The following is a 177,445-nucleotide window of genomic DNA, read 5'->3' as shown; positions in this document are numbered from 1 at the left end:
ACGATGAGGTTGATAGGTCCGAGGTGGAAGCGTGGTGACACGTGGAGCTGACGGATACTAATCGATCGAGGACTTAACTAACACTTTTTGAGTCGTTGTGTTGCTTATTTAGTTTTCAGGGTATAAATTACTCAAAATAATGCTTGATTTTTTCCTGAAAACTATTATAATAAAGTTTGTCACGAAAAAATTAAGATCACTTGGTAACAAGTAGTTTTATGTCTGGTAGTGATGGCGAGAAGGTCACACCTGTTCCCATACCGAACACAGCAGTTAAGCTTCTCAGCGCCGATGGTAGTTGGGGCATTGCCCCTGCAAGAGTAGGACGCCGCCAGGCAATTCCATTTATTCCACAGTAGCTCAGTGGTAGAGCAATCGGCTGTTAACCGATCGGTCGTAGGTTCGAATCCTACCTGTGGAGCCATGGAGAGCTGTCCGAGTGGTCGAAGGAGCACGATTGGAAATCGTGTAGGCTGCGAAAGTGGTCTCGAGGGTTCGAATCCCTCGCTCTCCGCCACTTAACTTTCACTTTACATGGCCCGTTGGTCAAGCGGTTAAGACACCGCCCTTTCACGGCGGTAACACGGGTTCGAATCCCGTACGGGTCACCAATATAATATGGAGGATTAGCTCAGTTGGGAGAGCACCTGCCTTACAAGCAGGGGGTCACAGGTTCGAGCCCTGTATCCTCCACCATTAGCTAACTTAATACTTTCTCACATCGCGGGGTGGAGCAGTCTGGTAGCTCGTCGGGCTCATAACCCGAAGGTCGTAGGTTCAAATCCTGCCCCCGCAACCAAATAATTCAATTAACTACGTTGAATAATCTTCTTCGATAATTGAATATCAGTAGTACTGTAAAGTGCAACGAAAAAAATCATATAGTGGTCCGGTAGTTCAGTTGGTTAGAATGCCTGCCTGTCACGCAGGAGGTCGCGGGTTCGAGTCCCGTCCGGACCGCCACTATAAATATTACTGAAAACACAAAATGGCTCGGTAGCTCAGTCGGTAGAGCAATGGACTGAAAATCCATGTGTCGGCGGTTCGATTCCGTCCCGAGCCACCATTTATGTTTTTTTCTATTTATGGAGGGGTAGCGAAGTGGCTAAACGCGGCGGACTGTAAATCCGCTCCTTCGGGTTCGGCAGTTCGAATCTGCCCCCCTCCACCATTTAAAATTAATAGTTATTTTTTCTAGTAGGGGTATAGTTTAATGGTAAAACGAAGGTCTCCAAAACCTTTGATGTGGGTTCGATTCCTACTACCCCTGCCATTTTTATTATGGCGGCCGTGGCGAAGTGGTGAACGCACCGGATTGTGGCTCCGGCACTCGTGGGTTCGATTCCCACCGGTCGCCCCATATTGGGCTATAGCCAAGCGGTAAGGCAACGGGTTTTGGTCCCGTGATTCCCAGGTTCGAATCCTGGTAGCCCAGCCAATAAAGCGCGGAAGTAGTTCAGTGGTAGAACACCACCTTGCCAAGGTGGGGGTCGCGGGTTCGAATCCCGTCTTCCGCTCCAGAATAGTGGCGGTATAGCCAAGTGGTAAGGCAGAGGTCTGCAAAACCTTTATCACCGGTTCAAATCCGGTTACCGCCTCCAATTTTAAATAGTAATATACATAAACTCTTTTGTTTTAGTTGCAAAGCTAGGTACTTGCATTTAAAACAAAGGAGTTTTTTTATTGGCTTAATTAACCAGTTGAACCATCCTATTTGATACTGTATAAATTTTACATCAAGGGCATACTAACAAGCATAAAGAAGATTTTCGGAGGTCAATTTTCGTTATGAATGTAGAACATCATGCACGTTTAAGTGCAACAGAAATTACTCAGCTATGGTCTGCTTATATGAATGATAGTATGGCGATCTGTGTACTCACTTATATGGATAATATAGTTGAGGATGAAGGTGTGAAAGAGATAGTCAATTATGGACTGAAATTGTCTGAATCACATAAGGAAAAGTTGAAGGCTTTTTTTAATATGGAAAAGTATCCAATACCAGTTGGATTTCATCTGAATGAGGATGTTGATGTTAACGCAGAGCGTCTTTATTCTGATACTTATATTCTAAATTTCATGCGGGACATGGCTCAGGTTGGTATGAATAACTATAGTATGGCTACTTCATTAGCAGCTCGTGAAGACGTTTATAATTACTTCTCAGCGTGTTTTGTGGAGTCTAATAAGCTACATCGGATGGCAAAGGATTTAATGCTCTCTAAAGGTGTTTATGTGCGTTCACCAAACCTTCCGATACCCAGTAAAGTAGATTTTGTAAAGAAGCAGAGCTTTTTAACCGGTTGGTTTGGGGAAAGAAGGCCTTTAACCGGAATGGAAATATCGAATTTATACGCAAACATGCAGCGTAATGTATTAGGTGTTGCAGCATTAATTAGCTTTTCACAGGTAGCAAAGTCCAAGGAAGTAAGGCAATTTATGCAAAGAGGAAAGGAAATTGCGGAAAAGCATGTGGAGGTTTTAGGGTCTATACTACGTGAAAATGAACTTCCTGCACCAATGTCATGGAATGCAGAGATTACAGAGAATACATCATTTGTTTTTTCGGATAAGCTAATGATGTTTCAAATAACCGCATTAGTTGGAATTGGTATTGGCAATTATGGCTTAAGTCTAGCAACAAGCCATAGACGTGATTTAGTTGCTCAATATACACGATTAACTACTGAAATCATGAAGTACTCAGAGGACGGCGCAAATATCATGATTAGTAATGGATGGTTGGAAGAGCCCCCTAGGGAATCGGATCGACAAGAATTGGCGGATGGGTAGTGTATAAAGATGTCAAAGGATAAGAAGGTTGAAGTAATATTTTGGAGTATTGCCTTTCCAGGGTTCGGACAATTTCTAAATGGAAAGCTGTTTAAAGGAGCTGTATTAATTGCTTTAGAATTCATTGTTAATGTATTTTCAAAACTAAATGCTGCCATTATACCGAGTTTTCATGGTGATATACAAACAGCAATCTCAAGCACTAATTATCAATGGTTAATGTTTTATCCATGTCTTTATTTATTTGCTATATGGGATGCGTATCGTGATGCTGGAGGGGGAGAGGCTTCCTATTCCTTCCTGCCTTATGTGTTCTCTGCATATATCGGCACTATTGGAGTAGTCTATTCTCCAACCTTTAATGTTAAAGGTATTTATTTCGGGCCGATTTGGTTACCAATTATCTTTCTTATATTAGGTTATACAATTGGTATGATTATTCGATTGATTGTGTTGAATTGGGTAAGAAAGCATGGGCAGCCAAGTTCGTGAATTATGATAATTATATCTACTTAATTAAACATTGACTTCATCCCCCATTCCGTGCTATATTAATATTTGTCAGTCAAGACTACGTCAAATTTTTAATATGCCGGTGTGGCGGAATTGGCAGACGCGCACGACTCAAAATCGTGTTCCTTCGGGAGTGTCGGTTCGACCCCGACCACCGGTATCGTATAAAAACCCATTAAACATTTCTAATGTTTAATGGGTTTTTTGTTAGCATTATTTTATTTGAAAAATTATATCCGTGAAGCTCTAATTGTAGAACAAAAGAGAAATCCAGCTTCTTAATACAATGGTTATTCCTCGATACTATATAATCTGCAAAAGATACTGCTCGATATTATTTGCCATTCTAGTAGAATTCAAATCCTGTAAGATTTGGATAGCCTGTTTTATTTTTGCAGTACCTTCTTCTTTGTATCCAACTCTAATAGAATAGGCACCTTTGAGCTCTAATAAAAGTACTCTTTCTGTTAAGTTACCTTCTGGAATGGCAATCGCCTCAAGATATCCCATAAATTCAGTCATTTCCTTTTGATATGCGAACTCTTCGTGAAATCGATTCACTGGTCCAAGCAAAAAGATAATGGTGTTAAAGAGCACGGATGTAATCGCATCAGTTACCTTATCATAATTTCTAAAACGAGCACTTTTCTCATATGCAGTTCTGGAAAGCAGCATGACCATATCTGGCTCGAGTAATAGTAACGTACCATTATAAAGCATTAACTCATAATATCCCCATACCTCTACTCGAAATAAATAATCAGAAAGGAGATGCGTATCAATTTCTTGTACTCCTTTTTTGATATAATCCTTATCTACGATACTTTCATATACTTCAATCAATAGAGCATTGCACTGGTAGGTTTCCACGCCGTATTGCTTCCACTTCTTTAATTGTCCGTTTTTTAATTGCTTCAATTGTTTCACGTCTCTATTTAAATAGGCAGTGTTCGCTGCTTTAAAGAATTGTTCCAATTTATCAGGTTGAAAATCGTGATGGATGAATAAGAACTCATCAAAGTTCATCATTAGCTTTTCTAACAGTCTTGTCATTAGACCAAGTGTAATATCGGAATCGCCGCGTTCAAACTTTGATAGAAAAGAAACAGAACAAATCCCATCTGCTAATCGTTTTAAGGTTATCCCTTTTTGTTTCCGAACTATTCTTAGTGTTTTTCCGTATTCCACCACTATTCAATCCTCCTCGAACCATGAAAATTCCACTATATGACATTTTTGAAAAACGAGTGTTTTAATCACTATACAATAAAATCAGAACATTGAATACAGATAAACAATTATAGGAGGAAATGCAAATGGGAAAATTACTGATTAAAAATGGAACGATTATCGATGTGGAGAATGGAGTATCTTTTGTAGGTGCAATTGAAGTAGAAGGAAATACGATTAAAAGAATCGTAAAGCAGGATGAAGAGTTGCCTGAGGTGCCAGAAACAATCGATGTAAAAGGAAACTATATTATTCCAGGCTTAATTGATATGCATTGTCATATTAACGAGGGATTTGCGCCTCATTTTGTAGCATCTGGAGTAACAACCGTGCGAAACACAGCTGGTAACGTCCTCTTACTTCATAACTTAATTCAAAAACCAGATTATGCACCGACACCAAGAGTGTACACATCAGATAGAATGATTGATGGACCCCCTGGACAATGGGGAGGAACTAGTTATGGAAATTTCGTAACAGATGACCCAGAAGAAGCTAGAGAAGAAGTTCGTAGACAAGCTGAAGTAGGAGCGAAGTTTATTAAACTTTATGGGTGGATTAAAAAAGAGGTTATGGAAGCGGCGGCGGATGAAGCAAAGATGATTGGTTTGGAATTAGCAATTGATCTAATAAACTCCAAGGAATTAACAGCATTAGATGCAGCGAAAGCGGGTGTTACATGGTTTGAGCATGCATCTGGATTTGCCCAAGAGATTTATAAAGGATGGAATCCACTAGTGGACCAAGTAGAGTGGAGTCATATAAATTGGGAAGAACCAGACCAAGCAAAAGTGAAAGAACTATGTGAGAAAATGTTAACGTACAATGTGAAAATCTGCCCAACGATGGTTCTGTTCGATCAAGCAATGAGCTTTCCAAACATTTGGTCACCAAATAATAAGGTGATAGAGTCGATAGAAAAGAAGAAGCATCCTGTAGAATATTGGAAAAGTCATGAAGAAATTATAGGGGTTATAAAAGAAAGTAATGCTGTAATAAATACCTTAACGAAAGCTATTGCTAAAACCTACTATGATATGGGGGGAACGGTGGTTGCTGGAACTGATACACCAGCCCTAATGTATACATATCCAGGAATGGCTTTGCATCGGGAACTAGAAATATTTGTGGAAATTGGGTTTACTGAAATAGAGGCACTACAAGCAGCAACAGTGAATGCAGCAAAGTCTATTAATCTAGAGGACATTGGAACAATCCAAGAAGGAAAAATCGCAGACCTAGTCATCTTAAACAAGAACCCATTAGAGAATATTAAGCATACACAGGATATTAATTTAATCGTTAAAGGTGGAAAAGTATACAATCAAAATGAAATTTTGCGCAGTATTCCAAGTGACGAAGATGTTGATAGACTAATGCAAGCATTTATGGAGAAATGGGAAGCGGAGCATGTAAATTAAGCTGCCATGATATACACGCAAATAGGTGCTTAAGATAACAGATGGGGGAGGATTACTCTTCCTTTGTTGATTTTTTTCTATTATCAACGTAATCGTTAACAATATGTTACATCTTTTCAGGGGTTATTAGAATTGTAGAATTCATTATACTAAGCTAAGGCTAGCATATTACTATTTCTACAACAAACACCCCAAAAGCAGAAATTGTAGATGAAATAAGCTAATTTTCACTTTTTCTCCTATTGAAAATCTAAAAATTTAGCCATAATAGAACACTCCAAGAGTGAAGTGCACCCCAATTGTTAGACACATCTAACAATTGGGGTGCACTATTTTATTATACATCCGAAGCTAAAACAGTACCTGTTCTCTCTTTCGGTTTTCTTGTTAATGAAAAGATTGCACATAGTAAGGAAAGGATTACGATTGCGCCTCCAAACCAAGACATGTGTGATACAGTTCCAGTTTCATTCAATACGATGCCACCAAATGCAGATCCAAGAGAAATACCAATTTGAATCGCTGAATTATTAAAGCTTTGCTGAATATCCGATGTAGCAGGATCTGTTTGAATCAGGTAGCTTTGCTGTGGTGGAGATAGGCTCCAGCTTAGCGCTCCCCAAACCATCATAACTGGTAGGAATACAATAAGTGAAAACGTAGTGAAAGGTAACAAGAATAGTACAGCTGCAAACAAACTGATAACAACGATGATGCTTTTTTTAGCTCCAATCGAATCGGATAGTATGCCCCCGAACGCTCCACCACTTACTGCCGCAATCCCAAATAATAGATAACAAAGACTGATCCAACTGGAATTTAGATGAAGTTCTGTTTCTAAAAAAGGGGTAAAGTATGCGTATAGCGTATAATGTCCTGCTAGCAAAAACATAGTTGCAAGATGTGCACTGCCTAATTTAAAGCTAGCCACAGCCTTGATTTGTTGTGAAAGTGGGGTCGTGTTTTCCCCCTGTATTCGCTCAAAAAAGATGGAAATTAGTATAAAGGAACCTATCGATAAGATAGCTATTCCAAGAAAAATAACGCGCCAGCCAAACGTATCGGAGATCATAATCCCAAGTGGTACACCCATGACTAGTGATGAGCTAATTCCCATATAAATGAGCCCCACAGCCTTTGCTCGATGTGTTGGTAGAACAATTTTTGCAGCAAGGGTTAATGATAACACAACGATAAGAGCCGTACTCATCGCACTCAACACCCTAGCAATCATCATAAAGGTAAAATTTGGACTGAAATAGGTCATGATATTGCTGATGAAAAAGATAAACAAGGAGATGAGATATAGCTTTTTGCGTTCTATTTTGCTAGTCACCACTAGTAATACTGGACCGGATACGGCATAAATAAGTGCGAAAACGGTGATTAGTTGTCCAGCAGAGCTTAATGAAATGTTTAAATCTTTTGCGATAGTTGGAAGTATTCCACCAATAATCAATTCAACAAGCCCAACTGCAACCGTTGATAATGCGAGTATAAAAACTTTTAAATTCATATTCTTTTCTCGTCCTTTCTCATGTTGGTAATAAGGTGATTTTGAAAACACAAAAATCCCGATTACAAAAAATGAATCATGTTCATTTTCTGTAATCAGGATTTTAAGGTTCCTGGTAGAGACCCTCAAGCCATATTCTTGAGGTTATACAGGTATATTTCGTTATAACACTTTGAATAGTGTACTAGCAATTAGTTTTTTTTTCAAGTGTTATTTTTCTGGAGGTGATATTACGGTTAGGAGCAAGGAGATGGCAAAAACAAAAAGTGCTGCTTTCATTACAAGTATTCTCGAATCTAAAAAGAGCATTCTAAGAGATGTATGGAGGATGCCGAAAGATTTTATTTAGAGAAGGTATTCCAAGTGAGGAAGATGTTGATAAATCAATGCAAGTATCTATAGAGTAATGGGAAGCCCAGCATGTAAGTTAAGCATTGGTATAAAGAAAGGGACATACCCATGTATTACATTTACACGGGTATGTCCCTTTTATCCTGCTTTCTTTCACATAGAACTTCCTATAGTTCCTAATAAGAACGCTCTAGTGACCCAATTGGTTAATGACTCTTTCTAGGAATTCACCCATCCGTTTAACGGCTGGCTCCGAAAAATCAAAATCGACCCCAGTTTCTTTATAAATAGCTGCAATAGGCTGATTGTAGTCGGCACTTGCACCTTTTTTAAAGGATTCGATAGCTTGCTGTGGGTCTTTTTGATAATTTTCAAGTAATTGAAGAGCACCAAGCATCGAGATGGAGTATTCAATATTATAGAAAGGAACTTGGAAATAATGAAGGGTGCCTGCCCAACTCATTCCAATTTCGTTCTCAAACCCAGAAGTTTCAACAGGATTTAATCCATAACGTTTTGAGATTTCAAAGTATTTTTCATCACGTTCTTTGGCCGTGTGGTTAGGATTCGTATACATCCAATGCTGGAAGAGATCCCCTGACAATGGGCCAAATAACATCATAAATGCTCTTCTTAGTTCTTCACGCTGTGCGCTCTTAAAATCTTCTTCTTCTGGATAAAAACGATCGAGCTTATCTAATAAGAGCAATTCCATTCCATGAGAATACAGTTCCGCTATTTCCATTCGATGTTGGTATTCTTCGATTGGACCGTGCTCTGCATACTCGAGGTATCCATTTACGGCATGCCCCATTTCATGAATTAATGCAATCAAAGAGAAAAACGATGGACTAAAGTTCGCAAAAACAAACGTTTCCCCTGAAACTGGTAAGCCGGTACAGAAGCCACCTGGACTTTTCCCTTTGCGGTCTCCAAGATCAAGTAACCCATTCTCTCTCATGTAATCAAAACGGTCTGCAAAATAAGCATCCGTTTCTCCAAGCATTTCTGAAACACCATCCATTAAAGTAGACACGTCAGCGTATGGTGGGTTTTTCATCAATTTAGCCGTGTTATCCCAAGGACGATATGTATCAACACCAAGCTTGGATTTAAACACTTCTGCCAGGCGATTCCAAGCCGGGATAATATGTTTCTCTACATTTTCATGAAAGTCATAGCAATCTTGGACACTATACTCACGGTTTTTGACCACAAACATATAATCACGATAATTTTCAAAGCCAGCATTTAAAGCGATTTGATGGCGTAGTTGAACGAGCTCATCCATGATTGCATCCATATCAGGCTTAATTTGGCGATAAGCTTCCATCATCTTGTTATATGCTTTTTCTCTGACAACACGGTCTAGATTGTCGAGCTTGGATTGGATAAATGGAAAAGGCTTTTCTTCCCCATCCCATTCAACCGTTAAGCCACCCATAATTTCGCTATACTTCGTTGAGAGCTCTTGTTCTTTAACCATTAATGGAATATTTTCTTCTCTAAATAGTTTCACTTTGGATTCGCGAACACGTCGCATTAAGCCGTAACGATCTTCATCTAATTCATTAAAATAAGGAGACTCACAGCATTTTTCATTCAGTTTTGCTTCGTATTTCAATAACAGTGGTTGAATCACTTGCTGATCGTGGAGATAAGTCTCCTTGATTTGAGCATCCTCCGTATTTCGGTTGAAGTCGACCTCGTGACCTATCATGGCCTCCGCAATTTTGTTCGTTAAATTCTTTTCATCTTCTAACCACTTTTCTAAATCAGAAACAGATTCAATCGGAGCATCAAGTAAGCGTTGAATTTGAGCTTCTACACCTGAAACATCTTGTAAATCGATTAATTCTTTATAATAATTATGACCTAAATCTTGTGTCATGGATAACTCTCCTTCCCCCTATTAAATTTATTGCCTCTATAAGTATCTTACCGAATCCTGTTTCGTAAATCTAGCATTTCAAAGAAGATGGAGAAGGAAGCAAATGACACACCCATTTTTTGTGTGCACAAAAGTCTTTAAATAAGAAAAAACGCCTGTATAAATACAGACGTTTCCTACGTATATTTGTGGCGAAGAATCATGTGTTCACATTCACATTATTGCGATTCCTCGACTTACACAAATCAGCTCATCGCTTAATTAGTATAGCATGGATTTGAAGAATTGGATAGGGAACTAATGCTTTCTTATAAAACTTGACTGAATATGGGTTAAGAATCAAATTTTCATGTGAAGAGTAGTTGTCAATTGAAACATATAGAGTTTATCGCTAATAGGAGCTTAATAAAAGAAGGAACACTGTATAGTGAGTTAATATCCATTTGACGTTCACGGTCCAAAAACCACAACTTTGTCCAAAATTGTATATTAATTTGTGATAAAATAACTATATAATAAGAAAATTTTACTATCAAAATTTCTATAGAAATAATTTTTTACAATGAAGATTCAGTTTTAGATCTAATCATTTCTGAATATAGAATTGTCTAGCTGGCTTTAATGAAACGTTAGAACAATTTTTCAATTTTAAGGACCAGCAGTTTTGAAAATATAAACTGGGAGTTATAACTAGATACACCTCGGATAGAGGAGTAAAAGATAGAATTCTTAGTTTGGAAGTCCGAAATAATTACAACGATGAACACTTTAGTCTAATGAAATGTAAGCTTAATCAGGACTAAGTGAGGTACATATACTTTGAAATAAACTCAAGGGATTAACTGGTGTAAAAAATGGACAGAGTGGACCCGAAGATGTCTTGGCGGATTTTTTTCAATATAGGGGTTCACTTTGATTTGGATAATAGCTACAAGAGTTTTAAGTTCGAGAAGGGTAAAATGTTGATCTTAACAAAAAAATAAATATATTTTAGAATTGTTATTCGTAATAAATAAATGAAAACTGATTATTTTAGGAGGAACAAATGAAGAAAGATATACATGTTGTAGGAGCAGTAATAGTTAAAGACGGAAAAATACTATGTGCGCAACGAGGTCCTGTTAAATCCCTACCGTATAAATGGGAATTTCCAGGTGGAAAGATCGAAAAAGGTGAATTACCAGAAGATGCTTTACGCAGGGAAATTGAAGAAGAGATGAAGTGTAAAATTAAGGTGGAGGATAAAGTTGAATATACAAGGCATGAATATGACTTTGGTATAGTTCATTTAACTACATTTATTTGTTATCTGGTTGAAGGAGCACCAACATTAACTGAGCATGTAAAAATCAAGTGGCTAGATCCTCAAGAACTTCCATCATTAGACTGGGCACCAGCAGATATTCCAGCAATAGGTAAATTAGCCAAAGGATTTTGACTATTGTCTATCCAACCAATTTAGTAGTTTATTGATGGGAATGGTAGAGGAGGATATTAATGGATCAACTTGTTAGGGATTTGGAATCAGCATTACATAAAGGATTTATTGATAGAAAAATTAGTAATAATGGTAGATATTCACCGAAATTCTTAATAAATAATCAAAAAAGAAACGAAAACGTATTAACTTCAATTGTAGAAGAATTAGATAACTGCAAAAGTTTTTTATTCTCTGTAGCATTCATTACTGAAAGTGGTTTAGCTACATTAAAGTCTCATTTACTTGATTTGAAAAGAAAAGGAATTTCGGGGAGAATATTAACTTCTACATTTTTAAACTTTAACCAACCAAAGGTATTTAAAGAACTATTAAAAATTACAAATGTTGAGGTGCGACTGGCGAATGTTGAAGGTTTTCATTCTAAAGGCTATATATTTGAAAGAGATAACTATTACTCTTTAATAGTAGGCAGTTCTAATCTAACTGCAAAAGCTTTGAAAGTCAATCATGAATGGAATGTGCAGTTGACGTCACATGAAGATGGTGATTTGGTTCAGCACTTTAAAGATCAGTTTGAAGAAATGTGGGAAATGGGCTTAATCTTAAATGATACTTGGATTAACAAATATGAAGAAGAATATAAACCAATAGATTATAAAACTGTAGAAAAAGTCGTTGATTTTCCTGAGGATTACAATCTAAACCCTTTGGAAGAATCTCTGAAGATAAAACCTAATAAGATGCAAGAGGCCGCTTTGAAACAAATTGCTAATGTGAGGGAAAAGGGCCATAACAAGGGATTAGTAATTTCCTCGACTGGTACAGGTAAAACATATTTATCTGCTTTTGATGTCAGACGTTTTGCACCGAAACGTATGTTATTTATTGTCCATCGGGAGCAGATCCTTAATCAGGCGAAGTCTGATTTCCAAAGAATTCTTGGTGGATTGGAAAAAGATTTTGGTATCTTATCAGGTTCAACAAAGCAGACTGAAGCTAGATTTTTATTTGCTACGATACAAACAATATCCCAAAAAGAGAACCTAGAAAGTTTTGATTCTAGTGAATTCGATTATATATTAATCGATGAGGTCCATAAAGCTGGAGCAAAATCCTATTTGAAAGTAATAGACTATTTTACACCTAAGTTCTTAATGGGTATGACCGCAACTCCTGAAAGAACTGATGATTTTAACATTTATGAGCTATTTGACTATAATATTGCATATGAAATTCGATTACAAGAAGCGCTAGAAGAGGACATGCTTTGTCCATTCCATTATTTTGGAGTTACAGACTTTGAATATAATGGTAAATTAATTGATGATACTACTATTCTATTTAAATTAGTAACAGAGGAACGGGTAACTCATATCTTAGATAAGATTAATTATTATGGTTATTCTGGTGAAAAAGTAAAAGGGTTAATGTTCTGCAGCCGGAAAGATGAAGCGGAAAAGTTATCACATGCTTTGAATGAGAGAGGTTTACGAACAGTAGCTTTGACTGGTGATAACGCACAGGAAGAAAGATTATGGCAGGTTTCTAAATTAGAAAATGGTTTGCTAGATTATATTATAACAGTTGATATATTTAACGAAGGTATTGATATACCAAGTGTAAATCAAGTCGTAATGTTAAGGCAGACGCAATCTAGTATTATATTTATTCAGCAATTGGGTCGAGGGCTTAGAAAACATGATTCTAAAGACTTTGTTACTATTATTGATTTCATTGGTAACTACAAAAACAATTATCTAATACCAATTGCTTTATCTGGAGATAAGTCACAGAACAAAGATATTATAAGAAGACATACTTCGGAAACTAGCTACATTAAAGGAATATCGACTGTTAACTTTGAAGAAGTAGCAAGAAAGCAGATATTTAAATCTATAAACAGTAGTAATCTTACTGCGGTAAAAGTGTTAAGAGAGGCATATATTGAACTTAAAAACAGATTGGGCAGAGTTCCCGATTTAATTGATTTTATCACTAACCACTCTATTGATCCGGTAGTAATTATTGATAAGTATAAAAATTACTATCAATTTTTACTAAAAATGAATGAAGAAGTGCCAAGTATAAATCTTTACGAAGAAAAAGTGTTAACAATGCTATCTATAGAACTTTTAAATGGTAAACGTAAACACGAACTTCTTCTTTTAAAACTACTTATAGAGAATGGAAAAGTAGATGAAACAGAATACCTTTCTCATTTGGAAGAAGCGGGATGTTCAACTGATAAGAAAACATTGGAATCTATGCAACGAATTTTTGACTTATCATTTTTTACACAGTCTGATAAGAAAAAGTACGGAGAACAACCAATTATCTTGTTGGGGCAAGACAAAAATTACTCATTTAATGAATCAATCATAAAGAGTTTACAATTAAATCGGTATTTCCTTCATTTAATAAATGATATTGTATCAAGTGGTATAGAGAAGAGTATTAAGTATAATTGTAGCCAAGCACTGACTTTATACGAAAAGTATTCAAGAAAAGATGCATGCAAGCTTCTTAATTGGGATAGTGATGAGAGTTCGACAATGTACGGTTATAAACCAAAACATGGTACATGTCCAATCTTTGTAACTTATCATAAAGATGATGAAGTAGAATCAAGTGTGGCCTATGGAGATGAATTCATTAGTCCTGAGATATTTAAATGGTATACGAGAAGTAATAGGTCAATTCAATCTGAAGAAGTTCAAAAAATAATTCATGCTTATGAAAGAAAAATGGATATTCATATCTTTATTAAAAAGGATGATGACGAAGGAAGTAATTTTTACTACCTTGGAAAAGCAAATCCGGATAAAGACACAGTTGAGCAGGACACGATGCTTGATAAGAAGGGGAATAATATTCCGGTAGTCCATATGAATATGATAATGGAAAAGCCTGTCCAGAATAAGTTATATCGTTATATTGTTGAAGGGATAAATGAATAAGGGTTTTGAGATTGTAAGCTCTTACAGGAAGTCTATCAATTTAGGATAGACTTCCTTTTATCATGGAACAATAAAGATAAAACTCACCAAATGCCACCACCAAACCCAAAAACATTACAAACAAACTCCACCTTTTTACTCACTACCATTGTTTATATAAATGAGACAACCTAATGAAAAAAACCCAAAAAACCAACTACATAAGCAGACTGATTTTTGGGTTCTTCTATCAATACCCTATACACGTTAACAATCAATCATAGATAACATCCTTACCTTCTTCACGTAATTTTTTTAACGAGGTAAGCATTTGATTGATTTCTTCATCCGTATGTCTTTCCCAAGAGCCCAATTCAGCTACTATTTTCAAAGGAGATTTAGATCTGTAGGATCGTGTTGGGTTTCCCGGAAATCTCTGGTCTGTTAAGTTCGGGTCATTTTCAAAATCACCTAATGGTTCCACAATATAAATTCTTTCTTTTGCCTGAGATTTTGCTAATTCGGCTCCCCATTTAGCGGCATTTAAAGTTGCGGTAAAATAAATATAGTTCGATTTTTTCTCTTGATAATTGGATAGGTGTTGAGGTTCTAATAGATCACCGATTATCAGTTCTGCTTTCGTACCATGAAAGAAGGGACCATTGTCTAAGACATTCTTTTTGTCATTCATCATGAAACACCCCTTATATTTTTAGACTTTATAACAGTATAGTGTAGGAACAATCAAAAGAACAGTCTATAAGTATTCTGATAATTGTTGTATACTATAAGTAGAGGAAGTATTACGAATTGTAAATGCCCATTACATATGCCTGACCTAAACGGACCATTGTTAATTGCATCCCCATAACCCTCTAGAGGAATCTCTCCAGCTTAATTTCAACAAAAAACCTAAGAATATTATTACTCCAACAAAGTTATCCGCAAACAAAACCACCTTTTCATGAACGTATCTTTATTCCAGCCTTTTGTATAATTTATATTACTAATCCGTGTCGGAAGTTTGTACCTGATGTTTCTCCGAATAATATCCTGCTTTAGAGGGGTGTGTAGTAAAGATAAATAATAGAATCGTTACTGCAAGCATGATTAAAGCTCCTAATAGGACAACAAACCTAATCGATAGCGATTCTGCTAGGATTCCAAAAATTGCGGTCCCAATAATGATGAAAAAAGCTTCGATGAAACCATATACACTACTAACCCGTCCCATTACCTTGACCGGAACATTATTTTGATAAAATGTATAAAATCCTGTATTAATAAAGGCCATCGAAAATGATAGAACGAAAAAACCTATGGCTGCTATCCAAAAATCCCCCGAAAAAGCATAAATCATATAACCAATCGAAACTGTTAAGGATCCAAGACCAATCAGCCAAGTGGTAGACACTTTTTTAACAATTAGTATGTTTACTATGGCACCTATAACTATTCCAACACCAGCAATACTTACCAGAAATCCATAATCTCTCTCTGATACAGAAAGCACTTCTGTAGCAAATGCTGCTTCCAGTGAATCGATAGCAGTTGCCAAAACCATCACGGCACTGAATAGTAAATAAATAACCATAATGTATATGTGTTTACGACTAAAATCAACCACTAATTTCCAATCATTTTTCAATACTTTGAAGGTTATTTTTTCGTCTCTTGTTTCCATAAAATCATTTTGTTCAACATTAGGCATAAATAATAGGAGTAATACTGATAAAAATAGAGCTATTGCATTAAAATATATCGCAAAATTAGGCGTGCCAATCATAAACATGACTCCCGCAATTGCAGGTCCGGTAACAAATGCTCCAGAATCAATTAAACTTACGAGAGAATTAAATTGTTTTCGTTGAGTATGAGGAATTAGCTTCGTTATATAAGTCATTGATGCAAGTTCATCCATGGAACTAGCTATATTGATTAAAAAGACAATACCGTATATTGTCCAAATAGAAGAAAATGATGGCAGTAAGGCAATAAATACTGCTTGGATAGTAGTAAGCCACATCATAAGATGCTTTTTATTCAATCTATCAATTAAACTCCCCGACCAAATGTTAGTAAATAAAGTAGATGAGGCTTTCAGTATATAAAGACCTGAGACAGCAAGTACCCCCATCCTATCAAGAACGATTAAATTCAGTGCTAAGAAATACACCCACTCTCCTATACTAGAAATACCGATAATGGACAATAAAATGGAAGGATATTTCCACGTTCTTACAAACTTTTTTATACGCAATTTAGTTCCTCCTTCGTGAATGGATATTTGGACAATAAAAAAACTCACCCCCAAGACCTTAAGTCTTGAGGACGAGTTTTTGTGCGCCGTGGTGCCACCTCAGTTTAATAATATGTCACCATATTATCCTTTTCAGGTACGGCATGAAAAACATACATATACCCTAGCTCTATAACAGGAGCTCCTGTCACACCATCACCTGTAGGGATCCGATGTGCTGCTCTGAGACTTGTTTCCAATCCTTAATTATTACTCCTTTTCACCAACTGGAGCTCTCTTTCAATAATTGCCGATTATACTCTTCTCTTCCTAGCATTTGTATTTGATTGTGACCTTTAAATTTTTCTAATCTTACCAAAGAATTTGAGAAAGGTAAAGAACTTTTTTACCATGTATTGGATATGGACTGGTCTAGAAATTTACTTGCCTCACTATTGAATTTCCACATGACACCAAACTGATCGACTACCATTCCAAAGCTCGCTGACCATGGCGTAGCAGCTATTGGCATGACGACAGTACCACCAATTGATAGTTTATCAAAAATTTGCTTATTCGTTTCTGAATCAGCGTCTATGATACTGATTATGACGTTATTCCCCTTTGAAATGTTGCCTGTTACAGCTTGCATGGAAGGGAGAACATCAGAGATCATTAAATGATTTCCGGAGAATTCAATACGAGATTCCATAATCATGTTTTGTTCTTCCTCTGTTAAAGGGTAGTTCGGATCCTGACCAAAAGCACCAAACTTCACCTTCTTTACGCTTGTTGCTTGTAATGCCTCTCCATAAAAGGTTAATGCCTCATCTGCCTTCCCATCAAATTGTAAGTATGTTATTGCTTTCATCCTGTATTACCTCCTTTTTATAATTGAAGTATAATAGACCATAGGAGACAACAGTATGTCGTATATTGGAGGATATGATGAAAAAAATAGAGCGACTTATTTCGATCGTGATGATCTTATTACAAAAGAAGGTTGTTTCTGCTTCAGAATTTAGTCGGCTTTTTCAAGTAACGAAGCGAACGATCCAGCGTGATATGGAAACCTTAAGCTATGCAAACATCCCTATTTATGCAATATATGGTGCAGAAGGAGGGTATGCCCTAATGGATGAGTATAAATTCGATAAGCGATTATTAAATAACCATGATATTGAAAATATACTCGTTGCATTAGGTGGTTTTGAGCGGCTGATTACGAATGAAGAAATCCAAATGACGATCCAAAAAATCAAAGGAATGACCAGCACAGATATTTCTCCTAATCTAGATCTAACTTTTTATGATTGGACAGGAAGAAGCGAAATCAAAGAAGATATTCTAGTTGTTAAGCAAGCAATTGAGAATAATTGGTTACTAAAGCTGGAGTATGTGGACCAAAAAGGAAACAAAACCGATAGAGTTGTAGAACCTTATACACTACATATAAGTGAGATGCATTGGTATCTGTATGGATATAGTATAGAGCGAGAGGATTATCGAACCTTTAAATTGACGAGGATATTAGATATCCAAAAAGTCGGTTCTTTTGTACCAAGGTCCAATAAGGAATATAAAGAAAGGCAAGATAAACATATCGAATATCAAAGCTTGATTGGGGTAGAGCTAGAGATTGATATTTCAGTTAGGGATCAATTTATTGAGAGATATGGGAAGAATGCCGTGACAAAAGTTACGTCTAGAAGTTACCTTGCGACAATTGAACTGCCTGAGAACCCATTTGCTTTTCAATTCATCGCTGGGTTTGGTAATAAGGTTAAAATAACCAAGCCAGAAAGCTTCATGGAGAAATATGTAAACTTCTTGGAAGAAGCAAGGAAACTTTATCGCTAACATACTGTGTTAAGGTTTAACCCTATGAGAAACAAACTAGTAAAAGTATGTAGAATCTAATAATCCTGATGCAGCTAAATAAAATGGGATGTGAAGGGGGAAGCCTCTGGCCCCCTATCACAAAATTTCACTTATCTACTACCCTATAATGCTGCCACTCCCAAGGCAATAACCCCTGATACTTCCTTTGCAAAAATCGATCATCCACTAGTGCGATCACACCAGTATCTGAATCCGAGCGAATTAGTCGTCCGCCAGCTTGTAGTACTTTATTCATTCCAGGATACACATACGCATAATCGAAGCCGTTTTTTCCAATGGATTGGAAATAGTCCTTTATAATATTTCGCTCCAAACCAATCTGTGGCATTCCGACTCCAACTACGATAACCCCCTGTAGTCGGTCTCCTTTTAAGTCTACACCCTCGGAAAAGATTCCACCGAGTACTGCAAAACCAACCAATCTTTCTTCTCGTTCTGAATCAAACGCAGCTAAGAATTCTTCTCTCTCTACTTCAGACATCCCACCATCTTGCATAATCGTATTTATATCAGGATATTTTTCTACAAATTGCTCATATGCATTTCTCATATATTGATAGGAAGGGAAGAAGATTAAGAAATTCCCTTTTGTCTTATCTAACACATCCTTGAAAAAGTGTACCATTGGCATTAAAGTATTTTCTCTATCCCGATACCTCGTCGATAATGGTTGAATGATGACCTCGGCATTTTCTCTTGCAAAAGGAGATGGGATGGAGATGACATAATCATCCGATTGTCCGCCAAGTAAATCCCTATAATAATCTGCAGGTGTTAACGTTGCAGAAAAGAACACTCTTGCCCGAAATCCTTTTCCCATTTTTAGAATCTGCTCAGATGGATCCAGACAAAATAATTTCAGCTTCACTTCACTTTTTTGAACGTCTATATACGTGATAAATCGTTCATTGTACAGCTTAGCAATTTTCACAAAGTTTTGAGCGGAGAAATACGTATCTAATAACAAATCATGATCGTTCCGTACGAGCTCTATCTCAGCCTCCATGATGAAGGTTTCTAGTAATTCGACTAGTTCCTCATCCAGGCCCTTCCGCAAGTACTCCTCTGACTTTTTCACCTGTAATAAGCGGTCATTGATTGCTTTAGCAGCAGTTCCAATGGAATTATTTTGAAAATCTCTTTTTAGCTGTAGGAAGTTGGATTTATTAATTTCAGCAGAGTACATTTCCCTAGCACGATCAACTAGGTTATGTGCCTCATCCACTAGTATGGCGGTTTTCTTTTTCTGATCCTCCATCAAGCGCTTCAAGGATACTCTCGGATCAAAAATATAATTGTAATCACAAATGACAGCATCTACTGCATAGGCGAGTTCAATGGAAAATTCAAAAGGGCAAACCCGATGCTTTCTAGCGTAAAGCTCGATTACGCTCCGATTCATCATGTTCTCATGCTTTAAAATATCAATAACTGCCCCATTGATTCGGTCATAAAAGCCATCTGCAAATGGACAGCTCTCACTTGTGCAAATGGTTTCCTCCTGAAAGCATATTTTATCCTTGGCCGTAATGGTGAGAACGTGAATATCAAGTCCATTTTCTATCAATAGTCGAAATGCTTCTTCAGCAGCTGTTCGTGTAATGGTTTTTGCGGTTAAATAAAACATCTTCTCCAGCTTACCTTCACCGATTGCTTTGACCGTAGGAAAGATAGTCGAAATGGTCTTACCAATCCCAGTTGAAGCCCGTGCGAACAACGTCTTTTTATCTGCAATGGTTTTATATACGGCCCCAGCAAGCTTTCGTTGTCCTTCCCGATAGGTTTCGAATGGAAATTCTAGTGTTTTACATGTTTCATTTCGATTCACCTTATGCTTAAGCTTCACCTTTAAAAATGCAGCATAATCCTTGATCACTTTGTAGACAAAGGATTCCATTTCCGCAAACGTCATCACACGGCGAAATTGCTTTTGTTCCTGCGTTTTTACTTGTACATATGTAAGCTGAATGGTCACTTCTGCTAAATCATGGTCAGATGCATAAATATATCCATAAAAAATAGCCTGTGCCCAGTGCACAGGATGGCTATCCTCCAGTACAGCATCCAAGGAATGTACAGTAGACTTTATTTCATCAATGGTGATGGTTTCTCCATCCTTTAGTAATCCATCACAACGTCCATCCACTCGAACAACAAAGTCTTCATAAGGAATCTCTGCTTCTACAAACACTTCCTTTTCATCGTGTTCCCGATAGCTTTTTTGAATTAATTGATGGATTCTCGTTCCTTCTGTCATAGAAGATGCCGTTTGAAAACCAGATTCAATACTGCCACTTCGATACACGTATTCCACTAAATGTCTAACCGAGATTTTCACTACGTTTGCCATCATATCACCTAACATTATTCGTTATTTCCAGTTTATCAGTTAACCATAGATAAGGGGAGATTTTATTGAGTTGTTCAGTTTTTCACCTGTGAATGTGAATTGACAGTATAGCTTATAAAAACTATACTTATCATAAGAAAAGGGTACTGAGTAGCTGTAACTACCCAGTACCACAACTACAGCCGCATAAAGAGCGGTCGACCATATGTTAGAGATTCTAAAAAGAAGTAGCCGATCCTTGGTCAGGGGTGGTTACTTCTTTTTATTTAGAAAGACGACAATGGTTACAAAAAGTGTAATTCCTGCTGTAATAGAAATACTAACTTGAACTAGTAAACTTAATGCTTCGTCAGTCGTCATCCTTACCACCTCCCTTCACAGGAAGTGGCCAACCGCCCACTATACTATGTAGTTGTTAGTGTTATACTATCATACTAACAAGTAGAATAATAGAACGAATGTTCCTTTTATTTCCGCTTAACAATAACAAAAGAAGCAACAACATAAACAAACGAAATCGAATAAAATAAGCTAGCAATTGTTAAAAAATCTATTAAATACCCCGTTAGAATAATTCCTATTCCACTCCAAAGTGATATGTGCAGATGATAGTTCCCAATTCTTGTACCTGCAGTATTGACATCTTTTTCATTGCGAGCTAGAAAAGCTTTTTCAGTATTCTTTTGAACTGCACCAAGAATCCCCATGACAATCTGTATCACATAAACCTGCCATACATGAATAAGAAGCGGAATAATCAGCATGACAGCTGCCATGCCTAATGTATAAATAAGAAGCATATTCTTATCGCCAAACCGATCACCTAGTCGGCCAATTATTGGATAGGAAAATGCTGCTGTTAAGGTAAATAATCCATAGGCCCAGCCGAATTGAGAGTAACTATCCCCAACATTTTTAATTAATAGTAAATAAAATGGAAAGACAACACTACTAGCTGCAATTAGGATGCTTTGGGCGATGAGAAACTTACGGAAATTCATTGGCTATACTCCTTGTAAAATAGATTCATAAATACTTCGTTTGGATCATACTGCTTCTTTAGTTGAAAGAATTCATCATTACGTGGATATGCTTCGTCCATTTGTTCTTGTGTAGGATATGAATAATAGGGCAAATAGTAGGATCCGTCATGCTCTAATGTAACATCAATCATCTTCTGGATGACTTTTTCGGTTTCTTCTATGTCCTCTCTGTTTTTACCTTGGTTAATTAAAAGAACAAGTGCAAACATATCTTCTTTGGCGTACGATAGAATTGCCTCTTCATCCTTATTTACATAGCGTACCGTGATATTTAGTAGATTTAAATCCTCTTTATCTAGTAATACTCGCAAATCGTCTAAATAGCTTGTGAATTCATCCACTGGGACAAAGTATTCTTGCAAGATTTCTGTCTTGCTCGGGTTGTCATATTCCATAAATTTACTGTCACCTCGCATCGCATTATTCCGTGTGATGTAGTCACCATTTTGGCCAACATAAAATTTCTCTTGTGTTTCCCAAAGAAAATTTTTACCCCAGTTACTATAGCGTGATAGTCCAAGCATGAACTTTTGAGGTGCGGCAAGTGAGTCTCTTTCTAGCTTTGCATAGTTTGCTAGATTATCTTGGTCTTCAGATAATTCATAGTCAGTAACATACATTTCTTCTAGTAGGGTTTCCGGTGCAACTGATAATCTAGCAATATGCATGCGAATATCGTTATTCCTTTTCACTTCATTCAGAAAATAATCGGTATAGTCCTGGTATTCAAGTGTTCTTGAGCGAATTTGATAGAGTTCATCATCGGTTAAATGTAATGTGACATCTAGAATAATACCGAACAAACCATATCCCCCGATTACGAGAGGAAATAGTTCACTATTTTCGGTTCGACTGACATCGATAATATCTCCTTCTGGAGTGAGTAGTCGGAAGGATTCAACGGCATCAATTAGCGAACCAAAGCGAATATCCCTCCCATGAGCATTAACGCTAATGGAGCCTCCTACCGTAAAAATATTTTGTGATTGCATGACACGAATTGCTAGATGATCAGGATTGATTTTCTCTTGGATATCCCCCCATGTAGCACCACTTTGAACCGTGATTGTCTTTTCGTCTGGGTTATAGTCAAGGATTTCATTATAATTCTTCATATCAATTACCATGCCATTCGGATAATAGGTATGTCCTCCCTGACTATGCTGCATCCCAGCGACAGATATTTTCTCACCGTTTTCAATCGCTTCTTTCACCCAGCTTTGCAAATCAGCTTCACTAGTTGCGCTATGAACCGCTTTTATTTTCGTGGGTAACAACTGCCCAACATCTTCCATGAATAATGGCTTTTGGGCATAAAGCCAAAGTGAGGCTGTTAACGCTATTCCATATAAAATTGAAATGGTTAAAATACTTTTCTTCAAAATAATTCTCCTCGGAAAATATGGGAATAAAAGGAAATGTAACTAAGTTTAATTTAGTATAGCTTTAATCATGATATCCTACAATGGTTTTTGATTTCGAAAATGCCGTTCTCCTATATACACTCCCGTGATTCTATCACTAATATTTCACTCCAACTGTGGAATACTCTTCTTATAAAGAAGCAGTTTGTTTAGGAGGATTCCAATGGATGAACCAAAAAAGGAAAGGCATCAATTAGATAGAATAAGTCCGTTTGAATTGAAAGATAAACTTATTGATTTGGCGAAGGGGAAAATGAGGATTACAAGAACAATGCTTGATGCGGGTCGTGGTAATCCTAATTGGATTGCAGCCTCCCCTCGAGAGGCGTTTTTTGCACTTGGACAATTTGCAATTACAGAATCTAGACGAGTCTGGGATGAGGGGGATTTAGCTGGCATGCCAAGTCGTGTTGGTATTGCAGATAGGTTCCATCAATATGCTAGAGAGAATCAGCAGGTTCCTGGTATTCCATTGCTTAAGGATATAATCGATTACGGAATAATGAAAAAGCAGTTTGAAGCGGATGCTTGGGTGTACGAATTAGTCGATGGAATCATTGGAGATAACTATCCTAATCCAGACCGAATGCTTGTTAGAACGGAACAGGTTGTCCATGATTTTTTATTAAGGGAAATGTGTGGGCAAGATACCGCTTGTGGCAAATTTGATTTATTTGCTGTTGAAGGGGCAACGGCAGCGATGTGCTATATATTTGAAAGCTTATATAAGAATCACTTACTACCGAAAGGATCAAAAATAGCGGTAATGGTTCCAATATTTCCACCGTACATCGAGATTCCAGAGCTACCCAATAATGATTACGAGCTTATTCGTATTGAGGCATCCGAAATTAGCGATAAAGGACAGCGTACATGGCAGTATCCAGATGAGGAAATAGAAAAATTAATGGATAAGGATATTAAAGCACTATTTCTAGTTAACCCGAGTAATCCACCATCTGTTTCGATTAAAAAGGAAACCATTGAGCAAATAATTCAGATTGTACAACAGGATAATCCAAATCTTATGATTATCTCGGATGATGTTTACGGTACGTTTGTAGAAGGATTTCGATCGCTAATGGCTGATTTACCGTACAATACAATTGGTGTCTATTCCTTTTCCAAATATTTTGGAGTAACGGGTTGGCGTTTAGGGACCATTGCGATCAATCAAACCAATGTCTTTGATAAGTTAATACAGGAGCTGCAAGCTGATGAGAAAGCCCTCTTGAATAAACGATATGCTTCCCTAACGCGGAATCCAGAAGAGCTTACGTTTATTGACCGAATGGTAGCAGATAGTCGGGATGTTGCGATGAATCACACGGCAGGCTTATCGACACCACAGCAGGTGCAAATGGCATTGTTTTCTGTTTTTGCATTGCTTGATACGAATAATACCTACAAGCAAAAAACTATGGACATCTTACATCGACGAATGAATCTCTTGTATGAGGGCTTAGAGTTGCCTAAGAAACATTTGCCAAATGATGCTGACTACTATACAGAGATTGATTTGGAAATTTGGTGTAATAATCATTATGAAAAAGGCTTTACAGATTACCTAAAGGAGAATTATAAGCCGGTCGATATTTTATATCACCTAGCCGAAAAATCATCCATTGTATTATTAAGTGGGGAAGGCTTCTTAGCACCAAAATGGTCCATTCGGGTATCACTAGCCAATCTAAATGATGAAGCTTATTCATCGATTGGCCAAGAACTTAAAAAAGTACTGGATGATTTTGTGGCGGAATGGAAGGAGAGAAATAGCAAGTAACTTTTGATCTATGCTGCTTTCCTTTTGCGGGAAGTGGATTCGCTCAAGAAAATAAAGTAGACGGTATCTTCAGTTGTAAGATACCGTCTCGTTTTATCAGAATGTTATTGTAGTAATTTTAATGCTTCACGATTGAAAGCGGGTAGGTCATCGGGAGTTCTACTTGTAACGAGATTACCATCCACAACTACCTCTTTATCTTTCACGATTGCTCCCGCATTCTCTAAGTCTTTTCTTACAGAAACAAAGCTTGTTAATGTTTTACCTTTTAATAAGTCGGTTTCAATTAAGAATTGTGGACCGTGACAGATCGCGAATACCGGCTTTTTAGCCTTCATAAATGCTTTTGCAAAGGCACCATTCTTTGGATTAATTCGAAGTAAGTCTGGGGAGAAACCACCAGGAACTAATAATGCATCATAGTCATTCGCATTTACTTCATCAATTCCTTTATCTGCTGTTAGCTCGTCTCCGTTTTTACCTTTAATTACTTTACCAGCTTCGTTACTAATAATTTCTACTGTATGACCAGCTTCTTTATAAGCCCTCACAGGATCTGTTAGTTCAATTTCCTCCACCATATCGGTAACGATTACGGCAATTTTCTTTGGCATTATATCTTCTCCCTTCCTTTATTTATTGCCATGGTATCGAATTTAAATTGCTTCGTAAAGTAGGATGCTTATGTAATTGGTATTGATTATCATTATCAATTAATAGTATGATGAAACCAATTATAGTATTAGGAAGGCTGGTGAATAAACAATGGCGTCAAGAGAATCAAGTGCCGGTAGTTCATTTAGTATAGTTCGGAATGTGCAAAAGATTGAAATCGATAAAGAAAAGATATTTCACCAAGCTTCTGGAGATTATCTGTTATTGCTCGGTATTGGTGGTAAGGTGGAAGGTTATCTCAATCACGAATTCTTTACATTGGATTATGGCCAAGCATTTTTCTGTAAAGGCAACTCGTTTTTATCCATTAAAGGGGATAGACAGACCGCCCGTGTTGTTTGTGTTTATTTTGATGTTCTAGAACGAGTAGAAGATTTGCATGAGCAAGTGCGCTCTCACAAGACTACTTGTACCTTCTTAAACGAAGGCATTGTTCAGGATGAACGTCTCGAAAGAATAGTTATTCTAGCTAATACACTATTGGATTTATGGCAGCCATCCAATGGGAACCAAAGCATTAGTTTCCATCGTTATTTTTATGAGTTGCTAGACAGGCTTCAAGAGAATGATAACCAAAAACCAGAGGATAAAGAGGATATGGAGCTCGTTCTTTCTTATATCGATGAGCATTATCAACGAAAAATAAGAAGAGAAGAGCTTGCTCGTGTGTCTGGGATGAGTCTTAAACGACTAAGTGTACGTTTTAAAGAAACAACGGGACAAACATTTACAGAATACGTTAATACAATCCGAATTAATAAAGCGAAGGAAAAACTACTATTAACAAATGACAAGCTTAGTGAGATAGCTGCTGAAGCTGGCTTTAAGGATGAGTTTTACTTAAGTCGGAAATTCAAACAATCTGTTGGGGTTTCACCTCTCATTTATAAAAAACGGCCAAAGAAGTTTGCTTCATTAGACCATGCATTTTCAATTGACTTGTTGACATTGGGTGTTGTTCCACACGTTGCACTGACTAATTCTTGGATTAATAGCCATTTTGCAAACGAAATCCAAACTGGCCAGTGCTATACCTATGACTGGGGTTGGAATAAACAGGATCGCTACCGGCTTCTAATGGAAACCAAACCAGACGTCATTATCGATACCGTACATCAAATAGAAGAATATGATCGCCTGAAGAAAATTGCACCTGTGATACAAATCCCTTGGCGTGGTATAAGCTGGAGAGACCATTTCAGAATGGTGGCGGAAGTTACGGAGCAGGAGCGGGAAGCAGCGATTTGGCTAGAACGGTTTGATGAAAAAGTTGCGTATGCCCGCACGAAACTTCTTGATGTGCTTAATCCATCAGAAACAGTAGCCATATTTAACTGTAGAAGCAATCATTTTTTAATATATGGTTCCGGATATATGGGTGCTGATTTACTTTATAGAACACTCCATCTAACACCCCCATGCTGGTTTAATCAAGGTGTTGTGGATGCATGTCTTTGGCCGGATATGATGGATAAGCTGAATTCGCAATATAATGCGGACCATATCTTTTTTATGATTGAGAATACAGAAGGCGGACGGAAACGAGCAGTGCAGCTTATGAATTCGGAGGAGTGGCAGAATTTTCGTGCGGTCCGTAACAACCAAGTCTATTTTGTAAGCATGGAAAAATGGTATGGCTATGGTCCTGCAGCCATTGAAGCACAGCTGGAAGAAGCTATGCGAATATTTACAGCCACAAAAGTACAAAAATATTGGAGCAATTATTACATGTACACCTTAAACCAAGGTTGATACTATATATAAATGAGAATGAGTATCATTGTTGATTAGGGGGATAAACATGAAATCTATTAAGCTATTAGCTATTTGTATAATTTCACTGTTTTTTATATTCATAACGAGTGCTTGTAGCAGTGAGGATGCGTCTGGAGAGGAAGGTACTAATCACGAAGCAGAGACGAGGATGTATGAGCATGAATTAGGAGAGACAAGAATCCCGGTTGAACCAAAACGGATTGTTTCGGACTGGTATTACGGTGACATGATTGCGTTAGGCGTCAGACCGGTTGGGTTAACAAGCTACGTGCTGAACAACCATCCCTACATTGAACCGGATGGGACAGAAGACATTGGCTCAGCGACAGAGCCTAACATTGAGAAAATCATTTCACTGAATCCAGATTTAATTATAATGTATGGCGATAATCAAAAAGTGTATGACCAATATAGCAAAATCGCTCCGACAATCGCTTTGGACATTTATCCTGATCCAAAAGAATCGGTTAAGACTTTTGGGGAAATTCTTGGTAAGCAGGAAGAAGCAGAAGATTGGATCACATCCTTTGAAGAAAAAATTGAAGCGGGTAAAGAAAAAATCGCTGATGCAGTTGGACCAGATGAAACGTTTACCATCTTTAATGTCTGGGATAAACACTTACGGGTCTATGGTGATATAAATATGGGAGGCTACATTCTGTATCATGCACTTGGGTTAAAACCGCAAGAAAACGTGCAAAAGGATATTATTGAACACGCCACAGAAAATGCTGGTACACAAATTTCACTAGAATCCATGCCAGATTACGCCGGTGATCATCTGCTTCTTACGGTTTATAAGGGAGAAGAACTGGCAGAGGAAATTAAGCAAGGTGCATTGTGGCAGAATCTTGAGGCTGTGAAGGATAAGCAAGTCTATGAGGTAGATTTTGATTTACTTTATAATGAGGATCCTGTTGCGATGGAAGAGCAGCTGGATGTATTAGTAGATTTAATCGTTTCAGGAAATCAGTAGCGAGGTAATGGAGGGTGAGTAGAATGAGTCAGAATGAGATATTTGATGTCACCATTATTGGAGGCGGACCAGCAGGCCTTTTCTCGGCCTTTTATAGTGGACTTAGGGAAATGAAAACGAAGATTATTGAGTATCAGGCAGAACTGGGTGGCAAGGTGCATGTGTATCCAGAGAAAATGGTTTGGGATGTTGGGGGAATTCCGCCGTTATTAGGTGAAAAACTTATTGAACAATTAGTCCAGCAAGGATTAACCTTTGAACCAACCGTAGTTTTAAATGAAAAAATTACGTCCATTTCTCGTGATGATTCAGGAGTTTTCACCCTTCATGGTGCATCAGGACAAAAGCATTATTCCAAAACCGTCATTCTCGCAATTGGTGGTGGCATTATTAAACCACAGCGAATTGATATAACGGGTGCAGAGAGATTTGAAGTTAATAATTTGCACTACACGGTTAAATCGCTAAAGCGATTTAAAGATAAGACTGTGTTAATTTCGGGTGGTGGAGATACGGCGATTGATTGGGCAAATGAATTAGAACCAATTGCGAAAAAAGTATATGTCACATATCGAAACGAAGCATTTACTGGCCATGAAGCACATATTACGCAGTTACTAAATAGCACTGCAACATGCTTTTTCCATACAACCATTACGAAATTAATCGCAAATACAAAACATGATTCAATTGAGCGGGTTGAACTAACGAATCATAAAACGGGTGAAATCGACTACATAGACGTGGAAGACGTCATCATTAATCATGGCTTCATCCGTGAAAAGGATTTAATCCAAAATAGTGCGTTAGAAATTGCCATGATGAATGAGTGGTTTATTGCTGGTGAAGTGACAAGTGCCACGAATATTCCAGGGATTTATGCTGCTGGTGATGTTCTAGGGCATGAAGGGAAATTACACCTCATTGCAGGTGCATTTCATGATGCTGGTAATGCAGTGAATCATGCTAAGCAATATTTGCACCCAAAGGCCAATAAAGGTGGCTTAGTTTCATCGCATAATGATATCTTCAAGGACCGTAATCGAGAACTAATTAAACAAATCATGAAATAAAAGGTGTTAAACCAATAGGAATATATGAGATTCCATATTGGTGGATGAAGGTGGATTAGACATGATGAGAGGAAAAAATGGGTGTGTTAAACAGACAGACAAAGCTAAACATCGAAATAATTTACGGTCTCGTTCATTCATTGTTACCTTAATTCTGTTCTTCGGTGTCATTGCATTGCTGCTAAGCATGGCGTTATCGATATCGTTTGGTGCGGCAGATATTCAATTAAAAACGGTTTGGGCAAGCGTGTTTCAGTATAATCCAGATTCAACCGCACATCAAATCATTAGGGAATTGCGTATGCCAAGGGCAATTGCCGCAGCGCTTATTGGCGCATTTTTGGCGGTTTCTGGTTCCTTGATGCAGGGCATTACAAGAAATCCATTAGCGTCTCCCTCCATTATGGGGGTGACGACTGGAGCAGCATTTACGCTTGCGATTGCCTTTGCTTTTTTTCCTGGAACCTCATCTGTTGGTTTCATGATTTGGTCATTTATTGGTGCAGGGCTAGGAACAGGATTTGTTTTGCTAATTGCAAGCTTGGCAAAGGGCGGGTTAACACCTGCTAAATTTGCATTAGCTGGTGCAGCCGTAACGGCGTTCTTAAATTCGCTCTCTACCATGATTGCCATCTATTTTAATGTCGCCCAGGACATTAGCTTTTGGTATGCGGGTGGAGTTGCTGGAGTGAGCTGGGTCAACATTCAAATTTTGATTCCAATTGCGATCATTGGGCTATCCCTGGCATTTGGTTTAGGTCGAATGATTACGGTTGTTAGCCTAGGAGATAGTGTGGCGATTGGACTCGGCCAACGGACTACCATAATAAAAGTCCTAGCTGCGTTTGCTGTATTACTTCTTACCGGTGCAGCAGTATCAATAGCAGGTATGGTTGGCTTTGTTGGACTAGTTACACCACATATTACACGGGCCTTAGTAGGGGTGGATTATCGTTGGATAATACCATGCTCAGCTATATTAGGAGCTTTGCTATTAGTGCTGGCAGACTTAGTTAGTAGAACAATCAATCCGCCCTACGAAACACCAATAGGCGCAATTACAGCACTAATTGGTGTGCCATTTTTTATCTATTTGGCTCGCCGAGAAAGGAGTGGAATGTAAGTGGGTGCATTGAAAAGGAAAGAAAGAAACCCAATAATTGTTTTAAGTGTATTGTTCTTCCTAATACTTCTTTGTTTTTTTGTGAGTTTGAATCTTGGGTATATTGGTTTGGGTCCACTAGATGTAGTCAAAACGATTTTTGGCGCAGGAACGGATCAACAGCAGCTCATCCTCTTTGAGTTTCGATTACCAAGAATGGTGCTTGCGTTGTTGATAGGAGCTGGTTTAGCAATTGCTGGTGCGGTTCTTCAAGGTATTACGCAAAACGATTTAGCAGATCCAGGTATTATTGGAATTAATACTGGTGCTGGCTTGGCAGTTGTCTTATTTATTTTCTTTTTTCAAGGTTCAATTACATCATTAAATACGTTATCCATTTTTGTTATGCCGTTTGCTGCGCTTATAGGTGGTAGTTTGGCAGCATTGCTCATCTATTTACTAGCGTGGAAGGATGGCATTAGTCCAATGCGGTTGATATTAGTGGGAATTGGGATAAATGCTGCACTTGGTGCTGTCCTAATCGTATTTCAATTGAAAATGAATCCGGATGATTTTATGCAAGCAACAATTTGGTTGTCTGGTAGTATTTGGGGAGCAGATTGGAGATACGTACTGACAATCATACCTTGGGTAGTCCTACTGATTCCGTTAGCAATCATTCGGGCGACCAAATTAAATGCACTTACCTTAGGTGATGATGTTGCAACAGGTATCGGAGTAGCAGTGGAAAGAGAAAGACGTATCTTATTGGCAATTTCAGTTGCGTTGGCAGGTTCCTGTGTTGCGGTTGGTGGTGGAATTGCTTTCTTAGGATTAGTTGCGCCACATATAGCTAGAAAGATCATCGGAGTAAATCACCAGCTTATGTTACCAGCTACTGCTCTAATTGGAGCATTACTCCTTCTGATTGCTGATACAATTGGTCGGAATGTTTTAGGTTCTTCCGAGATACCAGTAGGATTAGTGGTTTCTGCTATTGGCGGTCTTTATTTTATTTATTTATTGATTAAGGTAAATCGAAAAAAATAGTTAAACCAGAACCTGAATCCCCCCCTTAGGACAGTTCCACCTAAGGGGGTGATAAGTCAATACACTAGTATTTTGAATTCCGATAGTTTCTTAACGAATACATTTCAATTGTCTATGAAAAGGACATCTGGTAAGACCAGTATCTTCGTCCCGCAAAAAATATTGCTTCCACTCGTAATTATCAGCTGCACCATAACGATTTAAATCGCGATGTACGTCGATAGCATCATAGTTTTTCAGTCGTTTTCTGATACTATCCTTTATTTTCTTAGCCCGTACTTCTGACTTGTTAAAGGCTTGCAGAACCCATCTAGGGGTAATGGCGAGCATCATCGTATCAAAATGTCTACTCTTTCGATTGGAATGTGCAGGTGTTGCACAATACATGAAATATCTTTCTCCGTGAAAACAATATTCCCAACTCGGGTCATGTGCCTCTATCGTTATATCCTCTGGCCATTTGATTTCATCAACAGCTGTCAGTTGACTGAGCTGTTGCCAAAACAATCGCTCGTAATCCTCAACTGAATATGTTTCCTCCATGTCTTTTGGTAGCTGATAAAATATAATCAGTGAAGTGTAATCCCCGAATTCTTTTGATTTCTCTGTGAAAGCCTTTAAGATAACCGCTAGTTCATTGACCGTTGCTTCTATTCTTGGGTCACCGACATAACCGTATCGAAGTTGATTGGTTGAAAATCCAATTGTAGCAGGGATACATGGAAATGGATTTTTCTTGTCCTTCATTTTTATCTCAAATTTTTCAATTGTAGCTCTTTCCCACTCGTTTAAATTCTCTCGATTAGTAGGACTGTCTTGGAATAAACCGTGCATTCGAATCACCTCCACTAGCTCCCTATACAGTATTCGGCCTAGTGGGCATTTGGTGCTGTTTTAATCAATAATGGGCTCCAAATTTTCAGTATGAAATACACCGAGTACTTTACAAATCTTTTACATGACATACAGTATACAATGGGTTATACTAATGTACTCAAAAGGGAATGAACAGTCTTTAGAATGCCGGAGGAAAACAGATGGAATCAAAGATAAATTCGAGATTAATATTAGTAACGTTCATGATTGGTGCGTTCTTTGCTATTTTGAATGAAACCTTATTGAACATAGCTTTAACGGAGCTAATGGAAGTATTTGGTGTTGGTCGTCCAACAGTACAATGGATGGCGACTGGATTTATGTTGGTTATGGGTGTTTTAATGCCTATTTCAGCACTATTGATCCAGTGGTTTACAACACGAAAAATGTTTATTAGTGTCATGACAATATTCTTAATTGGAACAACGATTGCAGCATGTGCAATTAACTTTCCGATGCTATTGGTTGGGCGAATGACACAAGCTGTCGGAACAGGATTATTAATTCCTGTTATCATGAATGCCTTGTTATTACTCTATCGTCCTGAGGTTCGTGGTAAGATTATGGGAACTTTTGGCTTGGTTATAATGTTTGCCCCTGCAATCGGGCCTACATTATCTGGGGTAATCGTGGATCTATTAGGCTGGCGTTGGCTATTTATTATCGTAATCCCATTTGCGTTATTTTCTATTATTTTTGCTTGGAAGTATTTAGAAAATGTCGGGGAAGTTACTCGCCCTAAAGTAGATGTCATTTCCATCATATTTTCATCGATTGGAATTGGCGGATTTGTATATGGCTTTAGTAGTGCGGGACATGAAGCGGCTGGACTTTTTTCAACGAATATCATTGTCATTATTGTAGTTAGCTTACTTAGTATGGTGGCATTTATTATTCGTCAATTGAGGTTAGAGGAGCCTTTATTGGATGTTCGCGTATTCAAATATAAAAATTATACTAAAGGTATTATTATATTTGTGATTGTTATTATGGCAATGTTTGCTTCCGAGATTGTCATGCCAATGTACTTACAGGGACCTCTTGAATATTCAGCGAAATTGACTGGGCTATTGCTTTTACCTGGTGCGATATTAAATGGATTGCTGTCACCGGTGATGGGAACGTTATTTGATAAATTTGGACCGAGGAAGCTTATCATCCCAGGTACAATTGTGATTATTGGCGTCATGATATTCTTTAGTAATATATCACCGTCTGTGCCAGTCTGGGCGTTTATCCTTGTCTATATATTATTAATGGTTTCGATTTCAGCAATCATGATGCCATCGCAAACAAATGCTTTAAATGAGTTACCAAAGCACTTATATCCACATGGGACAGCAATCTCAAACACATTGCAGCCTGTCGCAGGTGCGCTAGGCGTATCGGTATTTGTAAGTATTATGACTCATGGGGAAAAATCCTATCTACGAGAGGTATCTGGACCAGTTACGGAGCAAGTAACAAATGATGCCATGACATTAGGTGTTCATCATGCTTACTGGTTTGCGTTAGCTCTGGCTTGTATTGCTTTTGTCGTTGCACTATTCATTCGGAGGTCTGTTTCCCCAGATTATTCGGATGATGAACAGAATTAAATAAAAATAGATAAGAGTCATTCTCCATTCCAAATAGGAGAATGACTCTTATTTATGATGTATTCCTAATAATATTCTGCTCAAACTACGCTATATAGCATCGTTCACGAAGAGTTTGTTGAAGTAGGCGATGAACCTTTACAACCAGGAACGGAAGTGAAGACAACTGCGAATCATATGATGGGCATGGAAGGTACGGTTCAGGAGATTATCTCTTCTGAAAAAACGACGGTTTATATGGTGAATTTTACAACAGCTGATGGGCAGGAAGCGGTCAATCACAAATGGTTAACGGAAGAGGAGTTAGCGCCTTTGGAATAAATGCGCATTTGTTTATAGAATTCTTAATGTAAAGGAAGATAAAAAATGAAAAATTTAGAAGACCCCAATCAAATAGGCTGGGAACTGGACAATAGTTATACCAGTTTACCTGATAAATTCTTCTCAAGAAACAAGGCGGATTCGGTACGATCCCCAAAAATCGTGGCGTTTAATACATCATTAGCCGGATATTTAGGCTTAAATGAGAAGGAGCTGAATAATAGTTATGGTGCAGCAATTTTTACTGGAAATGACATACCTCCGGGCTCAAAGCCACTTGCTCAAGCATATGCAGGACATCAATTTGGACATTTTACGATGCTAGGGGATGGTCGAGCTATATTGCTTGGTGAACAGATGACGCCATCAGGTAAACAATACGATGTACAGCTAAAAGGTTCAGGAAGAACTCCGTATTCACGTGGAGGCGATGGTCGTGCAACACTTGGCCCTATGCTGAGAGAATACATCATTAGTGAAGCCATGCATGGACTTGGTATCCCTACTACTCGCAGTTTAGCGGTTGTCACAACTGGAGAGACAGTAATGAGGGAAAAGCCATTACCAGGTGCAATTCTTACCCGTATAGCTGCAAGCCATATTCGTGTCGGAACATTTCAATATGCAGCAAATTGGGGGACAAAGGAAGAACTACGCTCCCTTACGGATTATACGATCAGTCGCCATTACCCAGAATTAGCAGCGAATGACAATCCGTATCGATTATTTCTTGAAAACGTTATAGAACGTCAAGCTAGCCTTATTGCTAAATGGCAACTGGTCGGGTTTATACATGGTGTGATGAATACAGATAATATGACGATTAGTGGGGAAACGATTGATTATGGCCCATGTGCATTTATGGATGAATATAATCCGGCAACCGTATTTAGTTCTATTGATAAACAAGGGCGTTATGCTTATGGGAATCAACCAAGGATTGGAGTTTGGAATTTAACCAGATTTGCTGAAGCGTTGGTACCGTTACTGCACGAGAACAAGAATAAAGCTATCGAGATAGCAGAGGATACCTTATCAAACTATTCTAGCTTATATCATGAATACTGGTTATCTGGAGCGAGGAAAAAACTTGGTATTCTGAATGAAGAGGAAGAAGACAAGGCCTTAATAGAGAGTCTTTATGAATTAATGGAAAAATACAACGCTGATTATACGAATACCTTCCGTGGTTTAACCGTAAATAGAATTGCGGATATTGGGCTATTAGATAAGGAAGACTTTAAGATATGGTTTGGAGAATGGAAAGAAAGACTGAGAAGGCAAAAAGAAAGTGAAGAAGTATCCCTTGAAGTGATGCGAAACAATAATCCTGCTGTAATTCCTAGAAATCACCGGGTTGAGGAAGCGCTAGAAGCTGCAGTAGAACAATCTGACTACAGTGTAATGGGGCGTCTACTAAAGGTTCTTGCTAACCCTTACACGTACGCTACTGAACAGGAGGAATATGCAAAACCTCCAGAGCCATCGAATCAGCCATATCAGACTTATTGTGGCACTTGATTTAATTCTAATAGGTTTCAACCACAAATTCTTCATTCAAAAATAGAAATCAAAAGGATAATTAGCTCACTTTTAATGAACGCAAACAAGATTTAATATAAAGGGGTGCTAAATTGCATAGATTTAGTACCCCATTTTTTAATGCTGTTTCGTATTCTAAAAAATTTGTTAATCCATAATAAAACGTATTGAAATACGCTTTATTACGGAAAAATATAACTTTTCACGAATTATAGTGAAAACTCTGCCGGGTTATAAATTTTAAAACCAGTGATATTGCTGTCTACTATTATGTCTTTCAATTGCTGGCTTATCATCAGCAATGCAGGAAATTCTGCGAGGCGGAAAATATGACCATGGTCATTCCCTTCCTCCAAATTCAGCACCAACTTATCAATAAATTGAATATCACCATCATCAAAATACTCCAGCTCCGATTCTTGATGATCGACACAGGCATATTTACCAATAACATTAGCTATGTAATAATTCTCGTTTATTATCTGTGTGCTCTGTTGGATTAGACGAGCCTTGAAATATTGGATATTACGAATACCTAGCTTGTCGAAGATACTTTTGACCTTTTCGTTTACGAATAAACCCATTCTAGTAGGTACAATAATGTTATCCGTTTTCCGTTCCTCAATATGCTGAGTAAAGGGGATATCAATTGTCGGCAGTCTATCTGGAATAAAGCTACCTTGATCCATATACAGGCTATGAGATTCTATAATTGGTGGTACCTTATCAATGCTAATTTCATACTCATCTGATCGTTCACTTACGAGCACCCAATACATACACTCACCTCAATGCTGTTTCAATACACTTCAGACTTTCGATTACTTTCATATATGCTGATCTGATTACGAACTAACCTTACAGAAATTTCTATATTTATTTTAACATAAATAGCTAGATTCCTTACGTTAGGGTTATTTCAAAGATATAAGGCATATAGATGTTGGTTATCAGATTAGTAATAATCGTATTCTATGCGTTCAAAAAAGTATTATAATAGAGCTATCTTTGACATCTTTAGGAGGAAATGTATTGCCAAATCATAAAGGAAACATGGAAGCGCATGGGGTTACGATTCCCTATATTTGGATGGATCGAACGGAAAAGTCTACAAAGCTAGTAATCTTATTACCAAGTAAAGCATATACGACGCAGGGACCTTTGTTTTGGTATACTAATCACATTTACTGGAATGAAGGTTTTGATTCGCTCCAACTCCTGTATACTTCTCAAGATATTGATGAGGAAAAATTACCAGTGATTGTAAATGAGATGATTATCACTTTTTTGCAACAGCATGAATATGAAACAATCCATTTTGTTTCAATGGGATTAGGGTCGACAGTTGCTGCTTATTTTCTCACCCATCAGGTATATCCGAATATACAGGCCGTTTGGTTTTCGCCCGATATTAATCATTCTAATGTGCTTCAGGCCTTGTTAAATCGGCCTAATAAAGGACTTGTTCTATTTGGGGATTCTGGAGACCTTATTCAGGAAGAAGGTGCTCAATTAGTAGAGGAGAAGGAGCATTTAATTGTTGCGCATGTAAATGGGGGTGACCTGCTCGAAGATATTTATCCGGAACTTAATATTGATACGATGAGATCAATCGTGCAAATTGTGCAGCAGTTTATTCAAACTGGCGTAATCGAGCTAATTGAGAAGAAAACGGAGATTCAGGTTTATATATGTCTCTATGGAGATGATTTCCCATTGGAGGAAGTCACCGAAAAACTAGGGATTGAACCGACAAACACAGTTAAAAAAGGGGATGAAATTATTCCTCCCAATGGGAAGATTAATCCTGATTTTAGAAGATATTATACACAAACCAGTTGGGAGTTAGAAACAGGTTATCAGGAAAACGTTGATTTAGAAGATGTCATGAACCAAATCGTCGGAAAGCTACGAAGTAAAATATTTGTCATAAATGAGCTGCGGAAAAAGTATGATTTGACTTCCCACATTCAAGTAGTCCTTCACGTAGAAAATGGTCAGATGCCAATACTTACATTGAATAAGAAGCTCATTAGTTTCGCTCATCAGATCCAGACGGAATATATCGATTTTGACTGTTATGTGATGCCGTTTGATGAAAATTTACGATTTGAAAATGATGGGATTAATTTTAAGGGTAGGAAATTATAATGGGTTGGTGATGAAAAAGACAAAATCACTAGGACTAGGTGGTAAAGCAGGTTCTGCACTTGACCCAGTCTATAGTAAGTGAATAACGATAATTTCGTAAAGGCAGTAGGGAGCTTCAGGTTCTCTGGTGCCTTTTTACAATGGTTAACTTTGTAAATTTTACAATAATAATTAAAAATTACTTTGACAGACCGAGTACAGTATATTATGATTACTCTATCAGATAGTATTCTATGTGGTAGGGTACTTAGTGTAGGAAGGGGTGGTACCTTGATTAGAAGTGATATCATTCGAGGTCATTTGGATTCGATTATCTTACGGTTAATCATGGAAAAGGATCGTTATGGCTATGAAATATCGAAGGAAATTAGTCAACGTACGGATGAGCGATTTCAGATAAAGGAAGCAACTTTGTATGCAGTTTTTCAACGGTTGGAGAAAAAGGAATTAATTGAATCCTATTTTGGGAGCGAGTCAAAGGGTGGTAAACGGAAATATTATCGCATTACAACACTGGGAAAAGCTTATTTTAAAGAGACTGTTGAAGAATGGGAAGAAACAAAGGAAATTATGAATATATTTATGGAGGGATTTAATTGAGAAAGCTAACACAGCATGTACATGAGTTGTTTAAAGACATTCCGGAAAGTAATCAAAAAGAGGTTGTGATGCAAGAGGTACTTCAAAATCTGGAAGAAAAAGTATGGGACTTAATGGAACATGGCAAAGAAGAAGAGGATGCAATTAATAAAGCAATTGTTGACTTTGGGGATATCAGTGACATTAAGAAAGAGCTTGGAATCACTGAGGATTACACACCTGTAAAGAAGTCTGATATAAAGGGGAGAAAGCTCAGCTTAAACTATTCGATTTGGGGGACTTTGTTAATTATTGGATTATTCGTTTTCATTAATTTGTACTATTCACCTGACGTGATTTGGTTTGTCTATCCAACATTTGCCGTATTATGGTGGCCACTTTCCATGTACTATAGATGGTCTAAGGTAAAAGGGAGCAAGTAATATGAGAAAATACGAATGGCGTTTTGTTGCCGCTGGAAGTGTATTGACGATTCTCTTTTTAATTGTGGTTAATTACGTAACAGGTGTGGAATATCCTTGGTTTATTTATCCCGTTCTATTACTTCTACTGCTGCCTTTTGGAATATACGCGATCATAGAAAAAAAGCAAATCCTGTTTTCATTAGTTGGTAGTTTTATCTTGCTTGTATATTTAGTGTTGGAGAACTATATCAGTACCCCTGATTATCCATGGGTCCTGTATACGATAGCACCGATTGTACTATGGCCGATTCTTACGGTTCTTGGAACAAGGAATAAAAACATGACTGTGGCAATATCGATGAGTTTGATTTTTACCCTATACTACGTACTCTTAAATGTTTATTTAGCACCAGCTTACCCGTGGGCGATTTTTCCTGCCTTTCTTATTCTTTGGTGGCCACTTTCTCTATATCATGCCAAGAGAAAAGCGTATTTTGCATTTTCCGTGAATGCTGCATTATTTATTAGTCTATTTCTTATCAGTGTTAATGTCTTTTTCTCACCGGATGCCATTTGGGCTGTCTATCCGATATTTGCAGTACTATGGTGGCCATTAAGTATGTATTATTTCTCTTATCGACAGAAGGTTTGAACAGTAAATCTATAATGGTATTGTTATTCTAAAGTTCAATAACTAACACAGTAGGCGCTTTCCCCAAAAAGGATAAGCGCCTTTATTAATACGTGTTAAAGAAACAAGGATAAATACATCGGATGTTGAATATAAAGAATACAGCAGGAAGAAAATTAGTCTGGGAGTAGAACGTTGGATGGGAGATTTCGCACCACGATTAGGAGGGTGATAATCGATGAGTAAATCAAAACAAGAGGTAATGAAAATTGCAGAAAAACATGGGCTTCATTTAAAAGAGGATACTCTTGTATTTAATGAATCAGGATTGGATTTTCAGGTTGTTTTTGCTTTTGATCAAGAAGAAGTAGAATGGGTGCTACGTCTTCCAAGGCGTCCAGATGTATTCCCAAGAACGAAATCAGAAAAGATGGCATTGGATCTTGTGAACGCACACACCAGCTTTGAAGCGCCAAATTGGGAAATTTACACCGAAGAATTGATTTCGTATAGGAAGTTAACAGGTGTTCCAGCTGGTACGATAGATCCTGAACGCAAAGTATATGTTTTTGAGATTGATGAAAAAAATGTTCCAGAAGATTTTCATCGGTCACTTGGTAATGTATTGGCAACACTTCATGGAATACCAAGTGATCAAGCAGAAGAGGCTGGGATTGTAGTGCAAACACCGGATGAAGTAAGACTAACCATGAAAAAGCGTATGGATGCCGTGAAGGAGAAATTTGGAGTGGGAGAGGCATTATGGAACAGGTGGCAGAAATGGGTGAATGACGAAGAAATGTGGCCTAAGGAAACTGGATTAATTCATGGAGATATACACCCAGGTCACATTCTCGTTGATAAGGAAGCTAAAGTAACAGGTTTAATTGATTGGACCGAAGCCAAGGTAGCGGATATTTCGAAGGATTTTGTGCTACATTATAGTGTGTTTGGTGAAGAAGGACTTGAAAAACTGATTAAGGCTTACAAAGAAGCAGGCGGATACCACTGGCCAAAGATAAAAGAACATATCATTGAATTAACTGCAGCATTCCCTGTTGATATAGCCGAGTTCGCATTAATCTCTGGACTGGATGAATATGTACAAATGGCCAAAAACAGTTTAGGTTTGAATAAAAATTAAAATTCTAATCGTCAGTCATTGTTCAAAATATGTTCAGCCGATTTCACTTTAGAATCGGCTTTTTTGTATCTACCCACAAGAATATATAACTGTAAAGGTATATTGCAAAGTTGAATTACTAGATATATAATGAGATAGATTACAAGTATACCCATAAGGGTATAAAAAAGTGGACGTCTGGGGGATATTAGTATGGTTAAACAAACAAATTTAATCCAGTCTTACATCGATAACTCTGAAAAACAAAAACAATTATATAAACGTACATTAGCCATTATTATTTTTGCGCAAGTTCTTGGTGGGGCGGGCTTGGCCGCTGGCATTACAGTTGGTGCTTTACTTGCAGAAAATATGCTAGGTTCTAATACATTGGCAGGAGTGCCGATAGCATTACTAACGCTAGGGTCTGCCGGAGCATCGTTAATTGTTGGAAATCTTTCTCAACGATTTGGACGTCGTGTCGGCCTTGCATCCGGCTTTATTACTGGTGGCATAGGTGCACTAGGTGTTGTACTTGCCGCTATATATAACAATGTAATCCTGCTTTTTATCGCTTTATTTATTTATGGTGCAGGGACTGCAACAAATTTACAGGCTCGTTATGCCGGAACCGATTTAGCTAGTGATAAACAACGAGCAACCGCTATTAGTATGGCAATGGTGTCTACTACATTTGGTGCTGTAGCAGGACCAAATGTAGTTGATGTGATGGGCAATTTTGCGCTGTCAATTGGTGTACCAGCATTAGCTGGGCCATTTATCCTTGCTGGATCAGCATTCAGTTTAGCTGGTCTTGTGTTCCTTATATTGCTTCGTCCTGATCCGCTTAAAGTTGCTCAAGCTCTTGCTATTCATAAAGAAAAGGGTAAAGAATCAACCAAGCCCAAATTGGTAGAAAATCCGAAACTAAATCAACGGACCATTACGATTGGTGCGGTAGTCATGGTCGTCACGCAAATTGTCATGGTTGCAGTCATGACGATGACTCCAGTACATATGGAGGAGCATGGTCATGGACTATCCGCAGTCGGGTTAATTATTGGATTTCATATTGGAGCCATGTACTTACCCTCACTTGTAACTGGAGTTCTTATTGATAAAGTTGGTCGAAAGAAAATGGCCATCGCTTCTGCTATCACCTTACTACTAGCTGGACTTCTAGCTGCTTTTGCTCCAACTGAATCGGTAGCTATTTTAACGATTGCTTTAATTTTATTGGGATTAGGCTGGAATCTTGGTTTAATTAGTGGAACAGCATTAATTGTGGATGGTACTACACCATTAAATCGAGCTAGAACTCAAGGAACAGTGGATGTTCTCATCGCATTATCAGGTGCAGCTGGTGGAGCATTATCTGGTATGGTTGTAGCAGGCTCAAGTTTTGCTGTTTTATCAATAGGAAGTGGTATCATTTCTTTATTACTTGTTCCAGTGATAGTCATGGTATTACGAAGGAAAAATGAATAAGAACATGGTGAAAGCTCATATTCGTGTTTGAATAACGTTTATGAGTTTTTATATTGTTAAATAAACAATTTGTATTATAAAAAATACCCAATCAGGTAATTAGAAAAAATTCTTTTGGAGACTATAACAATTGAATCAAAAAGGAGGTCTATACCATGAAATAAATTTCTGCAGAAGAGTTAGCTGAGAAAGTAAAAGCAGGAGAAAAGGTAAGTATTATTGATGTTCGTGAAGATGAAGAGGTTGCTCAAGGCAAAATCCCAGGAGCTAAACATATTCCATTAGGAGAAATACCGGAACGAATTGATGAGATTGATAAAAATAAACATCATTATATGGTCTGACAATCTGGAGGGAGGAGTAGTAACGCATGTAACTTTCTAATTGGTAAAGGGTATGACTTAACAAATATGACTGGTGGAATGTTGGCTTGGAAAGATGAAGTAGAGAAATAAAGGAGGATTCGTTATGGATTTTAAAGCGAATGAAATACTGGACGCAAAGGGTTTAGCCTGTCCAATGCCAATCGTTAGAACTAAGAAAGCCATTACTAATTTAGAACCAGGACATGTTATAGAAGTACAAGCAACCGATAAGGGATCAACTGCTGATATGAAGGCATGGGCAGAAAGTACAGGTCACCAATATTTAGGAACCGTTGAAGAGGGGGATGTCTTAAAGCATTATATACGGAAAGCTTCAGAAGCGGAAACTAAGGAAGAGACCAAACACGAAACTATAATAGATCTGGAGGAACTTCGAAATAAAATTGAAGGGGAGGAGTCTATTACGGTTTTGGATGTTCGAGAACCTGCTGAATATGCATTTGGACATATTCCCGATGCAATTAACATACCACTTGGTAAATTGGAGAAGCGTTTCCATGAAATTGACAAAAATAAAGACCTTCATGTTATTTGTCGGACTGGAAATCGCAGTGATTTAGCGGCTCAAATGTTAACCGAAAAAGGTTTTGACCATGTGAAAAATGTGGTTCCTGGGATAAGTAAATGGTAAGGCCCAGTTAAAAGGATATAATTAATGGAGGATAATTCATGGCAAATACAAGAGTTGCAATTATTGCAGCAAATGGATCACTTTTTGATGCTTATAAAGTATTTAATATCGCTACAGCAGCTGCAGCATCAGATGCAGAAGTAGGGATTTTTTTTACATTTGAAGGTTTAAATCTTATTCATAAGGAAGCTCATAAAAACCTGCCATTACCAGAAGGAAAGGAACATTTTCAGGAAGGGTTTAAACAGGCGAATGTTCCGTCCATAGAAGAGTTAGTGGAAATCTCACAAGAATTAAGAATTAAACTAATAGGTTGTCAAATGACAATGGATGTAATGAGCTTAGAAAAGGATGCATTTTTAGAGGGAATTGAAGTAGGTGGTGCTGCGACATTTATTGAGTATGCGAAGGACGCTAATATCACCTTGACTTTTTAATCGCTAGGAGGATATACATGGTTAAAATTATGACCACAAAAGAATTGGCCAAGAAGGTCATTCAACACGAAGAATCACTCATTCTAGATGTACGAAATACGGACGAATTTGACAACTGGAAAATAGAAGGAGGTAAAGTAGAGGTAATCAACGAACCATACTTTAACTTGCTTGATGGTGTGGATCCAGTAGCAGGAAAGCTTAAGAAAGAACAAGAGATCATCGTTGTCTGCGCTAAAGGAGGCTCCTCCGAAATGGTTGCAGAATTACTGGAGGATGAGGGATTCTCTAATGTGTATAGTCTCGAAGGCGGTATGAAATTATGGAGTGAACACCTAGAACCTATTAAGGTAGGCGATTTAAGTGGAGGAGGAACGCTTTATCAATTTGTTCGTTTAGGAAAGGGATGCTTGTCCTATTTTGTTGAAGTAAATGGGGAAGCGGCAATCATTGATTCCAATCGAATGACGGACATCTATGAAGAGTTTGCTAAGGAAAGAGGAGTAAAGATTACACACGTACTCGATACCCATCTACATGCGGACCATATTTCTGGAGGACGTCAACTAGCAGAAAAGGTTGGAGCAACATACCACCTACCTCCTAAAGATGCTACAGAAGTTACATTTGAATACACACCAATGGAGGAAGGAAATGATATTCAGGTAGGAGGAACTGTAAAAGTTCAACCAATCTATTCGCCGGGACATACTATCGGGAGTACTTCATTCTTAATTGATGACCAATATTTACTGACAGGAGATATTCTCTTCGTTAGGTCCATTGGACGCCCTGATTTAGCTGGTTTAGCAGAAGATTGGGTTAACGACTTACGCAATACACTTTATAATCGTTACAAAGAATTATCGGAGGACTTATTAGTTCTTCCGGCACATTACTCCTTTGCAGAAGAACTTGGTAAAGGTGGACTAATATCAGCTAGGTTGGGCGACCTTTATCAGCGAAATTCAAGCCTACAAGTGGATGATGAGGGCCAATTCAGGAAAATGGTTGCAGAAAATTTACCACCCCAACCAAATGCTTATGAAGATATTCGCAAGACGAATATGGGAAAAATAAGCCCGGAAGAAGAAAAGAAAAAAGAAATGGAAACAGGGCCGAACCGTTGTGCGGTTGAAGGATAAGGAGACCCATCTTTCTGGATCCTTTCCTACAAGGGGGGTGTTTCATGGAGTATAGTATTTTGTTTATTATAGCGATTTTCTTAATTGGTTTTATTGGTTCATTTGTTTCCGGTATGGTCGGAATAGGTGGTTCGATTATCAAATATCCGATGTTGCTTTATATCCCACCAATGTTGGGATTAACTGCTTTTACAGCACATGAAGTATCTGGAATTAGTGCCGTACAGGTTCTTTTTGCAACAATTGGTGGCGTATGGGCCTACCGAAAAGGTGGATACCTGAATAAGACATTAATCATCTACATGGGTGTAAGTATTTTAGTAGGGAGTTTTATTGGTGGATATGGCTCTCAAATGATGACTAGTGGCGGAGTAAACTTTGTTTATGGAGTATTGGCAACTATTGCTGCAGTTATGATGTTTGTGCCCAAAAAAGACATCGATGACATCCCGTTAGCACAGGTTACTTTTAATAAATGGCTTGCAGCATTCCTAGCGTTCCTAGTCGGTATTGGTGCGGGAATAGTTGGAGCAGCAGGTGCGTTTATTTTAGTACCCATTATGCTATTAGTGTTAAAAATTCCAACCCGTATGACTATTGCGACGTCTTTAGCGATTACTTTTATTTCTTCTATTGGAGCGACTACTGGGAAATTATTAACGGGCCAGGTAGTGTTTATACCAGCGGTAATTATGATTATCGCGAGTCTAATAGCATCCCCTCTAGGAGCTAACTTTGGGAAAAAAGTGAATACAAAGATCTTGCAATGGATATTAGCCATATTAATACTAGGTACAGCAATAAAAATATGGTTGGAGTTTTTGTGAAAAATTTTGTCACCTTGAAGAGACTTATTGTCTCTTTTTTTATATTAAAAAATGTTGATGACTTTCATCAAATTTTCATATTAGAAGGGTAAGATACAATTGGAAAGCGTATGGAAAGTGGGGAACAAGAAATGGCGATAGCAAGCAAATTAACAGCAATTGGAATAATTACTCTAAGTTTCGCAATAGGGTTTCTTTTCTTCTATTTATATAGTGACTTGAAAAAGGAACAAAAGAAAAAGCATTTTGAAGAACTAACCTCTCAATTAATCAACTTTGTAATCTTTATTTGGCTAGGGAAAATTGTTTTAAATCTTACTAGTTTTCTTTCAGATCCACTATCGGTTCTAGCTTATCCTAGTGACTCAAAGGCCTTTTATTTTGCTATCGTACTAATTACTTTGTTGCTTCTTAATAAGTCAAAACAAAAAAACATAAAAATACTTCCTTTAAAGGAATCCTTTGTTCACGTATTTTTAATTAGTTCGTTTGTATATGAATTCATACAATTGGTTGTAGAAGATAATTCGTATGCGTTCGGATATGTAATCCTGTTAGCAATTTTAATTGGTATTTTCTTTTTTTTACGGGAACGAATGAATATCCTCATCTTGTTCATGATTCTTGTCACAACTTGGTCACTTGGCATGGTTAGCTTAGCATTGATTCAGCCATTTGTTACGGTCTTTGGTTATATGATGGCACCTTGGTTTGTTGGAGTTGTTTTCATTGCTAGTATTGGTAGCCTGACATATAAATTAAAAAAGAGGGATGCATAATGGGTATTATTGAGACAGATACGATGTTATTAGTTGGAATGCTTTTGGCAATAGGAGCTGGTGCACTATCTTTTTTATCTCCTTGTGTTTTACCAATTTTTCCAGCATATATGTCGTACATAACTGGTATTAGTGTTAAAGAACTGCAGGGAAGTAAGGATAGCAGAATGGTTCGACAGTTATTCGCTCATTCTTTCTTCTTTCTATTAGCTGTATCTTTAGTATTTCTTAGCTTAGGTGCAAGTGCTTCTTTTCTAGGACAGTGGGCACAACAGCTATTAATCGGAGATTCCGGATTGCTCATTCAGCGGATAGCTGGAGTCTTCATTATCGTGATGGGTTTATTTGTAGCTGGATGGATTAATATACCTTCCCTAATGAAGGAAAGACGCTTTCATTACACGAAAAAACCAGCGGGGTATCTTAGTACTTTCTTTATTGGGTTAGGATTTGCAGCGGGATGGACACCATGTATTGGGCCTATGTTTGGTTCGATTTTGCTTTTAGCTGCTAGTAATCCAGGTCAAGGTATTTTTTATACATTGATGTATGTGATTGGATTCACATTACCGTTTGTAATCCTAACATTTTTCATTGGCAAAACAAGATGGATTATCCGACATAGTGAAGTCATTATGAAAATAGGTGCAGTCATGATGATTATCATGGGGGTAGTTCTGTTCTTTGGATTCATGCCACGTATTTCAGGGTTTTTACTAGATTTAGTGCAGGATACATGGTTAGCGAGATTAGGATAAAATTAAGGAGGTATATTCCATGAAAAAGTGGATACTTATCGTTGTTGTAATTGGTATGTTAGGGTGGGCATTATTTGATTTTATTAATTCCAATAGAAAATCTGCGGATCAATTTGCGAATGTGGAGGATGTGCAAGAAGTAGAAGAAGACTCCAAAAAGGAAGAGGCTGGTGATACAGGAACAAAAGAGCCTGTTATTGGATTAGAAGTTGGTAACAAAGCACCAGACTTTCAGTTGGATACGTTAACTGGAGATACGGTGAAACTATCAGATTTCCATGGTAGCCGAGTGATGATTAACTTTTGGGCAACATGGTGTCCACCTTGTCGAGCAGAAATGCCAGATATGGAAGAGTTTCATCAAGATAAGGATATTGTAATATTAGCAGTGAATTTATCAGACACAGAAAAAAGTGTGGAGGACGTGGAGAAGTTTACTGACGATTTCAAATTAACATTTCCGATATTAATGGATACGAATTTAGATGTGGCGAATCTCTATGCAATCCAACCGATTCCGACCACATATATGATTGATTCTAATGGTATTATCAGTTACAGGGCGTTTGGAGCAATGAATTATGATTTAATGGTTCAAGAATTTGAGAAGATGGAATAATTTTCATCTATTAAGGAGTTTGGAGGAGAAAGAATGAAGTTTCATGTAGGAGAGAATGGTGAAGTGCAAGGGGACTTCGAATATGGCATGTTAGCTATTTCAAGTAATCCCGAAATTGGCTTTCGGCCAGTACAGTTACTTGTTTCTTCACTTGCTGGTTGCAGTGGTGGGGTGCTGATTCAATAGATATAGAAACAGATATTGAAAGAAATGAAGAAGAAGCAAATAAAGTTACAAAAATCTCACTTCATTATATTGTTTATGGCAAGAATTTAGAGTTGTATCAATTACAAAAGTCTCTGGAATTAGCAGTGAAAAATTGTGCTATGGTACAGTCTGTTAAAGATGCTATAGATATTGTTGAAATGATCGAAATTCGAGATAAATAAGTATTTATAAGGTTTAAAGGATAATTAAATTTATACAAAAAAAGTTTTAGCCGTACTCTTTTTTAATGGAGAACGGCTTTTTATATTTTTATTTAGCCAACTATGTTACATCCTTGCAAGTCCCCTATCAAATGCTGCAAGATGGTTTGTTGATGCATTACGCAGTTGTGTAAAAACGAGTCGGACATCGGTTGGGATATTAAGGGATAAAAATTTATCGTACATAGCGATATTATCAATCTCCCCTTGTACGCCAGCAGCATACGCTTCCTTAATGTTATCTGGTATAGTAATAAATGAAGATGATATGTCTTCTGGAATCGGAATCTGGTAACGATAAAAAAGAGGTAATAATGCATTAATATGTCGCAATTCTGCTTCTCTAATTTGTGCAAATGTACGAATATAACCAAAGGTTTCTAACGTATTATTGTACCTAGCTTGAGCTAGATATTCGTCCTCAAGAGCATATGTCAACATTTGAGGTAATGTTAATGAGATAGCATTTAATGCTCCTTTTGCACCGTAATTTTCAACTTGACGAATTAAATTATCACCATACATTTGTTTTTTCCTCCTATTATTAGACTCTTAACATATCTTATGCACTTAATAGCTAGTAGTTCTAGATTACATAGAATGAATGAATAGGTTTTCGCCCATTCAGGCCATTACCTATTGCATAGTATGAATATTAGGTGATTTAACTACCTATTAATTGAGAGGAAGATGAATATGTACTTTGTTCCATATAACTATCTACATCAAATACCCTATGCCCATTATGTAAATGCTCCAATGAATATTGATATGAGACAGTCTAATTATTGGGACTACCAAGTGGGAATAAATCCAACCGAAATTAATTCGTTTAACCAACCTACAGCTGTTCGGGTTGTAGATAATGGGCCTAACCAATATGTTGTAAATATTAATCAGGCTGCAAAACAGAACAATACGTATCGTACCGCTATATGGACTGGAACACACTTACAAGTTACATTAATGAGCCTTAAAGCAGGAGAAAATATCGGTTTGGAAATACATCCTGACACAGATCAATTCCTGCGAGTTGAACAAGGTCAAGGAATTGTTCAAATGGGTAAGAGTAAGGATAACCTTGACTTTGAAAGAAGAGTTAATGATGATTCAGCTATTATGGTACCGGCTGGAACATGGCATAATTTAACGAATACAGGTAACACCCCATTAAAGCTTTATACTATCTATGCACCACCTCACCACCCGCATGGAACTGTTCATCAAACAAAAGCGGATTCAATGGCTGCAGAAGAAGGAAGTAATCAAGGAAATACAGATGTTTTTGGTAGAACACCAGATGAATGGGTTCAATATACGAAGTTTTTAGTAAATGAGGGGCTAGAAGATGTGAAAAGAGGTATTAATGCTACACATATTCTTCAAGAATTTATCTTGATGGGTGTTCTTGTCGGAAAGGGATATTCACCTGAGGATGCCTATGAAACAGTAGAAGAATGGGAGCGTACTGGAGAATCAAAACTTCTACAGCAAAGTAAAAATATGTATTGATTTGTTGTGAAAAACAATTATAAAAAATGAAATCTTGGCCGTTGATAAATTGATTACAAACATAAGTGATTTAAATACTTGATTTAAGGGTTTTGTCATCATGACGAAACTCTTTATTTTTTTGAATATAAATAAAAAGTTGAATAACTTTCATTGAATTTTCACATTGAAGAGATAAGCTAAAATAGCCATTGTTTGTATGTATGTAAAAATAATTGTATAGCAAGCTATTCTAGACATGAATAGTATATGTGATTAAGAAGCTAAAACATAGTGTGTAGTATAATGGGCAAGAGGTGAAAGAATGAAACAAACGATATTAGTTGTAGAAGACGATAAGCTGATTCGAGATCTAATTAGGATTTATTTGCAGAAAGCAGGCTATGAAGTGGTAGAAGCAGCTGATGGAGAAGAAGCGAAAGAGGTCTTTTTAACAAATCATCCTTGCCTAATTATACTTGATTTAATGCTTCCAAAACTTACTGGGGAAGAATTTTGCACATGGGTTCGAGCACAAGAAAGAAATGAAGTATCGATTATTATGTTATCCGCTAAGTCACGTACGGAGGATAAAATAAATGGCTTAAAAATGGGAGCAGATGATTATCTAGTTAAGCCATTTGAACAGGAAGAACTATTAGCTCATATTGAAGCAGTACTACGCCGAACAGGTCAATTTTGTCAAAAAATTACTTATGACGGGCTTTGTATAAAACCTCGGAAGGGTGAGGTAATGCTTTTAAATCAAAAGTTAAAGTTAACAAAACATGAATTTAATCTTCTATATTATTTCATGGAAAATCCAAATACTGTAATTTCTAGAGAAAATCTCATGAATCAGCTATATCCATATGCTGATAAATTAGTATTGGATCGTACTATTGATGCTCACATCAAGAAGTTACGGAAGAAAATCGAAGAAAATCCGGCTATGCCGAAGCGGATTATAACGGTACGAGGAATGGGGTATAAATTTGTTGCGGAATAAAATGAACAATCTACTTGTTCCTAAACAATTTCTTTTTCGACTAACGTTTATCAATATTTTGGTCATTACTGCCTTCGTTGGATTAAGTAGCTGGGCAATCTATAATACAGCTTGTGTTCTTGCTGATGGGTTAGTTACCATGAGCAATCAAAAACAGGCTCAATTCAAAGCAACACTATTTCAATATTTGTGGATGTTTAGTATTTCTACCATCATTATTGGCAGTCTAACCCATTTCTATTTAACGAAGAAGTTAATACATCCGTTAAGAGAGTTGATAGCTTCTACTAAAGAAATGAAGCAAGGTAAATATCCTAACAGAATTACTGTTAAGTCTGATGGGGAAATAGGGGAATTAATCCATCACTTTAATGAATTAATGAAGCAGATACAGGATAATGAACAACATAGAAAAAAGCTATTATCTGATTTATCTCATGAATTTCGTACGCCATTGTCCAATCTAAATGGTTATCTCCGTGCACTGGAAAATGGAATAGTGAAGGGCGATGAGAAACTATACCACTCTCTTTATGGGGAAACGAAACGACTAATTCGCTTAGTAGAGCAAATGGAACAATTAAAAGAGTGGGAGTACATCTCTACCCAGGCATTTTCTGAAAAAACGCCAGTAGATATAAAGAAACTAGTGGAACAATCGGTTGAAATGTTTCGCTGGAAGGTAAAACAAAAGAATATCATGATTTCAGTTGATGTCGATTCTGAGTCGTTGACCGTTAATAGCGGTGCCATTTCGCAAGTCATTAGTAATTACTTAGATAATGCGATCCGATATTATGAGGGTACTGGTGCTATTATCATAAAAGGGAGTAGAAACCAGTCGAACTATAAGTTTGCGATAACAGGCCCTGGCAAACCAATTTTCCCTGAAGAACAAGAAAAAATATTTGAACGCTTTTATCGTGTTGACCAATCTAGGTCACGAGAATTAGGTGGCTCTGGATTAGGACTGGCTATATCGAAGGAAATTATCGAATATCATCAAGGAAACATAGGTGTGACCTCGGAAGGGAATGTGCATTGTTTTTGGTTTGAACTGCCTGTCGGTGTGTGAAATGCATATGCCCTTTTGTGGGGAGATGCGGCCATAAGAATGGGATGCCCCTGTTAGCGAGAAGCACCGTAACAAAATCCTAAGTATCTATTCCAAACTAAATAAACTCAACTCATAAAAAAGTTAAGAACAACGGGTTGACTTTTTACCCCACGGGGTATATTATAAGTCATGTAATTAATTTCCCACGAGCGAAATCAGTGGGAACATCAAAAAGGCATCACATAATTGTCGTTTATCATAATGACTAATTTATTGCTAAAATTTATACCCGTATAGGTATAAAATAGATGTCTACATTACTTTATTTTTTTGATGAAAATAATACCTAAGGGGGTAACTATATGATTCAAGCAAATCATCAACTAGATGCAAAAGGCTTTGCATGTCCAATGCCGATTGTAAAAACGAAAAAAGCAATCACTGATTTAGAAGAAGGTCAGGTATTGGAAGTTCAAGCAACTGACAAAGGATCTAAGGCCGATTTGGCTGCATGGGCGGGTTCTGTGGGCCACCAATATTTAGGAACAGTGGAGGATGGCGATGTACTGTATCACTACATCCGCAAAGGTTCTAGCGAGCCAGAAGTAGAAAAAGCCTTTGAACATACTGTTTCATTGCAAGAAGTCGAATCACATGATGGACTACTTTTAGACGTACGTGAAGCAGCAGAATATGCATTTGGTCATATTGATGGTGCAAAATCGATTCCTATGGGAGAACTAGAATCACGCCTTGAGGAACTGGATAAAGAAAAAGAAATCTATGTAATATGCCGTACAGGGAAACGATCTGACTTGGCAGCACAATTATTAGTAAAGAATGGTTTTTCAAAAGTTTTTAACGTTCTACCAGGTATGACGGAGTGGAACGGAAAAATAACAAAAGATATCTAGGAGGAATTTATTATGTCAAATAAGGTAGCTATTATTGCAGCAAACGGTGGAATGTTTGATGCATACAAAGTATTCAATATTGCAACTGCAGCAGCAGCATCAGAAAAAGAGGTACAAATTTTCTTTACGTTTGAAGGTTTAAACTTAATTCATAAACAGGCCATGCATGCGTTAGAAATGCCTGCAGGTAAAGAACATTTTGCAGAAGGCTTTGAAAAAGCAAATGTACCTTCTATCCCACAATTAGTGGAAATGGCTCAAGAACTAGGTGTTAAATTTATTGCATGTCAAATGACCATGGATGTTATGGGACTTACTAAAGAAGATTTCGTAGATGGAATCGAAGTTGGTGGAGCAGTAACGTTCTTAGAGTATGCAAAAGATGCAGCACCAACGTTAACTTTCTAATAAGAGGAAAAAACTTCAGGCAGTGGAGATTATCTCCACTGCAAAAAAATAGATATAATTATACCTAGGGGGGTAATTAGGTGATGACAGTAAACAAATGGACAGCAGCACAGGTAGCCAGGAAAGTAATTGATAACGAAGCGTTATTTATATTGGACGTACGTAACGCAGATGCTTATGAAGATTGGAAAATTGAAGGGCACAAATTTGAGTATTTAAATATACCTTACTTTGAATTATTAGATGGAGTAGAAGAAATCCTACCGAAAATACCAACGGATAAAGAAGTAATAGTTGTATGTGCAAAAGAAGGCTCTTCTGTCATGGTTGCTGAAATGCTATCAGAAGCTGGTCTTGAGGTAGCATACCTCGAAGGTGGAATGAAATCTTGGAGTAGCTACCTGGAACCTATTAAGGTTGCGAATTTAGAAAATGGTGGCGAACTATACCAATTTGTTCGTTTAGGTAAAGGGTGCCTTTCTTATATGGTTCTCTCTGAAGGGGAAGCGGCAATTATTGACGCAGTCCGTTTCACGGATATTTTTACTGACTTCGCTAAAGAAAAAGGTGTCGAAATCAAGCATGTATTTGATACACATCTACACGCAGACCATATCTCGGGTGGACGTCACATTGCAACTGAAACAGGTGCAACGTACTATCTGCCGCCAAAAGATGCAACAGAAGTAGTATTTGATTACACCGCACTTACAGATGGTCTTAATGTCAAAATCGGTGCATCTCAAATTGATGTCAATGCCCTATACTCACCTGGTCATACGATTGGTTCAACTTCATTTATCATTGACAATCAGTTTTTATTAACAGGTGACATTCTATTTATTGACTCAATCGGTCGACCAGACTTAGCTGGACTAGCGGAAGACTGGGTAGGGGATCTGCGTAAGACACTATACTCTCGTTATCGTGAACTAGCTGAGAATCTAGTAGTATTACCTGCACACTTTATGATTATCGATGAATTGAATGAAGATGGTACTGTGGCCAAACGTCTTGGTGAGCTCTTCAAAGAAAATCATGGTCTTAACATCGAAGACGAAGCGGAGTTCAGAGGTATTGTAACGGATAACTTACCACCACAGCCAAATGCTTACGCGGAAATTCGTCAAGTTAACATGGGGAAAATCACTCCAAACTCTGATGAACAAACAGAAATGGAAATCGGCCCAAATCGCTGTGCAGTTCGATAAGTATTATGTGAAAGCTGCTTGCCATTCTTTGCTGATCACAAGATAAAATGGCTCAAGATAGAATAGAAGTGCTCTGAAAAATCTAATCAATCGATATAACTTTAGAAAAACGGAGGAGAATGACATGGATATTATCAAAACCTTAGATGCAAAAGGTCTGGCATGTCCAATGCCAATTGTTAAAACGAAGAAAGCAATTGACACCATTAATTCTGGTGAAGTACTTGAAGTGCTTGTAACAGATAAAGGCGCATTAAACGATATACCTGCTTGGGCAAAATCAGGTGGACATACTGTTTTAGAACAAAAGACAGAAGAAGAAGTTCTCTACTTTTATATTCAAAAAGCATAATGAAAAGTAAATAGCGAGTAGCAACAACTACTCGCTTTTCCACTTTTAGAAAGAAGGTTCAGCAATGGATTTAACTTTTATTATAGTCGTATTTGCAATTGGATTTATTGGTTCATTTTTATCTGGAATGTTAGGTGTTGGAGGTTCCATAATAAAATATCCGATGCTATTATATATTCCTCCTTTATTTGGTCTAGTAGCATTTACAGCCCATGAAGTGTCCGGAATAAGTGCAGTACAAGTATTGTTTGCTTCTATTGCTGGGGTGTGGGCTTATCGAAAAGGGGGATATTTAAACAAGCAACTCATTATTTATATGGGGGGAGCCATATTAATCGGAAGCTTAATTGGTAGCTATGGATCCAGCTCCTTATCAGAACAAGCAGTAAATGTGGTGTACGGTATTCTTGCATTAATTGCTGCTGTAATGATGTTCATACCAAAGAAACAAGTAGATGATATGCCACTACAAGAAGTGACTTTTCATAAGCCTTTGGCAGTAATCTTAGCTTTATTAATAGGAATAGCATCTGGGATTGTTGGTGCAGCAGGCGGATTTCTACTTGTACCAATCATGCTAACTGTTCTACACATTCCAACACGAATGACGATTGCAACTAGCCTTGCCGTTACGTTTATTTCCTCCATCGGAAGTAGCTTTGGTAAACTTGTGACGGGACAAGTAGATTATTGGCCAGCGATTATTATGATTGTGGCAAGCTTACTTGCAGCACCAATGGGGGCAAAAGCTGGCAAAAAAATAAATACCAGCGTTCTGCAAGTTATCCTAGCATTCATGATTGCGGGAACTGCAGTTAAGATTTGGTATGATATTTTAATGTAATATAAATATCGATACGATATGTCGAAGACACAGAAGTAGGACTTATCGAGACTTGACAAAATACCCTTATGGGTATATGATGAGTGTATTCTTTTTATAATAGGTGGTGAATATGAGTACCTATTTCATTGTAATTGTTGTTGGCTTGCTTTTATGTATAATGTTATATAGAAGATATTTTCCTTTGGTGGGTATTCCTTGTAAAAAAACAGGTCATGATAAGACAAGCACAGTCGTAGTAGATATAAGGGACTATAATATTGGGATGGGTAATCATCCAAGTGATTTACGTATTCCTTATGCATATTTAAAGCGATTTATTCAAGAAATCCCAAATCGAAAACTACATGTGATTGCAAATGATCGTCTAGAGCTTAATTTAGGAGTAAGGTATTTAGTAAGCAAGGGATATCAAGTAGACAGTTACCAGCTAAGTAATTGTTCTTGTGGAAATAAGGAGTGATAGTAATGGAATATGATAAATCAGTTGTCAATCGACTAAAGCGAATTGAAGGCCAAATCAAGGGTGTTTTAAGTATGATTGAGAAAGGCCAGGACTGTAAAGAGGTCATTACGCAATTATCTGCTTCAAGAAGTGCAATAGACCGTACGGTTGGATTGATTGTAAGTATGAACTTAGAGCAATGTGTTCGCGAAAATATTGCAAATGGAGAAAGCACCCAACAAGTAGTGAAAGAAGCAGTAGAATTACTCGTTAAAAGTAGATAAGTTCAGCAATTCAGGTAGAAGGAAGAGTTGATGGACTTTTCTTTTTAAGAAAATTATACCCTAATGGGTATATGAATTTGGAGGAAATGCTATGAGAGAAATCCCAGCAAAAGAACTAGAACAAAAATTATTAGCAGGTGAAAAACTAAATATCGTTGATGTCAGAGAAGATGAAGAAGTGGCAATGGGAAAAATTCCTGGTGCAAAGCACATTCCACTAGGGCAAGTTCCTAATCGTGTAGAAGAATTAGATAAAGAGGAGCATTACTATATGGTATGTCGTTCAGGAGGTAGAAGTGGGAATGCATGTCAATTCCTGATTCAAAATGGATTTCATGTAACCAATATGGTAGGCGGAATGCTTGAGTGGGAAGGAGATATGGAGTGATTTCTTCTTATCTCTTCCAAAAAATTTTAACAACATAGGAGTAATAAAATGGATACAATCGAGTGGATTCTATTAATTATAATCATCGCATTTTTAGTAAATCGCTTTATGCCAGTTAAAGGCATTACGAATATAAGTGTTCAAGAGGCAAAAGATAAGTTCAAGGATAACCAAGTACAATTTATTGATGTCCGTACACCTGGTGAGTATAAAGCTAATCACCGCAAGCCTTTTAAAAATATTCCCCTGTCAAATCTAGCTAGTAAGGTAGGTAACTTAGAGAAGGAAAAGGAAATCGTTGTGATTTGCCAAAGTGGTATGAGAAGTGCCAAAGCTGCTAAAATGCTTAAAAAACAAGGATTTCAAAAGATATCCAATGTAAGAGGCGGTATGAGTGCTTGGATTTAAGAAAGGGAGTCAATTATGGCAAAGCAAGTATCACCTGAAGAAGTTGTAAAACGTCTTCAGAATGGTGAAGAAGTAATCGTTATTGATGTTCGTGAGCGTAGTGAAGTAGCAACAGGTAAAATCCCTGGAGCGAAGCATATCCCACTAGGGCAATTAGCATTACGTAAGCATGAGCTAGACAAAGCAAATAACTATATTATTACGTGCCAATCTGGTAATCGTAGTAAAGCTGCCTGTGGCATTCTTGAAGCATTAGGGTATCAGGTAGAGGACATGATAGGTGGTATGAATGCTTGGACTAGTACTAGCGAATAACTAACATGCTTAAGGAGATGGATTACATGTTTCACTATACGGTTGAGACAGCCAAAACAATTGATGAAGCGATAAAATCACTGGAAGCGAATTTAAAGGAAGAAAAGTTTGGAGTACAGTGGCAGTTTAATGTGAAAGAAACATTACAACATAAAGGCTTTGATTTAGAACATCCTTTTACAATATTAGAGGTCTGTAATCCGCAAGAGGCACTAAACGTATTAACAGCAAACCAGTTGATTGGCTATTTTCTTCCTTGTAAGATTGTTGTGTATCAGGATAGCCAAAGAAAAACAAAAATTGGAATGCCAAAGCCAAGTGCTCTTATTCAAATGGTTGAAGATGAGTCTATACAAGAGGTTGCTACGGATATTGAAAAAAGATTAATTGCTTGTATAGATAAGAGCAAATAATTAAAGGGTCAACATAAGTTTCCTTAGCTATTGCGTAGAACTTGTTCCTTCCTTTACTTAAATCAATAGATTAGAGGTTTTTATGAATTGAATAACGAAATAACACTATACACAACAACGATGTGCCCAGTATGTAACATGGTTAGGGAGTTCTTAACGAATATGAATGCTGACTATAAAGAAGTAAACGTAGATTTAAATCCATTGGCAATGATTAAGTTAATTGCCAAAACACGAAAATTATCTGTTCCGCAGATAAATGTAAGAGATGAATGGATTTTCGGATTTGATCCAGTTCGAATGATAGAGGTATTAAATACGAAGGCTAATTAATCATGACAGCATTTGAGATAAATGATAGCTTCTCTTGGAGCTTTCATATGCTGAAGTTATCGATGATTATAGTTTATTAATCAGAAAAATACTGATCATACACCCGCAGAAAGCGGGTTTTTTTATTGCTATTATTCTGTAAAAAATCTATACAATACATTAACTCTCACCAATAAACCTTACCGAAGCAATATGAGTCCGTGATAATCGAATTACCTCCTCAATAAATTCCTCTTGTGAAGCTTTAAACCCTGTATTAATCCAGTTAGATAAAAGACCATAAAATCCATATGCAGTGTAACGCTTGAAGTATCCCATATCCACGGGTAAGTTATCTATCGTTTCAAATTGAAATTTTTCCTGATAGATTTTTAGGATGGTATTCGGAAATCTAGTATGCAATTCAGGAATGGTATCTTGGTAGTTAATCAACTCGAAAAAGTTACGATTTTCAAAAATATAGGAAATAATGCGAAATGACCTTGCCGTTAGATAATCCGTATTAACCTTTTGTTTCGAGTGATATGATTTCCCAACAGACTCCACTAGCCCATCAAGCATGGTACAAAGAAGGTCCTCCGCTAAATCAAATTTATCCTGATAATGGGTATAGAAGGTGCTTCGGTTGTATTTGGAATAGTTCACAGTATCTTTTACGGTTACAGACTGGAACCCTTTTTCTTTGATTAGGTCAATAAGTGCTAGTTGGAAATGTTCTTTTGTTCGATTTTTTCTTGGAGTTGATAGGTATTCAGACATGATGGTACCTCCTAGAAATTTAGAATAAGAAGACACTTTTGTATGTAATGTCTATTTAATAGACACGATAAATAGTATTGATGGTTGGGTTACAAAAAGCAAAATACTACAATAAAAGTGTAAACAGTTTCAATTATTAGCTGTTCATTACATTATACAGGAGGATTCGACAATGGGAAAACTACAGGATAAAGTAGCAGTAATCACTGGTGGAGTCTCTGGAATTGGTGCTGCCACAGCACGATTATTTGCTTCTGAAGGGGCAAAATTAGTACTAGTAGATATGAATGAAAAAACAGGTGTCGCTTTTGAAGAAGAATTAAAATCGCAAGGTGCAGAAGCTATTTTTGTTAAAGCAGATGTAACAATTGAAGCAGATGTAAAAAATATATTTGATACTACTTTATCTACTTTTGGTAAGGTGGACGTTCTATTTAATAACGCTGGAATTGGAGCAGTTAAGCCAACAGAGGAATTAACTTATGCTGAATGGAGAAAAACGGTGGAAGTTGATTTAGATGGCGTATTCTTAGTTGCACAAGCTGCTATTAAAGAATTCTTGAAAGCTGGTAGTGGTGTCATCGTTAATACAGCTTCTATGTATGGCTGGGTAGGGTCACCAGGAAGTGCAGCCTATAATGCAGCAAAAGGTGGCGTTGTTAATTTAACTCGTTCTCTTGGCTTGGAGTATGCAGAACGCAATATTCGTGTTAATGCACTATGCCCTGGATTTATCGAAACGCCAATTCTTGGTGAAACAGATAGAGGTTTCCTAACGAATGCAACACCAATGAAACGACTAGGTCAACCAGAAGAAATGGCAAAAGCCGTACTATTCTTAGCAAGTGATGATTCTAGCTTCATGACTGGTAACTCTCTTGTTGTGGATGGTGGCTATACAGCACAATAATAGATCGTTAACAGCATTCTATTTGAACAGTAAAATAATGTAACCTTGTTGAATCAAAATACCCCAAAAGTTAGGCCTTCACACTAGCATTTGGGGTGTTTTACATTTCTAGTAATCCTATGATTATTTCCGATAAATGATTGTACTGTAAACCTGAGCAGGTGCTTTGGGATTTAGGTATTTCGCTACACTGTTAACGGCAGATAGGGCTTCGGCGTAACCAGAAGCGATGAGCATTGTTTTTCCTGGATATGCTGCTGCATCTCCCGCAGCGAATATCCCTTCTATGTTGGACATCATCTGATGATTGACGGCTACTCGACCACCATCTGTATCTAATCCCCAGCTTTCAAATGGAGTGGAGACCATTTGAAGTCCATTAAAAGTAAGCAGATGGTCAACCCGAATTTGTTCCTCACCTTTTTCAGATTCCAGCGTTACTTCATGTAACCAACCATCTTCTCCACGAAGAGCCTGTAAATTACAATCCATTCTTACCATAATAGAGGATTTTTCAAGACGTTGAAGGTCATCCTCCGAAGCTTTCTGAAAGGTATTTTTCCGATTGACTAAATATACTTTTTCAGCAATGTTCACTAAAGCAAGCGCCCATTCCAATCCAGTTTTAAAACTGGAAGCTATCATAATTTTCTTCCCAGCAAATTGCTGTGGGTTGCTTATCGTATGATGAATGCTTTTTGCTTCAAATGCTTCGATATGATTTAGGTTCAGTTTTATTGGATCAAATCTACCATTTCCAGTCGCCAGGATTACGGTTTTAGCTTGATGAACTGCTCCATCTGATGATGTCAATGTAAACACTCCATCATTCGTTTTCGCTATCATCTCAATCCATTGATTCTGAATGATAGTCGGATGATGCAAGGTAGCTTGTTCTTTCATTTGTTCTACTAATGCGTCTCCCGTAATAGGTGGGATCCCACCAACATCATAGATGAGCTTGTCGGGAAACATTTGCTTCACTTTACCGCCGAACTCCGATTTAAATTCGATGAGTTTTGTCTTTAAATTTCGCATGCCACAATAGAAAGCAGTAAATAAACCTGTTGTACCGCCACCGATGATAATGACATCATATATGTCGTTATTTTCTCCCATAAGAATCTCCCTTACTTTGTGTTGTTTAACGATAGCTAGCTTTTCATGAGTAAATAGACGAAATAACAGCCACCAACTAGTGACACAATAAGCCCAACTGGAATTTCAGAAGGGGATAGAATATTGCGCCCAATTGTATCGGATACTAGCAGCAATAATGATCCCAGTAACGCAGTGATTGGGAGAAAGGCATAGTGACTAACACCTACTAACTTTTTGGATAAATGGGGTGTGACAAGGCCAACGAAGGCAATTCCACCACCAACAGCTACACTTGATCCGGCGAGTGCGACAGCGATGAAGAGTAAGCCAAAACGGTTTAATTCAACCCGTGATCCAAGCCCTTTTGCCACGTCATCGCCTAATTGTAATGCATTTAATACATTGGATTGATAAAGGGCTAACGGAATGAATATCAATACCCACGGAAGTAGTGCAAGTACATATGTCCAATCTGTTCCAGCTATATCTCCAGACAACCATACTTGTGCACGAGTAAAGTCAGTTGGGTCCATTTTCAATTGGAACATGATGATTAACGCAGCGAATGCACTGTTAATTCCAATCCCTACTAAAATCAATCGAATTGGCGAGATACCGTTCTTCCACGAGAGTAGATAAATCAAGACAGCGGCAACCAATGATCCAGTTAAAGCAGTAAGTGGTAAAAAGAAAATCGATGTTGTCGTTAATTCGGACAAACTGTTTTGAAATAAATAAATGTACAGAACAACCGAAAAACCTGCCCCAGCATTAATTCCGATAATTCCAGGGTCAGCTAATTCATTATGTGTAATACTTTGTAAGATAGCTCCTGATACAGCCATTGCAGCTCCGATTAAAATTGCAATCACAATACGTGGTAATCGAAATTGCATGAGTATCATACTGTTATAATCATCTCCGTGACCTAGAAATGTCTTTACTACTTCTAGTGGCGGAATACGGATGACACCTAGATTTAGATTCACTAATATCGTACCAATAATTCCAATGAGTAATATAATTGCCACTATCCATGTTCTATTTGTTTGACTAATGCCCACTTTCATTACATTTTTCCCCCTTCACGTCGTGCCAAATAGAGGAAGAAAGGAACCCCGACTATTGCTGTTACAGTTCCTACTGGTGTTTCAAATGGCGGATTAATCATTCGTGATGCCGTATCGGCAATGACTAGTAGTAATGCCCCAAGTACCGCAGAGCACGGCACAATCCACCTATAATCCACTCCGACAAGGAAGCGTGTAATATGGGGGATAACTAATCCAATGAAGCCAATTGTTCCAGACACCGAAATGGCAGCACCTGTGAGTAATAAGACAACTACGGTGCCTACTGTTTTGATTAGAAATGTTTGATGTCCTAGGCTCTTGGCAACGTCTTCTCCTAAGGATAATACAGTAATGGATTTAGCTAATAAAAAGGCAATGATAAAACCAATAAGTGCAATCGGCCACAACAGCTTGACATGAATCCATTGTACACTTGATACCCCGCCCGCATACCAGAAACTTATATCCTTTGCGACATTAAAATGAATGGCAATGGCAGATGATAAAGAGCTTAGTATTGCAGTTACAGCGGTACCAGCAAGGGCGAGCTTAACTGGAGTCAACCCAGACTTGGATATGGAACCGACACCGAATACGATGGCAACACCAATACCAGCTCCAGCAAATGCCCATAGCATCATGACAAAATTAGATGCTCCTGGCATGACAATTAACGCAATTGCCATCATAAAAGTTGCGCCAGCGGTTACGCCCATAATAGATGGAGAGGCAAGTGGATTTCGAGTCATTCCTTGCATAAGAGAACCAGAGATAGCAAGGGCAGCACCAATTAAAGCTGCTGCAAGAGCTCGAGGTATCCGTAGACCTCTAATAATTTGATGGGAAGTAGAAGCAGGATCGAAATTCGTGATGCTTTGCCAAATCGTTTGAAAGCTGATATCGGATGCCCCGTACAAAATTGATAATGCAATGGAGAGAACTAGAAAGACGGTTCCTCCACCTAATATAAACGTCGCAATAACTAGATTGCTTGGTTTTGAGAATTTAGTATGTATTTTTTCTAATGTGCTTTTAGCCATATACAGAACTCCTGATATCTTAATAATATTGCGAATAAGTAATGGTGAAAATCGTTATTATTATAGTATAAAAAGTAACTTTGAGCAAAAATATAAGAAGGAAGATATAATAATGATTGCAAATGATAATGAGAATTGTTATCATTTAATTTGTGAATCTATAAAATTACATACAAGGGGATAGTCAAATGAAATTCAAAAGCAAGTTTTACATAATTGTGAGTTTACTGTTGTTGGTATTGCTACTTGCAGCATGTGGTAATGACGAGAATGAAGATGCAGGACAAAATGATGACACTTCAGCCGAACAGAACGATAATGGTGAAGAGTCAGCAGAAAAAACAGACCGTACGTTAACAGATGCGATGGGAAATGAAGTAACAATTCCTGCAGAGCCTAAGCGTGTTATTGCTTCTTATTTAGAGGACTACCTAGTTGCATTAGGAATTACTCCAGTGGCACAGTGGTCTGTTAGTAACGGTACTCAAGATTATTTACAAGAATCCTTAAAAGATGTCCCGACAATACCGTACGATCTTCCATTAGAAGCGGTAGCTAGCTTCAAACCAGATTTATTAATTATGGATTCTGCAGCAATGGTAGAAGGAAATAAATATGATCAATATAGTAGAATTGCTCCAACTTATGTAGTGGGAACTGCACAAAATAATGATTGGCGCGATGAGTTACTAGAAATTGGTAAAGTATTCGGAGAAGAAGAAAAAGCAGAACAAGTACTAGCTGATTATGATGAAAAAGCAGCTGATGCTAAGGAACAAATCCAAGAAGCAATCGGCGATGATTCAGCAGCAGCGATATGGTTAGTAAGTAATACTTTCTATGTTGTAAGTGAATCCTTATCTAGTGGTGATGTTTTATATGGTGATTTAGGATTAACAGCACCAAACGTAGTAAAAGAGATTTCTGAAAGCTCAGAAGCGAACTGGTCTGAAATTTCCTTAGAAAAACTGGCTGAATTAGATGCAGACCATATTTTCCTAATCAACAGTGACAAAGGAAATGGCTCTGAAATGTTACAAGACGATATCTGGCAAAACATCCCGGCAGTGAAAAACGGTAACATCTACGAATATGAAGCAGATTCTAGCTGGTTATACACTGGCCCAATTGCTAATACACAAATGATCGATGATATCTTATCTGATCTAGTAAAATAAGATGAAGGAAGCACCCTAAAGATTATCTTTGGGGTGCTTTATAATGGATTTCTATTGTTTATTCTTAAAATCCGATGAATCTGTATAGTCATATCGAAAACCATCTGTTTGCGCAGAGCCTTTTTGTTGCTTATTTTGGTGCTCCTTCGGTTTATTTCTACCCTGATTTTTGTTATCCTGCATTGGAAATACCTCCTCTAGCTATTATTTTCCTATTGTTCCTAATAGACAGTGTGCTATGCATATGTAGCTTAGTGTTATCAATTTTAGGCAGATAGGCGCTTCGTTAGAAAATTCCTTTTCAAAGTCTTATAATGATAGAAGGATAAAAATTGAAATTTAAAGAGAAAAGTTAGAGTTTAGCTGAAAAAGGCTAAAGCATGGGTGGAAGGCTGAAGCTTGGCAGGGAAAAGCTAAAGTTTAAGCTGAAAAAGCTAAAGTTAAAGCTAGAAATGCTAATGAAGGGGCTGCACACTATCATTTGAGCCTGAGAATGTTGGGAACCAGGGCTCACACAGATCGGAATGTTTCTAAACTCAAAATTTGTGCTCAATACTGGTTACAGCGTCACCGGAATTTGGTTACCAACACCCACAGCGTAATTTTAATAATAATGTACATGGTAGAGGAGATATTATGGATAATATAGGATTAGTTTTAGAAGGTGGAGGAAGTAGAGGCGTTTATACGGCTGGAGTTATTCGCTATTTAATGGAGCAGGAGATTTATTTACCTTATATCATCGGTGTTTCTGCAGGTGCGTGTAATGGCTCTTCCTACGTTTCCCGGCAACTGGATCGGAATAGAGCGGTTAACATTGATTATATTGATCATCCTGAATATTTATCATTTCGCAATTTCATTAAAAAAAGACAGCTTTTTGGAATGGACTTTCTGTTTGACAGCTTGCCAAATGAACTAGAGCCTTTTGATTTTGATGCATTTTATGATGCGAAGGAAGAATTTGTGGTTGGGGTGACAGATTGTCTTACTGGCGAACCTGTATTTTTTAAAAGAGAAGATTATCAAATGGATATTCTTACCGTCATCCGTGCATCCAGTTCGTTACCGTTAGTTGCACCGGTTGTACCATACGGGGAACGGATGTTGATGGATGGAGGCATCTCAGATCCGATTCCAATTAGGCAATCTGTGAAAGATGGTAATAAAAAGAATGTTGTTGTTTTAACGAGAAATAGAGGTTATTCTAAAAAACCACAATCATTTGGATGGTACATCCGAAAGAAATATAAAGAATATCCAGGTCTAATAAAAGCAATTGAAAAGCGCCACAATGTCTATAATGAAACACTGGACTATATTTTTGAGGAAGAGAAGAAAGGAAATGTGTTTGTCATCAATCCTTCTGAAAAACTAGAGGTAGGACGCATTGAAAGAGATAAGGACAAACTGACAGCGTTATATCAGAAAGGATTAGCAGATGCCAAAAAAGTTGCTGAGCCTTTAAAGGAATTTTTATCGTAGCTAATTATTTTTTTTGCAGCGCTATTGCCTTTATCTTCAACAGCATATAAGAAAAAATCCCCTTTGCCCACTAAGCGAAGGGGATTTTTTATGTGTTAACAAAACAAAATCTATTATTCTCAAATTATATTGTTTTTAAATAAGTCCATACAGCATTGGTAAATCGTTGTACCTGTGATGCGACCGGTGTTCCCTCAAATAGTATAAGAAACGGCTTCAATAGCTTCTCAACAACAATCTTGCGGATGCGATCACGTTTTAATTCGCTTAGGATGGCATCAAATAAGTCCTGCTGTTCTTCATTAAAGTCAATATGGGCCTTTAATTGATCTGCCATTTCCATTAAATCAGGCTTAGTCGTCACTTTTTTATGGACATTCGTCTGAAGTAAATCGATTTCAAAACTATTTAACATGCTACTGCCCTTCTTTTTCATCTCAGGTATTAGCACTTCTATATAGGATAGGATGTTCTCGATTAGTTCATTTAATGAGAAATGACTGTTTGTTAGATTTAACGTAAATAACATATATTGCAGCATGCCAAAATATAGAACAGTCGCGTCAGTTGCATATTCTCTGATTTCTTCACCTAATACGTCAACTAGACGATTTGCTAGCCACTCCATTTCGATAACTCGATGCTGCAACACTAGTTTTTTTAAATCTGCTTGATTAGAAGAAAGAATGTTTTCAAATAGAGTTCGTAGATTATACTCCTCATCTAGCCTCATTAAGATGGTCATTTGTTCAATTAATACTTCCCGGTCCTGTGGGTTCTTTCCAATTTGCAAGGCAACGCGCTGTTGACTTGCATCATAGCGGATGTCTTCCAATATTTCTGCAATGCAATCATTTTTAGAAGGGAAGTAATTGTAGAATGTCCCTTTTGATATATTTGCTTTATCAATAATTTCCTGAATGGATGTTTGCTGAAAGCCTTTTTTAATAAAAAGCTTTAAGGCAATATTTGCTACTTTCCTTTTACGTTCATTCATAGTTTCCTTCATACCTTTCTAGTACCAAGTATACGTTTCTTTGCCCTCAATGACAATAGTTTTATACTAATGGTAAAAAAACATTGCAAAAATTGAACTATGGGTATAAAATAATCAAATGGCAAAACAAATTAATTTAGATTAGAGGTAACAATCATGAACACACAAGAGAATAAGACACCATATTTAATGATCAGTATTCTTTTCATAGGAGCTTTCGTATCGTTTCTAAATAATTCTTTGTTGAACGTAGCGCTTCCTTCCATAATGGTTGACTTAGGAATTGAGGATTATTCTAAGGTACAATGGCTTGCTACTGGATATATGCTTGTTAGTGGAATATTAATTCCTGCATCAGCCTTTTTAATTACTCGTTTTTCAAACCGTAGCTTGTTTATTACAGCTATGGCAATCTTTACGGTAGGTACAGCAATCGCAGCTTTTGCCCCTAACTTTGGCTTTTTACTAGGTGGACGTATGATTCAAGCTGCTGGTTCTTCTGTGATGGGACCATTGTTAATGAATATCATGCTTGTAAGCTTCCCACGTGATAAACGTGGTGCTGCTATGGGTGTATTCGGGATGGTAATGATCGCGGCACCTGCCATTGGTCCAACATTATCAGGTTATATTGTGGAATATCATGATTGGCGTTTATTATTTGAAATGATATTACCACTAGCAGTAATTAGTTTATTATTAGCTGTTTGGAAATTTGATAATGTGATGAAACAAGATAAAAGTGCAAGACTGGATTATTTATCGCTTGTATTATCAAGTCTTGGTTTTGGGGGTATCTTGTATGGAGTAAGTAATGCAAGCTCACAAGGCTGGGATGATACGATAGTTCTATCCACAATAATTGTAGGTGGAATTTCTTTAATCCTATTTATTGTTCGTCAATTAAAATTGGATGAACCATTATTAGATTTACGACCTTATAAGTATTCAATGTTTACACTCGCATCTGTAATTGCAATTGTTAATGCAGTGGCAATGTTCTCCGGTATGATATTAACACCTGCTTATGTACAGGATGTTCGTGGAATTTCACCACTGGATTCTGGTTTAATGCTTTTACCAGGAGCGATTATTATGGGGATTATGTCGCCAATTACAGGTAAGCTGTTTGATAAATTTGGGCCGCGTACTTTATCTGTATTGGGTCTTGCTATTACTGGAGTTTCGACCTATATGCTAGCACATGTACAAATTGATTCCACATACACGTTTATTGTACTTGTCTATTCTTTACGTATGTTTGGTATGTCAATGGTTATGATGCCGATTATGACAAATGGTTTGAACCAGCTGCCTACACAGCTGAATCCACATGGTACAGCAATTAACAATACAGCACAACAGGTCTCAGGCTCAATTGGTACGGCTGTCATGGTTACGATTATGAACTCTGTTGCTACATCAGAGGGTGAAAGTTTAATGAGTGGAGTAGATCCTTCGACATTGACAGAAGCATCAGTAGCATCTATTTCACAACAAGCATTGCTTAGTGGAATCCAGTATTCATTTTTTGTCGCTTTAGGAATTAACATATTAGCATTAATCCTAGCCTTATTTGTAAAACGAGTGGATACTAGCGAAACAGCTGTAAGAGAAATTGAAAAGCAAGGAAAAGGTCAGGTAGAACCTGCAGTATAATAATGCAAAAGGTATAGGTGTTGTTATCTACGAAGATACGACACCTATATTTTCTATTGGAAAGGGTCAGCCAATATTTCTTCATAACCTAACATACCTTCTGATTTTCTAGGAAAACTAGTTATTGGAGGTGAATGAGAATGGCAAAAAGAAAAATTGGTGTTGGAATGGGCTCTTCCGATGTGGAAGGCCAAGGTACAACAAATCGAGAAACTGGAAAAGTGAAAGTAGATTCGTCAAGAAAGAAAAAGAAACGGAATTAGTGTTTAATGGTAGAAGACTGCAGTCTCATAATAGAGGCTGCAGTCTTCTTTATGACTATCTTTATGATAGGCTGGATTTTTCAGAACGGTTCTGATTTTGGACCCTTCTTAAGTGAAATCTCTTAATGAACTGAATTAGCGGTCTAATTAAAAACAATGCACTGCCAATGATAAACATCCAGATAGCGTATATTTCAAGTGATTTCCAGAGAAAAAATATACTACCGATAAGAAAGCATAATGCTATAAAAACATCGTTTAGGTTATAAAAAAATTCATAGCGTTCATTAATAATAATTTCATGCTTTCCAATTTGTACATCAATGTAATTAGACTTATTATCGACTTTGAAATTCTTCACGATTTCACCTCATAAAACGTATTCCCGATGTGAAATTCTTACAAACATTCTTGCAGGGGTGAATGAAAAACAACCTGATAAGAACTTAATTCAATTCTTTTCTACTTTTTATCCGACCTATTCCGAGTTCTCTTGCTTCCTCACGTAGTCCTTTTACCAGACTGAATGCCATTAAAGCCATGATGACCGAAAATGGTAGAGCTGCAATAATCATCATATTTTGTAATGCTTGAAGCCCTCCAGTATATAAAAGTGCTATTGCTATAGCAGAGAGTAAGAATCCCCATGTGAATTTAATTTTATTCCCGGGATTGTGTGAACCATTCGTTGTCATCATTCCTAATACATACGTTCCGGAATCGGCAGATGTAATGAAAAACGACCCAATAAGTATAATCGCCGTAATAGATGTTACGAGTGGCAATGGATAATTTGAAAAGACACCAAACAAGGATTCTTCTGCGGATAGGCTTGATATTTCTGCAATATCATTATGTTCCAATAAAATTGCTGATCCACCGAAGGCTGAAAACCATAAAAAGATAACGACTGAAGGTACTAGTAATACCATAAACACAAATTCTCGAATACTTCTTCCTTTTGATACTCGGGCAATAAAGATACCAACAAATGGTGACCAAGCTATCCACCAAGCCCAATAAAAAATGGTCCATCCATTTATCCATCCACGGATGTCGTCGTTTAATGGAGAAATTCGAAAGCTCATACGTGGCAGTTGTTCAATATAGGAGCCGATGGTATCCGTAAATAATTGGAGAATAAATAGTGTCGGTCCGAAAAAAAACATTAATAGAAATAAAGCGGCAGCTAGCAGCATGTTTGCGTTACTTAATATCTTTATTCCTTTACCTAATCCAGACCATGCGGATATTAGAAATAAAACCGTAACAATAGCAATAATGATAAACTGAATCCAAATGTTAGTCGGAATGTCAAATAGATATGCCAAACCACCATTGATTTGAACTGCTCCAAATCCGAGTGATGTTGCAACTCCAAGTACAGTTGCCAGTACAGAGAAGACGTCAATAGCCTTTCCAGTTACACCGTTTACCTTATCTCCGAGGATAGGCTGTAATGTTGCACTTATTAGCCCTAATTTCTTATGTCTAAAATGAAAGTAAGCAATTGCTAGTGCAACGATGGCATAAATACTCCATGCGTGTATACCCCAATGGAAAAACGTAAACCGAAGTGAATCCTTAATGGCCTGGTCGGTACCAACTTCACCAGTAGGAGAACTTAGTGCATAATGGCTAACTGGTTCTGATGTTCCATAAAATACAAGCCCAATTCCCATTCCGGCACTAAATAACATAGCAATCCAGGTAGGTGTAGAAAACTCAGGTTTCTCATCTTGCTTACCTAGCTTAATTCGACCAACAGGTGAAATAATTAAATATAGGCAAATCACCGTAATAATCGAAACAATGATTAGATAATACCATCCAAAAGCATTCGAGAAGAAGGTTTGAATATTAGCGGTAACCTTCTCTAATGGATCAGGTATAATTATTCCGGCAATAACGAGTAAAGAAAGTATAAATACCGAAATGTAAAAAACAATATAACGTTGTTTCATCAATTTCCCTCCTGTAGCTATCAAGGATATCTACTAGTATTTACTTTTTACCTATTTTTAATGTAAAACGAAACCTAATTAAGGTTATGGAGTGTATATTACATAATCAAAATACATGAATAAATCAATGAAAATCTCTAAAAAAGTTATGGAATTGTTGTCCACATAAAGATAAGTTACAATGAAGTACTGAGGAATGTTGCTAAATATTAAATAGTTATTAATAGAATCAATATAAAAAGGAAGTGTAAATGATGAATTATGAAGCTGTTTTAGAGGAGCTAGAGACTCTCGGCAAAGAACGAACGAAAAAGATGTACCTATCTAATGGTGCCCGTGAACCACTATATGGTGTAGCTACAGGTGTTATGAAGCCAATTGCCAAAAAGATTAAAATTGATCAAGCTCTAGCTGAAGAACTATATGCTACTGGGAACTATGATGCAATGTACTTTGCAGGAATCATTGCAGATCCGAAAGCGATGACAGAAGCGGATTTTGAAAGGTGGATGGAAGGGGCATATTTCTATATGCTTTCCGATTATGTCGTGGCAGTAACCTTATCAGAGTCAGATTTAGCTCAAGACATTGCGGATAAGTGGATTGCGAGTGGTGACGAACTAAGAATGTCAGCGGGCTGGAGCTGCTATTGCTGGCTACTCGGGAATCGCAAGGACCATGAATTTTCCGAAAGCAAGATTTCCAACATGCTTAAAATGGTAAAAACAACGATTCATGACTCTCCAGAGCGAACGAAATCTGCCATGAATAACTTCCTTTACACTGTTGGGGTTTCTTATTTACCACTACACGAAATGGCAGTAGAGACCGCAAAGGAAGTTGGCATCGTTGAAGTCAAACGTGAAAATAAGAAAAACAGCTATCTAAACGCATCCGAAAATATTCAAAAGGACATTGATAAAGGGAGAATTGGTTTTAAACGAAAATATGTCAGATGTTAATCATTTCTCAAAACGATGCTAATCAGGATGAATTTTTTCGAAGGATATACTCTAAAAGGGGAAGGTTCTCAAGCCTACTATAGTTTAGGAAGCAAAAGAACCGTACCAAAATTTCCATATTAAAAAAGTATAGGCTACTTTTCTTCAATTTAAATGGTTTCAGGTAAAAGATTATACCCTGTTATTTGCGATAATATGAAACAAGTTCAGGGTAGTCCTTTATCGCTTGTTTGCCGTTATCACTAAGTACATACACACCTCTTCTAATCCGAACAAACCATCCGTAATAGTTTTTACTTAAGATAGATTGGGTTTTCTTACCGGTTCCCATTTGGACTAATGCCTTCGGTGAGAGCTCACCATGCTCCTCTAAATAACATGCAATTTGGATACAAGTTTCTCGGTAAGCAGTCATAATTTGTTTTCTGCTAGAGCCACCAATATTGTAATCGGCACTTCGTCCATTAATTTCTTTAATGATAGCTTGTCTGAGATATTTGGCTTTTCCCATACTGATTGGACGATGAAAAGGTGTTGGTTCCATTACAACCTCTACTCTTTTTCGCTCTCCAGTTAAGGAAACTAGAATCAAACCTAATTCTAATCTTCGTAATAAGTGACAGGTATCTCGCCATTTTTTAGAGCGCGGGTTATGCTTTTTGGGTTTTGGAATTGCAATATACACATGCTCAGATAACCGTTGTCTCTTGGATGCTTGGATGAGCAGGTCCACGCTTAAATTTAACTTCAATTCCACTATAATTAATAGGTCATCTTTTATCACTGCAACATCACAGTCTTTTACTTCCCCATAGACGTCATAACCCTTACGTTTAAAATATTTATTAATCGGTTCGTATAAATCTACTTCTTTCCATTTCGTGTTTTCCAATGCTAGCACCTCTAAAAATCATTCTATCATATTAATCTATTATTGATGATAGACCCAAAAAATTGTGTGTTATTTCGAATATAGTAAAGGTGAGCCTCTATAGAAGACCTATTCATGTACATGTTTAATAGGTTGAACGACAAAATAACCATAATAAGTGAGGGATTATCATGACAGCAGAGAATGAACTAATACATAAATCCTATTATCTAACTATGATAGATGAGCATGCAAAAGAGCATCCGATTCAGCAATTGGGTGTCATCTACGAGGAGGAGATGAAGAGGCAAAAGCCAAATTTATCTTCTATTCGATTTGCGCAAGGGGAAGTGTATTTTTTAAATAAGGATTATGAAGCAGCGATATTCAAATGGCGAAATCCACTAGATGAACAATTACTTCCTTGGGCACAAAAAAATATTGCAGATGCCCATTTGGAAATGGGGCTACTAGAGGATGCTGAAAAGTTCTATAAGGAAGTGAAGACGGAGTCTATTGCGTTAAGGGTGGAAGTTTTCCTGCAATTATTTTCACTGTACATCCAACAAGGAGAACAGGTTAATGCTGTGGATGCGATTAAACATGCTGTACAAATAGATCCAGATTATGCTGATGTCACGGAGATAGCGCAGGCTTTCTTTGAGAATATAGAAGATTGGGATAGCGCGGTTGAACTAGCAATAAAGGAAGCAATCCGTACAAAGTCACTTACCTGGTTTGAAGTACTAGATGGATACGCGGAGCAAGGGTATACCATCCAACAATCACCTAACTATTTTAGAGATGTATTATTGGCATTATTAGAGGTTGATAAATATCGATTTGAAAGTCTTTGTGAACGTATGTGGATTCGTTATAAACAGAGTGATTTTTATATTCAGTGGCTAGAGGAGATTAATCAGATTCTCTTGCACTATCAGGTTGAAGAATCGTATAGTTGGAAAAAGCTTCCGAGCTTATTTCATCGTTCTTACATTGAATTAATAAGTGGTCAATACTTGATAAGGGATATTTCCAAGCTTTTACAAGAACATTTAGCCAATTGGTTAAACCTATCATCTGTTTCGGATACGCTAATTTCTTCTACAGCCATACTTGCCTGGGATGAGATTTTTCACGATCTTGATGAAGAGTTGATTCACCATGCAGCATATCACTTTGAACATTCTAATGCCCCTCAAAACAGCAGACAAGAAGGTATTATGCTTTTTGAATCGATTGAGACATGGGCAGAGAAGGAAGGATTATTAACAGAGTTAACGGAATTTATTAAGCCAATGACGATGGATTATAATCTAGAAGGGGCAAGTTCTTCGAAAATCCGTAGTATCATTAAAGCCTCTATTGAATTCTTAATTGAAAAACGGATAGAAGTAGAACAAGGGATTGCCGAAAGAATTAATTGGAAGGAAAAAGTCATCGGAAATCTAAAGGCTCTACAGCTTGAGCTGGAGGAAATGGAGAAGGAAGAAGTAAACGTCATATTAGACTCATTCAGGCAAGTAAGTCATCTTTTTATGGACAATTTGATGAATAAGCTACCTGAGCTGCTTCAAAATTGTTCTGAAATCATACATGAGGACAGCGATTTTGGAAAAATCCATGTTGAAATAAATGATGAAATGAATAGGCGGATTGCTACGTATATGGAAAACACTGCCCTATCTGACTTTAATCATGCTATTCAGGGATGGCTTGTGGAATGTAAGCAGGAGTTTAAAGAAAGCCAAAATAAACTGGACGCTCTAAGTGAAGATTTTAATGTGCAATTTGGTGAAGAAAAACTTGTATTTGAAGGTGACTTCAAGCTATTGGATGATTGGAAGCGAGATTTGGATCGAATAGCAAGAGGAATGAGACATCGTGAAAAAATAAATATCATGCTTCGCAATAATCCTTCTCAGCTATTGCTAAAGGGTGCAGGCAAACTGTTAGGTTCCATAGCAAAAAATAAAGAAAAACTTCACATCAAATATAAGAACTATATTGAAAATGAAAACTATAGCGATACGATAAAGGAGTTAATAACCCCCTTCCTTCATCAGTTGGAATCTTTTCAGAGATCACTAGAGTGGGATGTGAATAACTTTTATGCAAATTCGCTTGGAGAGCTAACAGTTGTTAGTGACGAATTGCAGGGAGATATTGAAAAGCTTAAGAACTCACTAGATACAATGTATGAAAGTCCTGAAATCTATCGTGATCCGCTCACTTTGTTCGAATTAAGACTACGGCAATTTGAGTTAATGAATACGATTGGTTAATTATAGTAGTAAGAAAAAGCTATAATCTTTGTTTATCAAAACGAATTCCTAAAATTAGGCACTAGCCCTTCACAATTAGCTTTTTATACATAGGGTATTAGTGTAGCAATTGAAAGGAGGAATTTTGATGAATGGCGGATTTGCATTAATTGTTGTGTTGTTCATTCTTCTTATTATTGTAGGTACTTCCTATGTAGGTGGCTACGGCGTATAGTTATGTAAATTAAAATAATAATAGGGTTTTGGGAGTAGATTTCTCCCAAACACCCTTTTCTATTTCGTATGGCGGTATAGCCAAGTGGTTTAAGGCAGAGGTCTGCAAAACCTTTAACATCGGTTCGAATCCGGTTACCGCCTTTCGATAAGTTTGTCAAAGCCTTCTCATTGTTTTAAATAAACATTGATGAGGCTTTTATTTTCGTTAGAATTACATGTTTAAATAAAACCATGACAGGTTATACGTATAGTAGAATGATAGATTCTACAAAGGAGTGGATACCTGTTTATGGACATGAATAAGGTCATGGCAAAGCTGGAAAACATTTATCTTGAAAAACCTCACCGTGTTTTTAGTATGTACTTAAATACGGATCCGTCTGATCCGGATCAACAGGGTGGTGAATGGAGAATCCATCTTAAAAACGGACTGAATAGTTTTGAAAATTATTTGGAGGCTGAAGGAGATTCGGAGGAGCTACGGAACTATAGAAGCATTAAATCTAAAGTGCAACAGTATGTTAAAGAATGCGAGTTAAATCTCGCCAAAAGCATTGTTATATTTGCCACTCCAGACGAAAAGATTTGGTTTGCCGAACGATTCCAGATGCCAGTAGAAACGGTATTCTATTGGGAAGAAACAGCAAAGATAGATCAATTGAAAGAGATGTATCAGCAATTCCCTAAAACTGGAATAGTTCTGACGCAAAAGGAAGCAATTAAAGTAATTGATTCAGAGCTAGGAAGATTAAAAGATACCAAGATGTATCTTTTAGATCTTGAGACAGAGGATTGGAAGGAACAGACAAGTCAGGAGAATGAACAGGAACCTACTGAATTAGGTGGAAGCCATATGAAGCCGGATGACTTTCAACAACGGTTTGAAGCCAATCGCTATCGATTATATAAAACCTTTGCATCGAAGCTAGATAAGCTAGCGAAGGACAAGAAATGGGATTGCATTTACCTGGTTGGTGACAAAGTGGAAGCGCAAGACTTAATGAACAATATGAACAAACCCGTTACAGATATAGTAAATAAAAATATGCTGGACCATGAAGAAAAGAAAGTCATGGAAGCTGTTATGGCTTAAGGAAGCAAGTTAATAGTAGCTATTGATTTTATCCTCATAAATGTTGTGAAAACGTTTATGGGGATTTTTTATGCTTCCACTTATTCAAATAATGTAGAATTTTGTCGATATAAAAAATATTAAAGTAGAGGGGAAGTGCAACATGAAGAAAACGCAAAGTATTTCGATGAAATTAATTGCATTAATTACCGTAATTACGGCATTCACAGCTATTGTAATCGGTGTCTTTAGCTATCAAATAGCTAAAAAGGAACTATTAGAATCTGGTCAAAGTGAGTTACAGAAAATAGCAGATGGTGCTTATACGGTTCTTGAATTAATGGAGGAAGAGGTTCAGTCTGGAGATTTAACAGAGGAAGAAGCAAAAGATAAAGCAAGAGAAATACTAAATGGACCTGTTGATGAAAATAATGAATATGATTATACACAAACTAATTTTGTTTATAAAGACAGGGGCTATATTCTTGCATATGACCAAGATTTAGTATTACAAATTCATCCATCCAAAATTGGTGGTGAGCCAGCTGATGAACAAAACAGAAATAACCGTCAACGCTTAGTTGATGCGGGAATGGAAGACGAAGCTTCAGCTAGGTTTGCTGAATATAGTGATGAACAGCAAGATGGTAGTTTCCGGGATAAAACAGCTTATATGCGATATTTTGAGCCATGGGATTGGACAATTGGTATTACCGTTTTCCAAGATGAATTCTATGAAGATTTAAAAGTATTGAAAGCGGTTATTACGGGCATCACTGCACTGATTATTGTCTTAAGCTCAACCGTTTTTTATTTACTTACAAGGAAAAAACTATCGCTATTAAAGGATGTTGCGAATCAAGCAACTGAGATATCAAATGGAAGAATTGCAGAATCACATTTACCAGAGTCAAAGGATGAAATTGGTGTGCTTGCCCAATCCTTTAATAAAATGTCTAAAGAGTTACGTAATCTCGTAACAAATGTTCAGAGATCAAGTGAGCATTTATTAGATTCAGCAACTGATTTATCAGCGATTTCCGAGCAAACATCAGCAAGCAGTGAAGAAGTCGGTAATGCGATGAATGAAATATCAAAAGGTACACAAGATCAGGTAAATAGTTTAGAGGATATCCATTATCGCGTAGAAAAATTAACACAAGCTATTAATCAGATGAAAGCACAAACCGATAAAGTGGATCAAATCACACAAGAAACAGAAACCTTGTCCAATGAAGGAATTGAAATCGTCACAAAACTTCAAGACTCAAACCAACAGTCTGTAAAAAGGGCGAATAAAATTTCAGAGGACATCCAAAACCTTCATCAAAAAGTACAGGACATTACAGCAGTCATGGATACGATTGAGCACGTGGCAGAAGAAACCAATCTATTAGCTTTAAATGCAAGTATCGAAGCAGCAAGAGCAGGGGAATTTGGAAAAGGTTTTGCTGTTGTAGCAGACGAAATCCGTAAACTGGCAGAGCAATCGAAGGAAGCTACCCATCAAGTGCAACATGTTGTTTCAATGATAGTAGATGAAACAGAGAACACAGTACAAGCTGTTCAGGATAATCAGAAAATATCTGAAGGTCTAAATCATGATGTCGAACAAACAGAAATAAAATTCCAAGACATGCAGAAAGCTGTAAAAGACATCGTTACAGCCATGATCGAAGTTAATAATGGAATTAAAGGAATTACATCAGAATCTGAAATGATCAGCGAAAATGTAGAAAGTATTTCAAGTGTCTCCGAGGAAACGGCTGCATCTATTGAAGAAATTACATCTTCACTAGATGAACAAATCAATGCAATCGGTAATGTTGCAAACGCAGCAGAAACATTAACCAGCTTAAATCATGAACTGAGTGATTCCTTAAAGAAATATAGTATAGAATAATAGAACTTAAGGGAATCTCCTTATTTCTTCAAGTGAAGAAATAAGGAGATTTTTAATTATCACGAAGAGGCTTGTTTGGAAATGATCGATAGGAAGGGACAAATTAAATTATGATTAGACTTTGATGTATTACTTTTGATAAAAGATAATTATAGATAGGAAATATGAAAACGCCAACTAACTATTTTAGAGGTGGTAAAGTAAGGTTGCTCGGTGATTTCATTAGAATTTTGGTACTAGCGATTAAGTTGGGTGGAGAATGAGAATGGTGGGGATTGCCTTAACATTCAAGAACAAATAACACCAGAGCCAATAGACTATAAATATGGACCAGACCTTTCTCCATATCAACAAACTGTAATTGGCTCACAGTATTCATTTGAAAACAACGTAATTCAAAACGTAAGTGGATACTGATTTAAAGATGAAGAGTGTTCCATATTAAGTTGTGTCGTTTTTGATCTTAGTGAGACTTTTGTTTCAATTACTACTGGACCAATTATTGAAGTGAGAATAAAAGAATAGAAACCTGATAATCTAGGTGAATTTATTTTCTCTTTGTAATAAGAAAAGTCTATTGATAAGAAAACATTGCTTATCAATCTTATTGTTATTTAGAAATCCGTAGCAAACGAATTTGAGTTTGGAAGGTTTTTCATTTTTAGAACCTTTTCCCCATTAACTTTGTACCTCTTTTCTTCACTAAATCCTTACAATCTAGCAATAGTAGCTTAATAGTTTACCAGTAGAATACAAGCTGTAAATAAATTTTAGAGGAGGAGTTAAGTTGTTGAACAAGAAAATTGGTAAAAAGCTAATTCCAATTGCTGCAGTATCAGCAATCATCTTAGGAACAGTCTTAAGTGGATTTCCTCAGTCTAACCTAGAAGTAGAAGCAAGATCTGATCAACAGAATCAAGGCAGAATTAAGAATGTTATTTTTCTAATTGGAGATGGAATGGGACCGACTTATAATACAGCTTATCGCTACTACAAAGATGATAAGTCCACTCCATACATGGAAAAAACAGCTTTTGATAAATACTTAGTAGGAATGCAAGAAACCTATCCATGGGATGATCAGGAAAATATTACGGACTCAGCAGCAGCAGCAACAGCTATGTCATCTGGAATTAAAACCTATAACAATGCTATTGCGGTTGACGTGAACAAGCAGGAAGTAGAAACAGTACTAGAGAAGGCAAAGGAAAAAGGAAAATCAACTGGATTGGTATCTACTTCACAAGTAACACATGCAACACCAGCTTCATTTGGTGCACATGATGAATCCCGTCACAATTATAATGATATTGCGGATGATTACTTCGATGAATTAATCAATGGTGAGCATAAAATTGATGTTATTCTTGGTGGAGGGACATCCTACTTTGAACGGTCTGACCGAAATTTAGCCGAAGAGTTCCAGGAGGATGGATTTAGCTATGTGACAACAAAAGAACAACTCCTAAACGATGATAATGAGCAGGTAGTAGGATTATTTGCGCCAGTTGGTCTGAATTATGCAATTGATCGACCAGAAGAACAGCCTTCACTAGCAGAAATGACAGAATCTGCCTTAGATCGTTTAAGTAAGGATAACGATGGATTCTTTTTAATGGTAGAGGGTAGCGAAATCGATTGGGCTGGACATGATAATGATATTGTTGGAGCAATGAGTGAAATGGAAGATTTTGAAGAAGCATTTGAAGCAGCAATCGAATTTGCGAAAAACGACAAGCAAACTTTAGTCATTACGACAGCTGACCACTCAACTGGCGGATTTGCAATGGGAATTGCTGGTGAGTATCGATGGGATCCAACTTCTCTTCTAGCTGCTGAACGCACACCGGATTTTATGGCATCTGAAATTGCTAACGGTGGTGAGGTAGAAGAAGTTCTTTCAGAATATATTAATCTAGAATTAACACAGGAAGAAATTCAATCTGTTCAGGAAGCTACAGCTACAAATGATGTTGGTCAAATTGATAATGCGATTGAACGTATTTTTGATGTGAGATCTGGTACAGGTTGGACGACTGGTGGACATGATGGTGTCGATGTAAATGTTTATGCCTATGGTCCACAGGCAAATGAGTTCTTTGGTCTTCACGATAACCATGAGGTTGGTCAAAAGGTCATCGATATTCTAATGAACAAAAGAACCAGATAAAAAATCACCGATATCCTGCTGCCACTCAGCGGGATATCCTTTTATCTAATCGTGTAGGAGGACTTAATAGTGAAAAGAATGAGTATATATCTCCTAGCGGCGCTACTACTTGTTGGCTGCTCAGATGATCAGGATACTTCAAATACAGATTTAGTTGAGAAAGAAGTAAAGTCTACCGTTAAGCAAACATCCTATAATCCAGAAAAATATCGGGATAATCCCCAGGCTCCTGCGACTGATTCATTGACGGAAGTCGGACAGGTTTTTCGTGATGAGGATGGGAAGGTTGAGCTCATGGCTATAACGGACGACAAAGTATCAACTACTATTGGACCGATTAATTTCCAGCTATCAGATGTAAAAGTGTTGGATTTTACACCTGCTTACCACCTAATCGATTACTTTCACGGATTAACCCATCAGGAAACGAATTTTCTTTATGTGAAATTACAGGTAACCATCACAAATAACGCTGACCAAATAGTAGACTTTGCACCAGTGTCTGTCATAGAAACCAACCAGGGCGAACAAAAGAGCTTTGAGGATGATTTTTACCTTCAAAGTCTGAATGGTCCTATCCTAGCTGGAGATAGTAAAACTGGAGAATTGGCATTTATTCTCGAAGAGACCGATATCAGCGAATTAACGAAGCTTAGCATTACTACTAGTAATGTGTTTACTGAGGATAAAGAGGAATTAGCAGAAGGGAAAAAGATAGCTATTGAGTTTTAAAGTGAAAAGAAATTCGTATGTCCTAGTTCTTTTTTTAGATGCTTATTACGATGTAGAAAATTCCTTATTTACAGAATAACGAAAGAGTGCCATAATAAGGTGAAATTTAAAGGGAGGTAAGTAACTGTATGATGCCGACAAATTGCTAATTATTAATTGATTAAAATTAATATGGATTTTTAATGTTTTTATTTCGAATTGACCTTATTTATTAGGTTTATTTGTTATGCCATTAGGAATCAGGCAATTTTTGAAGGTTACTTACTACTGATACGGGATTATAATTTCATCATCAAGAACGGCTGTTCTTGAATACAGGTATGCACGAAGCGGCATTTTATGCTGTTTTTGTGTGCCAAAATTATATTCACATAGACTGTAAGAAGATAAATCTTCTTATGGTCTTTTTTTGTTGTACATCTAAATAGTGAAAGTCAACCTGGCCTGTCCAATAATGGTATAACGAACATTATGGATGAAGGAAGGAATTTTTATGTTAGAGCTAAAATTAACTGGTATTAAAAAATATATGGAAGCAACGCTCGTGGTGGAAGACATCACCTTTGAAGCTTATGGTGGTGAGCGGGTTGGAATTGTTGGTGTGAATGGTAGTGGAAAAAGTACCATTTTAAAGGTGATTGCAGGCTTAGAACCGATGAATTATTACCCAGGCTATCCACAAACGTCAAGCTATGGATATGATGAGGGATTACTTCATATGATACCTCGTGATGCGACAATAGCTTATTTGGAACAAATGCCTGAGTACCCACAAGGCTTAAAAGTAAGGGATATTCTCAACATTGCGTTTAGTGAAATTGATCAGATTGAAAAACAAATGCACGAATTAGAGGAACAAATGAAAAGTGTGGAAGGAAGTGCTTTAGAAAGAGCATTAAATAAGTACAGTGATTTAGTCCAATTATTTGAAGTAAAAGGTGGCTATGACCGTGAGGGGAAGTTAAGTAAAGTGTGTACAGGGCTGAAATTTGCTGAAAGCTTTCTACTTCGTGACTTTGATTCCTTAAGTGGTGGGGAAAAAACGACCGTTATTCTTGGAAAGCTACTCATTCACAGTCCAGAGATATTGCTGCTTGACGAACCGACGAATCATTTGGATATGGAATCTATTGAATGGTTAGAAAGCTACCTGAAAAGCTATAAAGGAATCGTTCTCATTGTTTCACATGACCGTTATTTTCTTGATCATGTTGCGACAAAAATTGTTGAAGTAGAGGATGGGAAGTCTGTTAGCTACAAGGGAAATTATTCTTCGTTTGTTAGCCAAAAGGAAGAAAATATACGCATCCAATTGGAGCAATATCGACAACAACAGAAGAAGATGAATACAATGGAGCAAACAGTCAAGGATTTAAGGGATTGGGCTATGAGAGCGGATAATAATAAATTCTTTAGAAGAGCTGCGAGTATTCAAAAGAAACTAGAAAAAATGGAGCAAATCGAAAGACCGAATACGCAACGAAAAAATATGCGTCTAGACTTTAAACGGTTTGAACGGTCTGGAGATGAAACGATTAAAGCCAAGTCCCTTACGAAAAGCTACAATGAGAAAGCAATCTTTAAAAATGCAGATGTCATGATTCGTTACGGGGAACGAGTCGGTCTTATCGGTCCTAACGGAAGTGGAAAAACTACCTTTGTTAGAATGCTGTTGGGGGAAGAACAGCCTGATTCAGGAAGTATTGAATTTGGTGCGAGTGTAAAAGCAGCTTACTTGCCGCAAAAAATTACGTTTCCTAATGAAGAGTTAATGTTAATTGAAGCTTTTCGTGAGGGTATTTCAATTCTAGAAGGAAAGGCTCGAGAATATCTTGCTAAATTTATGTTTTACAAGTCAAACGTCTATAAAAAGGTAAAGCATTTATCAGGTGGGGAGAGAATTCGCCTCAAGCTTGCGATCCTGTTGTTTCAAGAGATAAATCTATTAATCCTAGATGAGCCAACAAATCATTTAGATATTGATTCGATTGAAACGCTGGAAGAGGCACTTGAAGATTTTCAAGGCACCATATTTTTTATCTCACATGATCGTTATTTTATTAATAAAATGAGTGATCGAGTGATTGCAGTAGAGGACAATACTATAAAAAGCTATCTTGGAAATTACGATGATTACCGAAATGAGAAAGAGAAGTTAAGACTGGAAAAGGAGAAAAAGGAGACAGCTCAAGACTTGAACAAACTTGACCGAAAAATAAGTGACACACCAATTGAAAAGAAAGATTTAGACCTTGATAAACTACTAATTAAAATTGAAAGAATCGAAAAGGAACTACAAGATTTAGCGTTAGCCATGGAAGGCGATGAGCTCGAATATGAGGAACTTCAAGACTTATATCAAACCAAGGTTCAACTAAATAAAGAACTGGAATCGGCAACAGATTTATGGCTAAGCTCTATTTCAAATTAAAAGCGGATTAGAGAATAGAGTGGATATCACGAAATGTATAAAAGACAGGAAACTTGTCCTGTCTTTTTGCTTTCGGTTTTTTATACCCGGGGTAGAAACAATTGTTAAAAAGGCTGTTTTCACCTTGGTTTAAACCAATTGCAAGATATCGTAGAAAATGACGAAACCTTGATTAGTACATAAAAAAACTTCGATATGGGATCAAATTATCACTTTCTAATAGAACCACTGATGAAAAGCTTATCTACTGTTGTATCTAATACAGCGGCTATGTCAAACGCTAATTGTAGAGTAGGATCGTATTTATCATTTTCAATTGCATTTATTGTTTGCCTGGATACCTTACAGTGTTTCGCCAGTTCATCCTGCGATAATTTAGCTACTTTTCTTAATTCTTTTATGTGATTTTTCATTTAATCACCGAATTTTTTTCTGTAAATTAGTAACGTTACAAGGTATATAATTAAAATCAGCGTCAGAAACATTATTGGTGAAATTGCATACCCATTATTTGTAGTATTCTCTTGAAAAGCTAGATAAATGGATTGTGCCACTTCTAAAATCAGCACACCTATAACGACGACAAATGAATATGATTGTGCTTTTGCTTTGATATATTCCCTTCTTTCATCACCTTTTCGAGAACTTGCCACAACAAGAATCAAAATTCCACAAACTAACAATATGACGGAATACACAATTTTTACCCAATCCATTTTTGGTTTCCTCCTTAATAAAATGTAAAAAGTATTTGACATTAATTATTGTAACATTAGCTTCGGAAATGTCAAATACTTTTTACATTTATTGAATTGATAACCTAAAAACAATAACCTTTTAAAAAAAGGCAACCAAAAAATAATAAAAATACTTGACGTTCTACTATGGGTCACTGTAATATATAAATCGTAATCATTACGATTCGTAATGATTACGATTTAGAGAGGAGTGATTTGACGTTATGAAAATACATACTTGGAAATGGCTAGGGGCACTAGGGGTTATATTTCTTCTGGTGGGTTGTCAAGACGCGGCGTCATCTGAGAATGGTTCATCAGAATCTGTAGAAGAATCATCTTCCGATTCAGGTGAAGAAGCAGTTGAAATAAGTGTGACAGTAGCTGGGGTAGCTGAACACTATCATACTGGAGATCTTGTTGAATTAAGCGCGAATACGAATGAAGAAGTTGCTCAACCTCATTGGCATTGGTTTACTTTGGGCCTTAACGCCCAAGAGTGGGAGATAGTAGATGGCCAAACTAGCGAGCGTTATGAAGGAGAAGCTACTACCGATGGTATCCAAATTAAGGCCGTGCTGTATGGGGATGACCATGAAGTTATCGCAGAATCAGAGCCGGTAACCATCACCATTGATGATCATCACGGACATGACCATGGGCATGAACATGATGACGATATGCAAAAAATTTATGAAGGATACTTTGAAGATAGTCAAATAGAGGATCGTTCATTATCGGATTGGGCGGGCGATTGGCAATCTGTCTATCCATATTTACTAGATGGTACATTGGATGAAGTGTTTGCTCATAAAGAAAAAGAAGATGATAGTAAGACAGCTGAAGAATATAAAGCTTACTATGAGATAGGTTATCAAACAGATGTTGATCGTATTGAAATAGTAGGTAATATGGTGACCTTTCACAAAAATGGAGAAGAATATTCAGGTGAATTTACGTATGATGGATATGAAATCTTAGAGTATGAGAAAGGGAACAGAGGTGTTCGTTACATCTTTAAGCACGAAGAAGGAGTAGAAGGAGTTCCTACTTACATTCAATTCAGTGACCATAGTATATATCCAACAGATGCTCATCATTTCCACCTTTATTGGGGAGATGACCGACAAGCTTTATTGGAACAGCTTGAGAATTGGCCAACATACTATCCATCTGAATTAGATGGTGATGGGATTGTAGCAGAAATGCTTGCACATTAATTTCAATTTCGCGATAGATTAATTCCTAACACAGGGAGGTTTCGAACTCCTTGTGTTAGGTTTTATTCAATAAAGGAGGTTCATATGCCACATAAAATTCCTGTTACCATCCTAACCGGTTTTTTAGGAGCTGGAAAAACAACGTTACTAAATCGACTGCTCGGAGATAAACGAAACCAACATGCTGGTGTTATTATTAATGAATTTGGTGAAATAGGTATCGATTCTGAGCTTGTAATTAAGACAAAAGAAGAGATTATTGAGATTAACAAAGGGTGTATTTGTTGTAATGTTCGAGCAGATTTGATTCATGTACTAAAGGACTTAATTATTAAAATGAATAGACGGGAAATACAGCTTAGTCGAATTATTATTGAGACTACAGGTCTAGCAAGTCCTGCTCCAGTTATTCAAACCTTTTTAATGGACGAGGTTATGTCATATTGGTTTGAAATTGACAGTATTTGCACGGTAATAGATGCCAAGCATTTACCACTTCATTTAGAAGAAAAAGTAGCACAGGAACAGATTGCCTTTGCAGATTTAATTCTGATGAATAAGACGGATTTAGTATCTATTCGGGAATTGGAGGAGTTAAAGCAGCGAATTAAACAAATGAATGCTACTGCTGAAATGATTTGCACGACCAACAGTGAAGTTCCGATTAATAAACTTTTAGATGTAAGATCATTTGAATTAAGTGAAAAGCTTAAAATCCATCCAAACTTATTAATTGATACGCATCATCATCATCATCATGATGACAATGTAAATTCTATTGTTTTAAAATCAGAACAGCCTTTAATAGTAGAACGGGTAAATAAGTGGTTTTCTTATTTGGTTCAGATAGAAGGAGAGGCTTTGTATCGCTATAAAGGAATATTGAATATAAAGGATTCAGAATATCGCGTGATATTTCAAGGTGTACATATGCTATTTGCTAGTAAGGAGGACAGAAGGTGGAAAGGAGATGAAAATCGAAAGAGTGAACTCGTTTTCATAGGGAGTAATCTTAAAGCAGAGGAGCTTAACAGATCATTTCGGTATTGCATGGATGAATATTTTACCTTTTGAGTTATAAATCGAAATGGTTACGAATTAAAGAGTAGGAAGGAGAATATATATGAAGAAAAAGATTCCGGTTACGGTTCTTAGCGGTTATCTAGGGTCTGGAAAAACAACCCTGCTTAATCATGTTTTACATAATAGAGAGGGCTTAAAAGTTGCTGTTATTGTAAATGACATGAGTGAAATAAATATTGATGTGGGGCTGGTTGAGAATGAAGGAACATTATCCAGAGTGGATGAGCAGCTTGTAGAATTATCTAATGGTTGTATTTGCTGTACATTGCGTGAAGATTTGCTAATAGAGGTAGAGAAACTAACGAAGGATGGCAGGTTTGATTATATTCTCATTGAATCTACGGGGATTAGTGAACCGATTCCGGTAGCACAGACTTTTTCCTATATGGATGATCAATTAGGTATTGATCTAAATCAGCATTGTACATTAGATACAATGGTCACTGTCGTGGATGCGAGTCGCTTCTGGCATGATTTTGGTTCTGGTGAAAGCTTACTGGATAGAAAAGAAGCTGTATCTGAATATGATGAACGAGAAATATCGGATTTACTGATTGATCAGATTGAATTTTGTGATGTACTTATTCTGAATAAGTGTGATTTAGTTGATGAAGCTGATTTGGTTAAGTTAGAAAAAGTATTAAAAAAATTACAGCCAGAAGCTAAGTTCATTAAAACATCCTATGGAGCAGTAAACCCAAAAGAAATTCTACATACGAATTCCTTTAATTTTGATAAAGCAAGCTCTTCTGCGGGTTGGTTGAAAGAGTTAACCAATGGACCAGATCAGCATGTGCCGGAGACTGAAGAATATGGAATTGGTTCGTTTGTCTATGAACGAGTGCTTCCTTTTCACTCTGCTCGCATACTAAGGTTTATAGAGACGATGCCAGATAATATTATAAGAGCTAAGGGAATTATGTGGTGTGCAACGCGTAACGACTTTGCTATTTTACTTTCACAAGCCGGTCTAGCTGCTAATATCGAGCCGGTCACTTATTGGGTGGCAGCTCTTTCGGAGCAAAGAAGAGAAGTGATTTTACGGGAAAATCCGGAGGTGTTGCGATCATGGCACCCAGAGTATGGAGACCGTAAAACTCAGCTTGTTTTTATTGGAATTGATTTAGATAAAGAAGAAATTATAAATGAATTGGAAAAATGTCTGTTAACACCAGAAGAGATGGAAAGGGATTGGAGCACGTTACCAGATCCATTCGAGTGGACGATTCAATCTGTTTAAATAGAAGTAAGGAGGATAAAGCAAACATGGCAAAGAAATCAAAGGTAGCGAAAGCGTTAAAACAGCAAGCAATGGTAGAAAGGTATGCGACTATTAGAAGAGAACTGAAGGAAAAAGGAGACTATGAAGCGCTTCGAAGACTTCCTCGAGATTCTTCCCCAACAAGGCTGCAGAACCGTTGCGCTGTTACAGGGCGACCAAGAGGTTACATGCGGAAGTTTGGCATGTCACGAATTGCTTTTCGAGAATACGCGCATAAAGGTCAGGTGCCTGGGGTGAAGAAATCTAGTTGGTAGAAGATCAAACGTGATCAAAAAAGACAGGGTAAAATTTTCCTGTCTTTTTTGATTGCAGATTTTTCAAGTAGAAGGAAAAACTATTGAACAAATTACAAAAAAGATACAGGAGAAACTAACTCTATTTATGATAAAATGAAAGAATGCGCATTAGAATTATTTTTATTGATTACTAGCCTAGGAGTGTACAAATTTGAATAAAAAAGACATCGCAAACTTTCGTAAACAATTTAAAGTAAATAACGATCTTTTAAAAATACATGAAATTTTTTATGTGTACATTATGAAGGAATCCAGTGATATCTATCATCATCAAAGCTTCCCTTTTGAGATGCTAGAGCAGGAACAGAAAGAGCTATTTATGGATAACTTTAAGAAAGTACTATCCGGACAGCTGGATGAGAAGTTATTTGAATTAAAGTTCCAGCGTGATGTAGCAGATAATAGTCAGCTCATTCTTCACCAAGGTCTTTTAAGTCAGGATACGGAAGAATGGAAGGCACAAATGCTTCGCCTCGTAGAAAAAATGCTGAAGGATAAGCAATATGAAATGGATATTGTCGTAACCTTCATTCGAGGTGAATACATGAAGCCGATGAAAAGGCGGAGTGAAGAGTCGGAAGAAAGTGAACGAGATACGGTTTACTCCCATTCGTATATTTTATGTAGTATGAATAAAACACTAGATCCAAAGAAAGAATTATTGTTCGACTATGTGGAAAAAGAGTTCAAATATAATATTGTCGTTGATCCAATCATTAATCTGAAAGCACCAATATCCGGATTTCTGTTTCCTGCATTTACGGATAATGCAGCAGATGTTAATCATGTACTCTATTCTGCAGGAAAAAAGTATGAGCTGAACTATCATTTTATTGAGGAAGTATTGAACGCAGAAGAAACCATGACTGCTCAAGACGATAAAATTGTTTTTGAGGAAATTGTAAAGAAAGTAACGGGGGACCAAATTAATACCTCTACCCTATCCAATGTTTATGATGAAATTCATCGTGTCATGGAAGAGAATGAAGAGGAAGAAATTCCAAGGTTAGACTACAAGGATGTAGAAAAAGTTCTGAAGCATAGTGGTGTAAAAGATGTTGATACCGAAAAGGTAGAGTCAGCATTTAAAACCGTCATTGATGATGAAAAATATGAGTTTAAAGCAAATAATATTGTACCAAAATATACGTCTAAATCTATCAAAATAAAGACAAAGGTAGCGGATATTTCCGTAAGTCCACAGGACTTGCGATATGTACGTCAAGTTACCTTTGATGGAAAGCTTTGCTTGATGATTGAAGTCGAAGAAAATCCTTTAATTGAAGGTTTTGAAATGATACCAGAGGCACTATTCCATAAAGCAAATGACGAGCAGGAATAATGAAAAGACAGGAGATTAAGTCTCTTGTCTTTTTATTTTATACCATAAAGGCCTTTATTAACAAAATCATTAATAAGTCGAGCCATTTCCTCGGACGACTTATCCATTCCGTTAGCCATCCACATCTTTATTATTTGAATACTTCCACTGATAATAAAAGAGCTTAAGTAGTTAGAAATTTCCTTATCAAAATGATATATTTCCATCCAATTCTTCATAATAAATTGATGTGCTATGGTCATAACCTTCCGTTCGAAGGAGGATTGCCCACTTTGGTTAAGCAGTGCTTCACATTCATCCTGCTTGGAAGCGAAATATTCTAGTAGTTTTTCTGTCATGAGGATAGCATCATCCTCCTCATGTAGATTATACGTACGTAAGTATTTCTGCAAATCCTCAATTAGTTCTTCCTCAATTTGTGTGAGCAGGGCATATTGGTCAGCATAATGCGCATAGAATGTTGAACGATTAACATCGGCAATCGCACATATTTCTTTTACTGTAGTCGCAGAGAGTGGTTTTTCTTTTAATAGCTGCATCAGACTATCCTTTAGAACCATCCGCGTATACTTCTTTCGTCTATCTAATTTTTCAGATGTCATCGTTGTTTCCTCCAAGAACTATAGTTATCCAACACAATTAAAATGACTGTCGGGAAACCTACAAGTTATATAAAACTGTTTGTTGTAAAACCAACACCGTGTTATATAATGATAAAGTGTATTAGGTAATTATGCAAGAAAGGGTGAACGGAGATAGATATTGCAGCAAGGATCATTAAACAAAAAAAGCCCATCGTGATTTCATTTATCATCATTACATTCATTAGTGTCATTGCTCAGTTTGCGGTATCGGTAAACTACAATATGGTAGATTACCTGCCAGAGGACGCACAATCAACAGAAGCAATGGATCTAATGAAGGAAGAGTTCGATGGCTCTGTACCGAATACAAGAGTCATGATGAACGATGTTACCATACAGGAAGCACTAGCCTTTAAAGAGAAACTGTCAATTATTGAGGGCGTTTCAGACGTTACGTGGTTAGATGACGCCATCGATATGAAAACACCGATTGAAATGGCAGATGCGGAAACGGTTGAAACGTATTACAAGAATAGTCGTGCTTTATTTACCTTCAGTATTGCTTCAGGAGAAGAAGTAGCAGCGACAGATGCCATCTATGATCTCATTGGTGAATCAGGGGCAATGTCGGGTGAGGCATTAAATACAGCTACCCAGCAAAAAATGGCTGTGTCCGAGACGATGTATGCAGCAGCGTTATTAGTACCGATTATTGTCCTGATATTAATCTTGTCGACGAATTCATGGATTGAACCGGTATTCTTTTTAACTGCAATTGGGGTATCGGTATTAATCAACCTTGGAACCAACATATTTATTGGTGAGGTATCCTTTGTTACACAATCGGTTGCACCTATACTACAGCTTGCGGTTTCACTAGATTACGCTATCTTTCTCTTGCATAGCTTCTCAGATTATAGAAAGAAAGTATCCGAACCAACAGAAGCCATGAGACTTGCGATGAAGCGTTCATTTCCTGCGATTGTGGCTAGTGCTTCGACTACTTTCTTTGGGTTTATTGCACTTACGTTTATGGAATTTGAGATCGGTTCCGATTTAGGACTAAATCTAGTAAAAGGAATTGTTTTAAGCTTTATTAGTGTCATGGTCTTCCTGCCAGCACTAACATTGATGTTTTACAAATGGATTGATAAAACCAAGCACAAGCCTTTACTTCCGGCCTTTAAGAATATTGGTAAGCGTGTTGTGAAGGTAAAAATACCAAGCCTTCTTATTGTGTTCCTTCTTCTGATACCAGCATTTTTGGCACAAGGGCAGACCAACTTTATCTATGGAATTGGAGAGCAGCCAGAGTCAACTCGTGCTGGTAGTGATATCGTCAAGATTGAAGAAGCATTTGGTAAAAGTACACAAATGGTGTTACTTGTTCCAAAAGGAGATATTGCAAAGGAAGAAGAATTAGTCCGAGAGCTAGAGGATATGGAGCCTGTTAAAAGTGTACTTTCATACGTGAACACAGTTGGGTCAGCTATTCCTCCAGAGTACGTGGATGATGCTGTGAGGGAACAGTTCTATTCGGATCACTATAGTCGAATTGTACTTCAAACCAATACAGAGACCGAGGGTGATGAGGCTTTTAGCTTTATAGAAGATGTACAACAAGTTGCTGAAGGGTATTACGGAGATGAGTTTTTCTCTCTCGGGGAAAGTGTAACGTTGTATGATATGAAAAATGTTGTTCAAGAGGATAACACAGTGGTTAACTTACTGACTGTCATTACAATTGCCTTTGTATTACTTGTCACGTTTAAGTCGATTACGTTGCCAATTATTTTACTACTTACAATTCAGTCAGCAGTATGGATAAACTTGTCCGTTCCTTACTTTACCAATTCATCCTTGGTGTTTGTTGGCTATTTAATTGTTAGTACGGTTCAATTAGCGGCAACAGTGGACTATGCCATTCTTTTAACAGAGGCGTATAAAGAAAATCGAAAAGAAATGCCAGCATTAAAAGCAATTAAGAAAACACTGGATGAGAAAATATTCTCGATTGCGATTTCAGCGTCAATATTATCTAGTGTTGGGTTCATTCTATGGATGACGTCGTCTAATCCAATTGTATCATCCATTGGTTTACTACTAGGGCGTGGGGCATTATTAGCATTTATTATGGTAGTATTTTTCCTACCTGCCTGTTTGTTAGTGTTTGATAAAGTAATCGATAAAACTACCTGGAAAGCAAATTATTATAAGGAGAAATGATGATGAGGAGAATGAAAAAGATACTACTTGTTTTAGCAGCTGTAATCCTTCTATTACCCTCATTTCTTATTACGGCTAAAACAAATGACAATAATGTAGAGGAAAGAACAATTCAAGGTGATGGGGAGGTTGCTTCGAAGGATGAAGTAATCTATGCAACATTGGATGCAACTGGAGAAAGTAAAGAAGTCTATGTCGTCAATACGTTAGATGTCATAAAAGAAGGATCGATTCTCGATTATGGCCATTACTCAAGCTTGCGAAACTTAACCAATTTGGAAGAAATTGATCACCAAGATGATGCGGTGAAATTCACAGCTTCAGCGGGTAAGTTCTATTATCAGGGTAATATCAATGATGCAGCTCTTCCATGGGATATTTCAGTGTCATATTTCTTGGAAGGGAAGGAAATTTCTCCAGAGGAGTTAGCTGGAGAAGATGGTCGTGTGCAAATTCGTATGGAGACATCTGCTAATGAAGATGTTAATCCGGTATTTACGGAAAATTATCTGTTACAGATTTCACTTACACTAGATACAGAGGTATTCCGTAACATTAAAGCAGCAGATGGTATGATAGCAAATGCGGGGAAAAATAAGCAGGTGACCTTTACTGTTATGCCTGAAGATGACGCAGAGCTAGTACTCGAAGCGGATGTTGAAGGATTTGAATTGGATGGCATCAACTTCTCAGGAGTTCCATCTTCTATGCCAATCGATGAAATTAACGTCGATGGAATGACGGGCGATATTAACTCCTTAACAAGTGCTATTGCTGAAATAAATGATGGTGTTGGAGAGTTAGATGCTGGCGTTACGGAATTGAATAATGGTGTCGTTCAATTAGTGGATGGATCGGAGGAATATAAAAACGGCGTAGCAGACCTTGCAAATTCTTCAAGTGAGCTGGTAAACGGCTCGAAGGAGATCAAGGATGCGCTTATTAATGTGAATAACTCGCTTAGCGCTTCCGCTGAAATGGATTTATCCGGAATGCAACAACTAATAGATGGACTTAACCAACTTTCCGATGGTTTAAACGATACAGCTGCGGGGTTGGATTCGCTTAAGACAAATTACGGTGATGCTTACCAAGCAATAGATTATGCTATACGCGCAATTCCTGCTTTTGAAATTACGGAGGCAGAACTAGAAGCACTATCTCAAAGTAATGCTAATCAAGCGGTAATAAATGAATTAGTGGATACCTATACTGCTGCTCAAGCTGTAAAAGCAACCTATACAGACGTAAAACCGGGATTTGATGCAGTAGAAACAACGTTAACGAATGTAAATGAATCACTTCTAAAAATGGCTAATGATCTAGATCTAATGACAAATGAAATTTCTTCTTCGTTAGAGAAAATGGAAGGCTTTGAACAACTGCAACAAGGGATTGGCAAGCTTTCTTCTAACTACAAGACATTTCACGATGGTCTAGTCGAATATACTGGCGGAGTTAGCCAGCTTTCGGATGCCTATCAGGAAATTCATCATGGTATGGTGGAGTTATCGGAGGGTACAGCAGGTCTAGGAAGTGGAGTTGGAAAGCTTCATAATGGTACAGCAGAGCTTAGAGATTCAACTAGTAACCTACCAGAACAAATGAATGAAGAAATTGATGAAATGATGTCTGAGTATGATAAATCAGATTTTGAACCAGTATCATTTGTTTCGAGTAAAAACGAGAATGTAAATTCTGTTCAATTTGTTTTCAAAACGGAATCTATTATCGAAGAAAAACCAGAAATCAACGAAGAACCTATTCAAGAAGAAAAAGGGCTATGGGATTTATTTTTGGACTTATTTCGATAATGCAAGATTTTAGAGGTGCCAGTAATTGTTGCGAGTGTGCAATGGTTACTGGCACTTTTTTAGTAAGAAATTATTTCTCTGATTGCTGTTCCCTAGACTACTAGAATAAAAGCAATCCGAAAACCATAGCAACTAGTAATCCAATCACAACTGGAATAAAGCTCTTGCGAACGAGGTCAATGACCGATATTTTAGCAAAGCCTGCAATGGCGATGATTGGAGACCACGCGACAAGTGTACCGCCACCTACCCATATTGCCCCAATTTGCCCAATGGAAGCAAGTGCAGTTGGGTCTATTTCAGTTGATGAAGCCAATGCTTCTGATAAAGATCCGATTAGTGGTAGTGCTGAGAATCCAGATCCATCAAGACCAGATACCATCCCTAATACTAAGATGCCTAATGCGGTAAAGAAGGCATTATTCGGAATATAGCCCTGCCCCTCTTGAACGAGGTCAAATAGGAACGAAGGTGTTGCATTAGGATCTGTGCCGAGGATTTGACCTGCCAGTTCACCACTACCGATGAAGAAAAATGCGGCTACTGGGATAACGAGCCCCATTACTTTAAACGCAAACACAAAGCCGTTCACAATATGATCACTAACCTCTTGTAACGTTTTTTTATAGTCGCGGAAAAGTGACATAATAATGATTAAGAGAATTGCCGTACCGCCAACAAGGGAAGAACCCGCACCATCTTCTATGGGTGGTAGAAAATCGGAAAAAGTCGCCACGACAACGTATAGGATAATAATCAAAAAGATGGAAGGAACTAGAATAGCAAATACAGGACTATATTTCCCTTTGCTAATCTCGGTGTTATCCGTTTGAATGTTTAGGTCATCATCTCCACTATTTTCCCAAATCGTTAGGTTATCTTTGGCTGGTTTTTTGATAGATTTTCGAATGTTGAAGTATGCGATGGTAAGTGAGACAGCACCAGCAATTAACGATAGTATCAAAGTTTGTTCCCCAATTGCGCTCGCTTCTAACACACTACTACTTGACGCAGTTAACTCTGGTGCAACCTTTAAAATAAAATCGGATGATAGTGCCATACCATGACCTGCAAGAGAAATAGCAATGGCAGTACCAATCGGTGGTAATCCAGCTTTTATCGCGACAGGAATCAAAAGCGCTCCAATTAAAGGTACTGCAGGAGCTGGCCAGAAGAATAATGATAAAAAGTATGTGACGACAACAAGCACCCAAAACGCTAATGTTCCATTACGCATAATCTGTTGGAATGGCTTAACCATTTGCTCATCAGCACCAATGGATTGTATCGAGCGGAGAAGTGCTGTCATAATCGCAATAATTAAGAAAATATTAAAAAGCTCTGTCGCTGCTGTAAGATTGGCATTAAAAATCGCTAATATCCCATCTAAAAAAGATCCAGTAAAGGACCATGCAACCAAAAATATCATGACTAATGCTGGGACGACGACGTTTTGTCTAAATAGCATTGTAAGTATAATGCACAATGTCCCAATTAAATATAACCAATGTGCCATCGTAAGTTCCATGTACAATATCTCCCTTTATTTCAAAATGAGAATTCGGGACTATTCTATGTAATCTTGTAGGCGTGTGTGATTGTTACGAGGTATGGAAGATTTATACATCTATCTTGTAGGTACTAATTTTTGCTAATTTAGAAAGCTTTCTACTTCGGTACTATAGAAAGCAAAACTAGTTACTTGGTGATATTTTTAGAGTTTCAATTGGATTATGAGAGTAGTTTACTTTAACATGATAGAAAACGAGTTGTTGAAAAGTTAGGAGGTAGGTAAACGCATGTTGCTAAACAAGGATACACAATATCTGAAAAGAATCCATTTGAAAAAGGAAAGCATTGCATCTTACCATACGTTTCCATTTAATCTACCTGTTATAAAGAAATTTGACCAAATTGACTTTCATCCTAATGTAACATATATCGTTGGTGAGAATGGAATGGGAAAATCTACTTTATTGGAAGCGATAGCGGTTGGTTTAGGTTTTAATCCAGAAGGGGGAACATTGAATTTTAATTTTTCCAGTTATGACTCTCATTCTAATTTACATCAATACTTACGAATCGCTAAGGGCGTTAACCGCCCCAAGAATAGCTTCTTCTTCCGAGCGGAATCCTTTTATAATGTAGCAACAAATATTGAAGCATTGGATAATGAAATCTCCTATGGTTCAAAAATTATTGATTCATTTGGAGGTACATCACTTCATCAGCTTTCACATGGAGAATCTTTCTTTGCGGCTTTCATTCATCGCTTCGGAGAGAATGGACTATACATTTTAGATGAACCAGAAGCGGCGTTATCGCCTTTAAGACAAATGTCACTGCTAGCAAGGATTCATGAATTAGCGAAAGACGGCTCCCAGTTTATTATTTCAACTCATTCCCCGGTGATCATGGCTTACCCAAATGCAAAAATCCTTCAGCTCACAGTAGAAGGAATGCAAGAAACTAGCTTACAGGAAACAAATCATTATCAAGTAATGCAGCAGTTTTTTGAGGATAGGGAGCGGTTATTACATCATCTGTTGGAGGATTGAGGTAGCTCGTATAGGATAGTAATGTGTGAAAGGTAAGGAGAAAGAAAATGGAGAAAATCATGATTATAGAAGATGACTTAAAAATTGCAGTATATCTTGGAGGTTACATAACCAAATATGGTTATCAAGTTGTCATTGCTGAAGAGTTTGAAAAGTTGATGGATATCTTTCGTAAGGAGCAGCCAGACCTTATATTGCTGGATATTAACCTGCCAAGCTACGATGGTTATTATTGGTGTAGGCAGATTCGAAAAGAATCAATTTGTCCGGTCATCTTCATCTCAGCACGAACTGGGGAGATGGATCAGGTAATGGCTTTGGAGAATGGTGGAGATGATTTTATTACGAAGCCCTTCCATCCTGATATTGTGATGGCGAAGATTCGTAGTCAGCTTCGACGTGCTTATGGAGCGTATGCTTCAAAACATGAAGAAAGAGTGCTTATACAAGATGGCTTGCAGTTATTTCCAGAGCGACTCGAGCTTTGGTTTGGGAGTAATGTCGCGACCTTAACGAAAAAGGAAACAGATATTATTGAGAGCTTAATGGATCGTTTTCCGCGTGTTGCAGGTAGGGAGGATTTGCTCGTTAAATTATGGGATGACCAGGCATATGTAGATGAAAATACTTTAAATGTGAATATTACACGTGTCCGAAAAAAACTACAGGAGCTAGGGATTGAGAATGCAGTCGAAACAGTTCGAGGAGCAGGATATCGACTCAAGGTCACATGGAATAAGGGACAAGCATGAAACTATTTATACGTGATCACTTTCTACTTATCCTGCTTCAGTGTATCCAACTTATTATGATAGCAACAATTTATTGGTTAGATGGCTATCATAATGTGAAACTGATAAGCTATGCTATTTTTCTATCATTCTTTTTCCTAATCTGCTACCTAACTTATCGATATATTCGTAAGCGAAATTATTATAAACGATTATCTAATCCTATGGAGAGCTTGGAGGCATCCTTAGAACACACTGGTTCAACTGCAACAGCGGTTGCGTTGGACCAATTGCTGCGTTCACAGTACCGTCTATACTTAGAAAAACTGCAAGAAGCAGAGGATAGACAGGATGAACACCTAATGTTTATGGATCGCTGGGTACACCAGATGAAGACGCCACTTTCTGTTATTGAATTAATGGCCCAAAGCCTTGATGAGCCGGAATCATCGAGTATTCGGGAAGAGACGGAAAGAATGCGTAATGGCCTGAATACGGTTTTATATATGGCTCGTTTACGAACAATCGTGGAGGATTTTCATATTAAGCCAGTAGTCTTGTCAAAACTTGTTCATGATGTAAACCATGAAAATAAACGCTTTTTTATCCGTAATGGAGTATATCCTCAGTTAAGGGAAGACAAAGTTAACTTAACAGTTGAAACGGATGAAAAATGGCTGTTTTTCATGGTATCTCAGCTTGTACATAACGCAGTTAAATATTCTGCTGGTAAAAGTAATCAGATTGTCATTGGGCTTTATGAACAATCAGGAGAAGCGGTGTTAGAGGTAAAGGATGATGGAATCGGTATTCCTGAAGTTGACCGAAAGCGAGTGTTCAACAAGTTTTTTACTGGCGAGAATGGCCGAAATTTCCGTGAATCAACTGGAATGGGACTGTACCTTGTTAAAGAAGTAACGGGAAAATTGGACCACCGTATCGAATTGGATTCCAAAGTAGGGGAAGGCACAACAATTCGGATTATATTTAATAAGTCGCAAAACCTTACATCAATGTAAGATTCATGAAAGCATAATCGATGGTTATCTAGGAAAAAATCACGCTATACTAAGACAATAAAATGAACGAAGAAGGTGATCAATTATGCTTACATTGAATCGAATAGGTAAAGTATATGAGGGAAAAGTTGCTTATCGAGCTTTACAGGATATTCAATTAGAAATTGATAAAGGTGAGTTTGTGGCTATCATGGGCCCTTCTGGAAGTGGTAAAACAACATTGTTAAATATTATTGCTACGATTGATGAACCTACAACAGGTTCCGTGGAAGTAGATGGGAAAAATCCACATATGCTCCAGAAGAATGACTTGGCCAAATTTCGGAGACAGGAACTTGGATTTATTTTTCAGGACTTTAATTTACTCCATACATTAACGGTAGAAGTGAATATTGTTTTGCCGTTGACATTAGATGGGGCTCGCGTGAAGGAAATGAAGAAAAAGGCACATACCATTGCAGATAAATTAGGTATTTCAGGAATTATGGGGAAGAGAACCTATGAAACATCTGGTGGTCAAGCACAGCGCGTTGCGGTTGCACGAGCCATGATTCATGAACCAAAACTTTTACTTGCTGATGAGCCAACTGGTAATCTTGATTCTAAAGCATCTAAGGATGTCATGGAGATGCTAGTAACCATAAATGAAAAGGAAAAAACAAGTTTATTAATGGTGACGCATGACCCACAAGCAGCTAGTTATTCAGATCGGGTAATTTTCATCCGTGATGGTAAGCTGTATTCGGAAATTCATCGTGGGGAGAGTAGACAAGCATTCTTTCAAAAAATAATTGATATGCTTTCCTTGATGGGAGGCGACGGTCATGACTTTTCGTCAATTCGCGTTTAAAATCGTACTGCGTAACAAACGATTGTATGCCGCCTATTTTTTAAGCAGTCTATTTACCGTCATGGTGTTTTTTACCTTTGCTATTTTTGCTTTTCACCCAGCTTTCTCAGGAGGTACGGTTCATTCAAGTGCCTTATTTGGAATGGTGGTAGCTGGAGGGATTATCTATCTCTTTTCTTTCTTTTTTGTATTGTACTCTATGAGTTCGTTTCTCCAATCACGAAAGCGAGAGTTTGGGCTATTAATGACACAAGGAGCATCAAGTAAGCAAATTCGTTTAATGGTGTTTTTAGAAAATATTTTGATAGGCTTTCTTGCGACAGTAGGAGGGATATTAATTGGTCTGGTTTTTGCAAAAGTCATCCTACTCATCGCAGAAAATGTATTAATTATAAGTGAGTCACTTAATTTCTATTTTCCAACCCTTGCTATTGTTGTAACATTTATTAGCTTTATCATTCTGTTTTTTATTATCTCCATATTTGTTGCATTTGTACTTCGGACGAAAAAATTGATTGATTTAATTAAGGGTGATAAGCAATCGAAGGGGGAACCGAGGGCTAATAGTTTATTAGCAATTCTTGCAGCACTCTTACTAGCTTTAGGTTATGGAATTGCTTTATATGTTACGGGGATTTATGTGGTTTATGCATTGGTTCCGGTAGTTATCCTTGTGACAATTGGAACGTATCTGTTGTTCACCCAGCTTAGTGTTTCTATTATTCGTCGCTTAAAAAGAAATAAAGCGATATTTTGGCGTAGAACCAATATGCTATTGTTTTCGGATTTAGGTTTTCGTATGAAGGACAACGCTAGAACTTTTTTTATGGTTGCGATTATTTCAACGGTAGCTTTCAGTGCAATTGGTACACTATTCGGTTTTCAATCTTACATTACACGTGGCGTAACGGAGGCTAATCCATTTTCTATTACGTATCTTCCAACGGAGGGTAATAGTACTGATGAAAATATTCAGCAAATTAATGAGATACTTAGGGAAGAAAATATCGAAGCAGAGATGAGACAAGTAGAACTGTCTTATTATGAATATTCCTCTCGTGATCAAGGTGTTTTGATTGTAAAGGCTTCAGACTACAATGACTTTGCTAGTTTAATTGGTGAAAAACAAGTCCAGCCTGCTGAAAACGAGGCGATTGTTGTAGATCAAAGCTCAAAAGTCTTAGCCAATTCAAATGAGGCTGAAGCACTGATGGAAACACCAATTATATTGGAAAATGAGACAGAGCTTCAACCATCTACCAGAATTCAAACAGAGGTATTTCCAGAGTTATCAGGTTACTATATTGTCCATGACAATCGATATGACGAGCTCAGTGCCCCTACTAGAAGTAATCAATACTATGTTTGGCAAGCGGAAGAAGGGCAGACTGACCAGCTTGTAGATGCAGGACGAATTATTGAAGATAAAGTTGGATATGAGGCACAAGTAATGGATTATATCACTTATCAAATCAATAAGTCCTATGGACCAATATTATTTATTGGTTTATTCATCGGTATTGTGTTCTTTGTATCCGCAGGGAGCTTCCTTTATTTTCGGTTATACACGGATTTAGACGAAGACAAGCGCAAATTTCGTTCCATTGCCAAGATTGGGTTAGCACAAGGAGAACTGAATAAAGTCGTGAATAGGCAGACTGTGCTCTTATTTTTTGCGCCAATCATGGTTGCATTAATTCACGGCGGTGTCGCTCTTACTGCGCTATCCCACTTGTTTGACTTCAATTTGACTAAGGAAGCTGTGCTTGTACTGGGAAGTTTTGCTTGCATTCAAATGATTTATTTCATAATTGTACGTTTTTTCTATGTCAAACAAATAAAACATGAAATATACTAAAATTAAGTAGGATGGGGAGTGTTACCCTGTCCTGCTTTTTGTTGGTTGTGAATATTTAAAGATAAACACAATCCTCCCCTTATACGATTGGAAGAACATAATTCTTTATATGTCATACGCTCTTTTGAAAATTGTACAAACCTGTTCAAACCAAGTGTGAGAACAGCAACTGATTCATCTAGATTAAATCGTCACCGACTTCTAGCAATGTCGAAATTATCAAATAATACTAGCTAATTAATTTTGACTCATAGTATAATGTATGATAAAAAACAACTATGTCAAAAAATTAGAGGTAGCGAACTCATGAAAATTAATAAAGTATTAAACAATAATGTTGTCATAACAGTGAATGAAAATAAGCAAGAATTGGTCGTGATGGGAAAAGGTCTTGCATTTCAAAAAAAGGTTGGGGAATCGATTGATCCGTCTAAAATTGAAAAAACATTTGTGCTGCAAAAATCAGGAATAACAGAAAAATTACATCAGCTATTAAAAAATACCTCTGAAAAATATTTAGATATATCCTCTGAAATATTAGAATTCGCGCAAATGAATTTGCCATACAAATTAGATGAATATTTGTATGTAGCATTAACGGATCACATTAGTTTTGCGATTAGTAGATACCAACAAGGGATTCAATTAAAGAACACTCTATTATATGAAATTCGAAAATATTATAAAAGGGAATTTGAGATTGGATTGAAGGCCCTGGATATAATAGAAGCGCATACTGAGATAAGGCTTGATGAGGATGAAGCGGCATCAATCGCGTTACATTTAGTAAACAGTGGAATTTCTGGGGAAAATATGGCGATGGCGATTCAAGTAACCGATGTAGTTGATAATGTATTAAATATTGTTAAATATCATTACAAAATGGAACTTGATGAATTGTCAATTAACTATGATCGGTTTTTAACACATCTTCGCTTTTTTGCTGTACGATATATTAGAAAAGAGAAAAATGAGGATACTTTAGATGATTTTCTTTACGAGCAAATCCAAAGAAAATATGAAGAAGCGTATGCTTGTACGAAGAAAATAGCAATCTATTTTAAAAATAACTTTGAATGGCTTCTCTCAAAGGACGATGAAGTTTACTTAACAGTCCATATTCATCGAGTAACTTACCGTCAGCAAAATTCTAGTCAAAATCTCTAACGAATGAAAACGTTTTATTTTTTTGTTGACATGGTATAAAAGTCATGGTAATTTTAAGATGTAAATTAATTTACGACAAAGAACTTAATATTAATAATTAGGAATGTTACCTATTTTGGGCATAACCTGAATCGATTTGAAACACACAATACCTGTGTGCTAATTCAAATTGGTTCAGGTTTTTTATTTGAAAAATTAAGGAGAGGGTGGAAAGATATGAAGTACAATCAATTGGCAAAAGACATTATTACAAATGTCGGCGGACAAGAAAACGTTAACAGTGTGGTTCACTGTATAACTCGTCTTCGTTTTAAGTTAAAGGATGAAAGTAAAGCGAATACAGATGTATTGAAAAATATGGATGGTGTTGTCACCGTTATGAAAAGTGGTGGCCAATATCAAGTAGTAATCGGCAATCATGTGTCAGATGTATATAAAGCAGTTTTAGCTGAAGGTGGTTTTGAAGCTGCAAAACCAGTTGATGAAGATGGTGGAGAGAAAGGTAGTTTATTTAACAGATTTATAGATTTGATTTCAGGAATTTTTACTCCAATTCTTGGAGTATTAGCTGCTTCCGGTATGATAAAGGGCTTTAATGCTCTATTTGTAGCACTTGGATGGTTAGATAATACAGGTGGAACATACCAAATCTTAAACGCAATTGGAGATGGACTATTTTATTTCTTACCAATTATATTAGGGTATACAGCAATGAAGAAGTTTGGTGGAACACCGTTCTTGGGAATGGTCATTGCGATGGCTTTGGTTTATCCAGCACTTGAAGGAATTCCGAATGCTGGTGATCCATTGTATACGTTATTTACGGGAACGATGTTTGAGTCACCAGTTTATATTGAATTCTTTGGTATTCCAGTTATTTTAATGACTTATTCAATGTCAGTTATTCCAATCATTATCTCAGCATTTTTTGCAGCAAAACTTGAGAAGTTTTTTGCAAGAGTAATTCCATCTGTTGTAAGAATGTTTTTAGTTCCAATGTTCACATTGCTTATTATTATCCCGTTAACATTTATCATAATAGGACCAATCGCAACGTGGGCAAGTCAATTATTAGGCCAAGCTACTATTTGGGTGTATGATTTAAGCCCTGTTATTGCAGGAACTTTCCTGGGTGGTTTCTGGTTAGTGTTTGTTATGTTTGGTCTTCACTGGGGTCTTGTTCCAATTGCACTTAACAACTTCACATCTCAAGGATATGACCCAATATTAGCATTAATATTTGTTCACTCATTTGCTTTAGCAGGAGCTATTCTAGCAGTTTGGTTGAAATCAAGTAACCAAAAAACAAAAACACTTAGTGCGCCAGCATTTATTTCAGCAATATTTGGTGTTACTGAACCTGGTATGTACGGTATTGCATTACCACTTAAGAGACCGTTTATATTTACGTTAATCACATCAGCACTTGGTGGAGCGATGTTAGGAGTTTTTGGTACAACAGGATATGAAATGGGTGGCCTTGGTGTATTCCAACTTCCTAGTTTCATTTCTCCAGAGGGTATAGATATGGGAATTATTGGTGCTATTATCGCTGCAGCAGTTGGTATGGTTTTAGCTTTTGTATTAACTTACTTCTTTGGTGGGATTCGCAAAGTTGAAGGAACTGCATCTCAAGAGGAAGCTTCACAAAAAGTTGCAGGTGCAAATCACCCAGAACAAAACGTAAATAATGAAGTTATTGTTAGTCCATTTAATGGTCAAGTGAGAAAATTAGAAGAAATTGGAGATACAGCGTTTAAATCTGGTGCTTTAGGTAAAGGGGTTGCTGTAGAACCTTCTGAAGGTAAATTATATGCACCTGTATCCGGAACTGTTTCAGCATTATTTCCTAGTAACCACGCAATTGGTATTACATCTGATGAAGGTGCTGAGATTTTAATCCATATTGGTATGGATACGGTTCAATTAAATGGGAAATATTTCACTACTCATACAGCACAAGGTAGCCGTGTTGAAAGAGGGCAATTACTAATTGAGTTTGATGTAAATGGAATTGAAGAAGCAGGCTTTGTTTTAACTACTCCTGTAGTTGTAACAAACCACGACCAATTTGAGATTTCTGCAATTAACGAACAAGAAGTAAAATCTCAAGATTTATTAATTGAATTAAGAGCAAAGTAAAGTGAGACGAAAGTATGAAAACTGCAAAGAAAAAGCGTTTCAAAGGAAAATGAAGCGCCTTTTCTTTACATAAGCATAGCTTGCTTAAATAGATGGCATAGGAGGAATAAAACATGGTAAACCGATTTCCAGAAGGATTTTTATGGGGTGGCGCTACAGCGGCCAATCAATTAGAAGGTGGTTTCAATGAAGGTGGAAAGGGTCTTAATCTTGCAGATGTTCTACCAGGTGGAAAAAAAGCGAGACTCAAATTACTTTCTCAAACTGGTTTCGATTTCGAAATTGATGAATCAAAATATATGTATCCAAATCATGAAGCAATTGATTTCTATCATCGTTATAAAGAGGATATTGCATTATTTGCAGAAATGGGCTTTAAAGTATTCCGTATGAGTATAGCGTGGAGTCGTATTTTCCCTAATGGTGATGAGCTTGAGCCGAGTGAAGAAGGTTTGGCATTCTATGATCGTGTATTTGATGAGCTTCATAAACATGGAATTGAACCACTTGTAACAATCGCACACTATGAAACACCTTTACACTTAATCAAAGCGTATGGTGGTTGGAGAAACCGTAAGCTTGTTGGGTTCTTTGAACGTTATGTAAGAACAATTTTAACACGTTATAAAGATAAGGTTAAATATTGGTTAACTTTCAATGAGATTAACGGAGCTACTCATATGCCATTATTAGGGCTTGGTTTTTCACCTGAAAGTGAAGAAACACGTTTACAAGATAGCTTCCAAGGGTTGCACCACCAATTTGTGGCTAGTGCACAAGCAGTTAAACTTGGACATGAAATTATTCCTGATTCACAAATAGGTTGCATGTTGATTTACGCACCCGTTTACTCTTTTGATTCGAATCCTGAGAACGTGATGCATGCTAGACAGGAAGCAGATTTATTCAATTTCTTTTGCGGGGATGTACAGGTTCGTGGGGAATATCCTTATTTTGCTGAAAGATACTTTAAAGAGAATAATATTAAGCTTGATATTCATGAAGGTGATCTTGAAGTCATTAAAGAAGGAACAGTAGACTTTATCTCATTCAGTTACTATATGTCAAGAACGGATAAAAAAGTAAAAACACCAGAAGAAATTGGTGAAGGAAATTTAATCGGGGGCGTTAAGAACCCATTCTTAGAAGCGAGTGATTGGGGATGGGAAATTGACCCTGTAGGTTTACGTATTGCATTAAACGAACTTTATGGTCGTTATGAAAAACCTCTAATGGTTGTTGAGAATGGATTAGGAGCTTATGACAAAGTAGAAGAAGATGGATCTATTAATGATGATTATCGTATCGATTACCTGCGTGCACATATTGAACAAATGGGCGAAGCTGTTGAAGATGGTGTAGACTTAATTGGTTACACAAGCTGGGGATGTATTGATTTAGTAAGTGCGTCATCTGGTGAGTATTCTAAGCGCTATGGTTTTATTTATGTGGATAAGCATGATGATGGTAGCGGTACGATGGAACGTAGCCGTAAAAAGTCGTTCTTCTGGTATAAAGATGTTATTACTTCTAATGGAGAAAGCTTATAAAAAAATTATTCAGTGGGGGGTTGTCCCTCACTGATTTATTTTAAGTATGGAAGGAGAAGTTAAAAGATGAAGAATGGTTTTCCGGAAGATTTCTTATGGGGAGGAGCAATTGCAGCAAACCAAACAGAAGGGGCATTTTTAGAAGAAGGAAAAGGTTTAACGACAGTAGATCTTCTTCCGACAGGTGAGAAGCGTTTCCCTATTATGTTGGGAAATCTTCCTTCTTTTTATCCAATAGAAGGTGAATATTATCCATCTCATGAAGCGATTGATTTCTATTATCGTTACAAAGACGATATAGCATTATTCGCAGAAATGGGTTTTAAAGCTCTACGACTCTCTATTTCCTGGGCTAGAATATTTCCAAATGGAGACGACGTAGAACCTAATGAAGCTGGTTTGAGATTTTATGATAATCTATTTGATGAACTTCGCAGTAAAGGAATTGAACCAGTTGTGACGTTAGCTCACTTTGATGTTCCTGTACATCTAGTTGAAACATATGGCAGCTGGAAGAATCGTAAACTAGTACATTTTTTTGAAAAATATGCAAAAACGGTATTTGAACGTTATAAAAATAAAGTTAACTATTGGTTAACTTTTAACGAAATAAATATGTTACTCCATCTACCTTTTGTTGGTGCCGGACTAGTATTTGAAGAAGGGGAAAACGAGCTGCAAGTTAAATATCAGGCAGCTCACCATCAGCTCGTGGCTAGTGCCTTAGCTGTAAAAGCAGGACATGAAATTAACCCTGATGCGAAAATTGGTTGTATGCTTGCTGCTGGTATGACTTATGCATACTCTAGTAATCCGAATGATGTATGGGATGCAATGAATAAAGACCGTGAATCGTTTTTCTTTATCGATGTCCAATCGCGTGGAGAGTATCCTGGATATGCGAAACGATTTTTCCAAGAAAATGCTATTGAATTGACAATGAATGAAGAAGACGAAGAAATACTTAAGAATCATACTGTAGACTATATTGGATTTAGTTATTATTCAAGTCGGGTTACAAGTACTGACCCTGAGATCCAAGAAAATACTACGAGTGGAAATGTATTTGGGTCGATTACTAATCCGTATTTAGAGAAATCGGAATGGGGCTGGACGATTGACTCGAAAGGATTAAGAATTACGGCTAACCAATTATATGATCGTTACCAAAAGCCATTATTTATTGTAGAAAATGGTCTTGGTGCCATTGATGAGGTTAATTCCAATGGTGAGGTTAATGACGATTATCGTATCGAGTATCTTCGTGCACATATTCATGAAATGCAGGAAGCAATTAATGATGGCGTAGAACTAATTGGATATACTAGCTGGGGGCCAATAGATATTGTTAGTGCTTCAACTGGTGAAATGAAAAAACGTTATGGCTATATTTATGTAGAACGTGATAATGAAGGAAATGGTACCCTAAAAAGAATGAAAAAGAAAAGCTTTGAATGGTATAAAAAAGTAATAGATTCCAATGGAGAGAATATTGATTAGTTGTATAAAGCATCTCTGATTCATATAGAGATGCTTTTTTTTGATATAAATGTCTCCTGAGTATTCCCTGATGAATACGCATTGCCCCATCACACTGACTAACGTACGAAGTAGTTAGTGATCGTAATCCTAGGTAATTATGAGTTGGTAAGTGGTTTTCTATTCCATCTATCGGGCAAAATGACGTCTAACCCCTTTTTACAAATCTAAAGTAGTAATTTCACAATTATTTCATTGTCAGTAGTTGCGTCTCCATATAACATAGTATAATTGTAGAAAAGGATGGGGTAACCCTTAAGTTTTGAGGAGTTTTTTAATGAAGAAAACGTATTTTATCTGGCTTGCGATCCATTTTATTGTATGGACGAGTGCATATTTCGAATTACCTTCAAAATTAAGTGAAATACAAATAGCGAGTATTTGTGTATTTTATATTATATTATTTGTTGTTCCAATATTTGCATCTAAACCAAAGCTCCAAGCCGTATTATTTTGTATACAAGTTTTAAGTACGATTAGCATCTTTTATCCGGTAGATAATGTGTTCAATTCGTATGTAGTTCTCATACAGGCGCTAGTCATTGCGGAGGCTGTGTTTTATCTTTCACGTTTTCCCAGTGTTATGGTAATAAGTACTCAACTGGGGAGTGCAGTTTTGCTTCTATTAGAAGCGGATCTGTCTACGTCTATCTTTATTTGGTACGGACTTACTTATATGCTAATAGTTATTGCCTTATTATATTATCAGGCGATACATAGACGAGAAGTTGATGGAAGAAGAAAGAACGATGCCTTGTTAGATGAATATAGAAGGATGAAGAGGCAGCTTATAACAGAAGAGGAGCAAGCAAGACAGGATGAACGAAATATGATTGGGCATGAAATTCATGATTCAGTTGGTCACAAACTAACCGCATTAATCATGCAATTTGAGGCATTTCGGTTATCTGCCGTGGACATAGATGAGAAAAAAATTACCATGCTTAAAGAGCTTGCAGAGGAAAGCCTGGCTGAAACAAGAACAGCAGTTAAATCCCTTAAGCAAAGAGAAGTAGGTGGACTACAAGGGATCATACGATTAATCCGTAAATTAGAGATAGAAAGCTTTATGAAAATTAATTTTACTGTAAAGCATGGAGCGTTTGCTGCATCATTAACCGGAGAGCAGTCCTTTGCGATCTATCGTGCCGTTCAAGAGGCATTAACAAATATTATGAAACATGGGGCCACAAGAGAGGCACAAGTAATCTTTGAGTCACCGGGAGGAAGTATATTTCGTTTTGAGGTCATTAACCGAAGTTCTACGAATCCTTTCTTTCAAGAAGGCTATGGTCTAAGAGCAATGCGCGATCGAATAGAAAAAGTTGGTGGTTCCTTGGAGATTAATCAGGATGAACGTCAATTTGTCATAAGTGGTACTATCCGATTAATAGAACGGAGTGGAGCAAATGATTAAGGTGTTGCTGGCAGAGGATCAGATAATGGTCCGACAAGGATTAAAAGCAATGATTGAAACAGATGAGGAGATTATCGTAACTGGAGAAGCAGCCAATGGTAAGGAAGCAGTTGCTTTATGTGAGAAACAGGTATACGATGTGGCAATCTTAGATATTCGTATGCCAGAAATGGATGGGTTAGAGGTTGCCAAGGTTTTACGTGCCCGTTTTCCACATATAAAGGTATTGATGCTCACAACATTTGACGATAATCACTATGTGATGGAGGCCTTGAAGCTTGGGGTAAGTGGTTATGTGTTGAAAAACGGGGATACGGAGGCGCTTATTCGTTCTATTAAAAGCTCATTAAATGGTGGCCTTTCACTGGAGGATCAGGTTGCGGCCAAGGTAATGCCTGTGTTGCTTCAAACCCAAAAGGAGGAGGACCAGATAGACCCCTCCTTAACACCAAGGGAACGAGCAATTTTAAAATGTATTGGTGAAGGCCTCAACAATAAAGAAGTAGCAGAACGGCTAGGATTGTCGGTGGGAACGGTTAAGAATCAAACAAGCCAAATCTTAGATAAATTAGAACTAAGGGATCGAACACAGCTAGCAATATATGCTATTCGTCATCGGATGGTTTGAGAAAAGAAAAAGTGACAAAAGTAATACGCGTCTTTTTGAGAAGTGACCAAAGTCAGTAGTGGCTTTGGTTGTTTTGTTTTATGATTCATTTATAAAATTGAAAGTAGGAGGAAAATCCATGCTTGAAACGATAAATTTAAGCAAGTCCTTTAAGGGAAAAAAGGCAGTACAGGACGTCAATTTATATTTAGACAGTGGGGAATCAGTTGGTCTACTGGGCCCAAATGGTGCTGGTAAATCGACTACGATTTCCATGATTTCATCGTTGGTAAAGCCAACTACCGGGGAAATAAAACTAAATGGAGTAAATATTATTCAAAAACCAGAGCAAATGCGAAAAGTGCTAGGGGTTGTACCACAGGAACTAGCTATATATGAAGATTTATCCGCTTATGAGAATCTTAAATTTTTTGGATTTATCTATAATTTGAAGGGGAAAGAACTCGAAAAAAGCATTCAGCAAGCCTTAGAGATTGTAGGATTAACAGATCGTCAAAAGGACTTGGTCAGGACTTTTTCTGGTGGGATGAAGCGCAGAGTCAATATTGCGGCAGCATTACTGCATCGCCCGGAGATTTTGATATTAGATGAGCCAACGGTTGGAATTGACCCCCAATCAAGAAATCATATTTTAGAAACGGTACGTATGCTAAACGAATTGAATGGCACAACCATTTTATACACGAGTCATTATATGGAAGAAGTCGAACAGCTTTGTGATCGTTTGTATGTGATGGACCATGGCGAAATTATTGCTGCTGGCACAAAAGGTGAGTTGCTTAGTATTTTGTCTACAGAGGATACAATTAAAGTAGAGCTAAGTAAAATGGATGAGATGTTTATCGAACAGGTAAAAACAATTGAAGGAGTACGAAAGGTAGAAGCTTCTCAGGTGAATCTAAAAATCATTGCAAAAAAAGGGATTAATCTAGTCAGTGAGCTAGTCCATCTTGCAGATCAGTATCATATCCAAATGGTTAATTTTCATACGGAGAGCCCGAGTCTAGAGGATGTGTTTCTTCATTTGACTGGTCGAACCTTACGGGATTAAGGAGGTGTAGTAATGGGGAGTTTTATCAAAAAGGATTTATTACTCTTTTGGCGAGATCGAAAAGAGCTTATTACGGTACTTGTACTACCAATTCTATTAGTAGTCGTTCTGAATTTCGCCTTTGCAGGACTTTTAAGTGATAATGCGAACGAGAATCTTGATTTACAACTAGCAGTTGTGAATCAGGATAACGAACTAGAGACACTTGCTAGATTAAAAGAAAAACTAATGGAGGAAGGATCGGTTTCTAATTCAGAAGCAGAAAAAATGGTAGAACAAGCAAGTCAGCTAAGTCCAATTCCATTATTGTTTAATTACCTCGAAAGTGATGAATTAAAAAGCTGGGTGACTGTTCATGAGCTTGAAGAAGGTGAGGCAGTAAAAAAAGTTGAAGACGGTGAAATTGATGGTATCCTAACCATACCTTCTGGCTTTACGGTTGATAGTTTATATGCTGCTCTAGCAGGAGAGGTACCAGCAACCTCATTGAAATTTAAAATGGAACGGGAAACGAATAACAATAGCATCTTATTTGATATGATTCATGGTTTTACAGATCACTTGAATTTCCAATTTGTCGTTCAAGAAATTGGCGCTTCAGATGCGGAGGTTTTCCTACCTGAGGGGGGATTCGAAAAAGTAGGTACAGGGGAAAGCTTTACGTTATCCCAATACTTCACAATCGCAATGGGTGCATTGTTTGCCTTGTTTCTTGCTTCGACAGTTGCAACGAAAACAGGCTTGGAGATTAGACAAAAGGTATTTTACCGAATCCAATTAACCAATAGTAATCCAATTCTATTTTTAATTGGTAAAATGGTATCTACTTTTTGCTTAGCTTGGCTACAGATTATGTTTGTGTTTGTTTTTTCGCACTTCATTCTAGATGTTTTTTCGGATCGGACGACTAGCTTTTGGTTAGGTGTAATAGGGATTGTTACCATACTTTCCTTAGCAATTGCTGCGTTAGCCGCTGTCTTCACAAGTATATCCCTTAGAATTACCAATATTGATGCGGCAAATGGAATTTTCATGTTGGTGATTTTATTTTTTGGCGTAGTCGGTGGAAATTTTGTTCCAATTTATATACTACCGAGCTGGCTTCAGAAAATTGGAGAATGGACGCCAAATGGCTCATCGTTAGTGGCACTGACAAATTGGATTCAGTATGAGGAGTTGTCCTCCATTGTCACACCAAGTTTATTTCTAATTGGATTCTTCCTACTATTCACAGTGGTTAGTGTTGCAATATATCCAAAAAGGGGGAAAACATCATGAAGTCCGTTATATGGGCACAATTTGCTAAGGATAAACGTAACCCATTATTCCTTCTATTATTTATTGCTGCTAGTATTTTAGCAACTCTCTTATTTGCTGGTGGTATTCAGGCACCCACAACAGTAGCTATATTTAGTGAGGAAGCGAATGCCCAAGAAATCGAAGCGAAATGGCAAAAACTATTAAATGCTAATGATACATTTCAATTTGAAATTGTTTCCCCAGAAAAAGCTCGAGAAGATGTTAGGAATGGAAAAATAGATGTAGCAGTAAAGGTCATGGAAATGGATTACCGATTAATCGCAGCTAGTGAACTACCAAGTGTTTCTTTTGTTCAGCAGCATGTAGAAAAGGTATTTCAACGGGAAGCCCAGATTCGTGCAATTATAGATGCGAATGGAAACGAACATGTTCGTAGTGAAATAACCAGCTATCTCGAAAATCCGCCAATTCAAATTGAAGCGCAAGGGCTAGATAGTGAAGAGGTTCCGAACTATAATATGAGTATTCAATTATTGTATGCTTTTACGTTTTTGATAGCGATGTTTATTCTTGGCTTAAAGGTAAATCATGTAACTCATGATAAGGTTGCGGGGATATGGAATCGGATGATCCTGTCACCAATGCGAAAAACAGGGATGTATTGTGGCTATATATGCTATAGCTTTCTCATTACATTATTTCAGGTTATTGTGGTACTCCTGATATTTAAGTATGTTATGAACTATGAAGTAGGGGATCAGTTATGGCTAGTTATTCTGATTGCCGCGTTCTTCATTTTCAGTATGATTAGTGTTGCGATGTTAATTACTGGTTTTGTAAAAACGCCAGAGCAATTTTATGCGATTTACCCGTCCGTAATTCCACTAATCCCGTTGATTAGTGGAGCCTATATGATGCCAGGAACGATTACCAATCCGGTGCTATTATTTGTTGCAGATATTTTTCCGTTATCACATGCGATGGAAGCGATCGTGTCAGTCGTTTTCTTCCACGCTGGACTTAGCGATGTGATAATGTCTCTATTCATGATGTTATTAATAGGTGTCGTAGCAATGGGGTTAGGGATTAATTTGATTGAGCGGAGAAGCTCGTAAGTATGGATAATAAATAACGAAAACCATAAGAGCTCTTGATCGATATCGATCGAGAGCTTATTGTTATTGGGTGCAAGCATAGTTATAGATTAATAATTTTCAATCATGTATTCTGTAGAAAGTGAATAAATTCAAATGGTAAAGTGATAGAAAGCAGGTGAGGGTAGTTATGCAAAATTTACATTTTAACCGAAAAACGATAGTTGCACTGTTACTCGCGGGTTCGTTTATTGCTATTTTAAATCAAACGTTAATGATTACAGCAATCCCTCCAATAATGGATGAAATGGGAATTAGCCCAAATACTGGTCAATGGCTAACTACTGTTTTTATGTTAGTCAATGGTATTATGATTCCAGTCAGTGCGTTTTTATTAGAACGGTTTACGACAAGACAGTTGTTTATTACAGCAATGAGTATATTTGCTATTGGTACATTAGTAGCCGGAATTGCACCTAATTTTTCCACGTTGCTCATCGGGCGTGTCATTCAGTCTGCTGGTGCCGGGGTTATGCTACCACTGATGCAGACCGTATTTTTAATGATTTTCCCTGTCCATAAACGAGGAGCTGCAATGGGGTTAATTGGTCTTGTTATTTCATTCGCTCCAGCAATAGGACCCGCATTATCTGGTTATGTGACGGAGCATTATTCCTGGCGGGTATTATTCTTTATTATCCTACCAATTGCAATCATTGATATCATCATTGCCTTCTTTGCGTTGCGCAATGTAACGGAATTGCAACGACCGAAATTAGATATTCTATCAATTATTTTATCCTCATTTGGTTTTGGTGGATTACTTTATGGATTTACATCAGCGGGGAATAATGGCTGGGTAGCTTTGATGACTATCGTATCTCTTTCTGTTGGTGTGGTTGCTCTTATGGCCTTTATTTTAAGACAGTTGAAACTAAAACATCCAATGCTCGAGTTCCGGGTATTCACGTATTCCATTTTTCCACTAGCAGTTGCTATCGGAATGATTACCTTTATGGGATTAATTGGAGTAGAAACGCTAATTCCACTGTATATGCAAAACATGCGTGACTACACTGCTTTTGAAGCAGGGTTAGCCTTATTGCCGGGTGCATTAATCACAGGGTTTATGTCTCCGATTACGGGTAGAATCTTCGATAAGTTTGGTGCGAGAAAACTAGTGATGATTGGGTTAATTATCATTACTGCTTCTTCGTTTGCTTTTACGAGATTAGATACCTCGACATCGTTGACATATTTAACGATTATGTATAGTGTTCGAATGTTTGGCTTATCGATGGTGATGATGCCAATTGCTACAGCTGGATTGAATCAATTACCAAAACGGCTAATTCCACATGGGGCAGCGATGGATAATACGATGAGACAAATTGCGGCTTCAGTCGGAACCGCAATCCTTGTAACAGTCATGACGACCTCCGAGGAATCTGCTGCCAATAGAGAACTCGTTAATCCAGATATTTATGGTGCTAATGTTGCGTTTATCGTTGTTGCACTACTATCATTTATCGGATTAATTATTGCTTACTTTATCAAGGACCAAAAATCCTCACAGGAAGAAATCGATAAAAAAGATCAGGAAAAAATGAGAGAGAAGGAAGAAACTCAACAATCATCTATTTCCAATCCATAGGATTATCGACATAACTAGGATTTTAAGTGCTCTGAATTATCTAAAACAACCCAGAAACATTGCCTTCAACAATGTTTCCGGGTTGTTTTTTCTTATGATAATTGGTTTAAATTAGGATTGAATTCAGACGCACGAATTATTAAAAACAAACCTTTGAGGGCATACTAAACTATATTTGAAGCGGGAGGGTATCTACATGAAGGAAAGATTATCCATCTTTGCCCTTGGAGGCTTACATGAAGTTGGAAAAAATATGTACGCAATTGAATATGGAAATGATATTGTGGTCATTGACTGTGGGAACAAGTTTCCAGATGAAAGCTTACTTGGCATCGATTTAATTATCCCTGACATTTCTTATCTTGAGGAGAATAAAGATAGAGTTCGTGCTTTAATTGTTACGCATGGACATGAGGATCATATTGGAGGAATTCCTTTTTTCTTAAAAAAAGTGAATGTTCCAGTCTATGCAACTCGGTTTACGTTAGGGCTAATTGAAATTAAATTAAAAGAACATCGTTACCTCAGAGAAAGTGAACTGATTGAAATTCATTCCGATTCAGAAGTCCAATTCAACGAGATGACACTAGGTTTTTTCAAAGTAAATCATAGTATTCCAGATTGTTTAGGAATTGTGTTTCACACGCCAGAGGGATCAATTGTACATACAGGAGACTTTAAGTTTGATTTGACCCCTGCCAATAATGAGCGGCCAGAGATACATAAAATGGCTGAAATTGGGAAAAAAGGAGTGCTGCTTTTATTATCAGAAAGTACCAATGCCGAGCGTCCTGGCTACACGCCTTCGGAACAAATGGTAGGTGAAAATTTGGAAAGAATTTTCATCAAGAGTAATCGAAAAGTGATTGTTTCCACCTTTGCTTCGAATATCAGTCGAATCCAGCAGGTTATAAGTGCAACTCAAAAAACAAATCGAAAGCTTGCCTTACTAGGAAGATCAATGGTGAATGTTGTAGGCGTTGCGAAGGACCGCGGCTACATTACAATTCCTAAAGGTATGTTAATCGAACCTCGTGAAATTGATGAATTACCGCCAGAAATGGTAACAATCTTATGTACAGGCAGCCAAGGAGAGCAAATGGCTGCACTTAGTCGCCTTTCCACAGGCAATTTTCGTGATGTCTCTATTTTAGCGGAGGATACAGTGATCCTTGCAGCAGGTCCCATCCCTGGAAATGAGAAGAATGTAACCGGTATTGTCGATAACTTGTATAAACTAGGTGCACATGTGATTTATGGGTCGGGTAGTTCTTCTGGTATGCATGTTTCTGGTCATGGTTATCAAGAGGACTTACGTCTCATGCTAACCTTAATGAAGCCGAAATACTTCATTCCGATACATGGTGAATATCGAATGCTACATCATCACAGATTACTCGCGGAATCTGTTGGAGTAGAGGAAGGAAACACGTTTCTATTAAAGAATGGAGATGTTGTCGATATTGAAGATGGTATGGCACGTAGTACAAGAACGATACCGAGTGGTGACACTTATGTTGATGGGGTAGACGTAGGGGATATGGAATTTGTGTTACGTGACAGGCAAAAAATTTCAGAAGAAGGGATGCTTATGATCATTGTTCCGATGAGTAAGCAGGAAGAAAAAATGCTATCAGAGCCAGAAATTATTTCTCGCGGCTTTGTCGATAACAACTTCTCCGATTTGCGAAAAGGAATGAATCGAATTGTGATGGAGACAATCCGTGAGCTGCATGCAGCAAATCGAACCTCTTGGAATGTATTGAAGAAGCAGGTCAAGAAAACAATTGGGCAATATGTGAAAGATAAGACGAAGAAGGAACCAATGATTGTTCCTATTTTTATCGAGATTTAATGATGTAAGCTGAGGGCATGAGTCCGATATTAAGTCGGTCTGATGCCCTTATAAGTCAATAATCGTTTGTTAGAGGGAAGTTATTGTTATTAGAGGTTTTGATAGAAATTTTACAGGAATAGTTGAATACTTTCACAATACATGATAACTTATATGAATATAAATATAAAATATTCATATGTTCAAGTAGGTGGATAAAATGGTAAAGGGATTTACAGACCAAGAGAAAGAAATGATTATGACAAAACTGATTGAGGAAGGTAAGCAACAATTTGTTGCAATGGGAGTCAAAAAAACAAGTATTGCTCAACTGACAAAAGCTGCAGGAATCGCACAAGGTTCATTTTATCAATTTTTCTCGTCCAAGGAAGAATTATTCTTTAATATTTTAGAATTAGAAGAAGCACAAATTAAACAGAAGCTCTTAGAGAAAATAAATGTGCATCACATGACAAGACAATCATTTAAGGAAATGTTGTTATATAGTATCGAATTAATTGAGGAACATCAACTAGTAAAGACGCTATTTGATCGTGAGGATTTTGAAAGAATTGTACGTAAGCTTCCTCAAGAGACAATGGAAGAGCATATCAAGCGTGATGAAGACGTTCTAGAACCACTTCTGAAGCTATGGCAGCAAAATGGCTTCTTAGTTAAGAAGGACCCTAAGGTGATAACAGGTGCAATTCGGGGTTTTTTCACGATGTTATTACATAAAAAGGAGATAGGGGAGGAACTATTTCCAGAGGTAGTGGAGCTGTTAGCAGAGAGCTTAGCTGCCGGTCTTGTAGAAGGGAGAAGCTTATCATGATTCATGTCAACAATCTGATGTACCGATATCCAACGAAATCAAGCGATACGATAAAAGGTGTTACGTTTCAGGTAAATAAAGGGGAGATATTTGGCTTTTTAGGACCGTCTGGGGCTGGGAAGAGTACGATTCAAAAAATACTAATCGGAATATTAAAAGGCTATAAGGGAAGTGTGAGGGTTGAGCATCAGGAGTTGAATAGACTAGGTTCAACCTATTATGAACGTATTGGTGTTGGTTTTGAATTTCCCAATTTCTATCAAAAGTTTACTGGTTTAGAAAATTTAACGTTCTTTAGTAAATTATATCAATCTACTAAACGGGACCCTATAGAGCTTTTGGAACGGTTGGGATTAAAGGACGCTGCACATGTTCGATTTAGTAACTATTCAAAAGGCATGAAAATGCGTTTGAATTTTTGCCGAGTGCTATTGAATGATCCGGATATTTTGTTTCTGGATGAACCAACCTCCGGATTAGATCCGGTAAATGACAAAAATTTACGTGAACTGATAAAGGCTGAAAAAGCCAAGGGGAAGACCATCATTATTACCACACATAACATGAATACTGCAGAGGAGCTATGTGACCAGGTGGCCTTTATTGTGGATGGTCAAATATCCTTAATTGATTCTCCTAAAAGGCTCAAGGTTAAAGAAGGAAAGAAAGAATTGCGGGTAGAGTATCGTGATAAGACAGAAATAAAGACAGCACAATTTCCATTGTTAGGCATTGGTCATCATGATAACTTTCAAGAGATTATTAAAAACTATGAAATTATTACGATGCACACGCAGGAGGCTTCATTAGAGGATATATTTATAAAAACGACGGGTAGGAAGCTTGTATGAGATTACTAGATTTACTGAAAATGGATGTCATGTTTCAAGTTCGACACGGATTTTATTATGCGTATGCGCTTGTTAGTGCTTTTTACATTGGAGTCTTATTGTTTTTACCAGAATCTATCATTCAAGAGGCTTCTATTTTCATTATATTTACAGATCCATCTGTTTTAGGCTTTTTCTTTGTTGGTGGTCTTGTTTTACTCGAAAGGAATCAATCTATATTTAATTCATTATTTGTTACACCAATATCTATTCATGCGTATTTATGGAGTAAGGTTTTATCATTAACGCTTCTAGCTACGATTACTAGCTCATTCATTTTTTATTTCATCCATCACCATAGCTTTGCATTTTTACCATTTATGATGGCTGTTCTGTTTTGCTCTGTCTTTTTCACCTTACTTGGAATTGTGTTAGCTGTTCGGGTTCCGTCTATTAATGCTTTTTTATATACATCACCTTTATTGGTGATTATCTTTTATTTACCATTACTAAATTTTATAAACGTCGATTCTCAGATTTTTTATATATTGCCAACCCAAGCGATATTAATTCTATTAGAAGGAGCCTTTCATGAACTTTCTTTTAATATGTATAGTTATGCAACCATTACTTGCATCATATGGATAGGTGTTGCGTATTTTTGGGCTTATTATGAAACAAATCAATTCTTAAAGAACAAATGTTTTCAATGATAGGGGGTTGGAATGGTGGTAAAGCGTATATTTCTATTAGCTGTAAGTGATTGGAAAAATATTAGTAGAGATCCGTTATTAATTTTTTCAATGGTCGGCTCGCTGCTGTTAGCGCTACTAGTTCGTTTTGGGGTACCGGAGCTTCATGCTTTTCTAAGCCAACATATATCCTTTTCATTGAATGAGCATTTTTTAATTATTATTGGATTAGTATTATTAATGGCACCGCTTATGATCGGTATCTTGTACGGATTTATCCTACTAGATGAACGAGATGAAGGTCTTTTATTATATTATTCCATTACGCCATTAACGAAATCGGGTTATCTATTTGGGCGTTTACTATTCCCAATCGGTATTACTTTCTTATTAGCCTACTCCATTATCCTAATACAAGGAATTGTAGCTGTTCGTTTCGCTTCGTTTATACCGGTTGCCTTTTTATTCGCTTTGCAGACACCAATTATAACCATGATCATGGCGACTTTAGCCTCTAACAAAGTAGAGGGGTTAGCATTAACGAAGGTTATTAATCTATGTATTTTAGTTCCGTTAATTGACTATATTTTAGCAAGTCCCTTATTGAATGTCGTAGCGATGTTTTTCCCGGTATATTGGCCTGTTGCGATGTTGTTGGAAAATCAACCAACTCGCTATTGGATAGACTTTATCCTGGGTATCATGATGACTGTGCTATGGTTTACTGTCATTCATTATAAATTTCAGCGGAAAATTGAATGAATATCAGATGGTCACCATCTTATGAGATTCATTCATAGCAGATGTTTATTTAACATTTAACAAGCGAAACCCTTTACAACCTACCATAATTTATTTATTATTCGAATTAATTAAATTTACTGTTTTTTTTAGTTGGGAGAATGCGGATGGAAGAGCGTGTAAAGGAATTAATTCGTCAGAAGAAGCGGATGATGACAATATCATTAGGAATTGTGTTTATGTTTTATTTCATACTTCCTTTGTCTCTGATTTACTTCCCTGATGTCATGAATCGTACAAGTGTGATCGATGGTTTAACTTGGGCGTGGTTATATAGTTTCTTGCAAATTCCCATGACATGGATAGTAGGCTGGATTTACCATAATAGGGCGAAAAGGTTTGACCAGCAAATTGAAGAAATTAACCAGGGGGAGTAGTTGTGAATCTCACATATTTTTTATTTTTTATTTGTATTATAGTGTGTACCTTAATTATTACCTATTGGGCAGCAAAACGTAGTAATACTACCAATCGATTCTATATTGCTTCTGGTAGTTTAACAGGCTTTCAAAATGGACTGGCTATTGCTGGTGATTTTATTAGTGCTGCGTCATTTCTTGGGATTGTTGGGATGATTGCGATAAGTGGTTATGATGGTTTTTTATATTCCATAGGCTTTTTAGTTTCCTACCTGGTTGTTCTTTTTTTAGTTGCCGAACCAGTTCATCGTCTTGGAAGATATTCACTTGGTGATGTAATTTGCTCTCGGTTTCCGAGTAATAAGATGCGCTTACTGATGGCAGTTGGCGCATTCATGATCTCTATTCTCTACATGATTCCTCAACTAGTTGCTTCAGGGTTTTTACTTCGTTTATTATTAGACATCGATTATTCTATCTCTGTACTTGTTATTGGAGGATTAATGACTATTTATGTTGTATTTGGTGGAATGGTTGCAACCTCTTGGGTGCAAATTGTAAAAACCGTTGTTCTCATGTCAGGAACATTTTTACTAGCTTTAATCGTGTTTTCGAATGTTGATTGGAATTTGCCATACTTAATTGAACGTGTAAAGGCAGGAACGCCTTTAGGAGAAAATTTCTTTATCCCTGGGCATCTATTTGAAAATCCTCTAGAATTCCTTTCTCTTCAGCTTGCATTAGTGTTAGGGACAGCGGGATTACCACATATATTAATAAGATTGTTTACTGTTCGAAACACCATGGAGGTTCGGCGGTCCTTAATGAGCTCAACCTGGATTATTGGGGTGTTTTATATTATGACCCTTGTCTTAGGATTTGGTACCGTTGCTCTACTAGGCTATTCTGGATTAATCGGTGATGACCCAACAGGGAATTTAGCTGCGCCACTGTTAGCAAAAGCAGTAGGTGGTGACTTCCTTTTAGCGTTTGTATCAGCAATTGCATTTACTACGATTGTTGCGGTAGTAGCAGGACTAGTAATATCTGCTACAACAGCTTTTTCATATGATATTTTCCATCATATCTTGAAGAAAGGACAGTCAACTGAGATGGAGCAATTGCGGGCAGCTCGTTGGACAGCTGTTGGAATTGGGATTATTTCTACATTATTTGCTTTACGATTAGAAACCATTAATGTGACCTTTCTTGTATCGATGACGTTTGTTGTAGCAGCTTCTAGTAATTTTCCGGTTCTCGTGTTGACGATATATTGGAAGCGCTTTACACACGTTGGAGCCGTCACAGGGATGGTAAGTGGTATGGCAGCATCTATCCTTTTGGTCTTACTAGGCCCACATGTTATGAATCCTGCAGATGGTTGGATTGTAAAAGAAGCGGTGATTTCTCTATATAATCCTGGAATTATTGCCATTCCAATTGGTTTCTTAGGAGCTTATTTAGGAACTATCTTTTCCTCTAAGTATATGCAATCAGAGCAAGCATATAAGCGTTTCTTTATCCAGTCGCAAACCGGTATTAAGGCAAGGGGAGATAATAGGTGAGAGATTTAACAATTATTTTGTTTGAACGATTAGGTTTACTACTCGTTGTTGCCTTTGTGATGACACGCACTCCTGGATTCAAGTCCTTATTGTACCGGGAATATAGTGTGAAGATGTCCCTCCTTCATGCTGTGGTTTTTGGTTTTTTTGGAGTCGCAAGTACAGTGACAGGAATTATCATTACAGATGATACATCGATTATCCGTACTTTCGTTCTTCTACCAGTGGAAGATAATCAACTAATTGTTAGCTCAAGTTTGGTTGCAATTGTAATAGCAGGCTTATTGGGTGGACCTATTGTCGGGTTTGGTGCGGGATTAATTGCAGGTAGTCATTTAATGTTTGTAGGTGGAATTGGCTGGCTAGCCAATGGTTTGGTAAATCCACTGACAGGATGGTTAGCAGGGATGACCGCAAGATTTTTTTCCAATGAGCGGGTTATTTCACCGTTAAAAGCGCTGTTTATTGGTGTTTTCCCACCAGTATTACAAATGCAATTACTATTGATATTGTATACTGGTGGCGATGGTCTAGTTACGATCGTGGATCAAATTGGTTTGCCACTCGTACTATCCAATAGTATTGCTATTGCTATTTTTACGGCAATGATTGGAATCGTACTAAAGGAACAGGAAAATGAAGCGGCTTTGGCTACGAAACAAGCATTAACGATTGCAGAAGAGGCATTACCTTATTTAAAGAAGGATTCCAATCAAGAGGTAGCTAATGGACTAGCGAATTTACTATATGAACGGCTGAAGCTAGCAGCTGTATCCGTGACCAATCAATTGGAAGTATTAGCGCATATTGGATTAGGTGACAAGCACCATCAAGCGGGGGACCGGATAACAATCCCGCTTGCATTAGAAACGATTCATACTAAAAAAATTCAAGTAGCCTATTTGAAATCAGATCTCCATTGTCAGCATGAAAACTGTCCGCTCGAGGCAGCTATTATCATTCCTATTACGGAAGCGAATGATGTTACCGGACTCATTACCTTTTATTTCCGGAAGGCACAGCATATTTCACCAGTAGAACTGATGATGGCGGAAGGATTGGGACAATTTATCTCTAACCAGCTTAATGTGCTCACTACCGAAAAGCTACAAGATCATATTCGTGATGCAGAGCTTAGGAATCTTCAGGCACAAATTAATCCTCACTTTCTATTCAATACACTACAGCTCATTGCATCATTATTTCGAGAGGACCCAAAGAATGCTCGTCATCTAACGCTACAACTGGCAAGTTATATGCGTTTTAATTTAAGGCTAGTGTCAAAATCATTAGTCGAGCTTGAAAAGGAATATGAGCATGTAGAAGCCTACACCTCCATCATTCAGGAGAGGTTTCGCGGAAGGCTACAAATCGTAATGAATAAACCAGAGAAATTACCACGAATATTACTTCCGCCTTCTACTATTCAGCCCTTAGTTGAAAATGCCATCCAGCATGGCTTGAAGGATGTCACGGACAAGGGAAAGGTGGAGATTAAAATTGAAACTCAAGCAGAGGATATTTCGATATCGGTTCGAGATAATGGCTGTGGATTTCCCAAGCATATCTTACCTATTGTGAGTCATAAACCATTAGTAGGGACTCCAAATGGAGGTACGGGTATTTATAATGTAAATCAGCGATTGGTTCGGTTAATTGGAGAATCAGCTAGACTGCAAATTTGCAATATCTCAAGTGGGGGAAGTGAAGTGAAGTTCACCTTACCAGTTCCAAATGAATTTGTTGAAAAGCAGGTGATTGGATGAGTATTCGTGTGATGATTGCTGAGGATGAAATGATGGCTAGAAAGGAATTGCTTTATTTACTGAAGGATGAAAAGGATATCTATCTAACGCCTCATGCTGAGGCAGGTGAACAAGTCATTGAATTATTTATGGAGCATCAACCAGATGTCATCTTTTTAGATGTGCAAATGCCAGGATTAACCGGAGTAGATGCCGCCAAGTATATCACCGAAAAAACGGAGGGACAAGCTCCATTATTTGTATTTACTACAGCTTATGATGAATATGCGTTAGATGCATTTGAAATAGAAGCAGTTGATTATTTATTGAAGCCTTATGATGAAACGCGATTCCACAAAACAATGGTACGAATACGAAAAATTATGAGCACGAAGGTGGAATCGAGGTATCCAGTTATACAGAAACCATCTACAGCTAAGCTGCTAGTAGATGATGGGGAACGAATGGTTGTCCTTTCACCAGAGTCGATCTATTATGCAGTACCGAATAAGCGACTACTCGAAATCCATACAGAGGATAAGGTGATAATGAGTCGGATGACCTTACAGGAATTAGAGGATAAATTGTCTGATTATGAATTTTTTCGTGCACATCGTAGCTACTTAGTTAATTTAAATCATGTATTAGAAATTACTCCGTGGTTTAACGGAACGAGCAATTTGACATTAAAGGATAGGGAAAGGACAGTAATTCCAGTTAGTCGTAATGCTAGTAAAATTATTCTTAGTACTTTTCGAGTATAGGAAAGTCTTTATTTTTTATAAGAACCCGTTCATGATTGCATACAAACCATTCACCCTTCTATTTCTACCGTTGGCGCAAACATTAAATCAAGAATGTTCGAAATAATTATAATAATTAGTAAGCGCTTACAATGAAATAATTAGAAGGAGGATGGTTAGATGGCAGAGGCTAAGCTAATGGATGAAAAAGGAAAGCCTAAGGTGGATTATGTAAAAGTAGAAAGTAGCCCACAGTTTAAACAACTGATGGCGAATAAAAAGAAGTTTATCCTACCGATGACGGTGTTTTTCCTAGTGTTTTATTTTTTATTGCCAATCTTTACTTCGTATGGAACATTCTTAAACACACCAGCATTTGGAGATATTACGTGGGCTTGGATATTTGCTGTTGCACAGTTTGTAATGACATGGGTAATCAGTTCTATGTACGTGAAAAAGGCAGCTTCCTTTGATGATGAGGCTGATCAAATTATTGAAGATCAGATTCAAAAAGGAGGTAATCAATAATGGATCCAATTGTTGTCGTTTTATTCCTTGCGATTGTATCGCTGACACTTGTCATTACGTATTTTGCTGCCAAGCGAACGAAATCCGCTAGTGAATTTTATACGGCGGGTGGAGGGCTAACAGGCTGGCAGAATGGTCTTGCGATAGCTGGTGACTATTTATCAGCAGCGTCGTTTCTTGGTATTGCTGGAGCAATTGCCTTACAAGGGTTTGATGGATTTTTCTATAGTATTGGCTTTTTAATTGCTTATTTAGTGGTGTTGCTACTAGTAGCAGAGCCGTTACGAAACCTTGGTAAGTATACACTTGCGGATATGATTAATTCACGATTTGATGCGAAAAAAGTTAGAGGTGTTGCTGCACTAAGTACCATTACCATTGTACTCTTCTATATGATTGCACAGCTCGTAGGTGCGGGTGCTTTAATACAGCTATTATTTGATATTCCATATTGGATTGCCGTACTAATTGTGGGTGTTATGATGACAATTTACGTTCTATTTGGCGGAATGATAGCCACGAGCTGGGTTCAGATAACGAAAGCAGTTCTTCTGATGGCAGGTATGGTAATTATTTCATTCATTGTTTTGTGGAAGTTTAACTTCAATATTTCCGCTATGTTTACTGAAGTAAAAACAGCAACAAGTCATGGTGCAGATTATTTAAATCCAGGTATTAAATATAGTGATCCATTAGGAACACTATCGTTAATGCTAGCATTAGTACTTGGTACGGCGGGATTACCACATATTTTGATGCGCTTCTTTACTGTAAAGGATGCTAAAACAGCCAGAAAATCTGTTATTACAGCAACATGGACAATCGGTATCTTTTATATTCTAACCTTATTCCTTGGTTTTGGTGCGGCAATATTTGTTGGGGAAAGTGATATTTTAGCGGCCAACTCAGGTGGGAATATGGCCGCGCCATTATTAGCTGAAGCGATTGGTGGAAACATTTTATTTGCCTTTATTTCGGCAGTTGCATTTGCGACTATTCTTGCCGTTGTTGCAGGGCTTGTACTATCTGGTGCTTCAGCATTTGCACATGATATTTACGGGCAAATTATAAAAAAAGGAAAAACGACAGAAAGGCAGCAAATGCTAGCAGCACGATATGCAGCATTAGGTGTATCCGTGTTATCTATTTTACTATCATTAGGTGCACAATTCTTGAACGTTGCCTTTCTTGTATCTCTAGCATTCTGTATCGCAGCAAGTGCTAATTTACCTGTTATTCTCTACACTGTTTACTGGAAGCGATTCAATACTTCTGGAGCGGTTTGGGCATTATTGTCAGGTCTGATATCGGCTCTTGTCCTTGTATCATTGAGCCCGAGTGTATTCTCCCCAGTTGAAGGAGCAGCACTATTTGTTGGTGACCCAATCTTCCCATTATCCAACCCAGCACTTGTTAGTGTTCCGTTAGGCTTCATCGGTGGGTATCTTGGCACGGTATTCTCGAAGGAAAATGATTTAGCACGCTATGCAGAAGTCAAGGTAAGAGCGAATACTGGATATCGGGAGTAAATGGATGGAAGCTGAGCGGCTTCGGTTCACTGTAAAAATGAAAGTTTGGAGTAAATGCTAAAGATTTGTGGTAAAAGCTAAAGTTTCCCCCAAATAAGCCGAAGTTAACTCATAATAAGTTAAAGATGTAGCTGACTAGGAAAAGTGTGGCAGGGAGATGTGAAAATTGGTTTCAAATAATAAGAACCTGGGATTTTTTACCAGGTTCTTATTATTTGTGAATACATTTTTAACTTAAGAGTGAAGCATTAAGAGTAATGTTGAATTGTACTATAAATTAAATGCTAGATTTTGGGATGAGGATAGGTAAAGCTAAATTTCTTAATATGGAATCATTTACAACTAATTGAGTATTTACACTAGGATAAATGAAGTTATTTGTATGATATACTTTTATTGTTAGTAATGTGCTTGGGGGGAAATTAATGTCAACTAACAATAAAACAAAATATCTTTCATCAACAGCACTTTCTAAAGAATTAAATATTCCTACTAAGAATGTGTTTGAGATATTACAAACTAATGGTTTAATAGAAAGAGACAATGCTAACTGGATATTAACTGATAAAGGTAAAAAACTCGGTGGAGTAATTAAAACTCACCCTAGGGTAGGCGAATACATAGCTTGGGCAGAATATATTAAAACCAATACAATATTTAGTAGAACAGAAGAAAAATTACTGAATGCCACTGCATTAAGTAATCATTTTGGTGTATCTAAATTTAAGATGAATCCAATATTATCTGAGTTAGGTTTTGTGCAAAAAGCTGTAAAAGGATGGACAATTACTAAATTAGGGTTAAGTATCGGTGGTAAACAACTAGAGTATGATAAAACCGGTGTTCCTTATGTGAATTGGCCAAAAAGTATTTTAAGCAACAAGAGACTTGTGGAGAGTGTAAATGAGATAAATGGTGTTGAATTAGATGAAGTAACTTCCGATGAAATAAATAAATTAAATGACTTTAGAGAGAAATACGTAGCGAAACATAGAACAGCGGATGGGCATTATGTTCGTTCAAGAGCAGAAATGTTGATTGATAACTGGTTATACATGTCTGAGATTGTTCATGCATATGAAAGGAAGTTACCTGTTGAAGAAGATGTATATACTGACTTCTATTTACCTGTTGGAAAAGTATACATAGAATACTGGGGACTTGAAAATGACCCTAAATACATTAAAAGAAAAGAAGAAAAGTTAAATATTTATAACAAATATGGATTTAATTTAATTGAAATTCATGATGAGGACATTCAAAATCTAGATGATATTCTACCAAAAAAGTTGTTGAAGTTCGGAATACAGGCATACTAGAAATTTTAGCTTATTAATAGGCAGTACCCTCAAAAGGTACTGCCTATATAAATGCTATTTTACAACCAACACTGGGCATTCTGCCTCATCTACAACCTTTTTACTCACACTTCCCATTACAAGCTTCTTGATACCACTAATGCCGCGGTTTCCCATTACGACGAGATCGACATCTTTTTCTTTCGTGAAGTCTAGAATTTCATTAGCTGGTTTTCCATACAGTACTTCATATTCCACATTGACTAAGTGTGATAGTCTGTGGCTTGCTTCCGAGATTATATTATCGGGTGTGTTATCTTGTAGATTAGGCTCTGCCGCATTTATTTGTGAGCCAATATTTGGTGGTGGAATTGGCCCGACGTAGGTGTGAGATTGATACAAGTTTGGATCGGAGTCTTTTGTTAATCCTGGCGTCACTGTAGTATCGAGCGATGGCTCATGCACATATCCCACTGTCAAGCGAGCATCACTTAGCTTTGACATATACTCCGCTTTCTTCAATGCCTCCACACTATCATTGGAACCATCAAATGCTACAAAAATTTTCTTAAATCCTTTCATCATCATACACTCCTTCTTGAGTTTTGGATTTTTAAAGGACTTGCTATGTATATAGACGTTATTCGGCATTTTTAAACTTACAGAAGTGTTAAGCGAAGATGACATTGCGGTTACGTAATTTATTCCACTCAAGCTATTAAACTATATTCGTTGCCAAGCAATAGCTTTCATGTGACAATTAAATAAAGAAGAATCCATAAGAAGGAGAGGTATCATGATACATATAGGAATTATTGGTCTTGGTGCAATTGGTCAGCGATTAATTAAGCAATTTAAGGAGCATTCAGAAGTAAAGATTGTTGCGGTGTGTGACCAAATGGAGTCTCTGGTTAATGAAACAGCCTCTTCACTTGGAGGGGTACAAGCTTACACGGATCATCAGGATTTAATTGCAAATGATGGAGTAGACCTCGTGTATGTGGCAGTGCCTCCAAAATTTCATCATCAGATTGTGATGGATGTGTTGCATGCGAAGAAGCACGTACTGTGTGAAAAGCCTTTAGCTAATTCATTGGAAGAAGCTAAGGAAATGGCACAGGCTTCTAAGGAAGCGGGAGTTGTTCATGCGATGAACTTCCCACTTAATTATGAGTCTGCCGCTACAAAGTTTGCTGAATTAATTAACGAAGGTTATATTGGGAAACTACGTCGGGTACAGCTTTCCATGCATTTTCCAGAATGGCCGCGCCGTTGGCAAAGAAATGACTGGGTTGCAGGAAGAGAGCAGGGCGGCTTTGTACTAGAAGTGGGTGTTCATTTTATTCAACAAACCTTAAAGATATTTGGAGACCTGAACAATATCCAAACCCGTTTAGAATTGCCAGCTGATGCGGAGAAATGTGAGACGGGGATAATGGCAACAGCCGAACTTCATGATGGGACCCCTATGTTAATCGAAGGAATAAGTCAGGCTGCTGGAAAAGAGCATATCGGATTTACCGCTTACGGTTCAGACGGTGTTTTATCACTTGAAAACTGGGGCGTTTTAAAAGGTGGTAGGAATGGACAGGAAGTTAGTGAAATTTCAACAGATGGCCAACCTTTTCATAGACTAATTAATGAGTTAGTAAAAGCGATTAAAGGTGAAGATGCAGAAATCTATGACTTTGAAGTTGGAGCTAAAGCACAAGAAGTATTAGAACAACTTCGGAAAATATAGGGAGAATCCATATTAGACATCATCTGGATATGAAAACACGAAAAAGGCTTTCGCTCATATGCTAATGGGCGAAAGTCTTTTCGTCGTTTCTTCTCCTTTATGGTTGTGTTGTACTTGCACGCTCGCATTCTTCAGGTACTTCTATTGGCTCAAAAGGAAGAAATCACTGACATTGCTCCGTGATTTCTTCCTTTTGAATTAAGGTTGCACTTTTGTACGATTATACTTCCACATGATATAGCGGTAACGGATAAAACAACCAATACAAAAGCCACAAAGTGCGATGCTGGATGCAGCTAATACCATGATTGAAAATGTATATGCGAGAATTTCCAAGTTGGTATAGAAGAACAGTAGGGAAAGGCCAACACAAATGGTGGCAATCCATTGATTGAATAATTGTTGTTGTTTATCTTCTTGTTTATATTGACTAGGATCTTTTCTCAAAAAACGCTTACTAAATAGAATAATAGGATTTTGCTTCGTAATTAAGGTAATGACTCCAATTACAAACGGAGCTATCAAAATAGCCGGATTTATGATTAAGCCTAGGAGAACTGTCAAGACTATAAAACTCTGGTTAATCTGAACAAGCGGTTTTGGGATACTCATAAATTTCATCTCCTCTCATTAATTCTTATTATACATAGTAGTTTACTCGGAATAAAGTTTTTTTAACTTTGAAGGGGAGGAAGAGACTTAATTACTCATAAAAATAACTATTTTGATATGATGAAATGTATAAGGGTGATTAGAGATAGGAGTAATTTAGAATAGATGCGTAGATTGAAAGGGATGAGAAGGCATGCCTAAAGATAGAATAGTTAAAAGTGGATTCAAAACAAAGAAGAAACTTTTAATATGGTCTGGAATTCTGGTGATTCTTACATCATGTGTAAAAGTATACATCGATACCAATGTGATGAAAGTAAATAAAGTCCAGTTTCATAATGAAAAAATTCCAGCTGACTCCGAATTCACTATCCTACAAATTAGTGATTTACATAATAAGGAATTTGGTCAAAATAATGAAAAATTGATTCAAACAGTTAAGAAAGAAAATGCCGATATTATTGTGCTAACAGGTGATCTCATTTCGAGAGACACGAATAATTTTAGCAATGTATTTATGCTTGTGGAAAAAATAACAGCCCTTAATAAGCATGTGTATTTTGTTACAGGGAATCATGAATGGGATCATACAAATACACGTAATTTTGTAGAGGGACTTCAAGAACGTAATGTAACTGTCCTAAACAATCAATCTTCATCGATTAAGATAGGGCAGGTAATAATCAACTTAGTTGGGATAGATGATGTTTCTACTAATCATGAAAACATGAGTGCTGCCTTTGTTAATGTTGACAAAACGAACTATACTGTTTTACTTTCTCATGCACCGAATGTAGTGGAAGAATATGAGGATATTTCTGCTGACTTGATTTTAAGTGGCCATACACACGGCGGTCAAATAAGGGTGCCATTCATTGGTGCTATCGTTGCACCAGATCAGGGCTTGCTTCCGCAGCTGGAGAAGGGAACGTATGAAATAAATGAAAATCAATTTTTATATATTGATAGTGGTCTTGGTACAAGTGTTGCACCAGTAAGATTTCTGAATCAGAGTCAGGTTAGTGTGATAACAATTTCGGGAGCGCGTTAATAAGAATGGTAATTGCTAATCAACAAAGCCAGAAATCCGAGAGTGGATTTCCTGGCTTTGTTTTGACTTTATTCTGTTTAATTATCATAAGTAATAGGATAAAAAGGATGAATTATCCTCTAGAAGCGGATGGCTCCTCCCATTTTATCCTACAAAGTGGCAGTTAACACAATCGATAACCCGTTAAATAAACCATGAATGATCATTGCAGGATAAATGGAATGTGTTTTTTCATATGTCCAAGCAAATATTAGTCCAGATAAAAAGGTATATGGTAGTGAGTTATATGTAGGGATATGTACCAGCATAAAGATAAAGGAACTTATGAGAATCCCAGCCCTTACGCCATATTTACTCCTGAACCAACGATAAAGAAATCCTCGGTAAAAAATTTCTTCATAAATAGGTGAAATAATTGCTGCTGAAATAAAGGCAATGCTGATATTCATAAACGATAATCTTGTTTGTAAGCTCTCTGTCTTACTATTATCAGTTCCAATATTGATTAGCACTTCGACTGCTATTGTTACCAAAATAGCACTGATAATTAACATAATGGTCCATCCAATAGTTGGAAGCCAATATGACTTTGAGAATGGCTGTAGTCCTACTTCCTGCCAGGTGAGCTTTTTAGGTTTTATTGCAATGAAATAGACCCCAAATGTAAAAATAATGGCCATAATCAATCCAATAAGTGTGCCGGAATACAATTCATTTTGAAATAGATCCGTTAACGTATGCATGAACAAATACTCAATAAAAAAAGGTACGAGTACTAGCACCAGTACTAATAATAAAATTAATTCCTTCCAGGACCAGGGACTTTGCTTGAAAAATGTATTTTTATTGTTCATCTTGAATACCTTCCTTTTTTGTATGCTATAGTTAGTGTAATTGGTGACGTTACGTAACCTGCAAGTACTTTTTAAAAAAAGGTGGGCTAGGGATGAATTTTCACTCTACTGGAGAAGTGGCAAAGAAGCTAGAAATGTCCGTTCGAACACTTCGTTATTATGATCAAATCGGATTAATGACCCCAAGTGAAAAGTCTGAGAACGGGAAAAGGTTATACAGTGACGAGGATTTACTAACATTAGAAAAAATAACCATGTTAAAAATGCTGAACTTATCACTGCATGATATTGAAAAAATCCTTTCAAAAATTACTATTGAACAATTGCTTCATGCACATCAAGTGTCATTGGAAGAGAAAATGGAAGAACTAACTAAATCTGTTCATCATACAAACACGCTCCTCAATTTGGTGCATCTAGAAGGGGATCTAGCATGGGAACAACTAATACCTCTAGTACAGCAGGCACAGAATGGTGACAGAGTAAGTCAAGATTGGAATAAATATTTTAATCAGCAAGAACAGCTGGTATTAAAGGGAAAGCTTCCCAAAATGGAACAAGATGGACCAGAAATAAGACAATGGATTAATATTATGAGAAGAATTGAGCGATGTTTGGAACGGGGAGATTCTCCGGATTCAATCGAAGGTCAAATTATTGCTGAAGACACACTGATTTTATCAGATGCGTTATTTGGTGGAAATGAAGAACTTGGTAATAAGTTCTTTGAGATACGGAAATCACCAGAGAAGTCCAGAGAAATTAATCTTTATCCCGTGAGTGCAGACGTATTAGCATTTATGGAAAAGGCGATTGAACTATTTGAAGATAGTAAAATCGCGAAGTGTTAGTTAATATACATGATTGCTAAGTCTATGTCCTTTCCAAGATCTAAGTAACCGTACTATGATGAAATAGGAAAGAAGGGAAATTATGATACGTTTCATTCGTTGGTTGTTTTTTATTTGTGGACTACTAATATTTAGCTATGGGATTACAGTTGCTTTGAAGATGCAGTATCTAGGTGTTCATCCGTGGGATGTATTGAACGTAGCTTTATATGAAAAATTAGGGTTATCTATAGGTTCCTGGGCCATTATTATATCGGTATTATTAATTATCGTTTCGTTGGTTTTGGATAAACGCTACATAAAATTGGGGACATTTTTTAATGCAATTCTTGTAGGAGTATTTGTGGATTTCTTTTTATGGTTAGATTTCCTACCAACAGCAACCCATACATGGGTGGATTTCTTAATTATAATTATAGGAATTATTATGATGGGATTTGGCGGTGGTTTGTATAACGCTGCTGAGGTTGGTGCTGGGCCAAGAGACGGATTTATGCTATCCATTTCCGATAAATTAAATGCGCCAGTTGGAAGAATACGAATAATCGTCGAGTCGTTCGTGTTATTAATCGGACTATTCTTAGGTGGACCTGTATTTGTATTTACCTTTATTTTTACATTCATTCAAAGTCCTGTTTTTGCGTTTACATTTTCCAAATTTAAGCGCGCAATTTTTATTATCGAAAAGCAGTATCAGCAAAGACAGTTGTCTAAATCTAGGGCATAGTTTTTTGTTTTCTTTTTACGAGAGAAAAATTAATAATAAAGAGTGATGAGCATGAGTTATCAGCAAAAGAGACTGGTTTATTTCATCGTAGTTGTTATGATGATATTATTTGGCTTAGCTTCAAGAGTATACAGTCATTTTCTTCCGTTCGTGATTGCCGAAAATGCTGGGGATATACTGTGGGCGATGATGGTTTACTTTGGTTTCCGGTATTTATTGGTGCAAGGTAATATGCACACATCTCTTTGGGTGAGTCTTTTATTTTGCTTTTGTATCGAATTCTCACAGCTTTATCAGGCGAATTGGATTAATTTGATACGTAATACGATAATTGGAGGATTAATTTTAGGAAAAGGCTACCTCACGGTGGACTTATTTCGTTATACGAGTGGGATTGTAATTGCCTTTTTCTTCGATAAATTATTTCATGCTTGTTCAGTAAAGAATACTAAAAAACAATCCTAATGATTAGGGTTGTTTTTATTTTTGGTAACATATTTGAACCTGATATGTAGAAACATAATGAAGGAGGTGTTTACATGAGTAAGAAAAAGTTGCCAAATGGCGGATTTAGTGATGAACAAGCTGTCAGAAAGAAGCTATCTAAGCAATTCGATCATGAGTTTGCAAATGAACCTCTGACAGCAAATGAAAAATATAATAACAAAAAAACGAAAAAGAGGCAGTAAAGCTCATGATTCTAAGGAGTGCATTTAATGGAACGTCGAAATACTGGATCGGAAGTAACACCACATCGAGATGGTAAACGAGAGAGTATATTAAATGATGCAGAAGGAACTCAAATTGGTATGAGTACCAATATGGATAGAAATGAAAAATACTCTTCTTTAAATCAAATGCATGATGAGCAGTTGAAAAAGTTTGAAAAGATGATGCGAGGAAATCCGGTTAATCATGAGGATTAGTATGACTTTCTCCTTCAAAGTATTTCCGTAAATCAAAAAGAAGTAACCGCATAAACCTAGTTTAGAAGCGGTTACTTCTTTTTATCATTTTATACAATTCCACTTTTTTCTCCAAATAGTTTTTTAAAATAAGGAGCAGCTTCGATCATCTTCGCTCCATACCAAAACATTTCCCCGTCTACAATAATAGGTTGAACATGAGGTAATAATGCTTGGAATTCTTCTAAGTGAATTTGTCTAAACGGATAAGGCTCAGTTGCTAATAGAATGTAGTCCAATTCTGCTTGCTTAAAATCTACTTCGGATACGACGGGGTATCTTCCTTCCATTTCTGTAAATGGATTAATGAAGCCCATTTTACTAAGCAATGATTGAATAAATGTATGGTTACCGACAACCATATATGGCTTCTTCCAAATAACATATGCAACTCGTTTTCCGGATACATTCGGAAGTGTTTGGAATTCCGATTGGATTTGTTCCACGAGATTTGAAGATTTTTCAGTTCGGCTAGTGATATTTCCAAGATCGTTAATCATACGGATAACATCTTCCATTCCTGTGATTTCAAACACATAGACGGGATAATGCTTTTCAAGCGTCTCCACGATTTCCTTCGTGTTTTCTTCCTTTTCAGCAATAATAAGGTCAGGCTTTAAGGCATGGATGCGATCAAGTTTGATCTCTTTTGTACCACCGATATTTTCGGCCTGCTTTACTTTATCTTTCGGATGAACACAGAATCTTGTTCTCCCAACAATTTCTTGTTCGAGCCCGATATGATACATGGTTTCAGTAATGGCAGGTACAAGGGAAATAATTCGTTTTGGCGGAAAAGAAAAAGTGACTGTTCTTCCAAGGTGATCGGTAATGCGTTGCATTTCAAACCCTCCTTGTAGCGATATATGTACTTTTAGTGTAACGAAGAGTAAGCGTGTTGTCACGAATGGGGGTGACAATATTAGTTGGTTTCCGAAAATGTATTATTCAAGTAGGAAAAGTTTTTATTTTCAAATATAGGTATATTTTGTAAACTAATGAAGGAACTAGTAAAATTACCGGATTGGGGATGATTGTAATGAATGTATGGATATATAAGAACGTAGATACAGAGCGTGCAGAAAGTGCTCTACAAAATTCAGAAAAAAACAGAGGAGAATGGAAACGAAATGAACTCAGTTATCATAAGGAATTTTCAACAAACGGATATGCCCTTATTAGGTGATTTCTATCAAAAAGTTACAAAGGATAGAAAAGTAGTGTTTTGGTGGATTGGACCCGAGGAGAATTGGGAGAATCTTTTGATGATAAACAGATGATTGCGAAGGGGCAAGTTGAAGTTATTAATAGTGTTCCAGAGAGTCATCCAGCGGACAGTAAACACACCATTTTTCTCAATCTTAAAGCACTACCTGGTCGTGAGTCAGACTTTGATTTACTCAATAGCCTTTATGATCGCTTGCATGATCGTGCATTAACCATAAAAGAGGAGCTCTCATCTAGTCATCAAACCATTTTTTGTGTTGGAAACTTTAGTTCAGAGGTAAACAATAACCGATATTTTCTCGAGGAGAAAAATTTTAAGCCTCTTAATACACTATACACAATGAAAAGAGATCTTCATCAGCCGGTACAGGATGTTGCATTAGCCCATGGAAATCTGATATGGGACTTTTGGAAAATGGAAACAGTGGAAGAAGAAAAGGAATATTTAGCTGTAGAATGTGAAATTTGGCCAGATGCAGCCTTAGGTGAAAGAAGATTACATGAATACAAGGGTAACGAGGACTGGACAGCCATTTCAGTAAGACAAAACGGGAACATAATCGCATGTACAATGGCTTGGAAAGATGAAGAAATTGGCGTTATCGAAGATGTATTTGTCAGAGAAGCATGGCGAAAACAAGGAATTGCTAGATTCCTTTTGACAAAGGCGCTTCTTTACTTGAAGGAAAAAGGATTGGGTGAAGCACAATTAATGGTAGATACAGAAAATGAAAAAGCATTAAACCTCTACAAATCTGTTGGGTTTGAGGTTGTGGAAGAGGAAAAACGCTATTTTGTCGAGCTTGTTTAATGCGAAGAGGATAGCTCATCGAATTGACTCGGTGGGCTATCGATTTATTACGAATATTTCTCTAAAAATTGTCTATCTTCCTTTGATAATCGCTCCTTGTTTACGAATAATTCATCCACTAAAAGTACCTGTCCATCCACTAAAACTTCTTCTGTTAAAATACATGGAATCGTATATGTAATTGGATTACCAGCGTTATCATAAAATAAATAGCCTTCCTTTTCGTCATAAATAAAGGAATTTATTTTCATATTTGGTGTGATGAATAATGTAATCTTCTCCGTATCGTTCCATATTATTTTTATCACTGTTTTTTTCTTGGATTTCGATTCTACTAAAGCTTTTAAAGCGCTTAAGGAGACAGCTTTCTTCATAATCATATCCTCCATTTTCAGTTTCTTATTCTATTAAATAGGTAAGAAGATGCTGAAGGATTATTCCTCCAGCATCAATACAACTAACTGATCGCCTTCATCAAGCAAGATCTTTTCCTTAAAGGTGACAAAAACGAGGTTGCCATTTTTCTTTTTCATACATAAAGGTGTTCCATTTAATGGTAGCTCTTCTTTTAGTACTGTTTTTTTATTTTCAATTTCTATCGTTTGAAGAGAGTAGCCAATGTTAACCTTCTTATTTAGTTCTGTAAAAGTTTCCCCTTCACCAAAAAGTAAGTTTGCCTTGAGAGAAGATGGAAGCTCGGAATTCTTTGTCTTATGACTACCTACTGGCAGGGCGAAGATGTTTTGGTAACCGAATTCAGGAATATAGGATTGGCATACAAGCGCATTGTATGCGACATCTCCTGTCATGGATAAAATCATGTCATAAGGTGTCATGTCAATTTCAAATTCACTTTGCTCAGATAGGATTTCTCCATGGTAGGTTGCAATCCCTATCCTTCTAGCTTGGTGCAAGCGGCTATTAGATGTATCTGCTATTAATACAGGTGTGCCTAATTGTTTTAAATGCTCAGCAAAGGCGATGGAAAAACTACTTGCTCCGACAATAATGATACCAGTAGACTCTGTGTTAGCTAAACCCAGTTTTTTTGCAATAGGTCCAATGGAAAATCCATGTGCACAGACCGTAATAAAAACTAATGCTAAGGTTAGCGAGGTTAGAATAGATGCGTGCTGATAGCCATCATCTATCAGCAACTCAGCAAAATACCCTGAAACGGTTAATGCTACAATCCCTCTTGGAGCAATCCAGCCGACAAGGGTTTTTTCTTGTACAGAGAGCTCCGTACCTATTGTAGAAATCCAAATTGATAGTGGTCGGACTAAGAATAGCATTGCCAACACAAAGCTAAGTATTGGCCATGTGAATATTTCCAAGATAGTCTCCTGGGATAGGGAAGCGGTAAGCAAGATGAACACTGTAGAGGTCAGCATTACAGAGATATTCTCCATGAAATGACCGATACTACTGATGGAATGAACATGCTTTTTCGTTCGAGCTAATGTAAGTCCCATTACGGTTACCGCAAGCATTCCTGTCTCATGCATGATTGCTTCCCCTATCGTGAAACAAATTAATACAAAGCAAAATATAATAGGAGATTTCAAGTATTCTGGGAATACTCCTTTCCCCACAAGAAAACTCATGATAATTCCAATAACGAACCCGACAATGACAGCTATAATGGAGTCGACAAAGAAAGGGATGAAATCACTATAGCTAAAAGACTCTGCTGATGTAATTTTAATAATTTCATAAGCAAAAAGTGCAAGTAATGGGCCAATCGGATCAACAATGATTCCTTCCCACTTTAATACCGAAGCAATTCTTGATGTTAATTTTGCCTGTCGTAACAAAGGAATGATGACAGTAGGTCCCGTTACAACAAATAAGCCACCGATGATAAAGGAAATCTCCAGACTAAGCCCAGCAATAAAGTGGGCTGCTAATGAACCACCAATCCAAGCTATAAAAGTACCAATCGTTACGATTCGGTATACGGATTTGGAAATGCCCTTCAGCTCTCGGACATCGAGGCTATTACTCCCCTCAAATAAAATCAACGCAACAGCTAGGGAAATGATTGGACTGTAGAGGCTCCCAAGTGCTTCTTGCGGATTAATTAAACCAAACATCGGGCCAATTAGCAGCCCAGCAACTGACATAATGACGATCGATGGCCATTGAATTCGCCATGCTAACCATTGTGAAAAAATACCAAGAGAAATAACTATTACAATACTAATAAGTGCAAAATCTTGGTGGATAACAATCACCTTCTTAATTCTTTCAAGTAAATTTTGTCCAATAAAAGTAGTTTATCATGCTAAGTTGTAACTAGCTAATGTAATATCTATTCTTTGCTTGAATACCTTTTTTATCCCGTATGCACTTGGTCAGAAGCTTGTATTATATTAGTGGACACTACACGCTTAGAGAAGTTGACATAGCCTCAAATAACATGCTCAATTTGCGACAATAATTTAACAATCATAGCTAAATAGTACAGAAGGTTAAAAAAGTACAGATAATATTAAAAGATTACCACTTGTTAACGCTTACATACCAAATGCAAGTAGCTATAATGAAACTTGTAGATAGAAAGCACTATTAAAAAAGGGAGTTGGAAGAAATGAAAAAGACTTTGAAAGCGTTAACTTTTGGTCTTGTTGCCATCATGTTAATGTTCGTTCTTGCTGCATGTAATAGTGAAAGCAGTGGTAAAGGTGGGGCAGTTAGCGTAGGTATCGTATTACCTACAAAAGATGAGCCTAGATGGGTTCAGGATGAAGAAAGATTTAAGGCTGCTTTAGATGGCTCTGATTATACAACTGAGATTCTATTTAGCCAAGGTTCATCTGCTAAAGAAAAAGAAAATGTAGAAACATTAATCAGCAAAGGTATTGATGTTCTGATTATCGCTCCTCATGATGGAGCAGCAGCTGGTGCATCTGTAGAGGCTGCAAAAGAAGAAGGAATTACTGTTATTGCTTATGACCGTCTAATTACGGACACAGAAGCAGTTGACTATTATGTAACATTTGACAGTGTTGCAGTTGGAGAAGCGCAAGGTCAATACTTAATCGATAATGCAGAAGGTACTGGCGTTCCACTTTACCTATATGCTGGTGCTTCATCTGATAATAATGCATTCTTATTCTTCGAGGGTGCATGGAAAGTGCTTCAACCGAAGATTGCTGACGGAACTTTCGTTATTGCAAACTCAAGTGAAGCGGAAGCATTGAAGGATAAGTCAGAGCTTACTCGTGATGAAATGGGTGCTATTTTAGGTCAGGTAACAACAAACTGGGATCCAAGCGAAGCAAAAAATAAAGCAGAAACACATTTGACTGCTGTAAGTGAAGACATGAAAGGTGATGTCGCAATTCTAGCACCAAATGATGGAACTGCACGTGCTATTGCTGATGTATTCGGTTCAGACCCTGCAATTTCAAACTATGTTGTAACAGGTCAAGATGCAGAAAAAGCATCTATCCAATATATTCTTGATGGCAAGCAAACAATGACAGTGTTCAAAGATGTTCGTACACTTGTAAGTGACGCAATGGGTATGGCGATTGACATTCTGGAAGATAAAACTCCAGAAACAACTGGTTCTTATGATAACGGTGCAACAGATGTAAAAGCGAAGCAAACAGATGTAATCGTTGTGAATAAAGAAAACGTTCAATCTGAACTCATTGATTCTGGTTACTACGAAGCAAGCGAATTCACAGGATTAGAATAATAGAATAACAAGATGAAATAGTAATAGGCTTTCCTATTACTATTTCATCATTCTAACTTGTTTTGTAAAAGGGTGGTAGCGATGAGTGAATACATTCTAGAGATGGATCAGATAACGAAGGATTTTTCAGGAGTTAAAGCGCTAAACAATGTTAACTTCAAGGTGAAAAAAGGTGAAATTCACTGTTTAGTTGGTGAAAACGGTGCTGGTAAATCAACGCTTATGAAGGTTTTAAGTGGAGTTTATCCGTATGGAACTTATGAGGGCAATATTATTTTTAATGGTGACGTACAAAAATTCACGAAAATTAGTGATAGTGTAGATGCGGGTATAGCTATTATCTATCAGGAACTAGCTTTATTTCCGGATTTATCCGTATATGAAAATTTATTTGTAGGTAATGAAGTGCAACGCAAAGGCGTTGTTGATTGGAATCAAACAATAGTCGAGTCAAAAAACATGCTCGAAAAAGTGAAATTGAAAGTAAATCCTGATTCGTTAATTAAGGATTTAGGAGTTGGAAAACAGCAATTGATTGAAATCGCGAAAGCCCTCAGTAAAGAAGTCAAATTACTCATTTTGGATGAGCCAACAGCTGCATTAAATGAAGATGATAGTGAAAATCTACTTGAACTTCTCCGCGAGCTGAAGAAAGAAGGCATTACGAGTATCATGATTTCTCACAAGCTGAAGGAAGTAATTTCAATTGCTGATAGTGCTACACTACTTCGCGATGGAAATACAATTTGTACGTTAGACGCATCGAAAGGCGAAATCACGGAGGCTGCCATTATCAAGAATATGGTAGGACGAGAAATTAGTGATATCTATCCGAAGCGTGATAATAAATCGTTTGGTGAAAAAATTCTAGAAGTTTCAAATTGGTCAGCATATGATCCGCAAATTGGTAAGCAAATCCTAAAGGATGTTAATTTCCATGTGAGACAAGGAGAAATTATTGGGGTTGCTGGCTTGATGGGAGCAGGACGTACAGAGCTTGCTCAAAGTATTTATGGGAATCCAAAATCCTATAAATTGCAAGGTGACTTAACAGTTGAAGGTAAACGGAGAAAGTTTAAGCATACAAAAGACGCAATTAAAGCAGGCATTGCTTATGTGACAGAGGATCGTAAAGGTGATGGCCTATTTTTAACCCAAGATATTAAAAACAATATCTCCGTTAGTAATCTCAAAGAGATTTCTGCAAGTGGTGTGATAAATGAAAATGAAGAGATTAAAGTTGCAGAGGAATACAAGCAAAACTTAACCATTAAGGCTTCGTCTATTGAACAGCTGGTTGGAAATCTAAGTGGTGGTAACCAACAAAAGGTCTCTCTTGGTAAATGGCTTTTTGTTAACCCAAAACTGCTAATCTTGGATGAGCCAACTCGAGGTATCGATGTAGGGGCTAAATTTGAAATCTATACCATTATGAATAGTCTTATTGCGGAAGGGATGAGTATTATTATGATTTCCTCTGAGCTTGGAGAAGTTTTAGGAATGAGTGATCGCATCTACGTAATGGCTGAGGGTGAAATAAAAGGTGAGCTATCAGCTGAAGAGGCTAATCAAGAAAAAATTATGCAACTTGCTACGCAATAGGGGGTGGAGTCAATGAAATTTTTGACTGAATTAAAAACGTTATTAACAAACAATATTCGTGACTATGGAATGTATATCGCTTTATTTGTGATTATGTTGACGTTTACGATTTTAACAGATGGCTTGTTTTTATCTTCTCGTAATATTAGTAATTTACTAGATTCCGCAGGGTATATTGCTGTACTGGCAGTTGGGGTAATGATCGTTATCGTTATACGCCATATTGATTTGTCTATTGGCTTCCTAGCTGGATTTCTTGGTGCTATTGCAGCTATTTTACTCATGGAAGTTGGCATGCCAGTTTACTTGGCTATTCCAGTCATCCTTCTAATTGGAACAGTTATCGGTTTGACTACTGGTTTACTTGTTGCAAAAGTGGGGATCCCTTCCTTTGTGGCAACACTTGCGGGCTGGCTCATCTTTAGAGGAGCGCTCTTACAAGTAACAGAGGATTCTGGAACTATTATTATCCAAAATGATGCATTTAATGCAATCGGTAATGGATATATTCCGTCACTTGGCCAAATAGGTGGATTGCATTTGCTTTCTGTACTTGTTGGTGTATTAGGAATCTTATTCTACATTTATGGAGCTGTATCAAAACGTAGCAAAATGGTGAAGTATAATTTTGAGGTTGTATCAAAGCCGATTTTTATTGTACAGCTCGTGTTTGTTTCGGCAATTATTGCATACATTACCTGGATTCTGGCAGGTTACAATGGGCTATCATGGACATTGGTTATTATTCTACTTGTCGTGATTATCTACCATTTCATTACAACAAAGACAGTCATTGGACGTCATGTGTATGCGGTGGGAAGTAATCCAGAAGCGGCACACCTAAGCGGAATTAACGTTAGCAAAATCACGTTGCTAGTATTTGGTTCAATGGGATTGCTTTCTGCGCTATCAGGGATACTATTTACTTCTCGTTTACAATCGGCTACCACGACTGCTGGTACTTTGTTTGAGCTTGATGCAATTGCAGCAGCCTATGTCGGTGGAGTTTCTTCTGCAGGTGGTGTAGGAAAAGTAACTGGAGCAATCATTGGAGCTATTGTTATGGCTTCTCTTACAAATGGTATGAACCTATTAGGTGTCGGTATTTCGTATCAATATATGATCCGTGGGGGCGTATTAGCCTTAGCGGTTATCTTCGATGTAACGACTCGTAAACGTGGAAAATAGTTTTACGTGTAGAATAGAAAAGGGAAAAGAGGGGCTGATAACTGCCCTTCTTTTTGTCTTGTTTTGATTTGAATATTCTCAAAAGGAAACATTCTCCTTTTTCAAAATAATAGCAGAATTGCAGTATTCAACAGTCAACAATAGGTGGTATGATGATTATAGTTTCCTCTAGAAAGAATGATTTGGTTCATCCGGACTGGATAAAAGAGAAAGGAGCTACCTCTTTTGCGTAAGACAACCCTTATCATGTTAAGTACCATATTTATCATACTTTGTTATTTTACAACTGTATCTGCTGTACGTGTATTTCAATCAGACTTGGAATTGCCTAAAGAAATCACACCAGATCAAACCCAATATCGTTTAGTACTGATTACTCAGGATATTGACACACCTTTTTGGGATCAGGTAGGACGAGCAGCAGAGAATAAAGCTAGGGAACTAGGGGTAAGCCTGGAAATATGGGGAAATTACGGTAGTCATCAAGAGGATTTCTTGAAAAACATCGAAATTGCAATCCAGTCAAAAGTGGATGGAATAATTGTACAAGGACTTGATTCACAAGCATTTAAAGAGCTAACAAAGGTAAAGGCTTCTTTTTATGGAATTCCAATTATTACGGTGGCCAATGATGTTCCAATGGATGAAAGCCTTAGAAGGACGTATGTCGGTTCGAATCAATATCAGGCAGGTAGAATGATAGCGGCGCAATTGATAGCCGATATGGGACCGTCTGGAAATGTTGTCTTAATGTATAATCATAATCCAGAACATTACCAGCAACAACGACTTCAAGGAATAGAAGATAGTTTGAAGAATTATCCAGATATATCAATTGATTATGCAGAAACTGAGAGTACTAGAGACGAAGTAATCACTGCAACACAAGCGGTTTTAAATAAGGTACCTAACGCATATGCGTTTATAGCGGTTAATGCGAATACAGTTGGAGCAATGATTCAAGAAATAAGCAAGCGTTATCAGCCAGAGCCATTTTTTATTTATTCCTTTGATGATGGCCCTGAATCGTTAACATTAGTTGAACAAGGCTTATTAGACGGTATTATCAAACAATCTCCTGAACAAATGGGGAGCCAAAGTGTGAAGCTAATGACGGAATGGTTGAAAGGTGAGACCGTTCCACTTGATGCAAACGGCTATTTAACCGAAATTCAAATCATGAAGGCGACTGACATACCATGAGTAAAATACAGAAGAAGATATGGACGGTTTCTATGGTTATTTTGGCCATTATGTCCGCTATTTGGATAACACTTACTTACTATAATAATAAAACATTAAACCAATATAATGAAATTCTAGAGCGTTACTTGAATATGAACGAGGTGACCAATGCAAGTCAGCAGGTGATTGATGATTTAAATGATTATATGCTTCACCCGTCTTTGGATAACCTCGAGCAAATCGAATTAAGTAAGCGTAAAGTACTTCAAGCTAAAAATGACGTTTATAATCTTCGAAACGAAGAAAATAATTTTAACCTAACAAACTACATCCATTTAATCGATAGTTTTATAGAGGCAACGGATCGGTTTATTATATTTTATTCAGAAAATGAAGTGGAAGCTTCTGCAAAGGAATTTACAGAAGCAACGAGTATTTCAAACCATATTTCAGATATGACGCTCACATTAATCGACAAAGAATTAAAGACATATGACCGAATTTACCTTGGTATCATTACACAGTCGAAGGATTTAAAGGAGCTTGGCATATGGCTAATTCTTCTAATTGCTTTCATGCTGCTTGTTATGTCGTATTGGTTTTCACGTAGTATTACAAAGCCGGTTCTTCAGCTTACCAAAGCAGCGAATGAGCTATCAAAAGGACGTTTTGACGAACAGGTTAAAGTGGATACAAATGATGAAATTGCATTTCTAGCGAAAACCTTTGATCATATGCGAATAAACATCAATAAATTATTCCTCGAAACGAAGCAAAAGGCTCAACTCGAGCATGAGCTTCAACAGAATAAGATTCTTTTACAAGAAAGCCAGTTTCGTAGTTTGCAAAGTCAAATAAATCCACATTTTTTGTTTAATACGCTGAACACACTTTCGAAAAAGGCTTATCTGGAAGGATCACAGGAGACAAGTGATTTGCTAGTTAATGTAGCGGGGTTGTTACGATATAACTTAAAGCAAATGGATCGATCTGTTACCCTACGGGAGGAAGTAGTCGTATTACAGCAATACATGGAAATTCAAAAGGCAAGATTAACGGATCGTCTCAAAATTCATATGGAAATTGATGAAGCGTGTCTAGATATCAAAATTCCTACATTAACTCTACAACCATTAATTGAAAATGCAGTGATCCACGCTATTGAGCCGAGAGAGGATGGAGGCAATATATGGGTGCGCATCCTAAATGGAGATAAACGGATTACCATCGAAATTGAGGATGATGGTATGGGGATGGAAGCAGATAAAATTGAGCAAATTCTTCTGGAGAAGTATAAACAAACGGAAGGACACTCTACTGGTATCGGTTTTAGTAATGTTGTGAAGCGATTACGCCTGTTTTATGGTTATGATGATGTTATTGAAATTGAAAGCGTTTTAGATAGGTATACAAAAATTGTGCTGAAACTACCGATTTTAAGGAGGGAAAACAATGATACAGCTCCTAATCGTGGATGATGAACAGATTGAGCGAGACGGAATGAAGGCTATTTTGCATAAATCATTTCCGAGTCTAGATATCCAAGAGGCAAGGAATGGAAGAATGGCTATCGAAATGGCGGAGCAATTAAAGCCAGAGTTGATTTTAATGGATATAAAAATGCCTGGCATGAACGGCTTGGATGCGCTTGAACAAATCATTGCAATTAGTCCGACTACGAAATTTGTAATGGTTACAGCGTATGATACATTCGATTATATGCGTCAAGCAATTAAGCTGGGGGCTACTGATTATTTGCTAAAGCCCAGCAAGGCAAATGACATTGTGGAAACGGTTGGGAAAGTACTGAAGGAAATTGTAATGGAACAAAAATCCCGGGTGACTAATGAACGACAGCAGATTGTGTTTCAGCAGACAATGGCTGTAATTGAAACCGATGTTGTCACACAGCTTTTATTTGAGCATGTTCACGAGGTTCATTTTGATATGCTAGTAGAAATTTTAGATATTAACACGAACAATGAAGTGTTTGTCATGAATATCCGGATGCCTGCTGGCGCTGAGCATCTTTATTCTACGGTTAAAGAAAAGGTGCGACGAATAGGCTTTAGTTTAGTTGGTGCACTATATGAAAATCAACTACCAGTTGTGGTATTTCGAAATGGTGAAGCATCGTTTAGGTCACAAGCGGTAAAGCTAGCTCGTGAGGTTTTATCTGTAAAAAAGCTCTATGATCAAGCCGGATGGTATATTGGAATAGGTAATGTCTATCCCACATTAGCCGAGGTTAAGAAATCTTATCATGAAGCATTAATAGCAACAATGGAAAAAGCTTCGCTGGCGTTATACCAATTTCACTCGGAAGTAAAGTTCGTCGAAGAAGCATCCAATGAGCAGAAGCTAAAGGAATTGAAAAAAGAAATCCGTGACCATATTCGACTTGGGCACTGGGACAAGGTGCGTACCGAAGTGATGAGCGTTATTCAAATGCTTGAGAATAAAGGGACAAATGCGATGCAAGCACAGCAAAGGGTATTGGAAGTGCTTTGGGTAGTTTCAAGCATATTAGGTGCTATTGGTATGGAAACCAACACACCACTCTATTCCTTTCAAACGCCTGATTACCGACAGCTTCGAGCTGAAACCGGTCAATTACTAGACCAGATGAAGGAATTATACATTAATTATTATAAACGACTCGAAGCAGATAATATGGAGCAAATTAAACAATATATTATGGCGCACTCCCATGAAGAGATATCATTGGATACATTAGGGACAAAGATGGGGCTGAGCCCGATATACATCAGCAAGATGTTTAAGGAAAAGCTAGGAATCAATTATATTGATTTCCTTACTGAATGTCGAATTGAAAAGGCTAAGAATTTGATGAATGATCCTAATCGTAGCATTAAAGAGATTGCGATTGAGGTTGGGTATCATGAACCGAATTATTTCAGTAAAGTGTTTAAGAAAATAGTCCATGTCTCACCAAGGGAATATCAAAATACCATTCATGGAAAAAGGGTTAGTGACGGGTGATTTGGAGAAAGGAGCGCACGCATTGAATAGAAGTCTTGGGTTACTTACTGGAATAGTTGTTACGGCACTATTTTTATTATTAATTGGCTGCGAAGACGAAAATACGTCTGTAAAATCTCCTAATCAATTAGAAGAAGAAGTGTCCAGTGAAAAGGAGCCTACCTCCGATGATACAATAAAAATTGGTTTTTCCATGGATACGTTAGAGGAGGAACGTTGGGCGAAGGATAAGGAATTATTCCGGGAGGAGCTAGAAGCGTTGGGAGCGGAAGTGGAAATTATGGTTGCCAACGAGGATGCTGCCCTCCAGATTTCACAGGTAGAAACATTAATCAGTAATGGCGTCGATTTATTAGTTGTCGTACCCTATTATACCGAAACAGCTGCAGCGATTGTGGAAAAAGCACATCTAGCTGGAATTAAGGTATTATCCTATGATCGGATCATTAAAAACGCCAATATTGATTTATATGTTTCCTTTGACAATGAGATGGTTGGACAGCTTCAAGCGGAGGCAATGACAAATCTAGTTCCAAAAGGGAAATATGTATACATTGGTGGAGCAATAACAGATAATAACGCTATCCTAGTCAAAAAAGGTGTGTTTAATATTCTTCAACCATATATTGATCGTGGGGATATAACAGTCGTTTATGATCAATGGACAGAGGATTGGAATCCAGATAATGCCTATAAAAATATGCTTGCCGCACTAGAAGCCAATAATAATCAAATTGATGCAGTGATTGCTGCTAATGATGCAACGGCTGGTGGTGTCATTCGTGCGCTAAAGGAAAAAGGACTAGAAGGCAAGATTCCAGTTGCTGGACAAGATGCAGATTTAGCCGCAGCTCAGCGAATCGTGGAGGGTACTCAGACATTGACGATTTATAAGCCCATTCGTGCGCTTGCTAAAGAAGCGGCAGAGCGTGCTGTTCAGCTCGCTAGTGGAGAAGATGTGGAAGCCGACCGAGTTATTAATAACGGAAAAATTGAAGTCCCATCTGTTCTTCTCTCGCCAATCATCGTTAATCAAAACAATATCGATGAGACAATCATTGAAGATGGCTTTCATTCCAGAGAGGAAGTTTATCATCCATAAAGCCACTCTTGAACAGAGCACTATTATAAGCTAAGCTTAGGATAAATATAGTATCTAGTCAGTACAATGTAGTATTACACCTGTACTGACTTTTTTTAGGGGGAGAAAGATGGCAAATGATAAAAATACGAAAGGATATCGTGTTGTTGTAATTGGAGTTCTTGTCGTTAGTTTGATTCTGAATGTTGTTTTACTATCAAGGACAACCAAAATGGAAGCACAAGTAAATCAAGTAATTGACATGCAACACAATTTGATTAGTAATGTCGATGGTCAATCAGTTCACATACAGGGAATGCTTGAGGATATGAAGGAACAGCAAAGCTGGATTACTCCAATCACTTTGGATATCATTTCAGCGAAAGAAAATGATAGGCAATTTTCATTTGAATGGCAAGTGAAGGAGCTTCAAAAGAATTCGGAGATTCTATTTCATTATAAACTTGACAGTCAAGAGGATTACACCTCCATACCTGTTAAGGAGGTTGAGCAAGGCTTTTTTCAAGCAAATGTTTCAATAGAGGTCCCGTTGAAACCTGAATGGCATCATACCGTAACAACGCAGGATGAGGACGCTAAATATGATCAAGGAATAAAAGAAATACTCGAAGAAAATTATCAGGATAACGAATTAATGTATTATGTTTCTGTATCATCTAATGACCTAGTTAAAAGTGGAGAAGTTCAGTCAGAACATCTTGGAGACTTTGGGTCTGAGCAATACGGTATTATTCAATCAGAAACACATCTATACGAAGATAATTACAATTTCCTATTGGTCAATCATAATGAAGAGAATCCATCTAATGAAATAGAGGAAGTGTATCTTCTAAAGTATGAAAATGAAACACTTTTGGAGGAACAGATGCTGACGTTTGATAGCGGGACTAATTCGTTTAAGCTAGTGCAGCAAAAGCAATACGAGGATATGCGGTTAGTAGCTAGAGTTGTCTATCAGGATGGAAAGGTATTTGAAAGGGAAGTTTATTAGAAGAGCTACATAGTTTTAGTATAGGGAAAAACGTAATAGTCGAATAATAAGTTTTAATAGGAGTTATCGTGATACAACGATTTCTCCTGTTTTTTATTGCTACTAAGTCTAATGTTCAACATGTCTTAAAGAAAGGATTTTTATGATAATACTGTGAAAGCATACCATGAACTAGAAATTTGATAAAAACGGACAAAAGAAAATTTTCAAACTTTGATATAATTACTTTAAGAGAGATTGTTAACGATACTAGCTGGGATTAGGAACTAGATAGGTGGTGAAGGATGAATTACTTGGATTATGTTCAGCGTGCAATCGATTTTATAGAGGATAATCTGCAAGAGGACATAGAGCTAGAGGGAATTGCCAGAGAAGCTGCTTTGTCTGTTCCTCATTTATATCGAATGTTTTATTCCTTAACAGGGCACCCCATCAAGGATTACTTACGTAAGAGACGAATTAGCATAGCAGCAGAGCATTTGAAAAATTCGAATCTTACAGTGTTGGATATCGCACTTTCAAGTGGATTTGAATCACAGGCTTCCTTCTCAAAGTCATTTAAAAAGATTGTTGGGGTTAGTCCAAAGGTATATAAAGAATCTGATGTTCATTATTTCTATGAACGGATTAATCTATATGAAAAAGTAAATTATTTAGAAAGTCGTGAGTTATTTGAGCGATACCCTGATGTCAAGGTCATTCAACTGAAGAACATGATGGTGCTTAGCTATATACATAAATCAGGCTCAGCAGAAGGTATCGAGATGGAGGCATTCACGTCAGCACAAGCATTATTACATCGCAATAAAATTAACACGAAGAACATAAGGTTTTTTGGACGTAATGTGGAAGCTGATAACCAGAGAAGCTTCGAGCATAATAGAGATCATTTCCGCTATGAAATACTCGTACATGTCGATGAGGTCAATAATCTATCTATAAAAAATATGGAAGTGAAAGAAATAGCTGCTGGCCTTTATGCCGTTGGTGCAACCCAGGTAGATAAGGAGCAAAAAATTATCGGTCTATGGAATACCCTCTTGTCTGAATGGCTACCAAAAAGCTCATTTATTGAAGGGTCTCATACTTATTTAGAAGAGTATATTACGTATCATGATAAGCTCGTTCGAATGAAATTATATTTACCAATAGAGCGGAAGGCAAATCCAGAGGTAATGAAAGTGGAGGAAGTGGAACCGTTTTGGGTTGCTTATAGTCGTTGTTATGGAGCCGATTCACAAGAAAAAGCAGACATAACGTTGTCGAAGTGGTTACAAACGGAAAGTCATTTCATTGACCATTCTAATAATAATCTATATGTCTCGTATGACTTTGGTAATGAGAAGGAAGTAGCCCATTGGAGTGAATACGGAATCTCCTTTTCCAAACAAAACGAAAGGTCAACTGATTCGAATATTCAGCAGAAAATTCTTGGTGGAGGACTATTCGCTGTCATGGAAACGAAAGCATATGGAACACTTACAGGTGTCTTGGAGATTATTCATCGCTGGATTGTGGCGGAGAATAAGTATGTATTAGATAGTACAAGACAGTGGTTCGCGATGTACTATCCTTCAACCATTACCAATGACATTACGGTTAAATGTTACATACCAATTATGGAAAGGAGTATGTGAATGAATATAGCAAGTGATAAAAAAGAAATTATACCAGAAGATTTTCGGCCAAAGCAGACCCCACATTCTTTACGAGTCATCATGGGGAAAGCAAATAGTCAGGATATAAATAGGAGTAATGTTGTCATAAAAGAGCTTGGAGAAGTAAAGCTAATTGGATTTCGTGTGCTGTGTGGCAACAAGGACTATCAAGAAGAAATCCATAAAGCTGCATGCATCCTTCAAGAGAGAGTAAAAGAAATAAAGCATGTCATGAATTCGGGTAGGCAGGTTGGAGCGTATATAGTGGAGGATACAGTGCCTGAGAAGGATGGTTACTGGGTATGTGTACAAGTATCTAGTTTTCAGCAAGTACCAGAAGATATGGTTACCTTAACCGTTCCTCCACAAAAGTATGTAACGATGATGCATAAAGGTCCTAATACGTTAATCGGAAAAAGCTATGAAGTAATACATAATTGGATGGTTATAAAAGACTTAAAACGTGCTTCCTATAGCTGGAAGCTAGAATTATATCAAGCAAACGAAATTAATCCAACAGATCTTCATGTTGAATTGTATGACTCTATCTATTAAAAGGAAAAGCTGAAAGGTGGTATTCTATGCCAAATCATATTCGTACAGAAAACGTTCTAAAGGAATTCGGCGAGATTAAATTGGTAGGGTTTCGTGTCCTTTGTGAGGGAGATGCGTATCAAAAAGAAATACCAAAGGCGGCAAAAGAACTTGAAGAAAGAGTCAATGAGATTCGTTATCTAGTAGATACGAGACAAATAGGAGCGTTTAAGGTTGAAACGCAAGCTGCTGAGGAGGATGGTTATTGGATTGGTGTTCCTGTATCTAGGTTTAATGACATACCAGATGGAATGGTTGCCTTAACAATTCCTTCCCATAAGTACGCTTCCTTCATGCACAATGGACCTAAATATGATATTGGGAACAGTTATCAAATCCTGCATCAATGGATTGCAGAACATGGTTTAACACGCGCAACGAACAATTGGAGTTTGGAGTTTTATCAAATGGAAGAAATCTCCTCTGAAGAACTCCGTGTTGAACTGTGTGACGCTGTAATATGAAGAAATTTATCCATCAAAAAATAGAAGTAAAGGAGAAACGTCTATGAATGAAAAAGAAGTATCAAAATTGAATGCAAAACCCCTTCCAATTGAGGATTATAAGCCGCAACCGATTCCGCAATCTTTGAAGGTAATTTTAGGAGAGCAAAAAGAGCAGGGAGGTGAACAGAAATTGGAAGCAACTCTTGTTAAGGTGGATTCATTCCAAATGCTGGCAACAAAAGTGAAAGGGAAAATGAAGAACTTTGAAGCGGGCAAAGAGGTTCGAAAAGGCTGGAGGAGATTACAGGATGTTATTGCTCCTGATCGATCTATTTTAGTAGAAGAGAATGAGGGGATAGTCTTTTATAATCAAGCAGATATGGTACAGCCTGACGGTTCTATAGAACTTTGGGTGGGCGTCAAAGTAAATACGATTACAACTATTCCTGCTGAGTTTCAACTTGTAACCATCCCAGAAAGGAAGTACGCTAAAATCGAATGCCGTTGCTTTAGTAGAGAACAAATGGACCTTCGTTACAATTATTTAAGTCAATGGATGAATGAAGAAGGCTATCAACTTGATGATGGGCCAAATGCCTTCTCGCTTGAACCAAATCGATTAGATAAATTTAATACGTTTGAAGTTCCAGCTGACCAAATTCAAGCTTTTGATTTTGACATATTGTATCCAGTTAAAGAGGGATAAACACGTCCTGTCTCTTGGATAAATTCATTCGATTTATATCAATTCCAAAAAGCCGCTCGAGAATTTTTCTCTTGAAGCGGCTTTCACTATTCAATGGTTATTACCAAAAAAGCTAGCAACCTTGCAGTATTTTTCTGTCATTTTTAATTATCAAGTTATAAATATCCTTTTCTGTTTGGGTGATTGCTTCGTCAACAAGTGTTTGTTGATATGTATATTGTAGTAAGCTTTGTGTTTGTCTTAAGCTCTCAACTATTTTTGTCGTGTCTGGATATTTACTACCATTGAATTGTTTCATGCTTTTAAAGTGTATTTGGATGTTTTTTAAATCGTGTGAGTCTATTGGCCCATCTTCTCGCCAGCTCTTTAATAGATTTAATGTGCTATATGCTTCCCAAATAAATTCCTCATATACATGATGGTCATTATTACATTCTACCATTGCTCTTACTTCACCCCAAAAGTCCGACAAAACAAATGCTCAGTCATGAAAGAATCTCTCGATGCTGAATTACCATTTCCTTTATCTTTACTATCGTGCAAAATACCTATTATTCATTTTATACCCTCTATATGAGCGAATAAAGTTTCAATTAGCCACATTTTGATGATAGACTTGAAAAGATAACCGTGACAAATAGACACACTATAGATGCCTGAATTTTGTTACACTTAAAAAGTTAGTTCAACGAATCGGATGAAATAATTACCATGGAAGTGTTTACATACTCTATGTTTCAATAGCTTTGTATCCTTAAATCTAATCTAATTTAATAGGTTAACTAGATTTAGGTAAGGGGATTGGAGGATATATATGAAGAGAGAGTGGTTAATAACGATAAGGAAATCTCAAAACATGACTCAGGAGCAGGTTTCCAATGAAGCATTTATTGATAGAAGCTATTATTCCCAGCTTGAGAATGGAAAGCGAAACCCAGGAATTGAAGTAGCGATAAATATAGCTAAGGTACTAGATTTTGACCCAAGGCTGTTCTTCGAGGAAAGTCTATTAAAGGATCTGCAACGTGATAAAATTTCGATATCGGAGTATTTTAACAAGTTGAGTAAAGGGAAAACACTTTATCTCTATGAGAGTACTGAAGCATATATTTCGAATCTAATTTTATTTTTGCTGTCTGGTGTGAAAAATGATAGTTTATGCTTTTTAATAGAAAGTGATCATACCAAGGCGGTAGTCACGAAATATTTAAATAAACTATCAATTGAAATAAAGAATATATACTTCATTAATAAAGATAGAGACGTTGATCTGCAGCTTGAACAAGTTGATTCCATGATTAAAAAATACAAACTAAAGATTACAAACTTTCATTTTTGGAGCTTGGATGAACAAAGTGGAACCTTAGCTAAGTTGACTAAAATGTTGAAGGCAAATCAATTAAACATTCATTATCAAAATACTTTCTCTGTTTCTTCTTATAATGCTAAAGAACTATCCTCCGATAATTATATTAAAATGATGAGAAAATTTCCCTACTTAATGACCGATATGGAAATAGTCCTCTCTCCATTTTATGATTCCGGTAAAAATTTTAAAGTGTTTCCTTCATTTTTTAGGCAAGATAATACGAATTAAAATTGAATAAAGGTGAGAAGAACATGGTAAGATTGACAAAATATCTTGAAGTACAAAATAGAGCGCACATCCTATATTTTTTTCAAGCGCATCAATGCTATCTGCAAAATTTAGAAGCTTATATTGAAGAGGGATTAAAAAGAAAGCATCATCTCATAGTTATCGAGAATCCAGCTATATATAATGAATTAGAAAAAAAGTTTATCTTAAATCTTCCTAAGGAACAACAAGCTTACATTCACTATATCAATAATTTAAGCTACTATAATTATTATCATTCCTTTGACATACATAACATTATTGAAAAGTTTAGCGGACTACTGGATCCTTTTTTAGCTCAAAACATTGTCATGCGAACATGGGCTCATGTTGAATGGATGAACCAGGATAATATAATAGAAAAATTAGATGAGTTTGAAAAACTAGCTGATTGTGCGGTGAGCGATTTAGGGATAATGTCAGTATGTGCTTATGACTCATATGACATTACTGCTGCACTTCAAACCAAGTTGATGCGGAGTCATGAATATTTAATGACCGACTTAGAAATTGTTAAATCTCCTTTTTATCAAAAAACAAGTTAGATAGTTGTATGTACTTAAAAAATACCACGGTTTTATAAACTCTAACCCAAATAAAATGGGTTAGAGTTATTTAGATTGTAATATTGGGTCTTCGGGTTGCGGATTTTATTACTTTCAAAATTCTCCTTGGCTATAGGTTCTCACCTATAGTTCACGTGCTGAATATCGTATTGTGTTAAGCCAATAGCTAAGGAGGGATTTAATGGGATATTATGTTCCGGTAGAGCAAGGTGTAAATTTGTTTGTAGAGGATGTTAATCCGAGTGGTAATAAGAGTAATAAGACAATCGTATTTATCCATGGTTGGCCATTAAGTCATAAACAATTTGAATACCAGTTTGATGTGCTTGCTGGTAAGGAATATCGTTGTATTGGTATTGATTGGAGAGGGTTCGGTAAATCAGATAAACCAATACATGGCTATACGTATAATCGATTAGCAGCTGATATCCATGCTGTGATCCAAGCACTCCAATTAAAGGATGTGACACTTGTTGGGCATTCGACAGGAGGTGCCATTGCAATACGATATATGTCTAAGTACAATGGCCATGGGGTATCGAAGCTTGTACTGGTTGACGCAGCAGCACCAATTGGATTTACAGCGGAAAATGCAAATAAGCTACTAGAAGAAACGTTAAATGACCGGCCAAAGATGATGCAGGGTGTAACGGATAACTTTTTCTTTCAATATATTACGAAGCCATTCTCTGATTGGTTCTTTCAAATGGGCTTAGAAGCAGCAGGCTGGTCAACCGCAGCAGTGATTAAACTACTTCGAGACGAAAATGTATATGAAGACCTTCCGAAAATAGCTGCCCCTACTTTAATTATTCACGGTACACATGACAGCGTAATCCCATTTAAACAGGCACAGCAATTAAATCAAATGATACCAAAATCAGAGCTTATTCCATTTTATTATAGTGGTCATGGTGGCTTTTGGGAGGAACGTGAAAAATTTAATGATTTAGTCGTTCAATTTATGCAATAGTACGTACATGAAAAAACAGAAGAATGTCTAATTCTACTGTTTTTTTGTTATGATAGTAGGATAGTGATTACTTTGTGATGCTTAGGGCCCTACATAATAAGGTATACGGTCAGGGGATAGATTTATGCTTTTTCTCTGTTAATGATCAAAGCAGCGTGTTTTTATTGATGGGAGTTTTTGGGATGCACTGGAAAAAATATCTGATACTCTTACCTCCATTTGTACTAATTGTCATTTTGTTATCCATTTATTTACCCTCTGAGTATAAGCAGTATGCCATTATAGGTGTCCTATTATTTTGGGTAACTTATTACACATGGGTTTATTTGGACAAGAAAAAGCAAGAAAGGAAGCCTGAGTAACCCTTTCTATGTACCCAGCTATAATCCTGACAACTAAGTTTTTTTATGGAGCTGGGACAAAACTAAAAGGTAATTCTGAAAGGCCGAACGATAAACTAAACTAGATCCGGAAATATACGTAGACTCCTGCGGGAGGAAAGGCATCGGTGAGACCCCGCAGTGCGCTAGCGCGAGGAGGCTCACCAGCTGCCCACGGCAAGGTAGACACTGTGAGGTTGCTCACGAACAGTTGTCGCCCCTGTACTGGAAGTGAAAGCGAAGTATATTTCCGGATCGGAATATATGCACAAGCTATAATCGTTCGTTTTTTTCCTTGCTAAAAATACTTTTGTCCCTTCCTCTATATCTTAAAATAGAGGTAAATTATCCAGATTGTTTTCCTTAATTCCATCAGGCTCACTACGTATTATATCGCGCCCGTACTTATGGAATACATCAATGTGAGCTAAGTGACCTGCTTTTGCTTCTTCTAAAGCAGTGATATAATCCAACTCACGGCCCGAATTTGTCTTAAATGCAATAATGTCACCACTGTGATTTTTGCGGACTGCGACAATCTTTTCTGTATCATTAGGAGCTTCTTCATTCGAAATTGTTTCATGCTTATTTCTATAGTCGTTGTAGATTTGTTCGAAGTTTTTTTCTGTCAAAATTAAAACCTCCTTATGAATGCGTGTCGTCTTGTATTTGTTTTTTTACCGCTTCTGGATCGGTATCACTGTAGATGGATGTCCCATGACCTCCAGTCGTCCTCGCTAACAATTCTTTTACCTCATTATAGGAAAGACCTGAATTGGCATTTTTCTGTTTTACCTCTTCTATATTAGTTCCCGCAACCGTAAAGGAATTTTTTTCGTTCATACAGAGACTCCTTTTTATTGTTATGTTGTGTTACTTTCTAAATGAATACTCTAGAAATAATATTAAATTTCTGTTTTTTTAAACTGTCACATGAGATAATAAGGAAACAAAATGGAAGGCTTTTTGTAGCAATAGGGGGAGACATGCATGAAGGCAAAGGCATCATTTATCTTGGTAATGCTTCTGTTTGGAAGCATTGGGTTGTTTGTGAAAAATATTAACCTTTCTTCCAGTGAAATTGCACTTTTTAGAGGAGCTATTGGAAGTTTGTTTTTAATAGGAGCCAGCTTCTTTATCAGACAAAAATTTAATTTTAAAACAACAAAACGTAATTTGTTGTTCCTGGTAATATCAGGTACAGCGATGGGATTCAATTGGATTTTTCTTTTTGAAGCATATCAGTACACGACAATTTCAAATGCTACATTAAGCTATTATTTCGCGCCAGTGTTTGTAATGGTTTTAGCACCATTTCTTCTAAGAGAAAAATGGACGTTGAAGAAGGGATTTAGTATAGTTATTGCACTAGTCGGGTTGTTTTTAGTCGTACAGCCTGATGCAGGATTAATCAATCAATCCTATAACCATCCAATTGGTATTGCATTTGGATTACTAGCAGCTGGACTGTATGCGAGTGTTATCTTAATCAATAAATTCATAAAAGACTTATCGGATTATGAAACAACTGTTATGCAATTATCAATTGCTTCCATTATCTTATTTCCGTATGTCGCGTTTACGGAAAAAATGAACTATACCAATTTAGGTATGCAGTCTATTATTTTGGTTTTAGTTTTAGGTATTATACATACTGGGTTTGCTTATTTATTATACTTTTCTTCGATGAAGAAATTGAAAGGACAAACGATAGGGGTATTGAGCTATATCGATCCAATTTCAGCTGTGGTGATGGCAGCAATTATCTTAAGCGAAAGTATGAGTGCTGTACAAATGGTGGGCGGAATATTTATTCTAGGATCTACCTTGATAAGTGAGGTAACAATTAGGAAGCCTAAAGGAAATAAAAGGTTTGTTGGGGAGTAAGTATAGTCTGTTGAGATGGAAGTATTCTATGTACACCGCTGATTAATCAGCGGTTTTTTTGCGGTTATTTATAGGCTTCTTTAGTATATACGTTTGTTGCATTCCAAATGAGGTATTGTGTTATTCCTTGATCGTTTAGTGCTTTTATTTGGTTTTGTACGTCTTGAATGGTGTAACTACGCTTATAATCGAAATCCTGTATCCAAGGACGAATAGTGGCTGCGTGCTTTCCGTTGGTCTTTAACTTTTGATTTCGTTGTTTCGCGTCTTGCATTGCCTGAAGCATAACATCATATGGAGATGCATCCGGGTTCTTAATGCCGTATGAGCCTGGTGCATAATGGGAAGGATAGGTCATCGGTGAGATATAGTCCACATTTGGGGAAATATTCTCCCAAACCTGTCCTATTCCCATGTCATCGGTAGCCGTTGTAACGAGACCAAACACGTCAGCAGAAACATAAACGGGATATTCCTGTAACTGTTCATTAGAATAGTTTAGGAAAGCTAGAATGTTTTCTGCTTTTGTGCGGTTTTCTGGATTGGCAAAGGCTACTTCCTGATCTACTTTTTTTCCATTCTCAGGAAATCGAATATAATCATATTGAATTTCATCAAATCCACTGTCGGCTGCTTCTTGAGCAATCGATGTAATATAGTTCCATACTTCCTTTTTGTATGGGTCAACCCATTTTGTACCTGCAGCATCCTGCCATACGCTACCATCACTTCGTTTCATCGAAAAATCCGTTTTATTGGCAGCAAGATATGGGTCTTTAAATACAACGATACGAGCGATGGTATAGATTCCTTCTTCTTTCAATCGCTTGATGAGTTTTGCTAAATCTCTTGTTGCGGGATTACTATCGGAGCCAATTTGATTCACTAAGTCGATATTCGAATCATACGTTAGCTTGCCAAAATCATCCTTAATATCAATTACTGCCGCGTTAAGATTTGTGCCTTTTATGAGGTCAATATATTTCTGGATATTTTCTTCTTTTATTGAAGTACGGTTTAAATACAACCCTTTAACCTCTACTTTATCAGGCTTCTTCGGCGTAATATCTTTCTTATTCTCTTTTTGATTCGACTCTAAAGATGTGTCTTCCTGTAATAAGTCGGATATCCCAGTTGCATTCGCCGGGTCTTCAGAGCTTATTCGTTCATTACTTATTGGAGTGTTATCATCTATAGCATAATCGCCATCTGGTGTGATGGGCGTTGTTTGTGCTTCATCTTGTGCGTCATTCGTACATCCAGTGATGAACATGAATAATATGAAAAATGTAAGCATCCGTTTAATCAGATTAATCCCTCCTTTTGCTCTTACATTGTGCGCTCAGAATGCTTTGTATTCGAGTCATTTATTAGCAAAAGCGTTTGTTTTTTCTTATACATGATAATGTAGGTTAAGGGAAGGATAAAGAACGCATTGATAACATACAAAATTATTCGGGGGAATCTGTATGGGATTTATTCAACTTGTTAAGAAGGGAAATACATCTTCTGGAATAGCTGCATTAGGGAATGCTTTTTTGGCAGGAATTAAAGGTGTGGCAGCGGTGATTAGTGGTAGTGGGACGATGTTTGCTTCATCGATGCACTCACTCGCTGATGCAGTTAACCAAGGGTTTGTGTTTTTTGGGAGCGTTCTTTCAGAAATGAAGCCTTCCAAGCGTTTTCCAATTGGATTCGGGAGAGTCATTAATATATTTTGTATGGTTGCGGTAATCGTTGTGACGGTTATGGCATACGAAACAATTAAAGAGGGCTGGCATCTCATTCAGCATCCTCAGGAGGCAACCAATTTTTTACTTAATGTTGGCATCCTTCTTGTGTCCTTTCTTATTGATGGATTTATTTTAATAAAAGCAATGAAGGAAATTAAAGAAGAAGCCAATCTTGAACAAAGTGGAAACATCTTTGTATTAGCTTTTAAAGGTGCACGAAAAGCCTCTCCAGCAACTCGTTTAGTTTTTTATGAGGATTTAGTCGCCACTTCTAGTGCGGTACTTGCCATAATTGGTATTGTTTTGGCACAGTATTTCAATATTTTGCAGGCTGATGGGGTTATTTCAATCTTTATTGGGATATTAATGCTATTTGTGGCGTTTCGGGTTGGATATGATAACATGGTCGGCTTAATCGGCGTTTCGGCACCAGCAGACGTAGAAAATAAAATAGCAAAAGATTTATTAGCAGATGAAACCGTGATGGATATCTATTATTTACGGGTAATACAAGAAGGTCGTACGTATCATGTTGAAGTGACTGTTGAACTTAAAAAGGGATTTTCACTGGCTGATGCGGATGATATTAAATTTAAGCTAACCGATCGCTTATTACGGGAACCAGATATCGCGGATGTTGTATTGGGTATTATTGAGGATGATGAGGTTAAATCCTGGAAAGAAAAAAAGGAAAATAAATAAGCGAAGAATTAAAAACTCTTCGCTCTTTCACGAGAACCTAGACACCATTCTTCAAATTCATGAACAGGTATCGGTTTACTATAATAATATCCCTGACCATAAACTTCATGTACAGCAAGTAATTCAATTTGCTCCTTTGTTTCAATTCCTTCAACAACTACTTTTGTATTTATTTTTTTACCAATTTGTATGATTGCTTCTAATAAGGATTGGACACGATTGTTTTTAAAGGAATCATTTAAAAAGGAACGATCGATTTTTAATTCATCAATTTCAATATTTCGAATCATGCTTAGAGACGAATAACCTATACCAAAGTCATCGAGTGATACGCCAACACCTAGCTCTCGTAACTCTAAAATGTTTTCTTTGGCATCTTCATAATAAAGAAAAGCACTTTCCGTTATTTCTAGTGTTAGTAGCTGAGGATTAACGTCTTCCTCCAAAACAATGCTTCTTACACGATCAATAAAGTTAGGAGTCATAAGCTGTCTGGTTGAGATATTAACGGAGATTGGAAACGACGTAAATCCCTTCTCGTGAAACCGTTTTACATCTCGACAAGCTTGTCTTAGCACCCATTCGCCGATTGGAATAATGAGTCCTGTTTCTTCTGCAATTGGAATAAATTCATCAGGCGGAATTTTTCCCAACTCACATTCCCAGCGAAGTAGTGCTTCAGCACCGGAAATTTGATAGGTTGCAATATCGAATTGTGGTTGATAATGTACGATAAGTTCATCTTTCTCAATTGCTTTATGTAAATAAGTTTCTAAAATCATTTTTCGTTTCATTTTTTTATTTAGTTCTTCATTGTAGAACTGATAATTGTTTTTACCATTTTCCTTTGCTAAAAACATTGCAAAATCAGCTTTTTTAATTAATGCTTCAGCATCGTCTTCCCAATCATGATTAACACTAATTCCGATACTAGGAGTCGAAATAATCTCGGTTCCGTTTATGGAATAAGGAGCGTTCATTTCAAGAATTATCTTCCTAGCAAGTGTCTCAATCTCTGGCAGTTCACGATTTTCAACTAGCACTAAAAACTCATCACCACTTTGTCGGGAAACAATATCACTTTCTCTTAGGATGGTCTTGAGGCGATTAGCAATTCGAATCAGTAGCTCATCACCAGCACTATGTCCTAACGTGTCATTTACTCGTTTGAAATTATCAAAATCAATAAACATTATAGCCAAAGGGCGACTATATTTTTTGGTGGAAATTAATGCTGTATCAAGATAATTTTGAAACCATTTACGATTGGTCAATCCTGTTAATGAATCATAATGTATCAATTGATTCATTTTTTGTTCGACCTTTTTTTGACTTGTTATATCAAATACTACCCCATCTACGCGGGTTACTTCACCGTGTCTGTCTATGTAGGGGGTTGCACGATCTTGAATCCATCTTACTTCACCACTAGCATGGAAAAATCGGTAAGTAATACTAGTTTTTTTCCCTGCCCGTTGTTGCTCTAAAGCATTCAACAAAATTTCTTTATCATCCGGATGGACTACATCTAACCAAAGATTTGGGTTCTCTTTTAAAATGTCACTTGTTACACCATAAATACTGGCATAGCCTTCAGAAAAGATATGCTCATCAGTTTCCTGATTCCACGTCCAAAAAGTGATGTCATTGTTTTCAAATATCTTTTTTAGCTGAATTTCATTCGTCTTAATTTTCCAAGCAAGTGTACCAATTGAAAGTGCAATAAATAAGCCGATTCCATATGGAAACAAATTTTGAACAGAAAGTTCATTCGGAGTGGCAACAATGTTCATCATGGTATATATGCCACTGAGAATCACAATAAAAGCGACCCCACCATAAATACCACCATAGTATGAAAACATGGCCACTAAAATGATATTAATTGTCCAATACATGCCCTCTGTTTCAATTGGTGTATTGGTTTCAATATAGATGGAAATAGCTATAACCAATACACTAATAATCCAAAGACTTATAGGTATTCTTTTAATACTAAGTTTTGTCATGATATTCACCTGTCAAAAAATGTCGAAATAGTACTTGATACTTAGTAGTTTACCATAACTTTCAAAAATTGAAAAAGTATTATTTGATTAGTGTAGCATTTTCTTATAGTCAGAAATTAGTGATAGGCAACTATCTTATAAACGAGGATGTTTGTTTATGGAGAGCTTTTTTAATACATTTGGAAATATTGAAGCAATTAAATATGTCATGAATTCAATTGAAGATATGGTCTTTATCATGAAGGTAGAGAATGACCATTTTAAGTATGAATATATCAATGAGGCGACTAGTAAGGTATTAAATTATAGAAATCACGAGATTCGAGGGAAGATAATAGAAGAAGTAGTACCACATCATATATCCAGACAGTTAATTACGCAATATAATAAGGTTGCTCAAACACTACGACCACAGAAGTTTGAACTAAATTATTCAACAAAAAGCTTAGAATTAATTGGTGAGGTGTCATTAAATCCAATATTATCTGATGATGGTAAATGTATATTCATCATCGGTATTGTGCGTGACTTAACGGAAAGAGCGAAACAATATCAAGAATTACATGAGCTAAAATTAACGTTACAGTCAAAACAAGAGCAGCTAGCATTTAGTAAGCAGCAATATGAGGCGTTATTCCTCAATCATCCTGATGCCATGTTTTTAATGGACTTAGAAGGGGGATTTATTAGCTGCAATCCTGCAGCTGAACGGCTAGCGGGATATTCTCAAGCAGAATTAATTGGGAATTCTTTTACAGATTTTCTTTCGGATACTGAAGTTGATAATACAGTGGATAAATTTAATGCTTGTATAGCTGATAGAAAAGCAATAAGTTATGAAGTAGATTATCTTGATAAGAACCAGAATAAACTGACCCTTCTAATTACAAATATTCCACTGCTAGTTCATGATAGAATGGAAGGTGTATTTGGGACGGCAAGAGATATTACTGAAATTAAGCGACAACAGGAGCAGCTCGCCCAAATGGCCTATTTTGACTATCTAACAGGATTATCCAATAGACGAGTATTTGATGAGGAACTAGCATGGGCACTAGATAAGGCTGTATTAACAAATGAATCAGTTGCACTCATGATATTGGATGGGAAGGAATTTAAGAAAATTAATGATAGCTTTGGCCATGATACTGGTGATGCTGTTATTAAGGAGATGGCGAAACGAATCCAGGTTGCCGTCAGAAAGACCGATATCGTAGCAAGATTAGGTGGCGACGAGATTGGGGTTATTTTACCGGATATTGAGACTAAGGAATTGGTGGAAAATATAGCAGAAAGAATAATTAAGAGTATGCATGAGCCATTACACTTTAATAATGCTCGGATTCTTTTTGGCATGACGATTGGGATTGCGATATTTCCGACACATGCTAGGCAAAGAAACGATTTAATAAAATTTGCTGATGAAGCCTTGTATCATGCTAAGAGAAATGGTTTTGATTATTCATTTTACAATAAAAGTTAGTCAATTGGTAAAATTTTCATTAGTCAAGTATTATGATTATAATTTATAATTGTATATAATAATTACTTGCTAATGATTTGTTTAGTATAGCGTTAATAGGCAAAAAGACCTATTGTTTTCCTAGTAGTTATTTAGTATTTTTTAACTATACTCACGAGAAAAATAGCAAAATCTATAGTAATAAAGTCTATAGAATCGACGTCAATTCATAGATAGAGTGTGAGATTATATGATGATACAAAAAGAAAAATTCTTAAATAATGTCCTCTTAAATGGAATTCAAGATATGGTCTACATTATGGAATTAGGCCATAATGGGCAGTTTGTCTATAACTTTATTAATCTTGCAGTAAAAAAGTATGCAGGATTTACGGATGCTATTATTGGGAAGAACTTTTATGAAGTATTAGATAAACAAACAGCTGACTTCTTACATCAAAAATATGAGGAAGCGATTAGGACGAGAGATTGTGTCGTTTATGAGGATCTCTATCCATCTCCGCTTGGTGAAACTCGTTATGGTGAGAATGTGCTCACGCCACTCATTGATGATGATGGGAACTGTGTTAGTGTTGTTGCTGTTGTTAAAGATATTACTGAGCGTAAAATTGCAGAGCAGGCTGCTGTAAAGGCACATGAGATGTTGGTGGAAGGGAAACAGCGCTACCAATCTCTTTTTGATTATAATTTAGATGCTGTTATTGCTATCGATGAGGATGGAATGATAGTAGCAGGAAATCGTTCACTTGAATTAATTACAGGCTATACCTATCAAGAGCTGATTGGTATTCCATATACGACACTTGTCGTTGATCAGGATATTCAAAATGCAGAGAAGTATTTTGAAATCGCTATTAATGGTATTTTGGAAGAGTTTCGGATTAAGATGAAGAATAAGAATGGTCGTACGATTGAATCGATTGTGAAGTTTACACCCATTATTGTCAATAATCAAACAGTGGGAATTTATGCGATTTGTAAGGACATGACAGAACAAATCAAAATTCAAAACAAATATAATGAAAGTGAAAATAAATTCGAGATTATTGCGGAGAACTCTGGTGATCTAATTACTATGCTGGATTATAGAGGAAAAATAACCTATGTTTCACCATCTTATCGCGATGTGCTTAATTTTGATGCTGATGAGTATATTGGAAAAGATTTTTACCATAATGTTCATCCAGAGGATATTCAACCATTATTACAGTCATTTGAACAATCTAAGAAGAATCGAAAGCCTTGGGTTGCTCAATTTAGACAGAAGCATCAAACGATGGGGTGGATATGGTCTGAATTGAGAGGCTCTCCTGTTTACAATTATAAAAATGAGTTTAAGCAGATGGTTGTTCTATCCAGAGATATTTCGATGCGTAAAAACTATGAAGATAAATTGAAATACTTTGCATACCATGATTCCTTAACAGGACTACCAAATAGACGATATTTTAATATGCAACTAAAAGAAGCATTAGAAGAATATGAGCATGATGGTAGTAAATTAGCTGTTATTATTATGGATTTAGATCATTTTAAATCAATTAATGATACATTTGGTCATGATGTCGGTGATAAAGCGATATCAGAATTTGCCCTAAGAGTAGGTAAGAAAATTCGCCAGGCAGATACATTAGCACGACTTGGTGGAGACGAGTTTGTTCTTTTGATGAAAGACTGTGAAAATAAGGAAGAGGTAATTGGAATAGCAGATGAAATTATTGAAGCAGTAAAAGCTCCATGGGTTATTGAAGATGCAAAGTTTGTGACAACCACGAGTATTGGGATTTCTTTATTAGCAAAAGATAAAGCGAATACATTTGAATCCTTGATGAAAAATGCGGACCAAGCCCTTTATGAAGCAAAGAATGCTGGTGGCAATCAATATTTTTTGAAGCAGTAAAAAAACGTCTTTACCTAGTCGGTAAAGACGTTTTTTTTGGGGTAAATGGTTATTTCCATTGCAGGATGCTTTTAGCAGCTTCTGCTTTAAGATCAAGATTATAGTTCTCGATAACATTCCAAAGTAGATACCATGCTAGTCCTAACGCTGCAATGATGAATAATATGATTATAAATACGATTATTTTTCCCTTCATACAAATCACCCTCTAAATAGGTTCAGTCTAATCTATCGTTAATAGCTTAGCAAAACTAGAATTTAAAGTAAACTGAATCTATTTAATTGCCTCCCGAACATCATAGTTTTCTAAATTAATCTCGACTGTTTCTCCTAGAGCAAGTTTGGCAAGCTGTGTACCTAAATATGGACCAGTTGTCAGGCCTGAAGATCCAAGTCCATTTGCAATTAATAATCCATTAATTTCTGGTAAGCGCCCAATAACAGGAAGAAAGCCTGGGGTAAATGGGCGAAATCCAACTCTAGCTTCAATGATGGCACTTTGTTCTAGACCGGGTAGGACTTGTAATGCTTTTGAAAGTATATCCTGAATTCCCCCGGCTGTTACACGATGATCAAAGCCTGTATCATTCTCATGTGTCGCACCAACAATAATACGGTGTTGAAATGGTACAATCGATTGACTAGTTGGAGGCATTAAAACGGGCCAATTTGAGGAATCCACATTTGGTAATTCTAGATGTAGTATTTGTCCCTTTTGGAAGGATGACTGAAATTCGATTCCTAACGGGCGGAGGAAATCAGCCATCCATGCCCCGCAGGTAGCAATGACAGTATCAGCCTCATAGCGTTTTTTATTGATAAATATCCCATTTACGTTCTTTCCTGTATAGGAAAGGGTTGCATTTCCATGAATAAACGCAGCACCATGTTTTTCAGCTGCGCGAAGTAGCGCATTTCGAAAAGCTCGTCCATCAACTCTTGCAGCACCTGCAACGTGAACAGAGGAATACGTTGCATCTACCATGGGAAAAAGCGCTCTTGTTTCAAGAGAATTGAGTAGCTTTACTTCTCCAATTTCAGGAGCATCCTCTCTACGCTTTAGTGCTCTATCTTTCATCGTAGTTAATTTTTTTTCATCCTGATGAAGGCTAAGCGCACCTACCTTTGCATAGCCTGTATCCTCTTCGCCATCTTTTTGAAGTTCTTCTACTAAGTCGGGATAGATTTTGGCACCATTTTTTGCTAGATGATACCAAGCTTTGTTTCTCCTCTGGGATAACCAGGGACAAATTACCCCTGCAGCTGCATCAGTAGCTTGACCAGTATCTGGACGGTCAACAATAAGGACCTCTGCACCTGCTTTCGCTAGTTTATAAGCTGTGGTCGCCCCTAATATTCCGGCGCCAACTATAATATATCGCTTCATTGTAAAAATCCTCTTCATCTATAGTTTCTATACTCATAACTATAAAAACAATTGTTGAATTTGTAAAATATGATTAGGTACATAGAATAAATATTTAATCCAACAATAATTTATGGTAATCTTGTAACTGAATATGAAATGTTAAAAAATGCTATACATATAAAGGAGAATGAAGATGGAAAAAACGCTCGTTTTTGGTCACAAAAATCCTGATACAGATACTATTTGCTCTGCATTGGCATATGCCAATTTAAAAGCAAAGCTAGGTGTTCATGCAGAGGCTGCTAGACTTGGAGAAGTAAATAAAGAAACACAATTTGCATTAGATTACTTCCAAGTAGAGGCACCTGTATTTATTGAAGCAGTTCCAGAAGATGTTAAAGATGTTATTTTAGTGGATCATAATGAGTTTCAACAAAGTGTTAGCAATATTAAAGATGTTCGAATTACAGAGGTAATTGATCACCACCGTGTTTCTAATTTTGAAACAAAGGAGCCACTTTATTTTCGCGCTGAGCCAGTAGGCTGTACAGCAACTATCTTGAATAAGCTATATAAAGAAAATGGTGTAGCGATAACAAAGGAAATAGCAGGCTTATTATTATCTGCTATCATTTCTGATTCATTATTATTAAAGTCACCAACTTGTACACAAGAAGACATTGATGCTGCCCATGAATTAGCTAAAATAGCAGGAGTTGATCTTGATAAGTATGGTCTTGATATGCTGCAAGCTGGAGCTGATTTAAGTGATAAATCAGCACAGGAATTAATTACAATGGACGCAAAAGAATTTGCGATGGGGAATGCTAAGGTTGAAATCGCACAGGTAAATACAGTTGATGCAAGTAAAGTATATGAGCTTCAATCGGAGTTAGAAGAAGAAATGGATAAAGCGATAAATGACAAGGGATTAGATTTATTCCTATTCGTCGTCACGGATATTTTAAACAATGATTCTGAGGTATTTGCTCGTGGTACTGGTAAAGACAAAGTAGAAGAAGCATTTGGTGCATCCTTAGACTCTAATAATAGAGCGTTATTAAAAGGTGTAGTATCTCGTAAGAAACAAATTGTAACAGCTTTAACAGATGCTTTTACAAAATAATTATTAAATGAAAGAACCTCCAGGTTAAGTTAAGTGTACCTGGAGGTTTTTTAATGGAAGTATACTTCTACGGTGATGAATGGCTGCAGGAACAATCTAAATGCTACTTCATATTTTTAATCTTATTTACAATGCTGCTTACAACTTGGTTCATCGATTTGTCTGAGGTGTTCATTGAGGACATTTGATTACGAAGGTTACTTACATTTTGGTTGAATTTATTTTTAATATTTTGCATCTCAGCTTGTGCTTTGGTTTGAAAGTTTTGAATCATTATATTACCTCCTTTCTCGTAATAGCATATGATAGGAAGTAATAGTTGCTAGTATGTTTTCATCATTTCTAATAGTTTTAATAGAGAAAATAGATACTTGTTTAGTCTTCTTTATTTAACATTTTAGACATCATTTCGGTCATCTCTGCCATCTTTTTTTCATCATTCATCATTTCCTGCATCATATCCATTGCAGTCTCTTTCATTGCAGGATCATTCATCATTGTTTTAAGCATCTCAGATGTGTCAACATTATCACCGAGATTCTTTAGGACATCGGACATTTTTTTATCCTTAGACATCGTATTCATCACCCCTTTGAATGATTTTTGTTGTAAATATTTCCCTGCACTTGAAAGCATATTTTTTACATATGCTTTTCCTTTTTCAGATTTTATGGTCGAAAATATTTCCTTTATTTTTTCTCTAATTAATGCTTCTAACTCATTCACACCATCACCACTTTTTTGTTTAGATGTTTTTTCTTTATTAGACTTTGTAGCAGCGTTTATTGGATATATTTTTGTGCTTTTAGGGGAATGGTTTGGTGCGTCACTCACTTGATGTGAAGATTGCTTTTCTGGAGGCTGAATTTTCTGGGGATGCGTTTTATTAGTTTTTAATTCCTTATATTTCCCTGCTGCCGTTTTCTTAAAGCTGGATTGTTTCAATCAGTTCACCACCTTTTTCTTTGTTCGCTTACTATACATAGGTACGTTATATGTTCAACATTAGTAAGTGTAGATGACTATCTTTTCCTGGGAATTACTATAAAATATATGCTTGCCTACTAGAAACAAGGGTGTTTATCGCATTAATAGTATATAAATCCTACTTGATTCAACCATTTTTCAATAGAGAGGTTATTTCGTCCAAACTAAAAAGGTACCTTTTCATAGCTTATTAATGTGAGATCTCATAGAACACTATGGGAGGTGAGTTGGATGTTAGCAGCATTAATCTTGTTGTTTGTATGGTTCGTAATCTTCACTCCAATTATTTTGTTAATCGCGCTTCTTATTGCGTTATTTTAATTAATTGGTAGAAAAGTCTATCCATTATAATTCCTCTAGTTTAAATGAAGGTAGTAGCTATCTATTAGGTAGCTACTACCTTCTTTAATATAAACGTACATATGCATAAATTTTCACCTCCTCCCAACACTAAAGACATACCTTGAAAGGAGGTAAAAATATGGGTGGAAGACCTAAGGGACCAAAACAGCAGAAGCAACCTAATCTTCCTCTAGGACCAGAGATGCCATATGGTGAAGGCTTAGATGGATCTAAAAAGGTTAAGAATAAAAATCACTCACGTCAGAAACATAATCCACATCATGGGTTATAGATAGGTTAAAGGCAGTCATTCGGCTGTCTTTTTCTATTGCTTCTAGTGATAGGTTAACCTATTATAAAAATAATAGTGGGAAAGTTCAGGGATTCATTCTATATATTCATATGAATCCTTTCGTACATTGCTGGAAAAGGTGATAAATAGAGGAGGAAATGAAATGGCGGTAATAAAGGATTCGTGGTTTACGGTTGAGCAAATTGATTCAACAACCTATGCCATTAGTGAATATGGACATTGGGAAAAGGTCCACTCGTTTTTATTGATTGGGGAAGAAAGAGCTGCGTTAATCGATACGGGCTTAGGAATTGATAACATGAAGCGGATTACCGATCAGCTTACCGATTTACCGATTGTAGTGATTACAACACATGTTCACGCAGATCATATCGGCAGTCATGGGAAATTTGAAACCATTCTAGTACATCAAGCAGAAGCGGATTGGCTACTGAATGGAATCAAAGGCTTACCTTTGGAACAAATCCGAAAAGATATCAGCAGAGATATTACAATACCAACTCCAAAAGAATTTGATCCAAATACATATGTGCCATTTAAAGGAAAACCAACAGAGCTTTTGTCTGATGGTGACCTAATTGATTTAGGAAATCGCTTGTTAACGATTTTCCATACACCTGGACATTCTCCTGGACACATCTGTATTTTAGACAATGATCGGGAGTATTTATTCACTGGAGATTTATTATATACGGATACGCCAATTTATGCTTTTTATCCAACGACAGATCCAGAGGAATTAGTAAGTTCTTTAGAGAGGATTTCCTTTTTACAAGTCCGTAAAGTATATGGATCCCATAACACCTTAGGATTAGATCCAAGTATTCTTTTCGATGTCCAGGATGCTGTATATGAGCTACGGCGGAAGGACGTTATTAGACACGGAACAGGGTTGCATGAATTTAAAACAATTTCGTTGAAATTTTAAGGGGGGATTCCTTGTTTGATTCCATGCAAGTGCTAAGGATTGGAAATGTGAGACAACAGGCTGCATATCACGCCATTCAGAAATTAGAAATTATGGAAGCTTTGGCAGCTTATCATCCAACCCTATGTGGTACCATGCCGCTAGAAATTGATGTTGAAGGATCAGATCTTGATATTATTATGGAGGTAGAAGATTTTGATCACTTTAAAAAAGATGTTATGAGGCTGTATCAGAACAAGGAAGGATTTAGACTAAAAGAGAAGATGATCAGAGGAAATCATGTCGTAAAAGCTAATTTTCTTTTTCTGGATTTTGAATTTGAATTATTTGGGCAGGCTTTACCTGTAACGGAACAAAACGCTTATATTCATATGGTAATAGAGCATACGCTTCTCAAACATAATCCATCCATCAAAGAAAAAGTTATCGCGTTAAAGCAGGAAGGTATGAAAACCGAGCCTGCTTTTTGTATGGTGCTCGGGATAAATGGTAATGACCCTTATCAAAAATTAATCGAGTATGGGAAACAATTAAAGCTCGTAAAAGGAATTGGAATCCTAGAAAGCTTTCCTAACACTAAGCAGCAGTAACAATTTTTGTGTTATCCGTCTCAAGACTGAAACATTTTCAACCCAAGGGCCGTAGAATGACCTAGTGATGTTTTTTATACTACAAATAGAAATGATAAAGGGGATGAGACGAGTGACACAGCCTGTTGTTGAGGTGAAAAATCTTAAAAAGTCTTATAAGAAACGTAAGACCAAAGCGTACATAACTGCTGTTGATGATATTTCATTTACGGTAAATAAAGGAGAGATACTAGGTCTCCTAGGACCTAATGGTGCTGGTAAAACTACCACGATTAAGATGATTTGTGGATTAGTTGTTCCGGATAGTGGTTCAATCTTGATAAATAACACAGATAATCAGAAAAAACGCCTAAGAGCTCGTGAGCATATTAGTGCAGTATTAGAAGGAAACCGAAACTTGTATTGGCGATTAACCGTACGTGAGAACTTAGAGTATTTTGCAGGTAATCGAGGGAAATCACGTAAAGAGGTTTCCGCACAAATTGATGAATTACTTGAACAGTTTCACTTGCAGGATAAGGAAAATGAACTAGTCAATCGATTGTCGAGAGGTATGCAGCAAAAGCTGGCAATTGCTGTTGCAATGCTTGCAAATACAGAGGTTATCTTATTGGATGAACCGACACTTGGTATAGATATTGAAACTGGCTATGAAGTCCGTGAGATACTGCGCGATATCGTGAGAGAGCAAAAGAAAACCATTATTATTACTTCACATGATATGGATGTTATTGAGGACTTATGTGAACGCACTGTTATTATTAATAATGGAAAAATAGTTACCGATGATCGTGTGGAAAACTTGTTAAAGCTATTTGAGGTTCGTGCTTATTCCATTAAGCTTGGTGGGCATTTGAGTAAAGAACAACATGATACACTACTTCAAAAATTCCCTCAGCTCGTTTACACCCCTGATACGTATCAATCCATGCTGGAAGTCGACCTTACAAAGAGTGAAGCAATTTATGATTTATTTGATGTACTGAAACTAGAGCAAATCCCAGTGGATACGATTGATCGTAAAACAATTAATTTCGAACAGGTCTTTATGAAGATTGTAAAGGGGGAAAACGAATATGCGCTTCCTGAACGTGTTTAATGCCAATATTCGAAGAGAATACATTCTATTAAAACGCTATTTACCAAATACGATTGCCATGCTTATTACCTTCTACGTGCTTTTCTTAGGAATGTTTGCGGGGATTTCTTTAATCGGCGATCCCAGCTCACAGGATACTAATATTCAATACGTAATAGTCAATTATATATTCTGGTTCTTAGCGATGGTCGTTGTCAATGATATAGGCTGGCAAATTACAAATGAAGCAACACAGGGTACTTTAGAGCAGCTCGGAATGTCGCCAATTGGTATTTGGAAAATCATGTTGTCACGATTGCTGTCTTCAACCATAATTGAATTCATAATCATTGTGTTCTTATTATATGTAAGTATGCTAACAGCAGGGCAATGGTTGAATGTTGATGTACTATCGATATTACCGATATTAATATTGACACTGATTAGTATGTTTGGGCTTGGATTAATCATTGCAGGATTCACAATGATTTTAAAACAAATTCAGGCATTCTTACAAATACTTCAATTTATTCTTGCAGGATTAACATTTGTTCCATTATCGGTCGCACCATTTTTAGCTTTCTTCCCATTTGTAAAAGGGATCGATATGGTACGTGAAGTGATGATAAATGGTGTCACCCTAAGTGAATTTACGATGGGAGATATCGCGATATTACTATTTAATGCTGTGTTTTATTTTGCGATAGGGTTACTGGTTTTCTTACGTTGTGAACGCTTCGCCATGAAGAAAGGTTTACTTGCTCATTATTAAAACAGGGTAAAGTGGTACTGGTTTTCTGGTGCCACTTTTTTATACTCTTTATATGTGAATCATTTTATAGTGTTAGCGCGTCTAATGGATAAAGGGGGCGAACAACACATGAAGCTAGTTCGACTTTTGATTAGTGTCTCGCTAATCACGATGACAATTTTACTGATTCCGTTACCAACCTATGCCTGTTCTTGTGTAGAGCCACAGTCGGTACAGGATGAGTTAGAGCGTTCAAGCGTGGTTTTCCGAGGGAAAGTCATGGAAATGAATGATGTGAATTATTCAAAAAAAGTACTGTTTAACGTAAAAGAAATCTGGAAGGGGTTTGAAGAATCCCAAACCATTATTAAAACGGGAATGGGTGGTGGCGATTGTGGTTTTGAATTTAAGACTGGTCAAGAATATTTGGTGTATGCTAGAGGTATGAATGAATATGGAGACTATTACTCAACTGGGATTTGTGATCGAACATCAGTGATTCAATCAGCAGGTGAAGATTTGGAGCTATTAGGACAAGGAATGGCTCCATCTAGGGATATTGATTTATCTAACGAGGTCAGAAGAATTTTCCCCAATGGAATCGTTTTGGTAATGTGGATCGGTATTGGTATAATTGTCCTATTAACCGTTGTGGCGGTTTATCGCCTAAAGAAGAAACTGCCATAGGGATGTACCCTAGAAAAAATATCAGCGAATTCCCCGAAAATAGGTAGCTGTCTGATGCAACTATCCGTCAGCTGTCATAGGTTATTAGTGAACTTATCACAAGAAAGGGGATTTTAAATGGGACATCATCACAGACCACATTGTGGACGCCCGAAGCAAATTGTTTATCCTACAAAACAAGATGTTGTACATTGTTGCTCTGAAGAAACGATACAACACGTGCATCCTTCTCATACAACCGTAATGAATCATCATTTAATTAAAAACCAACACGTATACCCTCATTCAACATCTGTCGTAAATACAGTAAATAGTGTCAATCAATTTGGAGGAGCATTCAATGTACCTGCAGGCCCTGGAATGGGACCAGGTACTGCACCAGGTCAAGTAGCAGGAGCGATGGATCCTGGCGCAGGATTACCAGGCTGGGGAAACAACCCAGGAAATCCAGGGAACCCAGGTAATCCTGGTCAGGTAGCAGGAGCAATGGACCCAGGCATGGGACCGATGAATCCAGGTATGGGAGCTGGACCTCAGAACTGGAAAAAACCAAATAAATGGTGTTAACATGATAAAGAGCTGGCAATAGTCAGCTCTTTATATTTTGAAGGATGTGCTTACATATGAAAGTACTCGCAGTAACTGGTTATAAACCAATGGAAATAAATATTTTTAAAGAGACTGATCCCAAAATTGCCTTTATTAAAGCAGCTATTGAAAAAAAGCTGATTGGATTTATTGAAGAGGGATTAGAATGGATTCTAATTTCTGGCCAAATGGGTGTCGAGCTATGGGCAGCAGAAGTAGCCCTTGATTTAAAGGAAGAATACGATATTCAGATTGCGATTATTCCACCGTTTGAAAACCAAGAGAATCGCTGGCCGGAGGAATTGAAGATGAAGTATGAAGAAGTAACGATGGTTGTAGACTTCTATCAGCCACTTTATACCGGAGATTACAAAGGTCCTTATCAATTTAAAGCAAAGAATAAATGGCTTATTGAAAAAAGCGATGCATGTTTAATTTTATTAGATGATGAATATCCGGGAAGTAACCGCTTCTTTTATGAGGAAGCAAAAAATACGGCGAAGGACTACCCAATTTATTTGATTACACCTTCTGATTTAGATGAAATGGTCGAGGAATTACGTATGGGCGATCCCGATTATTGGAATTGACTATTAATTGTCACAGTTTGAAGGGTTTTCCTTTTGCGAACTCGTATATAGTTAACCTAACAGCATAATATTGTTCATGGAAGAGGGGAAATCAATTGGAGAATTTTCCACTATTATTTACGAGACGATTAAGATTAGTTAAAATTGACCATGGTTATGACGAAGCGTTTTTCAATATTTTATCACTCGACGATGTTACAAAATACTACGGTAGAGAAAGCTTGCAATCTGTAGAGGAAGCGGCTGAACTAATTAATTCTTTTCAGACAATTTTTAAAGATAAACGAGGAATACGTTGGGGAATTATGTTAAAAGAAACCGATGATTTTATTGGTACTATCGGTATACATAATTATGTTTCCCATCAAAAACGAGCAGAGGTTGGTTTTGAACTCCACCCCAATCACTGGCGAAAAGGAATCTTAACAGAAGCATTAGATCGTGTATTAGAATACTGCTTTCAAGAGTTGGGTATCTATCGAATTGGAGCTGTAACATTTCCGGCTAATACGGCCTCCAATCAGTTACTAGAGAAGTCTGGATTCAAGCAAGAGGGGAAGCTTAGAGGCTATTTGTATCAGCATCAGAAATCACAAGATGCCAACGTCCTATCCATCATAAAACCGGATTGGATCCGTAAAAGGAAACAACTAGAAGAGCCCGTCCAATATACAGACCATATGACAGAGATTATCAAGCGATCAGAAGCATCAGGTGATTTTTCTAATCTACCAGGAAAAGGAAAACCATTAAGTCTTGGACCTAGCTATGTAAATTCATCAGAAGCACAAATGTATAAAACGCTAAAGGATAACCATGTCCTTCCTGCATGGGTTGAGCTTGCCAATGAGATTGACACAATGAAGGAAATGCTAGTAGAACTGGATGGGAAAGAAAGACGCAAACTCGTTAAAGAGATTAATAAGAAGATAAAAGCCTATAACTACGCTTGCCCACCATCTTTGCAGAAGAATAAAGTGAGTGAATGATAATACCAGCCTCGATGGGGGCTGTTTTTTTGTTGGGAGAGGAGGATTTGAGCTTTAAGTGGAGAAGCTGAAGAATGAGAGAAGAAGCTAAAGTCCCGACGTCAAAAGCTAAAGTTCTCATGCTAGAAGCTAAACCCTCCACAGTCACACCAACAAAAACCAAAAGAGTGGGCATTTGCACAAAAGTACTTCGCCCACTCTCTATTAATCTACCATAAATAGTCTAGCATTTGCCCTTTGAATAAGTTTGTATCAATATTGCATGCTTCACCTTCAATAGCATATTGCCAGCCATATAGTTTGGAGTTCTTTGGTCCTTGAGAATTGTATTCTGGTGCGTTTTCTTTTGTAGTGATTTCTACTTGAGGGAATGCAGTCCATACAATGGTGTTTTCTTGAATACTTTGTTCCATTGATTTGTAGGCATTTAATATATCGCTTTCTTCATCGAACACGCCATAAACACCTGATTCGTAGTTAGAATCTGCTAGTGTTTCATACCATCCTTCCATGAATGCTACATCTACTGGATAACTTGGTTCAATATCAACAAATATTGCCACACCTTCTGGGACGCCAAGCTCTTCAGCCATAGAGATTGCTTGATTTGCGTGGTCCACTCCGTTATCATGTCCTCGTGCATCTTCCACGTGATTATAAATAATGAGAATCTGTATATTGTTGTCATGCAGACGTTTTACTTCGGCGGAGTCAAGGCCAGTAGATACATCCTCTTTATCACCTAAATACCTTCCCCAGACAACTGGTTTACCATAGTTATCAACAACACATCCGAGAAATTCTTCATCCGTATAACTTGCTGAATCTACACCCCAATGAATTTTAGCATTGCTGTTTTCTTTGTCAGATTCTTCCTTGTTGCCACCATTTTCAGCATCTTTATTGTCTTGATTAGCATTTTCCTTATTGTTTTCTTGTTCCTCTGTAGTGGGGTCACTGGATTCAGTCTGGTCTTGGTTATTCTGGAATATGTTGAACAGAATAGGGATGGCAATCACAAGAGCTAAACTAACTAAGGTGAAAAGTTCGTATTTCTTCATGATGGTCAAACCTCCCTTCAACCCCTATAGCAGTTTATTTCGGGAGGGAGGAATAGGTGTGGGCACAGAGGGCTTATTTGCACAAACGATTAGAAGCAGGAAAATCGGAGGATTTGTCGAATTTTAAAGTAATGACATTGGAGAAGGAAGATTATAATGGAGCGAATTATGAATATTCGTAAGGAAGAGAAAGCATATCATGATTATTGCTATGATAACTATAAATTATTTGCTGCAGGATCGTGGTTGCATAAACCTGTACAAACGGTACTTGATCAGTTACCTTACTTTACTAGCTATGAAACGCTTCGAGTGCTTGATTTAGGCAGTGGAGTAGGACGCAATAGCATACCAATTGCTAATATGATTCTTGAAAAAGATATGAAAGGGGAAGTTGTCTGTGTCGATATGTTAGACTCAGCGATAGCAAAATTAACTTGCTATAGCAGCGAATTTGGATTAACTTCCATTATTAAGGTGGAAAAGTCTACTATTGAAAGCTTTAACATTGGAAGAAATACATATGATTTAATTGTTGCGGTGTCAAGTTTAGAACATGTCGAGTCTGAAGCAGTGTTACAGAATAAATTAACGGAGATGATTGAAGGAACCAAAAAAGGTGGAATTAATTGCTTAATTGTAAATTCATCCTTAGAAGAGGTTGATATGGAAACCGGTGATCGTTTGGAAGTTAACACAGAAATTAATCTAAAAACAGAAG

176 protein-coding genes, 15 tRNA genes, 2 rRNA genes, 1 pseudogene, 1 riboswitch and 1 other annotated feature (1 of these 196 cut by a window edge) are annotated in these 177,445 nt (G+C 37.1%); of the genes and pseudogenes, 153 read left to right on the top strand and 41 right to left on the bottom strand.

The window, feature by feature from the left end; translation table 11 throughout:
* The 18 genes from ABC228_RS12750 to ABC228_RS12665 all read left to right on the top strand — a co-directional run.
* Positions 1–81 (top strand): 23S ribosomal RNA (locus ABC228_RS12750); the annotation flags it as partial.
* Between the two features lie 140 nt (positions 82–221).
* Positions 222–337: ribosomal RNA gene (gene rrf, locus ABC228_RS12745) — 5S ribosomal RNA — on the top strand.
* A gap of 12 nt (positions 338–349) precedes the next feature.
* A tRNA-Asn gene (locus tag ABC228_RS12740) sits at positions 350–424 on the top strand.
* Position 425: 1 nt separating this feature from the next.
* Positions 426–517 (top strand) — tRNA-Ser (locus tag ABC228_RS12735).
* A gap of 19 nt (positions 518–536) precedes the next feature.
* A tRNA-Glu gene (locus tag ABC228_RS12730) sits at positions 537–611 on the top strand.
* Positions 612–620: 9 nt separating this feature from the next.
* Positions 621–696, top strand: a tRNA-Val gene (locus ABC228_RS12725).
* A gap of 26 nt (positions 697–722) precedes the next feature.
* Positions 723–799 (top strand) — tRNA-Met (locus ABC228_RS12720).
* A gap of 87 nt (positions 800–886) precedes the next feature.
* Positions 887–963 (top strand) — tRNA-Asp (locus ABC228_RS12715).
* A gap of 27 nt (positions 964–990) precedes the next feature.
* A tRNA-Phe gene (locus tag ABC228_RS12710) sits at positions 991–1,066 on the top strand.
* A gap of 21 nt (positions 1,067–1,087) precedes the next feature.
* Positions 1,088–1,171 (top strand) — tRNA-Tyr (locus ABC228_RS12705).
* Positions 1,172–1,199: 28 nt separating this feature from the next.
* Positions 1,200–1,273, top strand: a tRNA-Trp gene (locus ABC228_RS12700).
* Positions 1,274–1,284: 11 nt separating this feature from the next.
* A tRNA-His gene (locus tag ABC228_RS12695) sits at positions 1,285–1,360 on the top strand.
* Between the two features lie 3 nt (positions 1,361–1,363).
* Positions 1,364–1,438, top strand: a tRNA-Gln gene (locus ABC228_RS12690).
* 7 nt (positions 1,439–1,445) lie between these two features.
* Positions 1,446–1,520 (top strand) — tRNA-Gly (locus ABC228_RS12685).
* A gap of 7 nt (positions 1,521–1,527) precedes the next feature.
* Positions 1,528–1,601: transfer RNA gene (locus ABC228_RS12680), tRNA-Cys, on the top strand.
* A 187-nt stretch (positions 1,602–1,788) separates the two neighbouring features.
* Entirely contained in the window at positions 1,789–2,796 is a 1,008-nt protein-coding gene (locus tag ABC228_RS12675; RefSeq protein ID WP_345825504.1) for a DUF3231 family protein, read from the top strand.
* A gap of 9 nt (positions 2,797–2,805) precedes the next feature.
* On the top strand, positions 2,806–3,288 hold the full coding sequence (locus ABC228_RS12670; RefSeq protein WP_345825503.1) for a hypothetical protein: 483 nt from the start codon (positions 2,806–2,808) through the stop codon (positions 3,286–3,288).
* Positions 3,289–3,387: 99 nt separating this feature from the next.
* Positions 3,388–3,469: transfer RNA gene (locus tag ABC228_RS12665), tRNA-Leu, on the top strand.
* Between the two features lie 143 nt (positions 3,470–3,612).
* On the opposite strand, the gene ABC228_RS12660 is transcribed toward ABC228_RS12665, so the two are convergent.
* Entirely contained in the window at positions 3,613–4,500 is an 888-nt protein-coding gene (locus ABC228_RS12660) for a helix-turn-helix domain-containing protein (RefSeq protein ID WP_345825502.1), read from the bottom strand.
* Between the two features lie 125 nt (positions 4,501–4,625).
* Between ABC228_RS12660 and ABC228_RS12655 the strand changes: the two genes are divergently transcribed.
* The gene (locus ABC228_RS12655) at positions 4,626–5,960 is read left to right on the top strand and encodes an amidohydrolase family protein (RefSeq protein WP_345825501.1); all 1,335 of its coding nucleotides are present in this window, start codon (positions 4,626–4,628) and stop codon (positions 5,958–5,960) included.
* Between the two features lie 337 nt (positions 5,961–6,297).
* Here the strand turns inward: ABC228_RS12655 and ABC228_RS12650 are convergent, their stop codons facing one another.
* Together ABC228_RS12650 and ABC228_RS12645 are read right to left on the bottom strand one after the other, a co-directional pair.
* Positions 6,298–7,476 carry an MFS transporter gene (locus ABC228_RS12650; RefSeq protein ID WP_345825500.1) on the bottom strand — a complete coding sequence of 393 codons (1,179 nt, stop codon included), beginning with the start codon at positions 7,474–7,476 and terminating at the stop codon, positions 6,298–6,300.
* A 72-nt stretch (positions 7,477–7,548) separates the two neighbouring features.
* Positions 7,549–7,648: riboswitch (purine riboswitch) on the bottom strand.
* 369 nt (positions 7,649–8,017) lie between these two features.
* Positions 8,018–9,718, bottom strand: coding sequence for a M3 family oligoendopeptidase (locus ABC228_RS12645; protein ID WP_345825499.1), 1,701 nt, complete (start codon positions 9,716–9,718; stop codon positions 8,018–8,020).
* Positions 9,719–10,763: 1,045 nt separating this feature from the next.
* On the opposite strand from ABC228_RS12645, the gene ABC228_RS12640 reads away from it, so the two are divergent.
* Together ABC228_RS12640 and ABC228_RS12635 are read left to right on the top strand one after the other, a co-directional pair.
* Positions 10,764–11,156 (top strand): (deoxy)nucleoside triphosphate pyrophosphohydrolase, encoded by a 393-nt coding sequence (locus ABC228_RS12640; protein WP_345825498.1) that lies wholly within the window; start codon positions 10,764–10,766, stop codon positions 11,154–11,156.
* A gap of 59 nt (positions 11,157–11,215) precedes the next feature.
* Positions 11,216–14,116: a DEAD/DEAH box helicase gene (locus ABC228_RS12635; protein ID WP_345825497.1), complete on the top strand. Its 2,901-nt coding sequence runs from the start codon at positions 11,216–11,218 to the stop codon at positions 14,114–14,116.
* Positions 14,117–14,369: 253 nt separating this feature from the next.
* On the opposite strand, the gene arr is transcribed toward ABC228_RS12635, so the two are convergent.
* The 3 genes from arr to ABC228_RS12620 form a co-directional block, all read right to left on the bottom strand.
* Positions 14,370–14,786: an NAD(+)--rifampin ADP-ribosyltransferase gene (gene arr / locus ABC228_RS12630; RefSeq protein WP_345825533.1), complete on the bottom strand. Its 417-nt coding sequence runs from the start codon at positions 14,784–14,786 to the stop codon at positions 14,370–14,372.
* Between the two features lie 315 nt (positions 14,787–15,101).
* Complete coding sequence (locus ABC228_RS12625) at positions 15,102–16,355, bottom strand: MFS transporter (RefSeq protein WP_345825496.1); 1,254 nt, start codon at positions 16,353–16,355, stop codon at positions 15,102–15,104.
* Positions 16,356–16,419: 64 nt separating this feature from the next.
* Positions 16,420–16,675, bottom strand: a binding site (T-box leader).
* 65 nt (positions 16,676–16,740) lie between these two features.
* A complete protein-coding gene (locus ABC228_RS12620) occupies positions 16,741–17,205 on the bottom strand; it encodes a VOC family protein (RefSeq protein ID WP_345825495.1) in 465 nt (154 codons plus the stop codon).
* A gap of 74 nt (positions 17,206–17,279) precedes the next feature.
* On the opposite strand from ABC228_RS12620, the gene ABC228_RS12615 reads away from it, so the two are divergent.
* Complete coding sequence (locus ABC228_RS12615) at positions 17,280–18,194, top strand: helix-turn-helix transcriptional regulator (protein WP_345825494.1); 915 nt, start codon at positions 17,280–17,282, stop codon at positions 18,192–18,194.
* A 127-nt stretch (positions 18,195–18,321) separates the two neighbouring features.
* Here the strand turns inward: ABC228_RS12615 and ABC228_RS12610 are convergent, their stop codons facing one another.
* The 3 genes from ABC228_RS12610 to ABC228_RS12600 form a co-directional block, all read right to left on the bottom strand.
* The gene (locus ABC228_RS12610; protein ID WP_345825532.1) at positions 18,322–20,586 is read right to left on the bottom strand and encodes an ATP-dependent DNA helicase; all 2,265 of its coding nucleotides are present in this window, start codon (positions 20,584–20,586) and stop codon (positions 18,322–18,324) included.
* Positions 20,587–21,053: 467 nt separating this feature from the next.
* Entirely contained in the window at positions 21,054–21,587 is a 534-nt protein-coding gene (locus ABC228_RS12605; RefSeq protein ID WP_345825493.1) for an MFS transporter, read from the bottom strand.
* Complete coding sequence (locus ABC228_RS12600) at positions 21,584–23,014, bottom strand: FAD-binding oxidoreductase (protein WP_345825531.1); 1,431 nt, start codon at positions 23,012–23,014, stop codon at positions 21,584–21,586. Before ABC228_RS12600 ends, ABC228_RS12605 begins: the two co-directional genes overlap by 4 nt.
* Before the next feature lie 202 nt (positions 23,015–23,216).
* On the opposite strand from ABC228_RS12600, the gene aspD reads away from it, so the two are divergent.
* Positions 23,217–24,836: an aspartate 4-decarboxylase gene (gene aspD, locus ABC228_RS12595; RefSeq protein ID WP_345825492.1), complete on the top strand. Its 1,620-nt coding sequence runs from the start codon at positions 23,217–23,219 to the stop codon at positions 24,834–24,836.
* Between the two features lie 104 nt (positions 24,837–24,940).
* Here aspD and ABC228_RS12590 read toward each other — a convergent pair whose 3' ends face one another.
* Positions 24,941–25,450: a type 1 glutamine amidotransferase domain-containing protein gene (locus tag ABC228_RS12590; protein WP_345825491.1), complete on the bottom strand. Its 510-nt coding sequence runs from the start codon at positions 25,448–25,450 to the stop codon at positions 24,941–24,943.
* A 151-nt stretch (positions 25,451–25,601) separates the two neighbouring features.
* On the opposite strand from ABC228_RS12590, the gene ABC228_RS12585 reads away from it, so the two are divergent.
* The 5 genes from ABC228_RS12585 (at position 25,602) to ABC228_RS12565 (ending at position 31,488) form a co-directional block, all read left to right on the top strand.
* The gene (locus ABC228_RS12585) at positions 25,602–27,263 is read left to right on the top strand and encodes an AraC family transcriptional regulator (RefSeq protein WP_345825490.1); all 1,662 of its coding nucleotides are present in this window, start codon (positions 25,602–25,604) and stop codon (positions 27,261–27,263) included.
* A gap of 49 nt (positions 27,264–27,312) precedes the next feature.
* Complete coding sequence (locus ABC228_RS12580; RefSeq protein ID WP_345825489.1) at positions 27,313–28,263, top strand: ABC transporter substrate-binding protein; 951 nt, start codon at positions 27,313–27,315, stop codon at positions 28,261–28,263.
* Between the two features lie 23 nt (positions 28,264–28,286).
* Positions 28,287–29,336, top strand: coding sequence for an NAD(P)/FAD-dependent oxidoreductase (locus tag ABC228_RS12575; RefSeq protein ID WP_345825488.1), 1,050 nt, complete (start codon positions 28,287–28,289; stop codon positions 29,334–29,336).
* 61 nt (positions 29,337–29,397) lie between these two features.
* Entirely contained in the window at positions 29,398–30,459 is a 1,062-nt protein-coding gene (locus tag ABC228_RS12570; protein WP_427902228.1) for a FecCD family ABC transporter permease, read from the top strand.
* 9 nt (positions 30,460–30,468) lie between these two features.
* The gene (locus ABC228_RS12565) at positions 30,469–31,488 is read left to right on the top strand and encodes a FecCD family ABC transporter permease (protein WP_345825529.1); all 1,020 of its coding nucleotides are present in this window, start codon (positions 30,469–30,471) and stop codon (positions 31,486–31,488) included.
* Positions 31,489–31,578: 90 nt separating this feature from the next.
* Here the strand turns inward: ABC228_RS12565 and ABC228_RS12560 are convergent, their stop codons facing one another.
* On the bottom strand, positions 31,579–32,322 hold the full coding sequence (locus ABC228_RS12560; protein ID WP_345825487.1) for a YqcI/YcgG family protein: 744 nt from the start codon (positions 32,320–32,322) through the stop codon (positions 31,579–31,581).
* 203 nt (positions 32,323–32,525) lie between these two features.
* On the opposite strand from ABC228_RS12560, the gene ABC228_RS12555 reads away from it, so the two are divergent.
* The 3 genes from ABC228_RS12555 (at position 32,526) to ABC228_RS12545 (ending at position 35,804) form a co-directional block, all read left to right on the top strand.
* Positions 32,526–33,962: an MDR family MFS transporter gene (locus ABC228_RS12555; protein ID WP_345825486.1), complete on the top strand. Its 1,437-nt coding sequence runs from the start codon at positions 32,526–32,528 to the stop codon at positions 33,960–33,962.
* Between the two features lie 156 nt (positions 33,963–34,118).
* On the top strand, positions 34,119–34,283 hold the full coding sequence (locus ABC228_RS12550; RefSeq protein ID WP_345825485.1) for a DUF1541 domain-containing protein: 165 nt from the start codon (positions 34,119–34,121) through the stop codon (positions 34,281–34,283).
* 45 nt (positions 34,284–34,328) lie between these two features.
* Positions 34,329–35,804 carry a protein adenylyltransferase SelO gene (locus tag ABC228_RS12545; protein WP_345825484.1) on the top strand — a complete coding sequence of 492 codons (1,476 nt, stop codon included), beginning with the start codon at positions 34,329–34,331 and terminating at the stop codon, positions 35,802–35,804.
* 230 nt (positions 35,805–36,034) lie between these two features.
* On the opposite strand, the gene ABC228_RS12540 is transcribed toward ABC228_RS12545, so the two are convergent.
* A complete protein-coding gene (locus tag ABC228_RS12540; protein WP_345825483.1) occupies positions 36,035–36,604 on the bottom strand; it encodes an imm11 family protein in 570 nt (189 codons plus the stop codon).
* Positions 36,605–36,857: 253 nt separating this feature from the next.
* Here ABC228_RS12540 and ABC228_RS12535 point away from each other — a divergent pair, with 253 nt between their 5' ends.
* From ABC228_RS12535 to ABC228_RS12460, 16 genes are all read left to right on the top strand, one after another.
* Positions 36,858–37,976 (top strand): DUF4279 domain-containing protein, encoded by a 1,119-nt coding sequence (locus ABC228_RS12535; protein WP_345825482.1) that lies wholly within the window; start codon positions 36,858–36,860, stop codon positions 37,974–37,976.
* A gap of 270 nt (positions 37,977–38,246) precedes the next feature.
* The gene (locus ABC228_RS12530) at positions 38,247–38,576 is read left to right on the top strand and encodes a PadR family transcriptional regulator (protein ID WP_345825481.1); all 330 of its coding nucleotides are present in this window, start codon (positions 38,247–38,249) and stop codon (positions 38,574–38,576) included.
* Positions 38,573–38,998, top strand: coding sequence for a permease prefix domain 1-containing protein (locus ABC228_RS12525; protein ID WP_345825480.1), 426 nt, complete (start codon positions 38,573–38,575; stop codon positions 38,996–38,998). Before ABC228_RS12530 ends, ABC228_RS12525 begins: the two co-directional genes overlap by 4 nt.
* A 1-nt stretch (position 38,999) precedes the next feature.
* Positions 39,000–39,632, top strand: coding sequence for a hypothetical protein (locus ABC228_RS12520; RefSeq protein WP_345825479.1), 633 nt, complete (start codon positions 39,000–39,002; stop codon positions 39,630–39,632).
* A 217-nt stretch (positions 39,633–39,849) separates the two neighbouring features.
* A complete protein-coding gene (locus tag ABC228_RS12515; protein WP_345825478.1) occupies positions 39,850–40,755 on the top strand; it encodes a macrolide 2'-phosphotransferase in 906 nt (301 codons plus the stop codon).
* 192 nt (positions 40,756–40,947) lie between these two features.
* A complete protein-coding gene (locus tag ABC228_RS12510; RefSeq protein ID WP_345825477.1) occupies positions 40,948–42,222 on the top strand; it encodes an MFS transporter in 1,275 nt (424 codons plus the stop codon).
* Between the two features lie 164 nt (positions 42,223–42,386).
* Entirely contained in the window at positions 42,387–42,677 is a 291-nt protein-coding gene (locus tag ABC228_RS12505) for a rhodanese-like domain-containing protein (RefSeq protein ID WP_345825528.1), read from the top strand.
* A gap of 13 nt (positions 42,678–42,690) precedes the next feature.
* On the top strand, positions 42,691–43,239 hold the full coding sequence (locus ABC228_RS12500) for a sulfurtransferase TusA family protein (protein WP_345825476.1): 549 nt from the start codon (positions 42,691–42,693) through the stop codon (positions 43,237–43,239).
* 38 nt (positions 43,240–43,277) lie between these two features.
* Positions 43,278–43,676: a DsrE/DsrF/DrsH-like family protein gene (locus ABC228_RS12495; RefSeq protein ID WP_345825475.1), complete on the top strand. Its 399-nt coding sequence runs from the start codon at positions 43,278–43,280 to the stop codon at positions 43,674–43,676.
* A gap of 17 nt (positions 43,677–43,693) precedes the next feature.
* Entirely contained in the window at positions 43,694–44,821 is a 1,128-nt protein-coding gene (locus ABC228_RS12490; protein WP_345825474.1) for an MBL fold metallo-hydrolase, read from the top strand.
* Between the two features lie 44 nt (positions 44,822–44,865).
* Positions 44,866–45,648 (top strand): sulfite exporter TauE/SafE family protein, encoded by a 783-nt coding sequence (locus ABC228_RS12485; protein WP_345825473.1) that lies wholly within the window; start codon positions 44,866–44,868, stop codon positions 45,646–45,648.
* A gap of 131 nt (positions 45,649–45,779) precedes the next feature.
* On the top strand, positions 45,780–46,427 hold the full coding sequence (locus ABC228_RS12480; protein ID WP_345825472.1) for a hypothetical protein: 648 nt from the start codon (positions 45,780–45,782) through the stop codon (positions 46,425–46,427).
* A complete protein-coding gene (locus ABC228_RS12475; protein WP_345825471.1) occupies positions 46,427–47,185 on the top strand; it encodes a cytochrome c biogenesis CcdA family protein in 759 nt (252 codons plus the stop codon). The genes ABC228_RS12480 and ABC228_RS12475 overlap by 1 nt, the downstream gene beginning before the upstream one ends.
* A gap of 19 nt (positions 47,186–47,204) precedes the next feature.
* Positions 47,205–47,804 carry a peroxiredoxin family protein gene (locus ABC228_RS12470; RefSeq protein ID WP_345825470.1) on the top strand — a complete coding sequence of 200 codons (600 nt, stop codon included), beginning with the start codon at positions 47,205–47,207 and terminating at the stop codon, positions 47,802–47,804.
* Positions 47,805–47,837: 33 nt separating this feature from the next.
* Positions 47,838–47,990 carry a hypothetical protein gene (locus tag ABC228_RS12465; protein WP_345825469.1) on the top strand — a complete coding sequence of 51 codons (153 nt, stop codon included), beginning with the start codon at positions 47,838–47,840 and terminating at the stop codon, positions 47,988–47,990.
* Positions 47,963–48,193 carry an OsmC family protein gene (locus ABC228_RS12460; protein WP_345825468.1) on the top strand — a complete coding sequence of 77 codons (231 nt, stop codon included), beginning with the start codon at positions 47,963–47,965 and terminating at the stop codon, positions 48,191–48,193. The genes ABC228_RS12465 and ABC228_RS12460 overlap by 28 nt, the downstream gene beginning before the upstream one ends.
* A 105-nt stretch (positions 48,194–48,298) precedes the next feature.
* On the opposite strand, the pseudogene ABC228_RS12455 reads toward ABC228_RS12460, so the two are convergent.
* Positions 48,299–48,736: pseudogene (locus tag ABC228_RS12455) on the bottom strand (ferritin-like domain-containing protein); the annotation flags it as partial.
* Between the two features lie 192 nt (positions 48,737–48,928).
* On the opposite strand from ABC228_RS12455, the gene ABC228_RS12450 reads away from it, so the two are divergent.
* From ABC228_RS12450 to ABC228_RS12380, 15 genes are all read left to right on the top strand, one after another.
* Positions 48,929–49,744: a cupin domain-containing protein gene (locus ABC228_RS12450; RefSeq protein WP_345825467.1), complete on the top strand. Its 816-nt coding sequence runs from the start codon at positions 48,929–48,931 to the stop codon at positions 49,742–49,744.
* A 304-nt stretch (positions 49,745–50,048) separates the two neighbouring features.
* Positions 50,049–50,732, top strand: a complete 684-nt coding sequence (locus ABC228_RS12445; protein WP_345825466.1) for a response regulator transcription factor — start codon at positions 50,049–50,051, stop codon at positions 50,730–50,732.
* The gene (locus tag ABC228_RS12440) at positions 50,722–51,807 is read left to right on the top strand and encodes a sensor histidine kinase (protein WP_345825465.1); all 1,086 of its coding nucleotides are present in this window, start codon (positions 50,722–50,724) and stop codon (positions 51,805–51,807) included. Before ABC228_RS12445 ends, ABC228_RS12440 begins: the two co-directional genes overlap by 11 nt.
* A gap of 344 nt (positions 51,808–52,151) precedes the next feature.
* Complete coding sequence (locus tag ABC228_RS12435; RefSeq protein ID WP_345825464.1) at positions 52,152–52,703, top strand: sulfurtransferase TusA family protein; 552 nt, start codon at positions 52,152–52,154, stop codon at positions 52,701–52,703.
* A 12-nt stretch (positions 52,704–52,715) separates the two neighbouring features.
* A complete protein-coding gene (locus tag ABC228_RS12430; protein WP_345825463.1) occupies positions 52,716–53,111 on the top strand; it encodes a DsrE/DsrF/DrsH-like family protein in 396 nt (131 codons plus the stop codon).
* Between the two features lie 83 nt (positions 53,112–53,194).
* Positions 53,195–54,322 carry an MBL fold metallo-hydrolase gene (locus tag ABC228_RS12425; RefSeq protein ID WP_345825527.1) on the top strand — a complete coding sequence of 376 codons (1,128 nt, stop codon included), beginning with the start codon at positions 53,195–53,197 and terminating at the stop codon, positions 54,320–54,322.
* Between the two features lie 124 nt (positions 54,323–54,446).
* A complete protein-coding gene (locus ABC228_RS12420; RefSeq protein ID WP_345825462.1) occupies positions 54,447–54,674 on the top strand; it encodes a sulfurtransferase TusA family protein in 228 nt (75 codons plus the stop codon).
* A gap of 64 nt (positions 54,675–54,738) precedes the next feature.
* A complete protein-coding gene (locus tag ABC228_RS12415; protein ID WP_345825461.1) occupies positions 54,739–55,518 on the top strand; it encodes a sulfite exporter TauE/SafE family protein in 780 nt (259 codons plus the stop codon).
* A gap of 112 nt (positions 55,519–55,630) precedes the next feature.
* Positions 55,631–55,981, top strand: a complete 351-nt coding sequence (locus ABC228_RS12410) for a sulfurtransferase (protein ID WP_345825460.1) — start codon at positions 55,631–55,633, stop codon at positions 55,979–55,981.
* A gap of 5 nt (positions 55,982–55,986) precedes the next feature.
* Positions 55,987–56,247, top strand: coding sequence for a metal-sensitive transcriptional regulator (locus ABC228_RS12405; RefSeq protein WP_345825459.1), 261 nt, complete (start codon positions 55,987–55,989; stop codon positions 56,245–56,247).
* Positions 56,248–56,338: 91 nt separating this feature from the next.
* Positions 56,339–56,635 carry a rhodanese-like domain-containing protein gene (locus ABC228_RS12400; protein WP_345825458.1) on the top strand — a complete coding sequence of 99 codons (297 nt, stop codon included), beginning with the start codon at positions 56,339–56,341 and terminating at the stop codon, positions 56,633–56,635.
* A 48-nt stretch (positions 56,636–56,683) separates the two neighbouring features.
* On the top strand, positions 56,684–57,043 hold the full coding sequence (locus ABC228_RS12395) for a rhodanese-like domain-containing protein (protein ID WP_345825457.1): 360 nt from the start codon (positions 56,684–56,686) through the stop codon (positions 57,041–57,043).
* 15 nt (positions 57,044–57,058) lie between these two features.
* Complete coding sequence (locus ABC228_RS12390; RefSeq protein ID WP_345825456.1) at positions 57,059–57,358, top strand: rhodanese-like domain-containing protein; 300 nt, start codon at positions 57,059–57,061, stop codon at positions 57,356–57,358.
* Positions 57,359–57,384: 26 nt separating this feature from the next.
* Positions 57,385–57,771, top strand: a complete 387-nt coding sequence (locus ABC228_RS12385) for a DUF302 domain-containing protein (protein ID WP_345825455.1) — start codon at positions 57,385–57,387, stop codon at positions 57,769–57,771.
* Positions 57,772–57,858: 87 nt separating this feature from the next.
* Positions 57,859–58,104, top strand: a complete 246-nt coding sequence (locus ABC228_RS12380) for a glutaredoxin family protein (protein ID WP_345825454.1) — start codon at positions 57,859–57,861, stop codon at positions 58,102–58,104.
* Between the two features lie 159 nt (positions 58,105–58,263).
* Here the strand turns inward: ABC228_RS12380 and ABC228_RS12375 are convergent, their stop codons facing one another.
* Positions 58,264–58,863, bottom strand: a complete 600-nt coding sequence (locus tag ABC228_RS12375; protein WP_345825453.1) for a TetR/AcrR family transcriptional regulator — start codon at positions 58,861–58,863, stop codon at positions 58,264–58,266.
* Between the two features lie 172 nt (positions 58,864–59,035).
* Here ABC228_RS12375 and ABC228_RS12370 point away from each other — a divergent pair, with 172 nt between their 5' ends.
* Positions 59,036–59,773: an SDR family NAD(P)-dependent oxidoreductase gene (locus ABC228_RS12370; RefSeq protein WP_345825452.1), complete on the top strand. Its 738-nt coding sequence runs from the start codon at positions 59,036–59,038 to the stop codon at positions 59,771–59,773.
* Between the two features lie 123 nt (positions 59,774–59,896).
* Here ABC228_RS12370 and ABC228_RS12365 read toward each other — a convergent pair whose 3' ends face one another.
* Genes ABC228_RS12365 through ABC228_RS12355 form a run of 3 tightly spaced genes read right to left on the bottom strand, consistent with a single transcriptional unit; the run spans position 59,897 to position 62,987 of the window.
* The gene (locus ABC228_RS12365; RefSeq protein WP_345825451.1) at positions 59,897–60,892 is read right to left on the bottom strand and encodes an NAD(P)/FAD-dependent oxidoreductase; all 996 of its coding nucleotides are present in this window, start codon (positions 60,890–60,892) and stop codon (positions 59,897–59,899) included.
* 35 nt (positions 60,893–60,927) lie between these two features.
* The gene (locus tag ABC228_RS12360; protein WP_345825450.1) at positions 60,928–61,944 is read right to left on the bottom strand and encodes a FecCD family ABC transporter permease; all 1,017 of its coding nucleotides are present in this window, start codon (positions 61,942–61,944) and stop codon (positions 60,928–60,930) included.
* Positions 61,944–62,987: a FecCD family ABC transporter permease gene (locus ABC228_RS12355; RefSeq protein WP_345825449.1), complete on the bottom strand. Its 1,044-nt coding sequence runs from the start codon at positions 62,985–62,987 to the stop codon at positions 61,944–61,946. Before ABC228_RS12355 ends, ABC228_RS12360 begins: the two co-directional genes overlap by 1 nt.
* A 188-nt stretch (positions 62,988–63,175) precedes the next feature.
* Here ABC228_RS12355 and ABC228_RS12350 point away from each other — a divergent pair, with 188 nt between their 5' ends.
* A complete protein-coding gene (locus ABC228_RS12350) occupies positions 63,176–64,165 on the top strand; it encodes an iron-hydroxamate ABC transporter substrate-binding protein (protein ID WP_345825448.1) in 990 nt (329 codons plus the stop codon).
* Positions 64,166–64,216: 51 nt separating this feature from the next.
* Here ABC228_RS12350 and ABC228_RS12345 read toward each other — a convergent pair whose 3' ends face one another.
* The gene (locus ABC228_RS12345; RefSeq protein ID WP_345825447.1) at positions 64,217–64,348 is read right to left on the bottom strand and encodes a hypothetical protein; all 132 of its coding nucleotides are present in this window, start codon (positions 64,346–64,348) and stop codon (positions 64,217–64,219) included.
* A gap of 453 nt (positions 64,349–64,801) precedes the next feature.
* On the opposite strand from ABC228_RS12345, the gene ABC228_RS12340 reads away from it, so the two are divergent.
* Complete coding sequence (locus tag ABC228_RS12340; protein ID WP_345825446.1) at positions 64,802–65,650, top strand: patatin-like phospholipase family protein; 849 nt, start codon at positions 64,802–64,804, stop codon at positions 65,648–65,650.
* A gap of 124 nt (positions 65,651–65,774) precedes the next feature.
* Here ABC228_RS12340 and ABC228_RS12335 read toward each other — a convergent pair whose 3' ends face one another.
* Positions 65,775–66,647 (bottom strand): TetR/AcrR family transcriptional regulator, encoded by an 873-nt coding sequence (locus ABC228_RS12335; protein ID WP_345825445.1) that lies wholly within the window; start codon positions 66,645–66,647, stop codon positions 65,775–65,777.
* Between the two features lie 156 nt (positions 66,648–66,803).
* On the opposite strand from ABC228_RS12335, the gene ABC228_RS12330 reads away from it, so the two are divergent.
* Positions 66,804–68,306, top strand: coding sequence for a DHA2 family efflux MFS transporter permease subunit (locus tag ABC228_RS12330; RefSeq protein ID WP_345825444.1), 1,503 nt, complete (start codon positions 66,804–66,806; stop codon positions 68,304–68,306).
* 140 nt (positions 68,307–68,446) lie between these two features.
* Positions 68,447–68,569 (top strand): YuzL family protein, encoded by a 123-nt coding sequence (locus ABC228_RS12325; RefSeq protein WP_345825443.1) that lies wholly within the window; start codon positions 68,447–68,449, stop codon positions 68,567–68,569.
* Between the two features lie 61 nt (positions 68,570–68,630).
* Here ABC228_RS12325 and ABC228_RS12320 read toward each other — a convergent pair whose 3' ends face one another.
* Together ABC228_RS12320 and ABC228_RS12315 are read right to left on the bottom strand one after the other, a co-directional pair.
* Positions 68,631–68,930, bottom strand: a complete 300-nt coding sequence (locus ABC228_RS12320) for a YrhK family protein (protein ID WP_345825442.1) — start codon at positions 68,928–68,930, stop codon at positions 68,631–68,633.
* Between the two features lie 85 nt (positions 68,931–69,015).
* The gene (locus ABC228_RS12315) at positions 69,016–70,533 is read right to left on the bottom strand and encodes a glycine betaine uptake BCCT transporter (RefSeq protein ID WP_345825441.1); all 1,518 of its coding nucleotides are present in this window, start codon (positions 70,531–70,533) and stop codon (positions 69,016–69,018) included.
* Positions 70,534–70,787: 254 nt separating this feature from the next.
* Here ABC228_RS12315 and ABC228_RS12310 point away from each other — a divergent pair, with 254 nt between their 5' ends.
* Complete coding sequence (locus ABC228_RS12310; RefSeq protein ID WP_345825526.1) at positions 70,788–71,495, top strand: DNA alkylation repair protein; 708 nt, start codon at positions 70,788–70,790, stop codon at positions 71,493–71,495.
* Positions 71,496–71,676: 181 nt separating this feature from the next.
* Here the strand turns inward: ABC228_RS12310 and ABC228_RS12305 are convergent, their stop codons facing one another.
* Positions 71,677–72,396 carry a DUF2161 domain-containing phosphodiesterase gene (locus tag ABC228_RS12305; protein WP_345825440.1) on the bottom strand — a complete coding sequence of 240 codons (720 nt, stop codon included), beginning with the start codon at positions 72,394–72,396 and terminating at the stop codon, positions 71,677–71,679.
* A gap of 161 nt (positions 72,397–72,557) precedes the next feature.
* Between ABC228_RS12305 and ABC228_RS12300 the strand changes: the two genes are divergently transcribed.
* The 9 genes from ABC228_RS12300 to abc-f all read left to right on the top strand — a co-directional run bounded on the left by ABC228_RS12300 (position 72,558) and on the right by abc-f (position 83,175).
* Positions 72,558–74,651 carry a tetratricopeptide repeat protein gene (locus tag ABC228_RS12300; RefSeq protein WP_345825439.1) on the top strand — a complete coding sequence of 698 codons (2,094 nt, stop codon included), beginning with the start codon at positions 72,558–72,560 and terminating at the stop codon, positions 74,649–74,651.
* Between the two features lie 127 nt (positions 74,652–74,778).
* Positions 74,779–74,865 carry a YjcZ family sporulation protein gene (locus ABC228_RS12295; RefSeq protein WP_345825525.1) on the top strand — a complete coding sequence of 29 codons (87 nt, stop codon included), beginning with the start codon at positions 74,779–74,781 and terminating at the stop codon, positions 74,863–74,865.
* Between the two features lie 70 nt (positions 74,866–74,935).
* Positions 74,936–75,008, top strand: a tRNA-Cys gene (locus ABC228_RS12290).
* A gap of 148 nt (positions 75,009–75,156) precedes the next feature.
* Positions 75,157–75,960, top strand: a complete 804-nt coding sequence (locus ABC228_RS12285; protein WP_345825438.1) for a VLRF1 family aeRF1-type release factor — start codon at positions 75,157–75,159, stop codon at positions 75,958–75,960.
* Between the two features lie 142 nt (positions 75,961–76,102).
* Complete coding sequence (locus ABC228_RS12280) at positions 76,103–77,842, top strand: methyl-accepting chemotaxis protein (protein WP_345825437.1); 1,740 nt, start codon at positions 76,103–76,105, stop codon at positions 77,840–77,842.
* A gap of 252 nt (positions 77,843–78,094) precedes the next feature.
* On the top strand, positions 78,095–78,259 hold the full coding sequence (locus tag ABC228_RS12275; RefSeq protein ID WP_345825436.1) for a hypothetical protein: 165 nt from the start codon (positions 78,095–78,097) through the stop codon (positions 78,257–78,259).
* 370 nt (positions 78,260–78,629) lie between these two features.
* Positions 78,630–80,012, top strand: a complete 1,383-nt coding sequence (locus ABC228_RS12270) for an alkaline phosphatase (protein WP_345825435.1) — start codon at positions 78,630–78,632, stop codon at positions 80,010–80,012.
* A gap of 69 nt (positions 80,013–80,081) precedes the next feature.
* Positions 80,082–80,744, top strand: a complete 663-nt coding sequence (locus ABC228_RS12265) for a hypothetical protein (protein WP_345825434.1) — start codon at positions 80,082–80,084, stop codon at positions 80,742–80,744.
* 493 nt (positions 80,745–81,237) lie between these two features.
* A complete protein-coding gene (abc-f, locus tag ABC228_RS12260; RefSeq protein ID WP_345825433.1) occupies positions 81,238–83,175 on the top strand; it encodes a ribosomal protection-like ABC-F family protein in 1,938 nt (645 codons plus the stop codon).
* A gap of 209 nt (positions 83,176–83,384) precedes the next feature.
* Here abc-f and ABC228_RS12255 read toward each other — a convergent pair whose 3' ends face one another.
* Both ABC228_RS12255 and ABC228_RS12250 read right to left on the bottom strand, forming a co-directional pair.
* Positions 83,385–83,588: a helix-turn-helix transcriptional regulator gene (locus ABC228_RS12255; RefSeq protein WP_345825432.1), complete on the bottom strand. Its 204-nt coding sequence runs from the start codon at positions 83,586–83,588 to the stop codon at positions 83,385–83,387.
* Positions 83,589–83,891 carry a DUF2178 domain-containing protein gene (locus ABC228_RS12250; protein ID WP_345825431.1) on the bottom strand — a complete coding sequence of 101 codons (303 nt, stop codon included), beginning with the start codon at positions 83,889–83,891 and terminating at the stop codon, positions 83,589–83,591. It abuts the gene before it with no gap.
* A gap of 245 nt (positions 83,892–84,136) precedes the next feature.
* On the opposite strand from ABC228_RS12250, the gene ABC228_RS12245 reads away from it, so the two are divergent.
* The 5 genes from ABC228_RS12245 (at position 84,137) to ABC228_RS12225 (ending at position 89,135) form a co-directional block, all read left to right on the top strand.
* A complete protein-coding gene (locus tag ABC228_RS12245) occupies positions 84,137–85,132 on the top strand; it encodes a metal-binding protein ZinT (protein ID WP_345825430.1) in 996 nt (331 codons plus the stop codon).
* Positions 85,133–85,216: 84 nt separating this feature from the next.
* Positions 85,217–86,206 carry a CobW family GTP-binding protein gene (locus tag ABC228_RS12240; protein ID WP_345825429.1) on the top strand — a complete coding sequence of 330 codons (990 nt, stop codon included), beginning with the start codon at positions 85,217–85,219 and terminating at the stop codon, positions 86,204–86,206.
* Between the two features lie 49 nt (positions 86,207–86,255).
* Positions 86,256–87,455, top strand: a complete 1,200-nt coding sequence (locus ABC228_RS12235) for a GTP-binding protein (protein WP_345825428.1) — start codon at positions 86,256–86,258, stop codon at positions 87,453–87,455.
* A gap of 26 nt (positions 87,456–87,481) precedes the next feature.
* Positions 87,482–87,751 carry a 30S ribosomal protein S14 gene (rpsN, locus tag ABC228_RS12230; RefSeq protein ID WP_345825427.1) on the top strand — a complete coding sequence of 90 codons (270 nt, stop codon included), beginning with the start codon at positions 87,482–87,484 and terminating at the stop codon, positions 87,749–87,751.
* Positions 87,752–87,944: 193 nt separating this feature from the next.
* Complete coding sequence (locus tag ABC228_RS12225) at positions 87,945–89,135, top strand: DUF4317 domain-containing protein (RefSeq protein ID WP_345825426.1); 1,191 nt, start codon at positions 87,945–87,947, stop codon at positions 89,133–89,135.
* 32 nt (positions 89,136–89,167) lie between these two features.
* On the opposite strand, the gene ABC228_RS12220 is transcribed toward ABC228_RS12225, so the two are convergent.
* Positions 89,168–89,737, bottom strand: coding sequence for a TetR/AcrR family transcriptional regulator (locus ABC228_RS12220; RefSeq protein WP_345825425.1), 570 nt, complete (start codon positions 89,735–89,737; stop codon positions 89,168–89,170).
* A gap of 264 nt (positions 89,738–90,001) precedes the next feature.
* On the opposite strand from ABC228_RS12220, the gene ABC228_RS12215 reads away from it, so the two are divergent.
* Both ABC228_RS12215 and ABC228_RS12210 read left to right on the top strand, forming a co-directional pair.
* The gene (locus tag ABC228_RS12215; protein WP_345825524.1) at positions 90,002–91,945 is read left to right on the top strand and encodes an efflux RND transporter permease subunit; all 1,944 of its coding nucleotides are present in this window, start codon (positions 90,002–90,004) and stop codon (positions 91,943–91,945) included.
* A gap of 2 nt (positions 91,946–91,947) precedes the next feature.
* A complete protein-coding gene (locus tag ABC228_RS12210) occupies positions 91,948–93,759 on the top strand; it encodes a methyl-accepting chemotaxis protein (protein WP_345825424.1) in 1,812 nt (603 codons plus the stop codon).
* Positions 93,760–93,859: 100 nt separating this feature from the next.
* Here ABC228_RS12210 and ABC228_RS12205 read toward each other — a convergent pair whose 3' ends face one another.
* Complete coding sequence (locus tag ABC228_RS12205) at positions 93,860–95,287, bottom strand: hypothetical protein (RefSeq protein ID WP_345825423.1); 1,428 nt, start codon at positions 95,285–95,287, stop codon at positions 93,860–93,862.
* A 271-nt stretch (positions 95,288–95,558) separates the two neighbouring features.
* Here ABC228_RS12205 and ABC228_RS12200 point away from each other — a divergent pair, with 271 nt between their 5' ends.
* From ABC228_RS12200 to ABC228_RS12070, 27 genes are all read left to right on the top strand, one after another.
* Positions 95,559–96,317, top strand: coding sequence for an AAA family ATPase (locus ABC228_RS12200; protein WP_345825422.1), 759 nt, complete (start codon positions 95,559–95,561; stop codon positions 96,315–96,317).
* A 47-nt stretch (positions 96,318–96,364) separates the two neighbouring features.
* Complete coding sequence (locus ABC228_RS12195) at positions 96,365–97,069, top strand: response regulator transcription factor (RefSeq protein WP_345825421.1); 705 nt, start codon at positions 96,365–96,367, stop codon at positions 97,067–97,069.
* Positions 97,066–98,067, top strand: coding sequence for a sensor histidine kinase (locus tag ABC228_RS12190; RefSeq protein ID WP_345825420.1), 1,002 nt, complete (start codon positions 97,066–97,068; stop codon positions 98,065–98,067). The genes ABC228_RS12195 and ABC228_RS12190 overlap by 4 nt, the downstream gene beginning before the upstream one ends.
* Positions 98,068–98,152: 85 nt before the next feature.
* A complete protein-coding gene (locus ABC228_RS12185; RefSeq protein ID WP_345825419.1) occupies positions 98,153–98,917 on the top strand; it encodes an ABC transporter ATP-binding protein in 765 nt (254 codons plus the stop codon).
* The gene (locus ABC228_RS12180) at positions 98,892–100,775 is read left to right on the top strand and encodes an ABC transporter permease (protein ID WP_345825418.1); all 1,884 of its coding nucleotides are present in this window, start codon (positions 98,892–98,894) and stop codon (positions 100,773–100,775) included. The genes ABC228_RS12185 and ABC228_RS12180 overlap by 26 nt, the downstream gene beginning before the upstream one ends.
* 306 nt (positions 100,776–101,081) lie before the next feature.
* Positions 101,082–101,942: a BglG family transcription antiterminator LicT gene (licT, locus tag ABC228_RS12175; protein ID WP_345825417.1), complete on the top strand. Its 861-nt coding sequence runs from the start codon at positions 101,082–101,084 to the stop codon at positions 101,940–101,942.
* Between the two features lie 216 nt (positions 101,943–102,158).
* The gene (locus tag ABC228_RS12170; protein ID WP_345825416.1) at positions 102,159–104,084 is read left to right on the top strand and encodes a beta-glucoside-specific PTS transporter subunit IIABC; all 1,926 of its coding nucleotides are present in this window, start codon (positions 102,159–102,161) and stop codon (positions 104,082–104,084) included.
* A gap of 113 nt (positions 104,085–104,197) precedes the next feature.
* A complete protein-coding gene (locus tag ABC228_RS12165; protein WP_345825415.1) occupies positions 104,198–105,634 on the top strand; it encodes a glycoside hydrolase family 1 protein in 1,437 nt (478 codons plus the stop codon).
* Between the two features lie 66 nt (positions 105,635–105,700).
* Positions 105,701–107,134 (top strand): 6-phospho-beta-glucosidase, encoded by a 1,434-nt coding sequence (locus tag ABC228_RS12160; protein WP_345825414.1) that lies wholly within the window; start codon positions 105,701–105,703, stop codon positions 107,132–107,134.
* A gap of 316 nt (positions 107,135–107,450) precedes the next feature.
* Positions 107,451–108,590, top strand: a complete 1,140-nt coding sequence (locus tag ABC228_RS12155) for a sensor histidine kinase (RefSeq protein WP_345825413.1) — start codon at positions 107,451–107,453, stop codon at positions 108,588–108,590.
* Positions 108,583–109,218, top strand: coding sequence for a response regulator (locus ABC228_RS12150; protein ID WP_345825412.1), 636 nt, complete (start codon positions 108,583–108,585; stop codon positions 109,216–109,218). The genes ABC228_RS12155 and ABC228_RS12150 overlap by 8 nt, the downstream gene beginning before the upstream one ends.
* Positions 109,219–109,336: 118 nt before the next feature.
* Positions 109,337–110,269, top strand: a complete 933-nt coding sequence (locus tag ABC228_RS12145; RefSeq protein WP_345825411.1) for an ABC transporter ATP-binding protein — start codon at positions 109,337–109,339, stop codon at positions 110,267–110,269.
* Between the two features lie 12 nt (positions 110,270–110,281).
* Positions 110,282–111,547: an ABC transporter permease gene (locus ABC228_RS12140; RefSeq protein ID WP_345825410.1), complete on the top strand. Its 1,266-nt coding sequence runs from the start codon at positions 110,282–110,284 to the stop codon at positions 111,545–111,547.
* Positions 111,544–112,644: an ABC transporter permease gene (locus tag ABC228_RS12135; protein ID WP_345825409.1), complete on the top strand. Its 1,101-nt coding sequence runs from the start codon at positions 111,544–111,546 to the stop codon at positions 112,642–112,644. The genes ABC228_RS12140 and ABC228_RS12135 overlap by 4 nt, the downstream gene beginning before the upstream one ends.
* Before the next feature lie 169 nt (positions 112,645–112,813).
* Positions 112,814–114,277 (top strand): MDR family MFS transporter, encoded by a 1,464-nt coding sequence (locus ABC228_RS12130; RefSeq protein WP_345825408.1) that lies wholly within the window; start codon positions 112,814–112,816, stop codon positions 114,275–114,277.
* A gap of 196 nt (positions 114,278–114,473) precedes the next feature.
* Complete coding sequence (locus ABC228_RS12125; protein WP_345825407.1) at positions 114,474–116,132, top strand: ribonuclease J; 1,659 nt, start codon at positions 114,474–114,476, stop codon at positions 116,130–116,132.
* Positions 116,133–116,331: 199 nt separating this feature from the next.
* Positions 116,332–116,943, top strand: a complete 612-nt coding sequence (locus tag ABC228_RS12120) for a TetR/AcrR family transcriptional regulator (protein WP_345825406.1) — start codon at positions 116,332–116,334, stop codon at positions 116,941–116,943.
* On the top strand, positions 116,940–117,794 hold the full coding sequence (locus tag ABC228_RS12115) for an ABC transporter ATP-binding protein (protein WP_345825404.1): 855 nt from the start codon (positions 116,940–116,942) through the stop codon (positions 117,792–117,794). Before ABC228_RS12120 ends, ABC228_RS12115 begins: the two co-directional genes overlap by 4 nt.
* Entirely contained in the window at positions 117,791–118,486 is a 696-nt protein-coding gene (locus ABC228_RS12110; RefSeq protein ID WP_345825403.1) for a fluoroquinolone export ABC transporter permease subunit, read from the top strand. The genes ABC228_RS12115 and ABC228_RS12110 overlap by 4 nt, the downstream gene beginning before the upstream one ends.
* A 12-nt stretch (positions 118,487–118,498) precedes the next feature.
* Positions 118,499–119,227 carry a hypothetical protein gene (locus ABC228_RS12105; protein WP_345825402.1) on the top strand — a complete coding sequence of 243 codons (729 nt, stop codon included), beginning with the start codon at positions 118,499–118,501 and terminating at the stop codon, positions 119,225–119,227.
* A gap of 146 nt (positions 119,228–119,373) precedes the next feature.
* Positions 119,374–119,643: a DUF485 domain-containing protein gene (locus tag ABC228_RS12100; RefSeq protein ID WP_345825401.1), complete on the top strand. Its 270-nt coding sequence runs from the start codon at positions 119,374–119,376 to the stop codon at positions 119,641–119,643.
* 2 nt (positions 119,644–119,645) lie between these two features.
* Positions 119,646–121,190, top strand: coding sequence for a solute symporter family protein (locus ABC228_RS12095; RefSeq protein WP_345825400.1), 1,545 nt, complete (start codon positions 119,646–119,648; stop codon positions 121,188–121,190).
* On the top strand, positions 121,187–122,956 hold the full coding sequence (locus tag ABC228_RS12090; protein ID WP_345825399.1) for a LytS/YhcK type 5TM receptor domain-containing protein: 1,770 nt from the start codon (positions 121,187–121,189) through the stop codon (positions 122,954–122,956). Before ABC228_RS12095 ends, ABC228_RS12090 begins: the two co-directional genes overlap by 4 nt.
* Entirely contained in the window at positions 122,953–123,699 is a 747-nt protein-coding gene (locus tag ABC228_RS12085) for a LytR/AlgR family response regulator transcription factor (RefSeq protein WP_345825398.1), read from the top strand. Before ABC228_RS12090 ends, ABC228_RS12085 begins: the two co-directional genes overlap by 4 nt.
* A 159-nt stretch (positions 123,700–123,858) precedes the next feature.
* Complete coding sequence (locus tag ABC228_RS12080) at positions 123,859–124,206, top strand: DUF485 domain-containing protein (RefSeq protein ID WP_345825397.1); 348 nt, start codon at positions 123,859–123,861, stop codon at positions 124,204–124,206.
* Positions 124,206–125,735, top strand: coding sequence for a solute symporter family protein (locus ABC228_RS12075; RefSeq protein ID WP_345825396.1), 1,530 nt, complete (start codon positions 124,206–124,208; stop codon positions 125,733–125,735). The genes ABC228_RS12080 and ABC228_RS12075 overlap by 1 nt, the downstream gene beginning before the upstream one ends.
* Positions 125,736–126,160: 425 nt before the next feature.
* Positions 126,161–127,054 carry a glycerol kinase gene (locus ABC228_RS12070; protein ID WP_345825395.1) on the top strand — a complete coding sequence of 298 codons (894 nt, stop codon included), beginning with the start codon at positions 126,161–126,163 and terminating at the stop codon, positions 127,052–127,054.
* 54 nt (positions 127,055–127,108) lie between these two features.
* On the opposite strand, the gene ABC228_RS12065 is transcribed toward ABC228_RS12070, so the two are convergent.
* On the bottom strand, positions 127,109–127,615 hold the full coding sequence (locus ABC228_RS12065; protein WP_345825394.1) for a universal stress protein: 507 nt from the start codon (positions 127,613–127,615) through the stop codon (positions 127,109–127,111).
* Between the two features lie 214 nt (positions 127,616–127,829).
* Here ABC228_RS12065 and ABC228_RS12060 point away from each other — a divergent pair, with 214 nt between their 5' ends.
* Positions 127,830–128,774 carry a Gfo/Idh/MocA family protein gene (locus ABC228_RS12060; protein WP_345825393.1) on the top strand — a complete coding sequence of 315 codons (945 nt, stop codon included), beginning with the start codon at positions 127,830–127,832 and terminating at the stop codon, positions 128,772–128,774.
* A gap of 198 nt (positions 128,775–128,972) precedes the next feature.
* Here ABC228_RS12060 and ABC228_RS12055 read toward each other — a convergent pair whose 3' ends face one another.
* Positions 128,973–129,386: a DUF4395 domain-containing protein gene (locus ABC228_RS12055; protein WP_345825392.1), complete on the bottom strand. Its 414-nt coding sequence runs from the start codon at positions 129,384–129,386 to the stop codon at positions 128,973–128,975.
* Between the two features lie 193 nt (positions 129,387–129,579).
* On the opposite strand from ABC228_RS12055, the gene ABC228_RS12050 reads away from it, so the two are divergent.
* On the top strand, positions 129,580–130,437 hold the full coding sequence (locus ABC228_RS12050; RefSeq protein ID WP_345825391.1) for a metallophosphoesterase: 858 nt from the start codon (positions 129,580–129,582) through the stop codon (positions 130,435–130,437).
* A 149-nt stretch (positions 130,438–130,586) separates the two neighbouring features.
* Here ABC228_RS12050 and ABC228_RS12045 read toward each other — a convergent pair whose 3' ends face one another.
* Positions 130,587–131,291, bottom strand: coding sequence for a CPBP family intramembrane glutamic endopeptidase (locus ABC228_RS12045; protein ID WP_345825390.1), 705 nt, complete (start codon positions 131,289–131,291; stop codon positions 130,587–130,589).
* A 92-nt stretch (positions 131,292–131,383) separates the two neighbouring features.
* Between ABC228_RS12045 and ABC228_RS12040 the strand changes: the two genes are divergently transcribed.
* From ABC228_RS12040 to ABC228_RS12020, 5 genes are all read left to right on the top strand, one after another.
* On the top strand, positions 131,384–132,142 hold the full coding sequence (locus ABC228_RS12040) for a MerR family transcriptional regulator (RefSeq protein WP_345825389.1): 759 nt from the start codon (positions 131,384–131,386) through the stop codon (positions 132,140–132,142).
* Positions 132,143–132,224: 82 nt separating this feature from the next.
* A complete protein-coding gene (locus tag ABC228_RS12035; RefSeq protein ID WP_345825388.1) occupies positions 132,225–132,869 on the top strand; it encodes a YczE/YyaS/YitT family protein in 645 nt (214 codons plus the stop codon).
* A 51-nt stretch (positions 132,870–132,920) separates the two neighbouring features.
* Positions 132,921–133,334, top strand: coding sequence for a ribosomal maturation YjgA family protein (locus ABC228_RS12030; protein ID WP_345825387.1), 414 nt, complete (start codon positions 132,921–132,923; stop codon positions 133,332–133,334).
* Positions 133,335–133,408: 74 nt separating this feature from the next.
* Complete coding sequence (gene sspO / locus ABC228_RS12025) at positions 133,409–133,558, top strand: small acid-soluble spore protein SspO (RefSeq protein WP_345825386.1); 150 nt, start codon at positions 133,409–133,411, stop codon at positions 133,556–133,558.
* Between the two features lie 27 nt (positions 133,559–133,585).
* Positions 133,586–133,795, top strand: coding sequence for a hypothetical protein (locus ABC228_RS12020; protein ID WP_345825385.1), 210 nt, complete (start codon positions 133,586–133,588; stop codon positions 133,793–133,795).
* 89 nt (positions 133,796–133,884) lie between these two features.
* Here the strand turns inward: ABC228_RS12020 and ABC228_RS12015 are convergent, their stop codons facing one another.
* Entirely contained in the window at positions 133,885–134,676 is a 792-nt protein-coding gene (locus ABC228_RS12015; protein ID WP_345825384.1) for an ABC transporter substrate-binding protein, read from the bottom strand.
* A gap of 197 nt (positions 134,677–134,873) precedes the next feature.
* Between ABC228_RS12015 and ABC228_RS12010 the strand changes: the two genes are divergently transcribed.
* Positions 134,874–135,020: a hypothetical protein gene (locus tag ABC228_RS12010; protein ID WP_345825383.1), complete on the top strand. Its 147-nt coding sequence runs from the start codon at positions 134,874–134,876 to the stop codon at positions 135,018–135,020.
* Positions 135,021–135,062: 42 nt separating this feature from the next.
* Positions 135,063–135,872, top strand: a complete 810-nt coding sequence (locus ABC228_RS12005; RefSeq protein WP_345825382.1) for a GNAT family N-acetyltransferase — start codon at positions 135,063–135,065, stop codon at positions 135,870–135,872.
* A 47-nt stretch (positions 135,873–135,919) separates the two neighbouring features.
* On the opposite strand, the gene ABC228_RS12000 is transcribed toward ABC228_RS12005, so the two are convergent.
* Both ABC228_RS12000 and ABC228_RS11995 read right to left on the bottom strand, forming a co-directional pair.
* Positions 135,920–136,246: a hypothetical protein gene (locus ABC228_RS12000; protein WP_345825381.1), complete on the bottom strand. Its 327-nt coding sequence runs from the start codon at positions 136,244–136,246 to the stop codon at positions 135,920–135,922.
* Positions 136,247–136,306: 60 nt separating this feature from the next.
* Positions 136,307–138,109, bottom strand: a complete 1,803-nt coding sequence (locus ABC228_RS11995) for a cation:proton antiporter (protein ID WP_345825380.1) — start codon at positions 138,107–138,109, stop codon at positions 136,307–136,309.
* Between the two features lie 356 nt (positions 138,110–138,465).
* Here ABC228_RS11995 and ABC228_RS11990 point away from each other — a divergent pair, with 356 nt between their 5' ends.
* From ABC228_RS11990 to ABC228_RS11935, 12 genes are all read left to right on the top strand, one after another.
* Entirely contained in the window at positions 138,466–139,581 is a 1,116-nt protein-coding gene (locus ABC228_RS11990) for a sugar ABC transporter substrate-binding protein (RefSeq protein WP_345825379.1), read from the top strand.
* Between the two features lie 81 nt (positions 139,582–139,662).
* On the top strand, positions 139,663–141,183 hold the full coding sequence (locus ABC228_RS11985) for an ATP-binding cassette domain-containing protein (RefSeq protein WP_345825378.1): 1,521 nt from the start codon (positions 139,663–139,665) through the stop codon (positions 141,181–141,183).
* A gap of 12 nt (positions 141,184–141,195) precedes the next feature.
* Positions 141,196–142,371, top strand: a complete 1,176-nt coding sequence (locus ABC228_RS11980; protein WP_345825377.1) for a sugar ABC transporter permease — start codon at positions 141,196–141,198, stop codon at positions 142,369–142,371.
* A gap of 225 nt (positions 142,372–142,596) precedes the next feature.
* Positions 142,597–143,574, top strand: a complete 978-nt coding sequence (locus ABC228_RS11975; protein ID WP_345825376.1) for a sugar ABC transporter substrate-binding protein — start codon at positions 142,597–142,599, stop codon at positions 143,572–143,574.
* The gene (locus tag ABC228_RS11970; RefSeq protein ID WP_345825375.1) at positions 143,571–145,034 is read left to right on the top strand and encodes a sensor histidine kinase; all 1,464 of its coding nucleotides are present in this window, start codon (positions 143,571–143,573) and stop codon (positions 145,032–145,034) included. Before ABC228_RS11975 ends, ABC228_RS11970 begins: the two co-directional genes overlap by 4 nt.
* A complete protein-coding gene (locus tag ABC228_RS11965; protein ID WP_345825374.1) occupies positions 145,009–146,559 on the top strand; it encodes a response regulator in 1,551 nt (516 codons plus the stop codon). The genes ABC228_RS11970 and ABC228_RS11965 overlap by 26 nt, the downstream gene beginning before the upstream one ends.
* Before the next feature lie 22 nt (positions 146,560–146,581).
* Positions 146,582–147,661 (top strand): sugar ABC transporter substrate-binding protein, encoded by a 1,080-nt coding sequence (locus tag ABC228_RS11960; RefSeq protein ID WP_345825373.1) that lies wholly within the window; start codon positions 146,582–146,584, stop codon positions 147,659–147,661.
* Between the two features lie 109 nt (positions 147,662–147,770).
* Positions 147,771–148,652 (top strand): hypothetical protein, encoded by an 882-nt coding sequence (locus ABC228_RS11955; protein ID WP_345825372.1) that lies wholly within the window; start codon positions 147,771–147,773, stop codon positions 148,650–148,652.
* Between the two features lie 284 nt (positions 148,653–148,936).
* Positions 148,937–150,289, top strand: coding sequence for a helix-turn-helix domain-containing protein (locus tag ABC228_RS11950; RefSeq protein WP_345825371.1), 1,353 nt, complete (start codon positions 148,937–148,939; stop codon positions 150,287–150,289).
* Entirely contained in the window at positions 150,290–150,865 is a 576-nt protein-coding gene (locus ABC228_RS11945; RefSeq protein WP_345825370.1) for a GyrI-like domain-containing protein, read from the top strand. It begins immediately after the preceding gene.
* A 26-nt stretch (positions 150,866–150,891) separates the two neighbouring features.
* The gene (locus ABC228_RS11940; RefSeq protein ID WP_345825369.1) at positions 150,892–151,368 is read left to right on the top strand and encodes a GyrI-like domain-containing protein; all 477 of its coding nucleotides are present in this window, start codon (positions 150,892–150,894) and stop codon (positions 151,366–151,368) included.
* A gap of 43 nt (positions 151,369–151,411) precedes the next feature.
* The gene (locus tag ABC228_RS11935) at positions 151,412–152,056 is read left to right on the top strand and encodes a GyrI-like domain-containing protein (protein ID WP_345825368.1); all 645 of its coding nucleotides are present in this window, start codon (positions 151,412–151,414) and stop codon (positions 152,054–152,056) included.
* 112 nt (positions 152,057–152,168) lie between these two features.
* Here the strand turns inward: ABC228_RS11935 and ABC228_RS11930 are convergent, their stop codons facing one another.
* Positions 152,169–152,498: a hypothetical protein gene (locus ABC228_RS11930; RefSeq protein WP_345825367.1), complete on the bottom strand. Its 330-nt coding sequence runs from the start codon at positions 152,496–152,498 to the stop codon at positions 152,169–152,171.
* Between the two features lie 372 nt (positions 152,499–152,870).
* Here ABC228_RS11930 and ABC228_RS11925 point away from each other — a divergent pair, with 372 nt between their 5' ends.
* The 4 genes from ABC228_RS11925 (at position 152,871) to ABC228_RS11910 (ending at position 155,593) form a co-directional block, all read left to right on the top strand.
* Positions 152,871–153,653 (top strand): helix-turn-helix domain-containing protein, encoded by a 783-nt coding sequence (locus ABC228_RS11925; protein WP_345825366.1) that lies wholly within the window; start codon positions 152,871–152,873, stop codon positions 153,651–153,653.
* A gap of 23 nt (positions 153,654–153,676) precedes the next feature.
* Positions 153,677–154,237: an MEDS domain-containing protein gene (locus tag ABC228_RS11920; protein ID WP_345825365.1), complete on the top strand. Its 561-nt coding sequence runs from the start codon at positions 153,677–153,679 to the stop codon at positions 154,235–154,237.
* A gap of 202 nt (positions 154,238–154,439) precedes the next feature.
* Complete coding sequence (locus ABC228_RS11915; RefSeq protein WP_345825364.1) at positions 154,440–155,231, top strand: alpha/beta fold hydrolase; 792 nt, start codon at positions 154,440–154,442, stop codon at positions 155,229–155,231.
* A gap of 182 nt (positions 155,232–155,413) precedes the next feature.
* On the top strand, positions 155,414–155,593 hold the full coding sequence (locus tag ABC228_RS11910; protein ID WP_345825363.1) for a hypothetical protein: 180 nt from the start codon (positions 155,414–155,416) through the stop codon (positions 155,591–155,593).
* A gap of 347 nt (positions 155,594–155,940) precedes the next feature.
* Here ABC228_RS11910 and ABC228_RS11905 read toward each other — a convergent pair whose 3' ends face one another.
* On the bottom strand, positions 155,941–156,243 hold the full coding sequence (locus ABC228_RS11905) for a DUF3892 domain-containing protein (RefSeq protein WP_345825362.1): 303 nt from the start codon (positions 156,241–156,243) through the stop codon (positions 155,941–155,943).
* 13 nt (positions 156,244–156,256) lie between these two features.
* The gene (locus ABC228_RS11900) at positions 156,257–156,454 is read right to left on the bottom strand and encodes a gamma-type small acid-soluble spore protein (protein ID WP_345825361.1); all 198 of its coding nucleotides are present in this window, start codon (positions 156,452–156,454) and stop codon (positions 156,257–156,259) included.
* 147 nt (positions 156,455–156,601) lie between these two features.
* On the opposite strand from ABC228_RS11900, the gene ABC228_RS11895 reads away from it, so the two are divergent.
* A complete protein-coding gene (locus ABC228_RS11895) occupies positions 156,602–157,498 on the top strand; it encodes a DMT family transporter (RefSeq protein ID WP_345825360.1) in 897 nt (298 codons plus the stop codon).
* 64 nt (positions 157,499–157,562) lie between these two features.
* Here the strand turns inward: ABC228_RS11895 and ABC228_RS11890 are convergent, their stop codons facing one another.
* Positions 157,563–158,795: a putative glycoside hydrolase gene (locus ABC228_RS11890; RefSeq protein ID WP_345825359.1), complete on the bottom strand. Its 1,233-nt coding sequence runs from the start codon at positions 158,793–158,795 to the stop codon at positions 157,563–157,565.
* Between the two features lie 172 nt (positions 158,796–158,967).
* On the opposite strand from ABC228_RS11890, the gene ABC228_RS11885 reads away from it, so the two are divergent.
* On the top strand, positions 158,968–159,933 hold the full coding sequence (locus ABC228_RS11885; RefSeq protein ID WP_345825358.1) for a cation diffusion facilitator family transporter: 966 nt from the start codon (positions 158,968–158,970) through the stop codon (positions 159,931–159,933).
* 8 nt (positions 159,934–159,941) lie between these two features.
* Here ABC228_RS11885 and ABC228_RS11880 read toward each other — a convergent pair whose 3' ends face one another.
* Positions 159,942–161,942, bottom strand: coding sequence for a putative bifunctional diguanylate cyclase/phosphodiesterase (locus ABC228_RS11880; RefSeq protein ID WP_345825357.1), 2,001 nt, complete (start codon positions 161,940–161,942; stop codon positions 159,942–159,944).
* 157 nt (positions 161,943–162,099) lie between these two features.
* Between ABC228_RS11880 and ABC228_RS11875 the strand changes: the two genes are divergently transcribed.
* Both ABC228_RS11875 and ABC228_RS11870 read left to right on the top strand, forming a co-directional pair.
* Complete coding sequence (locus tag ABC228_RS11875) at positions 162,100–163,425, top strand: sensor domain-containing protein (protein ID WP_345825356.1); 1,326 nt, start codon at positions 162,100–162,102, stop codon at positions 163,423–163,425.
* Between the two features lie 229 nt (positions 163,426–163,654).
* Complete coding sequence (locus ABC228_RS11870) at positions 163,655–165,325, top strand: diguanylate cyclase domain-containing protein (RefSeq protein WP_345825355.1); 1,671 nt, start codon at positions 163,655–163,657, stop codon at positions 165,323–165,325.
* A gap of 49 nt (positions 165,326–165,374) precedes the next feature.
* On the opposite strand, the gene ABC228_RS11865 is transcribed toward ABC228_RS11870, so the two are convergent.
* Positions 165,375–165,521: a hypothetical protein gene (locus ABC228_RS11865; RefSeq protein WP_345825354.1), complete on the bottom strand. Its 147-nt coding sequence runs from the start codon at positions 165,519–165,521 to the stop codon at positions 165,375–165,377.
* Positions 165,522–165,599: 78 nt separating this feature from the next.
* Positions 165,600–166,712 carry an NAD(P)/FAD-dependent oxidoreductase gene (locus ABC228_RS11860; protein WP_345825353.1) on the bottom strand — a complete coding sequence of 371 codons (1,113 nt, stop codon included), beginning with the start codon at positions 166,710–166,712 and terminating at the stop codon, positions 165,600–165,602.
* A 175-nt stretch (positions 166,713–166,887) separates the two neighbouring features.
* Between ABC228_RS11860 and ABC228_RS11855 the strand changes: the two genes are divergently transcribed.
* Both ABC228_RS11855 and ABC228_RS11850 read left to right on the top strand, forming a co-directional pair.
* A complete protein-coding gene (locus ABC228_RS11855) occupies positions 166,888–167,820 on the top strand; it encodes a manganese-dependent inorganic pyrophosphatase (protein ID WP_345825352.1) in 933 nt (310 codons plus the stop codon).
* Between the two features lie 53 nt (positions 167,821–167,873).
* A complete protein-coding gene (locus tag ABC228_RS11850) occupies positions 167,874–168,008 on the top strand; it encodes a hypothetical protein (RefSeq protein WP_345825351.1) in 135 nt (44 codons plus the stop codon).
* Between the two features lie 187 nt (positions 168,009–168,195).
* Here ABC228_RS11850 and ABC228_RS11845 read toward each other — a convergent pair whose 3' ends face one another.
* Positions 168,196–168,765: a hypothetical protein gene (locus ABC228_RS11845; protein WP_345825350.1), complete on the bottom strand. Its 570-nt coding sequence runs from the start codon at positions 168,763–168,765 to the stop codon at positions 168,196–168,198.
* 523 nt (positions 168,766–169,288) lie between these two features.
* Between ABC228_RS11845 and ABC228_RS11840 the strand changes: the two genes are divergently transcribed.
* From ABC228_RS11840 to ABC228_RS11800, 9 genes are all read left to right on the top strand, one after another.
* Positions 169,289–169,441: a small acid-soluble spore protein P gene (locus ABC228_RS11840; RefSeq protein ID WP_345825349.1), complete on the top strand. Its 153-nt coding sequence runs from the start codon at positions 169,289–169,291 to the stop codon at positions 169,439–169,441.
* A gap of 163 nt (positions 169,442–169,604) precedes the next feature.
* A complete protein-coding gene (locus ABC228_RS11835; RefSeq protein WP_345825348.1) occupies positions 169,605–170,390 on the top strand; it encodes an MBL fold metallo-hydrolase in 786 nt (261 codons plus the stop codon).
* Between the two features lie 11 nt (positions 170,391–170,401).
* Entirely contained in the window at positions 170,402–170,980 is a 579-nt protein-coding gene (locus ABC228_RS11830; RefSeq protein ID WP_345825347.1) for a DUF4269 domain-containing protein, read from the top strand.
* A gap of 112 nt (positions 170,981–171,092) precedes the next feature.
* Positions 171,093–172,079, top strand: a complete 987-nt coding sequence (locus ABC228_RS11825; protein WP_345825346.1) for an ABC transporter ATP-binding protein — start codon at positions 171,093–171,095, stop codon at positions 172,077–172,079.
* On the top strand, positions 172,057–172,830 hold the full coding sequence (locus tag ABC228_RS11820; protein ID WP_345825345.1) for an ABC transporter permease: 774 nt from the start codon (positions 172,057–172,059) through the stop codon (positions 172,828–172,830). The genes ABC228_RS11825 and ABC228_RS11820 overlap by 23 nt, the downstream gene beginning before the upstream one ends.
* Before the next feature lie 108 nt (positions 172,831–172,938).
* A complete protein-coding gene (locus tag ABC228_RS11815; protein WP_345825344.1) occupies positions 172,939–173,496 on the top strand; it encodes a hypothetical protein in 558 nt (185 codons plus the stop codon).
* A gap of 117 nt (positions 173,497–173,613) precedes the next feature.
* Complete coding sequence (locus tag ABC228_RS11810) at positions 173,614–174,063, top strand: CotD family spore coat protein (RefSeq protein WP_345825343.1); 450 nt, start codon at positions 173,614–173,616, stop codon at positions 174,061–174,063.
* 56 nt (positions 174,064–174,119) lie between these two features.
* Positions 174,120–174,674, top strand: a complete 555-nt coding sequence (locus ABC228_RS11805; RefSeq protein WP_345825342.1) for an SLOG family protein — start codon at positions 174,120–174,122, stop codon at positions 174,672–174,674.
* A gap of 95 nt (positions 174,675–174,769) precedes the next feature.
* Positions 174,770–175,663, top strand: a complete 894-nt coding sequence (locus ABC228_RS11800) for a GNAT family N-acetyltransferase (RefSeq protein ID WP_345825341.1) — start codon at positions 174,770–174,772, stop codon at positions 175,661–175,663.
* Between the two features lie 209 nt (positions 175,664–175,872).
* Here ABC228_RS11800 and ABC228_RS11795 read toward each other — a convergent pair whose 3' ends face one another.
* Positions 175,873–176,724 (bottom strand): glycoside hydrolase domain-containing protein, encoded by an 852-nt coding sequence (locus ABC228_RS11795; RefSeq protein ID WP_345825340.1) that lies wholly within the window; start codon positions 176,722–176,724, stop codon positions 175,873–175,875.
* Between the two features lie 56 nt (positions 176,725–176,780).
* On the opposite strand from ABC228_RS11795, the gene ABC228_RS11790 reads away from it, so the two are divergent.
* Both ABC228_RS11790 and ABC228_RS11785 read left to right on the top strand, forming a co-directional pair.
* Complete coding sequence (locus tag ABC228_RS11790; RefSeq protein WP_345825339.1) at positions 176,781–176,906, top strand: hypothetical protein; 126 nt, start codon at positions 176,781–176,783, stop codon at positions 176,904–176,906.
* Positions 176,881–177,445 carry the 5' portion of a methyltransferase domain-containing protein gene (locus ABC228_RS11785; protein WP_345825338.1) on the top strand. Its footprint extends 143 nt past the window's final position, so only the first 565 of its 708 coding nucleotides appear in the window; it begins with the start codon at positions 176,881–176,883; its stop codon lies beyond the right edge, outside the window. Before ABC228_RS11790 ends, ABC228_RS11785 begins: the two co-directional genes overlap by 26 nt.

Origin of the sequence: Ornithinibacillus xuwenensis (assembly GCF_039614845.1) — a bacterium.
GTDB lineage: Bacteria > Bacillota > Bacilli > Bacillales > Amphibacillaceae > Ornithinibacillus > Ornithinibacillus xuwenensis.
The sequence above is the reverse complement of the archived record's forward strand: the minus strand, read 5'-3'. Positions and strand labels throughout refer to the sequence as shown.

Coding starts and splice junctions, on each gene's coding strand:
- ABC228_RS12675 (WP_345825504.1), top strand. CDS start 1,789: ATGAATGTAGAACATCATGCACGTTTAAGTGCAACAGAAATTACTCAG.
- ABC228_RS12670 (WP_345825503.1), top strand. CDS start 2,806: ATGTCAAAGGATAAGAAGGTTGAAGTAATATTTTGGAGTATTGCCTTT.
- ABC228_RS12655 (WP_345825501.1), top strand. CDS start 4,626: ATGGGAAAATTACTGATTAAAAATGGAACGATTATCGATGTGGAGAAT.
- ABC228_RS12650 (WP_345825500.1), bottom strand. CDS start 7,476: ATGAATTTAAAAGTTTTTATACTCGCATTATCAACGGTTGCAGTTGGG.
- ABC228_RS12645 (WP_345825499.1), bottom strand. CDS start 9,718: ATGACACAAGATTTAGGTCATAATTATTATAAAGAATTAATCGATTTA.
- ABC228_RS12640 (WP_345825498.1), top strand. CDS start 10,764: ATGAAGAAAGATATACATGTTGTAGGAGCAGTAATAGTTAAAGACGGA.
- ABC228_RS12635 (WP_345825497.1), top strand. CDS start 11,216: ATGGATCAACTTGTTAGGGATTTGGAATCAGCATTACATAAAGGATTT.
- arr (WP_345825533.1), bottom strand. CDS start 14,786: ATGAATGACAAAAAGAATGTCTTAGACAATGGTCCCTTCTTTCATGGT.
- ABC228_RS12620 (WP_345825495.1), bottom strand. CDS start 17,205: ATGAAAGCAATAACATACTTACAATTTGATGGGAAGGCAGATGAGGCA.
- ABC228_RS12615 (WP_345825494.1), top strand. CDS start 17,280: ATGATGAAAAAAATAGAGCGACTTATTTCGATCGTGATGATCTTATTA.
- ABC228_RS12610 (WP_345825532.1), bottom strand. CDS start 20,586: ATGGCAAACGTAGTGAAAATCTCGGTTAGACATTTAGTGGAATACGTG.
- ABC228_RS12605 (WP_345825493.1), bottom strand. CDS start 21,587: ATGAATTTCCGTAAGTTTCTCATCGCCCAAAGCATCCTAATTGCAGCT.
- aspD (WP_345825492.1), top strand. CDS start 23,217: ATGGATGAACCAAAAAAGGAAAGGCATCAATTAGATAGAATAAGTCCG.
- ABC228_RS12590 (WP_345825491.1), bottom strand. CDS start 25,450: ATGCCAAAGAAAATTGCCGTAATCGTTACCGATATGGTGGAGGAAATT.
- ABC228_RS12585 (WP_345825490.1), top strand. CDS start 25,602: ATGGCGTCAAGAGAATCAAGTGCCGGTAGTTCATTTAGTATAGTTCGG.
- ABC228_RS12580 (WP_345825489.1), top strand. CDS start 27,313: ATGAAATCTATTAAGCTATTAGCTATTTGTATAATTTCACTGTTTTTT.
- ABC228_RS12575 (WP_345825488.1), top strand. CDS start 28,287: ATGAGTCAGAATGAGATATTTGATGTCACCATTATTGGAGGCGGACCA.
- ABC228_RS12570 (WP_427902228.1), top strand. CDS start 29,398: ATGATGAGAGGAAAAAATGGGTGTGTTAAACAGACAGACAAAGCTAAA.
- ABC228_RS12560 (WP_345825487.1), bottom strand. CDS start 32,322: ATGCACGGTTTATTCCAAGACAGTCCTACTAATCGAGAGAATTTAAAC.
- ABC228_RS12555 (WP_345825486.1), top strand. CDS start 32,526: ATGGAATCAAAGATAAATTCGAGATTAATATTAGTAACGTTCATGATT.
- ABC228_RS12545 (WP_345825484.1), top strand. CDS start 34,329: ATGAAAAATTTAGAAGACCCCAATCAAATAGGCTGGGAACTGGACAAT.
- ABC228_RS12540 (WP_345825483.1), bottom strand. CDS start 36,604: ATGTATTGGGTGCTCGTAAGTGAACGATCAGATGAGTATGAAATTAGC.
- ABC228_RS12520 (WP_345825479.1), top strand. CDS start 39,000: ATGAGAAAATACGAATGGCGTTTTGTTGCCGCTGGAAGTGTATTGACG.
- ABC228_RS12515 (WP_345825478.1), top strand. CDS start 39,850: ATGAGTAAATCAAAACAAGAGGTAATGAAAATTGCAGAAAAACATGGG.
- ABC228_RS12510 (WP_345825477.1), top strand. CDS start 40,948: ATGGTTAAACAAACAAATTTAATCCAGTCTTACATCGATAACTCTGAA.
- ABC228_RS12500 (WP_345825476.1), top strand. CDS start 42,691: ATGGATTTTAAAGCGAATGAAATACTGGACGCAAAGGGTTTAGCCTGT.
- ABC228_RS12495 (WP_345825475.1), top strand. CDS start 43,278: ATGGCAAATACAAGAGTTGCAATTATTGCAGCAAATGGATCACTTTTT.
- ABC228_RS12490 (WP_345825474.1), top strand. CDS start 43,694: ATGGTTAAAATTATGACCACAAAAGAATTGGCCAAGAAGGTCATTCAA.
- ABC228_RS12485 (WP_345825473.1), top strand. CDS start 44,866: ATGGAGTATAGTATTTTGTTTATTATAGCGATTTTCTTAATTGGTTTT.
- ABC228_RS12480 (WP_345825472.1), top strand. CDS start 45,780: ATGGCGATAGCAAGCAAATTAACAGCAATTGGAATAATTACTCTAAGT.
- ABC228_RS12475 (WP_345825471.1), top strand. CDS start 46,427: ATGGGTATTATTGAGACAGATACGATGTTATTAGTTGGAATGCTTTTG.
- ABC228_RS12470 (WP_345825470.1), top strand. CDS start 47,205: ATGAAAAAGTGGATACTTATCGTTGTTGTAATTGGTATGTTAGGGTGG.
- ABC228_RS12465 (WP_345825469.1), top strand. CDS start 47,838: ATGAAGTTTCATGTAGGAGAGAATGGTGAAGTGCAAGGGGACTTCGAA.
- ABC228_RS12450 (WP_345825467.1), top strand. CDS start 48,929: ATGTACTTTGTTCCATATAACTATCTACATCAAATACCCTATGCCCAT.
- ABC228_RS12445 (WP_345825466.1), top strand. CDS start 50,049: ATGAAACAAACGATATTAGTTGTAGAAGACGATAAGCTGATTCGAGAT.
- ABC228_RS12435 (WP_345825464.1), top strand. CDS start 52,152: ATGATTCAAGCAAATCATCAACTAGATGCAAAAGGCTTTGCATGTCCA.
- ABC228_RS12430 (WP_345825463.1), top strand. CDS start 52,716: ATGTCAAATAAGGTAGCTATTATTGCAGCAAACGGTGGAATGTTTGAT.
- ABC228_RS12425 (WP_345825527.1), top strand. CDS start 53,195: ATGACAGTAAACAAATGGACAGCAGCACAGGTAGCCAGGAAAGTAATT.
- ABC228_RS12420 (WP_345825462.1), top strand. CDS start 54,447: ATGGATATTATCAAAACCTTAGATGCAAAAGGTCTGGCATGTCCAATG.
- ABC228_RS12415 (WP_345825461.1), top strand. CDS start 54,739: ATGGATTTAACTTTTATTATAGTCGTATTTGCAATTGGATTTATTGGT.
- ABC228_RS12410 (WP_345825460.1), top strand. CDS start 55,631: ATGAGTACCTATTTCATTGTAATTGTTGTTGGCTTGCTTTTATGTATA.
- ABC228_RS12405 (WP_345825459.1), top strand. CDS start 55,987: ATGGAATATGATAAATCAGTTGTCAATCGACTAAAGCGAATTGAAGGC.
- ABC228_RS12400 (WP_345825458.1), top strand. CDS start 56,339: ATGAGAGAAATCCCAGCAAAAGAACTAGAACAAAAATTATTAGCAGGT.
- ABC228_RS12395 (WP_345825457.1), top strand. CDS start 56,684: ATGGATACAATCGAGTGGATTCTATTAATTATAATCATCGCATTTTTA.
- ABC228_RS12390 (WP_345825456.1), top strand. CDS start 57,059: ATGGCAAAGCAAGTATCACCTGAAGAAGTTGTAAAACGTCTTCAGAAT.
- ABC228_RS12385 (WP_345825455.1), top strand. CDS start 57,385: ATGTTTCACTATACGGTTGAGACAGCCAAAACAATTGATGAAGCGATA.
- ABC228_RS12375 (WP_345825453.1), bottom strand. CDS start 58,863: ATGTCTGAATACCTATCAACTCCAAGAAAAAATCGAACAAAAGAACAT.
- ABC228_RS12370 (WP_345825452.1), top strand. CDS start 59,036: ATGGGAAAACTACAGGATAAAGTAGCAGTAATCACTGGTGGAGTCTCT.
- ABC228_RS12365 (WP_345825451.1), bottom strand. CDS start 60,892: ATGGGAGAAAATAACGACATATATGATGTCATTATCATCGGTGGCGGT.
- ABC228_RS12360 (WP_345825450.1), bottom strand. CDS start 61,944: ATGAAAGTGGGCATTAGTCAAACAAATAGAACATGGATAGTGGCAATT.
- ABC228_RS12355 (WP_345825449.1), bottom strand. CDS start 62,987: ATGGCTAAAAGCACATTAGAAAAAATACATACTAAATTCTCAAAACCA.
- ABC228_RS12350 (WP_345825448.1), top strand. CDS start 63,176: ATGAAATTCAAAAGCAAGTTTTACATAATTGTGAGTTTACTGTTGTTG.
- ABC228_RS12345 (WP_345825447.1), bottom strand. CDS start 64,348: ATGCAGGATAACAAAAATCAGGGTAGAAATAAACCGAAGGAGCACCAA.
- ABC228_RS12340 (WP_345825446.1), top strand. CDS start 64,802: ATGGATAATATAGGATTAGTTTTAGAAGGTGGAGGAAGTAGAGGCGTT.
- ABC228_RS12335 (WP_345825445.1), bottom strand. CDS start 66,647: ATGAATGAACGTAAAAGGAAAGTAGCAAATATTGCCTTAAAGCTTTTT.
- ABC228_RS12330 (WP_345825444.1), top strand. CDS start 66,804: ATGAACACACAAGAGAATAAGACACCATATTTAATGATCAGTATTCTT.
- ABC228_RS12325 (WP_345825443.1), top strand. CDS start 68,447: ATGGCAAAAAGAAAAATTGGTGTTGGAATGGGCTCTTCCGATGTGGAA.
- ABC228_RS12315 (WP_345825441.1), bottom strand. CDS start 70,533: ATGAAACAACGTTATATTGTTTTTTACATTTCGGTATTTATACTTTCT.
- ABC228_RS12310 (WP_345825526.1), top strand. CDS start 70,788: ATGAATTATGAAGCTGTTTTAGAGGAGCTAGAGACTCTCGGCAAAGAA.
- ABC228_RS12300 (WP_345825439.1), top strand. CDS start 72,558: ATGACAGCAGAGAATGAACTAATACATAAATCCTATTATCTAACTATG.
- ABC228_RS12295 (WP_345825525.1), top strand. CDS start 74,779: ATGAATGGCGGATTTGCATTAATTGTTGTGTTGTTCATTCTTCTTATT.
- ABC228_RS12285 (WP_345825438.1), top strand. CDS start 75,157: ATGGACATGAATAAGGTCATGGCAAAGCTGGAAAACATTTATCTTGAA.
- ABC228_RS12280 (WP_345825437.1), top strand. CDS start 76,103: ATGAAGAAAACGCAAAGTATTTCGATGAAATTAATTGCATTAATTACC.
- abc-f (WP_345825433.1), top strand. CDS start 81,238: ATGTTAGAGCTAAAATTAACTGGTATTAAAAAATATATGGAAGCAACG.
- ABC228_RS12255 (WP_345825432.1), bottom strand. CDS start 83,588: ATGAAAAATCACATAAAAGAATTAAGAAAAGTAGCTAAATTATCGCAG.
- ABC228_RS12250 (WP_345825431.1), bottom strand. CDS start 83,891: ATGGATTGGGTAAAAATTGTGTATTCCGTCATATTGTTAGTTTGTGGA.
- ABC228_RS12245 (WP_345825430.1), top strand. CDS start 84,137: ATGAAAATACATACTTGGAAATGGCTAGGGGCACTAGGGGTTATATTT.
- ABC228_RS12240 (WP_345825429.1), top strand. CDS start 85,217: ATGCCACATAAAATTCCTGTTACCATCCTAACCGGTTTTTTAGGAGCT.
- ABC228_RS12235 (WP_345825428.1), top strand. CDS start 86,256: ATGAAGAAAAAGATTCCGGTTACGGTTCTTAGCGGTTATCTAGGGTCT.
- rpsN (WP_345825427.1), top strand. CDS start 87,482: ATGGCAAAGAAATCAAAGGTAGCGAAAGCGTTAAAACAGCAAGCAATG.
- ABC228_RS12220 (WP_345825425.1), bottom strand. CDS start 89,737: ATGACATCTGAAAAATTAGATAGACGAAAGAAGTATACGCGGATGGTT.
- ABC228_RS12215 (WP_345825524.1), top strand. CDS start 90,002: ATGGTAGATTACCTGCCAGAGGACGCACAATCAACAGAAGCAATGGAT.
- ABC228_RS12210 (WP_345825424.1), top strand. CDS start 91,948: ATGAGGAGAATGAAAAAGATACTACTTGTTTTAGCAGCTGTAATCCTT.
- ABC228_RS12205 (WP_345825423.1), bottom strand. CDS start 95,287: ATGGAACTTACGATGGCACATTGGTTATATTTAATTGGGACATTGTGC.
- ABC228_RS12200 (WP_345825422.1), top strand. CDS start 95,559: ATGTTGCTAAACAAGGATACACAATATCTGAAAAGAATCCATTTGAAA.
- ABC228_RS12195 (WP_345825421.1), top strand. CDS start 96,365: ATGGAGAAAATCATGATTATAGAAGATGACTTAAAAATTGCAGTATAT.
- ABC228_RS12190 (WP_345825420.1), top strand. CDS start 97,066: ATGAAACTATTTATACGTGATCACTTTCTACTTATCCTGCTTCAGTGT.
- ABC228_RS12185 (WP_345825419.1), top strand. CDS start 98,153: ATGCTTACATTGAATCGAATAGGTAAAGTATATGAGGGAAAAGTTGCT.
- ABC228_RS12180 (WP_345825418.1), top strand. CDS start 98,892: ATGACTTTTCGTCAATTCGCGTTTAAAATCGTACTGCGTAACAAACGA.
- licT (WP_345825417.1), top strand. CDS start 101,082: ATGAAAATTAATAAAGTATTAAACAATAATGTTGTCATAACAGTGAAT.
- ABC228_RS12170 (WP_345825416.1), top strand. CDS start 102,159: ATGAAGTACAATCAATTGGCAAAAGACATTATTACAAATGTCGGCGGA.
- ABC228_RS12165 (WP_345825415.1), top strand. CDS start 104,198: ATGGTAAACCGATTTCCAGAAGGATTTTTATGGGGTGGCGCTACAGCG.
- ABC228_RS12160 (WP_345825414.1), top strand. CDS start 105,701: ATGAAGAATGGTTTTCCGGAAGATTTCTTATGGGGAGGAGCAATTGCA.
- ABC228_RS12155 (WP_345825413.1), top strand. CDS start 107,451: ATGAAGAAAACGTATTTTATCTGGCTTGCGATCCATTTTATTGTATGG.
- ABC228_RS12150 (WP_345825412.1), top strand. CDS start 108,583: ATGATTAAGGTGTTGCTGGCAGAGGATCAGATAATGGTCCGACAAGGA.
- ABC228_RS12145 (WP_345825411.1), top strand. CDS start 109,337: ATGCTTGAAACGATAAATTTAAGCAAGTCCTTTAAGGGAAAAAAGGCA.
- ABC228_RS12140 (WP_345825410.1), top strand. CDS start 110,282: ATGGGGAGTTTTATCAAAAAGGATTTATTACTCTTTTGGCGAGATCGA.
- ABC228_RS12135 (WP_345825409.1), top strand. CDS start 111,544: ATGAAGTCCGTTATATGGGCACAATTTGCTAAGGATAAACGTAACCCA.
- ABC228_RS12130 (WP_345825408.1), top strand. CDS start 112,814: ATGCAAAATTTACATTTTAACCGAAAAACGATAGTTGCACTGTTACTC.
- ABC228_RS12125 (WP_345825407.1), top strand. CDS start 114,474: ATGAAGGAAAGATTATCCATCTTTGCCCTTGGAGGCTTACATGAAGTT.
- ABC228_RS12120 (WP_345825406.1), top strand. CDS start 116,332: ATGGTAAAGGGATTTACAGACCAAGAGAAAGAAATGATTATGACAAAA.
- ABC228_RS12115 (WP_345825404.1), top strand. CDS start 116,940: ATGATTCATGTCAACAATCTGATGTACCGATATCCAACGAAATCAAGC.
- ABC228_RS12110 (WP_345825403.1), top strand. CDS start 117,791: ATGAGATTACTAGATTTACTGAAAATGGATGTCATGTTTCAAGTTCGA.
- ABC228_RS12105 (WP_345825402.1), top strand. CDS start 118,499: ATGGTGGTAAAGCGTATATTTCTATTAGCTGTAAGTGATTGGAAAAAT.
- ABC228_RS12100 (WP_345825401.1), top strand. CDS start 119,374: ATGGAAGAGCGTGTAAAGGAATTAATTCGTCAGAAGAAGCGGATGATG.
- ABC228_RS12085 (WP_345825398.1), top strand. CDS start 122,953: ATGAGTATTCGTGTGATGATTGCTGAGGATGAAATGATGGCTAGAAAG.
- ABC228_RS12080 (WP_345825397.1), top strand. CDS start 123,859: ATGGCAGAGGCTAAGCTAATGGATGAAAAAGGAAAGCCTAAGGTGGAT.
- ABC228_RS12075 (WP_345825396.1), top strand. CDS start 124,206: ATGGATCCAATTGTTGTCGTTTTATTCCTTGCGATTGTATCGCTGACA.
- ABC228_RS12070 (WP_345825395.1), top strand. CDS start 126,161: ATGTCAACTAACAATAAAACAAAATATCTTTCATCAACAGCACTTTCT.
- ABC228_RS12065 (WP_345825394.1), bottom strand. CDS start 127,615: ATGAAAGGATTTAAGAAAATTTTTGTAGCATTTGATGGTTCCAATGAT.
- ABC228_RS12060 (WP_345825393.1), top strand. CDS start 127,830: ATGATACATATAGGAATTATTGGTCTTGGTGCAATTGGTCAGCGATTA.
- ABC228_RS12055 (WP_345825392.1), bottom strand. CDS start 129,386: ATGAGTATCCCAAAACCGCTTGTTCAGATTAACCAGAGTTTTATAGTC.
- ABC228_RS12050 (WP_345825391.1), top strand. CDS start 129,580: ATGCCTAAAGATAGAATAGTTAAAAGTGGATTCAAAACAAAGAAGAAA.
- ABC228_RS12045 (WP_345825390.1), bottom strand. CDS start 131,291: ATGAACAATAAAAATACATTTTTCAAGCAAAGTCCCTGGTCCTGGAAG.
- ABC228_RS12040 (WP_345825389.1), top strand. CDS start 131,384: ATGAATTTTCACTCTACTGGAGAAGTGGCAAAGAAGCTAGAAATGTCC.
- ABC228_RS12035 (WP_345825388.1), top strand. CDS start 132,225: ATGATACGTTTCATTCGTTGGTTGTTTTTTATTTGTGGACTACTAATA.
- ABC228_RS12030 (WP_345825387.1), top strand. CDS start 132,921: ATGAGTTATCAGCAAAAGAGACTGGTTTATTTCATCGTAGTTGTTATG.
- sspO (WP_345825386.1), top strand. CDS start 133,409: ATGAGTAAGAAAAAGTTGCCAAATGGCGGATTTAGTGATGAACAAGCT.
- ABC228_RS12020 (WP_345825385.1), top strand. CDS start 133,586: ATGGAACGTCGAAATACTGGATCGGAAGTAACACCACATCGAGATGGT.
- ABC228_RS12015 (WP_345825384.1), bottom strand. CDS start 134,676: ATGCAACGCATTACCGATCACCTTGGAAGAACAGTCACTTTTTCTTTT.
- ABC228_RS12010 (WP_345825383.1), top strand. CDS start 134,874: ATGAATGTATGGATATATAAGAACGTAGATACAGAGCGTGCAGAAAGT.
- ABC228_RS12000 (WP_345825381.1), bottom strand. CDS start 136,246: ATGAAGAAAGCTGTCTCCTTAAGCGCTTTAAAAGCTTTAGTAGAATCG.
- ABC228_RS11990 (WP_345825379.1), top strand. CDS start 138,466: ATGAAAAAGACTTTGAAAGCGTTAACTTTTGGTCTTGTTGCCATCATG.
- ABC228_RS11985 (WP_345825378.1), top strand. CDS start 139,663: ATGAGTGAATACATTCTAGAGATGGATCAGATAACGAAGGATTTTTCA.
- ABC228_RS11980 (WP_345825377.1), top strand. CDS start 141,196: ATGAAATTTTTGACTGAATTAAAAACGTTATTAACAAACAATATTCGT.
- ABC228_RS11970 (WP_345825375.1), top strand. CDS start 143,571: ATGAGTAAAATACAGAAGAAGATATGGACGGTTTCTATGGTTATTTTG.
- ABC228_RS11965 (WP_345825374.1), top strand. CDS start 145,009: ATGATACAGCTCCTAATCGTGGATGATGAACAGATTGAGCGAGACGGA.
- ABC228_RS11955 (WP_345825372.1), top strand. CDS start 147,771: ATGGCAAATGATAAAAATACGAAAGGATATCGTGTTGTTGTAATTGGA.
- ABC228_RS11950 (WP_345825371.1), top strand. CDS start 148,937: ATGAATTACTTGGATTATGTTCAGCGTGCAATCGATTTTATAGAGGAT.
- ABC228_RS11945 (WP_345825370.1), top strand. CDS start 150,290: ATGAATATAGCAAGTGATAAAAAAGAAATTATACCAGAAGATTTTCGG.
- ABC228_RS11940 (WP_345825369.1), top strand. CDS start 150,892: ATGCCAAATCATATTCGTACAGAAAACGTTCTAAAGGAATTCGGCGAG.
- ABC228_RS11935 (WP_345825368.1), top strand. CDS start 151,412: ATGAATGAAAAAGAAGTATCAAAATTGAATGCAAAACCCCTTCCAATT.
- ABC228_RS11930 (WP_345825367.1), bottom strand. CDS start 152,498: ATGGTAGAATGTAATAATGACCATCATGTATATGAGGAATTTATTTGG.
- ABC228_RS11925 (WP_345825366.1), top strand. CDS start 152,871: ATGAAGAGAGAGTGGTTAATAACGATAAGGAAATCTCAAAACATGACT.
- ABC228_RS11920 (WP_345825365.1), top strand. CDS start 153,677: ATGGTAAGATTGACAAAATATCTTGAAGTACAAAATAGAGCGCACATC.
- ABC228_RS11915 (WP_345825364.1), top strand. CDS start 154,440: ATGGGATATTATGTTCCGGTAGAGCAAGGTGTAAATTTGTTTGTAGAG.
- ABC228_RS11910 (WP_345825363.1), top strand. CDS start 155,414: ATGCACTGGAAAAAATATCTGATACTCTTACCTCCATTTGTACTAATT.
- ABC228_RS11900 (WP_345825361.1), bottom strand. CDS start 156,454: ATGAACGAAAAAAATTCCTTTACGGTTGCGGGAACTAATATAGAAGAG.
- ABC228_RS11895 (WP_345825360.1), top strand. CDS start 156,602: ATGAAGGCAAAGGCATCATTTATCTTGGTAATGCTTCTGTTTGGAAGC.
- ABC228_RS11890 (WP_345825359.1), bottom strand. CDS start 158,795: ATGCTTACATTTTTCATATTATTCATGTTCATCACTGGATGTACGAAT.
- ABC228_RS11885 (WP_345825358.1), top strand. CDS start 158,968: ATGGGATTTATTCAACTTGTTAAGAAGGGAAATACATCTTCTGGAATA.
- ABC228_RS11880 (WP_345825357.1), bottom strand. CDS start 161,942: ATGACAAAACTTAGTATTAAAAGAATACCTATAAGTCTTTGGATTATT.
- ABC228_RS11875 (WP_345825356.1), top strand. CDS start 162,100: ATGGAGAGCTTTTTTAATACATTTGGAAATATTGAAGCAATTAAATAT.
- ABC228_RS11870 (WP_345825355.1), top strand. CDS start 163,655: ATGATGATACAAAAAGAAAAATTCTTAAATAATGTCCTCTTAAATGGA.
- ABC228_RS11865 (WP_345825354.1), bottom strand. CDS start 165,521: ATGAAGGGAAAAATAATCGTATTTATAATCATATTATTCATCATTGCA.
- ABC228_RS11860 (WP_345825353.1), bottom strand. CDS start 166,712: ATGAAGCGATATATTATAGTTGGCGCCGGAATATTAGGGGCGACCACA.
- ABC228_RS11855 (WP_345825352.1), top strand. CDS start 166,888: ATGGAAAAAACGCTCGTTTTTGGTCACAAAAATCCTGATACAGATACT.
- ABC228_RS11850 (WP_345825351.1), top strand. CDS start 167,874: ATGGAAGTATACTTCTACGGTGATGAATGGCTGCAGGAACAATCTAAA.
- ABC228_RS11840 (WP_345825349.1), top strand. CDS start 169,289: ATGGGTGGAAGACCTAAGGGACCAAAACAGCAGAAGCAACCTAATCTT.
- ABC228_RS11835 (WP_345825348.1), top strand. CDS start 169,605: ATGGCGGTAATAAAGGATTCGTGGTTTACGGTTGAGCAAATTGATTCA.
- ABC228_RS11820 (WP_345825345.1), top strand. CDS start 172,057: ATGCGCTTCCTGAACGTGTTTAATGCCAATATTCGAAGAGAATACATT.
- ABC228_RS11815 (WP_345825344.1), top strand. CDS start 172,939: ATGAAGCTAGTTCGACTTTTGATTAGTGTCTCGCTAATCACGATGACA.
- ABC228_RS11810 (WP_345825343.1), top strand. CDS start 173,614: ATGGGACATCATCACAGACCACATTGTGGACGCCCGAAGCAAATTGTT.
- ABC228_RS11805 (WP_345825342.1), top strand. CDS start 174,120: ATGAAAGTACTCGCAGTAACTGGTTATAAACCAATGGAAATAAATATT.
- ABC228_RS11795 (WP_345825340.1), bottom strand. CDS start 176,724: ATGAAGAAATACGAACTTTTCACCTTAGTTAGTTTAGCTCTTGTGATT.